This is a genomic window from Luteibacter sp. UNC138MFCol5.1, from assembly GCF_900110505.1.
GTDB lineage: Bacteria > Pseudomonadota > Gammaproteobacteria > Xanthomonadales > Rhodanobacteraceae > Luteibacter.
This window is the reverse complement of sequence record NZ_FODZ01000006.1, coordinates 54,822-233,096: the sequence shown is the minus strand read 5'-3', so window position 1 is coordinate 233,096 and position 178,275 is coordinate 54,822. Positions and strand designations below refer to the sequence as shown.

166 protein-coding genes, 1 tRNA gene and 1 riboswitch (1 of these 168 cut by a window edge) are annotated in these 178,275 nt (G+C 67.0%); of the genes, 88 read left to right on the top strand and 79 right to left on the bottom strand.

The window, feature by feature from the left end:
* The coding region (locus tag BMY69_RS16945) for an integrase core domain-containing protein (protein WP_143070481.1) at positions 1–314 on the top strand (314 nt) is incomplete at its 5' end.
* A 53-nt stretch (positions 315–367) separates the two neighbouring features.
* On the opposite strand, the gene msrB is transcribed toward BMY69_RS16945, so the two are convergent.
* The 4 genes from msrB to BMY69_RS16925 all read right to left on the bottom strand — a co-directional run bounded on the left by msrB (position 368) and on the right by BMY69_RS16925 (position 3,099).
* Positions 368–952 (bottom strand): peptide-methionine (R)-S-oxide reductase MsrB, encoded by a 585-nt coding sequence (msrB, locus tag BMY69_RS16940; RefSeq protein ID WP_090180449.1) that lies wholly within the window; start codon positions 950–952, stop codon positions 368–370.
* Positions 953–1,029: 77 nt separating this feature from the next.
* The gene (locus BMY69_RS16935) at positions 1,030–1,377 is read right to left on the bottom strand and encodes a glycine zipper 2TM domain-containing protein (RefSeq protein WP_090056609.1); all 348 of its coding nucleotides are present in this window, start codon (positions 1,375–1,377) and stop codon (positions 1,030–1,032) included.
* A complete protein-coding gene (locus tag BMY69_RS16930; RefSeq protein WP_255364592.1) occupies positions 1,374–2,321 on the bottom strand; it encodes a YihY/virulence factor BrkB family protein in 948 nt (315 codons plus the stop codon). The genes BMY69_RS16935 and BMY69_RS16930 overlap by 4 nt, the downstream gene beginning before the upstream one ends.
* A 67-nt stretch (positions 2,322–2,388) precedes the next feature.
* On the bottom strand, positions 2,389–3,099 hold the full coding sequence (locus BMY69_RS16925; protein WP_090180446.1) for an HAD family hydrolase: 711 nt from the start codon (positions 3,097–3,099) through the stop codon (positions 2,389–2,391).
* Between the two features lie 88 nt (positions 3,100–3,187).
* Here BMY69_RS16925 and BMY69_RS16920 point away from each other — a divergent pair, with 88 nt between their 5' ends.
* The gene (locus tag BMY69_RS16920; protein ID WP_090180443.1) at positions 3,188–3,379 is read left to right on the top strand and encodes a CPXCG motif-containing cysteine-rich protein; all 192 of its coding nucleotides are present in this window, start codon (positions 3,188–3,190) and stop codon (positions 3,377–3,379) included.
* A 56-nt stretch (positions 3,380–3,435) separates the two neighbouring features.
* Here the strand turns inward: BMY69_RS16920 and BMY69_RS16915 are convergent, their stop codons facing one another.
* From BMY69_RS16915 to BMY69_RS16875, 9 genes are all read right to left on the bottom strand, one after another.
* Entirely contained in the window at positions 3,436–4,776 is a 1,341-nt protein-coding gene (locus BMY69_RS16915) for a carbohydrate porin (RefSeq protein ID WP_090180440.1), read from the bottom strand.
* A gap of 118 nt (positions 4,777–4,894) precedes the next feature.
* On the bottom strand, positions 4,895–6,418 hold the full coding sequence (locus BMY69_RS16910) for a CoA-acylating methylmalonate-semialdehyde dehydrogenase (RefSeq protein ID WP_090180482.1): 1,524 nt from the start codon (positions 6,416–6,418) through the stop codon (positions 4,895–4,897).
* Positions 6,419–6,444: 26 nt separating this feature from the next.
* A complete protein-coding gene (gene iolB / locus BMY69_RS16905; protein ID WP_090180438.1) occupies positions 6,445–7,242 on the bottom strand; it encodes a 5-deoxy-glucuronate isomerase in 798 nt (265 codons plus the stop codon).
* A complete protein-coding gene (iolE, locus tag BMY69_RS16900; RefSeq protein WP_090180436.1) occupies positions 7,239–8,147 on the bottom strand; it encodes a myo-inosose-2 dehydratase in 909 nt (302 codons plus the stop codon). The genes iolB and iolE overlap by 4 nt, the downstream gene beginning before the upstream one ends.
* Positions 8,144–10,027, bottom strand: a complete 1,884-nt coding sequence (gene iolD / locus BMY69_RS16895; protein ID WP_090180434.1) for a 3D-(3,5/4)-trihydroxycyclohexane-1,2-dione acylhydrolase (decyclizing) — start codon at positions 10,025–10,027, stop codon at positions 8,144–8,146. Before iolD ends, iolE begins: the two co-directional genes overlap by 4 nt.
* The gene (iolC, locus tag BMY69_RS16890) at positions 10,024–11,991 is read right to left on the bottom strand and encodes a bifunctional 5-dehydro-2-deoxygluconokinase/5-dehydro-2-deoxyphosphogluconate aldolase (RefSeq protein WP_090056629.1); all 1,968 of its coding nucleotides are present in this window, start codon (positions 11,989–11,991) and stop codon (positions 10,024–10,026) included. Before iolC ends, iolD begins: the two co-directional genes overlap by 4 nt.
* Positions 11,992–12,004: 13 nt before the next feature.
* Positions 12,005–12,793: an ATP-binding cassette domain-containing protein gene (locus BMY69_RS16885; RefSeq protein WP_217642660.1), complete on the bottom strand. Its 789-nt coding sequence runs from the start codon at positions 12,791–12,793 to the stop codon at positions 12,005–12,007.
* 11 nt (positions 12,794–12,804) lie between these two features.
* On the bottom strand, positions 12,805–13,965 hold the full coding sequence (locus BMY69_RS16880) for an ABC transporter permease (RefSeq protein ID WP_090056634.1): 1,161 nt from the start codon (positions 13,963–13,965) through the stop codon (positions 12,805–12,807).
* Positions 13,966–13,983: 18 nt separating this feature from the next.
* On the bottom strand, positions 13,984–15,027 hold the full coding sequence (locus tag BMY69_RS16875) for a sugar ABC transporter substrate-binding protein (protein ID WP_090056636.1): 1,044 nt from the start codon (positions 15,025–15,027) through the stop codon (positions 13,984–13,986).
* A gap of 203 nt (positions 15,028–15,230) precedes the next feature.
* Here BMY69_RS16875 and BMY69_RS16870 point away from each other — a divergent pair, with 203 nt between their 5' ends.
* The 5 genes from BMY69_RS16870 to BMY69_RS16850 all read left to right on the top strand — a co-directional run bounded on the left by BMY69_RS16870 (position 15,231) and on the right by BMY69_RS16850 (position 19,896).
* The gene (locus BMY69_RS16870) at positions 15,231–16,097 is read left to right on the top strand and encodes a MurR/RpiR family transcriptional regulator (protein ID WP_090056638.1); all 867 of its coding nucleotides are present in this window, start codon (positions 15,231–15,233) and stop codon (positions 16,095–16,097) included.
* Positions 16,090–17,082: an inositol 2-dehydrogenase gene (iolG, locus tag BMY69_RS16865; RefSeq protein ID WP_090180431.1), complete on the top strand. Its 993-nt coding sequence runs from the start codon at positions 16,090–16,092 to the stop codon at positions 17,080–17,082. The genes BMY69_RS16870 and iolG overlap by 8 nt, the downstream gene beginning before the upstream one ends.
* Positions 17,083–17,090: 8 nt before the next feature.
* Positions 17,091–18,107 (top strand): Gfo/Idh/MocA family oxidoreductase, encoded by a 1,017-nt coding sequence (locus BMY69_RS16860; protein WP_090180428.1) that lies wholly within the window; start codon positions 17,091–17,093, stop codon positions 18,105–18,107.
* A gap of 141 nt (positions 18,108–18,248) precedes the next feature.
* Positions 18,249–19,475 carry an MFS transporter gene (locus BMY69_RS16855; protein ID WP_090180424.1) on the top strand — a complete coding sequence of 409 codons (1,227 nt, stop codon included), beginning with the start codon at positions 18,249–18,251 and terminating at the stop codon, positions 19,473–19,475.
* Positions 19,476–19,503: 28 nt separating this feature from the next.
* On the top strand, positions 19,504–19,896 hold the full coding sequence (locus BMY69_RS16850) for a hypothetical protein (RefSeq protein WP_090180423.1): 393 nt from the start codon (positions 19,504–19,506) through the stop codon (positions 19,894–19,896).
* 28 nt (positions 19,897–19,924) lie between these two features.
* Here the strand turns inward: BMY69_RS16850 and BMY69_RS16845 are convergent, their stop codons facing one another.
* Together BMY69_RS16845 and cls are read right to left on the bottom strand one after the other, a co-directional pair.
* Positions 19,925–20,683: a carboxylesterase family protein gene (locus tag BMY69_RS16845; protein WP_255364591.1), complete on the bottom strand. Its 759-nt coding sequence runs from the start codon at positions 20,681–20,683 to the stop codon at positions 19,925–19,927.
* A gap of 65 nt (positions 20,684–20,748) precedes the next feature.
* Entirely contained in the window at positions 20,749–22,170 is a 1,422-nt protein-coding gene (gene cls, locus BMY69_RS16840; RefSeq protein ID WP_090056647.1) for a cardiolipin synthase, read from the bottom strand.
* Between the two features lie 116 nt (positions 22,171–22,286).
* On the opposite strand from cls, the gene BMY69_RS16835 reads away from it, so the two are divergent.
* Both BMY69_RS16835 and BMY69_RS16830 read left to right on the top strand, forming a co-directional pair.
* Positions 22,287–23,498 (top strand): MFS transporter, encoded by a 1,212-nt coding sequence (locus tag BMY69_RS16835; protein ID WP_090180420.1) that lies wholly within the window; start codon positions 22,287–22,289, stop codon positions 23,496–23,498.
* Positions 23,495–24,511, top strand: coding sequence for a zinc-binding alcohol dehydrogenase family protein (locus BMY69_RS16830; RefSeq protein WP_090180417.1), 1,017 nt, complete (start codon positions 23,495–23,497; stop codon positions 24,509–24,511). Before BMY69_RS16835 ends, BMY69_RS16830 begins: the two co-directional genes overlap by 4 nt.
* Positions 24,512–24,532: 21 nt before the next feature.
* Here the strand turns inward: BMY69_RS16830 and BMY69_RS16825 are convergent, their stop codons facing one another.
* The gene (locus tag BMY69_RS16825; RefSeq protein ID WP_090180413.1) at positions 24,533–25,915 is read right to left on the bottom strand and encodes an FAD/NAD(P)-binding protein; all 1,383 of its coding nucleotides are present in this window, start codon (positions 25,913–25,915) and stop codon (positions 24,533–24,535) included.
* A gap of 46 nt (positions 25,916–25,961) precedes the next feature.
* Positions 25,962–26,540 (bottom strand): cysteine dioxygenase, encoded by a 579-nt coding sequence (locus BMY69_RS16820; protein ID WP_090180410.1) that lies wholly within the window; start codon positions 26,538–26,540, stop codon positions 25,962–25,964.
* 156 nt (positions 26,541–26,696) lie between these two features.
* Here BMY69_RS16820 and BMY69_RS16815 point away from each other — a divergent pair, with 156 nt between their 5' ends.
* A complete protein-coding gene (locus BMY69_RS16815) occupies positions 26,697–26,981 on the top strand; it encodes a hypothetical protein (protein ID WP_090056659.1) in 285 nt (94 codons plus the stop codon).
* Between the two features lie 31 nt (positions 26,982–27,012).
* Here the strand turns inward: BMY69_RS16815 and BMY69_RS16810 are convergent, their stop codons facing one another.
* A complete protein-coding gene (locus BMY69_RS16810; RefSeq protein ID WP_090180407.1) occupies positions 27,013–27,672 on the bottom strand; it encodes an energy transducer TonB in 660 nt (219 codons plus the stop codon).
* A 145-nt stretch (positions 27,673–27,817) separates the two neighbouring features.
* A complete protein-coding gene (locus tag BMY69_RS19415; RefSeq protein ID WP_175472863.1) occupies positions 27,818–28,645 on the bottom strand; it encodes a universal stress protein in 828 nt (275 codons plus the stop codon).
* A gap of 97 nt (positions 28,646–28,742) precedes the next feature.
* Here BMY69_RS19415 and BMY69_RS16795 point away from each other — a divergent pair, with 97 nt between their 5' ends.
* Positions 28,743–29,408 carry a PAQR family membrane homeostasis protein TrhA gene (locus BMY69_RS16795; protein ID WP_090056665.1) on the top strand — a complete coding sequence of 222 codons (666 nt, stop codon included), beginning with the start codon at positions 28,743–28,745 and terminating at the stop codon, positions 29,406–29,408.
* A 69-nt stretch (positions 29,409–29,477) separates the two neighbouring features.
* Here BMY69_RS16795 and BMY69_RS16790 read toward each other — a convergent pair whose 3' ends face one another.
* From BMY69_RS16790 to BMY69_RS16780, 3 genes are all read right to left on the bottom strand, one after another.
* A complete protein-coding gene (locus BMY69_RS16790) occupies positions 29,478–31,256 on the bottom strand; it encodes a DUF885 domain-containing protein (RefSeq protein WP_090180402.1) in 1,779 nt (592 codons plus the stop codon).
* Between the two features lie 71 nt (positions 31,257–31,327).
* Positions 31,328–31,810 carry a DUF456 domain-containing protein gene (locus BMY69_RS16785; protein WP_090180400.1) on the bottom strand — a complete coding sequence of 161 codons (483 nt, stop codon included), beginning with the start codon at positions 31,808–31,810 and terminating at the stop codon, positions 31,328–31,330.
* Positions 31,810–32,580, bottom strand: a complete 771-nt coding sequence (locus BMY69_RS16780; protein ID WP_090180399.1) for a DUF3298 and DUF4163 domain-containing protein — start codon at positions 32,578–32,580, stop codon at positions 31,810–31,812. The genes BMY69_RS16785 and BMY69_RS16780 overlap by 1 nt, the downstream gene beginning before the upstream one ends.
* 91 nt (positions 32,581–32,671) lie before the next feature.
* On the opposite strand from BMY69_RS16780, the gene BMY69_RS16775 reads away from it, so the two are divergent.
* Positions 32,672–33,325, top strand: a complete 654-nt coding sequence (locus BMY69_RS16775) for a protein kinase family protein (protein WP_090180397.1) — start codon at positions 32,672–32,674, stop codon at positions 33,323–33,325.
* A 5-nt stretch (positions 33,326–33,330) separates the two neighbouring features.
* Here BMY69_RS16775 and BMY69_RS16770 read toward each other — a convergent pair whose 3' ends face one another.
* Positions 33,331–34,107, bottom strand: a complete 777-nt coding sequence (locus tag BMY69_RS16770) for a ferredoxin--NADP reductase (protein ID WP_090180394.1) — start codon at positions 34,105–34,107, stop codon at positions 33,331–33,333.
* 231 nt (positions 34,108–34,338) lie between these two features.
* Between BMY69_RS16770 and BMY69_RS16765 the strand changes: the two genes are divergently transcribed.
* Positions 34,339–34,728 (top strand): hypothetical protein, encoded by a 390-nt coding sequence (locus BMY69_RS16765; protein ID WP_090180391.1) that lies wholly within the window; start codon positions 34,339–34,341, stop codon positions 34,726–34,728.
* Between the two features lie 110 nt (positions 34,729–34,838).
* On the opposite strand, the gene BMY69_RS16760 is transcribed toward BMY69_RS16765, so the two are convergent.
* A complete protein-coding gene (locus BMY69_RS16760; RefSeq protein ID WP_090180389.1) occupies positions 34,839–37,859 on the bottom strand; it encodes a TonB-dependent receptor in 3,021 nt (1,006 codons plus the stop codon).
* A gap of 472 nt (positions 37,860–38,331) precedes the next feature.
* Here BMY69_RS16760 and xth point away from each other — a divergent pair, with 472 nt between their 5' ends.
* From xth to BMY69_RS16740, 4 genes are all read left to right on the top strand, one after another.
* Positions 38,332–39,198, top strand: coding sequence for an exodeoxyribonuclease III (gene xth, locus BMY69_RS16755; protein ID WP_090180387.1), 867 nt, complete (start codon positions 38,332–38,334; stop codon positions 39,196–39,198).
* Positions 39,199–39,322: 124 nt separating this feature from the next.
* The gene (locus BMY69_RS16750) at positions 39,323–41,485 is read left to right on the top strand and encodes an ATP-binding protein (protein WP_090180384.1); all 2,163 of its coding nucleotides are present in this window, start codon (positions 39,323–39,325) and stop codon (positions 41,483–41,485) included.
* Positions 41,482–42,360 (top strand): alpha/beta hydrolase, encoded by an 879-nt coding sequence (locus BMY69_RS16745; RefSeq protein WP_090180381.1) that lies wholly within the window; start codon positions 41,482–41,484, stop codon positions 42,358–42,360. Before BMY69_RS16750 ends, BMY69_RS16745 begins: the two co-directional genes overlap by 4 nt.
* A gap of 66 nt (positions 42,361–42,426) precedes the next feature.
* The gene (locus BMY69_RS16740) at positions 42,427–45,465 is read left to right on the top strand and encodes a sensor histidine kinase (RefSeq protein WP_090180378.1); all 3,039 of its coding nucleotides are present in this window, start codon (positions 42,427–42,429) and stop codon (positions 45,463–45,465) included.
* Here the strand turns inward: BMY69_RS16740 and BMY69_RS16735 are convergent.
* Positions 45,456–47,243 carry a glycoside hydrolase family 97 protein gene (locus BMY69_RS16735; RefSeq protein WP_090180376.1) on the bottom strand — a complete coding sequence of 596 codons (1,788 nt, stop codon included), beginning with the start codon at positions 47,241–47,243 and terminating at the stop codon, positions 45,456–45,458. The genes BMY69_RS16740 and BMY69_RS16735 overlap by 10 nt on opposite strands.
* A 127-nt stretch (positions 47,244–47,370) precedes the next feature.
* On the opposite strand from BMY69_RS16735, the gene BMY69_RS16730 reads away from it, so the two are divergent.
* Complete coding sequence (locus BMY69_RS16730; protein ID WP_090180372.1) at positions 47,371–48,198, top strand: hypothetical protein; 828 nt, start codon at positions 47,371–47,373, stop codon at positions 48,196–48,198.
* Here the strand turns inward: BMY69_RS16730 and BMY69_RS16725 are convergent.
* The 3 genes from BMY69_RS16725 to BMY69_RS16715 all read right to left on the bottom strand — a co-directional run bounded on the left by BMY69_RS16725 (position 48,163) and on the right by BMY69_RS16715 (position 50,575).
* Positions 48,163–49,104, bottom strand: a complete 942-nt coding sequence (locus BMY69_RS16725) for a hypothetical protein (protein WP_090180369.1) — start codon at positions 49,102–49,104, stop codon at positions 48,163–48,165. The genes BMY69_RS16730 and BMY69_RS16725 overlap by 36 nt on opposite strands.
* 45 nt (positions 49,105–49,149) lie before the next feature.
* A complete protein-coding gene (locus tag BMY69_RS16720) occupies positions 49,150–49,641 on the bottom strand; it encodes a hypothetical protein (RefSeq protein WP_090180367.1) in 492 nt (163 codons plus the stop codon).
* A gap of 103 nt (positions 49,642–49,744) precedes the next feature.
* Positions 49,745–50,575 carry a ParB N-terminal domain-containing protein gene (locus tag BMY69_RS16715; RefSeq protein WP_090180364.1) on the bottom strand — a complete coding sequence of 277 codons (831 nt, stop codon included), beginning with the start codon at positions 50,573–50,575 and terminating at the stop codon, positions 49,745–49,747.
* Between the two features lie 149 nt (positions 50,576–50,724).
* Here BMY69_RS16715 and BMY69_RS16710 point away from each other — a divergent pair, with 149 nt between their 5' ends.
* The gene (locus BMY69_RS16710; RefSeq protein ID WP_090180362.1) at positions 50,725–51,870 is read left to right on the top strand and encodes a threonine aldolase family protein; all 1,146 of its coding nucleotides are present in this window, start codon (positions 50,725–50,727) and stop codon (positions 51,868–51,870) included.
* 39 nt (positions 51,871–51,909) lie between these two features.
* Here BMY69_RS16710 and BMY69_RS16705 read toward each other — a convergent pair whose 3' ends face one another.
* Positions 51,910–52,659 (bottom strand): SDR family oxidoreductase, encoded by a 750-nt coding sequence (locus BMY69_RS16705; protein WP_090180359.1) that lies wholly within the window; start codon positions 52,657–52,659, stop codon positions 51,910–51,912.
* 99 nt (positions 52,660–52,758) lie between these two features.
* Between BMY69_RS16705 and BMY69_RS16700 the strand changes: the two genes are divergently transcribed.
* The gene (locus BMY69_RS16700) at positions 52,759–53,658 is read left to right on the top strand and encodes a LysR family transcriptional regulator (protein ID WP_090180356.1); all 900 of its coding nucleotides are present in this window, start codon (positions 52,759–52,761) and stop codon (positions 53,656–53,658) included.
* Positions 53,659–53,728: 70 nt separating this feature from the next.
* Here BMY69_RS16700 and BMY69_RS16695 read toward each other — a convergent pair whose 3' ends face one another.
* Positions 53,729–53,998, bottom strand: a complete 270-nt coding sequence (locus BMY69_RS16695) for a hypothetical protein (protein WP_090180353.1) — start codon at positions 53,996–53,998, stop codon at positions 53,729–53,731.
* A gap of 174 nt (positions 53,999–54,172) precedes the next feature.
* Between BMY69_RS16695 and BMY69_RS16690 the strand changes: the two genes are divergently transcribed.
* Positions 54,173–54,559 (top strand): VOC family protein, encoded by a 387-nt coding sequence (locus tag BMY69_RS16690; protein ID WP_090180349.1) that lies wholly within the window; start codon positions 54,173–54,175, stop codon positions 54,557–54,559.
* Between the two features lie 13 nt (positions 54,560–54,572).
* On the opposite strand, the gene BMY69_RS16685 is transcribed toward BMY69_RS16690, so the two are convergent.
* From BMY69_RS16685 to BMY69_RS16675, 3 genes are all read right to left on the bottom strand, one after another.
* A complete protein-coding gene (locus BMY69_RS16685) occupies positions 54,573–56,162 on the bottom strand; it encodes a hypothetical protein (protein WP_143070501.1) in 1,590 nt (529 codons plus the stop codon).
* 7 nt (positions 56,163–56,169) lie between these two features.
* Complete coding sequence (locus BMY69_RS16680; protein ID WP_090180343.1) at positions 56,170–57,141, bottom strand: glycosyltransferase family 2 protein; 972 nt, start codon at positions 57,139–57,141, stop codon at positions 56,170–56,172.
* A gap of 78 nt (positions 57,142–57,219) precedes the next feature.
* Positions 57,220–57,597, bottom strand: coding sequence for a winged helix-turn-helix transcriptional regulator (locus tag BMY69_RS16675; protein ID WP_255364594.1), 378 nt, complete (start codon positions 57,595–57,597; stop codon positions 57,220–57,222).
* A 141-nt stretch (positions 57,598–57,738) separates the two neighbouring features.
* On the opposite strand from BMY69_RS16675, the gene BMY69_RS16670 reads away from it, so the two are divergent.
* Positions 57,739–58,623, top strand: coding sequence for an NmrA family NAD(P)-binding protein (locus tag BMY69_RS16670; protein WP_090180339.1), 885 nt, complete (start codon positions 57,739–57,741; stop codon positions 58,621–58,623).
* Between the two features lie 7 nt (positions 58,624–58,630).
* On the opposite strand, the gene BMY69_RS16665 is transcribed toward BMY69_RS16670, so the two are convergent.
* Both BMY69_RS16665 and BMY69_RS16660 read right to left on the bottom strand, forming a co-directional pair.
* On the bottom strand, positions 58,631–59,431 hold the full coding sequence (locus tag BMY69_RS16665; protein ID WP_143070500.1) for a DUF5694 domain-containing protein: 801 nt from the start codon (positions 59,429–59,431) through the stop codon (positions 58,631–58,633).
* Between the two features lie 143 nt (positions 59,432–59,574).
* Positions 59,575–60,357, bottom strand: a complete 783-nt coding sequence (locus BMY69_RS16660; protein ID WP_090180334.1) for an SDR family oxidoreductase — start codon at positions 60,355–60,357, stop codon at positions 59,575–59,577.
* Positions 60,358–60,538: 181 nt separating this feature from the next.
* Between BMY69_RS16660 and BMY69_RS16655 the strand changes: the two genes are divergently transcribed.
* The 6 genes from BMY69_RS16655 to BMY69_RS16630 all read left to right on the top strand — a co-directional run bounded on the left by BMY69_RS16655 (position 60,539) and on the right by BMY69_RS16630 (position 65,619).
* On the top strand, positions 60,539–61,474 hold the full coding sequence (locus tag BMY69_RS16655) for a LysR family transcriptional regulator (RefSeq protein WP_090180331.1): 936 nt from the start codon (positions 60,539–60,541) through the stop codon (positions 61,472–61,474).
* A gap of 10 nt (positions 61,475–61,484) precedes the next feature.
* A complete protein-coding gene (gene dusA / locus BMY69_RS16650; RefSeq protein ID WP_090180477.1) occupies positions 61,485–62,465 on the top strand; it encodes a tRNA dihydrouridine(20/20a) synthase DusA in 981 nt (326 codons plus the stop codon).
* A gap of 33 nt (positions 62,466–62,498) precedes the next feature.
* A complete protein-coding gene (locus BMY69_RS16645; protein ID WP_090180328.1) occupies positions 62,499–63,005 on the top strand; it encodes a GNAT family N-acetyltransferase in 507 nt (168 codons plus the stop codon).
* Between the two features lie 192 nt (positions 63,006–63,197).
* A complete protein-coding gene (locus BMY69_RS16640) occupies positions 63,198–63,485 on the top strand; it encodes a PepSY domain-containing protein (protein ID WP_090180326.1) in 288 nt (95 codons plus the stop codon).
* Positions 63,485–64,177: a response regulator transcription factor gene (locus tag BMY69_RS16635; protein WP_036115892.1), complete on the top strand. Its 693-nt coding sequence runs from the start codon at positions 63,485–63,487 to the stop codon at positions 64,175–64,177. Before BMY69_RS16640 ends, BMY69_RS16635 begins: the two co-directional genes overlap by 1 nt.
* Before the next feature lie 56 nt (positions 64,178–64,233).
* Positions 64,234–65,619, top strand: coding sequence for an ATP-binding protein (locus tag BMY69_RS16630; protein ID WP_090056734.1), 1,386 nt, complete (start codon positions 64,234–64,236; stop codon positions 65,617–65,619).
* Here BMY69_RS16630 and BMY69_RS16625 read toward each other — a convergent pair.
* Both BMY69_RS16625 and BMY69_RS16620 read right to left on the bottom strand, forming a co-directional pair.
* A complete protein-coding gene (locus tag BMY69_RS16625) occupies positions 65,616–66,389 on the bottom strand; it encodes a M90 family metallopeptidase (RefSeq protein ID WP_255364590.1) in 774 nt (257 codons plus the stop codon). The two genes, BMY69_RS16630 and BMY69_RS16625, sit on opposite strands and share 4 nt — an antisense overlap.
* 19 nt (positions 66,390–66,408) lie before the next feature.
* The gene (locus BMY69_RS16620) at positions 66,409–66,741 is read right to left on the bottom strand and encodes a hypothetical protein (RefSeq protein ID WP_090056738.1); all 333 of its coding nucleotides are present in this window, start codon (positions 66,739–66,741) and stop codon (positions 66,409–66,411) included.
* Between the two features lie 203 nt (positions 66,742–66,944).
* Between BMY69_RS16620 and BMY69_RS16615 the strand changes: the two genes are divergently transcribed.
* The 4 genes from BMY69_RS16615 (at position 66,945) to BMY69_RS16600 (ending at position 69,636) form a co-directional block, all read left to right on the top strand.
* Positions 66,945–67,925, top strand: a complete 981-nt coding sequence (locus BMY69_RS16615; protein WP_090180320.1) for a biotin--[acetyl-CoA-carboxylase] ligase — start codon at positions 66,945–66,947, stop codon at positions 67,923–67,925.
* Positions 67,922–68,680, top strand: coding sequence for a type III pantothenate kinase (locus BMY69_RS16610; RefSeq protein WP_090180317.1), 759 nt, complete (start codon positions 67,922–67,924; stop codon positions 68,678–68,680). Before BMY69_RS16615 ends, BMY69_RS16610 begins: the two co-directional genes overlap by 4 nt.
* A gap of 63 nt (positions 68,681–68,743) precedes the next feature.
* Positions 68,744–69,544 carry an SPOR domain-containing protein gene (locus BMY69_RS16605; protein WP_090180314.1) on the top strand — a complete coding sequence of 267 codons (801 nt, stop codon included), beginning with the start codon at positions 68,744–68,746 and terminating at the stop codon, positions 69,542–69,544.
* A 16-nt stretch (positions 69,545–69,560) separates the two neighbouring features.
* A tRNA-Thr gene (locus BMY69_RS16600) sits at positions 69,561–69,636 on the top strand.
* A gap of 86 nt (positions 69,637–69,722) precedes the next feature.
* On the opposite strand, the gene BMY69_RS16595 is transcribed toward BMY69_RS16600, so the two are convergent.
* Complete coding sequence (locus BMY69_RS16595) at positions 69,723–70,913, bottom strand: hypothetical protein (RefSeq protein WP_090180311.1); 1,191 nt, start codon at positions 70,911–70,913, stop codon at positions 69,723–69,725.
* A 194-nt stretch (positions 70,914–71,107) separates the two neighbouring features.
* Positions 71,108–72,007: a LysR family transcriptional regulator gene (locus BMY69_RS16590; protein WP_090180308.1), complete on the bottom strand. Its 900-nt coding sequence runs from the start codon at positions 72,005–72,007 to the stop codon at positions 71,108–71,110.
* Between the two features lie 198 nt (positions 72,008–72,205).
* Here BMY69_RS16590 and rocF point away from each other — a divergent pair, with 198 nt between their 5' ends.
* From rocF to BMY69_RS16575, 3 genes are all read left to right on the top strand, one after another.
* A complete protein-coding gene (rocF, locus tag BMY69_RS16585; RefSeq protein ID WP_090180306.1) occupies positions 72,206–73,126 on the top strand; it encodes an arginase in 921 nt (306 codons plus the stop codon).
* A gap of 258 nt (positions 73,127–73,384) precedes the next feature.
* Positions 73,385–74,785 (top strand): tryptophan--tRNA ligase, encoded by a 1,401-nt coding sequence (locus BMY69_RS16580; RefSeq protein WP_090180303.1) that lies wholly within the window; start codon positions 73,385–73,387, stop codon positions 74,783–74,785.
* A gap of 1 nt (position 74,786) precedes the next feature.
* Positions 74,787–75,113 (top strand): hypothetical protein, encoded by a 327-nt coding sequence (locus tag BMY69_RS16575; RefSeq protein ID WP_090180300.1) that lies wholly within the window; start codon positions 74,787–74,789, stop codon positions 75,111–75,113.
* Positions 75,114–75,238: 125 nt separating this feature from the next.
* On the opposite strand, the gene BMY69_RS16570 is transcribed toward BMY69_RS16575, so the two are convergent.
* From BMY69_RS16570 to pdhA, 5 genes are all read right to left on the bottom strand, one after another.
* Positions 75,239–75,622 (bottom strand): VOC family protein, encoded by a 384-nt coding sequence (locus BMY69_RS16570; protein WP_090180299.1) that lies wholly within the window; start codon positions 75,620–75,622, stop codon positions 75,239–75,241.
* Between the two features lie 64 nt (positions 75,623–75,686).
* A complete protein-coding gene (locus BMY69_RS16565) occupies positions 75,687–76,151 on the bottom strand; it encodes a YehS family protein (RefSeq protein ID WP_090180297.1) in 465 nt (154 codons plus the stop codon).
* Between the two features lie 173 nt (positions 76,152–76,324).
* Complete coding sequence (locus BMY69_RS16560; RefSeq protein ID WP_090180295.1) at positions 76,325–77,701, bottom strand: dihydrolipoamide acetyltransferase family protein; 1,377 nt, start codon at positions 77,699–77,701, stop codon at positions 76,325–76,327.
* A 13-nt stretch (positions 77,702–77,714) separates the two neighbouring features.
* The gene (locus tag BMY69_RS16555; RefSeq protein ID WP_090056766.1) at positions 77,715–78,695 is read right to left on the bottom strand and encodes an alpha-ketoacid dehydrogenase subunit beta; all 981 of its coding nucleotides are present in this window, start codon (positions 78,693–78,695) and stop codon (positions 77,715–77,717) included.
* Between the two features lie 12 nt (positions 78,696–78,707).
* Positions 78,708–79,784 (bottom strand): pyruvate dehydrogenase (acetyl-transferring) E1 component subunit alpha, encoded by a 1,077-nt coding sequence (pdhA, locus tag BMY69_RS16550; RefSeq protein WP_090180293.1) that lies wholly within the window; start codon positions 79,782–79,784, stop codon positions 78,708–78,710.
* Between the two features lie 219 nt (positions 79,785–80,003).
* Between pdhA and BMY69_RS16545 the strand changes: the two genes are divergently transcribed.
* Together BMY69_RS16545 and BMY69_RS16540 are read left to right on the top strand one after the other, a co-directional pair.
* Positions 80,004–80,858, top strand: coding sequence for a tryptophan 2,3-dioxygenase (locus tag BMY69_RS16545; RefSeq protein WP_175472864.1), 855 nt, complete (start codon positions 80,004–80,006; stop codon positions 80,856–80,858).
* 182 nt (positions 80,859–81,040) lie between these two features.
* Complete coding sequence (locus tag BMY69_RS16540; RefSeq protein ID WP_090180290.1) at positions 81,041–82,546, top strand: peptide MFS transporter; 1,506 nt, start codon at positions 81,041–81,043, stop codon at positions 82,544–82,546.
* An 88-nt stretch (positions 82,547–82,634) separates the two neighbouring features.
* On the opposite strand, the gene BMY69_RS16535 is transcribed toward BMY69_RS16540, so the two are convergent.
* Positions 82,635–83,081 carry a MarR family winged helix-turn-helix transcriptional regulator gene (locus BMY69_RS16535; protein WP_090056773.1) on the bottom strand — a complete coding sequence of 149 codons (447 nt, stop codon included), beginning with the start codon at positions 83,079–83,081 and terminating at the stop codon, positions 82,635–82,637.
* Positions 83,082–83,169: 88 nt separating this feature from the next.
* On the opposite strand from BMY69_RS16535, the gene hppD reads away from it, so the two are divergent.
* The 3 genes from hppD (at position 83,170) to BMY69_RS16520 (ending at position 86,693) form a co-directional block, all read left to right on the top strand.
* Positions 83,170–84,258, top strand: coding sequence for a 4-hydroxyphenylpyruvate dioxygenase (gene hppD, locus BMY69_RS16530; RefSeq protein WP_090180288.1), 1,089 nt, complete (start codon positions 83,170–83,172; stop codon positions 84,256–84,258).
* 127 nt (positions 84,259–84,385) lie between these two features.
* Positions 84,386–85,696 carry a homogentisate 1,2-dioxygenase gene (hmgA, locus tag BMY69_RS16525; protein ID WP_090180285.1) on the top strand — a complete coding sequence of 437 codons (1,311 nt, stop codon included), beginning with the start codon at positions 84,386–84,388 and terminating at the stop codon, positions 85,694–85,696.
* A gap of 16 nt (positions 85,697–85,712) precedes the next feature.
* Positions 85,713–86,693 carry a fumarylacetoacetate hydrolase family protein gene (locus tag BMY69_RS16520; RefSeq protein ID WP_090180282.1) on the top strand — a complete coding sequence of 327 codons (981 nt, stop codon included), beginning with the start codon at positions 85,713–85,715 and terminating at the stop codon, positions 86,691–86,693.
* Between the two features lie 102 nt (positions 86,694–86,795).
* On the opposite strand, the gene BMY69_RS16515 is transcribed toward BMY69_RS16520, so the two are convergent.
* Positions 86,796–87,341: an SEL1-like repeat protein gene (locus BMY69_RS16515; RefSeq protein ID WP_090180279.1), complete on the bottom strand. Its 546-nt coding sequence runs from the start codon at positions 87,339–87,341 to the stop codon at positions 86,796–86,798.
* Positions 87,342–87,424: 83 nt separating this feature from the next.
* On the bottom strand, positions 87,425–88,441 hold the full coding sequence (gene gap, locus BMY69_RS16510) for a type I glyceraldehyde-3-phosphate dehydrogenase (RefSeq protein WP_090180276.1): 1,017 nt from the start codon (positions 88,439–88,441) through the stop codon (positions 87,425–87,427).
* Between the two features lie 218 nt (positions 88,442–88,659).
* Between gap and BMY69_RS16505 the strand changes: the two genes are divergently transcribed.
* From BMY69_RS16505 to BMY69_RS16490, 4 genes are all read left to right on the top strand, one after another.
* Positions 88,660–89,484 carry a S1/P1 nuclease gene (locus BMY69_RS16505; protein ID WP_090180274.1) on the top strand — a complete coding sequence of 275 codons (825 nt, stop codon included), beginning with the start codon at positions 88,660–88,662 and terminating at the stop codon, positions 89,482–89,484.
* A 38-nt stretch (positions 89,485–89,522) separates the two neighbouring features.
* On the top strand, positions 89,523–90,992 hold the full coding sequence (pyk, locus tag BMY69_RS16500) for a pyruvate kinase (protein ID WP_090056790.1): 1,470 nt from the start codon (positions 89,523–89,525) through the stop codon (positions 90,990–90,992).
* 230 nt (positions 90,993–91,222) lie between these two features.
* A complete protein-coding gene (locus BMY69_RS16495; protein WP_090180271.1) occupies positions 91,223–91,663 on the top strand; it encodes a hypothetical protein in 441 nt (146 codons plus the stop codon).
* A 106-nt stretch (positions 91,664–91,769) separates the two neighbouring features.
* Positions 91,770–92,792, top strand: a complete 1,023-nt coding sequence (locus BMY69_RS16490; RefSeq protein ID WP_090056795.1) for a class I fructose-bisphosphate aldolase — start codon at positions 91,770–91,772, stop codon at positions 92,790–92,792.
* Positions 92,793–92,865: 73 nt separating this feature from the next.
* Here BMY69_RS16490 and BMY69_RS16485 read toward each other — a convergent pair whose 3' ends face one another.
* Complete coding sequence (locus BMY69_RS16485) at positions 92,866–93,447, bottom strand: porin family protein (RefSeq protein ID WP_090056797.1); 582 nt, start codon at positions 93,445–93,447, stop codon at positions 92,866–92,868.
* 219 nt (positions 93,448–93,666) lie between these two features.
* The gene (locus BMY69_RS16480) at positions 93,667–94,395 is read right to left on the bottom strand and encodes an outer membrane protein (RefSeq protein WP_090180269.1); all 729 of its coding nucleotides are present in this window, start codon (positions 94,393–94,395) and stop codon (positions 93,667–93,669) included.
* Between the two features lie 224 nt (positions 94,396–94,619).
* On the opposite strand from BMY69_RS16480, the gene tkt reads away from it, so the two are divergent.
* Positions 94,620–96,632 carry a transketolase gene (tkt, locus tag BMY69_RS16475; RefSeq protein WP_090056801.1) on the top strand — a complete coding sequence of 671 codons (2,013 nt, stop codon included), beginning with the start codon at positions 94,620–94,622 and terminating at the stop codon, positions 96,630–96,632.
* 679 nt (positions 96,633–97,311) lie between these two features.
* On the opposite strand, the gene BMY69_RS16470 is transcribed toward tkt, so the two are convergent.
* Together BMY69_RS16470 and BMY69_RS16465 are read right to left on the bottom strand one after the other, a co-directional pair.
* The gene (locus tag BMY69_RS16470) at positions 97,312–97,962 is read right to left on the bottom strand and encodes an HAD hydrolase-like protein (RefSeq protein ID WP_090180267.1); all 651 of its coding nucleotides are present in this window, start codon (positions 97,960–97,962) and stop codon (positions 97,312–97,314) included.
* Positions 97,962–99,143 (bottom strand): phosphoglycerate kinase, encoded by a 1,182-nt coding sequence (locus BMY69_RS16465; protein WP_090180264.1) that lies wholly within the window; start codon positions 99,141–99,143, stop codon positions 97,962–97,964. The genes BMY69_RS16470 and BMY69_RS16465 overlap by 1 nt, the downstream gene beginning before the upstream one ends.
* A 174-nt stretch (positions 99,144–99,317) precedes the next feature.
* Between BMY69_RS16465 and maiA the strand changes: the two genes are divergently transcribed.
* Positions 99,318–99,971, top strand: coding sequence for a maleylacetoacetate isomerase (maiA, locus tag BMY69_RS16460; RefSeq protein ID WP_177191206.1), 654 nt, complete (start codon positions 99,318–99,320; stop codon positions 99,969–99,971).
* A gap of 127 nt (positions 99,972–100,098) precedes the next feature.
* On the opposite strand, the gene BMY69_RS16455 is transcribed toward maiA, so the two are convergent.
* Positions 100,099–101,208: a PilT/PilU family type 4a pilus ATPase gene (locus tag BMY69_RS16455; RefSeq protein WP_175472867.1), complete on the bottom strand. Its 1,110-nt coding sequence runs from the start codon at positions 101,206–101,208 to the stop codon at positions 100,099–100,101.
* Positions 101,209–101,301: 93 nt separating this feature from the next.
* Here BMY69_RS16455 and BMY69_RS16450 point away from each other — a divergent pair, with 93 nt between their 5' ends.
* From BMY69_RS16450 to glmS, 5 genes are all read left to right on the top strand, one after another.
* On the top strand, positions 101,302–101,823 hold the full coding sequence (locus BMY69_RS16450; RefSeq protein ID WP_090180262.1) for a DUF4398 domain-containing protein: 522 nt from the start codon (positions 101,302–101,304) through the stop codon (positions 101,821–101,823).
* Positions 101,823–102,476, top strand: a complete 654-nt coding sequence (locus BMY69_RS16445; protein ID WP_090180260.1) for a DUF4398 domain-containing protein — start codon at positions 101,823–101,825, stop codon at positions 102,474–102,476. The genes BMY69_RS16450 and BMY69_RS16445 overlap by 1 nt, the downstream gene beginning before the upstream one ends.
* Before the next feature lie 356 nt (positions 102,477–102,832).
* Entirely contained in the window at positions 102,833–103,060 is a 228-nt protein-coding gene (locus BMY69_RS16440; protein WP_090056810.1) for a YdcH family protein, read from the top strand.
* A gap of 184 nt (positions 103,061–103,244) precedes the next feature.
* Positions 103,245–104,615 (top strand): pyridoxal-phosphate dependent enzyme, encoded by a 1,371-nt coding sequence (locus BMY69_RS16435; RefSeq protein ID WP_090056812.1) that lies wholly within the window; start codon positions 103,245–103,247, stop codon positions 104,613–104,615.
* 17 nt (positions 104,616–104,632) lie between these two features.
* Positions 104,633–106,462, top strand: coding sequence for a glutamine--fructose-6-phosphate transaminase (isomerizing) (gene glmS / locus BMY69_RS16430; protein ID WP_090180257.1), 1,830 nt, complete (start codon positions 104,633–104,635; stop codon positions 106,460–106,462).
* 146 nt (positions 106,463–106,608) lie between these two features.
* On the opposite strand, the gene rfbD is transcribed toward glmS, so the two are convergent.
* From rfbD to rfbB, 4 genes are read right to left on the bottom strand one after another with little or no spacing between them, the layout of a single operon-like run.
* Positions 106,609–107,505 carry a dTDP-4-dehydrorhamnose reductase gene (gene rfbD / locus BMY69_RS16425; protein ID WP_090180254.1) on the bottom strand — a complete coding sequence of 299 codons (897 nt, stop codon included), beginning with the start codon at positions 107,503–107,505 and terminating at the stop codon, positions 106,609–106,611.
* A complete protein-coding gene (rfbC, locus tag BMY69_RS16420; protein ID WP_090180252.1) occupies positions 107,502–108,059 on the bottom strand; it encodes a dTDP-4-dehydrorhamnose 3,5-epimerase in 558 nt (185 codons plus the stop codon). Before rfbC ends, rfbD begins: the two co-directional genes overlap by 4 nt.
* Positions 108,056–108,943 carry a glucose-1-phosphate thymidylyltransferase RfbA gene (gene rfbA, locus BMY69_RS16415; RefSeq protein WP_090180250.1) on the bottom strand — a complete coding sequence of 296 codons (888 nt, stop codon included), beginning with the start codon at positions 108,941–108,943 and terminating at the stop codon, positions 108,056–108,058. Before rfbA ends, rfbC begins: the two co-directional genes overlap by 4 nt.
* Positions 108,940–109,977: a dTDP-glucose 4,6-dehydratase gene (gene rfbB, locus BMY69_RS16410; RefSeq protein WP_090180247.1), complete on the bottom strand. Its 1,038-nt coding sequence runs from the start codon at positions 109,975–109,977 to the stop codon at positions 108,940–108,942. The genes rfbA and rfbB overlap by 4 nt, the downstream gene beginning before the upstream one ends.
* Positions 109,978–110,169: 192 nt before the next feature.
* On the opposite strand from rfbB, the gene BMY69_RS16405 reads away from it, so the two are divergent.
* The 8 genes from BMY69_RS16405 to BMY69_RS16370 all read left to right on the top strand — a co-directional run bounded on the left by BMY69_RS16405 (position 110,170) and on the right by BMY69_RS16370 (position 121,441).
* A complete protein-coding gene (locus BMY69_RS16405) occupies positions 110,170–111,339 on the top strand; it encodes a trans-sulfuration enzyme family protein (RefSeq protein ID WP_090180244.1) in 1,170 nt (389 codons plus the stop codon).
* A gap of 12 nt (positions 111,340–111,351) precedes the next feature.
* A complete protein-coding gene (locus BMY69_RS16400; RefSeq protein ID WP_090180242.1) occupies positions 111,352–112,146 on the top strand; it encodes an ABC transporter permease in 795 nt (264 codons plus the stop codon).
* Complete coding sequence (locus BMY69_RS16395; protein ID WP_090180239.1) at positions 112,146–113,372, top strand: ABC transporter ATP-binding protein; 1,227 nt, start codon at positions 112,146–112,148, stop codon at positions 113,370–113,372. Before BMY69_RS16400 ends, BMY69_RS16395 begins: the two co-directional genes overlap by 1 nt.
* Positions 113,369–114,697, top strand: a complete 1,329-nt coding sequence (locus BMY69_RS16390) for an FkbM family methyltransferase (RefSeq protein WP_177191205.1) — start codon at positions 113,369–113,371, stop codon at positions 114,695–114,697. The genes BMY69_RS16395 and BMY69_RS16390 overlap by 4 nt, the downstream gene beginning before the upstream one ends.
* A gap of 9 nt (positions 114,698–114,706) precedes the next feature.
* Positions 114,707–118,054 carry a glycosyltransferase family 4 protein gene (locus BMY69_RS16385; protein ID WP_090180234.1) on the top strand — a complete coding sequence of 1,116 codons (3,348 nt, stop codon included), beginning with the start codon at positions 114,707–114,709 and terminating at the stop codon, positions 118,052–118,054.
* Between the two features lie 73 nt (positions 118,055–118,127).
* Positions 118,128–119,162, top strand: a complete 1,035-nt coding sequence (gene gmd / locus BMY69_RS16380) for a GDP-mannose 4,6-dehydratase (protein WP_090180231.1) — start codon at positions 118,128–118,130, stop codon at positions 119,160–119,162.
* Positions 119,140–120,069, top strand: a complete 930-nt coding sequence (locus BMY69_RS16375; protein WP_090180229.1) for an NAD-dependent epimerase/dehydratase family protein — start codon at positions 119,140–119,142, stop codon at positions 120,067–120,069. Before gmd ends, BMY69_RS16375 begins: the two co-directional genes overlap by 23 nt.
* Positions 120,070–120,088: 19 nt before the next feature.
* Positions 120,089–121,441: a phosphohexomutase domain-containing protein gene (locus tag BMY69_RS16370; protein WP_090180226.1), complete on the top strand. Its 1,353-nt coding sequence runs from the start codon at positions 120,089–120,091 to the stop codon at positions 121,439–121,441.
* A 44-nt stretch (positions 121,442–121,485) separates the two neighbouring features.
* On the opposite strand, the gene BMY69_RS16365 is transcribed toward BMY69_RS16370, so the two are convergent.
* Positions 121,486–122,898 (bottom strand): mannose-1-phosphate guanylyltransferase/mannose-6-phosphate isomerase, encoded by a 1,413-nt coding sequence (locus BMY69_RS16365; RefSeq protein WP_090180224.1) that lies wholly within the window; start codon positions 122,896–122,898, stop codon positions 121,486–121,488.
* 271 nt (positions 122,899–123,169) lie between these two features.
* On the opposite strand from BMY69_RS16365, the gene BMY69_RS16360 reads away from it, so the two are divergent.
* From BMY69_RS16360 to BMY69_RS16330, 7 genes are all read left to right on the top strand, one after another.
* The gene (locus BMY69_RS16360; protein ID WP_090180222.1) at positions 123,170–125,917 is read left to right on the top strand and encodes a YfhO family protein; all 2,748 of its coding nucleotides are present in this window, start codon (positions 123,170–123,172) and stop codon (positions 125,915–125,917) included.
* Entirely contained in the window at positions 125,917–126,627 is a 711-nt protein-coding gene (locus BMY69_RS16355) for a sugar phosphate nucleotidyltransferase (protein WP_218143209.1), read from the top strand. The genes BMY69_RS16360 and BMY69_RS16355 overlap by 1 nt, the downstream gene beginning before the upstream one ends.
* A 26-nt stretch (positions 126,628–126,653) precedes the next feature.
* Positions 126,654–127,496, top strand: coding sequence for an NAD-dependent epimerase/dehydratase family protein (locus tag BMY69_RS16350; RefSeq protein ID WP_177191204.1), 843 nt, complete (start codon positions 126,654–126,656; stop codon positions 127,494–127,496).
* Positions 127,493–128,464 (top strand): glycosyltransferase family 2 protein, encoded by a 972-nt coding sequence (locus BMY69_RS16345; RefSeq protein WP_090180215.1) that lies wholly within the window; start codon positions 127,493–127,495, stop codon positions 128,462–128,464. Before BMY69_RS16350 ends, BMY69_RS16345 begins: the two co-directional genes overlap by 4 nt.
* Positions 128,457–129,686, top strand: coding sequence for a polysaccharide biosynthesis protein (locus BMY69_RS16340; RefSeq protein ID WP_090180213.1), 1,230 nt, complete (start codon positions 128,457–128,459; stop codon positions 129,684–129,686). The genes BMY69_RS16345 and BMY69_RS16340 overlap by 8 nt, the downstream gene beginning before the upstream one ends.
* Before the next feature lie 30 nt (positions 129,687–129,716).
* Positions 129,717–130,088 carry a DMT family transporter gene (locus BMY69_RS16335; RefSeq protein WP_090180211.1) on the top strand — a complete coding sequence of 124 codons (372 nt, stop codon included), beginning with the start codon at positions 129,717–129,719 and terminating at the stop codon, positions 130,086–130,088.
* 152 nt (positions 130,089–130,240) lie between these two features.
* Entirely contained in the window at positions 130,241–131,149 is a 909-nt protein-coding gene (locus tag BMY69_RS16330; protein ID WP_090180208.1) for a class I SAM-dependent methyltransferase, read from the top strand.
* Here BMY69_RS16330 and BMY69_RS16325 read toward each other — a convergent pair whose 3' ends face one another.
* From BMY69_RS16325 to BMY69_RS16300, 6 genes are all read right to left on the bottom strand, one after another.
* On the bottom strand, positions 131,150–131,617 hold the full coding sequence (locus BMY69_RS16325; RefSeq protein WP_090180206.1) for an NUDIX domain-containing protein: 468 nt from the start codon (positions 131,615–131,617) through the stop codon (positions 131,150–131,152). It abuts the gene before it with no gap.
* 101 nt (positions 131,618–131,718) lie between these two features.
* Entirely contained in the window at positions 131,719–132,657 is a 939-nt protein-coding gene (locus tag BMY69_RS16320) for an electron transfer flavoprotein subunit alpha/FixB family protein (protein ID WP_090180203.1), read from the bottom strand.
* Between the two features lie 22 nt (positions 132,658–132,679).
* Positions 132,680–133,426 (bottom strand): electron transfer flavoprotein subunit beta/FixA family protein, encoded by a 747-nt coding sequence (locus BMY69_RS16315; protein WP_090180201.1) that lies wholly within the window; start codon positions 133,424–133,426, stop codon positions 132,680–132,682.
* Between the two features lie 81 nt (positions 133,427–133,507).
* Entirely contained in the window at positions 133,508–136,612 is a 3,105-nt protein-coding gene (locus BMY69_RS16310; protein ID WP_090180198.1) for a glycosyltransferase family 4 protein, read from the bottom strand.
* Positions 136,599–137,855 carry a glycosyltransferase gene (locus BMY69_RS16305; RefSeq protein WP_090180196.1) on the bottom strand — a complete coding sequence of 419 codons (1,257 nt, stop codon included), beginning with the start codon at positions 137,853–137,855 and terminating at the stop codon, positions 136,599–136,601. The genes BMY69_RS16310 and BMY69_RS16305 overlap by 14 nt, the downstream gene beginning before the upstream one ends.
* A complete protein-coding gene (locus BMY69_RS16300) occupies positions 137,855–139,462 on the bottom strand; it encodes an electron transfer flavoprotein-ubiquinone oxidoreductase (protein ID WP_090180193.1) in 1,608 nt (535 codons plus the stop codon). The genes BMY69_RS16305 and BMY69_RS16300 overlap by 1 nt, the downstream gene beginning before the upstream one ends.
* Positions 139,463–139,608: 146 nt before the next feature.
* Between BMY69_RS16300 and BMY69_RS16295 the strand changes: the two genes are divergently transcribed.
* Together BMY69_RS16295 and BMY69_RS16290 are read left to right on the top strand one after the other, a co-directional pair.
* The gene (locus BMY69_RS16295) at positions 139,609–141,009 is read left to right on the top strand and encodes an amidase (RefSeq protein WP_090180191.1); all 1,401 of its coding nucleotides are present in this window, start codon (positions 139,609–139,611) and stop codon (positions 141,007–141,009) included.
* Positions 141,006–141,641, top strand: a complete 636-nt coding sequence (locus BMY69_RS16290; RefSeq protein ID WP_090180470.1) for an alpha-ketoglutarate-dependent dioxygenase AlkB family protein — start codon at positions 141,006–141,008, stop codon at positions 141,639–141,641. Before BMY69_RS16295 ends, BMY69_RS16290 begins: the two co-directional genes overlap by 4 nt.
* 44 nt (positions 141,642–141,685) lie before the next feature.
* On the opposite strand, the gene BMY69_RS16285 is transcribed toward BMY69_RS16290, so the two are convergent.
* From BMY69_RS16285 to BMY69_RS16270, 4 genes are read right to left on the bottom strand one after another with little or no spacing between them, the layout of a single operon-like run.
* A complete protein-coding gene (locus tag BMY69_RS16285) occupies positions 141,686–142,300 on the bottom strand; it encodes an ABC-type transport auxiliary lipoprotein family protein (protein ID WP_090180188.1) in 615 nt (204 codons plus the stop codon).
* Positions 142,297–143,235: an MlaD family protein gene (locus BMY69_RS16280; RefSeq protein ID WP_090180185.1), complete on the bottom strand. Its 939-nt coding sequence runs from the start codon at positions 143,233–143,235 to the stop codon at positions 142,297–142,299. Before BMY69_RS16280 ends, BMY69_RS16285 begins: the two co-directional genes overlap by 4 nt.
* 4 nt (positions 143,236–143,239) lie before the next feature.
* The gene (locus BMY69_RS16275; RefSeq protein WP_255364593.1) at positions 143,240–144,049 is read right to left on the bottom strand and encodes an ABC transporter ATP-binding protein; all 810 of its coding nucleotides are present in this window, start codon (positions 144,047–144,049) and stop codon (positions 143,240–143,242) included.
* Entirely contained in the window at positions 144,043–145,185 is a 1,143-nt protein-coding gene (locus BMY69_RS16270) for an MlaE family ABC transporter permease (protein ID WP_090180180.1), read from the bottom strand. Before BMY69_RS16270 ends, BMY69_RS16275 begins: the two co-directional genes overlap by 7 nt.
* A 169-nt stretch (positions 145,186–145,354) precedes the next feature.
* On the opposite strand from BMY69_RS16270, the gene gcvT reads away from it, so the two are divergent.
* Positions 145,355–146,461, top strand: coding sequence for a glycine cleavage system aminomethyltransferase GcvT (gene gcvT, locus BMY69_RS16265; protein WP_090180178.1), 1,107 nt, complete (start codon positions 145,355–145,357; stop codon positions 146,459–146,461).
* Between the two features lie 67 nt (positions 146,462–146,528).
* On the opposite strand, the gene BMY69_RS16260 is transcribed toward gcvT, so the two are convergent.
* The gene (locus tag BMY69_RS16260) at positions 146,529–147,671 is read right to left on the bottom strand and encodes a DUF3103 family protein (protein WP_090180176.1); all 1,143 of its coding nucleotides are present in this window, start codon (positions 147,669–147,671) and stop codon (positions 146,529–146,531) included.
* 283 nt (positions 147,672–147,954) lie between these two features.
* On the opposite strand from BMY69_RS16260, the gene gcvH reads away from it, so the two are divergent.
* The 3 genes from gcvH (at position 147,955) to BMY69_RS16245 (ending at position 150,706) form a co-directional block, all read left to right on the top strand.
* Positions 147,955–148,356 carry a glycine cleavage system protein GcvH gene (gcvH, locus tag BMY69_RS16255; protein ID WP_090056894.1) on the top strand — a complete coding sequence of 134 codons (402 nt, stop codon included), beginning with the start codon at positions 147,955–147,957 and terminating at the stop codon, positions 148,354–148,356.
* Positions 148,357–148,787: 431 nt separating this feature from the next.
* Positions 148,788–149,402, top strand: a complete 615-nt coding sequence (gene metJ / locus BMY69_RS16250; protein WP_090056897.1) for a met regulon transcriptional regulator MetJ — start codon at positions 148,788–148,790, stop codon at positions 149,400–149,402.
* 272 nt (positions 149,403–149,674) lie between these two features.
* Positions 149,675–150,706, top strand: a complete 1,032-nt coding sequence (locus BMY69_RS16245; RefSeq protein WP_090180173.1) for an energy transducer TonB — start codon at positions 149,675–149,677, stop codon at positions 150,704–150,706.
* Positions 150,707–150,759: 53 nt separating this feature from the next.
* Here the strand turns inward: BMY69_RS16245 and BMY69_RS16240 are convergent, their stop codons facing one another.
* The gene (locus BMY69_RS16240; protein WP_090180171.1) at positions 150,760–152,124 is read right to left on the bottom strand and encodes a serine hydrolase domain-containing protein; all 1,365 of its coding nucleotides are present in this window, start codon (positions 152,122–152,124) and stop codon (positions 150,760–150,762) included.
* A 204-nt stretch (positions 152,125–152,328) separates the two neighbouring features.
* Here BMY69_RS16240 and BMY69_RS16235 point away from each other — a divergent pair, with 204 nt between their 5' ends.
* A complete protein-coding gene (locus tag BMY69_RS16235; protein ID WP_254779348.1) occupies positions 152,329–153,615 on the top strand; it encodes an NTP/NDP exchange transporter in 1,287 nt (428 codons plus the stop codon).
* On the opposite strand, the gene BMY69_RS16230 is transcribed toward BMY69_RS16235, so the two are convergent.
* Genes BMY69_RS16230 through mtgA form a run of 3 tightly spaced genes read right to left on the bottom strand, consistent with a single transcriptional unit; the run spans position 153,612 to position 155,807 of the window.
* Positions 153,612–154,040: a CBS domain-containing protein gene (locus BMY69_RS16230; RefSeq protein ID WP_090056906.1), complete on the bottom strand. Its 429-nt coding sequence runs from the start codon at positions 154,038–154,040 to the stop codon at positions 153,612–153,614. The two genes, BMY69_RS16235 and BMY69_RS16230, sit on opposite strands and share 4 nt — an antisense overlap.
* A gap of 47 nt (positions 154,041–154,087) precedes the next feature.
* The gene (locus tag BMY69_RS16225; protein WP_090180169.1) at positions 154,088–155,059 is read right to left on the bottom strand and encodes a glycosyltransferase family 2 protein; all 972 of its coding nucleotides are present in this window, start codon (positions 155,057–155,059) and stop codon (positions 154,088–154,090) included.
* Positions 155,060–155,066: 7 nt separating this feature from the next.
* The gene (mtgA, locus tag BMY69_RS16220) at positions 155,067–155,807 is read right to left on the bottom strand and encodes a monofunctional biosynthetic peptidoglycan transglycosylase (protein WP_090180167.1); all 741 of its coding nucleotides are present in this window, start codon (positions 155,805–155,807) and stop codon (positions 155,067–155,069) included.
* Between the two features lie 110 nt (positions 155,808–155,917).
* Here mtgA and BMY69_RS16215 point away from each other — a divergent pair, with 110 nt between their 5' ends.
* A complete protein-coding gene (locus BMY69_RS16215; RefSeq protein ID WP_255364589.1) occupies positions 155,918–156,880 on the top strand; it encodes an Hsp33 family molecular chaperone HslO in 963 nt (320 codons plus the stop codon).
* A gap of 120 nt (positions 156,881–157,000) precedes the next feature.
* On the opposite strand, the gene BMY69_RS16210 is transcribed toward BMY69_RS16215, so the two are convergent.
* Positions 157,001–159,889, bottom strand: coding sequence for a bifunctional diguanylate cyclase/phosphodiesterase (locus BMY69_RS16210; RefSeq protein ID WP_090056913.1), 2,889 nt, complete (start codon positions 159,887–159,889; stop codon positions 157,001–157,003).
* 259 nt (positions 159,890–160,148) lie between these two features.
* Between BMY69_RS16210 and BMY69_RS16205 the strand changes: the two genes are divergently transcribed.
* Entirely contained in the window at positions 160,149–161,087 is a 939-nt protein-coding gene (locus BMY69_RS16205) for a hypothetical protein (protein ID WP_090180165.1), read from the top strand.
* Positions 161,088–161,206: 119 nt separating this feature from the next.
* Here the strand turns inward: BMY69_RS16205 and BMY69_RS16200 are convergent, their stop codons facing one another.
* Positions 161,207–161,404 carry a YbdD/YjiX family protein gene (locus BMY69_RS16200; protein WP_217642661.1) on the bottom strand — a complete coding sequence of 66 codons (198 nt, stop codon included), beginning with the start codon at positions 161,402–161,404 and terminating at the stop codon, positions 161,207–161,209.
* A gap of 10 nt (positions 161,405–161,414) precedes the next feature.
* Positions 161,415–163,490, bottom strand: a complete 2,076-nt coding sequence (locus BMY69_RS16195; RefSeq protein ID WP_090056919.1) for a carbon starvation CstA family protein — start codon at positions 163,488–163,490, stop codon at positions 161,415–161,417.
* Between the two features lie 186 nt (positions 163,491–163,676).
* On the opposite strand from BMY69_RS16195, the gene def reads away from it, so the two are divergent.
* Entirely contained in the window at positions 163,677–164,213 is a 537-nt protein-coding gene (def, locus tag BMY69_RS16190) for a peptide deformylase (protein ID WP_090180163.1), read from the top strand.
* 22 nt (positions 164,214–164,235) lie between these two features.
* Here def and BMY69_RS16185 read toward each other — a convergent pair whose 3' ends face one another.
* The 4 genes from BMY69_RS16185 to BMY69_RS16170 form a co-directional block, all read right to left on the bottom strand.
* The gene (locus tag BMY69_RS16185) at positions 164,236–164,619 is read right to left on the bottom strand and encodes a DNA-binding protein (protein WP_139206108.1); all 384 of its coding nucleotides are present in this window, start codon (positions 164,617–164,619) and stop codon (positions 164,236–164,238) included.
* Between the two features lie 123 nt (positions 164,620–164,742).
* Positions 164,743–165,555 carry an orotidine-5'-phosphate decarboxylase gene (gene pyrF, locus BMY69_RS16180; protein ID WP_090180160.1) on the bottom strand — a complete coding sequence of 271 codons (813 nt, stop codon included), beginning with the start codon at positions 165,553–165,555 and terminating at the stop codon, positions 164,743–164,745.
* A gap of 141 nt (positions 165,556–165,696) precedes the next feature.
* On the bottom strand, positions 165,697–167,355 hold the full coding sequence (gene ettA, locus BMY69_RS16175) for an energy-dependent translational throttle protein EttA (protein ID WP_090056927.1): 1,659 nt from the start codon (positions 167,353–167,355) through the stop codon (positions 165,697–165,699).
* Positions 167,356–167,496: 141 nt separating this feature from the next.
* The gene (locus BMY69_RS16170) at positions 167,497–168,474 is read right to left on the bottom strand and encodes a zinc metalloprotease (protein WP_090180158.1); all 978 of its coding nucleotides are present in this window, start codon (positions 168,472–168,474) and stop codon (positions 167,497–167,499) included.
* 208 nt (positions 168,475–168,682) lie between these two features.
* Between BMY69_RS16170 and glyA the strand changes: the two genes are divergently transcribed.
* From glyA to BMY69_RS16110, 12 genes are all read left to right on the top strand, one after another.
* On the top strand, positions 168,683–169,939 hold the full coding sequence (gene glyA / locus BMY69_RS16165) for a serine hydroxymethyltransferase (protein ID WP_090180155.1): 1,257 nt from the start codon (positions 168,683–168,685) through the stop codon (positions 169,937–169,939).
* Between the two features lie 3 nt (positions 169,940–169,942).
* Positions 169,943–170,458, top strand: coding sequence for a transcriptional regulator NrdR (gene nrdR / locus BMY69_RS16160; protein ID WP_090056934.1), 516 nt, complete (start codon positions 169,943–169,945; stop codon positions 170,456–170,458).
* Between the two features lie 38 nt (positions 170,459–170,496).
* Positions 170,497–171,564: a bifunctional diaminohydroxyphosphoribosylaminopyrimidine deaminase/5-amino-6-(5-phosphoribosylamino)uracil reductase RibD gene (gene ribD / locus BMY69_RS16155; RefSeq protein ID WP_090180464.1), complete on the top strand. Its 1,068-nt coding sequence runs from the start codon at positions 170,497–170,499 to the stop codon at positions 171,562–171,564.
* On the top strand, positions 171,564–172,574 hold the full coding sequence (locus BMY69_RS16150; protein WP_090180460.1) for a Gfo/Idh/MocA family protein: 1,011 nt from the start codon (positions 171,564–171,566) through the stop codon (positions 172,572–172,574). The genes ribD and BMY69_RS16150 overlap by 1 nt, the downstream gene beginning before the upstream one ends.
* A gap of 135 nt (positions 172,575–172,709) precedes the next feature.
* Positions 172,710–172,857: riboswitch (FMN riboswitch) on the top strand.
* Positions 172,858–172,978: 121 nt separating this feature from the next.
* Positions 172,979–173,620 (top strand): riboflavin synthase, encoded by a 642-nt coding sequence (locus BMY69_RS16145; RefSeq protein WP_090056936.1) that lies wholly within the window; start codon positions 172,979–172,981, stop codon positions 173,618–173,620.
* Between the two features lie 13 nt (positions 173,621–173,633).
* Positions 173,634–174,725, top strand: coding sequence for a bifunctional 3,4-dihydroxy-2-butanone-4-phosphate synthase/GTP cyclohydrolase II (gene ribBA, locus BMY69_RS16140; RefSeq protein WP_090180153.1), 1,092 nt, complete (start codon positions 173,634–173,636; stop codon positions 174,723–174,725).
* A 75-nt stretch (positions 174,726–174,800) separates the two neighbouring features.
* On the top strand, positions 174,801–175,733 hold the full coding sequence (gene ldcA, locus BMY69_RS16135; RefSeq protein WP_090180150.1) for a muramoyltetrapeptide carboxypeptidase: 933 nt from the start codon (positions 174,801–174,803) through the stop codon (positions 175,731–175,733).
* A 45-nt stretch (positions 175,734–175,778) separates the two neighbouring features.
* Entirely contained in the window at positions 175,779–176,246 is a 468-nt protein-coding gene (ribE, locus tag BMY69_RS16130; protein ID WP_090180148.1) for a 6,7-dimethyl-8-ribityllumazine synthase, read from the top strand.
* A complete protein-coding gene (gene nusB / locus BMY69_RS16125) occupies positions 176,243–176,692 on the top strand; it encodes a transcription antitermination factor NusB (RefSeq protein ID WP_090056944.1) in 450 nt (149 codons plus the stop codon). The genes ribE and nusB overlap by 4 nt, the downstream gene beginning before the upstream one ends.
* 46 nt (positions 176,693–176,738) lie before the next feature.
* On the top strand, positions 176,739–177,692 hold the full coding sequence (gene thiL / locus BMY69_RS16120) for a thiamine-phosphate kinase (protein ID WP_090180146.1): 954 nt from the start codon (positions 176,739–176,741) through the stop codon (positions 177,690–177,692).
* Positions 177,689–178,189: a phosphatidylglycerophosphatase A family protein gene (locus tag BMY69_RS16115; RefSeq protein ID WP_090180143.1), complete on the top strand. Its 501-nt coding sequence runs from the start codon at positions 177,689–177,691 to the stop codon at positions 178,187–178,189. The genes thiL and BMY69_RS16115 overlap by 4 nt, the downstream gene beginning before the upstream one ends.
* Before the next feature lie 11 nt (positions 178,190–178,200).
* Positions 178,201–178,275: the 5' portion of a potassium channel beta subunit family protein gene (locus BMY69_RS16110; protein WP_090180140.1), read on the top strand. 891 nt of this gene lie beyond the right edge of the window; 75 of the gene's 966 nt are visible here — the first part of the coding sequence; the start codon lies at positions 178,201–178,203; the stop codon falls past the right edge of the window.

Below are 178,275 nucleotides of genomic sequence, written 5' to 3'. Positions count from 1 at the left end.
CTAAGCCGGGTCTGATCGTGCACACCGATCAGGGGTGCCAATACACCGCCGATCTGTTTGTTGCTCATCTGGCCGAACACGGCGCCATCCAAAGCATGAGCCGCAAAGGCAATTGCTGGGACAACGCCGTGGTCGAGCGGGTCTTCCGGACCCTGAAACACGAATGCCTCGGTGAGGAACGCCTGCCGCGGGAAATGACTCGCGTGGCGGTCATCGACTATCTGGCCGGCTACTACAACCACGAGCGTCTACACTCGACCCTCAACTACCTTCCGCCAGCAGAATTCGAAGCACTGGCGGCTCAATGCTCCTAGCTCGTGGTCCAGGAAAGTCCAGCCACTACAAGCGCGCTCCTACGTGGGTATGGTCAGGCGACAGCCACGAAGTGCATCGCCACCGCGTTCATGCAATAGCGCAGGCCCGTCGGATCAGGGCCGTCGTCGAAGACGTGTCCCAGATGCGCGTCGCAGCGCGCGCAGCTGACCGCGATGCGTTCCTCGCTGAGGCTGCGGTCGGTCGTCTGCACGATGTTCTTCTTCGAGATCGGCTGCCAGAAACTCGGCCAGCCGGTGCCGGAGTCGAACTTGGTCGCGGAATCGAACAGCGCCGTGTCGCAACCGATGCAGCGGTAGATGCCGTTATCGTGGCGGTCCCAGCCTTCCCCGGAGTAGGGTGGCTCCGTGCCTTCGTGGCGTGTGACGTAATACGAGCGGGTGGAAAGTTTCTCCTTCCACTGCTCGTCGGTCATGACGACGCGCGCTTCGACGCACGTCCCCAGCGGCTTCTTGTCCCGGGCGAAGCAATCGAGGGTCACATTGCCTCCGCGGGGAGCCGGGGCGTCGGCGGCGATGGCCGGGCGGCCGGCACGCAGGAAGAAGGGTAACGAAACGGACGCCGCGGCCGTCACGGCCAGGACGCCCAGAAAACGACGGCGATCAGGATCGTTGCGCATGGTGCCTCCGGACAGGGAGGGAGCCGCGAGGGCTCCGTCCCCAACCAGACCGGCGGGGGCCCGCGGAAATTACAAACTCAGTCGTTTACCCAGTGGCACTCGCGGTGGGTCTCGTACCGCGCGTTCTTGTCCTGGTGGTTCTTCTGGATCTGGTTGCCGGCGTAGCCACCACCGACGGCACCGGCCACGGTGGCCAGCGTCTTGCCCTTGCCGCCACCCACCTGGTTGCCCAGCAGGCCGCCGGCGACAGCGCCCACGCCGGTACCGATCAGGCGGTTGTTGTCTTTCGACTGGATTTCCTTGGTCTGCACGTCGCGGCACACCTGGTGCTGGCTACGGCGGGCCTGGGCCTCGACGGGCGAGGTGGCGATGGCGGCGGTGCCCGCGAGGGCGATCGCGGCGGCGGCGATAAGCGTGGTCTTCATGTCGGATCCTCCTTCTCGGTGGCCTTCAGGGATACCTTCGGGCTCGTGATGGAGGGGTCAATCCCGGCCTCCGGAACGGGCCGCGTCGACATCGCGTATGGCCGCGGTTTAATCGGCGTGCCACGGGCCTCCGCGACGGCCTCGGTCAACTCGGCGCCCAGCAACAGGATCAACGCGGAGTAGTAGACCCATACGAGGAGCACCACGACGCCGCCGGCCGGTCCGTACGGACCGCCCACGTTGCTCCGGTCGAGGTAGACGGCGATGGCGAACTTGCCGACCGCGAACAGGAGGGCGGTCAGCGTCGCGCCGATCATGGCGTCGCGCCATTCGATGATCGCGTCGGGCAGCACCTTGTAGATCGCGCCGAAGATCAGGACGAAGACGGCGAGGGAGATCAGGATCTCGAGGACCTGCCATCCCGTGGTGCCTCCCCGGACGAAGACGGCGATGAGCGCGCTGGCCGAGAAGGAGATGACGAGCAGGAACGCCAGGGAGAGGAGCAGTCCGAGCGCGTGCATGCGCGCCCTCAGCCAGCCGAGGATGGCCCCCTTCGTCGAGCCGGGACGCGGCTGCAGGCTCCAGACCCGGTTCAGCGCGCCCTGGAGCTGGGCGAACACCGCCGAGGCGCCGACGAGCGTCACGCCGAGACCGATGACACCGGCCATGCTGCCCACGCTCGGCCGCTGCTTGGCGTTCTCGATGACCAGCCGCACCGCGTCCGACGCCCGTGGGCCGACCAGCCCGTTCAGGCTGTCGATGAGCTGGGCCTGCCATTCGGGCCGCAGCGACGCCACGATCCAGAGCAGCAGCACGAGGAGCGGCGCGAACGACAGCGCGGAATAGAAGGCGAGCGCGGCCGCCCGTGTCATCAGTTCGTCGTCGCTGAACCCCTTCGCGGTGGTCCGGATGACGCGCCAGGTGAGTTTCAGCCTCGAGTCCACGGCGGGAACCTCCGTTTTTTTGCCGCCCAGCTTCGGGGTTGGCGCGCGAAGGCGGCGTGGAGCGCCGCTATTCCCCGGCGGAATGCATGCGCGCGATGGCTTCGGGAATGCCCTCGGCGCCGGCCACCTCGATGACTCGCTCCCCGAGGGTGAAATCCGCGATCAGCTCGTGCGCCCACGTGCTGTGGTACGGCATGTAGACGCCGAAGCCGCCCAGCTCGACGACGGGCGCGATGTCCGATTTCAGCGAGTTGCCGACCATCGCGAACCGCTCGGGCGCCACGCCGAACTCGGCGAAGAGCCGCGTATAGGCCGCCGGGTCCTTCTCGGAGACGATCTCGATGCGATGGAAGATGTCGGCCAGGCCGCTGCGCGCCACCTTGTACTCCTGGTGGAACAGGTCGCCTTTCGTGATGAGCACCACCCGGTGGTTGGCCGCCACGGCGGACACCGCCTCGCGGATCCCCGGCAGCAGCTCGACGGGATGGGCGAGCACTTCCTTGCCCAGCCGCACGATGCGGTGGATGTCCCGGGCCTCGATCCGGCCGTCGGTGAGCTCGATGGCCGACTCGATCATCGACAGCGTCATGCCCTTGGCCCCGTAGCCAAAGAGGGCGATGTTGCCGCGCTCGGTGGCGAGGAGGGCGTCGCGAAGGCCGCGACTGGCGAGGTCGACGTAACGACCCAGGATGGCCTCGAACGCCTCCTGCGCCCGGTCGTAGAACTCCTGGCTTCGCCAGAGGGTGTCGTCGCCGTCGAAGCCGACAAGGTCGATCATGGGATGCGCTTCCCGGTCATGCGAAGCGGGCTAGGATAACGCGTCACCCGCCGCCATATCCTCTCGCGACCTGGATCGGGAGCTTCCCATGTACGAATTCACCGATATCGACTGCCCCTACTGCGGCGAGACCATCGAGGTCGCGGTCGACACCTCGGCGGGCAGCCAGACGTATATCGAAGACTGCCAGGTGTGCTGCCGCCCCATCGTCATGCGCCTCGTGGTCGATGCGTCCGACGAATCGTTCGACCTCTCCGCGTCGGCGGAGAACGAGGGCTAGAAAACGAAAGGCCCGGGAAGCCCGGGCCTTTCTCGGTGCATCGACGGGGCGTTCGATCAGAACGCCACGCTGGTCTTCAGGCCAAGCACGAACGCGTCATCGTTCTGCTTGCTGCCGCCCGGATCCTTGATGTACTGAAGGTTCGGGCGGATCGCGATCGAGGGGATCGGCGACCAGCTGTAGAACACTTCCGCCACGCGCTCGTAGCCGTCCTTGATCACGCCTTCGTTGCCCGGATTCAGCGCGTTGAACAGGCGCTGGTTCTTCGCGGCGTAGCCGTTCGCGTGCGAACCGCCGAACGCGGCGCCGATGAAGTCGTTCGGGCGATCGAAGATGCCCTTGTACTCCATGCCGACGGCGAACTGGTTGTTCGTGGCGGACGTCGCGTGGTCGGCGGCCGTGTAGTTGAGGAACACGCTCGCACCCTTGCCACCGGCCACACCCGTGATCTGCTGCTGGAACGTGATCCAGGCGCCGCGACGCGAATCGTGCTGCAGCGGCGTGCCGCCGTTGGAGGCGAGCGGCAGGTGATCCTCGTTGAGGTAGAGGTCGTCGCCGTCCGACGTGTTGTACCAGACGCCTGCGCGATAGGAGCCGGGCAGGCCGTTGACCGACGGCTTCCAGCCGAATTCCAGCGGAATCAGCGCGCCGGTGGTGCCGCTCGGGAAGTTCGGCTTCCAGCCGTTACGGCGCGCGTAACGGTCGTCGACGTACTTCGGGTTCATCTGGTAAGCGGCGATCTGCACGAAGGTGTCCTTCGTGGTGTCGAGCTTGAGCACCGTGGCCCACTGGCTGGTCGGCCAGTTCACCCAGTAGTCGCCCACGATGTTGCCGGGCTGGGCGCCGCAGAAGTTGAGGTTCTGGAAGTCGCACGAGAACTGGTTGATGTCCTCGCCGACCGGCAGGCGGCCGACCTTCCAGGTGAGGCGGTCGTCGAAGAACTTCTGTTCCAGCGAGAAGATCGTCAGGTGCCAGGTCTGGCCGCGACCGTAGACTTCCTGGATCAGCTGGTTCGTGCCGATGTTGGCGTCCTCGCCGATGTTCCGGCCATTACGATCGGTGACGACGATCTTGAAGGTGGCGCCGCTCCATCCCCAGAGCTTCTCGAGATCGAACGCGCTGCCGAACTTCCACTGGTCGGTGTAGCGGGTGATGCGGCGGTCGCCGCCGGAATAGTTGTGCGCGGCTTCGAAGCCGTAGCCGAAGTCGAACGTGATGCCCTTGTCCGCGAGGCGCGTACGCTCACCGCCCCAGTCGCCGAACAGATACTTGCTGCTCGCCATCTCGCTGGTGTCCGACTTCATGGAGTCGTCCTGCGCGTGGGCGGCGGTGGCGCCGAGCGCAAGGCAGGCCAGGACCGTCTTCGCAAGGGGATGCCTGATGAATGAATGGCGCATGTACCCTTCTCCCTGAAAGAAAAATTATGCTTTTTCGTACGTCGATTTTGTTTATATCAGTTGCGACGCAGCATCTTTTCACTACGCACAACCGAGCAATCATAGAGCTTTTGTCATATCAAAGCGTAGGCATCGCGAACTCGGCGCCAGTGCTTTCACTGTGGTTCAGCCAACGCTGTGTAATGGCCTTCTGCCTTGTGTAAAACCTTACGGATTCCGGTCCGTGGGCATGGTGATCGCCCATCAGGCTCTTCTTCCAGCCGCCGAAACTGTGGAACGCCATCGGCACGGGGATCGGCACGTTGATGCCGATCATGCCCACCTGAACGCGATGCGCGAATTCCCGCGCCACCTGTCCGTCACGCGTGAAGATCGCCGTGCCGTTGCCGAACTCGTGGTCGTCGACCAGTTTGAGGGCGCTCGCGAAATCGGGGACGCGGACGACGCACAGTACCGGGCCGAATATCTCTTCCTTATAAATCCGCATCGATGGCGTCACGCGGTCGAACAGCGTGCCGCCGAGGAAAAAGCCCTGCTCGCAACCGGCGACGCGATGCCCGCGACCGTCGACCACGAGCTCCGCGCCGGCCGCGACGCCGTCGTCGATGTAGCCCGTGATGCGATCGCGATGGACACCCGTCACCACCGGTCCCATGTCGACCGACTCGTCCAGGCCGTGCCCGATGCGCAGCGCTTCCACGCGAGGTGCGAGTTTCGCGACGAGGTCGTCCGCCGTGGCTTCGCCGACGGCGACGGCGACGGAGATGGCCATGCAACGTTCTCCCGCCGCACCGTACCCGGCGCCCAAAAGGGCATCCGCGGTCTTGTCCAGATCCGCGTCGGGCATGACGATCATATGATTCTTGGCCCCACCCAAGGCTTGGACGCGCTTGCCCTGCGCGCATCCGCGCGCGTAGATGTACTCGGCGATCGGCGTCGAACCGACGAAACTGACGGCACGGACCAGATCGTGATCGAGGAGCGCATCCACCGCGGTCTTGTCACCATGGACGACGTTGAACACGCCATCGGGAAGACCGGCTTCCTTGAGCAGCTTCGCCAGCTCGACGGCCAGCGTCGGATCGCGCTCGGAGGGTTTCAGCACGAACGTGTTTCCGCAGGCCACGGCCATCGGGAACATCCACATCGGCACCATGGCGGGGAAATTGAACGGCGTGATGCCCACGCACACGCCGAGCGCCTGGCGCATCGTCCACGCGTCGATGCCGTTGGCGATCTGCTCGGTGTATTCACCCTTGAGAAGCTCGGGAATGCCGCACGCGTACTCGACCACTTCGAGGCCGCGCACGAGTTCGCCCTTCGCGTCCGAAAGCACCTTGCCGTGTTCGGAGACGATGATGCGCGCGAGGCGGTCCATGTCGCGTTCGATGAGTTCCTTCAGGCGGAACATCACGCGCGCGCGCTTCAGCGGCGGTGTCTGCGACCACGCGGGAAACGCCGCGTGAGCCGCGCGCACGGCGGCATCGACATCGGCGACCGAGGCGAGATCCACCTCGGCGGCGGGCACGCCGCGCGCGGGATCGTAGACAGGCGCGCTACCGGAGGGCGAGCCGGCGTAAGGCTTGCCGGCGACGAAGTGGCCGATGCGGGGAAGGGTCTGGCTCGACGGCTGGGCTGACATGATCGTGTGTACTCCGACCGCGCGCGTCAGCGCGCGATCATCCATTCGTGGGCGGGGTCGTTGCGGAAGTGCCATTCGCGGCGCGGGCCGGCCATGACGTTGAGGTAGTAGCCGCGATAACCGTGCGGCATCACCACGGGGTGATAGCCACGCGGGACCATCACGACGTCGTGATCGCCCACGGCCATCGACTCGTCGATGTCGCGCGTGTCGGTATAGACGCGCTGGAAGGCGAATCCCTGCGGCGGGTCGACACGGTGGTAGTAGGTCTCCTCCAGCACGCTCTCCTCGGGCAGCGCGTCCGTATCGTGCTTGTGCGGCGGATAGCTGGAGGAATGGCCGGCGGGCGTGAGCACCTCGACGACGAGCAGCGATTCAGCCGGCTCGGTCTCCGGCAGGATGTCGCAGACGTAACGCGTGTTCGCGCCGGTGCCGCGCACCGAACGCTTCATCGTCGACGGTTCGATGTGGCGCACGCCGTGCTTGCCGCTGGCAGGGGCCGAGGCGACGGCGATCTCGGCGTCCGTGGACGCGACGATCTCGTACACGGACGACGGTGGCGCGTAGATCGCGTGCGGCGAGGTGTCTTCGAAGACGCTGGCGCGACCGCCGAGTCCTTGCCACGATGCCTCGCCGACGCGGACGTCGACCGTGCCGGTGAGGATCACAAGGCAACCTTCGCGATCGGCGGGAAGCTCGATGCGCGTCGTCGCGCCGGCGGTGAGCCGGCGCGCTTCGAAACCGACGTGCTTCCAGTGCGCCGTCTGCGGCGTCACCTTGACGATGGCTTCGCCGGTGGGCATGGCCTTGACGAGCAGCGTCATGCGACCTCCCTGACCGTCTCGCGGTCGAGCAGGGTACGCAGCGTGTCGTAGCCCTTCTTCGCGTACGCGTAGCTCGGCGCCACGGCCGGATCCTGCTCGGCTTCGACGACGAGCCATCCGCGATAGCCGTGCGACTGCAGGCGCGCGACGATCGACGCGAAATCGATGACGCCGTCGCCTGGCACGGTGAACGCGCCATTGAGCACGGATTGCAGGAACGTCCATTGGCGGTTGCGGGCGAGGCGCACGATGCCGGGGCGCACGTCCTTGCAATGCACGTGACAGATGCGGGCGATGTGGCGGTCGAGCACGGCCAGCGGATCGCCGCCACCGAAATAGGTGTGGCCGCTGTCGAAAAGCAGGCCGACCTCGTCGCCGGTGTTCGCCATCAGCTGGTCGATGTCCTCGGGCGACTCGACATAGGCGCCCATGTGATGGTGATACGCGAGGCGCACGCCGTGGGAGAGCGTGAAGCGCGCGAACTCGGTGACCCGCTCGCCGTAGCGTTTCCAGTCGTCCGGGCCGCGAAAGCGCGGGCGCTTGTACAGCGGCACCGGCTCGCCCTGGATGGCGTGGGCGACCTCGCCGTAGACCATCACCTCGCAACCGTTCTCCGCGAGCAGGCGCAGATGCTTCGCGACGGCCTCCGTCTCTTCCTTCGCGTCGCGCTCCCCGAGGCGGCCCGAGTACCAGCCGGAAACGACGGCGAGGTCGTACCCCGCCATCAGGTCGCGCAGGGCCGCGGGTTCCTTCGGAAACTTGTTGCCGAGTTCGAAGCCCTCGTAGCCGATGGCCTTGCCCTCTTCGAGCGCGGTCGAGAGCGGAATCTCGCCGCCGAGCGACGGCAGGTCGTCGTTGCTCCAGGAGATCGGGTTGATGCCGATGCGGATCGAATCGTTCTTCATGCTGGCGTAATCCTGGCCTTGCGGCCGGCGAGGGCGGTCTCGTAGTCCGTGCGCGCGTCGCGCACGCCCTGCCGCGTGGAGACTTCCGGCACCGCCACGTCCCACCATACGCCGCCTTCGGCGGTGGTGCGCGTGTGGTCGGTATCGATGCTGATGAGATAGGTGCGGTCGGCCGCGCGTGCCCGTTCGAGGGCATGTTCGAGCCCGGCGATGTCGGCGACGTGTTCGGCGATGGCGCCGAGGCTGCGCGCGTGCGCCGCGAAGTCGATCATGGGGGCGCCGTGCCGGCCCTGCACGCAGTCGTCGAACATGTTGTTGAACGGCGCGCCGCCGGTCGCCTGCTGCAGGCGGTTGATGCAGCCATAGCCGCGATTGTCGAGGAGCACGATGATCAGCTTCGCGTCGAGCATCACCGACGTGGCGATCTCCGAGTTCATCATCAGGTAGCTGCCGTCGCCGACCATGACGATCACCTCGCGGTCGGGCGCGGCCATCTTCACGCCGAGCCCGCCCGCGATCTCGTAGCCCATGCAGGAGTAGCCGTACTCCATGTGATAGCCGCCGGGCGTTTCGGTGCGCCAGAGCTTTTCCAGCTCGGCGGGCAGCGTGCCCGCGGCGCAGACGACGATGTCGCTCATGGCCGACCGCGGCGACGAGCGCTGCACCGCGCCGATCACCTCGCCGTCATACGGCAGGCGCCCGGGCGGCGCGTCCCGCTGGCCGGTGATGCGCGACACGATGTCCACCCATTCGCTCGCCGCCTGCCGTGCGCGTGTCGTCCATGCCTCGGGCGCGGCCCAGTCCTCGAGACTGAAGCTCAGGTCGTCGAGCACCTGTGCCGCGTCGCCGACGCATTCGATGCCCTCGCCCTTCAGCGTGTCGAACGCGTTCACGTTGATCGACAGGATCGGCACGTGCCGGAACAGGGCGTTCGAGCCGGTCGTGAAGTCCTGCAGACGCGTGCCGACCGCGATGACGAGGTCGGCCTCCGGCAGCAACGCGTTGGCGGCTGTGGAGCCGCTGACGCCCGCGGGGCCGAGGTGCAGGGGATGGTTCCACGGCAGCGCGCCCTTGCCGGCCTGCGTCTCGCATACCGGCACGCCGTGCTTCTCGGCGAACGCCATCAGCTCGGGCGTGGCCTTCGCGTACAACGCGCCGCCGCCCGCCACGATCACCGGCCGTTCCGACGCCTCGATGGCGTCGAGGGCCGCCATCAGTTCGTCGTCGGTGGGCTGCGGCGCACGGAACACGATCTCGCGTGGCTCGAAGAACGAGACGGGGAAATCATAGGCCTCGGCCTGCACGTCCTGCGGAAGCGCGAGCGTCACCGGGCCGCAAAGGGCCGGATCGGTCAGCGTGCGGATCGCCCGGGGCAGGGCGGTCAGCAGTTGTTCCGGCCGCACGATGCGATCGAAGTAGCGCGACACCGGCCGGAAGCAATCGTTGACCGAGACGGTGCCGTCGCTGAAATCCTCCAGCTGCTGGAGGACGGGGTCGGGCGCGCGCGAGACGAAGATGTCGCCGGGAAGCAGCAGCACGGGAAGGCGGTTCACGTGCGCGAGCGCCGCGGCGGTCACGAGATTCGTGGCGCCCGGGCCGATGGACGTCGTGACCGCCATCATGCGGCGGCGCATGTTCGTCTTCGCGTAGGCGATCGCCGCATGGGCCATCGCCTGCTCGTTGTGCGCGCGGTAGGTCGGCAGTTCGTCGCGGATGCCGTGCAGCGCCTCGCCCAGCCCCGCGACGTTGCCGTGCCCGAAGATGGCGAACACGCCACCGAACAACGGCGTCGCTTCTTCCTGGTCGGCGTCGCGGCCGCGCAACGCGGCGAGGTAGCGGACCAGCGCCTGCGCGCAGGTCAGTCGGATCGTCTCGCTCATGCGGCGGCACCTTCTTCGATCCGGCGGCCGGTGCTCCGGCCGTCGCGCCAAAGCGCGATCATCCGCTCGAAGGATGCCTGCGCCTGCGCCACCAGCGCGTCGTCGTCGATGTCTCCGGCGAGCCACGCGCGGGCGCAGTCGGCGAAGATCGTGCGGCCGACCGCGAAGCCGCGGCATGTCTCGCTCGCCGACGCGTCGGCGAAGCCGGCGGCCAGCGTCTCGGCCGGCGCGTTCAGGCCGAGCAGGAGCACGCCACGGCAGTGCGGGTCGCGCTCGTGGATCAGGGCGTCGATCGCCGCCCAGGCGTCGCGGCGGGGCGGGCACAGTTTCCACCAGTCAGGACGGATGCCGAGGTTGTAGATACGCTTCAAGGAACGAAGCACCTTCTCGTCGCGCACGACGGGGTCCGGGCAGCCGGGGGGAATGACTTCGAGCAGCAGCTCGTGACCGCTGAGCGTCGCCGCGTCGTACAGGCTGCGGAGCTGCGTTTCCTGCTCCACGCGCAGCAGGGGATCGGCGTCGGGATCGAAGGCCACGAGGCACTTGATGACGTGCTCGCGCGGCCAGGCGACGAGCTGGCTGCCGATGGACCGTCCGCGTTCCAGTTCCAGCGGATTCGATCCGGAGACCTCGACGGGACGGCCGATCCACCAGCCGCGGCCGGTGGCGGCGTTCAGGGCGTCCTGGCCGTATCGGTCGTCGGCCAGGAGACCGACGTGGCCCTGCAGCCTGCCGGCGCGCTCGGTGGCGGCCACCGCCTCGACCAGGAGTTCCTTCAGGCGGGGAATCCTCGCCTCGTCCGCGCCGGCCTGACGCGCGATCTCGAAGAACGGCACGCGGTGGTCGAAAGCGAACACGTAGAGCTCGTCCCACGCCTTGCGCGGCACGGCGGTGCGGTGCAGGTGCGACAGGTCGGCGTCCAGATCGGGGCGGCGGATCGTGCCTTCCCTTGCGAGGAACGCGTCGAGCTCCGCGCGGCCCGGCATCGCCGGCGCGCAGCCGTGGCGCGACACGACGATGGCGCCGCACGCGTTCGCGAAGGCGCACGCGCGTTCCACCGTCTCGCCACGCAGCCAGCCGGCGAGGAAGCCCGACAGGAACGCGTCGCCGGCGCCGAGGACGTTGAGCACGTCCACGCGGCTGCCGCGGAAGGTGGGTGCTTCGTCGATGTCGGCCGGCACGGCGCCGTCGACGATGCTGCAACCGAGGGGCCCGCGCTTGACGACGAGCGTGGCGTTGCTGATCCCGCGCACCGCGCGCAACGCGGCGAGAAGATCCTCGCTGCCGCCCGCGATGTGGAATTCCTCCTCGGTGCCGACGATGACGTCGAACCCGCCGAGGATGCCCTGCAGGTGCGCGGTGACGTGATCGGCGGCGACGAACCGTCGCTCGCCCTCGCCCCGGCCCGTCAGGCCCCAGAGCACGGGGCGATAGTCGATGTCGAGCACCGTGCGCACGTCGTGCTTGCGGGCGAGTTCGAGCGCGCGAGTGCTGGCGGCGAGCACCCCGGGCGTGGACAGGTGCGTGCCGGTGATCGCGAGCGCGCGGCAGGAGGCGATGAACGACTCGTCGATGTCGCCGGCGTCGATCGCCATGTCCGCGCAGTTCTCGCGATAGAACAGCAGCGGGAAGGTGTCGCGATCCTTGATGCCGAGGATGGCCAGCGCCGTGAGCCGCTCGGCGTCGACCTTCACCTGACTGGTGTCGCAGCCTTCGGCGTCGAGGGTTTCGGTCAGGAAACGGCCCATGTGATCGTCGCCGACGCGAGAGAGCATCGCCGAGCGCAGGCCGAGCCGCGCGGTGCCGAAGGCGACGTTCGCCGACGAGCCGCCGAGGTACTTCGCGAAGCTGGTGACGTCCTCGAGGCGGGCGCCGATCTGCTGGCCGTAGAGATCCACCGCGAGCCGGCCGAGGCAGGCGACGTCGATGGGGCGGGAGGCGGAGCGGGGCAGGGGACTACGCATAGGGGTTCCGTGTTCAGGCCGCGCGGCCTTCCAGTTCGTCGACGAGGCTCTGGATCTCGGTGCCGCCGGCCATCATGTCCAGCACCGCTTCCTTCGTGATGTCGCTCTTGGCGAACGTGCCCATCGACTGGCCGCGATTGAGCAGCGTGAAGCTGTCCGCGATCGGGTAGGCGTGGTGCACGTTATGGGTGATGAAGATCACCGAGATGCCGCGCTCGCGCGCGCTGTGGATGAGCTTGAGCACGTTGCACGACTGCTTCACGCCCAGCGCGGCGGTCGGCTCGTCGAGGATCAGCACCTTCGCGCCGAAGTGGATCGCGCGCGCGATCGCGAGGCATTGCCGTTCGCCGCCCGACATCGTGCCGACCGGCTGGCTCGCGTCGCGCACGCGGATGCCCATCTCGGCCAGCTTGTCGCGGGCGGTCTCGTTCGCGTAGTTCATGTCGATGACGGGGATGCAGCCGAACAGCTTCTTGCGCGGCTCCCGGCCGGCGAAGAAGTTGCGGGCCACACTCATCAGCGGCACCAGCGCGAGATCCTGGTAGACCGTGGCGATGCCGCGGTCCAGCGCCTCGCGCGGCGAGTTGAAGCGGACGTCCTCGCCCTCGACGCGGTAGGTGCCGGTGCTCGGCTGGTGCACGCCCGCGAGCGTCTTGATGAGCGTGGACTTGCCGGCGCCGTTGTCGCCGAGCAGGCAGTGCACCTCGCCGCGCTTCAGTCGCAGCGTCACGCCCTGGAGCGCGATCACGGTGCCGAAGTACTTGCTGACGTTGTCGAGTTCGAGGATGTAATCGTCGGCCATGGTGGCGCTCCTCATTTCGTGGCCGCGGCGCGGCTGCGGATGTAGTGGTTGAACAGCACCGCCAGCAGCAACATGCCGCCGAGGAAGACGCGGTACCAGTCGGAATCGATGTTGGTGTAGGAGATGCCGATCTGCACGACGCCGAAGATCAGCGCGCCGAAGCAGGCGCCGATGACGGAGCCGAAGCCGCCGGTCAGCAGCGTGCCGCCGATGACCACGGCGATGATCGCCTCGAACTCCTTCTGCAGGCCGCGGTCCGCGGCCGCCGAGCCGACGTCGGCCACCTGCAGTACGCCGAACAGGCAGGCGCAGAAGGCGGTCAGCACGAACAGCGAGATCTTCACGCGGCGCACGGGAACGCCGACGTTCTTCGCCGCGTTGGCATCGCCACCGACCGTGTAGATCCAGTTGCCGAAACGGGTGCGCGCCAGGACGAAGCCCGCGGCGAGCGCCATCACGATCCACCACACCAGCACCTTGGGCAGGCCGCCAACGACCGGCTCGCCGCTGGGCAGCTTCTCGATGAGGTTCATCGAGGCCAGTCCGCTGAAGAGCCAGTGGAGCGTCGTGCCCTGGAAAAGCGCGGAGACGACCGGGTCGTTCGTGAACTTGTCGCCGACACCGCTGACGATCGTGCTGTTGGCGAAGCTGGTGGAGAGCACCAGCGTCAGGCCGCGGAGGATGAACATGAAGGCGAGCGTGACGATGAACGACGGCAGCTTCGTGCGGACCACGAGGTAGCCGTTGAGCGCGCCCAGCGCCATCGAGCCGGCGAAGGCGAAGATCACCGACGCCCACAGCGGCCAGCCGAGGTACATCGGGGGAATGGCCACCATGACGCCGGCGAAGCCGATCATCGAACCCATCGACAGATCGAATTCGCCGGCGATCATGAGCAGGCAGGCGCCCACGGCGATGATGCCGAGGTACGCCGCGACCTGCGCCCAGTTGATGACGCCATCGAGGGCGAACATGCCCGATCCGCCGGCGGTGATGCCGAAGAAGACGAAGACGAGCACGGTGCCCGCGATGGAGCCCAGTTCGGGCCTGTCGAGCAGGACGCGCCACGGGGATATCTTCCGTACGCGCTCGTCCGTGGGTTTCGTCGCTTCCGGCGTCGTGGCGCGGGTGTTCTGGATCATGTGGGTGACGCTCTCGTTGATGGCGCTCATGGACGGTACTCCTGCCGGTCAGCGGTACTGGCCGGCGTACTTCTCGACGGTGGCGACGTTGTCCTTCGTGACGAACGCGGGGCCGGAGCTGACGCCGGTGGCGGTGTAGATCGGCTTGAGGTCGTACTGTTTCAGGCGCGCCTGGAACTTCGGGTTGGCCTTCAGCGCCGCGATGATCGCCGCCGGATCCTTCGTCTTCTGGTCGTTGGCGATGATCAGCGCCGCGATGCCCATGTAACCCTGCAGGTACGGCTGCTGATCGATCGCGTACTGGATCACGCCGGACTTGATGCCGCCGATGATGGCGGGGGAGAGATCGAAGGTGCCGAAGTCGATCTTGCCGGTCAGGCGCATGTCCTGGACCACCTTGATCGTCGGCTCGGCGGCGTTGGGGCCGAGCGCGAGGATCGCCTGGGTCTTGGGATTGCTGCGCAGGTAGGCGCTGACCTTGCTGGCGACCACGGTCGGGTCCATGCCCGTGTCGATCATCGAGGTCTTGCGCCAGTCCTTCACGCCGATGGCTTCGGCGAAGCCCTGGCAGCGCTCGAACGAGGCGTTGTTGGTCGCGTAGTGGTTCACGCAGACGAAGCTCGTGATGCCCTTGGCCTTGGCGCGTTCGCCCGCGGCCTTGCCGGCTTCGTATTCGCCCTGGCCGATGTGCATGATCGCGCCGATCTTCTTGCTCTCCGCCGGCGTGCCGGAGTTGATCGTGACGATGGGAATGCCCTTGGCCGAGACCTTCTTCGCCGGCCCTTCGAGCACGGAGTAGTTCGCGATGTCGAACGCGACGCCCTTGTAGTTGCGCGCGGCGGCGGACTCGAGCTGGCGGGCCATCTCGCTCAGGTCGCCGTTGCCCGAGCCGCGGTAGTCCACGGAAACGCCGAAGTCTTCGCCGGCCTGCTTGATCGCGTTCTTGATGGTGTTCCACCACGAATCGGAATCCGCGGCGTGGGTAACGAGAACGTAACGGTCGCCCGGCGCGGCGCGGGAGGCGGGGGCGGCGGCGCCCAGACCGAGGGCGAGAGCGGCTGCCAGCGTGGCGTGGAACAGTTTGGATCGCATATTTCCTCCCCGAGTGACCGCGTCGCGGTCGGATGGATGGATTGACGTGACTGCGATGCGGCCTGGCGGCCGCTGTTTGTGCCGAAAGCGGACCGAGCATGGACCGCCTGTTCCAGCGTTGCAATTTGCATTGCAGCAAAAAAATAAATGGAAAAAACGTTCCATCCCGTGCTTGAATGCGCCGGTCACCGCAGGAGACGCCGATGGCCAAACGCAGCGAAGCCGATGCCCTCATGCAGCGCATCGCGGAGGAGTACGAGGCCCTGCCGCGCCAGTTGCAGTGCGTCGCCCGTTACCTTGAGGAACATCGCAGTTCGATCATGGTCCAGCGCGTCGGCGAGATCGCCGAGGGCTGCGGCGTGCATGCGTCGGCGGTGGTCCGCTTCGCCCAGCGCTTCGGTTACTCCGGCTTCTCCGAGATGCAGGCCGTGTTCCGCGACGCGTGGGCCGCGCAGGCGTCGCCATCGCGCAGCTACCAGCAGCGCATCCGCAGCGTCATCAAGGGGCGTACCGACGGCGTGTCCGCGGTGGAGATCGCCTCTCGCTTCATCGATGCCAGCCGCGCCGGCCTCGACGAGCTCGCGGCGGAGATCGACGAGGCGCGCTTCCAGAAGGCGGTCGACATGCTGGCCGGCGCCGAGAACATCTACGTGATGGGCGTGCGCCGCTCGTTCGCGATCGCGACGTACATCGCCTACGCGTTGCAGCACACGCAGAAGCGGGTCCACCTGGTGAACGGCCTGGGCGGCATGTTCCGCGAGCAGCTGCGCAGCATCGGCAAGGGCGATGCGCTGATCGCGATCAGCTTCCCGCCGTTCGGCAAGGAAACCCTTTACGCCATGCGCGTCGCGCAGCAGCACAAGGCGGGCGTGCTCGCCATCACCGAGAGCGATCTCGGCCCGCTGGCGCGGCATTCCGATGTCCTGCTCAAGGTGAAGGAGGGCAGCGCGTTCGCCTTCCGTGGTCTCACCAGCACGATGTGTCTATGCCAGGCGCTGTTCGTCGCGCTGGCCTACAAGCTTGAACTGACCGTTGAAGAAACGATTCCCCGAGGAGAATACGATGATTGAAGTAGCCGTTTTCGGTGCCGGTCGCATCGGCAAGATCCATGCGGGCAACGTCGCCCGGCATCCGGAGGCGCGCCTGCGCTACGTGGTCGACGTGCACGAGCCCTCGGCGCGGGAACTGGCCGGGAAGCATGGCGCGAAGGTCGCGTCGGTCGACGAGGCGCTGAACGATCCGGCGGTGGGCGCCGTCGTGATCGGTTCGAGCACGGATACGCATGCCGACCTCATCCATCGCGCCGCCGCCGCGGGCAAGGCCATCTTCTGCGAGAAGCCCGTCGACCTAGACGTGGAACGCGCGCGCTCCTGCCAGGCGGCGGTCGAGAAAGCCGGCGTGGTCTGCATGATCGCCTTCCAGCGACGTTTCGATCCCACGTTCTCCTCGCTCAAGGAACGGCTCGACGAGGGCGAGGTCGGCACGCCCGAGCTGCTGATCGTCACGAGCCGCGATCCCGGCGCGCCGCCGGTGAGCTACATCAAGAGCTCGGGCGGCATCTTCAAGGACATGCTCATCCACGACTTCGACATCTTCCGCTGGATCCTCGACGACGAGGCGGTCAGCGTGCATGCGACGGGGAGCTGCCTGACCGATCCCGCGATCGAGGCGGCCGGCGACATCGATACGACGGCGGTCACGATCCGCACGAAGAGCGGGAAGCTCTGCCAGATCAACACCTCCCGCCGCGCGGCTTATGGATACGATCAGCGGTTCGAGGTGCTGGGCAGCAAGGGCATGCTGCAGGCGGGCAACGTCGCGCCGACGCAGGTCGTCTCGCACGGCGCGGCGGGCATCGTTCACGACCTGCCCGAGCACTTCTTCCTCGAGCGCTATCGCGAGGCCTATGCCGCCGAGATCGCGCACTTCTTCGATGCGCTGGCGGCGGGAACGCCGGTGCGTACGACGATCGCCGACGGCATCAAGGCGCTGGAACTCGCCGAGGCCGCGGCGCGGTCGTGGCGCGAAGGCCAGGCCGTGGCCGTCGGCATCTGAGGGGCGGCATGATGACATCCCTTCGTATCGGCCTGGCCGGCCTCGGCCGGCTGGGCCAGCGTTACGCCGAGAACCTCGCGCGGGCGGTGCCGCGCGCCGAACTCGTCGCGGTGTGCAGCCCCGTGGACGCCGAGCGCGCCTGGGCGCGCGAGGCGCTCGCGGTGCCGGCGGTCCACGAAACCTACGAGCAACTGCTCGCCGATCCGTCGGTGGACGCCGTGTTCCTGGTGACGCCGACGTCGTTGCACGCGAGCCAGATCGAGCAGGCGCTCGACGCGGGCAAGCACGTCTTCTGCGAAAAGCCGTTGTCGCTGGACACGGAGGACTGCCGGCGCGCCGCGGCGCACGCCGCCGCGTCGGACAAGCGGGCGATGGTCGGATTCGTGCGCCGCTTCGACGAAAGCTATCGCCATGCCTTCCAGCACATCGAGGCGGGCGGCATCGGGCGACCGTTCCTGGTCTACTCGCAGACGACCGATCTGGCCGATCCGAGCGGCGCGTTCCTGAAGTTCGCGCCGACCAGCGGCGGCATCTTCCTCGATTGCAGCGTGCACGACATCGACCTCGCGCGCTGGCTCCTTGGGCGGCCGAAGGCGGTGAAGGTGTACGCGACGGGGACGGTCGCGATGTATCCGCCGCTGGAGGCGATGGGCGACGTCGACAACGGCATCGCGACCGTCGAGTTCGAAGGCGGCCGCATGGCGATGTTCTACGCCTCGCGCACGCAGGCGCACGGGCACGACACGCATACCGACATCACGGGCACCGCGGGCCGGTTGAGCGTGGGGCGCAACCCCCGGGCGGACCGCGTCGAGATTGCCGATGCGAGCGGCATCCGCAATACGGTACTGCCATCGTTCTACGAACGTTTCGCGCCGGCGTTCGTGACGCAGGCGAGGCATTTCGTCGATGCGATCCTCGACGGCACGCCGTTCGACCTGACGATGGACGACGCGGTCGAGGCGACGCGCATCGCCGTGGCGTTGCGCGAGTCGCTCCACCGGGGGCAACCCGTGACGCTGTGACGCGCCATGGCGCGGATCGCCGATGCGATCGGCTCCCACCCTCCGGTACTTGCGAAAGGTGATACCGAAGCGGTGGGAGCCGATCGTATCGGCGATTTCCTTCAATGACGCACCGCAACATCGGGCGGTATAATGGCACCCATGTCGCTCCCACCCCTCGTCCCCCAGCGTGGCCGGCGTTTCGCCGTCACCGCGCGGATCCTCTCCGCGGTCGTCTTCTCGTTCGTCTGTTACCTCTGCATCGGCGTTCCGCTCGCGGTGCTCCCGGGCTTCGCGCACCACGACCTCGGTTACTCGACGATCGTGGCGGGCCTCGCGGTCAGCGCGCAGTATCTTGCGACGCTGCTCAGCCGGCCGCACGCGGGACGCATGGCGGACGCGATGGGGCCGAAGCGCACCGTCGTCGCCGGACTCGTCGTGCTGGCGCTCTCCGGCCTGTTCCTCGCGCTCGCCGCGCTCGTGCCCGGCACGCCCGCGCTCTCGCTGGCGCTCATCCTGATCAGCCGCCTCGGGCTTGGCTTCGCGGAGAGCTGGGTCAGCACCGGGTCGATCACGTGGGGCATCGGTGGCATCGGCGGCGAACACACGGCTCGCGTCATTTCCTGGAACGGCATCGCGACGTACGGTGGCATCGCCGTGGGCGCGCCGCTCGGCGTCACGCTCGCGCACGACCACGGTTTCATCGCGTTGGGCGTCCTCACGTTCCTGCTGGGGCTCGTCGCGCTTCCGTTCGCCCTGTGGAAGACGCGCGTCGCACCGTCGCACGGTGAGCGCCTGCCGTTCCGCAGCGTGTTCGTGCGCGTCATGCCCTATGGCGCAGGCCTCGCGCTTGGTTCCATCGGCTTCGGTACCCTGTCCACGTTCGTCGCGCTGTACTACGCGAGTCGCGGCTGGTCGGACGCGGCGCTGTCGCTCTCGGTCTTCGGCGCATGCTTCATCGGCATCCGCCTGGTCTTCGGCAACGCCATCGACCGCTTCGGCGGCTACCGCGTGGCGATCGTCTCGCTCTTCGTCGAATGCCTCGGGCTGCTGTTGCTCTGGCTGGGTCACACGCCGTCCCTGGCCCTCGCCGGCGCGGCGCTCACCGGCGCCGGCTTCGCGTTGGTGTTCCCCGCGCTGGGCGTCGAGGCCGTCGGCCGCGTCAGCACCCACAACCGCGGCGCCGCGCTGGGTGCGTACTCCGTGTTCCTCGATGTCGCGCTCGGCCTCACCGGTCCGATCGGCGGCTGGGTCGCCGGCGCGTGGGACTACCCGGCGATCTTCCTGCTTGCCGGGTTCGCGGCCCTGGCGGCGGTGCTGCTCTCCGTCTCGCTCTATCTGCGCTACGGCCGCGACGGCAACGCTACGCCGGCCCGCGCACGGGCATAATGCAGCCTGATCCCGGACGAGTCTTCTCATGCCATACGATCGCAGCTGGATGGGCTACGGCATCGTCGGTGCCCTGCAGGCGGGCGCGATCGCGCTCGCGGTCGGCATCGTCGTCTACGGCCTGCTGCACCGGCTCAATCGCGGCAACGGCTGGAGCCACGGCAAGGAACTGGCGGTGGCGTTCGCCCTGTCGGTCGTCCTCGCGGCCGGGCAGGACATGTGGAACCTCTTTTACTTCAACATGGCGCCGCTGCAGTCGCTCACGCTGCTGAAGCTGAAGCTCGCCGCCGTGCACGACCCCGACGCCATCGGCCTCCGCGTGTTCTTCGAGTGGCTCGGGGCGCTCGTCGGCGTCGGCCTCGGCTGGGTGATGTTCTCGGGTGACCTCAAGAAACTGATCGCGGGTATCCGGCACTCCTGATCGGGACGGGCGTCGCCTTGCCGCCACGTCACCGCGTGTGCGCGAACATCCACTCCCAGAGGTCCGGCGTCGCATACGCCTTGTCCCACGATCCGTGATTGACGCCCGGGAATTCCGTGTACTTCACCTGTGCACCGCGCTTCACCAGCGCCGCGTTCATCCGGCGCGACTGCTCGGTCGGCACGACGTCGTCGTCGCCGCCGTGGAAGATCCAGACCGGCAGGTCGCCGACCTTCTTCGCCACCCATGCGAACGGATCCTGGCCTTTCGGTACCCCGTGGACGAACAGGTCGCGCCCGTCGCGCAGCGGTTGCACGCCGCCGCAGATGATCGCCGCGGCGGCGAAGGTGCCGGGGTGGTCGACGGCGAGCTGCCACGAGCCGTAGCCACCCATCGAAAGGCCGGTGAGGTAGAGGCGCTTCGGATCGCCATGGAATTCCGCGACGCTCTTCCGCAGGGCGGCCATCGCCATGTCGGCATCGGCCTTGTCCGTCCACTCCGTGTCGTCGGGTGCCTGCGGGATCACGACCACGGCGGGGAAATCCATGTGCTTTTCCAGCCACGGCGGAAGGCCTTGCGAGAGCTGCTTGCGGTTGTCGCCGCCGCGCTCGCCGCTTCCATGCAGGAACAGCACGACCGCCGGTGGCCTTTTGGCGTCGGGGGGCACGAAGACCTGGTAGCGGTAGGTCTTGCCATGGACGTCCACGCTGCGCTCGACGAATCGGGCGGGGTCGGCCGCGGCGGCCGTGGCGACCATGGCGGTGAGGGCGGCAAGGATACGGAGCATGGCGGGATATCCAGGAGGCGGAAGGCCCAGTCAAGCCGAGTAACGGCCGTATCGCAAGCCGGTCGTCAGAGGATCGGGTCGAACAGCCGCGCCACGTGCAGCGCCACGCGGTGGAAATACGACAGGCGGCGGTAGTCGTTGGGATTCACCTCGTCCGCGTTCGCGAAGTCGCGTTCGAGCATGGCTTCGACCTGGGTCGCGAACGGCACGTCGACGTTCAGCGCGGCGATCTCGAAGTTGAGGCGGAAACTGCGGTTGTCGAGGTTCATGCTGCCGACGACCGCGGTGTCGTCGTCGATCAGCATCACTTTCTGATGCACGAAGCCGGGCTGGTAGCGGAACATGCGGATGCCCGCCAGCGTGGCTTCGTGCGCGTAGAGCGACGAGGCCATGAACACCGTCCGGTGATCCGGGCGGCAGGGAATGAGGATGCGCACGTCGACGCCACGGTGGACGGCCAGGCGCAACGCGCTGAACACCGCCTGGTCGGGAACGAAGTAGGGCGTCGTGATCCACACGCGGCGCGTGGCCGATCCGATGGCCTGGGTGAAGAACAGCGAGCAGCTTTCCTGGCGGTCGGCGGGTCCGGTCGCGACGATCATCGTCTCCGCGCGGCCGCAGCGCTCGGGTGGCGGCGACGACGGCGGTCGTTCCCCGGTCACCCAGTACCAGTCCTCGGCGAACACGCGCTGCAGGTCGGCGACGGCGGGCCCTTCGATCTCCATGTGAGTGTCGCGCCAGGGCGACAGGGGCGGCTTCGCGCCGAGGTATTCGTCGCCTGCGTTGAGTCCGCCGACGAAGCCCCGCTCGCCGTCGACGACGAGCACCTTGCGATGGTTGCGGAAGTTGAGCTGGAAGCGATTGCGCCAGCGCCGCGTGGCGAAGCGATGGACGTGCACGCCGCCCGTCCGCAGGCTCTCGACGTAGCTGTCGGGCAACGCGTGGCTGCCGATGCTGTCGTAGAGGAGGCAGACGTCGACACCGGCCGCGGCGCGCTCCAGCAGCGCGTCGCGCAAGCGGCGGCCGAGCACGTCGTCGTGGATGATGAAGAACTGCACCAGCACGTACCGATCGGCGCGCGCGATCGCGGCGAACATCGCGCCGAAGGCGGCCTCGCCGTCGATGTGCAGCGCGAGCGCGTTGCCTCCGTGCATCGCCGTCTTGAGCATGCGCCCGATCGCGTCGTAACGGATGTCGCCGGCCTGCGTGGGCGCGGCGAGCATGCCGGGCCGCCCCGGATGCCCGGCCTCCTCGTGCAGCAGGAAGAACCGGGCCTGCCGTTGCCGGTGCAGGTCGACGTAACCGCTGAAGTGGCTGGATCCGAGGAAGAGGTAGGGGACGAGCGTCACGTACGGGAGCAGTACGAGGCCCAGCACCCAGGCGAACGCGCCCTGCGCGGTCCTCGTGTGCATCACGGCGTGCATGGCGGCGAACACGCCCGCGACATGAAGCGAAAGGGCGGCGACGGCGATCAGGCTCGCGAACATGCGGGCGCGGCCTCCACTTTCGAATCCACGGCAACAGTCTTTGGCGCTGGCAGGTGTTTCTGCATGGGGGCCCGGGCAGGAGAATGCACGTTATCGCTTTACATCGAGCCTAACCTATGAACGTTCCCTCGTCCCGTCTGCCCCTGCTTGCCCTGGCGGTGGCGGCCTTCGCGATCGGCACCACCGAATTCGTGATCATGGGCCTCCTGCCCGAAGTGGCCGCCGACCTTCGGGTGACCATCCCGGCCGCCGGCATGCTCGTCTCCGGCTACGCGCTCGGCGTCGCGGTGGGCGCGCCGCTGCTCGCCGCCCTCACCGCGAAGCTCGAGCGCAAGCGCGCCCTGTTGTTGCTCATGGGCCTGTTCATCGTGGGCAACCTGCTCTGCGCCATCGCGCCGGGCTACGACGTCCTGATGGTCGCCCGCGTGGTCGCGGCGTTCTGCCATGGCTCGTTCTTCGGCATCGGTGCGGTCGTGGCCGCCCACCTCGTTCCCGTGAACCAGCGCGCGCGTGCGATCGCCCTCATGTTCGCCGGGCTGACGCTGGCCAACGTGCTCGGCGTCCCCTTCGGCACGTTCCTCGGCCAGTACGCCGGCTGGCGCGCGACCTTCTGGGCCGTGACGGTGCTGGGCATCGTCGCCGCGTTCGCGGTCGCCCGCTTCGTGCCGGCGCTGCCGAATCTCAAGGCGCCGCACATGGGGCGCGAACTGCGCGTGCTGCGCGAGCCGCAGGTGCTGATCGCGCTGGGCATGACGGTGCTCGGCTTCGGCGGCGTCTTCACCGTGTTCACCTACATCGCGCCGATCCTGCAGGAACAGTCGCACATCAGCCCGCACTGGACGGGCGCCGTGCTCGTGCTGTTCGGCCTCGGCACGACGATCGGCAACATCCTCGGCGGCCGCCTGGCCGACTGGAAGCTGATGCCGTCGCTGGCCGGCATCCTCGTCGCGCTGACGTTGCTGCTGGTGCTGTTCGCCTGGACGATGCACTCGACGGTGGCGTCGATCGTGACGGTCTTCGTCTGGGGCATCGCCGCCTTCGCCACGGTGGCGCCGTTGCAGTCGCGCGTGGTCCACGTCGCCGGGGACGCGCCGAACCTCGCCTCCACGCTCAACATCGCCGCGTTCAACCTCGGTAACGCCGGCGGCGCATGGCTGGGCGGCGCGGTGTTGGCCGCCGGCTACGCGATGCCCGTCGTGAGCCTGGCCGGCGCGGCGGTCACGGTCGCCGGGCTGCTTGCTACGATGGCAAGCGTCGCGCTCGAGCGTCGGGCCACGCCCGCCGTCGCCGGTTGCGCCTGGATCCCCTCGGAGACCGATCGAACATGAAAGCCGTCATCTATCGCCAGCCGCTGCCCGCGGACGATCCGCGCAGCCTCGTCGACGCCGAACTGCCCGAGCCGCTGCCGGGCCCGCGCGACCTGCTCGTCAAGGTCGACGCGGTGTCCGTGAATCCGATCGACACGAAGCGGCGTCGCAACGCGGACCCGAAAGGCGTCGACACCGTATTGGGCTGGGACGTGGCCGGTACCGTGGTGGCCGTCGGCGCGGAGGTGACGCGGTTCAAGGCCGGCGACGCGGTCTGGTATGCCGGGGAACTCGAGCGGCCGGGGGGCAACAGTGAGCGGCATGCCGTCGACGAACGCCTCGTCGGCCGCAAGCCCTCGACGTTGACGATGGCGGAGGCGGCGGCGCTTCCGCTCACCGCGATCACGGCCTGGGAACTGATGTTCGAGCGCATGGGCATCCCGCACGGTACGCAGGGCAGGCCGGCGACGCTGCTGGTCGTCGGGGCGGCCGGTGGCGTCGGCTCCATCGCCGTCCAGCTCGCGCGGCGGCTCACGGGCCTCACCGTCATCGGCACCGCGTCGCGCCCGGAGACCCGCGCATGGGTGGAAGCGATGGGGGCGCACCACGTCGTGGACCACGCGAAGCCGCTGGTGGAACAGGTTAAGGCGGTCGCGCCGGCCGGCGTCGACTATGTGCTTTCGCTCACGCACACGACCGAGCACTTCGCCGCGCTCGTCGAGCTGCTCAAGCCCTTCGGGAAGATCGGCCTGATCGACGATCCGGCCGAGGCGCCGGACATCCGCCTGCTCAAGCGCAAGAGTCTCTCGCTGCACTGGGAGCTGATGTACACGCGGTCGCTCTTCCACACCGACGACATGGGCGAGCAGGGCCGCATCCTCGACGAGGTGGCGAACCTGGTCGACGCCGGCGCCATCCGCACGACGATGCGCGAGAACCTCGGAATCGTCGACGCCGCCAACCTGCGTCGCGCGCACCAGCTGCTCGAAAGCGGCCGGACGATCGGCAAGGTGGTGCTGGAAGGCTTCGCCTGACGACGGGAAGCGGCGCTGGAATCAGCGCCGCTTGTCGGGTGAGAGCAGCAGGTTGGCGAGCGCCTGCGCCTGCTTGCGGATTTCCGGAATCGCGGTGGATTCCCACAACGTGCCGCGAAGCAGGCTGCCGATCGCGAACACGTTGGCGCGCGGCTTGCCGGACGCGTCGTGCAGCCGCCCGTCCGTCTCGGCCGTGAGGCCCAGGCCTTCGGCCTCCGGCGCCACGTGCCCGCCGAGAACGAGCTGCCGGATCAACGGATGTTCCGTGCGCTGCGTATCCGTGTTCAGTCCCACGGTCTGGATGACCACGTCGTAGGACTGCACGACGTCGCCACCGCCGGGCACGCCGCGCGTGACGTCGAGGACGCCGTCCGGCGTGAGATGCACCGAGCGCATGCGACCACGGTCGCGCGTGAGGCGGCCTGCCTTTTCCAGCGACGCGATTTTCGCCGCGACCTGCGGCGGCATCCGGTGGCGCGCGCGCTCCCACGCCCAGCGCGCATGGCGCAGGAAACGGGCGCGCTCGCCACGCGGGAGTTCGCGCCACAGGGCCTGCGTGTGCGGTCGCAGACCGTCGATCACGGTGCGCCAGTCCTCGGCGTGTGCCGCGGCGTCACGCAGGCGCCGCAACCAGGCGCGCACGTTCGGATCGTCGCGCATCGCATCGACGAGTTCGCCGCCGTCGTCGGCCGGCGCGGAGGCGGCGGCGAGATGCGGCTCGGGAAGTTTGCCGTGGCGCGACAGCGCGTCGAAACGAGCGTTCGGCCAGCGCCTGGAGAGTTCGAGCAGCACGTCGACGGCGGTGAGGCCGAGGCCGATCACCAACACGCGCAACGGACGGTCGTCGTCGACGGCGCTGGCGAGGAACGGCCACGGATCCACCACGTAGCGGCCGCTCGCGATCGCGGCGTCCTCCACGCCCGGCAGCGGGCGCGGCGGCAGCGAGCCGATCGCGAGCACGGCCGCGTCGGCGCGCGCTTCGTTGTCGCCGTAGCCGATCGTCACGCCGTCGGAAGAGGGCACGAGCGACTCCGCGGTCAACGGGAGGATGTTGATGTCGTGGCCGAGCGCGGGCGCGTTGCGGATCGCCTGCGCCACGCGGGACTGCAGGAAATCGCCGTACAGGCGGCGCGGCAGGAAGTCGGACCCTTTGACCGACGGATCGCGCTCCTGCGCGTATTCGAGGAATCCGCCGGGCTTGCTCACGAACATGCCCATCGACGCCGCGCGGACGTTGAGCAGGTGTTCGCCCGAGGGCGTGCCGTAGGCGATGCCGCGCCCCGGCTCCGGGGCGCCCGCATACCAGTCGAGATGGAGCGGGGGCTTCGTGCCTCGCTCGAGGAGTTCGCTCACCAGCGTCGCCGCTGCCGCGCCACCGCCGATGATGGCGACCTTATGAAACATGCGTTGGTCCTTCGCCCTGGGCGTGGGGTGGAGGGCCGTGAGACCGTCAGGCCGTCAGGCGTCCCGCGATGATCGATTGCCGCGGTCGTGCGATCCAGTGTTCCGACGGACCGGGCTGCTCATACGCGAGGTACTGTGCCAGATCGCCACCGTACACGTGAAGCGTGAGCGCGGTCTCGTGCCGCGACAAATTGCGGCAGCGATGGGTATGCGATTCCGATGCGTCGAACCACGTGGCATCGCCCGGACCCAGCCACGTGCGACCGGTGCTGCGCAGGCTGTGGTCGATATCGTCCTTTTCGAACGACTCGACTTCCAGCGCGCCCGCGATGGTGGCCTCGAGGCCCCAGAGTCCGCCGTGATCGTGCACCGGCGTCGAGTAGCCGGGCGGCCACGCCATGACCAGCACGCTCACGGGCGGCCGCGACCGTTCCGCGAGCATCCAGCGCTCGAAACCGCGGCGGCGTTCGCGCAGCGGACCGAGCATGTCGGCCAGCTCGGCCGTTCGCCCGTGCAGCACGCGACCGACCTCGCGCCCCATGGAGGCGAGGTCCGGGTGCGGGGCGTCCGACAGATCGAACGCGATGTCCCGCAAGGTCCTGATGATGGAAGTACGCTTACCCATGGAAGGGCGGCCCTGCTAATGACTCTACTGGCCGCGAGTGGACCATGCGGACCGTTAAGGCGCCGTAACCCTGGCCTCTTAAACCGTTTCGCGCGGAGCCGCATCCAAGCTGGCGACCGTCCCGGAGACGGTCACACCGGACCGGAGTACCTGACCATGATCGTCCTCACCTCGCTCGTCGTCCTCGCCATCGGCTTCTGGGTTGCGTTCGCGCTGCTCGGCGCGGTCCTGAAGCTGGCCTTCGGCATCATCGGTGGCGTCTTCAGCATCGTCGGCGCCGTCCTCGGTGCCGTCATCGGCGGCGTGGCCATGCTCGCCATCGCACCCGTGGTGGTGCTGGCGCTCCTTCCCGTGTTGCTGCCCGTCGCCCTGCTCGCGATCGTCGTCTGGGCCATCGCCCGGGCCACGCGCAAGCCCGACGTGGTGGTCGTGCCGCGCTGAGCCGCGGCACGACCGTTCCGGCGACCCGCGTTCAGATATCCCGCAAGTCGAAACTCACCGGGATGCGGGCCCACGCCTTGACCGCCTGACCGTTCGCGGTCGCCGGCCGGAATCGCCATGCCGCGAGCACCTGGTCGCGCGCCGCCTTGTCCAGCACCGCGTGTCCGCTGCTCGTTTCGATAAGCACGTCGAGGGGCTTGCCCGTCTCGTCCACCAGCACCCGTAGCGTGACCGTGCCCTGCATGCGCGAGGCCTTCGCGATGCGCGGATACGCGGGTGCGGGCGCGGCGACGTAAGCCAGCGTCGCCTCGACCGGCGCGGTGGGCTGGGCGGCCGGGGCGATCGTCACGGGCGCGACCGGCGGCGCGGGCGCCGTGCCTTCATCGGTCGTCACCGCCGGCGATACCGGCGGCGGTGCGTCGACGGCCCTGGGCTGTGCCCGGGCGGGCGCCCGTTTCACCGGTAGCGGCTTGAGGTCGATGGGAGGCGGCGGCACGACGACGGGCTCGACCGGATGATCGATCAGGCGGATAGCCGGTGGCGCGGGCGGATCCAGCGACAGCGTGGCCACCATCGGCCGCATGACGGCGATGAGGGCGGCGGCGTTGAGGGCGATCGCCGCGCTCATCGCGACGATGCGGACGGTATCCGGATGGACTCCGGCGGGGGACTGCGGACGAGCGAACGACATGGGCCACCTCCTGCAACGTGGGGGAAGGTGATGCGCGGTCGGGAACACGGCCGGTGGGGGCCGGCGGGGATCGTGTTCGGGTCCGGTTGCAGATTAGGCGGCGGTCGCGGGAACTTGCAATAGGGCCGTATGGACGGCCAGACGATCAGTGCGCGACGAGCATCGGCACGTCGGACTGCATGAAGAGGAATCGCGTGGTCCCGCCCAGCACCATTTCGGAGAGCCGCGACCGGCCCCAGGCGCCCATGACGATGAGGTCCGCGTTTTCGGCATGCGCGATGTCGAGCAGCGCCGGCCCCGGGGAGGCGCGCGACGCCTCGTCGAGGCGACGTACCTCGGCCTTCACGCCGTGGGTATCGAGCCAGCCGCAGATGTTGGTATCGGGCAGCGCGCAGGTACCGATGTCCTCGTCGACGCTGCCGTCGATCACGGTGACCCGCGAGGCCTTGCGCAGCATCGGCAGCGACGAGCGAACGGCGAGCGCCGACTCGCGGCTTCCGCTCCAGGCCACGAGGACGTGCTCGCCCAGCGTGTCGACCGTCGCGGCTTCCGGCACTACCAGCACGCCGCGGCTCGACGCGAAGACCGTGCGGGAGACCACGCCGAAACCCACAGGCGCGTCGCCACGCATGGTCGACGAGCGCTCCATCACCACGAGATCGTAGCCCGCCGACGCGTGCGCGAGCAGCGTCACGGTGTCGCCGTTGCCGACGCGCCAGTTGCCGCGAAGGCCGCGCGAGGCGAGCAGTTCCGCCCAGTCGCCGGCGACGGCTCTGGCATCCGTCGATCGCTGGCGCACCGCATCGAGCTGCATCGGCACCGCCTCGGGAACGGTAAAGGCCGCGGCCGGCAGGTCGACGACATGCATCGCGTCGAGGCGTGCGCCGAGGCGCGACGCCATGGCTAGCGCGGCGCGAAGGCCCGCGCCCTGGGGCGGCAGACGGCCGATGTGCACGAGCAGTTCGAGTGTCATGGGTCCATGGAACAACGTCGGCGTGCCGCGGTCAATGTGTCGCCGCACCGGTTCGGTTACCCTCGACCGGTCCCCGTACCCGAATTCCGGAGCAGTCATGGTCATCGACAGCACGCAGCCGCGTTATCCCCTGGGCGAAGAAGTCGCCAGCAGCGTCATCCACGGGATCGGCCTCGTGCTCAGCATCGCGGGCCTGGCGGTGCTCGTCGCGTTTTCGGCGATGTATGGCGGTGCGCGCGCGGTGGTGGCGAGCTCCGTCTTCGGGACCACGCTCATCCTGCTGTACACGGCGTCGACGCTGTACCACTCGATTCCCGGCGCCATGGCGAAGCGCGTCCTGCGAACGCTCGATCACATCGCCATCTTCCTGCTCATCGCCGGCACGTATACGCCGTTCACGTTGCTCGCGTTGCCGGGTGCGTGGGGCTGGGGCCTGTTCGCGACGATCTGGACGCTCGCGATCGTCGGCAGCGCGGCCGAGCTCGGCCTGCTCAAGCGCTATCGCAAGGCGGCCGTGGCGATGTACGTGGCGATGGGCTGGGTGGCCGTGGTGGCGATCGAACCGTTGCGCGACAACGTGCCCACGGGCGGCCTGCTCCTGCTGTTCGGCGGCGGCGTGGCGTACACCGCGGGCGTGCCGTTCTACATGGCGCGACGCCTGCCGTACCACCACGCGATCTGGCACTTCTTCGTGCTCGCGGGCAGCGTGCTGCATTACCTCGCGGTGTTGCTCTACGTGATTCCCGGCGCGCAGGGCGCCTGACATCGCCGATACGATCGGCTCCCACCTTCGCCAGGGTGGGAGCCGGCCGCATCCGTGACCCGCGCCTGATCAGCGCGCCGAGATCTTCTTCTCCTGCTCCGGCACGAACCGCGTGCGCACCGCTTCCGCCAGCAGGTCGGGCGGCAGCAGGCCCTGGCTGATCAGGAAATCGTTGAACGCCTTGCGGTCGAACTTCGACCCGAGCTTCGTCTGCGTCTCGGCGCGCAGCTGCAGGATGCGCAGGTAGCCGTAGAAATACGCGGTGGCCTGGCCCGGCGAGTTCAGGGTGTAACGGTCGAGTTCCTGGCGCGCCATGGGCTCGGACAGGCCGACGTCGTGCACGAGGATGTCGTGCGCGCGATCGCGGGTGATCATGCCGAGATTGAGCATGGGATCGAGGAACGCGCGGGCCGCGCGCAGCAGGCGGAACTGCAGCGCGATGAACTGGCCCGCGGGCGGCTCGTACGGAACCATCTCGGCCTCCGCGTAGAGTGCCCACCCTTCGACGTTCACGCTGTTGAAGGCGAACAGGCTACGCGTGAGCGAGACGCCTTGCTCGACCATCGCGGCGAACTGGAGCTCGTGGCCGGGTCGGCCTTCGTGCGCCGTGAGCGTCCATGCGGCGGCCTCGAAGGTGAAGTCGTCGTACGTCTGCGTCTTGTCGCCATCCGCGGGCGGATTGCCCGTGGTCAGCACGAAGGTGCCGCGCTGGCCCGTGTTGCCGATGAACGGCGGCGGGTCCATGTGCGGGGCCGGCGTGCGCGCGTTCTCCGCTTCGGACGCGAGGCGCATCGCCATCTTGCGCTTCGGCAGTTCCACGACACGCTGCTTGCGGATGATGTCCTCGATCCTGACGATCACCTCGTGGTACGTCGGCTCGACCTTGTCCTTCGCCAGCTGCTTCTTCTTAAGCGCCTTCAGGACGTCGCGGTAGTCGCCGTCCGGGAGGCCTTCGGCCTTCGCGACCACCGGGGCGAGCATCTGCAGCGCGTAGGTCGTCTCCATGAACTCGAGTTCGGCGCGGTCGATCAGGTCGCGCGGCGCGATGTCGAGGCCGACCTGTTCGAGGTTGTACGCGTACAGCGGTTCCGGGAGGCGGAAGTCGGTGCGCGCGCGCGGCAGCACGGTCTTCTTCACCCAGGCGTTGTAATCCTTCAGTTGCTGGTCGAGCTTCGCCATCGCCTCGTCGGCGCCGGCGATCTTGTGCTCGGCGAACAGCTTGCGGATGCCGTCGACGTAGCGCTGCGTGTTGCCGAGCTTCTGCTCGACATCCGCCTTGACCGGGCCGAGGAGGCTCTTGTCGCCGAGCTTTTCCGTCGTGCGCGCACGCGCCTGATCGACCAGCGGCGTGCAGCCCGCGGTCATGCCCACGTAGCACTTGAGGCGCCCGAGGGCCGCCTTGTTCTGCTCGGGCGTGCTTTCGGCGTTGAGCAGCGAGAACTCGCCGCCGAAGACGATCTCGCCGGCGTCGTACCAGGGCAGCAGGTACTTCGCGTTGAGATCGATGCCCTTGATGCTGCCGTCGATCTGCTTGAGCAGGATCTGAAGATCCTGCTTCACGTTCGGATCCTTTTCTTCGGCGAGACGCTTGTTCACCGTCTCGCGCACCTGCACGAGTGCGGCGCGCTGGCGCTTGTCCGTGTCGGGACCGAGGTCGGCCGTCTTCTCGTCGTACCCCTTCACGCCGATCTCGGTGGCGGATTCCGGGCTGAACTTCGCGGTCATGTCGAGCAGCGGCTGCGCGTCGGCGTTGCTGCGTGCGATCCAGGCGGGCTGCGCGGCGCTCTGCGCGTGGAGGCTGCCCACCGCGAGCGTCACGGCGGCGGCGAGGGCGATTCGTCGGAACATGCGTGTCTCCCCATATGGTCAGGCGAGACTAGCGGGTGAGGGCGCTCCCGCCAATGTGACCAATGGTCGGGTCAGGCGAACAGCAGCGCGAGCCCCGCCATGCCGATCATCAGGAACGAGATCACGACCTTGGCGAGGATGCCCACGAGCATGCCGATCCACGTGCTGACGCCGACGTGCGCCGATCGCAGCACGCTCTCGCCCGACCACAACTCACCCGCCACGGCGCCGGCGAACGGCCCGATGATGAGGCCCGGGATGCCGAAGAACATGCCGATCACGGTGCCGACGCCCGCGCCCCAGAGCGCGCGCGGACTCGCGCCGATCTTCTTCGCGCCGATGGAGGCCGAAACGAAATCGAGCGCGATGCCGGCCGCGGCGACGATGCCGATCGCGACGAGCCAGGCCCAGCCGAGGTGCCGGTATTCGTCGACGGCGGCCGCGAGCCAGATGCCGCCGAAGATCATGGGGATGCCCGGCAGCACAGGCAGGATCGCGCCCGCCACGCCGCCGACGATCAGCGCGGCCGAGAGCAGGTAGAGGAAGAACTCCATCAGTGGAACGCCTCGCGGTATTCCGGCTTCAGGAAGGACGCGAAGGCTTCGCTCGGTACGTCGATCGCCTGGGGACCCGCGGCATACGACGCCACCTGGTACGGCGGAAAGATGAAGGTGAGGCCGTGCACCTTGTTGTCCGGGCCCGTGAGCAGGCTGAACACCCGGTAGTGGCCCTTGCCGGGTTCGGTACCCAGGGCGATCTGCTCGCTGTCGGACGCCAGCGGCGTGTCCTGGTCGTCGAGCGCGGTGAAGAGCTGACGCCGCGCCTCGGCCGCGAAGGCGCTCTCGGCCGCGTGCGGATCGGCGAACAGTTCGCCGATGCCGACCACGCGCCCTTGCTCCATGTCGTAGGTGAAGCTGTCGACGATGGGCGCGGGATGGGCACCGCCCGTGAAGGCCGACCCGTCGACCTGCACGTTGATGAAGCGGTCCGTGCGCGAGGCCACCGCGATGTCCAGGTTGAGGTCCCAGGGCAGTTCGCGCGCCCTCGCGCGGGCGGCGGGCGTGCCGAGACTGGCCAGGAAGTCTCGCTTCTGCCGTTCCACGTAGCGGTCGATCAGGTCGCGCAACGGCGCCGCGCGCGGCGGGAGGTCGGGCAGCGACAGTTCCATCGTGTAGAGGCCATCGTCGCCGGATTCGGTATCCTTGGCGGCGCTCGCCCGTGCCGGCGGCGGCTTGTCCCCGTCGCTCGCGCGGTCGGCGCCATCGCGGCAGGCGACGAGCCCGGCCGTGGCGAAGACCAGCGACAGGATGTGTCGCACCAGCATCTTGCGTTATCTCCCTGCGAGAACGGGCATCTTAGCCTTTCCCGTCGCGGAGGGCGCGTCAACGAACCGAAGGAAAGGCGTGCATAACGCGATGACGGAATCCGTCACCCTGCTCAAGGCCGACGAACTCGGGCGCATCGAACGCGTCGAGCGCGACGGCGTGCTGCTGATCCGCCGCGACATCGCCGCCGCCCGCTGGTGGGCGCGCTGGTTCGCGCGCCGTGCCGCCGCGCGCGAGGCGCGGGCGCTGTCCCGGCTCGACGGTCTCGACGGTGTGCCTCGCCTGATCGCCTGGGACGGGCGCGTGCTCGAGCGCAGCTACATGGCCGGTCAGCCGATGCAGGTCGGCAAGCCGCTCGACGAGGCCTACTACAGGGATGCCCTGCGGCTGCTCGCACGGCTCCATCGGCGCGGCATCGTGCACAACGATCTCGCCAAGGAACCCAACTGGCTGGTGCGCGAGGATGGCTCGCCGGGCCTCGTCGATTTCCAGATCGCCTGGACGCGCGGACGGCGCGGCACGCTGTTCCGCCTGCTGGCGCGTGAGGACCTCCGCCATCTGCTCAAGCACAAGCGGACGTACGCGCCGGGGGCCCTGTCGTCGCGGCAGCGCGCGATCCTCGCCCGTCCGGCGCCGCATTCGCGGCTGTGGCGGGCGACGGGAAAGCGCCTGTACAAGCTGATCGCGCGACGGATCTTCGGCTACTGGGACAACGAAGGGCAGGGCCGCGTGCGCAAGGAGTGAGCCGGTTACTTCTCGACGAACGCCCGCTCGATCACGTAATCGCCCGGCTCGCGCGTGCGCGGCGACGCTTCGAAGCCCTCGCCGTCCAGCAGGACGCAGATGTCTTCCAGCATCGACGGGCTGCCGCAGAGCATCACGCGGTCCTCGGCCGGATTCAGCTGCGGCAGGCCGGTCGCCCGGGCCAGTTCGCCGTCGGCGATGGCGTCGGTGATTCGGCCGCGGTTGCGGAACGGCTCGCGCGTCACCGTGGGGTAGTAGATGAGCTTCTCGCGCACCAGCTCGCCCAGGTATTCGTGCTTCGGCAGCTCGTTCTCGATGTAGTCGGAATAGGCGAGGTCGTTCACGTGGCGGACGCCGTGCGCGAGGACGATCCGGTCGAAGCGCTCGTAGGTGTCCGGGTCGCGGATGATCGACAGGAAGGGCGCGAGGCCCGTGCCGGTACCGAACAGGTACAGGCGCTTGCCCGGCTTCAGGTCGTTGAGCACCAGCGTGCCGGTCGGCTTGCGGCTGACGATGACGGGATCGCCCGGCTTCAGGTGCTGCAGGCGCGAGGTGAGCGGGCCGTCCTGCACCTTGATGCTGAAGAATTCCAGGTGCTCTTCGTAGTGGGCGCTCGCGATCGAGTACGCGCGCATCAGCGGGCGTCCGTCGACTTCGAGGCCGATCATCACGAAATGCCCGCTCTCGAAGCGGAAACCCGGGTCGCGCGTGGTGCGGAAGCTGAAAAGGCTGTCGTTCCAGTGGTGCACGTCGATGACGTGCTCGGTCGCCAATGCCACCATGGTCTTATCTAACCTCGAAACAATAAGGGACGTGCCGCGAGCGCCGTGCGCGGGCGGATGCCATGGCTGGGGAAGCGGCCGCCGGCCGCGCTGCCTCGCGCAAGCGCCGGACCCCGGAGGGCGCGCTCATGGGCGCAAGTTTAAGCCATATCGTCCCGGGACGTCCGGCAGGCGCCCGCCGGCCCCGGCTGCACTAAGATGCGGGGCCTTGTGAAGCGGGAGGAAGCACCGGTGAAACCCGATTATGCCGTGGGACAGTCCTGGACCTATCGAACCCGCCCGGGTGAGGAGGCGTCCCGCGTCGCCATCCGCCGGATCGAGCGCGAACCCGAGGACGGGGAGGTCTTCCATGTCTCGATCCTCGGCGTGAAGCTGCGCAACCACCGCGTGCCGGGCGGTCTGCAGCCGGCGATGAATCATGCCGCCGTCTCGCGCGGCACCCTGGACGCGAGCGTTCTGGCCCACGACGGCGATGCCGACGGCGACGAAAGCTGGAAGGACGGCTACGCGGTCTGGCGCCAGGCGTACGACAACGGCGATGCCGGCATCTTCGAGATCCCGATCCAGGAGATCCTCGGCTACATCGAGATGGTCGTCGCCGCCTCGGGCGAGGTTCGCTAGGACACCGGGCAAAAAAAGAGCGCCCGGTCCCCGTAAACCGGCTGGGGAGGAGCCGGCTTACGGAGAGGGGCGCAAGTGTCACACAGGGATCTTCAGATCAGCGTCGGTTCTCAGAAGTCGTAGCTGACGGCCAGGCGCGCGTAACGCGGGTCCTGGGTGATGAGCGGTACGCGATAGATCGGATGCGGCGTGCCGCGCGACTCGTACTGGGTCGGGTAGCGGAACGTCGCGCGCTGCTGGTTGAGCACGTTGAACACGTTCGCGGAGAACGCGAGCTTCGAGCCCGCCCATTCCGGACGGTACGTCACGCCGAGATCCAGCTGGAACGTCCACGGCAGGCGACCCTTGTCGCCCGGCGGGGAGCGCTGGCCGTCGCACCAGTGGTACGAGCTGCCGTAGTGCGCCGGGTCCTGCTGGTCCGGGCCGTAGAAGCCGAGGCACACTTCCGGCGCACCGGAGATGGCCTGGAGATTGCCGGATGCCTGCCACTCGGGCGCGAACTGCCAGTAGCCGTACGCCTTGAACACATGGGTATGGTCGTTGCCCAGCGGACCGTTGGCGTTGTCCATCACCCAGTGGTTGTCCCAGTCCACGCTGCCGGCGGCGCCGGCCTGGCGGGTATCGGTACGCGCCTGGCCTTCGGTGTTGCCGTACGAACGCGAGAACACGTAGTCGAACTTGCCGTACCAGGTGCCGTCGAACTGGTGCTCGGCGTAGAACTCGGCGCTGTAGTACTTACGCTTCGTCCGGGGCATGCCCATTTCTTCGCGGCTCAGCGGCACGACGAACGGGTTGCCCGCCTGGTCGATCAGCGTGAACTTGTTCGAATGGCCGCCGTTGACGAGGTAGCAGCTGTTCGTGGAACCGACCGTGTAACCCAGGGCCGTCGCCTTGTTCGTCACGACGTCGAGGTCGCAGAAGTCGTCGATGACCGCGTTGAGCTTGCGCTGGGTCAGCTTGACGCCGTAGGTCCAGTTCTCGTTCCACGACTTGTCGAAGCCGACGATGTACTCGTCCTGGTTCTCCGACTTCAGGTCCTTCGCGGCGACCGTGCGCGGGTCGGGCGGGATGCCGTAGGAGTTGTTGCCCGACACGACATTGCTGAACTGCGTGAGGCCCGTCGGCGTGCCGTCGACCGGGTTGATGCCGGAGTACGTGAAGTACTGCTGCGTCGCGGTGTAACCCGCGGCGGCGCCCGTGGCCGGGTTCAGCGGCAGGCCGAGGTAGTAACGGCCCGCGTTGGCGTAGACCTTGAAGCTGCCGTCGCCATTCACGTCCCACGACGCGCCGAGGCGCGGTGCCCACTGCGGACGCGTCTGCTTGATGAACGCCTGGCTGAACTGGTTGTAGTCGGTGAACTGGTCGTTACGCAGACCCACGGAGAGCAGCACGCGATCGTTGATCTGCCACTTGTCCTCGATGTACTGCGCCTTCTGGTCGGCGCGCACGTTGACGAGGTTGCTCACGACGCTGCGCTGTACCCAGTAGCCCTGCTGGCCGTTGGGGAAGGCGCCCGGCGCCGGGACGAAGTTGCGTCCCGGGGTATCGTCAATCGGCTCGTTCGGATCCGCCGACAGACCGTAGCTCCAGGTATAGCCCGGACCCGGGCTGGCGTCGCCGAAGTCGAGGACGCGCGAGCGCACGTTGTCGATACCGGCGGACAGCGTGTGGTCTCCGGCGACGTACTGCACGTCGAAGCGCAGGTTGGTCGACTTGTTGCCACGGCCTGGCGAGCTGATGTTGCCGACCTGGCTGTTCTGGATCGGGGTGCCGCCGTTGAGCGCCGGGTTCTGGCGAACCGGGTTGTCGACGCGGACGAGGTTCGGATCGTAGTTGGTCGGCTGCTCGTAGTTCTTGCTCGACATCTTGCCGTAGGTGGCGCTCACGGTCAGGTCGTCGGTGATGTAGCTGGTGTACTTGCCGATCCACAGATCGCCGCCGGTCTTGGTGTCGTTCACGTCACCGAGGCGGACCGTGCGGGATAGGTCGCGGTAGTTGTAGCCATAGCGCGTCCCCGAACCTTCGCGCTTGTCGCCAACGCTGGTCACCTCGAGGATGTTGCTGTCGTTGATGTTCCAGTCGAGCTTGGCGTACCAACGCGGGTTTTCGTACGTGTTCGTCGAGGCGGGCGTGCTGCTGCCGACCGAGTTGACGTTACGCGCGCCCGATTTTTCGAATTCGCCCGCCAGGAAGAAGAACAGCTTGTCCTTGATCAGCGGGCCGCCCGCATAGGCGCTGACCGTGGTGGTCCACTTGTCGTTCTGGCTCTTCGGCTGGTACAGGTCGCCGGCCGGCGCGGAGGTAGGGGTGTTCGCGTAGTGCAGGTTCGGACCGGAGGCACGGGCCCAGTTCGGCTCCCAGATGATCTGGGCGCCGTAATGCCACTGGTTCGTGCCGCGCTTGCCGACCTGGCTGATCACACCGCCGTCGGAACGGCCGTACTGGGCGCTGTAACCGCCCGTATAGACTTCCTGCTGGTCGATCGCGCCATACGGCAGCTGCAGGCCGCCGAGCGCGTTGAGCGGATCGGTAGTGTTGAAGCCGTTGATGTAATACGCGTTTTCGTTGGCCGCGGCGCCGCCGAAGCTGACGACCGACTTGCCGGTGTCGCTGGCGAAGCCGCCGCCGTTGTTGACCACGCCCGGTGCGAGGCGCGCGATGGCTTCGGCGGAACGGCCCAGCGGCATGCGTGCGAGCTGCTCGGAAGTGATGACCGTGCGGGAGTCGACCGCGGTGACGTCGATGCTGGGAAGCGCGGTGCCGGTGACCGTCACGCCTTCGAGGCTTTCCGCGTTGCCGGCGGCCGCCGGTGCGGCGAACGAGACGTCGGTGCTCGCGCCGACGCGCAGGGTGACGTTCTTGCGCGAATCGACGGGTGCGCCGTCGCGCATCAGGGTGACGCTGTACGTGCCCAGCGGCAGCTGCGTCGCGCTGTAACGCCCGTTCGCGTCGACACCGACCTCACGACGGAAACCCGTACCGCTTTCGAGGACGATCGTCTGGTTGCCACCTGCCGGCACGGAACCGTTGAGGCCACCGGTGGTGGACTGTGCATACACGCCCGAAACGCCGCCCAGGCAGGTACAGACCGCCAGTGCGAGCGCGCTCCTGCGAAGAAAATACTTGTTCATGCCTTCCCCGAAATGTAATGCCCCGAAATAACGACGAAGGCACGGGGCCGTGGCGCCGGACCCCCGTCCGGTAGCACACGATGGAGCCTCGATGCCCCCGCCCGCGCTCCATCGCCACACCATCCATTTATCACGATCCAAATGGATAAGACGAACGGTTTACAGCACGGGATCGTGGATGTCCAGCAGGACATTGCGTGCCGCGAACGGCCGTCCAGCCGTCCAAACGGCATGACGCGTCGCAGCAGAAAACGATGTAACTATGGGTTTTTGTGGACTTTCGTGCACAGGATCTCGGTTGCCGAAAACGTGCATATCGTCGGCCGACCGGGTCGTAAAAATTTATGCCCCGATGGGTCCGCGGCGACCCGATCTCAGGCCGATTTAGATCGAGGCAAGTGTCATGCCAACGGGCGGAGCCTGCTTCAGGTCCGTCACCGGGCGTCGACTCCCGCTCCGGGAAAGTCGCGGCATGAAGATCGCGACGTATAACGTCAATGGCATCCGCTCGCGCCTGCCCCACCTGCTCGAATGGCTGGAACGCGATGCGCCGGACATCGCCTGCCTGCAGGAACTGAAGGCCACCGACGCCGGCTTCCCGGTCGACGCCATCCGCGACGCGGGCTATGGCGCCCTATGGGCCGGGCAGTCGTCGTGGAACGGCGTGGCGATCCTGGCGAAGGGCGCGGATCCGGTGGAGAGCCGGCGCGGGCTGCCGGGCGATCCGAAAGACACGCAGAGCCGTTACCTCGAAGCCGCGGCCCATGGCGTGCTGGTAGGGTGCCTCTACCTGCCCAACGGCAATCCCTGGCCGGGCCCGAAGTTCGACTACAAGCTCGCCTGGTTCGAGCGGCTGATCAAACACGCGAAGGGTCTCATCGCGTCCGGCCACCCCGTGGTCCTCGCGGGTGACTACAACGTCGTGCCCACGGACGAGGACATCTACGATCCGAAGCACTGGCGCCGTGACGCGCTCCTGCAACCCGAAAGCCGCGACGCGTACGCGCGCCTGCTGGCGCAAGGCTGGACCGACGCCCTGCGCGCGAGGCATCCGGACGAGCGCATCTACACATTCTGGGATTACTTCCGCCAGCACTGGCCGCGCAACCGCGGGCTGCGGATCGATCACCTGCTACTCTCCCCCGACCTCGCCGCGCGCATCGAGGACGCCGATGTCGATCGCTGGGTCCGCGACCGGCCCAAGGCCAGCGACCACGCCCCGACCTGGGTGCGCCTTGGCAAGCCGGCGGGTCGCCGGAAGGCCACGAAGAAAGCGGCGGTGGCGAAATCGGCGACCGCGACGAAGAAATCCGCCCGTGTCAGGAAGGCGTCCGGTTGATCCGCAGGGCAGGTGTGCCAACCGAGTAAACGTTTTCGGCACGAATTCTTACTACGACCGCACTTGCCAGCACGGGCAGAGTTCATAGACTAGGCGGGTATCGGGGGAGTCGGACCAGGCACGCATGAAGATCGATGGCGGTAGCGGCAAGCGCGCCGGGCCAGTGATGCTCAGCGACGTCGCCGAGCGTCTGCGCAACCCACGCATCGACCGCATCGTGGCGAGCTTCCGCGAATACCACGTCTCGCTGATGCGCACCGTCATCCTCGGCTTCATCGTCGTGTGGAGCGCCGCGTGGCTGCATGGTCCCGTGAAGATGGCCGTCGAAGCGAACCGCGTCGTTCCCGTCGCCGTGTCCCTCTTCGTCCTCAGCACGTTCTGGATGCTCGGCGTCCGTGCGGGCTCGCTGAGGCGGAGCAGCGCGGTCGACGCCGTGGGCAGCGTCGCGAACTTCGCGATGGTCGCGATGCTGCTCAAGGTCGGCTTCATGCTGGTCATCACGCTGACCGCCGTGCTGCCTTTCCTCTCGGTCGCACTCGGCGTGCGTTACAGCCGCCGCGTGTTCATCGCGGGGGTGGTCGCGTCCGTGGCGGTTCTGCTCGTCGTCGCGCCCGATGGTTACTGGATCGCGCGCCCGGCGTATGCGCTGTATGCGCTGGCGCTCGTGATCGTGCTGCCGATGACGCTCTACCGCGTGATGGACGCGCTGCGCGAAGTGTCGGCGGAAGCGATCGCCTCGCGCGAAGCGCAGCACCGCTTCATCTCGATGATGAGCCACGAGATGCGTACGCCGCTCAGCACGGTGATCCACTCGGCGTCGCTGATCGATACCTTGGCGATGGCCGACGACCAGCGGCGCCTGGTCGCGTTGCTCTCGACGAATGCGAACGCGCTGCTCCATCGGGTGAACGCCGTCCTCGACGTGGCATCGTTCGCGGGCGGAAGCTTCACGCTGCGACACCAGCCTTTCGCGTTCGACGAAGTCCTCGCCACCGTCGGCGCCGTGTGCCGCTCGTTCGCGGCGGAGAAGCGCGTCTCCTTCAGCCTTGCGCGCGACGCGACGGTCGACGGTATTTTCGCGGGCGATCCTGGACGCATCGAGCAGGTGCTGTCGAATCTCGCCTCGAACGCGGTGAAGTTCACGCCGCCCGGCGGCGTGGTCGACGTGCGCATCGAACTGCTCGCGGGCGTCGGCGGCCGCGATCCGACGATCGTCTGCACGGTGACGGATACCGGCATCGGCATTCCCGACGAGGACAAGCAGCGCATCTTCGACCCGTTCCACCAGCTCAGCGCTGGCGAGGGTCGGCGCCAGGAAGGCGTGGGCCTGGGCCTCTACATCGTGCGCAACGTGTCCGAACAGATGGGCGGCACGCTGGAGGTCACCGACAACCCGATGGGCGGTTCCGTGTTCACCTGGCGCTTCTCGCTTCCGCACGCCGCGCCCGGTGCGCGCAGCGTCGCGGACACGCCGCTCGTGGAACTGCTGGACGATCATCGCGGACGCGTCGCGTCGCAGCGTTGCCTCGTCGTCGACGACAACGCGGCCAATCGCGAGATCGTCGGACGCATCCTCGAACGCGCCGGCCACGTCGCGGTGTTCAGCGCGAGCGGCGACGAAGCGCTCGCCCGTCTGGCCGACGAACGTTTCGACATCATCTTCATGGACCTGCACATGCCCGGCAGCTCGGGCTGGGACGTGCTGGGCCGCATCGAGGGCGCGCGGCGCATCGGGACCGTGCCGCCGATCGTGATGCTGAGCGCGGATTCGAGCCACGACGCGGTGCGCATCGCCTTCCGCGCCGGTGCGCGTGCCTACCTGACCAAGCCCATCGCCGCGCAGCGGCTGCTCGACGTCATCGAGTCGGTCGCCGACGAGCGCCGCCTCGACCATGCCGCGCGGCGCTGGCAAGGGGATGCCGAGGCGGGCGACGAGCGGCAAGCGAAGACGCCGCTGGACGACATGCGCGCCCTGACGAGCCCCGCCGAATTCGTCGGCTTCGTCGAGTTGTGCGCGCGGACGGCCGACGACTACCTCGCCAGCCTGCGCGCCTCCGCCCTGGCACACGACGTCGCGGTCGCCTCCGAATCGCTGCATTCGCTGCGCAACGTGCTCGGCAACCTCGGCGTCCCCGGCGCGGCGCACGTATGCGACGACATCGGCGTGCTCATCGAGGCCGGCGTCGACATGCGCGCCGCGGTCCCCGAGGTGGATGCGCTCAGCCGTTCCGTGCGCCGGTTCGTCGAAAGCCAGCGCGAAGCTGCCCAAGCCGCCGTGGACGCATGAGGGGGCCCACGGAACTGGACGGACTCGCCACACGCATCGCCACCGGCGAGCTCGGGGTCGCAGGACTGAAACCTGACAACGAGGCGAGGATCGTTTTCCGGGGCGCGGCGCCGCACGAACGCCGCCCGTTATCGGTGGTGTACCTGCATGGGTTCACGGCGAGCCAGGCGGAAGGCGCGCCGGCGCATCGCGCCATCGCCGACGCCTGCGACGCGCATCTCTTCCTCAACCGGCTGACGGGACATGGCAGCGCCCTTCCCGACGCGATGGCGGGCATCACGCCCGAGCGCTGGCGTGCCGATGTCGACGAGGCGTTCGACATCGGACTCGCACTGGGCGAGCGCGTCGTGCTGGTCGCGACGTCCATGGGCGCGTCGCTGGCGCTCGACGTCGCCGCGCGGCGGCCGGAGGCGGTCGCCGCCGTCGTGGCGTGGTCGCCCGGCATCCGGGTGCACGACGCGGCGCAGTTGCGCGCCGCCGTGCTCCTCGAGGGCCCCGTCGAACCGCCGGGGGAACGCTCGCCGTTCCAGCGCCGCTACTGGTCAAGCATCGTCCACTCCGACGCCTATCGGGCAATCGCACGGCTGTTCCTCGAATGGATGCGGCCCGGACACCTCGCGGCCGTGACGTGTCCCGTGTTCTTCGGCGTCTGGGACGGCGGGGAAGGCGACCGCGACACGCTCACTTCCGTGGCCGCCATGCGCGACGCCTTCGGCTGGCTCGGCACGGCGGCGGATCGCCGTCGGCTGGTGGCCTACGACCACGCCGCCCACGTACTCGCCTCGCCCGAACGTTCTCCGGCCGCCGGTCGTGTGCTCGCCGATTCGCTGGCGTTCCTCCGCGACATGGGCATCGCCGCGCGCGGGGCGCCCTGAGACGGCGACGGACGACCCTTGCGCGCGCTATCTTTGCGCTTCGCAACGATCGACGGGGTAGGGGCCATGCGGCGGGCAGTCGCGACATCGCCGTGGAGATGGCTCTGGACGCTGTGCGCCTGGTTCGTGTTCGCCGCCGGCGCGTCGGCGATGGACAACCGCGACCGCGACATCGGCCAGTACTACCACACCGCATGGACGGTGCGCGAAGGCGCGCCCGGTCAGGTGACCGCGCTCGCGCAGACGGCGGACGGCTATCTCTGGCTGGGCACGCAGACGGGCCTTTACCGCTTCGACGGCGTCCACTTCGAGCGTTATCGGCCGCGCGAAGGCGGCGATTTCCTCGCGTCGAGCGTCGCCGCGCTCTACGCGCCGCCCTCGGGCGGGCTGTGGATCGGTTTCCGTTATGGCGTGGCGAGCTTCGTGGAAGGCGACCGGGCGACGCACTTCACGGCGGGGTCCGGCCTTCCATCGGGCACGGTGTATGCGATAGCCGGGACACCCGACGGCACGATCTGGGCGGCGACGTTCAACGGTCTGGCGCGTTTCGATCACGGGCGATGGACGGCCGTCGGGACGGAGCTCGGCCTTCCCGGTACGCGGGCGCGCAACCTCGCCGTCGACCGTCAGGGCCGGCTGTGGGTCGCCACGGAGGACGTCCTCGCGTGGCTGCCCCGCGGCGGGACGCGTTTCCAGATCGCGTCACGCGACGTCGGACGCATCAACCGGATCGCCGAGGCGCCCGACGGGGCCATCTGGGTCGCCGAGGCGGACGGCGGCGTGCGCCCCGTCTGGACAGCGACGGGCGATCCCGCCACGGCGGGGCCCGTGTTGCGGATCGCGTCGGCCGGCCTGCTCTTCGATCGCGACGGGGCCCTGTGGATGCCGACGCTCGGCAACGGGATCCGTCGCGTTCCACGGGTGCACGAACTGGCCGCGAAGATCCTCGGGCCCGACGACACCGATGCCCAGCGTTTCGTTGAGCGCGACGGCATGAGCTCCGACTACACCAGCGCGGTGCTGCAGGATCGCGAGGGCAACCTCTGGTTCGGCGGTAGCCGCGGCCTCGACCGCTTCCGGGTCAGCCGCTTGCTGCCCGCCGCGCAACTGCCCGGTGCGACCGACTTCGCCATGGTGGCGGCAGCGTCGAAGGGCGTGTGGGTCGGCACGAAGAACCAACCCTTGAGCTATCTCGGGCTCGAGGGCATCACCCCGTCGAGGCTGACCCAGGCGATCACCGCGGCGAGCCGCGATGTCGACGGCACATGGCTCGGCGGGCCGAACGGGCTATGGAAGCTTCGCGACGGCGTGCCCGAGATGATCGCCGCGCTCCCGTACCCCGATTATTCGGGTGTGCAGGCGCTGGTCGGCGATGGTCACGGCGGCGCGTTCGTCTCGCTGAACCGGCCGGGCATCTATCACTTCCGTGACGGCCGCTGGACTCACGATCCCCTCGCGACGTTCGCCAACGATCCGGCGCCGCTCGTCCTCGCCCGCGACCGTCGCGAGCGATTGTGGATGGGGTTCGCCCGGAACACGGTGCTGATCCGCGACGGCGCGAGGGACACGGTCGTCGGACTTCGCGAGGGCCTGTCCGTCGGCAACGTCACCGCCCTCCTGGAGGATGGCGAAGCCATGTGGGTGGGCGGCGAACTGGGCGTCGGCGCGATCATCGGCGACCGCGCCCATATGATCGTGACGCGCGGCGAACCGTTGCGCGGGGTCTCCGGCCTGGTGCGCGACCGTCGGGGCGATTTCTGGGCGAGCGCCGCGCAGGGCGTCGTCCGCATCGCCGGGGCGGACATGGCACGCGCCCTCGCGGATGCCGAGTACCGGCCGCCGGTGCGGGTGTTCGATTCCCTCGACGGCCTTCCCGGCACGCCCGCTCAGTTCCGCCCGCTGCCCACGGCGGTCGTCGCCGACGACGGCCGCCTGTGGTTCGCGACCACCAGCGGGATCGTGTCGATCGATCCGGCGGACGTGCCGCGCAACGCGCTCGCGCCTTCGGTCTTCGTGCGCACCGTCGGCACGGACATGGGCACCTGGCCTGCGGACGCGGAGACGCGTCTACCTGCGCGCACGGAGCGGCTGCGGATCGCGTTCACGGCGACCAGCCTGACGATGCCGGAGCGGGTGCGCTTCCGCTATCGCATGGAAGGGCTCGACACGCGCTGGCGCGACGCGGGAGACGAACGCGAGGCGGTCTATACCGACCCGCCGCCGGGTCGTTACGTGTTCCGTGTGATCGCGTCGAACGAGGATGGCGTGACGAACGAGGCGGGGGCGTCCGTCGGCATCACCGTGGCGCGCGCGTTCTACCAGATGCCCTGGTTCTATCTTTTCTGCGCGGCGGTGACGGCGCTGCTGATCTGGGCCGCGTTCTTCGTCCGTCTCCGGCGGATCTCCGCGCAGCTGCGCGAACGCCTGCACGAACGGCACGCGGAGCGCGAGCGCATCGCGCGCGACCTGCACGACACCCTGCTGCAAAGCGTCCAGGGGCTCGCCATGCGCTTCCAGGCGATCGCCAACCGCGTCCCGCCGGGCGATCCGCTGCGCGTGGCGATGGAGCGGGCGCTGGACCGTGCGGACGAGGCGATGGTCGAGGCGCGCGACCGCGTGCGCGACCTGCGCGCCCACGGGAGCTATTCGGGCCGTCTCGATGTGGCGTTACGCGACATGGCGGCCGCTTTCGCGACCGAGCACACCGTGCCCGTCGTGGTCGACGTGACCGCCGACCTGCGTCACCTCGACGGGTTGGTGCGCGACGAGCTTTACGGCATCGCGAGGGAAGCCGTGCACAACGCGATCACCCACGCGAACGCCTCCCGCATCGAGGTCGCGCTGCGCGTCGAGGGCAACGACCTGCTGCTCAGCGTCCGCGACGACGGTCGCGGTATCGACGAGATCGTGCTGCGTGACGGACGCTCGGGGCACTGGGGACTACGCGGCATTCGCGAGCGCGCCCTCGCGGCGGGCGGCGTGCCGTCGATCGCTTCGCGGATCGACGGCGGCACGGAGATCGCGGTCCGCATTCCTCTCGCCCGCGCGTTCCCGGGCCACCACACGCCGCTCCGGCGGTGGTGGCGAAGCGTGCGTCAGCGATAGCACCCGTTCTCGAACTGTCCCTTCGCCATGGGGCAGAGGATCGCGGCGAAGCCTCCGTTGACCGGCACGTCGAACGACAGCGAACCGTCGGCCGTGACGTTCTGCCGCGTGTGCACGACATCGCCGCGACCGGCGCCGTCACGCACGATGTCGGCGTGCCAGGGACCGACGCCCAGCGACGCGAGCGGCGCGGTGAGCCGGCGGGGCGCGCCTGCCGCGATCGCGCCGATGTACCAGCGGTCGCCGCTGCGGCGGGCGAAGATCGCATCCTGCCCCGGCGTGCCGCCGAGCAGCTTCGTCTCGTCCCAGACGGTGGGAATCTGGTCGAGGAAAGCGAGCGCCTGTGGCCGGGCCTCGTAGGCTTCCGGACGGTCCGCGAAGTGCGTCCACCCGGACTCGAACACGATGGGCAGCGCCACTTCGTGGGCGATCGAGGCTTCCTTGCGTCCCGCGTCGAACGCGACCGGCGTGTAGTCCATCGAACCCACGACATTGCGCGTGAAGGGCTGAATGGTGTTACCCACGACCGGCGGATCGTTCTCCGCGCCGCGCACGCCCTCCATCGTCATCAGGTGCGGCCAGGTGCGCTGAAGACCGTGCGGGATGGTGGCGCCGTGGAAGTTCAGCATCAGCTGAAGTTTCGCGGTGTCGGCGAGCGTTTCGTCGTACCAGCGGTAACGCGCCTGCGAATCCGACTCCATGAAGTCGACCTTCACGCCCTTCACGCCCCAGCCCTTCACCTTCGTCAGTTCGGCCATGCGCTTGGCGGGCGTGTCGAGCTTCGACCAGTGGTACCAGAGGAGGATGTCGACGTGCTTCGCGTTCGCGTAGCGCACGAGGTCCGGTACCCATGCATCCTTCCAGCCTTCGTCCACCAGCACGTAGGGAATGCGGTTCTTCGCCGCGAAGTCGACATACGCTCGCTGGCGCGTCGCATCCGACGGGCTCGCGTGTTCGCTCAGCCACGACCAGACCACCTTGCCGGGCCGGATCCACGACGTGTCCGAAAACTTCGCGGGATCGGCCAGGTCGTCGACGAGGGTCGACTCCGTCACGGTCGCGAGGTCGCCGATGATCGCCGTGCGCCATGGCGTGACGCCGGTGCTTTCCACGCGCGTGTCGGCGAGTGTCAGCGCGTAGTCGCCGGTGTTCGCGGCATGCGTGAGGCGGCTGCCGTCGTAGCGGCCGTCCGCGTTCGCTTCGGTGAGCAACACGTAGTTGTCGCCGATGCGGAACAGCGACGGATAGCCGTACTGCCCGGGCGCTGCGCCACCGGCCGTCGTCTGGAAGCGTTCCTTCTCGTACTCGGGGCTGTAGGGCAGCAGCCAGGCCGGCGCGCTCGCGGGCACGGCGAACGACGTCGCCTCGCCCGTCACCGTCGCGCGTGTCGCGCCCGGCAGTTCGTAACGGAACGCGACGCCGTCGTTGCCGATTCGCACGACGACGTCGAGCTTCTGGCCCTTCGCGTTCTGCAGGGCATAGCGCGTCTCGGAGAGGTTGGCGGTGCGATCGAGCTTCTTGCCGACCGTCATCCGGTAACGCTCGGTGAGCTGGCGCTGCGTCGTGCCGATGAGGCGAAGGTCGTGCGTCAGGTCGGCGTCGGTGGTGCGCAGGCCGAGGGTCTCATCCACCAGCGCCGCGCCGTGTGGATCGGTGATGCTGAGCACCGGACGACCGCCGTCGCGGAACACGAGCGTGGCCAGCGGCGGCGCGGCGAGGGCGGGGAGGCTGACGAGGGTCGCGATGGCGGCGGCGAGACGGCGGGGGGCGTGCTTCATCCGGTGGTTCCTGTCGACGGCGATGCCCGAGCATTCCACACGGTCCTTGCGTACTCAAGGACGCAGGGCACGTTTCCTCCCGCCGCCGTCCCGACGAACGACGACGCCTGTCGGCGATAATGTCCGCATGGATTCCCTCGCCTCGGCCATCGCACTCCTCGAACACGAGCCCGCGTGGCGCGATCCCTCGTCGTTTCGTTTCCGCGCGGAGGCGGCGGATCGTCTGGAGCTGCTCCTGATCGGCGCGCACGATCCGGCGCTCGTGTCGCGCGCCGTGGCACTGATCGACGCGATGGCGTCCGTCGACGCGACCGGCTTCGACATCATGCGCGAGGCCATCCGCCGCGGCGAAGGCCGCGCGGCCTTCGCGCCGTGGCTCGACGTGGGGGTGCCGACGGGACAGCACTACGACGTGCTCGACCATGTGCTCGCCGGCGTCCTCGCGCTCGAGGAGCCGGAGGTGGCCCAGCCGTCGCCGCCGCGCGAGATGGTCTTCTACCAGCCGAGTCCGGCGCGCCACATCGTCGACGGCATCGCGCGTGGGCGCATCGCGAGCGACGACGTCGTCATGGACCTCGGCGCCGGGCTCGGCCACGTGCCAATCCTCGTCAATGTGCTCACCGGCGCGCGCACGCTGGGCGTCGAACGCGAGCCGGCGTACGTCGGGCGCGCGATGGACGCCGCGCGGTCGCTGGGCCTGGCCGATGTGCATCTCGTCACGGGCGACGCGCGCGATGCCGACCTCTCGGGGGCGACCGTGTTCTATCTGTTCACGCCCTTCATCGGCACCGTGTTGCGGGACGTAATCGCCGGCATCGAACGGCAGGCGCGCGAGCGTCCCGTGCGCGTCGTCACGCTGGGGCCCTGCACGCGCACGTTCGCACGCATGCCATGGCTGCGCAGCGACGATGCCGATCCGTCAGCCGACGACCGGATCGTCGTGTTCCACGCCTGATTTCGCGGCGGGTAGCTTCTGGATCAGGCGGCCGCGGAACACGCCGGCCAGCCGGTGGAAGCCCGCCTCGGTCGGATGCATCTCGTCGTTCCAGTCGGCATCGTCGGGCAACAGCCCGCGCAGGTCGACGTAGTCGAACCGACCGTGCAGGCGCGGATCGTTCTTCAGCGGCTCCAGCACCTGGTCGACGAAGCCGTCGATCAGCAGCCGCGCGAACGCGCGTCCCTTGACGATGTCGTCGCCGAGCGCCTGGCGGATGTTCGGCCCGATCCACGGACCGATCGATTTCTTCAGCAGCGCGGCGACGCCGAGGTTGCGCAATCCGAACTCCGCCCGGCTGCCGATGAGGCGGGGATAGTCGTACGTGTGGGCGAGGAAGGGCACGTCGGGACGCGCGCGATGGAACGCGCCGACGAAGAACGCGTAGGCGTCGCGTACCTGGTCGAAGCGGCCGGTGGCCTCGATCGCCTCGAAGGCTTCCTGCGGCGTGAGGCCGCTGCGGCCCTTGAGCGCGTTCCCCAGCCATGTGTCGACGAAGTCGTTGCCACCGGCGCTGAGCAGCACCGCGTCGAAGTCGAACTTTGTGAACCAGCCGAGCAGGTCGTCGAGGTTCTCCTGCGTGAACATCGAGCGATCCGGGTGCTCGCGCTGAGGTGCGGCCTGGTCGCCGCTGCGCTCGACGCGAAAGAACAGTCCGCCCTGTCCGAACTGCGGCACGCCGCGTTCTTCGTCCTCCGGTGCCGGGGACACGATCCAGTCGAGCAGGTTCATCGCCAGCGGCGTGGAAAACCAGGAATCGCCTTCGCAGAAGATGACCGGCGTGCGATCGAGGCGTCGTTCGTCCTTCAGTCCCTTGTACATCGCGCGGAACTGGCCGCGCTGGGAAAGTGCGCTGGATTGGGGCATGGCGGGTGCTCGTCCGGGCGACCCGCCGATCCTACACCCGGTGCGTTACCAGCGGCCGCGCCCGTGCCCGAAGTTGTCCTGCCCGCCACCGATCGAGATGCTCACGCCGCCCTTCGGATGATCGCAGCTGCCGAACGCCTGGCTCAGGTTCACGGTACCGGCCTGGTAGCTGCCGCCGTAACCGTGGCTGGCACTGACCACGCCGGTGCTCACGCTGCCATGCACCTGCGGCTTGTTGTACGTGGCGTCGTCGCAGTCCGGGGTGTCGTCCGCGACATCGGCGCCCGCCATCCGGCCGCTGGTGTCGCCGTAGTACGTGCCCGGCGGGTCGAGAGGCCGCGACCGGGTGACCGCCACGCTCTCCTTACCGGATGCGCCGGGGGCCGCGCTGGTCGACGCCGGTGCGGGCGCGCTGCTGGCGGCGACCGGCGTCGGCGTGAAATCCGGCGGCAGGTTGAGGTTGAGCGGCTTCTGCTGTTGGGCCACCGCGGCCGTGGCGAGCAGGGACGTGGCAGCGAGGGCGAGGATGGCTTTCATGGGGAAACGCTCCGGTTCAGGCCTACGAACGCTCGAGGCCGCGTCCGGTGTACCGGGGCTTGGAACGCTGGCAGGCCGCCGGAGTTCCCGCCCCACCGACACCTTACTCCGCCAGCGCCTCGTCCGCGTCCTCGGGCACCGGTTCGCCCAGGCGCGCACGCAGGGCGTCGATCTCGCGGCGCAGGTTGCGGTTCTCCGCCTCCAGGTCGGCGATCTGCTCGCGCAACGCCTTCACCTCGTCGGTCGGCTTCTCGCGCGGCTTGCGCTTCGATTCCCGGACCCGCTTGGCCGCCTCCTTCAGCTCGGCGTCTCCGGCGGTGGCGGCGGCGCGTTGCTCCTCCTCGGGCAGGCTGGCGACGGCGGCTGCCGCGCTGATCGAGAGGGTGCCGGACTTCACGGCGGCGACCACCTCGGGAGCGGCTTCCTTGCGAATCTTCTCGATCATGCCGACCTGGTTGCTGCTGATCCGGGCCTCGCGCGCGATGTCCTTGCGGCTCTCGGCCGGGTTCGGGCGGGCCTTGCCTGAGGCGGGCTGGGCACCCGTGGTGTCGAACGGCACGTCCGCAGCGATCTCGCGTCCCTCGGCCTCCGCTTCGGCGAGCTTCGCACGGCGTTCCGCGAGGATCTCGCGCTTGCGCAGGGCGAGCACGCCGCGCTGGAAGTCCGAGACGCTGCGTCGGCCCAGGTGCTGCTCGATCATCCACAGATGCACGTCTTCGATCGACTGGAACCGCTCGTTCTGCACCGTGCGGAAGGGGATGTCGTGCTTGCGGCAGATGCCGTAACGGTTGTGGCCGTCGACGAGCGTGTCGCCCCAGAGCACGAGCGCGTCGCGGCAGCCTTCGGTGAGCAGGCTGCGCTCCAGCGACTCGTACTCGTCCGGCGTGAGCGGGTCGATGTAGGCCTTGAGATCTTCGTTGACGACGATGTGCATGAGCGGCGGGAGTCGGACGGCGGCGGGGGCGGGGGCGGCATTCTAGTGCCTGCGGGGCGGGCGTGCAGGGACGGCCCGTTGGCGCGGTCGCGCCGGGGCGTGCGACCCTTGGGGCAGCAGGCCTTCATGCCGCGAACGGGGAGAAACGGATGGTCAGTCGTCGACAGTTCATGCAGGCCGCGCCGCTGGGCGCCCTTTCCCTTGCCGGCCTCGGGTTGCCGATGGCGGCGCTCGCCGCGGCGCGCACCATCGAGGACATACCGCCCGACCGTATCGTCTCCTTCCTCGGCGACAACGTGCCCTCCCGGCCGGCGCAGCTTCCCGCCCGGCTTCTGGCCGCGATGAAGGGCAGGGAGGACGTCGGCGACGTCTACCTCGCCGAAGGCGCCACCGGCGCGCTGGAGCAGCAGTTCGCGCGGATGCTCGGCAAGGAGGACGCCGCGTTCATGCCGAGCGGCACGATGGCGAACCAGATCGCGATCCGGCTGCATTGCGCCGGGCGCTCGCGCGTGTTGCTGCAGGAAGAGAGCCACGTCTACCGTGACGAATCCGATGCCGTCGCCGTCATGAGCTCGATCAATCCCGTGCCCGTCGCCGGCGGCGCCTCGGAAGGTTTGTACGGCGGGATGCTGGCGGCCTTCGCACGCAGCGGCGAGGATCCCTTTCCGGTGGACGTGGGCGCGGTGTCCATCGAGAGCCCGGTGCGGCGCCTCGATGGCGCCACCGTGAAGCAGGAGACCATCGCCAGGATCGCGGCACTGGCGCACGGAAAAGGCGCGCGCATGCATCTGGACGGAGCGCGGCTCTTGCTCATGTGCGGCCTGCCAGGATTCGATCTGCGCAGCTATTGCGGTCCGTTCGACTCGGTGTACGTGTCGCTCTACAAATATCTCGGCGCGCCGTTCGGGGCGATCCTCGCGGGCGACAAGGCCTTCGTCGAGAAGGCGCGGCAGGCGCGCCACGTGTTCGGTGGCGCGCTCTATCACGGCTGGACCGCGGCGATCCTCGCCGCGAAGACGCTCGACGGGTTCGAAGAACGCTTCACGCGAGTCCACGCCGCGGCCGAGGACCTGCTCGCACGACTCGCGAAGAAGCCCGGCGTGACCGTCGAACGGGTCGTCGACGGCAGCAACATCGTGTTCCTCCGGTTGGACGACAAGGTCGCCACGGGTCTGCGCGAGCGCCTGACCGAGCACGACATCGCGATCCGCAAGGTGCGTGACGGCCGGCTCCAGCTGGTCTTCAACGAGACGATCCTGCGCAAGCCCGTGGCGTCGATCGCGGCTGCGTTCTGACCCGCCGACGTGCTTCCCACACGTCGTCGCGATTCCGTGTCAGGCCGCTGTCATGCCTCCGTCCGCATGCAACTCGGTGCCGTTGACGAACGCGCTGGCGTCCGAGGCAAGGAACAACGCCGCCTCCGCCAGTTCGTCCGGCGTACCCATGCGGCCCGCGGGAATCTGCGCTGTCACCGCCTCGAGGAACGCCGGACGATCGGCTTCCGCCACGCCGAGCTTGTCGAGGATGGCGGTATCCACCGGGCCAGGGCTGAGTACGTTCACACGGAGCCGCCGCGCGCGGAACTCCATCGTCCAGTGACGGGCGAACGCCGCGATCGCCGCCTTGCTGCCCGCATAGACGGCATGGCCGTCGAGCGTGCGCGTCGCGGCGAGCGAGCTGGTGAGGATGATGCTGCCGCCGTCGCGCATCACGGATGCGATCGCCTGGACACCGAAGAAGACGCCACGCGTGTTCACGCCGAACTGGGCGTCGTATCCCTCGGGCGTGACGTCCGCGGACGGCTGGACGGTGATGATTCCAGCGTTGGCCATGTACACGTCGAGCGTACCGAAGCGCTCGCGAACGGTGCTCGCGACCTGCGCGTGATGCGCGAGGTCCGCGACGTCGCCGACGATGCCGAGGGCGCCGTGGCCGATCACGGCGACCGCCTCGTCCAGCGCGTCCTTTCGGCGTGCGGTCACGATCACCTGCGCGCCTTCGCGCGCGAAGAGGCGCGCCGCTGCCAGGCCGATGCCGCTGTTTCCGCCGGTGATCAGGGCGATCTTACCGTCCAAGCGTTTCATGGGAATGCCTCGTTACGATGATGATCGCCACGATATGCGGCGCATCCGCGGGGCCGGTAGCCAGCTCGCGGGCACTTCATTTGTGCCAGGAACTCCCAGATGTCCCACCTACTTCATCAGGCCGCCAATCTCGTCGCGTTCGTGCGCTCCGTCGAAGCCGGATCGTTCAGCGCGGCCTCGCGTATCACCGGGACGACGCCGTCCGCAGTTTCGAAAGGCATCGCGCGCCTGGAAGCCGAACTCGGCGTCCGGCTGTTCCGTCGTTCGACACGGCAGCTGGACCTCACGCCCGACGGCCTCGTGTTCTTCAACCGTGTCGCGCCTCTGTTGCGCGACCTCGACGACTCCGCCGACGCCATCCGTCCGGAGGGCGAGGCGCGCGGGCGGCTTCGCGTAAGCATGCCGAGCGATCTCGGGCGATTGCTCATGCAGCCGTTGGCGACACGCTTCGTCGCCGCGCATCCTGGGCTCGAACTCGACATGGTGCTCGTCGACCGCCCCGTCGACGTGGTCGGCGAAGGCTTCGACGTGGTGTTCCGTGTCGGGCATCCCGCCGAGAGCGACCTGCGCTCCCGCCTGCTCGCGCAGCTCGACATGGCGCTCGTCGCGTCCCCGACCCTGCTTGCGACGCATGGCACGCCATCGACGGTCGATGAGCTCAGGGAGCTTCCTTTCGTGCGTTACCTCATGAGGGGCCGATCGTATCCGCTGACGTTCGACGACGGGTCGACCTTCGTGCCGCGCGGGCCGGTGGGCGTGGACACGGGTGTCGCGCTGCGCGAGGCGGCCGTCCAGGGCATCGGCGTGGGCTACCTGATGGCCTGCACCGTGCGGGCGGACATCGATGCCGGCCGACTCGTCCGTCTCCTTCCCGCGCATGCCCTGCCGACGCTTCCCTTGCATGCGCTGCATGCGTTCGGGCGCCTCACGCCGGTGCGCGTGAAGCGACTCACCGAATTCGTGGCGGCCGAGGGCGTTCGGTTCGCTTCAGGCGCCTGACAGGCAGGCGTTCGGGAGATGACGATCCGGGTGGCGCGCGCTCGTGTACGGCTCGCGCCGGCCGTGCGTCTCACGCACGTGTTTCCTCCACGTCGTCGGCATTGCATGCCGCGTCGTCGTCGGCCGAATCCATCCAGCCGCGCGTCAGTCCCATGGCGTGCTCGACACAGCGCGCGAACCACGTGTTGATGTAACTCCCCGTGGCCATCGCCTCGAGGCGATGGCCACCAATGGCGTTCCCGAGGTGGCGTGCCTGGGCATCGTAGGTGTCGATGCCGGATGCGGTGAGGTAGTGCAGGACGCGCTGGAGCCTGGCGCGACGAACGAGTTGCCTGGACATTGAACGGTAATGGTGGGTAGCGGGATCGTCGTTGTGCGTAAGCACTTACCGATTATTACCATGTCGGAACGCTCGCGCTACATGACGAAGGACCCAGGTGTTCACATCGGTGAAGCGCCCCGCGCGGGGACGGTGCATAGTGCGGCCTTCGGACCTATCGAAACGGAGGCAGCCATGGCACGTGTCACAGGTATCGGCGGCATCTTCTTCAGCGCGAAGGACCCGGTCACCCTGCGCGGCTGGTACGTGAAGCATCTGGGTGTCGACGTCCTCCCATGGGGTGGCGCGGCGTTCCGCTGGACCGATGAGAACGGAGAGCCGAAGGGCGGCACGACGATCTGGTCGATCGGCGCCCAAGGAGAGGAGAACTTCCCACCAGGCCAGCCGGCCTTCGTGATCAACTACCGGGTCGACGACCTGGCGACGCTGATGCAGGCGCTCCGCGACGGCGGCTGCAACGTGCTCGATCGCACCGACGACGGCGAGTTCGGCAAGTTCGGCTGGGTCATCGATCCGGAGGGGAACAAGGTCGAGCTCTGGGAGCCGCCGGCAGGGCAATAGGCCCGCCTCCCGCTCAGGCGCCGCGTTCGCGTTGGATTTCGCAGAGCCGCAGATTGTCCGACAGGTCCCGGCGGCGCCTCGTCTGCTCGATGCCGCTAGCGATGCGAGCGCACGAGGTGAACCGGTATCGGGGTAACAGCGCGCGCAGCATGGCTTGCTCCGGCTCCGATGTGTCGCGAAGCACGGCGTACATCGGGCCGGCGTGCTTGACGATGGCATCGTTAACGCGGTCGGAGAATCCGTAGCCCGCGCCATTCGCGTTGAACCACGTGAGACTGACGAAACGCGCCGCCTCGGCATTCCTGACAAAAGGCACGACATAGCCATTCGGTGCCGAAAGAATGACGACGAGGCTTCCAGGCACGACGACCGGTGCCTGTACCGGGAAGGCCGTGCGGCCGAACGGTGCGTGGCCCCAATCGGTATATCGGGTGGTGGCGAGCACCACGACGAGCATCGATGCCATGGCGAGGGAGACGATGCGGCGACGTTCGGCGGAGAACGCGGCCCCCACGAGCTCCGCCGAGGCGAGAAAAGCGAGCCCCGTCAGGATCTCGATCGGTACCGCATACCGAAGGATCGAATACAGCGCGAGCCACAGGCCGTAGCCGATGGCGAGGAACGCGAAAAGCATGCGACGCGCGGGGCTCGGCGCCAAGCGTCCGCGCGCGATCGCTGCCGCGAGCCCCGCGGCGACCAGCGCGATCATGGCGAGGGCGTAGCGCGCATCGGCGAACGCGTTACCGCCCTGTGTGGTGTTCTTCTCGAGCCACCAGAACGGGTATAACACCGCCTGCGTGAGCGAGCGCGGCATGAATTGCCGGTCAGTGCCACTGGTCACCGGCATCCAGGGCGAGTGGAACACCTGGTTGAACATTGGGAAGATCGGATTGCCGGTGAGCGTCCAGAGGGCATATCCCCAGGCGGCGTACGAAGCAAGAAAGCCCGCCACACTGCCGAGGCCGATAAGAGCGGCGGCACGCGTTCCGGTCCGGCTAAATCCCGTGGCGATCCAGACGGCGCCACCGAGGGCCGGCGCGTAGACCACGGCTGTGGGCTTGAGACCAGCGGCCAGGCCGCAAACGAGACCGGCGGTCATGGCGCGAGCGGCCAGCTTCGCGCCCTCGGGCATCGCCACGAGTGGCATCGCGATGAAATAACCGGCAAGCACGAGCAGCGAGAGAGGCACCTCGTTCGTCGACATGCCCGCCTGGGACAGCGTCATGGTGCCGGTAGCGCCGATGACGATGGCAACCACGTCGGTCCAGTGCGCCATGCGTCCCGACTGCGTGGCGAAGCGCAGGGTTATCCTGCAGAGCGCATATACGAGCGCGCCGTACCAGAGGCCCTGGAATCCGGCGAGGATGCGCGGAGCTGAGGCGAGCGGGCCAGTGCCCAGCCAGAAATACGGGAGATCGAGCAGCGGGTTGAAAAAGGACTGCATGCTCGCCGGCGCCAGATCGGTGCCGAGGCGCGCATGGAGAAACGCCCACGCGTTGTAGAGGTGATAGTTCTTCAAGTCCCACGCGGCGTCCTGGCCGCGGGAGATTGAAATGCCAGCCCCGAGGGCCAGAAGTGCGGGCAACAGCGCCCGTGAGCGCATCAGACGGTCAATGAATGGCATCGCTGTGCCTCGCTGGCGCTTCGCTGCGAGTCGCTCGCTTGGCATGGAGGAGATAGTTTGCGTACTTCTGCTCGCGGCGTCCGAGCGTTACCGTATCCAGCACGAGGCCGCAGACTAGGAAAATGCTTCCGAGCAGGACGAGCGACGCACTAAGGATGGCCGTGGGAAAGCGGGGCACGAGGCCCGTCTGCATATAGGTGGCGATCAGCGGCAACGCGAGACCCACTGCGACGAGGGCGCAGATGAAGCCCGCTGTGGAAAAGAAGGCGAGCGGCTTGCCGTTCTTGGTCATCCGGACGATCGTCTTCAGAATCCGCCAGCCGTCTCGATAGGTGTTGAGCTTGCTGTGCGAGCCCTCCGGGCGCGAGAAGTAGCGCGTGGGGACCTCGGCAGTGCCCAGCCGCAGTTCCAGCGCATGCACGGCGAGCTCTACCTCGGTATCGAACCCTTGCGCGTGTGCGGGGAACGATTTGGCGAAGCGGCGCGACATGACCCGGTACCCCGAGAGCATATCCGTGAACGATCGGCCGAAGATCCAGCCGGTTAGGCTCGTGAGCGCCCGGTTACCGAACTGATGACCGGATCGATAGGCCTTCTGTTCCGATGTCACGCGCGTGCCGACCACAAGGTCGAGGTCTTCATCGACGAGGCGTTGGACGAGCCCGGGCGCGGCGCTGGCGTCGTAGGTCGCGTCGCCGTCCGCCATGAGATAAATGTCGGCGTCGATCTTCGCGAACATGCTGCGGACGACGTTGCCCTTGCCCTGCATGCGCTCGATGCGCACCTCGGCGCCACGCCGGCGCGCCACGTCGGCCGTGCCGTCCGTCGAGTTGTTGTCGAACACCACGATCCGTGCGCGGGGCAGGCTCGCGCGAAACGCGTCGACGACCGCGCCAATCGCGACCGCTTCGTTGTAGCAGGGAATGACTACGGCGATATCCAGCTCAGGGGTTTCCATGGTCCGCGCTTCCTTGGAGATGTGGATACGTCGTTTGGGGCGTCATGGTACTTGGCACGGTCGCGTCGGGACAACGGATCAACCCGGGTGCTGCTCGTCGAACGCTTTCCGGGCGGCGTGCACCGCTTCGACGTTGCTAGTCGCCCACTGCAGCAGTCCGCGGATCGGTTCGAAGATCGACCGCCCGAGGTCCGTCATGCTGTATTCGACGCTGGGTGGTCGCGTCGGGAACACTTCGCGATGGACGTATCCCTCGCGCTGCAGATCGTGCAGCGTCTGCGTGAGCATGCGCTGTGAGATATCGGGCACGAGGCGGCGCAGCTCGCCGAAGCGGTAGGGGCGTTCCGCCAGCGCCATGAGCAGGAGCGTGCTCCACCGGCCTCCGATGACATCGAGGACGTCGCGCACGGGGCAGTCGTTGATGTTGCCGGTGATCGCGCGCTGGCGCGCCAGCATCCGCGACACCCGGGTTTCCGGCGGGGTAGTTCCCATTTTGTGCCTATCGCCAGTCAAAGTGCCTCCTTTACGGAAGCCGTCACATGCCCGATCTTTCAGGTGCTCTCAAAAAGAGAGTATCACTCGACAGGATGCACAGGCATGAGCGACACGATCTTCATCACCGGCGCCGCCGGTCATCTGGGCGGCGCGGTCGTGCGCCACCTCCTCGCCTGCGGGGTGGCACCGGAGCGCATCATGGCCGGCACGCGTCACCCGGAGAAGGTCGCCGACCTCGCGGCGCGCGGCGTCACCGTTCGCAAGGCCGATTTCGACGACGTGCCGGGCCTGACGAGCGCGTTCGCGGGAGCCGGGACCGTGCTGATCATCTCCACCGACGTGCTGACGCAGGATGGGCATCGCCTGCGCCAGCATCGCAACGCCGTGCAGGCGGCCGTCGCGGCCGGTGTCCGCCACCTCGCCTATACGTCGCTGCCGGCGCCGGAGACGTCGCCGATCTCGTTCGCGCCGGATCACGCGCTGACGGAAGAAGCGCTGCACGCCACGGGTCTGCCGGTCACCGTGTTCCGCAACGGCTGGTACCACGAGAACCTCTTCATGTCGGTGCCGGCCGCGCTCCGGTCCGGTCACTGGTATACGGCCAGCGAGCAGGGCAGGACGTCGTACGCGGCGCGCGACGAGATCGCGGAGGCCATCGCGGCGGTGCTCGCCGAGGCGCCGTCCGGGAGCCGCACCTATACCCTCACCGGCAGCGAAGCCTTCACCGTCGAGGAGATCGCCGCGCTCGTGCGCACGTCCACCGGCAAACCGCTCGACGTCGTGCACGTCACGGACGAGCAGCTCGCCGGGGGCCTTGCCGCCGCCGGCGTGCCCGAAGGCATCATCCCCATCCTCGTTTCGATGGAAGTCGCGACGCGCGCGGGCAGCCTGGGCATCGTCACCGACGACCTCGCGGCGATCCTCGGTCGCGCGCCCGCCTCGCTACAGGCATTCATCGCGGACAAGGCGGGCGCCTTGTCGGCCTGACGCATGCTCAACGAAGGTAATCGTTCGGCTCGACGAGCACGAAGCCCGGCGTTTCGCTGACGCACTGGCGAAGCAGGAACGCGTGGCCGGCGCCGAAGAACACGACGATGCGGTCGCCGGGCCGGCTGATCTGTAGCAGTTTCGCGCAGATCAGGAGGTTCCGGCGATACCACGCGCTCAGCAGATCGGCGCCGGGCTGGAGGTCGCCCGATCCGACCAACAACGCGGTCCGGTACCACGCGTTGTCCTTCGACAGTCGCGCGGCGTTGTTGAGATAGCGGAGCTCCGCGCCGATGCTGCCGGTCGCGAGGATGCGGCTTTCCTCGGCGAGGTCGCGCTCGATCGCGGCATCCTGCTCGTCGAGCATCGCCTTCATGCCGTGGGCTTCCGCGTATGCCTTGACCGGCTCAAAAGGAAAGTCGCCATCGGCATCGATGCCGAAGATCGACCTCGATCGCACCCGTTTCGCGAGCCGGAAACCGAGCTGGACGCGCTCGCTGCGCGAAGGCGCCAGACTTCCGTCGAGGTAGCTGGCGTATTGGGCGTCGGCCGCGTCCTTCGCCATCTCGATCGCCACCTTCGTGGGGCCGAAGCGGGCGATCTGTTCGGTCACCGCTTCGATCTCGGCCTGCCGCCTGGGAGCGAGCACGTCGTCGTGCGTCATGTTGTGCAGATCGTGGCCGGGATTCGCCATGTGGGACACGCCCACGATCATCACGCGTACCGGATCCGGCGCTTCCCGCGCGAGGCTGGATAGCGGGGCGGAGATGAACGCCACCCCGCCGATCCAGCCGAGCAACGACCACACGTTTCGTCCTTTCGACAATCCCATCGGTATCCCCCTGTTCCATCGACTGGTATCCGGCCGGACGACGCACGTCCGGCTCCCGCGAGCCGTTCGAAGATGCGTGGAACAGGGAAAGGGTTTAAACGGGACGACCGTGGGCGAACCTAGAGTGTTCTGACGGTGCCGCCGTCGATCCGGTGTTCGGAACCCGAGATCGACGCGGCGCGCGGCGATGCCAGGAAGACGATGAGGTCGGCTACTTCCCGAGGCGTCGCGGGCCGGCCCAGCGGAATGCCGCCCAGTGCATCGATGATCATCCGCTTGCCACCCTCGTAGTCGGTTCCGGCGCTCGATCCCAGACGTTCCGCGAACGTGACGGACGCTTCCGTTTCGATCCATCCCGGTGCGACCGACAGCACGCGCACGCCCCTGGGCGTCACTTCCTTCGCCAGCGATTTGCTGTACGTGGTGAGCGCCGCCTTCGCGGCGGCATACGCCGTGGTGGACTCGGGCAGGGGCATCACGCGCTGGATCGAACTCACATGGACAATCACGCCCGAACCTCGCGCGAGCATCGCGGGCAACAGCGCGCGATCGAGGCGTACCGCGGACAGCAGGTTCAGGTTGAGCTCCGCCATCCAGTGCTCGTCGGTGATGGCCGCGTAGCCGCCAGTGGGCGTGGCGGAGCCGCCGACCGTGTCGATCACGATATCGACGGCGCCCCATTCCCGCAGAACGCTCTGCGCGAGATGCGTCACGCCTTCCGCCGTCGTCAGGTCCGCGGCGATGTACGTGACGCCGTCGATGGGCGCGGCCGGCTCGCCACGCGCCGAGGCGACCACGCGGGCGCCGGCATCGACGAGCCCCTGCACGACGGCCGCGCCAAGGCCCATCGTGCCGCCGGTGACCACGGCACGCAGGCCGTCGAGCTGAAGGTCGAAGCTCATGCGGTGATCTCCAGGCTCGCCATCAGGGCACGTTCGAGGACGAAGTACGCGGCGATCGATTCGGGGGAGGGTGAGGGTCGACATGGTGGACTCCGTGGTGAGGACGGTCCGAGGATGCGCGCTCGCGTCTGTTCAGAGAATCACCTAGTATCCGAATTGGCTATGTAGCGAACGATGCATAATGCGCGGATCCGATTTCGCCGAACTGAAAGCCTTCGTCGCCGTCGTGGAGCGGCAGAGCTTCGCGCGCGCGGCGGAACACCTCGGCATCTCGCCGTCCGCGCTCAGTCAGACGATCCGTCAGCTCGAAGGCCGTATCGGCGCGCGTCTCCTCAATCGCACGACGCGCAGCGTCGCGCCGTCCGCCAGCGGTGAGCGGCTCTACGCGCGGATCGCGCCTTTGTTCCGGGAGATGGACGTCGCTGTCGCGGAAGCCGGCGAGTCGACCGGGCGGATGAGCGGCACGCTTCGCATCAACACCCTGGGCATCGCCGCGCGCACGATCATCGCGCCACGGCTGTCACGCTTCCACCGGGTGCACCCCGATATCGTGATCGACGTCGTGGTCGACGACGCGCTGGCCGACATCGTCAGCGGCCGCTTCGACGCGGGCATCCGCGTGGGCGGGCAACTGGAGAAGGACATGGTGGCCATCCGCCTGACACCGGATCTGGACATGGTGGCCGTCGCGTCGCCGGATTACCTCGCCCGTCACGGCACGCCGCGGTCACCTTCGGACCTGCACCGGCACGCCTGCATCAATTGGCGTCTGCAGATGGACGGCAGGCGCTACCGCTGGGAGTTCATGAAGCGGGGCAAGCGATTCGAGGTCGAGGTGGACGGCCCCGTGGTCACGAACCATGCCGACATCGGCATCGCCGCCGCGGTCGAGGGTCTCGGCATCGCCTATCACTTCGAGCGCGACGGTGTCGGCGAGCTGCTCGCCCAGGGACGCCTCGTGCAGGTGCTCTCGGACTGGTCGATCTCGCGCCCCGGCCTGTTCCTCTACTACCCGAACCGCGAGCACCGGCCCGCCCCCCTCGCGGCCTTCATCGACTGCCTGCTGGACCGGGCGCCGTTCGACCGTCCCGGATCGGACGAGCGCCGAACCGGCTAAAATGCCCGGCATGCAACCGATCGACCCCGCCTCCCACCGCCTCACGGTCGCCCCCATGCTCGACTGGACGGACCGGCATTGCCGGTACTTCCACCGGCTGTTGTCGCCCCATGCGCGTCTGTATACCGAGATGGTGACGAGCCCCGCGCTCGTGCGCGGCCACCAGATGCGTCTGCTGGAGCACAGCCACGAGGAGCACCCGGTGGCCCTGCAGCTGGGCGGGAGCGATCCCGTCGAGCTCGCGAAGGCGGCCGTCATGGGAGCCAACGCCGGGTACGACGAGATCAACCTCAACGTGGGTTGCCCGTCCGATCGCGTGCAGTCGGGAAAATTCGGCGCCTGCCTCATGCGCGAGCCGGAGCTGGTCGGCGACTGCGTGCGCGCGATGGCCGACGTCGTCGACGTGCCGGTGACGGTGAAGTGCCGCATCGGAGTCGACGACCAGGACGAATACGCCGATCTGCAGCGCTTCACCACCACGCTGGTCGAAGCGGGCGTGCGGATCCTCGTCGTGCATGCGCGCAAGGCGTGGCTCGAGGGCCTCAGCCCGAAGGAGAACCGGGAGATCCCACCGCTGGACTACCAGCGCGTCTACCGGCTGAAGCGTGAATTCCCCGAGCTGACCGTCGTCATCAACGGCGGCATCACGACCGTGGACGCCGTGCGCGAACACCTGCGACACGTGGACGGCGTGATGCTCGGCCGGGCCGCCTACCACGACCCGTTCGTGCTGGCGCAGCTCGAGGCCGCGCTGTACGGCACGCCCTTGCCCGATCGCGTCGACGTGCTGGAGCGCATGCGCATCTATATCGATGCCGAGCTGGCGCGTGGCACGCAGCTCAAGCACATCACGCGGCACATCCTAGGTCTGTTCCAGGGCGAGCCGGGCGCACGCGGTTTCCGTCGTCAGCTCTCCGAAGGCGCGCACCTTCCGGGTGCCGACTGGGGGCTGATCGAATCCGCGCTCTCGGCCTTCCGGCAGGCCGCTTAGTCACCCGTCGACGTCCACCGAGGCCAGGACCGCATGATCGTCACCGAACGCCTGATCCTCACGCCCTGCGCGCTCTCCGACTTCGAGGATTGCAACGTCATGCGCAGCGATCCGAAGGTGATGGCGTTCATCGGTGGCAACGCGCTGCCGGAAGACACCTGGATCAAGCTGCTGCGCAACGTGGGGCACTGGACGTCCTTCGGGTATGGCCTCTTCACCCTCAGGGAGAAGCAGGGCGGACGGTACGTCGGCGAGATGGGGCTGGCGCACTTCCATCGCGGTCTCGGGGATAGCTTCGATCCTTTCCCGGAAGGCGCCTGGGCGCTGGCGAGCGCCGCGCAAGGAAAGGGTTACGGCACCGAGGCCCTCGAGGCGGTCCATGACTGGTTCTTCGAGCGGCGCGACAAGGGCCGCACCGTCTGCATCATCGATCCGGCCAATACGCCTTCGCTGCGCCTCGGCGAGCGCCTGGGCTACCGCCCGTTCGGCCAGGCCGAGTACCGCGGCAAGCCGGTGACGATGCTCGAACGGCTGGCCTGACGGCACGCGTTGGAGCGGACCTGGCCGCGATACGGCGTGGCCCGGTAGCCGCAGGACCCGGGCGCCTCGCGAAAAGCCGTCGCGGCCAGGTCCGCTTCAACAGCCGGGCTGTATCGGGTTTCGTTCAGCTTGGGGCGGGTAGGGCGTCGGCATCATCGGCCGATCGAATCGACCGGCCGCCCCGCGCCAGACATGAAAATCACGTTTCGCCCGCTATTTTTCGCCGCGTTCTGCCTCGCCTTGCCCGCCGCCGCCCTCGCCGACCAGTCGCTGACGCTGGAGCAGGCCGTGAGCAAGGTGCAGAAAGATACCGGGGGGAAAGTGCTGTCGGCGGATACGCGGCTCGTCGAGCGCGGCCGGATCACCGAATACCGGGTCAAGGTGCTCACCCTCGACGGACACGTGAAGGTCGTGCCGATCCGAACCGAAACCGCCAAGCCCCTGGACGCCAGCGCCGGGGATAACAAGGAGAAACATTGATGCGAATCCTGCTCGTAGAGGACGAGGCCCCGCTGCGCGAGACCCTCGCCGCGCGCCTGAAGCGCGACGGCTTCGCCGTCGATGCCGCCCAGGATGGCGAAGAAGGCCTGTACCTCGGCCGCGAAGTGCCGTTCGACCTAGCCATCATCGACCTGGGCCTGCCCAAGCTCTCGGGCATGGACCTGGTCAAGGCCCTGCGCGAGCACGGACAGCGCTACCCGATCCTCATCCTCACCGCGCGCGGCAGCTGGCAGGACAAGGTCGAGGGCCTGAAGCACGGCGCCGACGACTACCTGGTGAAGCCGTTCCACGTCGAGGAACTGCTCGCGCGCATCAACGCGCTGGTCCGCCGGGCGAGCGGCTGGTCCAAGCCGGTGCTGGCCTGCGGGCCGATCAAGCTCGACACCACGGCGCAGACGGTCACCGTCGAGGGCCGCCAGGTCGACCTCACCAGCTACGAATACAAGGTGCTCGAATACCTGATGCTGCATGCGGGCGAGCTCGTCTCGAAGGCGGACCTCACCGAGCACATCTACCAGCAGGACTTCGACCGCGATTCGAACGTGCTCGAGGTCTTCATCGGCCGCCTGCGCCGCAAGCTCGATCCGGAAAGCGCGCTGAAGCCCATCGAAACCGTGCGCGGTCGCGGCTATCGTTTCGCGATCCCGCGCAACGAAGCGGACGAAGACTGATGGACTCGCGGGCGGCGCGGCCAAGACGGCGCGTCGCCCCACGGTAATCTCGGAGCATGGACAACGCTTCACCGACCCGACGCCGGCCCCTCTCGCTGGCCGCGCGAGCGGCCCTCGCGACCGGCTTCGCGCTCGCCGCCTTCCTCGGCCTGACCGGTCTCGCCCAGAACAAGGCGAACTACGCGTCCGAGCTGTCGGCGATGCACGATCGCCTGCACAACTACGCCATCGCGTACATCACCGGCACCGACATCACGCGCGCCGGCAAGGTCACGACACCGGACAGCCAGCCGAACCCCGACTTCTCGCGTCCGGGTTCGGGCCTCTACGCGATCATCGTCGGCAACGACGGATTCCGTTGGGAGTCGTCGTCCGCGCTCGGACGCGACTTCGACTTCGTGCGGATGCTCTCGCCCGGCGAAACCGCCTTCGAGCCCGTGGAGACCCGCAGCGGCAAGCTCTACGTCTTCAGTTACGGCGTGTCGCTCGACAGCACGGAGAAGCGCAGCGTCCCGCTGACCTTCGCCGTGGCGCAGACCGAAGACCAGTTCGAGCGGCAGGTCGCCACGTACCGTCGCACGCAGTTCCTGTGGCTGGCGATGCTCGGCATGATGCTCATGCTGCTGCAGCTGTTCCTGCTGCGCTGGAGCCTGCTGCCGTTGCGCCGCGTGTCGAGCGATCTCGCGCACATCGAGCGCGGCTCGCGCGATCACCTCGACGGCCCGTATCCCGTCGAACTCACCGTGCTGACCCGTCGCCTCAACGCGTTCATCGACAGCGAGCGCGAGCAGCGCACGCGCTACCGCGACACGCTCGCGGACCTCGCGCACAGCCTGAAGACACCGCTGGCGGTGATCCGCTCGCAGCTGGAAACCGGTGGCGACGCGGGCAATCTTCGCGGCGAGTTGCTCGACCAGGTCCGCCGCATGGACGAGATCGTCGCCTACCAGCTCTCGCGCGCCGCGACGTCGGGCCGACGCACGATCGCGTCCGTCGAGCCCATCGCGCCGCACGCCGAGGATCTCGTGCAGAGCCTCGAGAAGGTGTACGCGGCGAAGAACGTGCTGTGCGAGTTCGAGATCGAGGACGGCGTGACGTTCCCGGGCGAGCAGGGCGACCTGCTCGAACTGATGGGCAACCTCGTCGAGAACGCGTTCAAGTGGGCGTCGCACCGCGTGCTGCTCACCGCGCGCTCGGTGGGCAAGATGCGCGGCCGCAGCGGCCTCGAACTCATCGTCGAGGACGACGGACCGGGCATTCCCGACGACAAGATCGAAAGCATCCTGCAGCGCGGCGTGCGCGGCGACGAACGGGTGCAGGGCCACGGCATCGGTCTGTCGATCGTGCAGGACATCGTCAAGGCGTATCAGGGCGAGCTCAACGTCGATCGCTCGGAGGAACTGGGCGGTGCGCGCTTCTGCGTGAAGCTGCCACCGCCTTAGCGGCCGCGCAACCCGGGCGAAGGCCCGTAGAACGCCTCCAGCAGCGCCGCCACCGCGGGCTCAGCCTCCCGCAACGCCTGCGGCTGCGAGAAATGCAGTTCGCTCGTCACCGCGAAATACTCCTCCGGCGCCTCGGCCGCATACGGGTCGATCGTCGTATGCCGGCCACGGTCCAGCGCCTTGGACAGGGTGTCGAAACCGCGCTGCATCGTCGCGATCCATTCGCGTCGGTTCATCGTCGGCGGCAACGGCGGCACGCCGTTCGCCGGTCCCGCGAGCATGTCGAGCTTGTGGGCCATCTCGTGGATGACGACGTTGAACCCGTCCCACGGCGCTTCGAGGTCCAGCGCGACATCGGCCAGCGAGAGGATCATCGGTCCGCGATCCCACGCCTCGCCGATGAGGGTGTCGTCGCTGTCGGTGACGACGCCGGTGCGCGCGTCGCGATGGCTGCGCCGCACGTTGAACTCGCCGGGATAGACGAGCACGTTCGTCCAGCCCTTGAAGGCTCGCGGGCCACGGGGCAGGGCGGGAAGGCTGGCCTGCATCGCGATCGCCAGCCGCCAGAAGTCGTCCAGGGCGGCGTCGCCCATGGCGTGGAAACGCTTGGTGTGCAGGAACGTCGCGGCGAGCTGGCGCAGGTAATGCGCGCGCGGCGCATCGAGGGCGCGCGCGAGCGGGACGCGCGCGATGGCCTGCTTCCACAGCGCATCGTCGATGGGCGGCACGGGCGCGCGGAAGCGCCCGATCAACGACTGAAGAAAGCCCACGACGATCGACCGGAACGAATCAGAGCATGGATCCCGGAAGCAGCGACTGCCAGCTCGGTACCGACGAGCGCAGCGGCGACACGTCGTCGCGCGACATGTCGGCATCCACGGGCGGTGCGACCGTGCCGGCCGAGGTGTCGCGACGGGAGCTGGATGGGCGGGCGGGCACGATGTCGCCACCACCGCCGTTGTCCCTGCCGGACTGCGCCGAGCGCGAGCTGCCTTCGAACGACGACGACGCACCGCTGCCGCTCGCGGAGAGCAGACCACTGGGGTCGATGTCGGAAGCGGCGGCGGTGCCGGCGGCACCGACGAGGCACAGACATCCGAAGATGTACGGTCTGGCGTTCATCGGTAAACCCTGCAGCCCCTCGAGGGACGAAGAGGGGGACGGCCGATCCTCGCAGAAATTTCACCTGGCTGCCAGTGCAGGACGTCGCTGGCGGTCGTCCGCCGCCCCGATGCGGGCGAAATCCGCGCCGCTGCCCTAGAATCGGCGGATGTCCCGGATTTCCCCACCCCCGACAGCGGCCGCCTGACGGCCCACGGCACCCCATGCTCGCACGCGACCTCCTCGATGCCCTCGCCGGTGGCGACGCCGTGTCCGGTGCGGCCCTGGCCCGCAAGGCCGGCGTCACGCGCGCCGCGGTCTGGAAACAGATCGAAGCCCTGCGACTGAAGGGCGTGCCCGTGGAGGCGAAGGTCGGGGGCGGCTACCGCCTGCCATGGCCGACCGAACTGCTGGACGGCCAGCGCATCCGTGCCGGGCTCGCGCCGGGGACCTCGGCGCAGGTCGGCATGCTCGAGGTGCACTGGGAGATCGACTCCACGTCGAGCGAGATCGCGCGCCGCATCCCGGTGCTGGACGACCTCGCGTTCGTCATGGCCGAAACGCAATCCGCCGGGCGGGGCCGCCGCGGCCGCCCCTGGCTGTCGCCTCCCGGCATGAATCTCTACCTCTCCGTGCTCAAGCGCTTCGACGGCGGCTTCGCGTCGCTGTCCGGCCTGTCGCTCGCCGTCGGGGTGATGCTCGTGCGTGCCCTCGGCGAACTCGGGATCCGCACGGCGGGGCTGAAGTGGCCGAACGACGTGCTCGCCGGCAACGCGAAGCTCGCTGGCATCCTCGTGGAGCTGTCCGGCGAGTATTCCGGTCCGTGCGCCGCCGTGATCGGCGTCGGCCTCAACATCCGCCTTCCGGACAGCGTGCACGAACGGGCCGGCCAGCCGATCACCGACCTCGCCTCGATCGTCGGCGGCGATCCGCCGGGCCGCAACCACATCGCGACGGTCGTGGTCACCGAGCTGGCCGAGGGGCTGCGTACCTTCGAGCGCCATGGCTTCGCCGCGTTCGCCGACGAATACGCGGCGAACGACCTGCTGCGCGACGTGCCGCTGCGCATCCTGGATCCCCGCGGGGACTTCGAGGCGGTGGGCGAAGGCGTCGACGAGCGCGGCGCCCTGCGCGTGCGCGTCGCCGACGGTTCCCTCGTCACCGTCGACAGCGCGGAAGTGTCCGTCCGCCGGAGCGCGCCATGATCCTGTTGCTCGACCTCGGCAACACGCGCCTGAAGTTCGCGCTGCTCGACGGCGACGACTTCGTGCATCGTGGCGCGTTCGGCTGGGACGCCGACATCGCGCACGAACTCGCCACGCTGTGGGCGACGTGGCCGGCACCGGAGCACGTCGTGGGCGCGTCGGTCGTCGACACCGCGCGGGAGACCGCCGTCGCCGTCGCGGCGGGCAAGGCCTTCGACCGCGATCCCGTGTGGGTGCGCACACCCGCGCACGCCTGCGGCGTCACCAACGTCTATCCGGAACATGCGCGGCTTGGCGTGGATCGCTTCCTCGCCATGGTGGACGCGTTCGCGGCGGGACGCGCGCCGTGCGTCCTCGCCAGCGTCGGCACGGCACTCACGCTCGACGCGCTCGACGCGACCGGTCGTCATCTGGGTGGCTGGATCGCGCCCGGGCCGCTGCTCATGCAGCAGTCGGTGCTTGGCGCGACGGTGCAGGTCCGCCCCGACCGCGGCGGCAGCGTCCTCGACCTCGCCGACAACACGGCGGACGGCCTCGCCTCCGGTTGCTGGCAGGCTTGCGCCGCGCTGGTGGATCGCTTCGTCGATCGCACGGCACCGATGCTCGGCGGCCATCCGGTCGTGACGCTCGGCGGCGGCGACGCCGACCTGCTCGCGCCGCTGCTCCAGCGCGACGTCGCGGTGGTGCCCGATGCCGTGCTGCGCGGACTCGCGGTGTGGGCGAAGTCGTATGTCGTTTCCGGCAATATCGCCTAGAATCCCGACGCCGCCGGTTCTGACAGGGGAACGCGCGCAGGCCCCTCCGCACCCGAGGCCACCATGCTGCTGCGTTTGCTGTTCGTACTGTTGATCGCCCTCAATATCGCGGTGGCCGCGTGGCTGCTGCTGGGCGATTCCGGTACGCCGGCGATCGATCCGAACGACGGTGGCGTGCCGAAGCTGAAGCTGCTCGCCGAGCTGCCGGAATCCGCGGCGACGACGCCGGCTCCGGCGACGTCCGCCCGCACCGGCGTACCCGCCGCGCCGGAGAAATCCACGAGCGTCGCGCTTCCCGCGATGCCGGCGAAGGCGGCGTCCGCACCGCCGGTCGTCCCACCAGCGATCGCCCCGAAGCCTCCCGCGATGGCCGCCGCGCCGAACGCGCCGACGAGTCCGCGTCGCAGCTACCGCTGCCTCGCCATCGGTCCGTTCGCCAACCAGGTGGACCTCCGCGCCACGCGCGGCGCCATCGCCTCTCGCACCGTGCGCAGCCGGCAGCGCCAGGAGCAGACCAGCGAATCGCGCGGCTGGCGCGTCTTCCTTCCCGCGCAGGCCACGCGCGAGCAGGCGCTGGCGCAGGCGCGTCGCCTGGAGGCGAAGGGCATCAAGGATTACTTCGTCGTCACCGCGCAGGGCGAGCTGCAGAACTCCGTCGCCCTCGGCCTCTTCCACGACCCGGCCAACGCGCGGAAACGCCGAGACGAGGTGGTCGCCGCGGGTTTCCCGGCCCGCATGAGCGAGCGCACGGAAACGACGCCCGTCTGGTGGCTCGACGTCGTCGTCCCCGAGGAAGCCGGCGGCGACATCCGCCGGGGCATCCGCACCCCCGGCGTCGCGGCGCGAACGACCGGTTGCTTCTGATAGAATCCCCGCCTTCGCCGGCATAGCTCAGTTGGTAGAGCAACCGCCTTGTAAGCGGTAGGTCCCCAGTTCGAATCCGGGTGTCGGCACCAGCCATCGTGCGACGTCGATCGCACGAAGTAAGGGCTCCCCGCCTTGGCGAGCCCTTTCTCTCCATCGACCGCTGGCCCGTCGCTATTCACCATGTAGCCCATGGCGGCACGACGAGCGGCTCGCGCCGGACCGGCCTTACGCTCAGTCTCATCCACGTATTGAGCAAGTAGCGTGGCGATCCGCCGAACGCGGTCGTGACTCCCATAAGTTGCTCCGCGTCGGGCACTGCGGGATTGCTCAGCCAGCAGTACATGGCCCAGTGAAAGGCCTGCGGCCCGAAATGCCTGAATGCGTCGGCCTCGGTTATCGGCGGCTGGTGCGGCGCGTACGGGAAGCCCTGCGGAACACTCGACGCGTTGTCGCCGTCCGCCTTGTCGTAGGCGTGTTCGATCCAGCGCTCGCCCGAGTTCAGATTTCGATAGAGAAGTTCACCGACGTCCAGCGCCGGGATGCCCCAGTCGCTGAAGCCGTCGATCGTGAGGCCACAGATGGCCTTCGCGATCGTGCTGTAAGGTTGGAGGGCTTCGGTGTTCGCCCGGCTATCCGTGCGATGCAAGATTTTCCGAAGTGGATGATTGGGATCCATCTCGTCGATGTCGTCGCAGATCGCGCCGGCCATCTCGTACTGGCGTGGTGCCACGTAATTCTTGTAGAGCACGCCATTTTCCGACGTGATGCCGAAAAAGAAGCCTCCGCCACCGGGCTCGCCGATGCGGGGGGCACCACGCACGGGGCGTGTCCGTCGCTGCGGGGTCGGCCGGCGCCCCGCCCCCGCGTGTCGCCCTTCGCGGCGGGGATGCCTCACCCGTTCGCGATCGGTCCGAAGGCCCTCGAGCAGCCGGCCGGCAGCTGATGAGCGATCCACAAGCGGAATGTCTCCGTTGATGAGATAGCATCTGTGGTGATCGTATTGGACGGCGATCCCGGTATAGCGGTTTCGCAGTCGCACCGAGAAGAAGGTGAGTTGCGATGGTCCTTCGGGTACCAGACCCAGGTAGCCCCAGGGCAGTTCCACGTCGATCGACGAAACATCCGGGTCGTACTGGAAATCGACCCCGAAACCGAAGAGATCCACCTCGATATCGAAGGTGGATGGGTCGGTCACGATGCCCCGGACAGTGCAGACGATCGGCTCCCACGGCTTGGGAATCGTGCGGATGTCGAGTGCGTAATTCATCTCGCCGTTGCTGCTTTCGAACCAGGGCACGATGTCGAGCGGAATCGTCAGGTACTCGCCGACGAAGGACTTAGTTGCTGCGGTGCTGATCCTGGACATGTCTGGTCTCCTCCATGAGATGTGTGCCTCGCGGTCGGTTCGCCGCGCGCGATCGATTGTCGACCTCGACCGCGGCCTCGCGCAAAGCGTCGGTTTGCATACGATTCCATGTACCCCAGTGGGGTACGCCGTTCGGACCGAATCCGCATCGAAGTTTTCGATCGGGTAACGCCAGACCGGACGGACGCGCACGATCAACTTGCTGCGACGGCGCTCAACCTTTGCCGCAGAAAGTCCCGCAGCCGCTGCACCGCCGGCGTCAGTTGCGAGCGGTGCGCGCTGACGAGATTCAGAGGCGAGCGTTCGCCCTGGTCGGGGAGCAGGTCGACGAGCCGGCCGGCGGCGAGATCGTCGGCGACGTCGATCCTCGACTTGTAGACGATCCCTTTCCCCGCGACGCCCCAGCGGCGCGTGACTTCAGCGTCGTCGCTGATGCGGTCTCCCGACACCTTCACCGTACGAGGGCCGCCTCGCAGGTCGAACGTCCAGCGGTCGTAGACGATGTCGCCCCAGACGAAGCACAGGCAATTGTGTTCGCCGAGATCGTCGGGGTGGGTCGGCGTGCCGTGCTTCGCGAGGTAATCGGGCGACGCGCAGAGCACGCGTCGATTGTCCGGGACGAGCGGCTGCGCGACGAGGCCCGAATCGTCGAGCGTGCCGTAGCGGATCGCCGCGTCGATGGGATGGCGGTGCAGGTCCGCCGAGCGATCGCTGATGCGCAATTGCAGGCAGATGGCCGGGTGCTCGGCCTGGAACGCGTCGAACCACGGCAGCAGCACGTTGCGTCCGAGATCGGACGGCACGGACAGCCGCAACGGGCCGGCGATCTCGCCGCGACTCTCGGCCAGCGTGCGCGAGCCACCCGCCAGCGCGTCGAGCATCGCCCGCGCATGCGGCAGATAGCGCTCGCCGTCGTCGGACAGTCGCATGCTGCGGGTCGAGCGCACGAAGAGCCGCGTGCCGAGTTCGCGCTCGAGCCGTTGCACGGCGTTGCTGACCATCGCCGGGGTGCTGTCGGCGAGCCGGGCGGCCGCCGAGAAGCTGCCCGCGTCGGCGGTCTGGACGAAGAGCTGCACGTCGTCGAGTCGGATCATTTTCGGCGCTTTGCGGAAAGTGTTTGCCCATGGTGCCCGTTTTTCGCGTCCTCACGGAAGACGACGATGGCAGGGCGACGCGCTGCGCGTGATCGGCTGGATGTGGCGCGCTAGGCGACGGATGGACTGCCGCGCTGCAACGTGGCTGTTTCATGGGCGGGTGTAGACTTCGGGAGTTATCACCGAGCCGTCCCCTCCATGAGTCCTCTCACCCGTTCCGTCGCCCTCGTGGGCGCCCCCACCGATATCGGCGCCGGCCATCGCGGCAGCTCGATGGGGCCGGAGGCGCTTCGCGTCGCCCGGCTCGCCGAGCGGCTCGCGAAGCGCGGCATGCACGTCGTCGACCGCGGCAACCTGGCGGGGCCGCTGAATCCATGGCAGCCCCCGGTCGACGGCTATCGCCACCTCGACGCCGTCGTGGCGTGGAACACGGCGCTGCACGACGCGATCTACGGCGAACTCCGCGAGGGCAGGCTGCCGATCCTCCTGGGCGGTGACCACTGCCTGGCGATCGGTTCGATTTCGGCGGTCGCGCGCCACTGTCGCGAGACAGGGAAGAAGCTGCGCGTGCTCTGGCTCGACGCGCACGCCGACTTCAACACCAGCGCGATTACCCCGTCCGGCAACATCCACGGCATGCCGGTGGCGTGCCTTTGCGGCCATGGCCCGGATGTGCTCACGCGCATCGGTGGCACGGTGCCCGCCACGTCGCCCGACGTGTTCCGGCAGATCGGCATCCGCTCGGTGGACGAGGGCGAGAAGCGCTTCGTGCACGAGGTCGGGCTCGACATCTACGACATGCGCTACATCGACGAGATCGGCATCAAGGCGGCGATGGAAGAGGCGCTGGCCGGGGTCGACGAGGACACCCACCTGCACGTGAGCTTCGACGTCGACTTCCTCGATCCGTCGATCGCCCCCGGTGTCGGCACCACGGTGCGCGGCGGGCCGAACTACCGCGAGGCGCAGCTCGTCATGGAGATGATCGCGGATACGGGCCGCGTCGGCTCGCTCGACATCGTCGAGCTGAATCCGGCCTTCGACAAGCGCAACCAGACGGCCAAGCTGGCGGTCGACCTCGTCGAGTCGCTGTTCGGCAAGTCGACCCTGATGCGCTGAGCGTGTGGGAGCGGACCTGGCCGCGACGGCTTTTCGCGGGGCGTCACAGGCCCAGTCGCTCCTCGCGAAAGGCCGTCGCGGCCAGGTCCGCTCCCACAGCGACACGCCGTCGCGGCCAGGTCCGCTCCCACAGCGACGGGATGTCGTGGCCTAGGCTCCTCCCACAGCGACGGGATGTCGCGGCCGCGGCCGCTCCCACAGGCCGCTCCCCGCGGGCTAGACTTGGACGGTTTCCGTCGTCAGGTTCGAAGGCTTCCCATGCACACCCGCGTTCTCACCGGCATCACCACGACCGGCACGCCGCATCTCGGCAACTACGTCGGTGCCGTCCGGCCGGCGGTCCTTGCCAGCAAGGATCCGAACGTCGACGCGTTCTACTTCATGGCCGACTACCACGCCCTGATCAAGAGCGACGACGCCGATCGCGTGGAGGCCTCCCGCCTCAAGATCGCCGCCACCTGGCTGGCCGCGGGCCTCGACCCGAACACGGCCACCTTCTACCGCCAGTCGGACATCCCCGAGGTGACCGAGCTCATGTGGCTGCTGACCTGCGTCACGGCCAAGGGCCTGCTCAACCGCGCGCACGCGTACAAGGCGGCGGTGGACCGCAACATCGAGAACCAGGAAGACGCCGATGCGGGCGTCACCGCGGGCCTGTACATGTACCCCGTGCTGATGGCGGCCGACATCCTCGCGTTCAACGCGAACAAGGTGCCCGTCGGACGCGACCAGATCCAGCACATTGAAATGGCGCGCGACATCGCGCAGCGCTTCAACCACACCTACGGCCGCGACTTCTTCGTCATGCCCGAAGCGCACATCGAGGAGCAGGTGGCGACGCTGCCGGGCCTCGACGGCCGCAAGATGTCGAAGAGCTACGACAACACCATTCCGCTCTTCGAGGGCGGCGCGAAGGGCATGCGCGAGGCGATCATGAAGATCGTCACCGATTCGCGCCTCCCGGGCGAGCCGAAAGAGACGGACGACTCCTCGCTGTTCACCATCTTCAAGGCGTTCGCGTCGCCGGCCGAAACGGCCGCGTTCGCGGAGGCGTTGCGTGGTGGCCTCGGCTGGGGCGACGCGAAGCAGGCCCTGTTCGAGCGCGTGGAGGCCGACATCGGCCCGATGCGCGAGCGCTATGAAGCTCTGATGGCGAAGCCGGACGACATGGAGGACATCCTCCTTGCCGGTGCCGCGAAAGCGCGCGCGATCGCCGGCCCCCTGGTCGAAACGCTGCGGGAGGCCGTCGGTCTGCGCCGATCGAGTTCCGCATCGAAGGCGGCCGCGGCTCCCGCGGCGGCTCCGTCGATAGCGAAGGCGAAGCCGCCGCGCATCGCCAGCTTCCGCGATACCGACGGCAGCTTCCGTTTCCGCCTGTTCGGCGGCGATGGCGAGGAGCTGCTGCTGTCCAGCGCGTTCGCCGACCCGAAGGCGGCCGGCGCGGTGCGCCAGACGCTCGGCACGCTGGGCGGTGCGAACGCCGTTCTCGAGGCGCAGGGTGATGCCATCGTCCTGTCGATGGACGGCCATGCGGTCGCTTCGGGTGCGTTGCCTGCCGACGAGGCCGCCCGTGCGGCGCACGTGCAGCGCGTGCGTGCCGCCCTCGACGCACTCGCCGCCGCGACGGCGGAAGAAGCGGCGGCGAAGCGGAAAGCCTGAGATGCGCTACCTCGCGATCATGCTGCTGGCGCCGTGGTTGATCGTGCTGGGCTGGGCCTACTGGGCCTACCCGAAGTCGCTGCCGCGGAACATCACGCGTCGCTCGTTCGATGTGCTCGCGCTGCTCGCGGCGACGGTCGCGGCGATCCAGTCGGCCGTGGTCGCGTACGACGCCGTCGAGCTGCCGGCCGCCGACGAATTCGGGCCGAAGAGCGGAGCGATCTGGCAGCAGGTCGTACCCGCCCTGTACGGCTACGGCGCCTTCCTCGCCGTGCTGCTCGTCGCGCTGATCGTCCGGCGGATGGTGTGGAAAAAGCGCGCAACCTAGACCTTCCATGTAGGAGCGCGCCCTGCGCGCGACAGCTCTTCGCGAGGCGCACAGGTCCCGCAGCTCACGGCACGGAGGCTGTCGCGCGCTGGGCGCGCTCCTACGGATCACGACATCGCCGGCGGCTACGGGCCCCACCGATTCACATGCGGCCCGAAGTCCTCGGCCTGCCTTTGCACGATGCAGAAGCGATGGCCCGTTGGCGCTTCCATCACCCACCAGCGCTTCACGAAGCCGATCCGCTTCGCCCCCAGCGCCTCCAGTCGCGCGGCTTCGGCGTCGAGGTCGTCCGTTTCGATGTCCAGATGCACGCGACTGGGATGATCCACGCACTGGATGAGGACTTTCAGCTCATCGGATTCCGTCTTCAGCGATGCGTACCTTCCATCGCCGTCTTCGTCGGGATTTTCCACCGGCTTCCCGAGCGCGCGACTCCAGAAAGTCGTGGCCGCGGCCAGGTCGGTGCCCTGGCAGTCGATGACGAGGTTGCAGAGCCTGCTGCGGTGCATGGTCGATGCCTCCGTGACACGGAACACCGACGCTAGCAGCGGCCGCGCGGAAACGACGTGACGCTTAGGCGCCGCGCAGGCGCAGCGTCAGGCCCTTGAGGAAATTGCGCAGGAACTGGTCGCCGCAGAGGCGGAAATTGCTGTGCTTCGGCTGCCGGAAGAGGGCGTTGATCTCCCCCTTCGATACGCGGAAGCCGGCCTCTCCCATGATCGCGAGGATGTCGTCTTCCTTCAGCTCGAACGCCACGCGCAGCTTCTTCAGCACCACGTTGTTGTTGACGCGGGTTTCGACAGGGCGCGGCGGCTGGCTTTCGTCGCGGCCGCGGCGATGGACGATGAGGCCATCGAGGAAATGCGCCATGGCGGCGTCGGGCATCTCGGCGAAGCCCGGCTCGTCTTCCTTGCGCAACCAGGGTTCGACCTGTTCGCGCGTGGCGGGAAAGCCGGAGAGCTTCATGATCTCGACGACATGGATGTCGCCGAGGTCGAGCATGTAGCGGACGCTACGGAGGGTGTCGTTGTTGAGCATGGCGGGAAGGATACCGCGCGAGCGGTGGCAGCGTCGCCGGCCCTTGCGTAACCTCCATCGGGACTTGTGACTCGCGGCCTCAAAACATGTCGCGCGCAGGGCGCGCTCCTACCGTGCGGCGTTGTAGGAGCGCGCCCTGCGCGCGAATGAGGGCAGGGCGGCGTCGCCGCGTCTTACTGCGGCAGGCCCAGATCGTCGAGCATCGCCTTCAGGAAGCGCGCGGCTTCCCCGCCCGTGGCGGCGCGGTGGTCGAAGGTGAGCGACAGCGGCATGCGGCGGTGCACTTCGATGCCGCCCATCACGGCGACCACGTCGTGGCTGAGCTTGCCGGCACCGACGATGGCCACCGTCGGCGGCACGACGACCGGCGTGGCGTAGCGGCCGGCGAACATGCCGAAGTTGGACAGGCTGATCGTGTAGCCGGAGAGCTCCGACGCCGGGATGCTGCGATCCTCGACGGAGGTGCGCAGGCGTTTGATCGCGGCGCGGACGCCCGCGCCGTCGAGCACGTCGGCGTTGCGCAGGGCCGGCACGAACAGGCCGTCCTCGGTATCCACGGCGATGCCGACGTCCACGTGCGGGTGCAGGGTGCGGGTCAGCGTCTTGCCGTCGAACCACGCGTTGAGCGCCGGCACCGTCTTGCAGGCGACCACGATCGCGCGGATCAGTCGGGCGGTGATGTCCTGCTTGCCGATCCAGGCGTGCAGGTCGGCGTCGTCGACGAGCGTGGTCGGGACGACCTGCGCGTGCGCTTCGGCCATGACGCGCGCCATGTTGCGGCGCACGCCCTTGAGCTGTTCCGGCTGGCCCATCGCGTCCTTGCCCGGGGGCGCGGTGCGGACGGCCTTGCCGGCGAGCGACACGGGCGTGCGCGTCGGTGCCGGACCCGGCTCGGGCAGCGTCGGCGCGAGGTGCTGCGCGGCGGCCGAACGGACCGGCGCGGCGCCCAGGGCGGCGCTGCCGTTGGCCGCGGCGGCCTTGACGTCGGCCATGGTGATGACGCCGCCGGCGCCCGTGGGCTGCACGCGGGTCAGGTCGACCTTGAGCTTCTTCGCGGCGGCGCGCACGGCCGGCACGGCCTTGACGCCGCCGGCACTGGACACCTGCTCGGTGTGCACGGCGTTGCCGCTCACCATGGCGCCGACGACGGTGCCTTCGTCTTCGCGCTCGCCGCCGGACTCGATCTCGCCACCGTCGTCGGACGCGACGACCTTGTGGCTATCGTCGGCCGCCGGGCTGCCGACGCCCTTCTTCGGGCCATGGTGGTGGCCGGTGGATTCGGCCTCGGCGCGCTGGCGGGCGTTCGGGTCGATCTCGAACTCGGCCAGCGGCGCGCCGGTCTCGATGATGTCGCCGGCGGCGCCGTGCAGCTTCTTCACGGTGCCGGAGTAGGGCGACGGCACGTCGACGACGGCCTTCGCGGTTTCCATCGACACCAGCGGGGCGTCGAGCTTGATGGTGTCGCCTTCCTTGACGTGCCACTCGACGACGGTCGCGTCGGGCAGGCCTTCGCCGAGGTCGGGCAGGAAAAAGGTCTTGATGTCGGCCATGGGTATCGGTTCCTCAGGAGGCGGCGAGCGTGCGCTCGGCGGCTTCGACGATGCGTTCGACGCTGGGGAGGTACTTCATCTCCAGGCGGAACAGCGGGATGTGGGTATCGAAGCCGGTGACGCGCTCGACCGGAGCGAGCAGGCTGTAGAGGCATTCCTCCGACAGGCGCGCGGCGATCTCGGCGCCGAAGCCGGCGGTCTTCGGGGCTTCGTGCACGATGACGCAGCGGCCGGTCTTCGTGACCGATTCCGCGATCGTGTCGAAGTCGAGCGGGGTCAGCGTCGCGACGTCGATGACTTCGGCGCTGATGCCCTTCTGCGCGAGCTCGTCGGCGGCCTCGAGGCATTCCTTCACCTGCGCGCCCCAGGTCACGAGCGTCACGTCGGTGCCGTCGCGCAGCACGAAGCAGACGTCGAGCGGCAGCGCCTCGCCGTCGTCCGGCACTTCTTCCTTGTACTGGCGATAGATGCGCTTCGGCTCGAAGAAGATCACCGGATCCGGGTCGCGGATCGCGGCGAGCAGCAGGCCGTACGCGCGGGCCGGCGACGAGGGCATCACGACGCGCAGGCCCGGGATGTTGGTGAACAGGTGCTCGTTCGCCTCGGAGTGGTGCTCCGGCGCGCGGATGCCGCCGCCCCAGGGCGCGCGCCACACGGCGGGCACGGTGATGCGGCCGCGCGTGCGGTTGCGCATGCGGGCGGCGTGGCAGGCGATATGCTCCATCATCGGGTAGATGAAGCCTTCGAACTGCGCTTCCGCGACGGGCTTCATGCCCTGCGCGGCGAGACCGACCGTGAGGCCGGCGATGGTGCCTTCGTCCAGCGGCGTGTCGATGACGCGCATGTCGCCGAACTGCTCCTGCAGGCCCTGCGTGGCGCGGAACACGCCGCCGTTGACGCCGACGTCCTCGCCGAGCACCACGACGCTGTCGTCGTTGCGCATCTCGTAGGCGAGCGCCTGGGTCACCGCTTCGATGAGAGTGATTTGTGCCATGGGAAGGGATCCTTACTTGCGATCGAGGGAAGCAACGAGCTCGCGCTGCTTTTCGAGGTCGGCCGGGAGTTCGGCGTACAGGTAGTCGAACATCGCCGTCGCCGGCTGGTTCTTCGTCTCCAGGTACGCGTTGACCTCGTTGTCCATCCAGTCGTCGCACTCGGCCTTCCAGGCCTCTTCCTTCGCGTCGTCCCACTTGCCCTTGGCTTCGAGCCACTTGCGCAGGCGCGGCACCGGATCGCGTTCCCACGCGTCCTTCACTTCCTGCTCGCCGCGATAACGGCGCGCGTCGTCGGCGGTGGTGTGGTCGCCGAGGCGGTAGGTCACCGCTTCGATCACGCTGCCGCCCTGACCCGAGCGCGCTCGCTCGAGCGCGTCTTCCATCGCCTTGCGCACGGCGATGATGTCGTTGCCGTCCACCTGGATGCAGTACAGGCCGGCCGCGATGCCCTTCTGGGCCAGCGTGCCGGAACCGCTCTGGATGCGGCGGGGCACGGAGATCGCCCACTGGTTGTTCACGATCACCGCCACCAGCGGCAGTTGCTGCGCGCCGGCGACGTTGATGGCGCCGTAGAAGTCGCCCTTCGACGAGCCGCCGTCACCGATCGTGCAGACCGCGACGCGCGGTTCGTTGCGGATCTTGAACGCCAGCGCCGAGCCGGCGGCGTGCAGGCACTGCGTGCCGATGGGCACGCACCAGGCGAAGTCGTGGGCGGGCGCGTCGGCGAAATCGTTGCCGCGCTCGTCGCCGCCCCAGTAGGTGTAGACCTCGCGCGGCTTCACGCCGCGATACAGCTGCGCGCCGTACTCGCGATACGACACGGCGAGGGAATCCTCGCGGCGCATGGCGCTGCCGATGCCCACGTGCGCGGCTTCGTGGCCGAGGCAGGAGGCGTAGGTGCCCAGCTTGCCGGTGCGCTGCAGCGCGATGGACTTGGCGTCGAACACGCGGGTGGACACCATGAGCTTGTAGAGCTCGACCATGTGGTCGAGGTCCTTGGCGAATTCGGGGAGTTCCTTACCGGTTTCCTTGCCGTCCTGGTCAAGGTATTGCAGGTATTCGATTTCGAACTTGGCGGCGATGGACACGACTCGCTCCCAGGGGAAGGTTAGAAACGACACGCACGAGTGGGGAAGCGGCCGGGCCCATCCAGCGGGGCGCGACTAGCTTTTGGGTTCTTGCGAGCCGGACTAGATATCAGGGGTATTATGGCCCGGCAAGGTACGGCGCAGCACGATCGACCCGGCGCAGGCGGCCGAAATGGCGGCGTGGCGCGCCCTGCGACCCCGTCAACCCCCGATGTGAAGATGCCCATGGCCAACCCGCAGCGCGACCTCGAACCCGGTATCCGCACCGATCTCGACGGGCGCCTCACCTATGGCGAGTACCTGAAGCTCGACCAGGTACTCACCGCGCAGCACCCGCGCAGCGAGCCGGCGCACCACGACGAGATGCTCTTCATCGTCCAGCACCAGACCTCCGAGCTGTGGCTGAAGCTGATGATCCACGAGCTGGACGCCGCGCTGGCGCGCCTGCGCCGCGACGATGTCGACGGCACGCTGAAAGTTCTTGCGAGGGTGAAGCAGATCCAGCGGCAGCTCTACGAGCAGTGGGGCGTGCTGGAGACCCTCACCCCTGCCGAATACCTGCAGTTCCGCGACGTCCTGGGGCCTTCGTCCGGATTCCAGTCGCTGCAGTACCGCATGGTCGAGTTCCTGCTCGGCAACAAGCACGCCGACATGCTGCGCGTGTTCGAGCACGATCCGGTGGCGCACGAGCGGCTCCGGGCCGTGTTCGAGGCCCCGGGCCTGTACGACGAATACTTGCGCTACCTCGCCCGCCGCGGCCATCCCGTGCCCGCCGAACTGCTGGCTCGCGACCTGACCCAGCCGTGGCGCAGCCAGCCGTCGCTCCTGCCCGTCTTCAAGCGCATCTACGAGGACACCGCGAACTTCTGGCCTGAGTACCATCTCAGCGAGGAGCTCGTGGACATCGAGGAAGCGTTCCAGCTCTGGCGCTTCCGCCACATGAAGACGGTGGAGCGCATCATCGGCTTCCGCCCCGGCACCGGCGGCTCGTCCGGCGTGGCCTTCCTGCGCAAGGCGCTGGAGCAGAGCTTCTTCCCGGAACTCATCGAGGTCCGCACCATCCTGGGCACGTGAGCGCGTTCAGTGGGAGCGGATCTGGCCGCGACCGCTCTTCGCCGGAAGCGACAGGGCCTGCGACGCCTCGCGAAAAGCGGTCGCGGCCAGGTCCGCTCCAACAGGCGGTCGTCACCTTTCGATTTGACGCACGGGGCCGCTCCGGCTAAACACCCTGCACGCATTCGTCTTCAAGGGAAGCCATGACAGCCACCGCCCACGCCGCCGCGCGGCCCGTACCCGAGTATCCGCAGACCCTCGGTCATCCGCGTCCCCTGTGGATGCTGTTCATGACCGAGTTCTGGGAGCGGTTCGCGTTCTACGGCATGCGCTGGGCGCTGACGCTGTACATCGTCGCCGAATTCTTCAACGGCGACGCCTCGGGCCAGGGCTACGCCAGCCGCACCTACGGCGCCTATCTCGCGCTCGTCTACGCCTCGGCGATCTTCGGCGGCTACGTCGCCGACCGGATCCTCGGCTACCAGCGTTCCATCCTGCTCGGGGCCGCGGTGATGGGCGCCGGCCTGTTCATGGTGATGGTGCCGAACGAACAGGTGTTCCTCGCCGGCCTGGCCACCGTGATCGTCGGCAACGGCCTGTTCAAGCCGAACATTTCGTCGCTCGTGGGCCAGATCTACCCCGTCGGCGACGACCGGCGCGATCGCGGTTTCACCATCTTCTACATGGGCATCAACCTCGGCGGTTTCCTCGCGCCGCTGGTCACGGGTTGGCTCGCTTCCGTCATCACCGATACGCCGCTGCAGCAGAACTACAAGGCCGTGTTCGCCGCGACCGGCATCGGCATGGTGATCTGCTTCATCTGGTTCCTGCTCGGCCGTTCGCAGCTGAAGGGCGTGGGCGTGCCGCCGCCGGAACGCCACGAAGGCAAGAGCTTCGTCGGCGTGATCGTCGGCATCCTCGTCGCCATTCCGCTCGTGTACCTGCTGATGGCGAAGGCGGGCGCGATCTTCATCGCGTGGCTGCTCGGCATCCTCTTCATCGGCGTGGCCGCGATGCTCGTGATCGAGGCCGTGCGCCACGACCGCATCCAGATCCACCGCGTCGTGGCGATGCTGCTGCTCTTCACGTTCAACGTGCTGTTCTGGATGTTCTTCGAGCAGGCCGGCAGCTCGTTCAACTTCCTCGCGCAGAACATCGTGGACCGCCAGATGTTCGGCTGGGAATTCCCCACCGGCTGGTTCCAGTCGGTGAACTCCGCCGCGATCCTCGTCTTCGCGCCGGTCGTGGCGCTGGCGTGGGCGTGGTCGTCGCGCTTCCGCAAGGAGCCGTCGATCCCGCGCAAGTTCGGCCTCGGCCTGATCTTCAACGCGCTGGGCTTCCTGGTGCTGATGTACGCGCTGAAGGGCCTGGTGGACGGCCGCGGGCTGATCCCGTTCTGGCCGCTGGCGGCGTGCTACGTGCTGCAGACGATCGGCGAGCTGTGCCTGTCGCCGATCGGCCTGTCGATGGTGACCAAGCTGGCGCCCATGCGCGTCGTCGGCCTCGCCATGGGCGGCTGGTTCCTCTCCACCGCCATCGGCAACAACCTCTCGGGCCTGCTCGCGGGCCACATCAGCGGCGAGACCGGCATGACCGTGGACTCGGCGCTCTCGGGCTTCACCTTCAGCTTCGAGCTGCTCGTCGGCGCGGGCATCGTGCTCTTCCTGATCGCCCCGCTGATCAACCGCCTGATGCACGGGGTGAAATAAGGCCCCGTATTCGCTCCTCGGTAGCCCGGTCGCGACGACCGGGCTACCGGAGGGGTGGGAGCCGATCGTATCGGCGATCCGGCTCGCCTCAGGCCAGCAGCTTGTCCAGGATCCGGTCCAGCTGCACCCGTTCGGCCTCGTCCAGCTTCGCCAGCAGCTCCCGCTCGTGGGCGCGGGCCAGCGGCGCCACCTCGTCGTGAATCGCCCAGCCGGCGTCCGACAGCTTCAGCACCGAGCGGCGCTTGTCGCCGTCGTGCGTGCCGCGGTCGACCCGACCCGCCTCGACCAGCCGGGCCACGGCACGGCTCACCGCGACCTTGTCCATCGCCGTCCGCTCCACCACTTCACGGGCCGAGACCTCCGGAAAGCGCGCCAGGATCGTCATGACGCGCCACTCGGTCATGCTCAGCTGGAAGCGCTCCACGTACTCCGCCGCGATGCCCTGGCTCACCGTGTTCGACAGGATCGAAAGCCGGTAGGGCAGGAAGTGCTCCAGTTCGAGCGGCGCGTGCGCGGGTACGGCTTCGGGAATCATGCTGCACAGGTCCTTGCAAATGGTTACAGGTGAAACTATAACGGGCATCATGACGGCGCAAGCCGTCCCCCAGCCAGGAGTATCGCCCATGAGCGCCCAGCCCAATATCGGTATGGAAGTCACCACCTTCGAAAACCCGCAGGGTGTCGATGGCTTCGAGTTCGTCGAGTTCGCCGCGCCGGACCCGGCGCTGCTGCATACCTTGTTCCCGAAGCTGGGCTTCACCGCGGTGGCGAAGCACAAGACGAAGAAGGTCACCCTGTACCGCCAGGGCGACTGCAACTTCCTCGTCAACGAAGAACCCGATTCGTTCGCCGCCGATTTCGTCGCGCAGCACGGCCCGAGCGCGTGCGGCTTCGCCATCCGCTTCAACCGCCCGGCGGCGGACGTGCAGGCGACCGCGCTGTCCAACGGCGCCGAGAAGATCACGAACAAGCCGGAAACGTTGGCGCTCGACGTCCCGACGATCCAGGGCATCGGCGGCTGCGCGCTGTACCTCGTGGATACCTACGGCGACAAGGGCGAGGTGTACGAGAGCGAGTTCGAGTGGATCCCGGGCGTCGATCGCCATCCGAAGGGTTTCGGCCTTACCTTCATCGACCACCTGACCCACAACCTGCACTTCGGCAACATGGAGAAGTGGTCGGAGTACTACGAGCGCCTGTTCAACTTCCGCGAGATCCGCTACTTCGACATCAAGGGCGCGAAGACCGGCCTCGTCTCGAAGGCGATGACGGCGCCGGACGGCATGGTCCGCATCCCGCTCAACGAATCGTCCGACGAGAAGTCGCAGATCAACGAATACCTGCGCGAGTACAACGGCGAAGGCATCCAGCACATCGCGCTGTTCACGGACGACATCTACGCGTCGGTGGAAGCCATGCGCGCGCTCGACGTGGCGTTCCTCGATACGCCGGACACCTACTACGAGGTGATCGACATCCGCGTGCCGGATCACGGCGAGGACATCCCGCGCCTGCAGAAGAACAAGCTGCTGATCGACGCCGACGACGAAACCAAGAAGAAGCTGCTGCTGCAGATCTTCACGCAGAACAACATCGGCCCGATCTTCTTCGAGATCATCCAGCGCAAGGGCAACGAGGGCTTCGGCAACGGCAACTTCAAGGCGCTGTTCGAGTCGATCGAACGCGACCAGATGCGCCGCGGCGTGCTTTGACCGGATAACGAGGTGGGAGCGCGCTCGCGCGCGAATGGGTGCTCGAGGCAAGCTCCCTTCGCGCGCAAGCGCGCTCCCACCCCACCATGCTGACAACCCCGGTCGCCATCGCACCAGGACACCACCGATGACCCACACCGACGATACCCGCGGTTACCAGACCGGTTTCGCCAACGAGTTCGCCACCGAAGCGGTGGAGGGCGTGCTGCCCACCGGCCAGAACTCGCCGCAACGCGTGGCGAAGGGTCTCTACGCCGAACAGCTCTCGGGCAGCGCGTTCACCGCGCCGCGCCACCGCAACCTGCGCAGCTGGCTCTACCGCATCCGGCCTGCCGCGCAGCATTCGCCGTTCACGGAACTGGCGCATGCGAGCTTCCACAACCGCTTCGACGAAGCACCGCCCACCCCGAACCAGCTGCGCTGGGACCCGCTGCCCGCGGTACCCGCCGGCACCGATTTCCTCGATGGCCTGTTCACCATGGGCGGTAACGGCGGCGCCGCCGATCAGGCGGGCATCGGCATCCACCAGTACGTCGCCAACCGTTCGATGGAAGGCCGCTACTTCTACGACGCGGACGGCGAACTGCTGCTCGTGCCGCAGCAGGGGCGGCTGCGCATCCGTACCGAACTCGGCGTGCTCGACGTCGAGCCGTACGAGATCGCCGTCGTGCCGCGCGGCATCCGGTTCCTGGTCGAACTGCCGGACGGCGAGGCGCGCGGCTACGTCGCCGAGAACTTCGGCGCGCCGCTGCACCTGCCGGACCTCGGCCCCATCGGCGCCAACGGACTCGCGCACCCGCGCGATTTCCTCGCGCCGGTCGCCGCCTACGAAGACCTCGAAGGCGACTTCGCGCTGATCGCCAAGTTCCAGGGTCACCTCTGGCAGGCGTCGATCGATCACTCGCCGCTCGACGTGGTCGCGTGGCACGGCAACTACACGCCGTACAAATACGACCTGCGTCGCTTCAACACGATCGGCTCGATCGCGGTGGACCACCCGGACCCGTCGATCTTCACCGTCCTCACGTCGGCGAGCGATACGCCCGGCGTCGCGAACATGGATTTCGTGATCTTCCCGCCGCGCTGGCTCGTGGCCGAGCACACGTTCCGGCCGCCGTACTTCCATCGCAACGTGGCCAGCGAGTTCATGGGGCTGATCGACGGCGCGTACGACGCGAAGGCCGGCGGCTTCGTTCCCGGCGGTTCGAGCCTGCACAACTGCATGAGCGGACACGGCCCCGACGCGGCGAGTTTCGAGAAGGCCTCGCACGCGGACGTCTCGCGTCCGGACCACATCGTGGGCACCATGGCCTTCATGTTCGAAACGCGCAAGGTCATCCGCCCGAGCCGGCAGGCCCTCGAGTCGAAGGCGCTGCAGGGCGACTACTACGAATGCTGGCGCGGTCTGAAGAAGCACTTCGACCCGTCCGCCGTCTGATCGGAAAAGGAAACGCATGAAACTCGCTTCGCTCAAGGAAGGCGGCCGCGACGGCACGCTCGTCGTCGTCAGCCGCGACCTCACCCGCGCCGTGAAGGCGACCGGCATCGCCGCGACGCTGCAGGCGGCGCTGGACGACTGGCACGCGCTCGCGCCGCGCCTGAACGCGCTGTCGGAAGCGCTCCACGAGGGCACCGCGCAGGGCATCTTCGACCTCGACGTCGCGGCGATGGCGGCACCGCTGCCGCGTGCGTACGAGTTTGTCGATGGCAGCGCGTACCTGCCGCACGTCGAGCGTGTGCGCAAGGCGCGGGGCGCCGAAGTGCCCGAGTCGTTCTACACCGACCCGCTGATGTACCAGGCGACCAGCGCCGGCTTCCTCGGCCCGCGCGACCCGGTCGTCGTCCGCAGCGAGGAATACGGCATCGATCTCGAGGCCGAGGTGCTCGTGGTCACCGACGATGTCCCGATGGGCGTCACGCCCGCCGAGGCGGCGGGGCACATCCAGCTCGTCGGTATCGTCAACGACGTCTCGCTGCGCGGGCTGATCCCCGGCGAGCTCGCCAAGGGCTTCGGCTTCCTGCAGTCCAAGCCGCGTTCCGCGCTGTCGCCGGTATTCGTCACGCCCGACGAGCTCGGCGACGCGTGGCAGGGCGAGAAGTTGCACCTGCCGATGCGCACGTGGATCAACGGCCAGTGGTTCGGCGAAGCCGAATGCGGCGTCGACATGCAGTTCGACTTCGCGCAGCTGATCGCCCACGCCGCGAAGACGCGCCCGCTCACCGCGGGCACGCTGGTCGGTTCGGGCACGATCGCCAACCAGGACACCGCGAAGGGCGCGTCCTGCCTCGCTGAACAGCGCACCGTGGAAACGCTGCGCGACGGCAAGGCCTCGACGCCGTTCCTCGCCTTCGGCGACACGGTCCGCATCGAGGTGACGGACCAGAACGGCGCCTCGATCTTCGGCGCGATCGAGCAGCGCATCGCGCAAGGCTGATCCTTCGCTAGTCGTGGGAGCGCACCTGGGCGCGATAGCTTCTCGCCGGGAGCATCAGGACCTGCTGCTCCTCGCGAAAAGCTATCGCGCCCAGGTGCGCTCCTACAAAGCGGCATCGGCCTCCATGGCCTCGCGCACCGAGCGCACCTTCGCCGCGACGTCCGCGTCGAGCCGGCCATCGGGCGCGACGCGTCTCGCGATCCGCGCATGCAACGGCGCGACGCGCGCGGGCGGTGCGCCATGTATCTGCACCTCCACGCGCGACCACATCGCCGCTTCGTAGAGGTGCCCATCGGCCAGTTCGAGGCGCGCGAGATCGTGCATCGCGTGACGGCGCCCGCGGTTCGCGGCCGCCGTCAGCAGGCGGCGGGCGCGGTCCAGGTCGCGCGGTAACACGTTGCCCTTCCTGGCGGAGCCCTGGAAATACAGCTCGCCGGCGAGCTCCTGACTCGACGGATTGCCGGCGAGAGCGGAGCAGAGCAGGCGGTCGGCGAGGCGCTTGCGCTGCCCGGGCGACGCCGACGGCGAAAGCAGGCCGCGGTCGACGATCTCGGCGGTGGTCGGGTGCGATGCCGTGCAATGCATCGCGAGCGCCGTCATGGGCGGCATCATGGCGAGGCATGCGGCCATCAGGGCGCGGTGGTCCATGGGTGGTGATCTCCGGGCAAAAAAAGAGGGGCCCGCATCGCTGCGGGCCCCCCGTGGCCGTACTTATTGCGTTGTGGCGCGGCTTACTTCGCCGACATGAGCGCCTTGGCCATGTCGAGCATGCGGTTCGAGAAGCCCCACTCGTTGTCGTACCACGACAGCACCTTGACCAGCGTGCCTTCCATGACGCGCGTCTGCGTCGAATCGTAGATCGACGAGTGCGGGTTGTGGTTGAAGTCGATCGAGACCAGCGGCTGCGTGTTCACCGCGAGGATGCCCTTCAGCGAGCCGTTGGCGGCTTCGTTGATGGCGGCGTCGATCTCTTCCTTCGTGGTCGCGCGTTCGGCGGTGAAGGTCAGGTCGACCACCGACACGTTGATCGTTGGCACGCGCATGGCGAAGCCGTCGAGCTTGCCGTTGAGTTCCGGCAGCACCAGCCCCACCGCGGCGGCGGCGCCGGTCTTGGTCGGGATCTGGCTGTGCGTGGCGCTACGGGCGCGGCGCAGGTCGGAGTGGTAGACATCCGTCAGCACCTGGTCGTTCGTGTACGCGTGGATCGTGGTCATCAGGCCGTGCTTGATGCCGATCTTCGCGTGCAGGACCTTGGCCAGCGGGGCCAGGCAGTTCGTGGTGCACGAGGCGTTGGAGATGACTTCCAGGCCCGAGTGCAGCTTGTCGTCGTTGACGCCCATGACGAAGGTGCCGTCCACGTCCTTGTCGCCCGGAGCGGAGATGATGACCTTCTTCGCGCCGCCGGCGATGTGCGCGCTCGCCTTGGCCTTGGAGGTGAAGAAGCCGGTCGACTCCATGACGACGTCGACACCGTGCTCGCCCCAGGGCAGCTTCGACGGATCGCGCTCGGCGAACACCTTGATGCGGTCGCCGTTGACGATCAGGTCGCCACCGTCCACCGACACCTCACCCGGGAAGCGGCCATGGGCCGTGTCGTACTGGGTCAGGTGGGCATTGGTTTCGGCGTTGCCGAGATCGTTGACGGCGACGATCTGGATGTCCTGGCCGTTCTTCTTGGCTTCGTAGAGCGAGCGCAGGATGTTGCGACCGATGCGGCCGTAACCGTTGATGGCGACCTTGATGGTCATGTGCAGCCTCCGGGTTGGGAATTGCTAACGAAGTAGGGGCGGGTGGCACAAAACTCGATGATAACGGATCGTCGTCGCGGCAGGCTGCTCCCGCGACCCGGCCCTGCCCGGAAAGGTGGACGCGCGCCGCGGGTAGATCGATCTAAATTTCTGGTCCGGAGGCGAGGCAGGCTGTGGCACACTTGGGCGCTCGACCGTCCGGAAACGTTTACCGCCCCATGAAGATCGCCTCCAAGCGCCGCGTCGCCGCCGCCCTGCTGGCCCTGGCCATTCCCGCGCTCGCCAGCACCGTGCAGGCCTGGGGCGACATCGGGCACCGCATCGTCGCGGAACTGGCCTGGCGCCAGCTCGACCCGTCGGCCCGCAAGGAGGTCGAGCGACTGCTCAAGGCCGATGGCGCGGATTCGCTGGCCGATGTCGCCAGCTGGCCCGACCATCTGCGCGACGAGTCGGGCAAGGAGGCGCTGGGCAAGGCGACCGGCCCGCTGCACTACATCGGCTTCCGCGACGGCAAGTGCCACTACGTGCCGCCGCGCGATTGCCCGGACGGCCGCTGCGTCGTCGGCGGGCTCGAAAAATACGTCGCCATCCTCGGCGACCGGCACAGGTCCAACGCGGAGCGCGCCGAAGCGCTGAAGTTCGTCGTCCACTTCGTCGGCGATGTGCACCAGCCGCTGCATGGCGGCAGCCGTGACGACAAGGGTGGCAACGACTACCAGGTCCAGTTCGGCGGCAAGGGCACCAACCTGCACCGTGTGTGGGACTCGCAGATGCTCTACACGCGCGACCTCAAATGGAACGCGTACGCCGACCGGCTCGCGGCCGAAGGTCCGGTGAAACTGCCGAAGCCCATCGCGCCGTTCGACAACCCGTACGCCCAGTGGGCGGAGGAGTCGTGCATGGCCACGCTCGCACCGGGCTTCTACCCCGACAGCCACCGCATCGACGACGCCTACGTGGCGCACAACCTCCCGATCGCCGAGACGCGCCTGCGCGAGGCGGGCAAGCGCCTGGCCGACCTGCTGAACACCACGCTGGACTGACCGGCGCCCCACGCATTCAAGACCAAGAGAAAGCACCGATGACCGATATCCAGGTACGCCGCACCAAGATCGTAGCCACCCTCGGACCCGCCACCGACGTTCCGGGCATGCTCGAGAAGATCCTCGAGGAGGGCGTGGATATCGTCCGCCTGAACCTCTCGCACGGCACGCCGGACGACCATCGCGCCCGCGCGAACGCGGTACGCGCCGCGGCCGACGCGGTGGGTCGCGAGGTCGGCATCCTGGCCGACCTGCAGGGTCCGAAGATCCGCATCGAGAAGTTCGTCGACGGCCCGATCGACCTGCTGCCGGGCGACAGCTTCGTGCTCGACTGCCGTCCGGACGCTCCTCCGGGCGACCAGACCCGCGTCGGCGTCAGCTATTACGACCTGCCGCGCGACGTGGTCGCCGGCGACATCCTGCTGCTCGACGACGGTCTCGTGGCGCTCGCCGTCATCGACGTCGTCGGTAGCGAGATCCACACGCGCGTCGCGATCGGCGGCCGCCTGTCCAACCGCAAGGGCCTGAACCGCCAGGGCGGCGGCCTCAGCGTCTCCGCGCTGTCCGACAAGGATCGCAACGACATCAAGCTCGCCGCCGAAATGGGCGCCGACTTCCTCGCCGTCTCGTTCGTGCGTTCGGCGGAAGACCTGCACGAAGCCCGCCGCCTGCTGCGCGAGGCCGGTGGCGACGCCGCCATCGTGTCGAAGATCGAGCGTGCGGACGCCATCCCCGTCCTGGGCGAAATCATCGACGCCTCCGACGTGGTCATGGTCGCCCGCGGCGACCTCGGCGTGGAAATCGGCGATGCCGAGCTGCCGGGCCTGCAGAAGAAGATCATCCGCGAGTCGGTCATGCGCAACCGCTCGGTGATCACCGCCACGCAGATGCTGCAGTCGATGGTGCGCGCGCCGATCCCGACGCGCGCGGAAGTGCTCGACGTCGCCAACGCCGTGATCGACGGCACCGATGCCGTGATGCTCTCGGAAGAAAGCGCCGCCGGTGCCCACCCGGACAAGGCCGTGGCCGCCATGCGCCGCATCTGCCTGGGTGCCGAGCGCCAGTTCGAGCCGCGCGACGACCTGCGTCCGGGCACGCACTCGCTCGACCGCTCCGACCAGGCCATCGCGCTCGCCGCGATGCTGCTGGCGGCCCAGGTCGGCGTCCGCGCGATCGTCGCGCTGACCGAGTCCGGCGCGACGGCGCAGTGGCTGTCGCGCTACCGCTTCGCCGTGCCCATCTACGCGATGTCGCCGTCCGCGGTGGCCCGCCGCCGCATGCTGATGCTGCGCGACGTGCAGCCGGTGGACTTCGAGCAGAGCAACCTCGACCCTGCGCACACCGCGCGCGCCGCGCTCCAGCACCTGTTCGCACTGGGCAAGCTGACCAAGGGCGACCGCGTGATCCTGACCCACGGCGACCACATCGGTCGCGGCGGCGGCACCAACACGCTGAAGCTGCTGGTGATCGGCGACGACGGCATCGCGGATAGCCTGCGCGACCTCTGATCGTCACGCGATCGGTGATCGCTCGTAGGAGCGCGCCCTGCGCGCGACAGCTCTTCGCGAGGGGCGACAGGCCCTGCGGCTCTTCGCGAAAGGCTGTCGCGCGCAGGGCGCGCTCCTACACGATCGTCGGTACCAGACGCCGGGCGGGGGCGAACGACCGCACGATTTCACACGCACCCCATCCCCCGGCGGGAGTAAACTCGGCGCGCTGACCTACCTACGAGGGCGCCATGATCCGAATCAGCCTCCGCAGCGGTGCGATCGCCGCCGCGCTTCTCCTGACCGCCGGCGCCGCCGACGCCCAGAACATCCGCAAGGTCGCGCCCGACCGGCTGCCTTATTACTGGACGCTGACCAACACCAGCGTCGACGCCGACGTGCCGAACACCGGCAAGAACCTCAACCAGCCGGGCTGCACCGCGACGACGTTCATGATCGGCTCCAACGGCCTGCCGCAGAACGTGGTCGCGGCGAAGACCGTGCCCGAGGGCGATCTCGCCCAGGTCGGCGTCAGCATCGTGAAGAACTTCCGCTACGGCCCGTCGGGTGTGAACCGCAATGGCGATCCCGTGCTGACGTACTACGTCGCCGGTTACAACCTGCCGGACGATCCCGCGCAGAAGGCGAAGATCCTCAAGCAGTGCGAGCTGCCGGGCTACCAGACCACTTGATCGCGCCGCACAACGGCTTTCGCGGAGTCGTCCCCTATACTCCGCCGGTTTTTGCTTCGGCCCCGCCGCAAGAGCGGGGCATACCACTTACTTCCATGGAGTCCTCATGAGCATCGAAAACCTCGAACAGATCGCGCAGGCGATGGTGGCACCCGGCAAGGGCATCATCGCCGTCGACGAATCGGCCTCGACCATCAAGAAGCGCATCGAGGCTGTCGGTCTCGAGAACAATGAAGAGAACCGCCGCGCGTACCGCGAAATGCTGCTGACCGCACCGGGCCTCGGCGAATACATCTCGGGCGCCATCCTGTTCGACGAAACGATCCGCCAGAAGACCGCCGACGGCCGCACCATGGTCCAGGCGATGGAGCAGGCCGGCATCATCCCGGGCATCAAGGTCGACAAGGGCACGCACCCGCTGGCCGGCTTCCCGGGCGAAGTGGTGACCGAAGGCCTCGACGGCCTGCGCGAGCGCCTGCAGGAGTACGCGAAGCTGGGCGCGAAGTTCGCCAAGTGGCGCGCCGTGATCAAGATCACCGACGACACGCCCACCTCGGCCGCCGTCGAAGCGAACACCCACGCGCTGGCCCGCTACGCCGCGCTCTGCCAGGAAGCCGGCCTCGTCCCGATGGTCGAGCCGGAAATCCTGATGGACGACAAGGAGAACACGCAGGACCTCGACACGAGCTTCGCCGTGCACAAGGAAGTCCTGCAGAGCCTGTTCGCCCAGCTCGAGCTCAACAACGTCGAACTCAAGGCCCTGATCCTGAAGGTCAGCATGGTCATCCCGGGCAAGTACGCGCCGAAGGAAGACCAGGTGGACGCCGAGGACATCGCCGAGGCCACCGTCAACGTGTTCCAGTACGCCGTGCCCGCCGCCGTGGCCGGCATCGTGTTCCTCTCGGGCGGCCAGGAAGACCAGCAGGCCACCGAGAACCTCAACGAGATCAACAAGCTCGGCCCGCACCCGTGGCCGATCAGCTTCTCGTACGGCCGCGCGCTCGTGTCGGCGGCGCTGGAAAACTGGGCGAAGGACCAGAAGGGCAACCTCGCCTCGGCGCAGAAGATCGTCGTCGAGCGTGCCAAGGAAAACAGCCAGGCCGCCAAGGGCATCTGGAAGAAGGGCTGATTCCCTTCACGAAAAAACCCGGCGCCGCGAGGCGCCGGGTTTTTTATGCCGCCGGTGAAGCCGGCGCGTTCGATCAGAAGCGGTATTCCGCCGTGACCGAGGTCATGTTGGTCGAAAGGTCCAGACCGTCCTTGCGGGCATCGTAGTGATCGAAGTTGATGCCGAGGCTCCAGTTCTTCGAGAAGTCGTAGCCCACGCCCGCGCCGGCGTACCAGCTGGTCTTGTCGAGGTTGCGGCGATCGAAGTCGTCGCTCTCGGTGCCGTGGCCCTTCCATCCGTAGATACCGGCACGGCCGCTGATGTACCACTTCGGATCGATGTTGAAGTGGCCGTTCACGCCGGCGGTCCAGCCATGCAGTTCCGACTTGCGGCGATCGACCACGCGGTTGCCGTTGAAGAAGCTCTTGGCGTTGATGTTGCCGAGGTCGTTGTAACCGGCCTCGACACCGAGGGCGGCCCACGGGCTCACGGTCCAGCGGTAGCCGCCGTTGAGGGCGTAACCGGTGTCGTGGCCGTCGTAGCGGTCCTTGTCGACGGAGGTGCGACCGACGCTGCCGTTGACGAACCAGCCGGCACCGTTGGCTTCCTGGGCGAAGGCCGGGGCGGCAACGGCGCCAGCGGCAACCAGGGCGAGGGCGATAAGGGTCTTCTTCATGGTGGATCTCCGGAATGCTTTTTTTCTTTTTCGGCGCCGCGGCCCTGGGGTGTGGGGGAGGCCGTCGTCGCTGCCGCAGGGCCGGTCTGCCCTTGCGTGGACACTTAGATTGGGCGGGTCGGGATAAATTCAACACCGACCAGTTCAGTATTAAGAAACGATTAAGCCACGGTGAGGGGGCACCGTGGCTCAATCGATCGCTGAAGGGTTTTTCTTAACTTAGAAGCGGTATTCGCCGGCCAGCGAAACGATGCCGGTGGAGCGCTTCAGGCCACGCGTGACCTCGCCGGTCTCGTTGTTGCGGACCTTGCCGGCGTCGGCGTGGAAGTAGTCGTACGCGACACCCACGCTGAAGTGCTCGGTGGCGTCCCAGCCGGTGCCGATGCCGCCGTACCAGCTGCCGCGGTCGGCGCGACCGCCGCTCGAGAAGCCGAGATCCTGGCCCACGCTGTTGTTGTAGTTCTGGTTGTTGTCGTTGGCGCGGAAGTAGCCGCCGTGCGCGCTGATGTACCAGCCCGGCACGAGGTTGAGCTTGCCGTTCACGCCGACCATCCAGCCGCGCAGGGCGTTGCGCGTGGACCTCTGGTTGACGTCCTGATCCGATTCGAAGACGTTCTTGACGCGGTAGTTGCCGAGGTCGGCATAGCCGGCTTCGACGCCGAGGCCGAGGTCCGGGCCCACCTTCCAGCGGTAGCCGCCGAGGACGCCGTAGCCGGTGCGACGGCCCTTTTCGCCCTTCAGGAAGTTGAAACCGCCGGTGTTGCTGCCGAAACCGCCATTGTCGCTGCCGTTGGTGCGACCGACGTTGGCGCCGATGAACCAGTTGCCGCTACCGACCGACTGGGTCGGCTGGTAATTGCCGGACACGGCCGTGTTGTCCTGTGCGAAGGCCGGAATGGCCGCAAACGAAGCGCAAGAGACCGCAAGGGCAAGAGCTGCCTTTTTCATGGGAATGTTCCTCTTTTTTTCGGGGCGGCCGCCACACGTTGGGGGTGGGGGATCGGTGGTGGCCGTGGTCGATTAAAGACCTTCGAACCTGAAGAAATTCAAAAAACGAGGTCAAAAGATTAAGGCCGGGTTAACTTCCGCGCCGCGACATGAACGTCCACGACATCTTTTCGCCGATGCGCGACAATCGTCGTTTTCCCCCGCCTGCTATCTGGAGAACGCCGATGACGACACGCCGCGAACGCGCCAATGCGATCCGCGCCCTGGCCATGGATGGTGTCGAAGCTGCCAAGTCCGGCCACCCGGGCATGCCGATGGGCATGGCCGATATCGCCGAGGTGGTGTGGGGCGATTTCCTTCGCCACAACCCCACGAATCCGCATTGGGCGAACCGCGACCGCTTCATCCTTTCCAACGGTCACGGCTCGATGCTGCAGTACGCGCTGCTGCACCTCACCGGCTACGACCTCGGCATCGAGGATCTGAAGCACTTTCGCCAGCTCGGTTTCCGCACCGCGGGTCATCCGGAATACCACCACACGCCGGGCGTCGAGACGACCACGGGCCCGCTGGGCCAGGGTCTCGCCAACGCCGTCGGCTTCGCGCTGGCCGAGAAGGTGCTGGCCGCGCGCTTCAACCGCCCGGGCCATGAGATCGTCGATCACCACACCTACGTGTTCGTCGGCGACGGTTGCCTCATGGAAGGCATCTCGCACGAGGTCTCCTCGCTCGCCGGCACGCTCAAGCTCGGCAAGCTCGTCGCCATCTACGACGACAACGGCATCTCGATCGACGGCGAAGTCCACGACTGGTTCACCGACAACACCGCGGAGCGTTTCGAGGCCTACGGCTGGAACGTCGTGGTGGGCAAGGACGGCAAGCCCGTCGACGGCCACGACGCCGATGCCATCAAGGAAGCCATCGGTCGCGCCACGTCGCAGAGCGAGAAGCCCTCGCTGGTGATCTGCAAGACCATCATCGGTTTCGGCGCGCCGAACAAGGAAGGCAAGGAAGAGTCCCACGGTGCGGCGCTCGGCCCGGCCGAAGTGCAGGCCGCGCGTGAGCGCCTCGGCTGGAACTACCCGCCGTTCGTGATCCCCGAAGAGCTCTACTCGTCGTGGAACGCGAAGGACGCCGGCGGCAAGGCCGAGCAGGAATGGAACGCGAAGTTCGACGCCTACGCGAAGGCGTTCCCGGAACTCGCGGCCGAACTGAAGCGCCGCCTCGCCGGCGACCTGCCCGCCGACTTCGCCGAGAAGGCGAACGCGTATATCGCCAAGCTGCAGGCCGAAGGTCCGGTCGTGGCCTCGCGCAAGGCGTCGCAGATGTCGCTCGACGCGTTCGGTCCGCTCCTGCCGGAACTGATCGGCGGCTCGGCCGACCTCGCTCCGTCGAACCTCACCATCTGGAAGGGTTCGAAGAACGTCGCCACCGGCGGCGCCGAAGGCAACTACATCCACTACGGCGTGCGCGAGTTCGGCATGACCGCGATCTCCAACGGCATCGCGCTGCACGGCGGCTTCATCCCGTACGACGCGACGTTCCTGGTGTTCTCGGATTACGCCCGTAATGGCGTGCGCATGTCCGCGCTGATTCCCGCGCACACCATCCACGTGTACACGCACGATTCGATCGGTCTCGGCGAAGACGGTCCGACGCATCAGCCGGTGGAGCACCTGGGTTCGCTGCGCCTCATCCCGAACAACCGCGTGTGGCGCCCGGCCGATGCCGTGGAGTCGGCGGTGTCCTGGAAGAAGGCGATCCAGCGCGCGGGCAACCCGTCGTGCCTGATCTTCTCGCGCCAGAACCTCAAGCACAATCCGCGCACGGAAGAGCAGGTGGCGAACATCGAGAAGGGTGGCTACGTGCTGTGGGAGCCGTCGGAGAAGTTCAAGGCGATCATCATCGCCACGGGCTCCGAAGTCGGCCTCGCCGTCGAGGCCGCGCAGGCGCTCGGCGACCAGGGCGTCCCCGTCCGCGTCGTGTCCATGCCCTGCACGGAAGAGTTCGACGCGCAGCCGGTCGAATACCGCGAAGGCGTCCTGCCGTCGTGGTGCCGCGCCCGCGTGGCGGTGGAAGCCGCCAGCGTCGATTTCTGGGCCAAGTACATCGGCCTCGACGGCAAGGCCATCGGCATGACGACGTTCGGCGCCTCGGCCCCGATCGACAAGCTCTACGCCCACTTCAACATCACCACCACGGCGGTGATCGACGCGGTGAAGAGCGTCATCAAGTAAGACGTCGTCAGGTGTGACTAAAAAGGCCCCGGGTTCGCGCCCGGGGCTTTTTTTGCGGCAAAGGCAGGCGATGCGAGATCACCGACTGTGGGAGCGGCCTCGGCCGCGATGGGTGCTTGAGGCAAGCACCCATCGCGGCCGAGGCCGCTCCCACAGGTGTTCTTGTTCACGGAGAGCGTGTCGGAGGAACGGGGTCGACGTTTTCGATCCTCGCCCGCCCGTGATAGCCAGATGGCCCAAGAACCTGCAACACCGCATCGGTGACCGTTCCCACTATGTGATCGACCTTCGTCCGATCCGACACAGGCGCGAAGGGAAGGCGAACACGTGGTCCGCGCGCTGGCGTGTGCATCTCGCCGGGCAGGCGTGGCGTTGTGGGGTGGCGATCGTCGTCAGGTGCGGTGAGCGGCACGAAGGCTGCGAGGATGACGACGTGGGGGAGGACTGCGATCATCCGACGAGACTACGAAGCGGCTCGTGCGTTTCGCATCAGGCATTCGCGTCGCGATGTGTAGGACTCGCGTAGCCGTGGCTGGCTGTCGCATGCGTGGGGACCGGGGTCGTAGACCCCGGCGTACGCCGGGGTGACGTTGGTGTCCCCTCACCGTCATCCCGGTGAAAACCGGGATCCACCGCGATGCAGACGGTTCTCGCGAACCGCCACATCGGCTCTTTGCCCTCAGCCCGAAACGAAAGAATCCGCGAGCAGCGCGACTTCCGCCGGGGCTTCCACCACCTTCCATGCGCCCGCGGTTTCCAGTTCCTCGCGGTCGCCGAAGCCCCAGAGGACGCCGACGCCGCGCACGCCATTGGCGACCGCGCCTTCGATGTCGTAAAGGCGGTCGCCGATCATCAGGGTGTCCTCGGGCGAGGCGCCGAAGTCGGCGAGCGCGGTGGCGATCATCGTGGCCTTCTCGCTGTGCGCGGTCTCCGGCCCGGGCGCGTAGACGCGTTCGAACGCCTTGCCGAAGGGCAGGTGGGCGATGATCGGCTCCGCGTGCGAGCGGGTCTTGCTGGTCACGACGGCGAGGCGGTGTCCGCCGTCGACGAGGCTGGCGATCATGTCGGCGATGCCGTCGTACACCGTGTGCTCGGACCAGCCCACGTCGCGGAAGCGCTCGGAATACGCGGCGACGGCGGCTTCGATGCGCTCGCTGTCGTCGCCGAGGATGTCGCGGTAGCTCACCCGCAGCGGCGGTCCGATCCACGAGCGCAGCGCCGCGTCGTCCGGCGCTTCGGCGCCGACGGCCGCCAGGGAATGGCGGACGCCGGCGAAGATGCCGAGCGCGGAATCGATCAGCGTGCCGTCGAGGTCGAAGAGGACGAGCATCAGCGCTTTTCCGCCCGCGCCTTCAGCGCGGCGACCGCGGGCAGCTCCTTGCCTTCCAGAAACTCCAGGAACGCGCCGCCGCCCGTGGAGATGTAGGAGACGCCGTCCTCGATGCCGTACTTGTCGACGGCCGCGAGCGTGTCGCCGCCGCCGGCGATGGAGAAGGCCTTCGACGCCGCGATGGCGCGCGCGAGCGTTTCGGTGCCCTTGCCGAAGGCGTCGAATTCGAAGACGCCGACGGGGCCGTTCCACACGACCGTGCCGGCCTTGGCGATGAGTTCGGCGTAGCGCTTCGCCGTGTCCGGGCCGATGTCGAGGATCATCTCGTCGTCGCCCACCTGATCGACGGCCTTGACCGTCGCCTTCGCGGTGGCCGCGAACTCGGTGGCGACGACGACGTCGGTCGGCACCGGCACGTCGGCGCCACGCGCCTTCGCGTCGGCCATGATCTTCTTCGCGGTGTCGAGCAGATCGGCCTCGACGAGCGACTTGCCCACCTTGTGACCCGCCGCGAGGATGAACGTGTTGGCGATGCCGCCGCCGACGATCAGCTGGTCGACGCGGCCGACGAGGTTCTGCAGCAGCTCGAGCTTGGTGGAGACCTTCGAACCCGCGACGATGGCGAGCAGTGGCTTCTCCGGGTTCTCGAGCGCCTTGCCGAGCGCGTCGAGCTCCTTCGCCAGGAGGGGACCGGCCGCCGCCACGGGCGCGAAGCGGATCACGCCGTGCGTGGAGGCCTGGGCGCGGTGGGCGGTGCCGAAGGCGTCCATGACGAACACGTCGCAGAGCGCGGCGTACTTCTTCGACAGGGCTTCGTCGTCCTTGCCTTCGCCGACGTTCATGCGGCAGTTCTCGAGCACGACCACTTCGCCGTCGGCGACGTCGACGCCGTCGAGGTAGTCGCGCACCAGGCGGACGTCCTTGCCGAGCTTGTCGCCCAGCCATTCCGCCACGGGCTTCAGCGACGAGGCCTCGTCGAACTCGCCTTCCTTCGGCCGACCCAGATGCGAGATGACCATGACCTTCGCGCCGGCGTCGCGCGCGGCGACGATCGTGGGCAGCGAGGCGTCGAGGCGCTGCGTGGAGGTGATCTTCCCGTTCTCCACGGGGACGTTGAGGTCCTCGCGGATCAGCACGCGCTTGCCGCGCAGGTCGAGGTCTTGCATGCGGATGACGGACACGTTGGACTCCGGCTTCTGTGTAGGAGAAGCGCCGATTGTCCTTGGGTGGACCGCGTCGGCGCAAATCCGGCATCGGACCGGTGGGAGCCAATCGCATCGGCGATCCGCGCGGCAGCGCGGCAAGGCTTCCGGAAGGCGCCCCGCTAGAATCCCGGCTCGGCCGAAGGAAGCCCCATGTCGCTGATCCTGTACACCTACTGGCGCTCCAGCGCCGCCTATCGCATCCGCATCGCCCTGAACCTCAAGGGCCTGGCCTATGAGGCGCGCCCGGTCTCGTTGATCGCCGACGGCGGGGAGCACCTGAAGCCGGCGTATCGCGACGTTTCCCCGCAGGCCCAGCTGCCCACGCTCGTGGACGATGGCCACGTGGTGAGGCAGTCCGTGGCCATCCTGGAATACCTGGAGGAGACCCGGCCGGCACCGGCCCTGCTGCCCACGGATGCGCGGGGAAGGGCGAAGGTGCGCGAGCTGATGCTGGCCGTGGCCACCGACATCCATCCGCTGGGAAACCTGCGGGTGCTCAAGGCCATCGAGGCCGGTTTCGGTGTCGACCAGGCCGGCAAGGAAGATTGGTCGAGGCGCTGGATCGGCCACGGCTTCGACGGCATCGAGAAGCTGTTGTCCGAGGAGGGCGTCGCGGGGCGCTTCTGCTACGGCGACACCCCGACGCTGGCCGACGCGTGCCTCGTGCCCCAGTTCTACAACGCGGTGCGCTGGGGGCTGGACCTGGGCCCGTATCCGACGATCCGGCGGGTGGCCGAGGCGTGCCAGGCGATGGAGGCGTTCCAGAAGGCCGCGCCCGAAGCGCAGCCCGACGCACCTGTGTAGGAGCGCGCCCTGCGCGCGACATGTTTTAGGGCCGACCCACGGAGCTGGCGCGCTAGCCCCATGGCTGAGGCGAAGAGCTGTCGCGCGCAGGGCGCGCTCCTACCGAGCGCGGCCGGATTCCGTATGCTCAGACCCCGATACCGTATGGATCGCTCGAAGCGAACTCGTTGCCCGTCGCGCCTTCCGACAGGCGGATCTTCAGCGCCAGGCCATCGCGCGAATCCGCCTTGTTCAGGCACTCGTCGAGCGAGATCAGGCCATCCTTGTACAGGCGGTAGAGCGACTGGTCGAAGGTCTGCATGCCTTCCTGCAGGCTGCGGTCCATGGCTTCCTTGACCTCGTGGATCTGCCCGCGGCGGATCATGTCGCGGATCAGCGGGGTGTTCAGCAGGACCTCGGTGGCCGGCATGCGGCGGCCGTCCTTGCCGATGACGAGGCGCTGGCTGATCACCGCGCGCAGGTTCAGCGCGAGGTTCATCAGCACGTTCTTGTGCGCCGACTCCGGGAAGAAGTTGAGGATGCGTTCGAGCGTCTGGTCCGCGTTGTTCGAGTGCAGCGTCGCCAGGCACAGGTGACCCGTTTCCGAGAAGGAAATGGCCGCCTCCATCGTGTCGGTGTCGCGGATCTCGCCGATCATGATGACGTCCGGCGCCTCGCGCATCGCGTTCTTCAGGGCCTCGTGGTAGCTGTGCGTGTCGAGGCCGACCTCGCGCTGGTTCACGATGGACCGCTTGTGCCGGTGCAGGTACTCGATCGGATCCTCGATGGTGAGGATGTGGCCCGAGCTGTTCGTGTTGCGATGATCGAGCATCGCCGCGAGGGTGGTGGACTTGCCCGAGCCCGTCGCGCCCACGACGAGGATGAGGCCGCGCGGTTCCATGACCAGCTCGCGGAAGATCGTCGGCAGGCGGAGTTCCTCCAGGGAGGGGATCTCGCTCTTGATGGCGCGGATCACCATGCCGATCTCGCCGCGCTGCTTGAAGACGTTGATGCGGAACCGGCCGGCTTCCTTCACGGCTAGGGCCATGTTGAGCTCGAGGTCGCGCTCGAACTGGGGCACCTGGCCCTCGTCCATCAGCGAATAGGCGATCTTCTTGACCATGCCGCTCGGCAGGCCGGTGTTACCAAGCGGGTAGAGCTTGCCCTCCACCTTGATGTTCACGGGGGCGCCGGTCGTCAGGAACATGTCCGACGCGCCCTTGTCCACCATCAGCTTCAGGAAATAACCGATATCCACCTAAACCCCCGGGCGTTCGCATTACAATCGAGTAGACGGTCTCACTGACCTGTATATCGACAATATCTCGCAAATCTGTAAGAGGAACGAGTGATGGTGCACATCTTGCCGTCGAAAGCCCTGTACCGGGGCCGCCGGCTCATTGGCCTGGCCGCCCTGGCCATGGCTATCGCCACCCTCGCTGGCTGTGCCAGCGCCCCCCCGCCCGACGGCGCCATGAACCAGGCGCTCGCCCAGTTGCAGGCGGCGCGCGATGCCGGTGCCGCCGATTATGCGCCGGTCGACCTCGACTACGCGCAGTCCAAGTTCCGCCAGGCCCAGGCGGCCATGGCCAGCCGCAAGTACGACGACGCGGCCCTGCTCGCCGACGAATCGCGTGCCGACAGCGAACTGGCGCGCGCCAAGGCCCGTCTGGGCGCCGCCCGCGCCCAGAACACGGCCAAGAGCCAGGAAAACTCGCGGATGCGCGTCGAGATGATCGACAACCACGCGAACGACACGGTGCCCATCCCGAACAACGTGCAGGAGACCGAGACGGTCCTGCCGGAAGCCACGGACACCACCCCGCCGCCGGTCGGCGGCCAGACCGAACCCCTTAAGGACGGAGGCCAGTGATGAAGCGCCACACCATCCTCTTCTCCGCGCTCATTCTTGCCGTTTCCGCGGGCGGCGCCCTAGCGGCCACCGACGACCTCGACGTCCGCCGGCTGAATTCCAGCCTCGACCAGCTCTCGTCCGATCCGACGCTGGGCGGTTACGCCCAGGGCGAGCAGGCCCGGGCCCGCGAAGCCATCAATCAGCTGGGCCAGTTCAAGCCCAAGGACAAGCTGCACGGCCATTACCTGTACATCGCCGAGCGCCGCGTGGACACCGCCAAGGCGGTCGCGCAGTTCCAGGACGCCCAGGCCAAGAGCGCCCAGCTCGACCGTGAGCACGACGCCATCCTGCTGGAATCCAGCCGCCTCGACGCCGAGATGGCCCGCCGCCAGCTGGAACAGCAGCGCATGCAGAACCAGATGATCCAGGAAGAGGCCGCTCGCCTGCAGCAGCAGGGCGTGGAGTATTCCCAGGCGCTGGAGCAGGCCAAGGCAGAGGGTGACAAGGCTCGCCAGGTCGCCGCGGCTCAGGCCAAGGTCGCCAACGCGGCCAAGAAGCAGGCCGCCCTGGCCGAAGCCGCCGCGCGCGCCATGCGCGACCTGAACTCCTCCGACGGCGGCGCGCCCGCCACGACCACCCCGAAGAAGTCGAAGAAGTCCGGCGGCAACTGAGCCAAGGAACCGCCGTAGGAGCGCACCTGGGCGCGATTGGGGCTTGAGGTATGCCCATCGCGCCCACGTGCGCTCCAACGAGGCCGGCCCGGAACCTGCCACGCAAGTCGTTGCGTCAGCAACCATTTTTTCGTGCGGCGTTTCAGAAAAATCGCCCTTGCACGCCTCCGGCAGCCGGAGTAGCTTCGGTAGCCCGTCACGGAAAAAACCACGTGGCGGCCCTGCCGGAGCATGCGTACGTTCACCCAGGCACATCGCATCGCCAGACCCGCTTCTTCCGATGCGAAGGAAGTGCCCGCATGGCTCCCCTCACGACCGTCCGCATCCGGGGCGGCCCCACCGCGAGGAGTTTTGCTATGTTCGAAAACCAGCAGCGCGACGACGTCGAGAAGTTCATCCACGCCAACGCGGAAACGCGTCGCCTCTTCTACCGCCACCAGGAACTCGATACCAAGCTGCACGACGCCAACATCGGCTGTCTGCCCATCGACGATGCGAGTCTGGCCGGCCTCAAGAGAGAAAAGCTGCAGGCGAAGGAGAGGCTCCAACGAATGTGGGACACCTGGCAGAAATCCCCGCACTGAACTCGCCTAAGGGTTTGGCGGCAAGGAAAACGGGCACGGGAACGTGCCCGTTTTTTTGTGGTCGACCATACGCCCTTTCGGCTCGGCCGATCAGCCGGGCATCGGTTCAGCGCCGCAGCCATTATCATGTCGGCCCAACAGGCGGCGGTCGAAGGGGCCGCGCCGGATCAATCACGGAGTTCCAATGAGTGTTCATGACAGCGTCCTCGACCTGATCGGTCGCACCCCGATGGTGCGTGCCCAGCACCTGGATACGGGTCGTTGCGAACTGTTCCTCAAGCTCGAGAGCGCCAACCCGGGCGGTTCCGTGAAGGACCGCATCGGCATGTCGATGATCGAAGGCGCCGAGCGGGCCGGGAAGATCAAGCCGGGCGACACCCTCGTCGAGGGTACCGCCGGCAACACGGGCCTCGGCCTGGCGCTGGTCGCCCAGCAGAAGGGCTATCGCCTCGTGCTCGTCGTGCCCGACAAGATGAGCCGCGAGAAGATCTTCAACCTCAAGGCGATGGGCGCCGAGGTGGTGCTCACGCGTTCGGACGTCGCCAAGGGCCATCCCGAGTACTATCAGGACATGGCCGAGCGCATCGCGCGCGAAACGCCCGGGGCGTATTTCATCAACCAGTTCGGCAACCCGGACAATCCCGCCGCGCACGTGCAGACCACGGGCCCGGAGATCCTCGAGCAGCTGGACGGCAAGGTCGACGCCATCGTCGTCGGTTGCGGCTCGTCGGGCACGATGAGCGGCCTCACGGCCTATCTGCGCGAGCATTCGCCCAACACGGAGATCGTGCTGGCCGATCCGGTCGGTTCGATCCTCGCGCAGTACATCAACGAGGGCACGCTCTCGGAGAAGTCGGGCAGCTGGATGGTGGAAGGCATCGGCGAGGACTTCCTCCCGTCGATCAGCGATTTCTCGATGGTGAAGAAGGCCTTCGCCATCAGCGACAAGGAAAGCTTCCTGGCCGCGCGCGAGCTGCTGGCGAAGGAGGGCGTGCTGGGTGGCTCGTCGACGGGCACGCTGCTGGCCGCGGCACTGAAGTACTGCCGCGAGCAGACGACGCCCAAGCGCGTCGTCACGCTGGTGTGCGACACCGGCAACAAGTACCTGTCGAAGATGTACAACGACTACTGGATGCTCGACAACGGCTTCATCGAGCGCGAGCAGTACGGCGATCTGCGCGACCTCATCCTGCGCCCATACGCGAAGCGCGACACGGTCGTGGTCAAGCCGGACGATCTCCTCGTCACCGCGTACAACCGCATGAAGCTGTACGACGTCTCGCAGCTGCCGGTGATGGAAGGCGACCGCATCGTCGGCATCCTCGACGAATCCGACGTGCTGCTGCACGTGCACGCCGACGAAACCAAATTCCGCGACCCGGTGTCGACGGCGATGATCGCCTCGCCGGAAATGATCCAGGTGACGTCCTCGATCGAGTCGCTGATGTCCGTGTTCGAGAAGGGCCACGTCGCCATCGTGGTCGACGGCGAGCAGTTCCTCGGCCTCATCACGCGCATCGACCTGCTCAATTATCTTCGTCGCAAAGTCAACTAAGGAACAGGGGAAGCACCATGTGTGGAATCGTGGCCGCCGTCGCGCAGCGTGACATCGCTCCCATCCTCATCGCGGGCCTGAAAGCCCTCGAATACCGCGGCTACGACTCCGCGGGCATGGCCATCGCCGACGCCGGAGAAATCCGCCGCGTCCGGGCGAAGGGCAAGGTCCGCGAGATGGAAGCGCTCTACGATGCCGACCCGGTGCCGGGCGGCACCGGCATCGCGCACACGCGCTGGGCCACGCACGGCGTGCCCAGCGAGAAGAACGCGCACCCGCACGTGCAGGGTCGCATCGCCATCGTGCACAACGGCATCATCGAGAACTACGCCTCGCTTCGCGAATCGCTCCGGGCCAAGGGACGCGAGTTCCATTCCGAGACGGACACCGAGGTGATGGGCGCCGTCATCGACGAGCATGTGCAGTCCGGCAAGGGCCTGCGCGAAGCGGTGACCGCCGCGGTGCGCGAGCTGGAGGGCGCCTACGCCATCGCCGTGATGAGCCTCGACGAGCCCGAGCGGATCGTCGGTGCGCGCCGCGGCTGTCCGCTGCTGGTGGGTATCGGCATCGGCGAGCATTTCCTCGGCTCCGACGCGCAGGCGCTCATCAAGGTGACGAACCGGATGATGTACCTGGAGGAAGACGACGTCGTCGAGATCACCCGCGACAGCGTCTCCGTGTACGGCCTCGATGGCCAGCCCGTGGACCGCACCGCGCACGAGAGCGAGATCAGCGCGGACTCGGTCGAGCGTGGCGAATACCGCCACTACATGCAGAAGGAAATCTTCGAGCAGCCGCGCGCCGTGGCCGATACGCTCGAGGGCCGCATCGGTCCGCACGGCGTGCTGCCGAACATCTTCGGCATCGACGCCGACCCGATCCTCGACAAGACCCGCGGCATCCACATCGTCGCGTGCGGCACCAGCTACCACGCGGGCATGGTCGCCAAGTACTGGATCGAGCAGCTCGCGCGCATTCCGGTGGTGGTGGAAGTCGCCAGCGAGTACCGCTACCGCGACGTCGTGGTGCCGGACGACACGCTGTTCGTCGCCGTGTCGCAGTCGGGCGAAACGGCCGACACGCTCGCCGCCATGCGCGAATCGCGTCGGCGCGGCTACCTCGCGACGTTCGCCATCTGCAACGTGCCCGAATCCTCGGTGGTGCGCGAATCCGACCTGCGCATGATGACGCGCGCCGGCCCGGAAATCGGCGTGGCGTCGACGAAGGCGTTCACGACCCAGCTGGCCGCGTTCGCCCTGCTGGCCCTCGACCTCGGCCGTCGCCGCGGCCTCGACGAGGCGCGTTACCTCGAACACTGCAAGGAGCTCCAGTCGCTGCCGCGCTACATCGAGAACGCGCTGAAGAGCGAGCCGGAAATCCTCAAGATCGCCGATCACTTCATCACCAAGCAGCACGCGCTGTTCCTAGGCCGCGGCGCCCAGTTCCCCGTGGCGCTGGAAGGGTCGCTGAAGCTCAAGGAGATCTCGTACATCCACGCCGAGGCCTATCCGGCGGGTGAGCTCAAGCACGGCCCGCTGGCGCTGGTGGACGAGAACATGCCCATCGTCGCGGTGGCCCCGAACGGCCCGCTGCTCGACAAGCTGAAATCGAACCTGCAGGAAGTGCGCGCACGCGGCGGCGAACTGATCGTGTTCGCGGACGAGCGCGTGGACATGGACGCGGATACCGGCGCCCTGGCCACGGTGCTGGTGGACGGCGGCGGCGACCTGATCGCGCCGGCCGTGTTCACCGTGCCGATGCAGCTCCTTGCGTACCACGTGGCGGTGTTGCGCGGGACGGATGTGGATCAGCCGCGGAATCTGGCCAAGTCGGTGACGGTGGAGTGAGTCGGAGTCTCGTCCACATGGTTTCTTCCTGGCCGAAACTAGCGAGCTTCGCTTCCGGCACGTCCAAGGGTTGTCGACGCTAGCGTGGTCTGGCGACTAGTGTGACGCCTTAGCGCGTTCCTATCCGGTTGTTTGCGTGAACTATCCTACCGACCCAGCGCCGACATCACCCGTTCGAGGTCGTCGCGCCAATCGGGAAGCGTGACAGCGAACGTCGACTGGATTCGCGCATTGTCCAATAGTGACCACGTGGGGCGGCGCGCTGGCGTCGGAAACGCTGCGGACGCGACAGGCACCACCGGCACGGAATTCGCGAGGAGGCCGCATGCAACGCCGCGCTCGACAATGCGCGACGCGAAGCCGTGCCAGGTAGTTCCACCGCTCGCCGTCAGGTGAAAGATTCCCTGACGCGGGTCGTCGCTGCCTTTCCACGCCGAAGCAATCGCCGCCGTTGCTTCGGCGACCAGCGGCGCGCTGGTCGGCGATCCATGCTGGTCGGCAACGACGCGCAGTTCGTGTCGCTCGCGCGCCAGTCTCAGCATGGTCGTGAGGAAATTGCGTCCGCGCCGGCTATATACCCAGGCCGTACGCAGCGTGAGGTGGGCTGCGCCGCTGGCTGCGAGGCCCTGCTCGCCGGCGAGTTTCGTCCGGCCGTAAACGTTGGCAGGCCCCGTGGGATCCGTTTCCTTGCGGGGCGCTGAATCGCCGCCAGGGAAGACGTAATCGGTCGAGTAGTGAATGACCGCGGCATCCCTTCGCCGCGCCTCCTCGCCCAGTAGCGCGGGAAGCCGACCGTTGAGCGCTTCCGCGGCGGCAAGGTCGGTCTCGGCGGCGTCAACGGCGGTGTACGCCGCGGCATTCACGATCAGCGACGGACGCGTGGATCGCACGAGTCGGCGCACGCTTTCGACGTCGGTCAGGTCGCAGGACAGATCCTCCCCGTTCCCGGCCCGTGTGGCGACGACCATCGGCCCCAGTCGCGCGAGCGAGTGGCGCAGGAACCATCCCACCTGGCCATCCCCCCCGATCAGCAGGACCGTCACGCCCTGTCGTCCGGAAGCCGGTGCGCGGGCACCTCGCTGAAGAGGGGAGCCGTACGATCTTTTTCGGAAAGCTCAGGATCGCTCACCGGCCAGTCGATCGCGAAAAGCTCGTCGTTCCAGCGCAGCGCGGCATCCGCCGCGCGGTCGTAAAGGGTCGTGCACTGATACGTGAAGGTCGCATGCTCCGATACGACGCAGAAGCCATGTGCATAGCCCGGCGGAATCCATAGGTGTCGCTTGTTGGCTGCGGAAAGCATCACGCCCACGTATTGCCCGAGCGTCGGCGATGTCGGCCGGATGTCGACGGCCACGTCGTAGACCTCGCCTTCGAGGACGCTTACCAGCTTTCCCTGCGGGTTGGGCCACTGGTAATGCAGGCCGCGAAGAACCCCGCGGCGGGAGCGGGATACATTCGACTGAACGAAGGTCGCATCGATGCCTGCAGCGGCAAAGCGAGCCTGGTTGAATCCTTCGTAGAAGAATCCGCGCTCGTCGCCGTGCACCGTCGGTTCGATCAGTATGACGCCGGCCAGTGCCGTCTCATGACACTTCATCGCCCCGGCCCCTGATCCGCCAGTCGGAGAAGGTATTGCCCGTATCCGACCTTCGCCAGGGGTGCGGCAAGTGCCCGGAGCTGCGACGCGTCGATCCAGCCATTCTGGAAGGCGATCTCCTCGGGACAGCAGATCTTCAGTCCCTGGCGGTGCTCGATCGTCTGTATGTAGTTGCCGGCTTCCATCAGCGATTCGTGTGTGCCCGTGTCGAGCCAGGCGTTTCCGCGACCCAGCTGCTCCATGTGCAGTCGACCTTCGCGAAGGTAGCGACGATTGAGATCCGTGATTTCCAGTTCGCCACGCGCCGAAGGAACCAGTTCGGCCGCGTACTCACACGCATGCTCATCGTAGAAGTACAGGCCGGTGATGGCGTAGTTCGAGCGCGGGACGGCAGGCTTTTCTTCGATATCGATGACCCGGCCTTGCTCGTCGAACGACGCGACGCCGTAGCGCTCGGGATCCTTGACCCAGTACCCGAATACCGTCGCCCCGTCGTCGCGAGCCGAGGCCAGGTGCATGCGCTCCACGAAGCCGTCACCGTAAAAAATGTTGTCACCGAGGACCAGGGCGCTGGGTGCCCCGTCCAGGAATGCGCGGCCGATATGGAACGCCTGAGCCAGGCCGTCCGGCGAAGGCTGCGCTTCGTACCGTATCGAGATGCCCCATTGCGAGCCGTCGCCCAGCAGACGCTGAAACATGTGCTGTTCGTGGGGGGTATTGATGACGAGGATGTCTCTCAGGCCCGCGAGCATCAGAGTGGCCAGCGGGTAGTAGATCATCGGCTTGTCGTACACCGGCAGCAGCTGCTTGCTGACCGCCTGCGTGATCGGGTGCAGGCGCGTGCCCGCGCCGCCGGCGAGGATGATTCCCTTGCGTGCCTTCATGCGCCTAGACGCTCCATGCGGTAACTGCCGTCGAGAATGCCCGCCACCCATGCCTGATTCGCGAGATACCAGTCGATGGTCCGCTCGAGGCCGCTTGCGAAGTCGTGGCGTGGTCGCCAACCAAGTTCCCGGCGGATTTTCCCGGCGTCGATCGCATAGCGGCGATCGTGCCCCGGTCGGTCGCGGACGAAGCGTACGAGTTCCCGGCGGGGCCGCGGTCCTGGCATACGCGCATCGAGCAGGTCGCATACGGCGTGGACGACATCGATGTTCGCGCGCTCGCTGTCCCCGCCCACGTTGTATGTATCGCCCGGGCGACCGCCGGTGAGAACCGCGAAGATGGCTTCGCAATGATCCTCCACGAAAAGCCAGTCCCGCACATTATGGCCGTCACCGTAAACCGGCAGATCCTCGCCCGCCATCGCCTTCTGCACTATCAGCGGAATCAGTTTTTCGGGGAACTGCCACGGACCGTAATTGTTCGAGCAGTTCGTGGTGAGCGTGGGTAGCCCGTAGGTGTGGTGAAACGCGCGGACCAGATGGTCGGACGCCGCCTTGCTCGCGGAATAGGGGGAGTTCGGCGCGTACGGTGTGCTCTCGGTGAAACGCCCCTCGTCGCCCAGCGAACCGTAGACCTCGTCCGTCGAGACGTGCAGAAAGCGGAACGATGCGGGAGCCTGTCCTTCCCGCACGTAGTCCCTGGCCGCCTCGAGCAGTGCCAGCGTGCCGTTGACATTGGTTTGCACGAACGCGGACGGACCGTCGATCGAACGGTCGACATGGGATTCTGCCGCGAAATTGACGACGGCCGCCGGCCGGAAGTCGCGGAGGAGGCTGGCCACGAGCTTATCGTCCCCGATATCGCCGTGGAAAAAGACGTGCTTGGCATCGTCCTTCAGACCGGCCAGGGTGGCGAGGTTGCCGGCGTACGTCAGCTTGTCCAGGTTGACGACGCGAAAGCCCCGGGCGACGGCGGCATGAACGAAATTGGCGCCAATGAAGCCCGCGCCTCCTGTAACTAGCAGAGTTTCCATAGGGCCCTGGGAGATGAACGGCATCGTGAACGGGACGATTATGGCGGATCATGCCTTCGGGATGCTGCGCCGCCGTTCCTAAATGAACGGTGCTTCAGCCATTTGCGGAACTCGTACCGCCCGAAACGGTAATATAGCTCGCTTTGCTCCGCCCCCGGATGGGGTTCTGGACTGGAATTTCGGGAAAAATCAATGGCTTCCAAAAAGATCCCTCGCTCTTATGGCTTGGGCACTCGCGCCATCCACGCCGGCCAGCACCCGGACCCCGCCACCGGGGCGATCATGACCCCCATCTATGCGACGTCCACGTACGTCCAGTCGAGTCCAGGTGTGCATAAGGGGTACGAGTACTCTCGTACCCAGAATCCGACGCGGATGGCGTACGAAGCCTGTGTCGCCGCGCTCGAAGGCGGCGTGGCCGGCTTCGCCTTCGGTTCGGGCCTGGCGGGCGCCGCCACCGTCCTCGACATGCTGGACACGGGCAGTCACGTCATCGCGATGGACGACCTGTACGGCGGCACCTACCGTCTTTTCGAGCGCGTGCGTCGCCGTTCGGCCGGACTCGACTTCACCTTCGTCGACCTGAACGACACGGCCGCGCTCAAAGCGGCTTTGAAGCCGACCACCCGGATGATCTGGGCCGAGACGCCGACGAATCCGATGCTCAAGCTCGTCGATCTCGCCAGGCTCTCGGCGTTTGCGAAGAAGCACGGGCTCATCCTCGTCGTCGACAACACCTTCTGCTCGCCCATCCTTCAGCGCCCGATCGAGTATGGCGCCGATCTCGTCCTGCACTCGGCCACCAAGTACCTCAACGGCCACTCGGACATGGTCGGCGGCGTGGTCGTGGCCGCGAACAAGGACATGGCCGAACAGATGGCGTTCCTGCAGAACTCGGTCGGCGCGGTGTCGGGGCCGTTCGACGCGTTCCTCGCCATGCGGGGCCTGAAGACCCTGCACCTGCGCATGAAGGCGCATTGCGAATCGGCGCTCGACATCGCCCGCTGGCTGGAGAAGCACCCAGGCATCGACCGCGTGATCTACCCCGGCCTCAAATCGCACCCCCAGCACGCGCTGGCACGTCGTCAGATGGACGGCTTCGGCGGCATCATCTCGGCGGAGGTGAAGGGTGGCCTGCGCGCCGCGCGCAGGATGCTCGAGCGCTGCGAACTCTTCGCGCTTGCCGAGTCCCTCGGTGGCGTCGAGAGCCTGATCGAGCACCCGGCGATCATGACGCATGCGTCCATCCCGCCGGCGAGCCGAAAGCGCCTGGGGATCAGCGACTCCCTGATTCGCCTTTCGGTCGGCGTGGAGGACGTGGAAGATCTGCGCGCTGAGCTTGGTGCGGCACTTGCTCGCTGACCGGAGCTTTCGATGAGCGAACTCATTCGTGCGGTCTGGAGCTACCGTCACTTCATTGCCTCCTCGGTGAAGAACGACCTGAAGGCCCGCGTCGCGCGTAGCCGGCTGGGCGCGGCGTGGATGGTCCTGCAGCCGCTCGCGCAGGTGGCCATCTATTCGCTGGTGCTCTCCCGCGTGATGGGGGCCAGGCTCCCGGGCACCACCAACCAATACGCCTATTCGATTTACCTCATGTCCGGCATGCTGGCCTGGTCGCTGTTTCTCGAGATCATCACGAGGTCGCTGACGCTCTTTGTCGACAACGGAAACCTCATGAAGAAGATCTTCTTCCCGAGGGCGACGTTGCCGTTCATCGCGGTGGGTTCGTCACTTGTCAGCAATGCGTTGCTTCTGGTGGCGACGCTCATCATCTTCGCCCTTATCGGACACATGCCTACTCCTGCCGTGCTCTGGATACCCCTCTTGATGGGCATCACGGTCGTCTTCTCGCTGGGGCTGGGGCTGATTCTTGGCGTCGTCAACGTGTTCCTGAGGGACGTTGGGCAGGTGATGACGGTCGTTCTGCAGCTCTGGTTCTGGGTGACGCCGATCGTCTACATGCCGAGCATCCTGCCGTCAGGGTTCGGCGAAATCATTCATTTGAACCCCATGTATTACCTCGTTTCGGGTTACCAGTCCGTGCTGCTGTACGGGGCTGCGCCTCCGCTGCTTCCGCTCGCCGCCATGGCTGCGGGGTCCATCGTGCTGCTCGTCGTCGCTTTCCTGATGTTCCGGCGTGCCGCACCCGAGATGGTGGATGTCCTCTGATGACGCTCATGCTGGATGTCAGGGACGTGGGCAAGGCGTTCCGCGATTACGGAAGTGAACTGAAGCGAATCGCGACGTGGTTCGGCGTGCCTGTGAAACCGCGGGAAGAGCACTGGGTATTGCGAGGTATCTCCTTCTCCGTCGGTCGCGGCGAGGCCATCGGTATCGTGGGCCAGAACGGAGCGGGCAAGAGCACGCTGCTGAAGCTGATAACGAGGACCCTCGTTCCCACGGAAGGGTCTGTTTCCGTGCATGGCCGTATCGCCGCCATTCTGGAACTCGGCATGGGTTTCAGTCCCGACCTCACCGGCCGCCAGAATGTCTATCATGCTGCCGGACTCATGGGCTTCTCACGTGAGCAGATCGAGGCGGCCATGCCGGACATAGAGGCATTCGCTGAGATCGGCGACTATTTCGACGAGTACGTACGCACCTACTCCAGTGGCATGCAGATGCGTGTAGCGTTCAGTGTCGCTACGGCATTCCGCCCCGACATCCTCATCGTGGACGAGGCGCTATCGGTCGGCGACGCGTACTTCCAACACAAGTGTTTCAAGCGCATCAAGGAGTTTCGCGAGCTCGGTACCAGCCTGCTGATCGTCTCGCATGACAGTGGCGCCATCCAGAACATGTGCGATCGCGCCATCCTCCTGCAGGGCGGTCGAGTGCTCAAGGATGGCGAACCCACCGAAGTCATGGATGCGTATAACGCGCTCATCGCCGAGCGTGAGAACACCACGATGAAGGTGGAGCGGCTTGAGTCGGGACAGATGCAGACGATCTCGGGCACGTTCGAGGCGGTCGTCAAGAGCATCCGGCTACATGCCACATCCGGAGAACCCATCGAGTTCGTCGACGTCGGGCAGGACGTTGAATTGCGGATCGATGTCGAAGCGCGGTCGGATATCCCAAAGCTCGTCCTTGGCTACATGATCAAGGATCGCCTCGGGCAGCCCGTCTTCGGCACGAACACGTTCCACACCCGCCAGGTCGCCACCGATGTGCCGGCTGGCTCCGTCCTGTCCTACGTCGCGCGATTCCCTATGAATATCGGCCCCGGCTCATATTCGATATCCACGGCGCTCGTCAGCACGGATACCCACCTCGTCGACAACTACGAGTGGCGCGATCTGGCATTGATCTTCACAGTGGCGAATCAGTCGCATCCGCACTTCGTCGGCAGCGCATGGATTCCGCCCACCTTCGATTTCGACCGCCTGCCATGACTTTCGTTAGCTACGCCCAGAACTTCGAGGACGTGATGCTGCATCGCGCACTCGGCCATATTCGACAGGGCTACTTCGTCGATGTGGGAGCACAGCACCCGAGCGATGACTCGGTGACCAAGGCCTTCTCCCTCCGGGGCTGGCGGGGTATCAACATCGAGCCTGTCCCTCACTGGTATCAGCTACTGGTGGAAGATCGCCCTTACGATGTCAATCTGAACATCGCGGTCGGTGACGGGGACGGCTTCACGATCTTCGAGGTCGAGGAGACGGGTTGGTCGACGGGTGACCGCTTGCTGGCCGAGAGGTACAGGGAGGAGGGCAAGGTGGTGCGCGAGCATCATGTGTCCGCCCGGAGCCTCGACAGGATCTTCGAAGAACAGCGCGTCGATGTCGTGCACTTTCTGAAGGTCGACTGCGAAGGTGCCGAGCAAGTGGCGTTGGCATCGTGTTCGTTCGACCGTGTCCGGCCCTGGGTCGTCCTGGTCGAAGCGACGGAGCCCAACAGCCAGATCCCAAGCCATGGAGCGTGGGAGCCCTTGTTGCTCGATCGTGGCTACCTCTTCGCCTATTTCGACGGACTTAATCGCTACTACGTCGCGGACGAGCATCGGGAACTGCTCGATGCGTTTCGTGCGCCGCCGAATGTCTTCGACGACTTCATCCGGGCGCGCCACAAGCTTGCCCACGACGAGCGCCACGAGTTGAGGCACGAAACTGCCGCGCTGCGCAGCGATCTGGTTCAGACGCGCGCGGTCGTAACGCATCTGAGTAATAGCCTGGATGCGGCGCATCGCGAACACGCCGACCGATTGTCGCTCGCGCGCGAAGAGGCAAGGGAGGCCGAGGTAAGGTACGGTCGTCTCGAACGCGAGGCCATGAGCCTTCGGCACGAGCTCGAAACGGAATCTTACGGCGTTCGCGCGCGCCTCGAACACGAGGTCGCGCGACGGGACGAGATCATCGGCGCCCTCGTAGCGAGCTTCTCCTGGCGCATCACGGCCCCGTTACGTGCCACGAAGCTATTCTTCTCGCGGTTCCTCCGCCTGGGCTGGCGCGTGTTCCGGCCCATGGTGGCGCGAGGCGCTCGTGCGGCGCGTCCCGCCATGCGCGTTGCGCTCGGCGTGCCCGGGGTGCGTCCGGTGATTCGCAAGGTGATCGGTCCCCAGACACGGATCGGTCAACGTCTGCGCCGATTCGTTTTTCCCGGTAGCGGAGGCTACGAGCATGCCAGTCATGGGGACGTTGTTCTGAACGAGCGTGCGCGCGCAGTGGAGTCTTCGCTGCGGGCCGCGATCGCACGACGGTCTCGCTATAGAGGGTGAGGGTACTTGATGCGCGTTTTGATTGATCTGCAGGCCTGTCAATCTCCAGGGGGAAGCGTGCGTGGCGTCGGTCGCTACAGCATGGCGCTGTGTCGCGCCTTGTTGAACGATCGTCGTGGCCATGAGGTGTGGGTCGCTGTCAATGCGGCGATGCCGGCATCGGCGGCTGGAATCAGGGATGCGCTCGCCGATTTGCTTCCCGAGGATCGTGTTGTCAGTTGGTCCGGGCTCCGCCCCACGCAAGCGATCGATCCGGCGAACCATGCACGTGCCGCCATATCGCAACGCTTGCGCGAAGATTTTTTCGAAAAGCTTGGGGTCGATGTCGTACTCACCATGAGCATGGTGGACGGATATGGCGACGACGTTGTCACATCCGTCCGGAAGGGCTCATCGGCTCTGCAGGCGGCGATCGTCTTCGACCTGATTCCGCTCCACCTGCCGGACGTTTATCTGTCGCGGCCGGGTGCGCGCGCCTGGTACGGTGAGAAGCTGAAGCATCTCGCCGCGTGCGATGTCCTGCTTGGAATTTCGAACTACGCGACCACTGACGCCGTGGCATCGCTGGGGGTGGCGCCGTCGCGTGTGTCGACGATTTCGGCGGCGGTGGGCGGCGAATTCAAACCCGCCGCAGGTGCTCGCGCGGCAGGCTGTGCGAAATTGGGCATTGCCAGGCCATTCGTCATGTATGCCGGCGGTTTCGATGAGCGCAAGAACCTCGTCCGGCTGATCGAGGCTTACGCCTCGCTTCCGCCCAGCCTTCGATCGACGCATCAGCTGGTGCTCGTCGGCAGCATTGGCGCGGCGGAGAAGCAGACTCTGCAGAAAGTGTCCATCTCGCTGGGCCTGCCCAATGACGCTGTCGTGTTCACCGGATTCGTCAGCGATCGAGACTTGATCGGCTTGTACAACGCGACGTCGCTGTATGTGTTTCCATCGACCCACGAAGGATTTGGCCTTCCAGCTCTGGAGGCGATGTCGTGCGGAGCGATCGTGGTGGGATCGAACACGACGAGCCTGCCTGAGGTGATCGACTTCGAACCTGCGTTGTTCGATCCGTATTCGGTGGAAGCCATCGCGTCAGCGATGGTGAAGGGTTTGACCGACGAGCAGTTCCGGGCCGAGATGCGGACGCACGGGTTGAAGCAGGCGAAGCGTTTCTCATGGGAACGAAGTGCGCAGCTCGCCTGGTCCGCACTGGAAGCCGCGCACGACTCGCCGCCGCGAGCGTTGGGCGATCGTCGTCAGCCGCAGGACGTGGCGCATGCGCTGCGGGTGGCAGTCATCGCTTCGGGACCTGTGGACGCGAAGGCGATGACGGTCGAGGTCGGGATGGGCGGAACTTCGGTCGAGCTCTTCGCGCAGAACGGTGCGAGCGGAGGCCCGTCCATGGCGTCGTTCGTCCCGGATGAGTTCGACCATGTCATCGTGCAAGTGAAAGATGATGTCGAGACTGCCCGCAGCCTTCTCGCCGTACGTGGTCACCCGGCCACGCTGTGGCTCGAGACGGAGGAAGTCACCGTCCTGACAGATGCGCTCGAGGCGCTCGACCCCGCTCTTCTGCGGCGAGCGCTCTATGGCTGGGGGGGCTACTCCGCTCTCGTTGGTGCAAACGAAGCCGCGGCGTCGAAAACGTTGCCCGCGGACGTGCTGGAGTTCCTCGATCCCTGCTGGCGGATCCGTCGCAAGGGGGACACATCTGTCGGTAGGCCGGTCGGCGAGATGTTGGCGTCCTACGCGGACATGCCTCAGGTACGTACGCTCGACTCGCAGCATTTCGGTCAGCTCGCGGCGGCACTTGAGATCAATGAGCGGACACCCGGCAGGTTGCGCTCGCTGTTCGTCGACATCTCGAACCTCGTCGTCACCGATGCGAAGACCGGGATTCAGCGCGTCGTCCGCCACGTTCTGATGGAGTTGCTGACCCGCCCCCCCGAAGGTTTTCGTGTCGAGCCGGTCTACCTTGCGAGGGGCGAAGGATTTCGCTATGCCCGGGCATTCACCGTCGGCCTCGTCAATCCGGCAGCGAGTCCGGGTGACGATGCGCCCGTCGCATTCGCACCCGGCGATGTGTTCCTGGGGCTGGACCTTGCGGCGCATCTCGTTCCGCACCACCGCGACGTATTCGTGAACATGCGCGCTGCAGGCGTTCCGGTATATTTCGTCGTCTACGATATCCTGCCTCTCTTGCGCCCCGACTGCTTTGACGAGGCGGGTCTTCCCACATTCCGCGCGTGGTACGAAGCGATCGCGGATCTTGCCGACGGTATCGTGACCATCTCCCGCACGGTCGCCGACGAGTTCAAGCAATGGCTCGATCAGGCGTTGCCAGCTCGGGGAACCGCGTTGAAGCTGGGGTGGTTCCATCTGGGGGCAGACTTGGCTCCGGGTGCATCTTCAGGTCAGACGAGCGCCGCAGGCGGTGATCCTTCGAGCGCGAGCTTCCTGATGGTCGGCACGATCGAACCCCGGAAGGGGCACGCGCAGGCGGTTGCGGCGTTCGAGCTGCTTTGGGACCGGGGCATGGACGCGCGTCTGGTCATCATCGGCAAGCCCGGATGGCGGATGGATCCGCTGATAAGGCGCTTGCGCCAGCATCCGGAGGCCGGCAAGCGGTTGGTCTGGCTGGAGCGCGCCGACGACGATGAGCTGGTGGCGATGTACCACGGATCGGCCGCGCTGCTGGCCGCGTCCGAAGGCGAAGGTTTTGGCCTGCCACTCATCGAGGCGGCGCAATACGGCCTCCCGATCATCGCGCGTGACCTGCCGGTTTTCCGGGAGGTCGCCGGCGCCCACGCGGTTTATTTCGATGGCCTGGCCCCCGAGGCGATCGCCGATGCCGTTACGCTGTGGCTGCAGGATGCTGCCAGCGGCCGTGTCGTATCGTCGACCGAGATGCCGTGGATCACGTGGCGACAGGCGACGGCGCAGCTCGTCGACGTCGTCGTTGGCGGCGGGTGGTCTGACGCATGGCGTTCCGACGGGCGGCGCTGTTTCCTCGCATCGGACTACCGGGCCGATGCAACCACCGGGGTTCTGGACAGGCAGCGACGTCTCTCCACCACATCGGCGGGCCTGCTTTATGGAACGACCCCATTCAGCGCGACGGCCGGATCGTACGTCGTCTCGGTCCACGGCCAGTACCTCGGGGGCGACGGTAAGGCGTGGGTGGATGTCGTCACGACCCGCGGAACATGGCGGGTGGCGCGGGCGGATCTTGGGCGAGGCAACGCTAAACTTGCCGAACTCCGCGTGGAACTCCGGGAGGACGCATCGGACGTGGAGGTGAGAGTCATGGTCGACGGGCAGGTCGCCATCGCGTTTGATCGCGTCGACGTGGTTCCGCGCGCTGATTGAGGTGTCGGTGGGGCCTAGGGCCCGCCGATTCAGATTTCGATACTATAGCTGACCATTTGAAGTGACGGATACGATGAAAACAGCACTGATCACCGGAATCTCGGGCCAGGACGGCGCCTACCTGGCCGAGCTACTCCTCGAAAAGGGGTACCGCGTCTACGGTACATATCGGCGCACGAGCTCGGTCAATTTCTGGCGTATCGAGGAGCTGGGCATCCAGAACCATCCAAACCTCGAACTGGTCGAGTTCGACCTGACCGACGGTGGCTCGGCCATCCGTCTTCTGCAGCAGACGGGCGCCACGGAGGTCTACAACCTTGCCGCGCAGAGCTTCGTCGGTGTCTCGTTCGATCAGCCTGCCACCACCGCGCAGATCACCGGCGTAGGCGCCCTGCATCTTCTGGAGGCGATTCGTATCGTCAATCCGAAGATCCGCTTCTACCAGGCGTCGACGTCGGAGATGTTCGGTAAGGTGCAGGCCGTTCCGCAGAAGGAAGATACCCCCTTTTATCCACGTAGCCCGTATGGTGTCGCGAAGCTCTACGCCCACTGGATCACGGTGAACTACCGCGAGTCTTACGGCATCTTCGGCTCGAGCGGCATCCTGTTCAATCACGAGTCGCCGCTGCGTGGCAGAGAGTTCGTTACGCGCAAGATCACCGACGCCGTCGCGAAGATCAAGCTCGGCAAACTCGACGTGCTCGAACTTGGCAACCTTGACGCGAAGCGCGATTGGGGCTTCGCGAAGGAGTACGTCGAGGGTATGTGGCGCATGCTGCAGGCCGACGAGCCCGACACTTTCGTGCTCGCCACGAACCGGACCGAGACTGTCCGCGATTTCGTCACGCTCGCTTTCGCTGCTGTCGATATGGATATCGAGTGGAAGGGTAGCGAGGAAAACGAAACCGGCACATGCCGGAAGACGGGCAAACTGCTCGTGAAGATCAATCCAAGGTTCTATCGTCCGGCAGAAGTCGAGCTGCTGATCGGCGATCCGGCGAAGGCATTCGAAAAGCTCGAGTGGAAGCCCTCGACCACGCTCGAGCAGCTCTGCAAGATGATGGTCGAAGCCGATCTGCGCCGGAATGAACGTGACGCGTCCTTCTGAGACAGTTCAAGGCCGGGTCCTCGTAACGGGGCACAGGGGCTTTACTGGCCGATTTCTCGTCGACAAACTCGAGGCGGCGGGATATATCGTCCAGGGCCTTTGTGAACGACCCGATGATCGCGATTCGCCGGGGATCGATCTGCTGGATCGCCCAGCTGTGCGCAGGGCGATCGATGCGGCGCGTCCTCAGGCGGTGGTCCATCTCGCGGCCATCGCCTTCGTGGCTCACGGCGATGCCGAGGCCATGTACCGGACGAACGTGGTGGGTACTCGCAACCTGCTCGAGGCGCTTGCGGAGCTCGACGTCGCGCCGCAAGCCGTGCTTCTCGCCAGTAGTGCGAACATCTACGGAAACAGTGCGCGGGAAGTGATCGACGAAAGCGTCGAGCCATCCCCTGCCAACGACTACGCGGTCAGTAAGCTTGCCATGGAATACATGGCAAGGCTCTGGTCCGACCGGCTGCCGCTTGTCGTCACGCGTCCGTTCAACTACACGGGCGTCGGGCAGACGCTGAACTTCCTTTTGCCGAAGATCGTGTCCCATTTCCAGCGCGGCGAGAAGATCATCGAACTGGGTAACATTGATGTCGCACGCGACTTTCAGGACGTCCGCTTCGTTGGCGACGCCTACACGCGGCTCTTGGCGGCGAGAGAACGCTCAATCGGGCAAATCGTGAATGTCTGCTCCGGCGTGTCCGTGTCTTTGACTCAAGTGATCGCCATGATGCAGGAGATTGCGGGTTACGATATCGAGGTTCGCGTTAATCCTGCATTTGTCAGGGGACACGAAGTCGCGCGGCTGACTGGTGACAATTCGCGCCTCCGTGATCTCATCGGCGAGCTCGATATCATTCCTCTGCGCACTACCCTCGAATGGATGTACGCAAATCCTACCTCGATCATTTGATGCGGCCAGGACGAAACCTATGAAGTGCTTTAAAGCATACGACATCCGCGGCAGGGTGCCGGATGAGTTGAATGACGCTGTCGCCTACCGCATCGGCCGCGCGTTCGCGCGGACGGTGGGTGAGGGCGACGTAGTCGTCGGATTCGATATCCGGCTGGACAGCCCTTCGCTTGCCACGGAACTTGCGCGCGGCTTGGCGGAAGAGGGACGGAATGTCATCGACATTGGTCTTTGCGGGACGGAGGAGGTTTACTTCCAGACGGCCCATCGCGCTGTCGCAGGCGGCATCATGGTTACCGCCAGCCACAATCCGATCGACTACAATGGCATGAAGCTCGTGCGCGAAGATGCGCGGCCCATCAGCGGGGACACGGGGCTGCGCGACATCGAACGGATGGTCGAAGAAGATGCCTTCGGCGATGTCGTGAGTGAACGTGGAGTGGTGCGCGTCGATCACGACAAGTCGGCCTACATTCGTCACCTTCTTGGTTATATCGACCCGGGTGCGCTTCGTCCGCTCAAGATTGTCGTCAATGCGGGCAATGGCGGAGCGGGGGGCATTGTCGATCTGCTCGAGTCGCACTTGCCGTTCACGTTCATCCGGGTCAACCACGAGCCGGACGGAACCTTCCCAAACGGCATTCCCAACCCGTTGCTTCCCGAGAACCGGGACGCTACATCTCAGGCCGTGAAAGCTTCGGGCGCCGACTTCGGTATTGCGTGGGATGGCGACTTCGATCGGTGTTTCCTGTTCGACGCCAATGGCGCGTTCATCGAGGGCTATTACATCGTCGGTCTCTTGGCGGCGCAGCTTCTGGAGAAAAATCCTGGTGCCCGGATCATCCACGACCCGCGACTCACGTGGAACACAGTTGATATGGTGTCTTCCGCGGGCGGAATCGCGGTGGAGAGTAAGACCGGTCACGCCTTCATCAAGGAGCGCATGCGCGCGGAAGATGCCATCTATGGCGGCGAAATGAGCGCGCATCATTATTTTCGGGATTTTTCGTACTGCGACTCCGGCATGATTCCGTGGCTGCTCATCGCCGAGCGCATCTGCAAGACCGGGATTTCTCTCGCGGAGATGCTGGAGGAGCGGATGGCTGCCTACCCGTGTAGCGGCGAAATCAACTTCCGCGTCAGCGATGCGTCCGCCACCGTGGCCAGAATCATCGATCATTACAGTGGCGTCGTCGAATCGACAGATAATATCGATGGTGTCAGCATGTCGTTCGGGTCGTGGCGCTTCAACCTCCGCTCGTCGAATACGGAGCCTCTTCTTCGTCTGAACGTGGAGGCCCGCGGCAACTCGGCGCTCATGCTGGCGAAGACAGACGAGCTGCGACATTTGATAGGCGGCACACCGGCCTAAAAAAAGGCGGGCCATCGGCCCGCCTTTTTTATGCACAAGCTGCTTCAAGCGCGTCCGTAGACATCTTCGAAGCGCACGATGTCGTCCTCGCCGAGATAGCTCCCCGACTGAACCTCGATCAGCTCGAGAGGCACCTTGCCGACGTTGCGGAGGCGATGCGTCACGCCGAGTGGGATGTACGTGCTCTGATTCTCGGTGAGCAAGAAAACCTTCTCGCCGCAGGTGACTTCGGCGGTACCCGAAACCACGATCCAGTGTTCTGCGCGGTGATGGTGCATCTGCAGACTCAGCACGGAGCCCGGTTTGACGACGATGCGCTTGACCTGGAATCGCTCTCCCATGTCGATCGAATCGTAGCTACCCCATGGCCGATAGACCTGACGATGCGCGAGGTGCTCGCCGCGCCCGGCAGTGCTCAGCGAATCCACGATTTTTTTGACGTGCTGCACCTCGTCGCGCGATGCCACGAGTGTCGCGTCGGGTGTCGTGACGACGATCACGTCGTCGAGGCCGATCGTTGCCACCATGTGCCGGTCATGGGTGCGGACGAGGGTATTGCGGGTATCCAGCGTGATAACGTCGCCGTCCGCTGCGTTGCCATCGGCATCCTTGTCAGCCGCCTCCCACAATGCAGACCACGATCCGATGTCGCTCCAGCGACAGCTGACCGGAACCACAGCGGCGCGGTCGGTTTTCTCCATGACCGCATAGTCGATCGAGTCATCGGGGACTTTGGTCATGGCAGACTTATCGAAGCGAACGAAGTCGAGATCTGGCTGTGCTGTCGCGAAGACCTTCGCCGCCGCGGCATGAATCTCCGGCGAGTGTTTCTCAAGCTCTTCCAGAAAGCGGGCAGCCTTGAACAGGAACATGCCCGAGTTCCAGTCGAAATCGCCGCTCTCTACGTATCGGGTCGCGGTTTCCACATTCGGCTTCTCGACGAATTGCGCCACTCTGAAGCCGCTCTCGGAGATCGACTCCGACCGCCTAATGTAACCGAAGCCCGTCTCGGGCGCTTCGGGCCGGATGCCGAAGGTCACGAGCCAGTTCTCGCCGGCGAGCGGCGTCGCGCGCTTCACCGCTTCCACGAAGCTGGTCTCGTCGCCAATCAGGTGATCGGCCGGCAGGACGAGGAGAACCGCCTCGTCGTTTCGCTGCAAGGCCTGCATCGCAGCAAGTGCGATGGCTGGAGCGGTATTTCGCGCTGCGGGCTCGAGCAGGATGGATGCACCGTCTACACCGAGCTCCTGGAGCTGCTCGGCCACCGTGAACCGGTGGTCCTCACTGCACACTACGATGGGCGGCAAGGTATCGGGAAGCTTCCGGGTGCGCTCGACCGTTTGCTGGAAGAGCGTCGTGTCCCCGACGAGGGCGAGGAACTGCTTGGGGCGGTTCTTCCGTGAGAGGGGCCAAAGGCGGGTGCCGCTGCCGCCGCTGAGGATGACTGGGACGATCATGATTCCGCTCCAAGGGTGCATTAACCGTACTATTATAGCGGGACCCCCACGCTCGCTGCCGGCGGCGCTGAAGCACCGTTCAGCCCGTCAACCCAGCGGCTCGGCGGCGAGGGACGTGGCGCGCCGCGCACAAGCCTTTGAAATGGGCCAGATCGGCCGTCCGGCCCATGGGCGAGGGGCTCGCAGAGCGGCCCATGTAGTATCATTTTTGGCCATTTACGGACGACGGCTGCTTCCAATGCGGGTTACATTGACGGATCGACGATTCTCTGTGCTCGCAAATGGCGTCGGTGGCGAGCTGCTTCTCGTCACCCTTTTCTTCGCCGCGTTCTTCGCCCTGTACTTTTCACCAGTGTGGTCGACGGATTCGCTTCTGGCGCCGGGCGATGCCGCGATTTCGTATTTCCCGTTTTTCCATGAGCCCTGGACGCTGATATCGGACCGGCTGCTGCTCGGCTTTCCCGTGGAGGCGGACCTGCAGGTTCAGGCGAACTACCCGCTTAAGCTCCTGCTGCCGAGCTATAACAGTTTCGTCATTTCCGCTTACGTCCTCATGGCGGTCGGCACATACGCCTTCCTCTCGGCTTATACGGAATCGCGGGTCGGTGCGCTGATCGCAGCCATCGTCTCGTCCAGTGGCGGCTTCATGATCGCCCATCTGGGCCATGCGACGATCATCCATGCCGCTTGCTGGATACCCTGGATCTTCTGGGCATTCTATTGCGGCAGCGAGCGGCTGAACTGGCCGGCGGTCTGCGTCGGTGCGGTTGCAGTATGCATGAGCCTGCTGGGCGGCCATCCCCAGATATCGATCATCGGCTTCGGGGTCGGTGGCGTGTTCTGGATTTTTCTCTGTGGTCTCGCCCGAGCTCAGGGGCGACCGATCAAGGGCGTTCTCATCCATGGGGCGTGCGTGTTCATCCTTGGACTCATGCTTTCCTCGATCAGTACGGTGCCGTTTGCCGAACTCGCGGCGCAAGGTGTCCGGGCAGGATGGTCGATCGCCGATTATGACAGTTACTCGAATTCGGTACGAACGCTTCTGATTGGGTTTTTCCCAGGGCTTTTCGGCACGGTTCCCGCGGCGTTCTATGGGCCGTATGTCGGCCCTTACAACCTGACGGAGCTCGCGTTCTATGCCGGCGTCGTTCCGATGGTGCTCGCAGGTGTCGGTCTCCTCGCATGCAGGAGGAATCCCCATGTGTGGTTCTGGGCGGCGATTGCGGTCGTGGCCATCCTTCTCAGCATGGGGGCATCCACGCCCCTCGGAAAGCTGGTCTATCACATGCCCGTGGTGGGTACCTTCAGGGCTCAGGGGCGGTATGGCTTCGTCTTCATTCTTGCCATCGCCACTATGCTCGCGTTCTCGGTCGGTGCCTTTCGTAACAGATCGGTACGTCACTGGCACGTAGTAATCCCGATTCTGGTCCTTGTCTGCGTCGCAGTCCTCTCGCTGAGGCTGATTTCGCATATCTATCCGGTGCTTGGCGCGCATCCGTGGGATATCATGGGCGACACTTTCTCGTCGATGGTCCGAAACCCCGCGATCTTCATCCCCATCGCCCTCATGGTGAGCGCCTGTGTCTTGACGCTGCTCTGGGTCTCGTCGGGGAAGGGCGCGTTGAGCGTGATCACGGGCTTGCTGGTGGCTGTCGATCTCGCGTCATTCGGGATGTTTTTCGAATGGCGTTACGAGGGGCTCACGCCCACGATGCGCACGCCATCGGCCGCTACGCTGGCGCAGGTGAACGCCGTGCGTGCCTCTGGTACGCGGGTCCTTCCTGTGGAAGAAAGTCGGCTGGTCTACGGGCCATTCAGTCCCCAGGTCAATGTGGCATTCGGAGTGCCCCTGGCCGTCAACTATGGCCCGATGTTGCCTGCGCGCGCTCAGCGCTTCGCTCGACTCGATCCGACCGGGCATCCCCACTTCGACATCGCAACCTCTCCGCTGCCTGACATCATGGGGGTCGGCTGGTTCGCACGTTCGGGCGGCGGGCTTATGTTCGACGACGTCGTGCTCTCGCGCGGATGCGGTGCCCCAGCCACCCCCAAATCGGTGGAGTACGCGGTCCCGCCGGGGACGCGTGCGGCTCAGATACGGATCGTCTCGCACTTGGCATGTTCGACGGGTGTCGAGCAGGGTGAGCAGGTCGCGACCGTACAATGGTCCGGCCCTGATGGCGCTGCGTCCGATCTTGCCCTGCGAGCCGGCATCGATACATCGGAATGGGCTATCGATCGCCCCGGGTTGAAGGTGAATCATCAACGTGCTCCGGTGGCGATGACCTTCGATGCCCCAGGCGCCCCGGGTCACGACTACGTGACCAACCTCGTACTCCAGGGCGGAGCCGAAGCGGGAGTGTCGTCGCTCAGGCTCGACCTCGCGGGGCAGGGTGATCTGGCCATGCGGGCACGGAGTGTGGAGCTCGTGGACACGCAGAGGCATGCGTTGAAGCTGTCGCCGTCAAAGCCGGGTCTCACGGTTGACGTTTCCAATCCTGCCGTGTCTCTTGCGAGGCGCAACGCGCAGCCGCCCCTGCAGTGGAGCGTTTGCCGCACCAGCACGATGGGCAAGGGTGAGATCGATGCAGTCCTCTCTGGAAAGGCGCTGCCCGACGGATCGACGTTTGATCCTCATGCCGTCGCACTTCTCGAGCCAAGGCATGCACCTCCCGCTCCTGACTGTAGCGTGGCGCCGCGGCTTAGTAACATCGAGCGGCGGCCCGGTTGGTTCCGGGCGTCGGTTGATGGAGCGGGAAGCAGCCTCCTCGTCGTAAGCCAGGCTTGGTATCCGGGCTGGACGGCGAGGGTGGATGGCAGGAAGACGAGGGTTCTGCCCGTCGACGGGCTGATCCAGGGCGTCTTCGTTCCGTCGGGCAAACACGAGGTTGAGCTAGCATTCCTGCCGGTAAGCTTTATCGTTGGCTGTGTCCTAAGCCTGCTGGCTATCGTCTTGCTCCTGACGCCGTTCGTCCGGGAGCGGCTAAGGCTAAAGAAAAAATTCAGTGGAGATAGGTGATGAAGAGAGCAGTAATTCTCGCAGGTGGCAAGGGTACGCGGCTTCGCCCCTACACCGTGGTCCTCCCCAAGCCCCTCATGCCAATCGGTGAATTTCCGATCCTCGAGGTCATCATTCGCCAGCTGAAATCTCACGGCTTCGAGCACATCACGCTTGCCGTGAATCATCAGTCTGAGCTCTTCAAGGCGTTCTTTGGTGATGGGGCGAAGTGGGGGATGAAGATCGACTACTCGCTCGAGAACATGCCGCTCAGCACAATGGGGCCGCTGAAGCTGATCGAAGACCTGCCGTCCGAGTTCCTCGTCATGAACGGTGACATTCTCAGTGACGTGAACTATGGCGAGTTCCTCGCTTCGCACGCACGGAAGCAAAGTCTATTCACGATTTCCGCAGCGCGACGCACGCAGCACATCGACTACGGCGTCCTTCGCGTCGACGGCGAGTCGCGCCTAAACGGGTTTGAAGAGAAGCCGAGGATCGACTATCTCGTCAGCATGGGTGTCTATGCCGTCTCGCGCGAGGTGCTCGATGTTATTCCGCGCAACGTCCCCTTTGGCTTCGATCACCTTGTCCTGGGATACCTCGAACAGAATCGACCGGTCGACGTCGTCGAACATACCGGTTACTGGCTGGATATCGGTCGCCCTGACGATTATCAGAAGGCGATCGACGACTGGCCGGAGCTCAGCAAGGACATGGACCTTACATGAGGGCTCCGTTGATAGCGGGAGATCGCGTGCTCGTCACCGGTGCCTCCGGGTTCCTCGGCCGCAATCTCGTCGATCGCCTGCGCCAACTCGGTTGCGACGTCGTGCCGATAGGGCGTGCCCAAGGCTTCGACCTCCTCACCGATCGCCTAGCACTGGACGGCGTTCGACATGTGTTTCACCTCGCCGGTGAGACCGGCGTCCTCGATGCCTGGAGCGACCCGTCGCGCTTTCACCTTGTAAATGCGCACGGAACGGTGCGCGTCCTTGAGCAATGTCGCGAGGCCGACGTGTCGCTGACGTATGTCGGCGCTTATATCTACGGCATTCCGGAGCGGTTGCCCATCGACGAGTCCCATCCCGTGCGACCCAACAACCCATACGCTTTTTCGAAGTGGATGGGAGAGGAAGCATGCCGTTGGTACGCGTCGACATACGACATGAGCATTACCGCGATTCGCCTCTTCAATGTCTACGGCCCCGGTCAGTCGAATCGCTTTCTCATTACGCGCATTGTCGACCAGTTGATGGACCCGGCTGTCGAAAGCATCGAGTTGATGGACCTTGCGCCAAGGAGGGATTACCTCTTCGTGGACGATGCCATCGATGCCTTCGTCGCCGCCATGCCGGAGCGTGGATTCCGGGTCCTGAACGTGGGGCAGGGTCAGTCGTGGTCCGTGAGCGAGGTGGTCCGGATCGCCATGGACGTGCTTGGTGTTCAGAAGCCCGTCGTCGACAAAGGCAATGCGCGCCCTAATGAAATTCCCGATGTGGTAGCCGACTGCTCGGCCATGCGCGACTATTGCGGATGGATGCCGCGTCGTGATCTCCAGACGGGTATCGCCACCTGGCTTAAGGAGTCCGTCGGATGAAGACCATTCAGATCCTCTGCCCGGTCTTTCGCGAAGAGGACGGTATCCTCATCTTCCATGACCGCCTAAAAAAGGCGCTCGATCCGCTACGTGACCGCTATAGCTTCGGTTTCATCTATGCGGTCGATCCTGCAGGGGATCGCACGGAAGACATCCTGCTCGACCTTGCCGGCCGGAGCGACGATGTCGAGGTCCTTGTCATGTCGCGCCGCTTTGGCCATCAGGCCGCCTTGATCGCTGGCATCGACGCGAGCGTTGCCGATGCCCTGATCATGCTCGACAGTGATGGTCAGCATCCGCCCGAACTCATCCCCACGCTTGTGGAGCGTTGGGAGTCCGGTGCCGAGATAGTCCAGACGCTTCGACAGGACGGCAAGGAGACACCCTTTCTCAAGCGTACGACATCGGCGCTTTTCTATAAGTTGATTTCCGGAATAGGTTCCATCGATCTCAAGTCAGGTGCAGCCGATTATCGGTTGCTGTCGCGCCGCGTCGTTGAGGTGCTTCGCGATCAGCTGACCGAGCGAAATGTCTTTCTCCGTGGCCTTGTGACGTGGATTGGTTACAACATCGCCTATGTCGAGTTCCAGCCGGAGAGACGGCAGTTTGGCGCATCGAACTACCGGACGTCGATCCTGTTCAATTTTGCGCTTCAGGGCATCAGTTCGTTCTCAAAAACTCCGCTGCGCATATGCACGATCACCGGTCTCGCGATTGCATCGCTGAGTGTTCTACTCGGTCTGGTGTTCGTCGCCGGCTACATTGCCGGTCCATCCCGCGTACCCGGCTGGGCTTCGCTCGTCACGTTCATAACGTTTCTTGGCGGCGTGCAGCTCTTCTTCATGGGTATCTTTGGTGAATACCTTGGCCAGATCTTCGACGAAGTGAAGCAACGTCCCCGTTACCTCGTTGCGCGGCGGGGCTCCCCGGGCGGTGGCCTTATCAATGGAAGCAAAGAGCATGTCTGACCTCATATCCCTGCGTCCGGAATCACTCGATGCAGTGGTCCTTCAGCGTGACCGCTCGCAGTTCGCCGACGACATCGTCGCGCGCGAGACCGAGCTCCGGCAGATGACTCGGGGTGCGCGCGTTTTGGTCGTCGGCGGTGGCGGAACTATCGGATCTGCCACCACGATGTTGCTCGCTGCGCTGCGTCCAGCAGCCCTTCACGTTGTCGACCAGAGCGAGAACTACCTGGCGGAGCTTGTGCGCGATCTCCGTAGCCAGCCTGACGGCCTTCACGTCGACGACTTTCGTGCGCTTCCGCTCGATTACGGATCCCCCGTCATGGGTCGTTTCCTGGCCGAGAGCGCCCCGTACGATTTTGTCCTCAACTTCGCCGCGCTGAAGCACGTCCGCTCGGAAAAGGACGTCTACTCCCTCCTTCAGATGCTCGACACGAACGTGGTTCGCCACGTTCGCTTCCGTCGCTGGCTGCTTGCCCACGGTCATGGAAAGCGCTATTTCTCTGTCTCGACGGATAAGGCGGCGAATCCCACGAGCTTGATGGGCGCCAGCAAGCGTCTCATGGAAGACGTCGTGTTCGACCCCGCGCTTTGTCAGGGAGCCGTTGCGACGTCAGCTCGATTCGCCAACGTCGCGTTTTCCAATGGTAGCCTACTGCAGTCTTTTCTGACCCGAATGGCGAAACGGCAACCGTTCGCCGCGCCGCGCGATACACGCCGCTATTTCGTGTCGCAGGCGGAATCCGGGCAGATCTGCCTGCTTTCGGCGTTGCTTGGGAACGATCAGAACGTGCTTTTCCCGAAGCTGGATCCGGTCAGTCAATTGCAGCCGCTCCAGGGAGTGGCGGAACGCGTCCTTCAAAGCATGGGTTACACGGCCGAGCTTTTCGTCGATGAGGACGAGGCGAGGGGCGCGGTCGAGGCGCTTGCTGCAGAAAAGCGTTGGCCGCTACTGCTGACGCCTCTCGATACCAGCGGTGAAAAGCCCTACGAAGAGTTCGTAGGCCATGGCGAATCGGCGCTGGAATCGGGTTTGCAGACGCTCGGCGCGGTCCGCCATGTTCCGAGTGCGCTCTTGTCGGCTGGCTTGCTGGATATGCTCGAAGACGCCGTCGGCCGAACGGACGGACCCGTCGCGAAGGCGAGAATCGTGGAAGCGATTCAGTCGGTCATTCCGAATTTCGCACATCGCGAAACTGGTAAGACGCTCGATGATCGCGTCTGAGCGTCCGGCGGATTCCGGGAGCGAAAACTGATGCCATACATTGCAACCTGGCTCCTGTTCGCCGCGTACACCTTGCTGAGTGTCGGCGGTATGGTTGTGGCCAAGCGCGCGCTTCCGGCTCTCAAGGTCGCCTTCGCACAGGGTCACGACTGGTTTCATCCTGCCGTACTGGTCGCGCTTGGCGGGGCCATGTACGTATGCAGCTTCCTGACCTGGATGGTGATCCTTTCCCGCTCGCCCCTCATGACCGCCTATCCCGCCGCAGTGGGCCTGACCATGGCGTTTTCCACGCTGTGCGCGATCGTCTTTCTCGGTGAGACCCTGACCGTCGCGAGTGTCGCTGGGGTTCTCCTTATCTTCGCGGGGGTATTGGTGCTGGCCAGGTCCGCGACAGGCACTTGATGGCCGGCGCGTGCTTCGGGCTCGGGTGTTCGCGGGATTGTGTGTAAGATAGATGAGTCGATGGGGTGACGCGGGGGAGCGTCGCCATAAAATGCACCACGACAACAATTTACTCAGTGGCACAGCCCACCGTGAGACAGGAGAGACTCTCGATGATCACCTTGGACAGGCCTGGCGTTGAGACGACAATTCGCGAGGCGGCGCTCGACGCGGGATCGGACGGTTGTTTGGTCTGCTCGTCGGCCTACGGCCCGAGCAAGCTTCCCGGACTGAAGTGCTGCACGGAGTGTGGATTTATTACGGCGGACATGGCGCTCTCAGACGACGAGCTCAGCGCCTTGTACGGCGAGGATTATTTCCATGGCAATGAGTATCGGAACTACGTATCTGAAGAGGTAAGCCTCAAGGACAATTTTCGGCGACGGCTGCGGACGCTGCACGAGCTGATTCCCGATTTGCGCGAGCGGCGCGTTTTTGAGATTGGCTGCGCCTACGGTTTCTTTCTGGATGAGGTGAAGGGAGACGTTGCGGCAGCGAGCGGTATCGACATTTCGGCGGACGCGACCCGTTACGCGAGGGACGTAAAGCATGTCGACGCGATTACGGGAAATTACTCAGATTACGTGACGCCGCCTGGCATTGGCTTCGTGGCTATGTGGGACACCATCGAGCACCTTCCCCGACCGGATCTGTTTATCGAGAAAGCCGCGCAGGATATCGACAAGGGTGGTTATATTGCTGTGACAACTGGCGACATCGCGAGTCTGAACGCGCGAATGCGTGGCAAGCACTGGCGAATGATCCATCCTCCGACGCATCTCCACTATTTTTCGGTCGATACGTTGAGCAAGTTGCTCGACCGGCATGGTTTCGACGTCGTTCATGTCAGCCATCCGGGGAATGCACGCGACCTCCGATCGATCCTCCATTTCGTTTTGGATCTGCGTCTCGGCTGGGGCGGTCTCTACCGCCGGATTGCAGGCTGGCGAATCTTCAATATGTCGCTGTCCATGAACCTGTTCGACATCATGTTCATCGTGGCGCGTCGCCGGGACACATGATCAGGTGCCGGCAGGCTCGATGCCATTTTCCAGATACATGGCGCCGCCACGACTATTCTTATTGCCGAGCTGCAGCAGTCGTCTGGCGATAGAGGGAACGACGAGGCTGCGTGCGGTTTCGTCGGCGCAAAATCGAAACGCGGTCAATTCATCTTCCGGCAGGCGGATGCGCGCGATTTCCGCATCCGTCAACGCATTGCACTGAAACAGGAAGTGCACGCTCTCGTCGTAGCCGTCGTGCGCGGAGAGGTAGTCGATGCACGCAAGTCTCGCGATTCGTACGTTGATCGCGAGTTCCTCCCGGATCTCGCGGACAAGTGTCGCCGCGGGCGGCTCGTTCCGCTCACTGATTCCTCCGGGCAGCAGCCAGCCGTCCCGGTACGACGGCTTCACGATGAGAAGTTCGCCGCGCTCATTGCGTACGAGCGCGCCCGCACTGACCCGCTTGGTTGGAAAGGACAGCTGCATGGAGCGCGTCACGGACGTCAGGGCGTAAGTACCGGCCGGGGAGGGAGGCCGGCGCACTGCGGGAATCGGGCGCCGGTCTGCGCTTGGTCTCGCATGTCAGGTCAGAGCGCGGCTTCCAGCTCCGGCAGGATCTTGAACAGATCCCCCACCAGGCCGATGTCCGCGATCTCGAAGATCGGCGCTTCGCCGTCCTTGTTGATCGCGACGATCGTGCCGGCGTCCTTGATGCCCGTCAGGTGCTGGATAGCGCCCGAGATGCCGATGGCGATGTAGAGCTCCGGCGCGATGATCTTGCCGGTCTGTCCCACCTGCATCTCGTTAGGAACGTAGCCGGCGTCCACGGCGGCGCGCGAGGCGCCCACGGCCGCGCCGATCTTGTCCGCGAACTTGTAGATGACGTCGAAGTTCTCCTTCGAGCCGACGCCGCGGCCGCCGGAGACGACCTTGGGGGCACCCTGGAGGTCCGGACGGTCGCTCTTGCCCTGCTGCAGGCCGACGAAGCGGGTGTGCGAGGGCAGGGTGGCATCGACGGAGAGAGCTTCCACCGGCGCCGAACCGTTCGAGGCGGCGGCGGCCCAGGAGGCGGTACGGATGGTAGCGACGACAATGGATGCCGAATCGACCTCCACCGTGATGATCGCGTTGCCCGCGTAGATCGGACGCTTGAAGCTGTGCGGGCCTTCCACGGTCATGACGTCGCTGACCTGCGACACGCCCAGCAGGGCGGCCACGCGAGGCGCGAGGTCCTTGCCGAAGGTGGTCGACGGAGCGAAAACGTGGGTGTAGCCGGATGCGGCCTTCGCGATCTGCGGGGCTAGCACGGCGGCCAGCGCATGGGCGTTCTCGGCGCGGGCGACGGTCAGCACCTTGCTGACGCCGTCGATCTTCGCGGCTTCGGCGGCGACGGCGTCCGGCGCGTCGGACAGGACGATGACGTCGATGGCTTCGGGTTTCACGGCGGCTGCCGCGCTCACGGCGCGAGCCGTCGAGCCGTTGAGCTTGCCGTCGAGGTGTTCGGCGATAACGAGGATCTTGGACATGTCGGGTCTCCGGTCGGCTGCCTTACAGCAGGCCCTTCTGCTTGAGGGCCGCGACGAGTTCGGCGGCGTCCTTCACCATCACGCCCTTGCTGCGCTTCGGCGGGGCGGCGTAGTGGGTGGTCTTGATGTGGTCGGCGGCGTCGACGCCCAGCGAGCCCAGCTCGATCACGTCGATCGGCTTGGATTTGGCCTTCATGATGTCCGGCAGCTTGATGAAGCGCGGCTCGTTGAGGCGCAGGTCGGTCGTGATCACGGCCGGCAGATCGGCCTCGATGGTTTCCAGGCCCGCGTCCACCTCGCGGGTCACCGTGGCCTTGCCATCGGCGACCTCGACCTTGCTGGCGAAGGTCGCCTGCGGGCGGTCCCACAGGGCGGCCAGCATCTGGCCGGTCTGGTTGGCATCGTCGTCGATGGCCTGCTTGCCCAGGATCACGAGACCCGGCTGTTCCTTCTCGACCAGCTTGAGGAACGTGCGCGCGGCGGTCAGCGGCGACACGGCATCGCCGGTCTGCACGTGGATCGCCCGGTTGGCGCCCATGGCCAGGCCGTTGCGCAGGTGGGCGGTCAGGTCGGCCGGGCCGATGCCCACCACCACGACTTCCTCGGCCATGCCCTTCTCGCGCAGGCGCAGGGCCTCCTCGAGGGCGATGTCGTCGAAGGGGTTGGCGGAGAGCTTGACGCCGTCGGTAACGACGCCCGTGCCGTCAGGCTTGACCTGGATGCGGACGTTGTAGTCCACGACGCGCTTGTAGCCGACCAGAATCTTCATTTGATGACCTATAGACAGACGATCGAGACCGTAGCCCGCACGGAGTCGGGTGGTTAGTCCAGTAGTATAGCGTGGAGCGATCTAAGCTGAATCGTGCGGCGCGCCATACCACGCAGCGTGCTTTTCGGTTCGCCCCGGATGCTCGCTGTCGCAAATGCGATCAGCGAGCGCTTCAGCGGCCGCCTGCCAAGCCGGCCAGGTCAGGCGATTGCCTGGGGCCGGACGGTCGACGATCCAACGGGCGAGGAACGTCGCCAGTGCGGTTCCCGTCGTGCCCTCGAAATAGGCCGGATAGTCACCAGCGACTTCCCGGAACACCTTCAGCGAGCGGGCGATGACCGGCTTGCCCCGTTGCGCGGCCTCGATGAGCGGCAGGCCATACCCTTCGCCGAGCGATGGCGCCAGCAGCGCCGTGCTGGCTTCGTATACGGCGTCCAGGGTCTCGTCGCTGCACCCCTCGAACCAGAACAGGCGTTTCCCAAGCTCGGGGTGGCGTTCGATCCGGCGGATCAGGTCGGTAACCAGCCATCCGCGCTTTCCCACGATCGCGAGATTGAGATCGGCGCCCGATGCCCAGAGCAGGTCGAGCGCGTCGAGCGCCTGGGCGTGTCCTTTCCGGGGTTCGATGGTTCCCACCATCAGCAGAGTCGGCCTGGCAGCGAAAGCGCCAGCGACATCCTTCTCGAGGAGGCCGGGGCGCGATTCACGCAACGGTTCCACACCGAGGGGGAAAACGGTGAGAGCCGGGGGGCGCGCACGCCTTTCGGCGCGAAGCCACTGGGCGATGTCGTCGGCGGTGGACTGGGAAATGCAGTGGACGGCATCGGCGAGGTCGGTCATCCGTTCCAGCCAGCGGACGAACGCCTCGCGGGCCTGTGGATGAAACGCATCGGGGAGGGTGATCGGCAGGATGTCGTTTGCGACGAAATGCATGCCGACTCCTGCGCGATGCCATGTGCGCAACAGCGTGGCGCTCGATGGCAGGCTTTCCATCGCCCAGTCGAGCCCGACGAAGACTTCGTCGCCGCTGATCGACACGGGGTCCTCCACGAGACCCTCCGGCACCTCGACGCCCAGCAGCTCGGCCGCATAGGCATGCGCGTGCTCGTAGCGGCCGTCGCGGAAGGCGATCGGCTCGATGCGCACGCCGACGGGAGGTGTGCGCAGCCATGCTCCGAGGATGTTGCGCACGACACGCTGAATGCCGGTCCGGAGGTCGTGGCGCGAGATGTGCGTGACGTCGACGAGCCAGCGCGTTGCACGCTGGGGCCGCGACCGGTCGATCGCATCGGCGACGCGAGCCAGATCGGTGTCGCTCAGCCTCGGCGCCACGTGCGCGGCGATCTCGTCTTCGATGCCGCGCTGGCGAACCATCGAATCGCCGTTGAAGGCTTCGACCCATGCGGCGCGCGATGCTTCGCCGTCCGCATGCGACTCGACGGTGCGCATGGCGATCGCCTCCGCGCGCAGGGCCTCTGGCCAGTCGATGCCGCCGGGCGTCGCAACCGCTTTCCAGCCACCGGCACGGTACCGATCGAACGCCGTCAGGTGATCGCCGTCCGGGAACGGACCCTGCCACTCGACGAGGCCCGGCCATTCGCGCAAGCGGTGGAGCACGTCGCTCGCGTGCGCCGCGTCCGCCAGGTACACCGGAATCTGCGCGTCGTCCGGCGGCGCCTGGATGCTGGCAGACGTCGCGACCCACGCGGTAGCGACCGGCGAGCGCGATTCAGGGCGCGTGGTCAACGCCCGTTCGATGGCGGTCAGAGCACGCTCCGCGACCTTCGGCCAGGTGAATCGAGCGGCGCGGAGCAGCCCGGCATCGCGGAGCGCGGTGGCGAACGACGGATCGTCCAGCACGCGAGACATGGCGCCTGCCATCGCATCGACATCGTTCGCGTCGAACAGCGCGGCCGGGCTCCCGACGACCTCGGGCAAGCTCGTCGCGTCGTTCACGATCACGGGCGCGCCACATGCCATCGCTTCCAGCGGTGGCAGGCCGAAGCCTTCTCCCGCGGACGGAAAAACGAACAGTTCGCAGGCCTGGTAGAGGCGGACGAGATCCTCATCGGTGACGTAACCGGTGAGATGGATGCGATGCGGCGCGATACTCGCGGCGCGTATCGCTTTGTCGAAGCGCTCGCGGGTCGCATTGTCCAGGGCGCCCACCACGACGAGGTCGACACGATCACGCAGATGGTCGGGCAACGCGGCATACGCCGGAAAGAGGCGCTCGACGTTCTTGCGTGTGTCGGTCCCGCCGTTGTAGAGGATGAAGGGACGCTCGATGAGCAGGTGCCGGGCCAGATAGGCGCGGTTGTCCGATCCGGCGGCTGCCGGGCGGAACCTCTCGTCGACTCCCGCTCCGATCGCGACGACGCGGTCTGGATCCAGACCCAGGCGCGCGATCGCGTCGACCCTGACCCATTCCGATATGGCGAGCAGGAGGTCGCAAGAGCGCAACGCCTCCAGGCGGCGTGAGTACCAGTCGCGCGCCCGGGACTGCCCAAGCCCTTTGGGATCCTGCAGCGGAAGCAGGTCGTAGAGTGTCGCGGCGGTGAGCTGGCGTGGCGACCGGTGCGGCATGAGCGCATCGCTCGCGTATCCTTCGATGAGGCTGCTTAGCCAGACGACATCGGCGCCCCCGATGTCCAGCGCATGCGTGAGCAAGCGCTCGCCGGCCTCGCGCCGGGCATCGTTCGCTGGGGTATCCGACGACGTGTCGCGCAATGGACCGTAGGCTCTGCGGCGCGGACGCAGGGATTCGGCGACCATCCTGTCGAGCATCTCGTCCACGCCGTCGAGCGCCGCATTGAACAGCAGCTCGACATCGTGGCGTCCCTCGGCCAGCTTGAGGAAGGCGATCGTGGCTTCACGGGTATACCGGCCGATGCCGCGTTGGCGGCTGGCCGTCTGGACGCCCTGCAAATCGATCTGGATCTTCATCGCGGCATCCGTGACCGCATCCGGGCCAGCGCGTGGCGGCTCCCCTCGGGCAATCGGTCCGGGTCGACATCGAGCACCGCTTCCGGATGTTCCGTCCGGTGCATGAGATGGCGCAGTCGCGTGTCCAGCCATGGGACGCGATAGGCCGCGTCGACGATCGCGCGCTTCAAACGCGGGTGCTTCGCGAGGACTCCGAAAAGACGTCGAAGCGTGGCCCTGAACAGCGTCATGGTCCGCCATCCAGCGCGCGGCGCAGGGCGTCGCGGGCGTTTTCGACCGAGAAGTGTCGCCGCACGTTATCGACGCCCGCGTCCGACACCGCGAGCCACAGCGACTCGTCGCTTGCCAGTCTCACGATGGCGGTCGCGAACGCGGTGGGGTCATCGGCGACCAGCGCATCCACGCCATCGGAGAGGTGCATTCCCTCGGCGGCGATCGTCGTCAGGACGACGGGAAGACCATGGCTCATCGCCTGGTTCACCTTTCCCTTCACGCCCGCGCCGAACCGTAAAGGTGCGACGGAGACCAGCGTCTGCTCGTGTAGCGGCCCGAGATCGGGAACGCGCCCGTGGACGACGACGCCATCGCGTTCGATGGCGCGCCTGGATACCGCGTCGATGTCGCCAGCGACGTGGAGCACCATCTCGTCGCGCTCAGCGCGTACCCGAGGCAATATCTCGGCGATGAACCAGCGCACCGCATCTTCGTTAGGAGGGTGACCGAAGCCACCGACGAACAGCATGCCACTGCGGCCGTCGAATCCACGCACCCGTCCTTGCACGTCATGGATGTTGCTGAGCAGTTCGACGCTCGCGCCAGGCGCTTCGCGCTCGAGGACGCTCCGTTCGTCTTCGCTCACCACAAGGGTCACGTCACAACGCGAGACCATGGCCAACTCGCGGTCGCGTGAGCGGCGCGCCTGGCGCACGAGCGACGCATTGCCCGTGAGGTCGGCTGCGCGCCCTTCGCGGATGAAATGCAGATCGACCGTATCGAAGAGCACGCGGGCCTGGGGCGCGAAACGACGCACGACGCTCACGTACTGGTCTGCCACGGGCAGCCGACAAAGCATGACGGCGTCCAGCGAACCGCCTTCGCGGGACAGCCATTGCAACACCGGCTCGCGGACGACGCGTACGCCGAGCGCGCCGAGTCGGACGGCGTCGGCCACCGAGGCGTCGCCATCGTCGGCGATGAAGTCCACCTGCCATCCGTCCGCATTCAGCAGGGCGAAGATCTGAGAAAGGCGCACGGATCCCGAATCGCGCGACGGATCGGGGGTCATCGTCTCGATGACCAGAATGCGCCGCGCGCGGTGCCCCGCGGCTGGCAAGCGAATGGTGATTTCCTCCGCCACGCCCTGCTGGGCGGGGCGGGGGCGTAGCGCCCGTCGCAGCGTTCCGCGCCACCCTCGGATGGCGATGCTGCCCCTCGCCCGTTGCGCGAGCCGAAGCAGGCGACGGAGTTTCCAGCCGATATCCATCACAGACCCTGGTAATTCGGCCCCGAGCCACCCTCGGGCGTCACCCAGGTGATGATCTGGTACGGGTCCTTGATGTCGCAGGTCTTGCAGTGCACGCAGTTGGCGGCGTTGATCTGCAGGCGACGGCCGGACTCGTCCTGCACCATCTCGTAGACGCCGGCCGGACAGAAGCGCTCGCACGGATTGCCGTATTCGGTGGTGCAGCGTTCGACGCAGATGCTGGTGTCCGCGACCTTCAGGTGCACCGGCTGGTCTTCGTCGTGCTCCGTCGCCGCGAAATAGACGCTGGCGAGGCGGTCGCGCGGGGCGAGGGTGCGCTCGACATAATCTTTCTTCGGCGCTTCGTACTGCCCGAGCTTGCCGAGCGCCGACCAGTCGGCGTGGTTCTTCAGCGTCCACGGCGATCGGCCGCCCGTGACGGTTTCCCACGCGGCGTTGATCAGGCCGCGCCAGAGGCCCTTGTTGAAGCCGGGACGGATGTTGCGCACCTTGTGCAGTTCCGCCATGACGGCCGACCCACGCAGCTTCGCATCCCAGCCCGCGGGAGAGAGCTGCGTGGCCACGAGGTGTTCGGCGGCGAGCATGCCCGAGGCGATCGCCTGGTGCGTGCCCTTGATCTTCGGCACGTTGACGAGGCCGGCGGAATCGCCGATGAGGATCGCGCCGGGCATCTCCACCTTAGGCAACGACTGCGCGCCGCCCTCGACGATGGCGCGGGCGCCCGCGGACACGATGCTGCCGCCTTCGAGCAGGCCCTTCACGTTCGGGTGGTGCTTGAACTGCTGGAAGGCTTCGAACGGCGAGAAGTTCGGGTCCGGGTAGTCGAGGCCGACGACGAAGCCGACGGCGACGCGGTCGTTGTCGAGGTGATACAGGAAGCTGCCGCCATACGTGTCGTTCGCCAGCGGCCAGCCGAGCGTGTGCACCACCTTGCCCGCTTCGCCCTTACCCGGCGCGAGCTGCCAGAGCTCCTTGATGCCGATGCCGTAGGTCTGCGGATCGCTGTTCGCGTCGAGGTCGTATTTCTTGATGAGCGTCTTGCTGATGTGACCGCGGCAGCCTTCGGCGAGCACGGTCACCTTCGCGCGGATGTCGATGCCTTCCGTGTAACCCGGCTTGTGCGTGCCGTCGCGGGCGATGCCCATGTCGCCGATGCGCACGCCGTTCACGGCGCCGCTGTCGTCGAACAGCGCTTCGGCCGCGGCGTAGCCGGGGAACACGTCGACGCCCAGCGCTTCGGCCTGCGGCGCCAGCCAGGCGCACAGCGCACCGAGGCTGACGATCACGTTGCCGTGGTTGTGCATCTGCGGCGGCGTCACCGGGCTCCTGGTGGCGGACGCATGGTCGCGGAAGAACCAGAATTCGTCCTTCGTCACCGGCACGCAGACCGGCGGCGGGGCCTTGCGCCAGTCGGGCAGCAGGCGGTCCAGCGGCGCGGTCTCGATCACCGCGCCGGAAAGGATCTGCGCGCCGATGGTCGATGCCTTCTCTATCACGCAGACCGTGATCTCGGGATTGAGCTGTTTCGTACGGATCGCGAACGCCAGTCCCGCGGGGCCTGCCCCGACGACGACGAGGTCGTATTCCATGGTTTCGCGTTCGCTCATGGCTGGCTCACTCAACGGCTGGCTGCGGGGATCGGCCTGGCATTGTCCGGTTTCGCCGCGGCGGCGGCAAATCACATCGGGAGCGGAAGGGCTTGCACGATCTTCACAAAGCGCGTTCATAATCGTCCCAAGCGCAAGGAGACTTCATGAATACGATGCCGCCGGTCGCCGATGTCGACATGCGACGGGCCACGCTTCTGCAGATACTGCATTGGCTGGCCATTGGACGGACCCAACCCCAGGCCCTGTCCGACGTCTACCAGGACGCCATCGAGCGCCTGAATCCGAAACTCAACGCTTTCGTGGATTACAGCGTGTCGCTGATTCAGGAGCAGTCGCTGGCCGCCGATCGCCGGCGCCGCGATGGCGTCATCGGGCGGCTGGACGGCTTGCCAATCGCGATCAAGGACAACTTCGACGTCGCCGGCGTGCCGACGCGCGCGGGCATGCGGCGGCGCAGCGTGGTGCCCGAGGAAGACGCGCACGCCATCGCGCGCCTTCGTGCGTCGGGTGCGGTGCTGCTGGGCAAGACGAACATGGACGAGGGCGCGTTGGGGCTCACGACCAACAACCCGTTCCATGGCGCGACGCACAATCCGCATCGGCTGGGTTACACCGCCGGCGGATCGTCGGGCGGCGCGGCCGCTGCCGTGGCGGCTGGGCTGGCCGTCGCCGCCATCGGCTCCGATACCCTCGGATCGATCCGCGTGCCGGCGAGCTACTGCGGCGTCTACGCCCTGAAGCCGACGCACGGGGAGATTTCCGCGCGCGGGCTCGTGCCGGCGGCGCGTCGCCTCGATGCCGTGGGCCTGCTGGCGCGCGGCGTGGACGACCTCACCGTGCTGCTGCAGACGCTGGCGGGCTATGACGCCGACGACGCGCGCTCGCGCCGTCGCCGCGTGGCGTTCTCGCCGCCGGACTGGGAGCCGGGCAACCTGCGGGCGGGCTTCCTGCCCGATCTCGCGGCGGTCGGCGTGCAGCAGGACGTCATCGACGTATTCAACCAGGCGCTCTCGAAGCTCCGTGGCGAGCTGGGCGAGCGGCGCACCGTCGACTTCTCCGACTGGGATTTTGCGCGCACGCGTCGCGCGGGCCTTCTGATCATGGAAGCCGAGATGCTCAACACCTTCGCGACGGAGCTCGCGGACGAGGCGTACCCCGTCTCGCCCGGTTTCCGCGAGATGGTGGATTTCGCGGCGCGCAAATCCGCGGCGGATTACGTCGCGGCGGACCTCGTCATCGACGCGGCCACGCTCAAGATGCGCCGCCTCTTCGCGCAGGTCGACGTGCTGGTCATGCCGACGACGCCGCAGGGTGCGTTCCCGCTCGATGGACCGGTGCCGTCCTCGCAGGCCGACCTGTGCAGCTTCGCCAGCCTGGCCGGCTGTCCCGCCGTCAGCATCCCGATGGGCACGCTGCCCAACGGCATGCCCATCGGCATGCAGCTCGTCGGCGCGCGGGGTTCCGACCTGCGCCTGCTCGAGCTCGCGGCCGTCTGCGCGTCGTCGCTCGACGCGGAGCCGGCCTATCCGGTCGAGCCCGCCTGACCGCGGAGTGGCCCCGGATCGACCTCCCCGGCGCGGACGTCACGTTCGCGCCCGCCTGGCTGGATGCCGACGAAGCGGACCGGTTGCTCGAACACCTCCGGCAGGCGTTGCCATGGGAGGTGCACCGCATCCGCATGTTCGGGCGCATCGTGGACTCGCCGCGCCTCAGCGCCTGGATCGGTGACGACGACGCGGCATACCGCTATTCCGGCACGCGTTTCGTGCCGCATCCCTGGACGGCGGAACTGCGGGCGTTGCGTGATCGCGTGGCGGACGCTTGCGACGCGCCGTTCAACAGCGTGCTGGCGAACCTCTACCGGGACGGCGCGGACCGCATGGGATGGCATAGCGACGACGAACCCGAACTCGGTGCACGGCCGGTGATCGCATCGCTGAGCCTCGGCGCGGAGCGCACCTTCCGTTTCCGCGCGAAGGCCGGCGGCGAATCCGTCGCGATCGAGCTGCCGCACGGCAGCCTGCTGAAGATGGCCGGCGACACGCAGCGTCTGTACAAGCACGAACTGCCGGCGAGGAAGCGGGTGACCGGTCCGCGAATCAACCTTACCTTCCGGAACATCGAGCCGCCCCGCGACATCCGATCGCCGATACGATCGGTTCCCACCCGCTGCTAGCAGGCCACCTACCGAAGGGGTGGGAGCCGATCGTATCGGCGATTTCAGGGTTGCCGCTGCGCCGGTGCCGACTGCAGCGCCCAGCCGACCACGTCGCCCGATAGCTTGTTCATCGCGCGGCCGAAGGCCTCGACGACCTGCGGCACTTCCTTCCCGTCGACGGGTTCACGCACCTCGAAGCGGCGGCTCGCGACGATCTGGTGCCTGCGCGTGCCGGCGAGCGTGGCGTCGTAACGCACGACCACTTCCGGCTTGCCGCCGGCGTATTCCGTCTGGAACGCGGCAAGGCTGCCGCCCAGTTCGTAATCGGCGGCGAGATTCGCATCGTCGGTGCTGATGGCGGCGACGCGACCGCTGTCGCGGAACGCGTCGGCGAGGCGGTCGCGGAACAGGCTCGGCACGCCGTCGGCCCAGCGCGCGCCGGCGTACACGGTGATCGTGTTGGCGTCAGGCATCACGGCGATGCGCGAATTGTCGAGCACGCGCGGCACGCCGGGGGCCACGATGCGCAGGGCCCAGTCCACCTGCGCGGGCGCCATGGGGCGACCACCGGGTGGGGCGGGCAACGTATAGATGTGCGGGCTTTCGGCCTTGGGCAGGATCGAGCACGCCGACAGCAGCGCGATGACGAGCGGGGCGACGTGGCGGGCGCGCATCATGGGGTGAACTCCTTGGTCTTCTCTCGGCCGAACAGGTAGCCGCTGGGGTTCTCGTCCAGGCGGCGCGTGATGGATCGCAACGATCCCAGGGTGTCGCGCAGTTCGCGCAGCGCGGGGCCGAGGTCGCCCAGGCTCGCGGCACCGCCGTTGATCGCATCGCTGTTGTCGTTGAGCAGGCGGTCGATCGACGCCATCGAATGTTCCAGCGAGGCCATCGCACGCTGCGCGCTCTCGAGCGTCGCCTTGCCCTGACCCTCGACCAGTCCATTGGCGTTGTGCACGAGAGCGCGGCTTTCGGCCAGTGTCTCGTTCGCCTGCCGGGTGGCCGTCGACAGCTCCTTGATCAGCGAACGGATGTCCTCGCGCTCGTCGGCGATGACGCTGGTGGTCTTCTCCAGGTGGTCCAGCGTGCGTCCGATACGCTGCACGTTCTCCTTCGAGAGCAGTTCGCTCGCTCGCGCGGCGGCCTGGTTGATGTTGGTGATCAGGTCCTCGCCGTTGGCGAGGATGCGGGCGAACGGCGACGGATCCGCGACGATCGTCGGCACCTCGCCGTCATGCCCGACGAGTATCGGGCTGCCGGGGGAGCCACCCGACAGCTGGATGATCGCGACACCCGTCACGCCGGTGAGTGCCAGCTTGGCATGCGTGTCCTTGCGCAGCGGCGTATCGCCTTCGACGCGGATGCGCGCGAGCACGCGGCGCGGGTCTTCCGGATCGAGCTTCAGCTGCATGACGTCGCCGAGGCGGATGCCGTTGTACTGCACGGCGCCGCCACGGGACAGGCCTGTCACGGCCTCGTTGAACACGACGTCGTAGTAGTTCCATTCCTGATCCGAATGCGCCTTGGCGAGCCAGACGCCGAAGCCCAGGCCGAACAGCACGACCAGGACGGTGAACAGACCGATGAGGATATGGTGGGCACGGGTTTCCATGGGTCTACTCCCTGCCCGGATGGGCGGCGCGAGTGGCCGCGCGGCCGCGCGGTCCGTTGAAATAGGCCTGTACCCAGGCGTCGTCCGTCTGCGCGACCTCGTCGATCGGCGCGGCGGCGAGCACGCGGCGCTGCGACAGCACGGCGACCCGGTCACAGGTGGAGTAGAGCGTGTCGAGGTCGTGGGTCACCAGGAACACGGTGAGGCCAAGCGCGTTGCGCAGCGTCACCAGCAGGCTGTCGAACGCGGCCGCGCTGATCGGGTCGAGGCCCGCGGTGGGCTCGTCGAGGAAGAGGATTTCAGGATCGAGCGCCAGCGCGCGCGCGAGTGCCGCGCGCTTGATCATGCCGCCCGACAACTGCGACGGATACTTGCGCCCCGCGTCGACGGGCAACCCGGCCAGCGCGAGCTTGACGCCCGCCAGGCGGGTGGCGTCCACGCGCGGTAGGTGCGCATGTTCCACGAGGGGCAGGGCGATGTTCTCGGCCACGGTGAGCGAGGAAAACAACGCGCCACTCTGGAACAGGACGCCGAAGCGGCGCTCCACCTGCGAGCGGCGTTCGGCGGGCAGGGCGAGCAGGTCCTCGCCGAACACGCGGACCTCGCCGGCCACCGGGCGCACGAGCCCGATGATCGTGCGCAGCAGTACCGACTTGCCGGTGCCCGAACCGCCCACGATGCCGATGATCTCGCCTCGGTAGACGTCGAGGTCGAGGTTCTCGTGCACGGTCTGCGTGCCGAAGCGATTGGTGAGGCCGCGCACCTCGATGACCGTTTCGCGAGAGGGCGTGGGGGCGACCTGTGCGTTCACCAGTCCATCTCCATATAGAAGAGTGCGGCGAGGGCGTCGAGCAGGATCACGACGAAGATCGACTGCACCACGGCGGAGGTGGTGTGCTCGCCGACCGACTGCGCGCTTCCCGACACCTTGAAGCCCTCCATGCAGCCGATCACCGCGATCATGAAGGCGAAGACGGGCGCCTTGGCGATGCCGACGAGGAAGTGCGTGATCCCGATGTCCGCCTGGAACATGTTGAGGAACATCGCCGGGGAGATCTTCAGCACCACGAAGCAGACGACGCCACCGCCCACGATGCCTGCGACCATCGCGATGAAGGTCAGCAGCGGCAGGCCGATCAGAAGGGCCAGCACGCGCGGCAGCACCAGCAGTTCGATGGGATCGAGGCCGAGGGTGCGGATCGCATCGATCTCCTCGCGGGCCTTCATCGATCCGATCTGGGCGGTGAAGGCGCTGGCGGTGCGTCCCGCGAGCAGGATCGCCGTGAGCAGCACGCCGAATTCGCGGAGGAAGGCGATGCCGACGAGATCGACGGTGAACAGGCTCGCGCCGTAGCTCGCCAGCGCGGTCGAGCCCAGGAAGGCCACCACGCAGCCGACCATGAAGGAAAGCAGCGCGAGGATCGGCACGGCGTCGAGGCTGGTCTGCTCGATGTGCGACACGAGCGAGGTGACGCGCCAGCGGGCGGGCCGCCATACGGTGGCGCCGAATCCCTGCAGGGTGATGCCGATGAAGCCGAGCAGCTTGAGGGTCTGCTTCCAGAAGCCCGACATCGCCTTGCCGATGCGTTCCAGCATCACCACGAAGCCGGCGTCGCGCGGCCGCTTGATCCCCTTGCAGTAGGTGTCGATGGCGTCGCCGACCGTCTTGAGCAGGGCGCGGCGTGCCGGCGGCAGCGTCTCGTCCTGCGCGAGGGCCTGCGTCCGGGCGCTGCCAAGCAGCTCGGCCACCACGAACGCCCCAGAGGTATCCATGGCGCCGAGTCCAGCCGTATCGACGGCCGTCGTCGCGTCGATCGAACCCGCCAGCTCGGTGGCGCGCTGCTGGAGGCGCTCGTAGTGGGGCAGCGTCCAGTCGCCGGCTAGCACGAGGCGCGCTCCGCCCGGGTCGCGGGTGAGCGTGGCGGTACCGGGCGCGGATGGGGTCGTCATGCCGGAAGGCTAGCAGGAGTCATGGGCGAAATCGTGGTCCGGATTGGCGCCGCGGCGGCCCCGTGGCGTTTCCTTCCGCGGCCGTTGCTGCGCCTGCGCTTGGACGCCGGGCCGCGCGGGGTCGATAATGCCGGGCTGATCCCACCGCCATCCCCCTCAAGGTAAGACGATGACCGACAAGACCGAACTCAACGCCACCCACCGCGAACTGGGCGCCCGCATGGTCGACTTCGGCGGCTGGGACATGCCCATCGCCTACGGTTCGCAGATCGAGGAGCACCACGCCGTCCGCAAGGACGCCGGCATGTTCGACGTCTCGCACATGACCGTCGTCGACCTCACCGGCGAGCGCACGCGTGACTTCCTCCGCAAGCTCGTCGCCAACAACATCGACAAGCTGGCGAAGCCGGGCAAGGCCCTCTACACCTGCATGCTCAACGAGACGGGCGGCGTGGTCGACGATCTCATCGTCTACTTCCTGCGCGAGGACTTCTTCCGCCTCGTGGTGAATGCCGCGACCCGCGTGAACGATCTGGCCTGGATCGAAAAGCATGCGGGCGAGTTCGGCGTCACGGTCCGCGAGCGTCCGGAGTTCGGCATGATCGCCGTGCAGGGCCCGAACGCGCGCCAGAAGCTGATCGACCTGCTCCCGGAGGACGTCCGCGAGAAGGCGACCAGGCTCGGCAAGTTCGCCGCGATCGAGGTGGAAGGACCGAACGGCATGCCGCTGTTCCTCGCCCGCACCGGCTACACCGGCGAAGACGGCTTCGAGGTCGTCGTGCCCAACACGCGCGTCGTGGAACTGTGGAAGCTGCTGCACGACGCCGGCGTCACCCCGGCGGGTCTTGGTGCCCGCGACACGTTGCGCCTGGAAGCGGGCATGAATCTCTACGGCCAGGACATGGACGAATCGGTCACGCCGTGGGAAGCCGCGCTCGCATGGACGATCTCCCTCGACGAGGGGCGCGACTTCATCGGCCGCGCCGCGCTGGAGAAGCAGAAGGCCGATGGCGTACCGCGCACCATGATCGGGCTGGTGATGGACGAAAAGGGCGTGCTGCGCCACGGCCAGAAGGTGCTGACGTCGGCGGGCGAGGGTGAGATCCTCTCCGGCGGATTCGCGCCGACCCTCGGCAAGTCCGTCGCGTTCGCGCGCGTCCCGGTCGGCGACCTCGGCGACGTCCGTGTGGACATCCGTGGCAAGGAAGTGCCGGTGCGCGTGGTCAAGTTCCCGTTCGTGCGCGATGGTCAGCTGATGGCGGGTATCGCGGGCTGATCTCGACACACTATATATATGCGTGACACAGGAGGGCGGCCCATGGCCGCCCTCCTGCTTTTCTTCGTCAGCGACCTTTCACCGTATAGGGTTCCAGAACGATGCTGGCGTTGTTGGCGGCACCCTTGCGGGGCTTCGCGCGGGTGCCATAGTCCTTGCCTTTCTCGATGACGTAGAACGAATCCAGATAATCGTCGTCGTTCCTGAGCCAGCGATTCGGCATCGCGTCGATGATGGCCTTCGTCATCCCGGAGACGACGGTGATCGGGAGCGCGTACGGACCGCCGAAGGCCGAAAGCTGGCTCACCGCGCCGGCCACCGCGGAAGCGACTTCCTTGAAATCGGTGTCGTCCTTTTCGTAAAGCGTGAATCCCACGTAGTTGCTGCTGAACTCGCGCCAGTTGATCAGGTCCTGCCCGGGCGTGTACCAGATCTTGTCGTATGCCAGCCACGGCATGTCCTTGAAGACGACGTGCGCCTTTCCGTCGTGGCCGACGCCGTTGACGATCGCATAGACCTCCGAGCGGGTGAGCCCTTCAGTCACACTGTCATGTTCCCCGTCGTAGGCGAGGTGGATCTCCTTGAGCACGGTGAGGTCCTCGTCGCCCGTGGTCACCTCGTCGGGCTCGGGTCCCTGCAGACCCAGGTCGCGCAGGGTCTCATTGACCATCGCGATGCCGGCGCGCGTGGCCTCCGGACTGTTGGTGTCCACCACGAGCATGGGCACGTCGGGAATCGCGTCCATCGCATAGCGGTGCGGCTTGCCGTCGGGGTCGAAGGCCACCAGTTGCTCCTGGCCCGTGGTGGCGTCCACCGTCTTCGCCGCGGTCCAAAAGTCGGAGGGGTCGATCGTCCGGGCCGCGCCGTGTGCGCCGAGCACACGGAGGTTGAGAAGTCCGTCGATGCGCCCGTCGAGTCCGCGCAGACGCGTGGCCTGTCGCTCGAGGTCGCGGAGCGCGGCGGTGCTGTCGCCGCGGGCCGCCGTCCCGTCGTGGTTCCTGTAGCTGCGGATCACGTCGACGAGCGGGGTGCGTTGCTTGCCCAGGTTTTCCTTCAGTGCGGCAGCGAAGGTCTGATCGTCGAGCAATTCGGCGAGTTGCTTCGCTGCGTGCTCTCGCACTTCACCGATCGCCTGGCGGTCACCCGCCGTGGCGGACAGGGACATGGCGAGGGACGCGGCGAGGGCGGTGGCTTTCAGAATTCTCTTCATGACGTGTTGCTCCTGATGGGGGACTCATAGGCGCCCGCGAAGGGCAGTCGGCGGCCGCCCCGGATGGGGATGGGCGGACGCTTCTACGGCGTAGGAATCGCTCGCCGTGGTGCCAAGGTAGCCGTGGCTACGGCGTCGCCGATGTCGGTTCCGGTTTCTCCGGCTTGTCGGCGTTTGCCGATTCGTGCCTCGGTTCACGGCGACGTCGCCCCCGAACGTCTGCGGATCAGTACAATTGCCCGACCCACCACCCGCATCCGTCCGAAGACAGCGAGGCCTACCTATGAGCAACAACGAAATTCCCGGCGACCTGAAGTTCGCGAAGTCCCACGAGTGGGTGCGCGTCGAGCAGGACGGCACGGTCACCGTTGGCATTTCCGACCACGCGCAGGGCGCGCTGGGCGATCTGGTTTATGTCGAACTGCCGGAAGTCGGCGCCGAGGTTGAAGCCGGCGCGGGTGCTGCCGTGGTCGAGTCCGTCAAGGCGGCGTCCGATATCTACGCGCCGGTGTCGGGTGAAGTGATCGCGGTCAACTCCGATCTCTCCGACAAGCCGGAGACGATCAACGAGGACGCGTGGGATGCCGGCTGGATCTTCAAGCTGAAGATCAAAGACAAGTCCGAACTCGACAATCTTTTGACGGCCGACGAGTACGCCGACCAGGTCGAGAAGGAAGACAACTGATTCCTTCCGGCAAGTCCGGAACCGATGCCGGTCCCTCGCGACCGGCATTTTTTTGTCCGCGGGAGGGGTTCCCGGCAAAATTTTTTTTGCCCCCAGTTGAACTCCGTTCATCCCCGGAACGACCGCCGCCGACCTGCCTTCGAGGGTCGCGACGGCGACGCGCGAAGGCATCGCCCGCGCCGCGCGATGATTCGGCGCTGCGCACTAAACACCTTTATTTTAGGCATTTGCTGAACGCTTTTTCTGAAGCGGTGCGATTACTCCTGCGCTCGATCGTGCGCAGCGATTATTCGGAAACCCGCCGGATCGACTGTCGAGCGGCGCGCACACGCCATGATTGCCGGCCGCAACGTCTTCAATTTAGAGCCAAAATTTATTGACAGCGGAAATGTTCAGGAATAGCTTTTGCGTCAATTGACGGGGAACCGGAAATGGAAAGAGATCAATTCATCAGGCCGTATGTGGAGCATGGTTCGAAAGCTGGTTCGGTTCGCAAGATCACGGTATCGATTCCGCTGCATGTTCTCCGCCTGCTTTCCGATGAACGCACACGCCGCCAGGTGAACAATTTGAGGCACGCGACGAACAGCGATCTGCTGGTTGAAGCGTTCCTCCACGCTTTTACTGGGCAACCACTGCCAACTGATGAGGAGCTGAGAAGAACTATGGCCACTGCCAAGAAAGCCACTGCCAAGAAGTCCGCCGCCAAGAAGGCGACGAAGAAGTCGACCGTGAAGAAGACCGCCGCCCGCAAGTCGCCGGCGAAGAAGGCCTCGACCCGCAAGGTCGCGACCAAGAAGGCTGCAACCCGCAAGTCGCCGGCCAAGAAGGCTGCTGCGAAGAAGTCCGTCCGCAAGGCACCGGCCCGCAAGGTCGCCGCCAAGAAGGCGGTGAAGAAGGCCGTCAAGAAGGCAACCGCGAAGAAGACCGCGCGCAAGGCTTCGCCGCGCAAGGCCGCTTCGAAGAAGGTCGCCGCCGCCAAGGTCGTTCGCGCGACCAAGGCCGCCAAGGCACCGAAGGCCCCGAAGGCCGCCAAGGCGAAGTAAGCGTCACCTTCCAATAAGAAACTCGTTGTTGCGAATTAGCTCCCCGCGGTGCCCAGCGCGGGGAGTCACTTCGAAGACTTGACCCCGGCCTGGCCGGGGTCGTTCGTTTCCGGGGTTCGCCCACCGGACCGGAAAACGTCCTAGGCCGTCCAACTGGATTCACGCGTCCATTACGGTTACCTTGTCGCCACATCGCGCTGCGGGGACCGGGGGGGTCTTCCGCGTCAAGCCATCATCGGCGCGCGCCTTCGCGGAGTCCGTTACGAACCGCCATGGACAATCGTCATCGTCTTAGTGCCCGCCCTCGTGCGCGCGGCGCCGTCAATCCCGTGACCCTCGCCGTCGTCGCCATCGTCGTGGCGCTCGCGATCGCGGCCTGGTTCCTCATCATCAAACCGTATCGCGACGCATCGGCCGGCGTGACGCCCGTGCCCACCGGCGCGCAGAAGGCGGCGGCCGCTCGCGAGACACCGCCCGCCAATGTGGACGCCTTGAGCGTCGATCAGCTGTTGTCCGAGGCGCGCACCGCGATGAACGAGCAGCGCCTGGTGGCGCCCGCCGGCAACAACGCCTTCGAGTTCTACATGAAGGCGCTGCAGAAGCAGCCCGGCAATCAGGTCGCCGCGGACGCCTTGCGCGAAACCTTCTCCTACGGCGCGGCCGCGACCGAGCAGACGATCAACCAGCGCGAGTTCGCCGAGGCCCAGCGCGAGATCGACCTACTGGCGAAAGCCGATCCCGAGAATTACACCCTGACGATCCTGCGCTCGAAGCTGGACGCCCAGCGCAAGACGCTCGACCGCGAACAGCAGCAGGCGCTGGACGCGCAGAAGGCGCAGCAGCTCGCACAGCAGAACGCGGCGGCCGCGGCGCGGCAGCAGGCTGAGCAGGCCGCCGCCGCGGAAGCGCAGCGTCAGCAGGCGGCGCGCGAGCAGGCGGCACGTGTCGCGCAACAGCAGGCGCCGGCCGCGGCCGCTCCCGTCGCGTCGCGCCCCGCGGCACCGGCCGCGCGACCGGCCACCTCGGACGCCATCAGCGACGCGGTCCTCATCCGTCAGGTCAGCCCGCGCTATCCGACCGCGGCCATGCGCGCGAACCAGGAAGGCTGGGTCGACGTCGAGTTCGCCGTCGGCACGGACGGCGCGGTCGCCAACGTGACCGTGGTCGACTCGCAGCCGAAGCACGTGTTCGATCGCTCCGCGGTCGACGCCGTCAGCCGCTGGGAGTACAAGCCCGCCACGCGCAACGGCGAACCGATGACGGTGACCCTGCGGCGACGGTTGCAGTTCAACCTCGGCAGATAAGACAACGGCCCCGAAAGGGGCCGTTTTTCTTTGGACGCGTCCGGGCGAACGAGCTACTCCGGCTTCTTCTTCTTGGTTGCCGTCTTGGATGCCGTTTTCTTCGGCGTGGCTTTCGTCTTCGACTTCGCCGTGGCCTTCGCCTTCGGCGCGGTCTTCGCCGGCGCGGCCTTCGCGACGGGCGCGGCCGCGCGGATGGGGCCGTCGACGCCAGCCCAGTCCATGTGCGGGAGGCCGAGCAGGCTGTCGAAGACCATCGGCATGAGTCCGGCGGGGACCGGGCCCGCGCCGTTCCACATCGTGACGACGCCCGCGTGGTACTTCGGGAAGAAGCCGATCATCGTGCGGTAACCCGACACGGCACCCGCGTGGTAGACGAGGTCTTCGTTGGCGTACTTGAAGACGCGCCAGCCGAGCGCGTAGTGCGCGTCGGTCACGCGCGCGCGGCGCCAGGGCTGGGAGCGCTCTTCGGACGGCGTGGACACTTCGGGCGCGTGCAGCACGTCGAGCAGCGGGGTCGGCAGCACGTCGGGGCGACCGCCCATCTGCGCCATCAGCCACTGCTCCATGTCGCGGAGGCTCGCGTTGACACCGGCGGCGGGGGCCACGCGGTAGTAGCTGTCGTTCGGCTCGTACGGAATCCAGTTGTGCGGACCGCCGCGATGGGGGCGCGCCCAGCTCTTGCTCGCCTCCAGCGCGTCGCGGCCGTAGCTCGCGGTTGTCATGCCGAGCGGCGCGAAGATGCGGCGCTCCACCTGGCGGAAGAAGTAGTCGCCGGTCTGCGCATAGATGACGTCGCCGATCATGCTGAAGGCGACGTTCTGGTAGCCGTAGCAGGCGCCCACCTTGCAGGAGAGGTCGACCTCGTCGAGCTTGCGCACGAGTTCCTCGTACGGCGCGTCGGCCTCGAGCATCGCGTCGTAGGTATTGCGCGGCAGGCCGAGGCGCTGACCGAGGATGTCGCGCACCGTGGCCTGCTGCGCGGACTGCATGTCCTTGAGCTTGAAGTAGGGCAGGGTGTCGACGAGCTTCGTGTCCCAGCTCAGGAACCCGGCACGGACGAGGACGGCGGTGACGCCGGTGGCGAAGGCCTTCGACAGCGACGCGAGACGGAAGACGGTCTCGGGCGTCGCCGGTTCCTTCGTCTTCGCGTTCGCGTAGCCGATGGCACGCTCGTAGACGACCTTGTCGTCGACGATGACCGCGGTGACGATCGCCGGCGCGGCGTCGCGGGCTTCCGCGGCGTCGAGCCAGCGCTTGTAGTTCTCGACGGTTTCCTTGACGCGCTCGGGCGGCAGCTTCGCGGCTTCCGGGTCCACGTGGACGACGGGTGGCTTCTGCGGCTGGGCGGCGAGAGCGAACGGTGCGGCGACGGTGCAGGCGAAGGCACAGGCGAGCAGTGAAGTGAAACGGAACGACATGCTTTTCTCGCGGCTACGAGGCGTGGGGACACGCCGCGACGGATGGGAAGGCCGGCTGCTCCGGCGTTTCGTCTGGCATTGTCATGCAGTTCCCGTTCCGCGACAACGGATCGAGCCTTGACGTCCCTGAACACGTCCGGGCTCGCGGCGGCGCAACATGGGCGTGCTAGTCTTCGTTCAACCCCACCGGACACCCCGGCCATCGTGAATCCACCTGCAGGCGCAGCCCGGACCGGGGGCCTGACCCTCGCTCTCTCGGTCATCGGCTTCTTCCTCGTCCTGACCTCCTATTACGTCCTGCGCCCCGTGCGGGACCAGCTCGTGGGTGCCGCCGGGTCGTCGTCCCTGCCGATGTTCTACGCGGTCGTCTTCGTCGTCATGCTGGCCCTGACCCCGGTGTTCGGCTGGCTGGTCGCCCGTTTCCCGCGCCGTCGCGTGCTCCTGGGGAGCTACCTGTCGTTCGTGCTGTGCCTGTTCGCTTTCGTGCCGGCGTTCGTCGCGCAGGATCGTATCGGCGCGGTCGCCCTGGGCCAGGTCTTCTTCGTCTGGGTCAGCGTGTTCAACCTGTTCGTCGTCTCGCTGTTCTGGAGCCTGATGGCCGACGTGTACCGCAGCGCGGAGGCGCGGCTGGTCTTTCCGATCATCGCCTTCGGCGGCATGGCCGGCGCGCTGCTCGGACCGCTTCTGACGCGCCTGCTCGTGGTCCGGGTGGGCGTGCCGTCGATGTTGGTCGTCTCGGCGGTGACGCTGCTGCTCGCGCTGGGCGCCCTGCTGGTGGTGCTGCAGCGCGCGGACGCGAACGATCGCGGCGAGAACGCGCCACTGGGCGGGTCGATCATCGAGGGCGCGAAGGCGGCGATCTCGCAGCCGTTTCTCCGCTACATGACCCTTCTGATGCTCTTCAGCGACGGCATCGCCACGATGGCGTACGCGCTGATGGCGGATTACACCAAGGCCCATTTCACCGACAACGCCGCGCGCACCGCCTTCTATGCCGACCTCGACCTCTGGATCAACGGGCTCGGGGCGGTGCTTCAGCTGACGCTGACGCCGCTGCTGATGCGCCGCGTCGGCACGGCATGGGCGCTGGTGCTGCCGTCGGTGGTCAATTGCGTCCTGCTTGCGTGGCTGGCGTTCCATGGCCCCGGCGACACCGTACTGTTCGGCTTCGCGGTGCCGCTGATCGCGATCGTCCAGATCGCCACGCGGGGGCTCACCTTCGGCATGTCGAAGCCCGCGGTGGACGCGCTTTATACGCGCATCCCGCGCGAGGCCCGCTACAAGGGCAAGAACTTCATCGAGACGACCGTGTGGCGCTTCGGCGACCTGCTGGTCACCAGCGGGCTGCAAGGGCTGCGCGCGCTCGGCGTGGGCATCGCCGGCATCGGCATCCTCTGCGCGACGCTCGCCGCGCTGGCCGTCGAGGTAGCCCGGCGCGCCGCGACGTCGCCGGACCTGGAGCCGGAGTCGGACGAACGCCGGCGAGGCTAGCCGGCGATATAGCTCTCGAGCTGGTTGATCGTTTCCTGCTGCTCGGAGATCGTGGCCTTGACCAGATCGCCGATCGATACCATGCCGACCAGCGTGCCGTCGTCGAGCACGGGCAGGTGGCGCAGGCGTCCGTCCGTGCACAGCCGCATGCATTCGTCGACGGTGGCGTCGAGCGCGACGGACACGACGCTGGCGGTCATGATCTCCGCCACGCGGGTCTCGCGCGACGAACGGTCCTTCAGGATCACCTTGCGCGCGTAGTCGCGCTCGGAAACGATGCCGACGAGCTGGTCGCCCTTCTTCACCGCGAGCGCACCGACGTTCTTCTCGGCCATCAGCTGGATCGCCTCGAAGACGGTGGCGTCCTCGGCCACCGAAAACACGGCACGGCCCTTGATTTCAAGGAGATGCTTCACCTGGCGCATGCTGCCACTCCCCGGTTGGATGCGGCCCCCGCCGCGATGGCGTCAGTCTAGCGCCGGTCGGGAAGCGTGGAGTAATCGCTGGGTGAAGGACGGCCACCGCGGTGCTCGTCCACGTAGTAGAGCGGACGACGCTTGGACTCGGAATACGTGCGCCCGACGTATTCCCCGATGACGCCGAGCGCGAGCAGCTGCGCGCCGCCCAGGAAGAGGATCACGACCATCAGCGTGGGATAGCCGCGCACGGGATCGCCCCAGAGCAGCACCTTCAGCACGATCCACAGGCCGTAGAGGAACGCCAGCGTCGCCGCCGAGACGCCGACCCAGGTCGCGAGGCGGAGCGGTGCGGTCGAGAACGAGGTGATGCCCTCGATCGCGAGGTTCGTCAGGCGCCAGTAGTTCCACTTCGTCGCGCCCGCGCGACGCGCTTCGCGGTGGTAGGTGACCGACGTCTGCCGGTAGCCGATCCAGGTGAACAGGCCTTTCATGAAGCGCTGGCGCTCGCGGAGCTGGCGCAGTGCGTCCACGGCGCGCCGCGACAGCAGGCGGAAGTCGCCGGTGTCGCGGGGCAGCGGCGTGTCCGAGAGACGCTCCATGACGCGATAGAACGCCGCGGAGGTGAACTTCTTCGTGCGTGTCTCGCCGTCGCGTTCGCCGCGCGTGGCGTAGACCACGTCGAAGCCTTCCTGCCAGCGAGCGACGAGCGCGGGGATCAGTTCGGGCGGATCCTGCAGATCGATGTCGATGACGACCACGGCGTCCGCGTCGGCGGCGTCGAAGCCGGCCGTCATCGCGGCCTCCTTGCCGAAGTTGCGCGACAGGCGGATCGTCTCGACGCGCGCATCCCGCCCGGCCACGGCGCAGAGCACCTGCCAGGTGCCGTCCTGGCTGCCATCGTCAACGTAGATCACCCGCGACGTCGCGTCGATGCCGTCGAGCACCGCGGACAGCCTCGCGTGGAAGATGTCGACCACGGCGGACTCGTTGTATGCGGGGACCACGATGGCGAGCGAGAAGGTCATGCGGGCCTCAGCGGACGCGGCCGGACACGGGCGCGGGACGGGAGAGATAGGCAGGGCCGCCCAGCTGACCCGCCTGGCGGACGATCCACGCGGTGCGCCGCTCGACGTAGGCGCTGGGGGCGTCGACGCGGAAGCGGCGCGGATTCGGCAGGACCGCGGCGAGGCGCGCGGCCTGCGTCGCGTTCAGCCGGTCGGCGGAGGTGCGGTAGAAGGTTTCGGCGGCGGCGCCGACGCCGTAGATTCCGTTGCCGAGCTCCACGGTGTTCATGTAGACCTCGAGGATGCGCTGCTTCGGCCAGAAGGTCTCGATCAGCACGGTGAACCAGGCCTCGAGGCCCTTGCGGACGAAACTGCGCCCGTTCCACAGGAACAGGTTCTTCGCGACCTGTTGGCTGATCGTGCTCGCGCCACGCAGCCGCCTGCCCTCGTCGGCGGCATCGATCGCGTCCTGGATGGCGTCGACGTCGAAGCCATGGTGGTACGGAAATTTCTGGTCCTCGGCCGCGACCATCGCGATGCCCACCTGCGGCGAGATGCGCTCTGACGGCACCCAGGTGTGCCGGAACGTGAAACCGTCCTCGTGCGCCACCAGCGCCTCGACACGGCGCTCCATCATCATCGCGCTGGTCCACGGCGGCACGAAGCGGAACGCGATCACGACGACGCACGACAGCGCGAGCCACGCGAGAACGAGCAGGCCGACGATCTGGGCGAGGCGGCGAAGGGGAGAACGAGGCGTCTGGCTCATGTCGGCGCGATGACGGAGGATGGCGCAGTATAAGGGCCGTCGGCCGGCATGGGCTTGTCGCTGCCCGGGCGAGGCCCCACCTTTCGTCGGATCACCAGGAGACCCTCACCGTGACCGATCAGATCGTCGATACCCTCGTGTCCGAGGACGTGCTGCACCGCTTCATGCTCGAGAAAGCGGGCGTGCGGGGCGTGCTGGTGCGGCTCGGCGCCAGCTGGAAGGAAATCGCCTCCCGCGCGGAGTACTCCACGCCGCTGCGTGCGACGTTGGGTCAGGCCGTCGCCGCGAGCGCGCTGCTCACGGGCAACATCAAGTTCGAAGGCTCGCTCTCGATCGAGTTCAAGAGCCAGGGGTCGTTGCGCCTGCTGTTCGCCGAGTGCACGGACAAGGGCCGCCTTCGCGGACTCGCGCGCGTCGACGAGAACGAGCCGGGCGCGCTGGCCGATGCCGTGAACCTGGCGCGCGCGCCGGAGGCGCTCCTCGTCATCACGATCGGCCAGGCCGATCGCGGCCGCTATCAGGGCATCGTCGACCTCGCGGGTGACGGGGCCGACGCGTCGACCCACGAGGGCCCGTCGTCGCAGCTCGCCGCCGCGCTGGAAGGTTACTTCGAGAAATCCGAGCAGTTGCCCGCGCGTATCCTGCTGGCCGCCAACGGCGATCACGCGGTGGGACTCATGTTGCAGCCGGTGCCGGGCGAGGGTGGCCACGGCGCGGCCGAGCAGGACGACGACGCATGGGATCGCGTGGGCCACCTGACGGCGACGCTGAGCGCCGCGGAAATGCTGGCCACGCGTCCCGAGGAACTGCTCTACCGCCTGTACCACGAGGAAACCGTGCGGATGTACGAGCCGCGCGCGCTCGAGTTCGGCTGCACGTGCTCGCAGGAGCGCGTCGAGGGCATGCTCCGCGCGCTGGGCCGCACCGAGGTCGAGGCGGCGCTGGAGGATCGCGCCGGCGAGATCGAAGTGGTCTGCGAGTTCTGCGCCACGCGCTACACGTTCGATCGCGTGGACGCCGAACGCCTGCTCACCCAGGCCGAAACGCCCCCGTCACCCTCGACACTCCAGTAAGGACAACGGTAGGAGCGGCCCCGGCCGCGACAGCTTTTCGCCTCGGTCCGGGAGGCCCGCGCCAGCTCGCTGGTTTCGGCGAAAAGCCGTCGCGGCCAGGTCCGCTCCTGCCGTGCCGGGTCAGGCGTCGAGCGACAGCGGCGCGCCCAGCCATTTGCTCGCCGGCTGGGGTTGCGCGAACAGGAAGCCCTGGCCGAAGCGGCAGCCGATGCGGCGCAGCGCGCGCATCTGCGATTCGGTTTCGATGCCCTCGGCGATCACCTGCATGCGCAGTGAGTCCGCCAGCGCCTGGATCGCACGCACCACGGCGGTGCTGTGCGCCGTGCTGTCCTCCGCCGGTAGCTCGGTGACGAACGAGCGGTCGATCTTCAGGGTCTCGATCGGGTACTGGTGCAGGTAGCTGAGCGACGAATAGCCCGTGCCGAAATCGTCGAGCGCGATGCCGACGCCGTGGTCGCGCAGGTTCTCGAGGATCCGCTTCACCTGCGCCGGGTTCTCCAGCAGCGCCCGTTCCGTCACTTCCACGCGGATGGATCGCGCCGGGACGCGATGTTCCGCGAGCAGGTCGAGCAGCCGCTGGTCGAGGTCGGGCGACCTGAAGTGGCTGCCCGATACGTTGATGCTGATGAAGCCTTCGTCGCCGACGAGGGCGCGCGCCTGTCGCGCCACCTGCTCGAAGATCTGCCAGTCGATCGCCTCCGAGCAGCCGGTGTCCTCCGCCACGGCGAGGAACTCGCCGGGCGGCAGCAGGCCGCGCTCGGGATGGCGCCAGCGCAGCAGCGCCTCGTAGCCGACCACGCGGGTGTCCTCGAGGTCGACGATGGGCTGGAAGAACGGGACGAATTCGTTGCGAGTGAGGGCGCGGCGCAGATCGCCCTCCAGTTCCAGCAGCGAAAGGGCCTCGCGGCGCAGGCGGTCGTCGAACACGGCCGCGCGGTGGCGCCCCTCGTCCTTCGCGCGGTACATGGCCGAATCGGCGTCGCGCAGGAGCTCTTCCGGACGGGTGTACTCGGGCGTCGGCAGGGCGATGCCGATCGAGGCGGAGGTGAAGATCTCCTTCGCGCCCAGTCGGAACGGCGTCTGCAGCTGCGCGATGATGCGCTCGGCGATGTGCGTCGCGGCCTGTGGATCGACGATGCCCTCGACCAGCACGGCGAATTCGTCGCCGCCCAGACGCGCGACGACGTCGCGCGTCTTCAGGCAGGCACGGATGCGTCCGCCGACCTGGAACAGGAGGTCGTCGCCGACGAGGTGGCCGACCGAATCGTTGATGACCTTGAAGCGGTCGAGGTCGATGAACAGCACCGCGAACAGGTCGCCCGGATTCTCGCGGTAGTGGTTCAGCGCCTGCTCGAGGCGCTGCAACAGCAGCGTCCGGTTGGGCAGGCCCGTCAGCGAGTCGTGCAGGGTTTCGTACTTCAGGCGGCGCTCGACGCGCTCGCGCTCGGCGATCTGCTCGCGCAGGTCGCGGTTGGCCAGTGCCAGCGCGCGGGTGCGCTCGGTGACGCGACGCTCCAGGCTCGCATAAGCCTGCTTCAGCGACTCGGTCGTGTACTTGCGCTGCAACGCGTTGGCGATGTGGTAGCTGACGAATGTGAGCAGTTCCTGATCGCGCGCGCTGTACGTGTGCTCGGGCGTGTAGCTCTGCACCGCGAGCACGCCCATCGATTTCTCGTTCCAGATCAGCGGCACGCCGAGCCAGTGCAGCGAGCGCGCGCCCGAGGTGGAGAGCACCTGGTCGCGGTTGAGGCGGTCGATCTCGTCGCGATCGGCGAGCAGCGCCTTGCCGTTGCGCAGCACGTATTCGGTCAGCCCGCGGCCGAGCTCGCGCGGCTCGCGCACGCCGTCGAGCTCGTCGACGGAGTAGGGGAACGTGAGCTTGTTCTGGTCTTCGGAGAGCAGCGCGATGTAGAAGTTGCGCGCGTAGAGCAGGCCACCGATGACGCGATGCACGGCGGCGTAGAAGTTCTCGATGCTGTCCGAGGTGTTCGCCAGCTCCGCGATGCGGAACAGCGCCGCCTGGAGCCGCTCGCCGCGCTGGCGCTGCAGCACCTGCTGGCGCAGCACCCGGTTCGCTTCGCGCAACGCCGCGGTGCGCGTGGTGACGCGCCGCTCCAGTTCCTCGTGCGCCTGGCGCCGTTCCAGCGCCGTCTGCACGTGCTGGGCGACGTAGGTGAGCAGGTCGCGATCGTTCTCGGTGTAGCGCGTGTCGTCGCGGTAGCTCTGCACCACCAGCGCACCGACCACGTCGTCGCCACGCTTCATGGGCACGCCCAGCCAGTCGTCGCTCGGCGGACCGATCGGCACGCGGGGGCCCGGGAGATTCTTCTCGAGCTCGCTGCTCGCGCCCATCATGGCGCGGCCGCTCTGCAGCACGTGCCAGGTGAGCGTGTTCTCGATGGCCTCGATCGCGCGGATGCCTTCCGGATCGGGGATGTCCTTGTCTTCGGTGTCCACGAAATACGGGAACCGCACGGTGCGGTTCTGCGCGTCGTAGAGCACGATGAAGAAATTCTCGGCGTACATGAGGCTGCCCACGATGCCGTGGAGCGCGCTCATCATGTCCTTCATGTTGTGCTCGGCACCCGCCTGCTCCGCGATCGCGTAGAGCGCGCGCTGCAGGCGCTCGGCCAGGGCGAGCCGCGAGATGGCCTCGTAGAGGTTCGCCGTCTCCGCCAATTGCCGGAGGCGGGCTGCGGCGAGGCGGCTCAGCCAGGCGAGCATGTCGGCGGCGGCCGCCAGCTCGACCCCATCGGCGGAAACGTCGACGTAACGCTCGTTCTGTGGATCGATCGCCAGTTCCCGCGCGCCGGCGGCGATAGGGTTGGCGGCGGGGCGCCAGGAGACGACGGCGCCGGGCAGGAGGAAACGGACGAAAGCCTCGCACTCCGTACGGACCGACTCGGCGTCCGCGGCGCGGAGCAGGCGCTCGACGGCTTCCTGCAACGGCGCGGCCTCCGTGTGACCGGGTGCCTGCAGGGTCGGGCTTTGGGATGGAGCGAAGGTCATCGCCTGACGGGGTTCCGGTCGTGGTCGATTGCAGTCTATATGCGTTGCGGCGGCGGCGCGATGGGGCGCCGTGGCGCGCTTCCGGGAGCCGCCGCCCCCCGGCGGGCGCCCCCTCATGGACATAAACGGCAACGGACAGCGTTCCTTAAGGGGGACTCGCCGGGGTGTTAGTAAAAAGTAAAACGGGGTATACTCGGGTCGTTCCCGTCAGGCTGAGGCGGGACGCGGGGAAACTCAGCCGTTGCAGAGCACGAACTCCATGCGCCGTTCCTTTCTGACCATGCTTCTGTTGATGCCGCTCGCCGCGGCAGGACAGGTGGCGCCGGTCGGGCAGGACGCCACGGCCAACCGTCTGCTCGGCGCCGGCGGCCCGACCGATCCGTCCAGCGTGCCGCTCTGGCGCGCTCCCGACGGTCGCGCTCTCTCCCTGCGGTCCGACGATCGCGCCGATTCGACCCAGCCCTTGGCCCTGCGGCCGGTGGAATCCGGTCCGGCGTTGACCAGCGGCCTCCAGTACGACATCGGCCCGCGCGTCCAGGCGCATGCCAGCGTGAGCGGACAGGGCTGGATCAATTCGGCCGAATCCTGCGGCGCGGGTAGCCGCGGCGATCGTTGCAGCACACCGGGGGCTCCTCCGCGCATCGTCGGCAGCGAAGTCGGGGCCACGTATCGCGGCTCGGGCTACAGCGTCGGCCTAGGCGTGGGTTCCAGCCGCCCGACCGGCACGGGTGCGGCATTGCCGCGCGTGCTGCCTGGCCTGGCTACCGCTTCGGGCCTTCCGATCGGCGCGCTCTCGTCCAGCACGGAATTCAACGCGCACGGGCGGGTCGATCTCGGCGCGCGCAGCGGCATCGATCTCGGCGCGAGCATCGGCCGCATCCGGCTCCTGCCGGGCAACCTGCTCGGCATCGGTTCCGTCGACCAGAAGGCCTTGAGCTTCGGCGTGGACCGCGGTCCGCTCTCGGGCCTCATCACCGGCCGCACCATGCAGCCGGAAGCCAACGCGGTGAACGGCCTGAATCCGGATCGTCGCTGGAGCGCCATCGATCTCGGCGTTACGTGGCGCCTGCCGTGGCGCGGCGAGCTGTCGGTCGGCGCTCAGAACGTCTGGTCGTCGGGCAACGCGCCGAGCGGCCCGGTAGGCCCGGAGCCCGATCAGTCGCGTACGCCTTACGTGCAGTATCACCAGGATCTCTGAGGCGCTTCTCGCGCGTCGGAACGAAGAAAAGCCCGGCTCTCGCCGGGCTTTTTCGTATGGCGCGTCGCGAAGACCGATCGCCCCGCCCTGGGCCCGCATCGGCCTCCTGCCCGAGAAACTCAGCAGCAGCGCCCGCCGGTCCCTCGATAGCGCGCCTCCTGTCGCTCGCGGAAGAACTCGCCGTAGGACGGCACCGCCCGGTCCGGGTGATGCTCGCGCAGATGTTTCACGTACACGTCGTAGTCGGGCACGCCGCAGCAGAGCCGGGCGGTCTGCACCGCCCAGCGCCATAGCGATCCCGGATGCATGGTCGCCATGATCCGCTCCTCAGCCCGTCACGCTGGAAAGGGCCACGTACGGCTCTTCCTGCGCGGTCGGCCGGTTGGCCTTCCATGCGCGGACGATCGAACGCAGGGAGAAGAACAGCATCGTCAGCACCAGCAGCATGAACAGGCCGGTGAGGACCATGTCGACGCGGTTGTTCGTGATGATCCGCTGCATTTCCTCGGCGGTCTTCGCCGGCGCGAGGAGCTTGCCCTCGGCGGCCGCGGCGGCGTACTTGTTCGCGGCGGCGGTGAAGCTGATCTTCTCGTCGAAGAGCTTCTGCCAGCCGGCGGTGAGCGTGCAGATCACCAGCCACGCGGCGGGCACCGCCGGAACGAGCACGTACCGTTCGCGCTTGAGTTTGACGGTGACCACCGTGGCCAGCATCAGCGCGATCGCAGCCAGCATCTGGTTGGCGATGCCGAACAGCGGCCACAGCGTGTTGATGCCGCCCAGCGGATCGACCGCACCCTGGTACAGGAAGTAACCCCACAGTCCGACGCAGATGACCGTGGCGACGACGTTGCCGAGCCACGATTCCGTCTGCTTCAGCGGCGCCCAGGCCATGCCGGCCAGCTCCTGGATCATGAAGCGGCCGACGCGCGTGCCGGCATCGACGGTAGTGAGGATGAACAACGCTTCGAACAGGATGGCGTAGTGGTACCACAGCGCCATCATGTCCTTGCCCGGCATGACGTTGTGCAGCAGCTGCGCCATGCCGACGGCGAGCGTGGGTGCGCCGCCGGCGCGGCCGAGGATCGTCCCTTCGCCGATGTTGCGCGCCGTGTCGGTCAGTTCGGCCGGCGTGACGAGGAAGCCCCAGCTGCTGATCGTCTGCGCGGCCTGCTCGGCCGTGGTGCCGACGAGGGCGCCGGGCGAATTCATCGCGAAGTACACGCCGGGGTGGAGCGACGCCGCGGCGATGAGCGCCATGATCGCGACGAAGGCTTCCATGAGCATGCCGCCGTAGCCGACGAGGCGGGCTTCCCCTTCGTTCGCCAGCAGCTTCGGCGTGGTGCCCGAGGCGATGATCGAGTGCCAGCCCGACACGGCGCCGCAGGCGATCGTGATGAACAGGAACGGGAACAGGTTGCCCGCGAAGACCGGGCCGGTGCCGTCGACGAACTTCGTGATGGCCGGCATCTGCAGCGTCGGCGCGGCGAGGAAGATGGCCAGCGCGAGCAGCAGGATCGTGCCGATCTTCAGGAACGTGGAGAGGTAGTCGCGCGGCGCGAGCAGCAGCCACACCGGCAGTACCGAGGCGAAGAAGCCGTAACCGATCAGCAGCCAGGCGAGGGCCTTGGCGTCGAAATCGAACAGCGCCGCGACGGCCGGCGTGTCGTTGACGACCTTGCCGTACCAGATGGATGCGAGCAGCAGGATCAGGCCGATGATCGACACTTCGAGGATCCGTCCCGGACGGATGTAGCGCAGGTAGACGCCCATCAGCAGCGCGATGGGAATCGTCGCCGCGACGGTGAATGTGCCCCAGGGGCTGTGGGTCAGCGCCTTGACGACGACCAGTGCCAGCACGGCCAGCACGATCATCATGAGGACGAGCACGCCGACCATCGCGATCACGCCGGGTACCTCGCCGAGCTCCGCCCGCAGCATGTGGCCGAGGGATCGGCCGTCACGACGCAGGGAGAGTCCGAGGATCATGAAATCCTGCACCGCGCCGGCGAAAACCACGCCGACGAGGATCCACAACGTGCCGGGCAGGTAACCCATCTGCGCGGCCAGGACCGGACCCACCAGGGGGCCCGCGCCCGCGATCGCGGCGAAGTGGTGGCCGAAGACGACCCACCGGTCGGTGGGCACGTAATCGAGGCCGTCGTTGCGCAGCACCGAGGGCGTGGCCCGGGTGGGGTCGAGCTGCAGCACCCGGTTGGCGATCAGCCGGCTGTAGAAGCGGTAACCGATCAGGAAGACGGCGATGGACGCCGTCACCAGCCAGATCGCGTTGATCGGTTCGCCGCGGCGCAAGGCGACGACGCCGAGACACCAGGCGCCGACGATGGCGATGGCAGCCCACAGGAGCTTGCCCGCGGGACTGGGTTTGGGAATGGCGCTGTTCATGGTGTTTGGAGCTCCCCGTGCGGATGGACCAAGGGTCGTCCCCGTCGGCGCGGGGGTCAATCGCCGCGCGGGGTTTCACGTATTAGCCATTGGTCGAATGGCCGCGGGACCGGCGGCGTGCCTCCGCGCTTGAGCGGTGGGCGTTTCGGCGCCATGCTGGAGGCTCCCCCATTCCCCGGGACCCCCATGATTCGCGAGATCCTGAAGATGGGCGACGAGCGCCTCCTGCGCATCGCGCCGCCCGTGCCGCCCGAGATGATCGGTTCACCCGAACTCGATGCGCTGATCGGGGACATGTTCGAGACGATGCACCACGTCGGTGGCGTGGGTCTGGCCGCGCCGCAGATCGGCGTCGACCTGCAGCTGGTGATCTTCGGCTTCGACAGCAGCGAACGGTATCCCGACGCGCCGCCGGTGCCGGAAACCATTCTCCTGAATCCGACGATCGTGCCGCTCTCGGACGAGATGGAGGAGGGCTGGGAAGGCTGTCTGTCGGTGCCCGGCCTGCGCGGCGTGGTCGCGCGCTACACGAGGATCCGCTACACCGGCGTTGATCCGCACGGCGCGCCCATCGATCGTGTCGCCGAAGGATTCCATGCGCGCGTAGTCCAGCACGAATGCGATCACCTGATCGGGCGCTTGTATCCGTCGCGGATCACGGACTTCTCGCGCTTCGGATTCACCGAGGTGCTCTTTCCGGGGATGGATGTCGCGGACGACTGAGCGCGCGCGACACCCCGCGTTCTTATTCGGCGTCGGCCAGCGCCTCGATGATGACCAGCAGTGCCTTGCGGCGCTCCTTGGGCATGCGGCTGACCAGGCCCACGAGACGCAGTTGCTCGCGGGAATCGGCGCGATAGAGGGCGGGGCTTTCGCGGACGCCCGTGGCGCCGTTGGGCGAGCCACGGCCGGTCGCGAGCCATTCGAAGTTAACGCCGAAACGAGTCGCCATGTCGATCTGGCGCTCGAGTTCGGGCAGGCCGAGATCGCTGAGCCATTTCCGGGCGGTTTCGCGGCTGACGTCGAACAGATCGGCCAGCTGCGTGATTCGGCCGCGGCCTTTCTTCACGCCAGCCATGTCCAGCGCGACATGCAGGCGTTGGGAAAAACCTCGGTTGGTAAGTGGCATTGACAACTCCGGTGGAACGCTATGGCGCTTCTAGCCCGATATTGTTCGATAGCGCGGAGTAGCAGCGTAAGCCTTTTGCAGTTGCTAAATCGTACAATTTGCGACTGCTATTCGCTTGTAAGCTTACGATAAGAAAGAGTTGACCGATTTTCTCATTTCTTCCGCCGCCCGATGTGCTACGTCGGCGAAGTCCGAGCCGCTGCCGGCGTAGAGGATGGCGCGAGACGAGGAAATCATCAGGCCTGTGCCGTCGGCGGTCCTGCCCTCGCGAACCACCGCTTCCACATCGCCGCCCTGGGCGCCGATGCCGGGAACGAGCAACGGCATGTCGCCGACTTCCCTGCGAACGCGGCCGAGTTCTTCCGGCCAGGTGGCGCCCGTGACCAGCGCGCAGTTGCCGTTTCCGTTCCATTCGCGCGCGATGGTCTGCGCCACGCGGATGTACAGCGGTTCGCCGCCGCAGTCGAGCGCCTGGAAATCCTTGCCGCCCGGATTGGACGTACGGCAGAGCAGGATGACGCCCTTGTCCGCGCGCTCCAGGAAAGGCGCGACGGAGTCGTGCCCGAGGTACGGATTCAGGGTGACCGCGTCGGCGTCGTAGCGTTCGAACGCTTCCATGGCGTAATGCTTCGCCGTGGACCCGATGTCGCCGCGCTTCGCGTCGAGGATGACCGGGATGCCGGGATGGCGGTCGTGGATGTGCCGGATCAGGCGCTCGAGCACGTCTTCCGCGCGCTGCGCGGCGAAGTGGGCGATCTGCGGCTTGAAGGCGCAGACCGAACCGGCCGTCGCATCGACGATGTCCCGGCAGAATTCGAAGATGCCTTCGGTGCCCGAAAGACCCGCCGGCAGACGGCCCGGCTCCGGGTCGAGTCCCACGCACACCAGGGATTCGTTGCGACGCCAGGCGTCCTTCAGGGCGGTCATGAAGTTCATGGATTTACTCGCGGCGTCGGGTGGAGGCGGTGGGAGCGGACCCGGCCGCGACAGCCTTTCGACTCACCGCGACAGGTCCTGCCGCGTATCGCGAAAAGCTGTCGCGGCCGGGTCCGCTCCTGCACCGAAGGCAGGTCTGCGTCAGACCAGCTTCTTGTACTTCACGCGCTTCGGGCCGGCGTCGTCGCCGAGACGGCGCTTCTTGTCGGCCTCGTACTCGTTGTAGTTGCCCGGGAAGAACTCGACGTGCGAATCGCCTTCGAACGCGATGATGTGCGTGGCGATGCGGTCGAGGAACCAGCGGTCATGCGAGATGACCACCGCGCAGCCCGGGAATTCGAGCAGGGCGTCTTCGAGCGCGCGCAGCGTTTCGACGTCCAGGTCGTTCGACGGTTCGTCGAGCAGCAGCACGTTGCCGCCCTGGAGCAGCGTCTTGGCCATGTGCAGGCGGCCACGCTCACCGCCGGACAGCTGGCCGACGATCTTCTGCTGGTCGGTGCCCTTGAAGTTGAAGCGGCCGATGTAGGCGCGCGACTGGATTTCGAAGTTGCCGATCGTGAGGATGTCCGAACCGCCGGAGACTTCCTGCCAGACGTTGTTCTTCGGATCGAGGGCGTCGCGCGACTGGTCGACGTAGGCGAGCTTGACCGTGTGGCCGAGCTTCACTTCGCCGGAGTCCGGCGATTCCTTGCCCATGATCATCTTCATCAGCGTCGACTTACCGGCGCCGTTCGGACCGATCACGCCGACGATGGCGCCGGCCGGGATCTTGAACGAGAGGTCTTCGATCAGCACGCGGTCGCCGAACGACTTGGTGACGTTCCGGAACTCGATCACTTCCTGGCCCAGGCGCTCGCCCGGCGGAATGAAGATCTCGTTGGTTTCGTTGCGGCGCTGGTACTCGACCGAGTTCAGCTCCTCGAAGCGGTTCAGGCGCGCCTTGCCCTTCGACTGGCGACCCTTGGCCGCCGAGCGAACCCATTCGAGTTCCTTCTTGATCGCCTTCTGGCGCGACTTTTCCTGATTGGCTTCCTGCGCGAGACGCTGGTCCTTCTGTTCCAGCCACTCGGTGTAGTTGCCCTTCCAGGGAATGCCGCGGCCGCGGTCGAGCTCGAGGATCCACTCGGCGGCGTTGTCGAGGAAGTAGCGGTCATGCGTGACGGCCACGACGGTGCCGGGGTAGTCGTGCAGGAACGTTTCCAGCCAGTCGACGGATTCGGCGTCGAGATGGTTGGTCGGCTCGTCGAGCAGGAGCATGTCCGGCTTGGAGAGGAGCAGGCGGCACAGGGCCACGCGACGCTTCTCGCCGCCCGACAGCGGGCCGATCTTCGCGTCCCACGGCGGCAGGCGCAGCGCGTCGGCGGCGACTTCCAGCTGGCGCTCGAGGGCATGGGCGTCGTTCGCCGCGAGGATGCCTTCGAGGGCCTCCTGCTCCTTGGCGAGCTTGTCGAAGTCCGCGCCTTCCTCGGCATACGCCGCGTACACCTCTTCCAGGCGCTTCTGCGCGTCGAGCACTTCCGAGACGCCTTCCTCGACCGCTTCACGCACCGTCTTGTTCGGGTCGAGATCGGGCTCCTGCGCGAGGTAACCGATCTTGGTGCCCGGGTTGGCGCGTGCCTCGCCCTGGAAGTCGGTGTCGACGCCGGCCATGATCTTGAGCACCGTCGACTTGCCCGCGCCGTTCAGGCCCAGCAGGCCGATCTTGGCGCCCGGGAAGAACGAGAGCGAGATGTCCTTGATGATCTGGCGCTTCGGGGGGACGATCTTGCTCACCCCGTTCATGGTGTAGATGTATTGCATGGGTGCTCCGTCAGGCAAAGCGGGCCGGGGGAGCACGAGCGTGCTCCCGGCAGGCAAACCCCGATTATAACCGGTCGGGGTGACGGGGCGGTGGCCATGCGCGGTGCCGGGACCCCCTCTCGAGGGCCCCGGGGACGTGCCTCAGAGCAGCGGCGTCAGGAACTCGCGGATGTTTCGCTGGTTGGCCGAGGTGTACCAGCGGCAGCTGATGGTGGCCAGCACGTAGCCCGCCATGCTGCTGGCGCAGGGGAAGGTCTGCGCGTGCTCGTGGACACCCCCGATCGTGTGGCCCAGTTCATGCGCGACGATGTGCCGGGGGCCGGTCCTGCTCGCCATGGCCGACTTGCCCCGGTCGAGGGCGACCCCGACCGCGTTCGAGCCCCAGTTGCCCGCCGGCTTGTCGACGAAAAGCATGTAGCGGGTCAGCGGGCCGGGGTGTCCGCCGACGCCGTCCACGTATTCGAAGCCCCTGAGGTGGACGTCGTGCAGTCGATCGACCTGGGTGCCGGCGTGGTAGTCGAGGTCGGTGAGGCCGGGAACGCGTGTCTTCAGGAACACCCGGACGGGCTTCCCGGGAATCACGTCGTTCTTCATCTCCTTGAGCCACCAGGCCGTGTACCAGTTGACAAAGCGCTCGTTGTCCGGCTCGTTCGCGTTGTCGTGGAGGAAGATCCAGACGTTCAGGCCGTCGCCACCGGGCTGGTCGGCTTCCGGATCGGGTGGGTTTTCGTCGTCCATGCCCGCGACGTCGTCGAGGCCGGCGTAGTCGGGGATCCATTCGCCGGAGCGCTTCGCCCTGCCGGCCGCGGACGGCTTCTCGTCGTCGTAGGCGATGTCCAGCCGATCGCCGAGCCGTACGATCGTGGCCGGCCGACCGTCGACCTGCGCCGCGTAGATGGCTCCGGGCTGGCCGTCGGGACCTTCGAGCTCGACCTCGAGCTGGTCCAGGCCCGCGATCCGATGCATGACGCCGTCGTATTCCAGCGCGAACGCCGGGGCGTGGCCGGCGGCCAGGGCGGCGTCGAACGCCGCCGCGGATGAGCTGGCGTTCGCCGCCGGGCCGATCGCCAGGCAGCCCGCGGCGAGTGCCAGTGCTAGGGGGAGGTGTCGCAGTCGCATGGTGTCCATTCCTGGGGAGGGGGAGGGGTGGGCGTTAGGGCGCCCGTGGTCAGCCTAGGTGCCGCGCCCGTGGGGCGGAGTCGGCCCACTGCTTGTCGGGACGTAGGAGATCGCTCAAACCGGCGTCCCGGCCCTTGTCCGGCTGGCTGCAAACCCCCACGTCGGCTACACTTTTCCCCTTTCCCATGGCTCCCCGCACGAGGTTCAGATGTTCCCGAAGGATGCAACGATCGCCGGTTACGACGACGAGCTCGCCCAGGCCATCGCGGGCGAGGCCCGCCGCCAGGAAGACCACGTCGAACTGATCGCCTCCGAGAACTACGCCAGCCCGCGCGTGATGGAAGCCCAGGGCTCGGTGCTGACGAACAAGTACGCCGAGGGTTATCCCGGCAAGCGCTACTACGGTGGCTGCGAATACGTCGACGTCGCCGAGAAGCTGGCGATCGAGCGCCTGAAGAAGCTCTTCGGCGCCGATTACGCCAACGTGCAGCCGCATTCGGGCTCGCAGGCCAACCAGGCCGTCTATTTCGCCCTGCTCAATCCGGGCGACACGATCCTCGGGATGAGCCTCGCCCACGGCGGTCACCTCACGCACGGCGCGAAGGTGAACATGTCCGGCAAGCTGTTCAACGCCGTGCAGTACGGCATCGACCCGGACACCGGCCTCGTCGATTACGCCGAGATCGAGAAGCTCGCGGTCGAGCACAAGCCGAAGATGATCGTCGCCGGTTTCTCCGCCTACTCGCAGATTCTCGACTGGGCGAAGTTCCGCGAGATCGCCGACAAGGTCGGCGCGTACCTCTTCGTCGACATGGCGCACATCGCCGGCCTCGTCGCCGCGGGCGTCTATCCGAACCCGGTGCCGCACGCGCACGTGGTCACCTCCACCACGCACAAGACGCTGCGCGGTCCGCGCGGCGGCATCATCGTGGCGAAGGGCCTCGGCGAGGAGCTCGAGAAGAAGCTGCAGTCGATCGTCTTCCCGGGCATCCAGGGCGGCCCGCTGATGCACGTGATCGCCGCCAAGGCCGTCGCGTTCAAGGAGGCCCTCGAGCCGGCCTTCACCGATTACCAGAAGCAGGTGGTCGCCAACGCGAAGGCCATGGCGAAGACGCTGATCGAACGCGGCTACAAGGTCGTGTCCGGCGGCACCGAGAACCACCTCATGCTGATCGACCTGATCGGTCGCGACGTCACGGGCAAGGACGCCGAAGCCGCGCTGGGCAAGGCGCACATCACGGTGAACAAGAACGCCGTGCCGAACGATCCGCGTTCGCCGTTCGTCACGTCCGGCCTCCGCGTCGGCACGCCGGCGATCACCACCCGCGGCTACAAGGAAGCGGAGACCATCGAACTGGCGACGTGGATCTGCGATGTGCTCGACGCGCCGGGCGACGAGGCCGTGATCGCGGCCGTTCGCAAGAAGGTCACCGAGCAGTGCGCGAAGTTCCCGGTCTACGGCTGATCGATGCACTGTCCGTTCTGCCAGCATGAAGACACGCGCGTCATCGACTCCCGCCTCACGGAGGACGGGAGCACGGTGCGTCGCCGCCGTGAGTGCCCGCAGTGCGGCGAACGCTTCAATACGTTCGAAACCGCCGAACTGAAGCTCCCGGCGATCGTCAAATCCGGCGATCGCCGCGAGCCGTTCGACGAACACAAGCTGCGCGTGAGTTTCGAGCGCGCCCTGCAGAAGCGCCCGGTCGCGAGCGACGCCGTGGACACCGCCGTTCGCGCGGTGGTCGACGACCTCCGTCGCAGCGGCGAGCGCGAAGTGCCGTCGCGCCAGGTGGGCGAGCTCGTCATGCGCGAACTGAAGAAACTCGATCAGGTCGCCTACGTGCGCTTCGCTTCCGTCTACCGTCGCTTCGAGGACGTCCATGCGTTCCGCGAGGAGATCGAGAAGCTGGAGCGCGACCTGCCGTCGATGGAAGGGCTGCAACTGCCGCTGCTCGAGGCGGCCAGGCGAGGACGCAAGTCCTGATGTCGCGCCCGTTCTTCCCCGCCATGGACCATGTCCACATGGCGCATGCGCTGCGTCTCGCCGCGCGGGGCATGCACACCACCCAGCCCAATCCGCGCGTCGGCTGCGTCATCGCCCGCGGTGAGACGGTACTGGGTACCGGCTGGCATCCGCGCGCGGGTCAGCCGCATGCGGAAATCTTCGCGTTGCGCGAGGCCGGCGATTCGGCGCGCGGCGCCACCGCCTACGTCACGCTCGAGCCCTGCGCCCACTTCGGCCGCACGCCGCCCTGCGCGGATGCGTTGATCGCCGCGGGCGTCGGTCGCGTCGTGATCGCGCACGAGGATCCGTTCGACAAGGTCGACGGCGCGGGCATCGCGAAACTGCGCGAGGCCGGTATCGGGGTGCAGGTCGGCCTGATGCGCGATCAGGCGCGTGAACTGAACATCGGATTCTTCAGCCGCATCGAGCGCGGACGTCCCTGGGTGCGCGTGAAGCTCGCGATGAGCCTCGACGGGCGCACGGCGCTGGCCGATGGCTCGTCGAAGTGGATCACCGGTGAGCCCGCCCGTGCGGATGTGCAGCGCTGGCGCGCTCGCGCGTCCGCCATCCTCTCGGCCAGCGGTACCGTCCTCGCCGACGATCCGCGACTCACCGTGCGCCTGCCCGGCGACGAGCCGTTCGTGCCGCCGCTGCGCGCGATCCTCGACAGCCGTCTGCGCACGCCCGCCGGTGCGAACGTGCTCGACGGCGCGGCGCCGACCCTGCTGCTGCACGCGCCCGACGCCGTCGTGCCGGCGCATCTGGAAACCGTCGAGCGCAGCACGGTCCGTCGCTACGATCACGGCGGCCTCGACCTGCGCGCCGCGCTTCACACGCTCGCCCTGCGCGACGTCAACGAAGTGCACGTCGAGGCCGGTCCCGTCCTGTGCGGTGCGTTGCTGGCCGCCGGCCTGGCCGACGAGTTGCTCGTGTACGTCGCGCCGATCCTCCTCGGCAGCAGCGCCCGGCCGATGCTGACGCTGCCGCCGCTGGACGACATGGCGGCGCGCTGGAAGCTCGATACCGTCGACCGTCGTCAGGTCGGCGACGACACGCGACTGCAGCTGCGGCCGCTGGCCCGGTGATTCCGGCGCGTCCGCTCGCGCAGGTCCGCTGGGGCATCGTCGGATGCGGGGCGGTCACCGAAGTGAAGAGCGGTCCGGCGTTCCAGAAGATTCCCGGCTCTTCGCTCGTGGCGGTCATGCGACGCGATAGCGACAAGGCGCGTGACTACGCGATGCGCCATGGCGTGCCGCGCTGGTACGACGATGCCGCCGCCTTGATCGCCGATCCGGAGGTCGACGCGATCTACGTCGCGACGCCACCCTCGAGCCATCGCGAGTACGCGCTGATGGCGATCGCCGCGGGCAAGCCGGTCTACGTCGAGAAGCCGATGGCGATCGACCACGCCGAATGCCAGGCCATCATCGACGCCGGCCAAGCGGCCGGCGTGCCCGTCTTCGTCGCCTATTACCGGCGCATGCTGCCGCGTTTCCAGCGCATCGCGGCGTTGCTCGCGGAGCATGCGATCGGCACGCCGCGCCTCGTCAACGTCCTGCTGCACCATCCCTTCGAAGCGCGTTACCGCGATCCGGCGAACCTGCCCTGGACGGTGCGCCCGGAGATCTCCGGCGGCGGCATCTTCGTCGACATCGGCTGCCACACCCTCGACATCCTCGACTTCCTGCTGGGGCCGATCGTCGACGCGCGCGGCATGGTCTCGAACCAGCTCGGCGCCTATCCCGCGGAAGACACGGTGGCGATGGCCTTTCGCTTCGACAGCGGCGTGCTCGGAACCGGGCTGTGGAACTTCGCGGCCGACCGTCGCGAGGATCGCGTCGAGATCGTCGGCGACCGCGGCCGCCTCGTCTTCGCCACGTTCGGCGACGGGCCGATCCGCGTCGAGACGGACGGTCGCGTGGACGACATCGTCGTCGTCAATCCCGAACACATCCAGCAGCCGCTCATCGCATCGATCGTCGCGGAACTCACGGGGCAGGGCACCTGCCCCTCGACCGCGCGCACCGGTGCGCGCACCAGCTGGGTCATGGACCAGGTTCTGGCGAAACAACCTGGCCCGATCCCTCCCCGGTAGGAGCGCGCCCTGCGCGCGACATCTTTTCGCGAGGAGCGACAGGCCTCGCCACCGGCACGCGGCGTGCCGTTGCAAGTCGCGGAAAAGACCCCATGCTATCCTTCGCCGGCTGGCTCCTCCGGGATCCGGCCTCCACAGCGTCTTCAGGGCGGGGTGCGACTCCCCACCGGCGGTAGGTTCCGCGAGGAACGAGCCCGCGAGCGCTTCCGGTTCCGCCGGAAGGTCAGCAGATCCGGTCCGATGCCGGAGCCGACGGTCATAGTCCGGATGAAAGAAGACGGTCTCCGCACGCTCCGGCAGGGGCGTGTGCAGGCCATGCCTTGGGGCGTTTTTCGCTCACCACCGCGGGAAACGTTTCATGAAAACCGAAATGCGCGTCGCCTCCTTCCGGGGAGGTCGCTGACATGTTCACCGGCATCATCCAGGCCGTCGGCCGCATCGCGCGTCTCGAGCCGCGTGGCGGCGACGTCCGCCTCACCGTCGATACGTCGGGCCTCGACATGGCCGACGTCGCCCTCGGCGACAGCATCGCCGTCTCCGGCGTCTGCCTGACCGTGATCGACTTCGACGCCGCCAGCTTCGCGGCCGACGTCTCGAACGAAACCCTCGCTCATACCACGCTCGGCAGGCACAAGGCCGGCGATCCCGTGAACCTCGAGAAGGCCCTGCGCCTCGCCGATCGCCTCGGCGGGCACCTCGTGTCCGGCCATGTGGACGGCACCGGCAAGGTCGTCTCGGTGGTGCCCGATGGCCGCTCGTTGCGCTGGACCTTCGAAGTGCCTTCGGACCTGGCGCGCTACATCGCGCACAAGGGCTCCGTGTGCATCGACGGCACCAGCCTTACGGTCAACGAGGTCGAGGGCAACCGCTTCGGCGTCAACCTGATTCCGCACACGGTGGAGCACACCGCGTTCTCGGCGCGCCGCGCCGGCGATGCCGTGAACATCGAGGTCGATGTCGTGGCGCGCTACATCGAGCGCCTGCTCAGCAGCGGCGGCAGTCCGCGCCTCGACGAGGCCTTCCTCAAACAGCACGGCTTCGCCTGAGCGGATACGACCCATGCCCTTCAACACCATCCCCGAGATCCTCGAAGACCTGCGCCAGGGGCGCATGGTCGTGATCCTCGACGACGAAGACCGCGAGAACGAAGGCGACATCGTCATGGCCGCCGAGAAGGTGCGTCCGGAAGACGTCAACTTCATGGTCCGCGAGGCACGCGGCCTGATGTGCCTCACGCTGACCGAGCAGCGCACGCGCCAGCTCGGGCTCAAGCCCATGGTCAGCGACAACAATTCGCCGTACCACACCAATTTCACCGTCTCGATCGAGGCCGCCGAAGGCGTCACCACGGGCATCTCAGCGCACGATCGCGCGCGCACCGTGCAGGTGGCCGTGGCGAAGGACGCAAAGCCGGCGGACATCACCATGCCCGGGCATGTGTTCCCGCTGACCGCGCAGGCGGGCGGCGTGCTGACGCGTGCCGGCCACACGGAAGCGGGCTGCGACCTCGCGGCGCTGGCGGGTCTGGAGCCCGCGTCGGTGCTGATCGAGATCCTCCACGACGACGGCTCGATGGCGCGGCGTCCGGAGCTCGAAATCTTCGCCGCGAAGCACGGGCTGAAGATCGGCACGATCGCGGACCTGATCCGCTACCGGCTCGAAACCGAGAAGACCGTCGAGCGTGTGTTCGCCGACGACGTCGACACCGAGTTCGGCCGTTTCCGCCTCGTGGCCTTCCGCGACGCGATCCGCAACGGCCTGCATTTCGCGCTCACGCGCGGCGACATCGCCGACGGCGAACCCGTGCTGACACGCGTGCACGTGCGCAACACGCTCTCCGACGTGCTGCACCTGAAACGGGAAGACCTCGGCCAGACGGTGACCGACGCGTTGCGCCGTATCGACGCGGAGGATCGCGGCGTGCTGCTGGTGCTTTCCGGCGCCGATACGCCGGAAGCGCTGCTGGCGCGCCTGAAGGGCGACGCGGCGCCGATGCCTGCGCCGAAGGACGACCAGGAATGGCGTCAGCTCGGTCTGGGCGCGCAGATTCTCGCGGAGCTGGGCGTCAGGCGCCTGCGCGTGATGGGTACGCCGCGCAAGTTCGTCGGCATCGCGGGCTTCGGGCTCGAGGTGGTCGAGCAGGCGGGGTGAGCCAGCGCACCTTCGGGTTGCCATCCTGGTCCCCAGCCTTTATTCCTTGACCATCGAAACACGGCTCAGCACGCAATGGCCTTTCGCTACGACATTCGCCTCATCGCACCCTCCGGCTATCCGCACATCCCCGAAGCCATGCAGCGCGGCATCGAACGACTCGAGGGCGCGGGCCACCGCGTCGACGGCGTCGAGGTTCTCGAACGGCGCGACCTCCGCTTCGCGGGCACCGATGCCGAGCGGGCGGCGGATATCAACGGCCTCGGCGACCCGCGGCGTCCGCTCCCGGATGTGGTGCTGGCCATCCGTGGCGGGTACGGCGCCCATCCGCTGCTGCCCTTGCTGGATTACGACGCGCTGGGCCAGCGCCTGCGCGGGGCGCCCGTCGCGCTGATCGGCCATAGCGACTTCACGGCGCTGCAGTGCGCGCTCTTCGCGCGCGCGGGGATCGTCACCTACGGTGGCCCCATGCTCGGCCCCGACTTCGGCGCCCCGGAACTGGACGCGTTCACCTGGGAACACCTGTGGCGCACGCTGCGTGACGACGAGGCCGTCGGCGAGTGGGAAGCGCCGGGCGTGGGCACCCTCGCGGCCGAAGGGACGCTATGGGGCGGCAACCTCGCGATGCTCGCGGGCCTCGTCGGCTCGCCGTATTTCCCGGCCATCGACGGCGGCCTGCTGTTCGTCGAGGACATCGCGGAACCGCCGTACCGGGTGGAGCGCATGCTCTACCACCTGCTGCACGCCGGCGTGCTGGGCGCGCAGAAGGCCCTCCTGGTGGGCGACTTCACCAGCTACCGGGTGGCCGAATACGACAACGGCTACGACCTCGACACGGTGTTCGAGCGCATCGCCGCGGCGGCCGGCATCCCGGTCATCCGCGGTCTGCCGTTCGGGCACGGGCCGGCCAAGCTCACGCTGCCGTTCGGGGTCGCCGGGCGCCTGCAGGTCGCCGACGATCGCGCGACCCTCCGATTCAGCGGCCACCCCCGGCCGAAAACCTCGTAAAATACCCGGTCGCGCGGCGACCATTCCGCCCAGGATTCCCCGAACATGAAGATCATCGAAGGCGATTTCGCCACCCCCAAGGGCCGTTTCGCCATCGTGGCCGGCCGTTTCAACGCGTTCGTCGTCGAACCGCTGGTCGAAGGCGCGCGCGACGCGCTCGTCCGCCACGGCGTGAAGGACGACGCGATCGACCTGATCCGCGTGCCGGGCGCGTGGGAGATCGCGCAGGCCGCTTATAAGGTCGCCAACACGGGCCAGTACGCCGCGGTGATCGGCCTCGGTGCCGTCATTCGTGGCTCGACGCCGCATTTCGACTACGTGGCCGGCGAAGCCGCCAAGGGCCTCGGCCAGGCCGCCTACGCCTCCGGCGTCCCGGTCTGCTTCGGCGTCCTGACGACCGACAGCATCGAGCAGGCGATCGAGCGTGCCGGCACGAAGGCAGGCAACAAGGGTGCCGACGCCGCGATGGTCGCCATCGAGATGACCAACCTCTACACGAAGCTCGGCCAATGACCAGCACGCCTCCGCACGGCATCGATCTCGCCGCGCGCTCGCGCGCCCGCCGCCGCGCCCTGCAGGCCCTCTACGCCTGGCAGATCGGCGGCGCGAAGATGGGCAGCGTGATCGAGCAGTTCCGCCACGAGCAGGACATGGTCGTGGCCGATCTCGAGTACTTCGAGGACATCCTGCGCGGCGTCGAGAAGCACGTGAAGGAACTCGACGACGGCATCAAGCCGTTCGTCGACCGCGAAGTCGCGCAGATCGATCCGATCGAGCTCTCGGCCCTGCGGATGGGCGCGTACGAGCTGAAATACCGGCCGGACGTGCCGTACCGCGTCGTGATCAACGAAGCGGTCGAAGCCACGAAGCGCTTCGGCGCGGACCATGGCCACAGCTATGTGAACGGCGTGCTCGACAAACTCGCGACGCACTGGCGTACGGCCGAGAAGCGATCCTGACCCCGGCGTCGCGATTCCCGCGCGCTTTCTCCTCCAAGGAAACCGCATGGAATTCGACCTGATCGACCGGATCCGCCGGCATACCGAAGTCCATCGCGACGACGTCGTCACCGGCATCGGTGACGACGCCGCGGTGGTCGCGGTACCGGCCGGCCGCGAGCTGGCGATCGCCGTCGACACCCTCGTCGCCGGCGTGCACTTCCCGCACGGCACCGACGCGGCCGATATCGGCTGGAAGGCGCTCGCCGTCAATCTGTCCGACCTCGCCGCGATGGGCGCCACGCCCGCGTGGGCGCTGCTCGCCCTGTCGACGCCCGATGGCGACGAGGCGTTCTTCGACGGCCTCGCGCGTGGCTTCGCGGAACTGGCGACACCCTATCGGCTCGCGCTCATCGGCGGCGACACCACGCGTGGCCCGCTGACGGTCACGGTGGCCGTCCACGGCTTCAGCGCACCGGGCGAGGCGCTGCTGCGCTCGGGTGCCCGCGTGGGCGACGTCGTCATGGTCACCGGCACGCTCGGCGATGCCGCCGCGGGGCTGCGCTGCCTCGCCGAGGCCGACACGGCACCCTATGCGTCGCTGATCGAACGCCTCAACCGGCCGACGCCGCGCGTCTCGGCCGGCCAGGCGTTGCGTGGCATCGCCACCGCCTGCATCGACATCTCGGACGGCCTCGTCGCCGACCTCGGCCACATCTGCGCCGCGAGCGGCGTGGGCGCGGATATCGACGCGCCGATGCTGCCGCGGTCGTCCGGCCTGCTTACCCATTTCGCCGACGTCGACGCGCTCGATTTCGCGCTCGGCGGTGGCGACGACTACGAGTTGTGCTTCACCGTCCCAGCGGATCGCGCGGGCGAGGTCGGGGCCACGCTCGCCCGCCTCGGCTGCGGAGCGACGCGCATCGGCCGCATCGTCGAGGGAGCGGGCGTGCGCGTGCTGGACGGCGACGGCGCGGCGTTCGAACCCACGCGTGCCGGCTGGAACCATTTCGTCGCATGAGCACGAAATACGTCCTCGATCCGGCGGATCGGCGCCGCCTGCTCGCGACGCCCGCGGGCTGGCTCGCCACGGGATTCGGATCGGGTCTGACGCCGAAGGCGCAGGGCACGTTCGGTTCCCTCGCCGCGATCCTGCCGTGGCTCTTCCTGCGCGATCTCACCGTCATCGCCTGGCTGGGCGTGATCGTCGTCGCCTTCGTCATCGGCGTCGCGGCGTGCGACGCGGCGGGCCGGATCCTCGGCGTCGCGGATCACCGCAGCCTCGTCTGGGACGAATTCGTCGGCCAGTGGATCGCCCTGATGCCGGCGTTGCACGGTCCCTGGTGGTCGATCGTTCTCGGGTTCGCGCTGTTCCGCCTGTTCGACGTCTGGAAGCCGTGGCCGATCGGCTGGTTCGACCGTCGCGTGAAGGGCGGCTTCGGCGTGATGCTCGACGATCTCATCGCGGGCGTCTTCGCCGCCGTCGTCCTGTTCCTGATCCTCCACTTCATCGCCTAGGAGTTTCCGCCATGGAATACCGCCGTCTCGGTTCGACCGGCCTCAAGGTCTCCGCGCTGTCCTACGGTGCCTGGGTGACGTTCGGT

Excerpts from the sequence above, each read along its gene's own strand:
- msrB (WP_090180449.1), bottom strand. The coding sequence starts at position 952 with ATGCGCAACGATCCTGATCGCCGTCGTTTTCTGGGCGTCCTGGCCGTG.
- BMY69_RS16935 (WP_090056609.1), bottom strand. The coding sequence starts at position 1,377 with ATGAAGACCACGCTTATCGCCGCCGCCGCGATCGCCCTCGCGGGCACC.
- BMY69_RS16925 (WP_090180446.1), bottom strand. The coding sequence starts at position 3,099 with ATGATCGACCTTGTCGGCTTCGACGGCGACGACACCCTCTGGCGAAGC.
- BMY69_RS16920 (WP_090180443.1), top strand. The coding sequence starts at position 3,188 with ATGTACGAATTCACCGATATCGACTGCCCCTACTGCGGCGAGACCATC.
- BMY69_RS16915 (WP_090180440.1), bottom strand. The coding sequence starts at position 4,776 with ATGCGCCATTCATTCATCAGGCATCCCCTTGCGAAGACGGTCCTGGCC.
- BMY69_RS16910 (WP_090180482.1), bottom strand. The coding sequence starts at position 6,418 with ATGTCAGCCCAGCCGTCGAGCCAGACCCTTCCCCGCATCGGCCACTTC.
- iolB (WP_090180438.1), bottom strand. The coding sequence starts at position 7,242 with ATGACGCTGCTCGTCAAGGCCATGCCCACCGGCGAAGCCATCGTCAAG.
- iolE (WP_090180436.1), bottom strand. The coding sequence starts at position 8,147 with ATGAAGAACGATTCGATCCGCATCGGCATCAACCCGATCTCCTGGAGC.
- iolD (WP_090180434.1), bottom strand. The coding sequence starts at position 10,027 with ATGAGCGAGACGATCCGACTGACCTGCGCGCAGGCGCTGGTCCGCTAC.
- iolC (WP_090056629.1), bottom strand. The coding sequence starts at position 11,991 with ATGCGTAGTCCCCTGCCCCGCTCCGCCTCCCGCCCCATCGACGTCGCC.
- BMY69_RS16885 (WP_217642660.1), bottom strand. The coding sequence starts at position 12,793 with ATGGCCGACGATTACATCCTCGAACTCGACAACGTCAGCAAGTACTTC.
- BMY69_RS16880 (WP_090056634.1), bottom strand. The coding sequence starts at position 13,965 with ATGAGCGCCATCAACGAGAGCGTCACCCACATGATCCAGAACACCCGC.
- BMY69_RS16875 (WP_090056636.1), bottom strand. The coding sequence starts at position 15,027 with ATGCGATCCAAACTGTTCCACGCCACGCTGGCAGCCGCTCTCGCCCTC.
- BMY69_RS16870 (WP_090056638.1), top strand. The coding sequence starts at position 15,231 with ATGGCCAAACGCAGCGAAGCCGATGCCCTCATGCAGCGCATCGCGGAG.
- iolG (WP_090180431.1), top strand. The coding sequence starts at position 16,090 with ATGATTGAAGTAGCCGTTTTCGGTGCCGGTCGCATCGGCAAGATCCAT.
- BMY69_RS16860 (WP_090180428.1), top strand. The coding sequence starts at position 17,091 with ATGATGACATCCCTTCGTATCGGCCTGGCCGGCCTCGGCCGGCTGGGC.
- BMY69_RS16855 (WP_090180424.1), top strand. The coding sequence starts at position 18,249 with ATGTCGCTCCCACCCCTCGTCCCCCAGCGTGGCCGGCGTTTCGCCGTC.
- BMY69_RS16850 (WP_090180423.1), top strand. The coding sequence starts at position 19,504 with ATGCCATACGATCGCAGCTGGATGGGCTACGGCATCGTCGGTGCCCTG.
- BMY69_RS16845 (WP_255364591.1), bottom strand. The coding sequence starts at position 20,683 with ATGCTCCGTATCCTTGCCGCCCTCACCGCCATGGTCGCCACGGCCGCC.
- cls (WP_090056647.1), bottom strand. The coding sequence starts at position 22,170 with ATGTTCGCGAGCCTGATCGCCGTCGCCGCCCTTTCGCTTCATGTCGCG.
- BMY69_RS16835 (WP_090180420.1), top strand. The coding sequence starts at position 22,287 with ATGAACGTTCCCTCGTCCCGTCTGCCCCTGCTTGCCCTGGCGGTGGCG.
- BMY69_RS16830 (WP_090180417.1), top strand. The coding sequence starts at position 23,495 with ATGAAAGCCGTCATCTATCGCCAGCCGCTGCCCGCGGACGATCCGCGC.
- BMY69_RS16825 (WP_090180413.1), bottom strand. The coding sequence starts at position 25,915 with ATGTTTCATAAGGTCGCCATCATCGGCGGTGGCGCGGCAGCGGCGACG.
- BMY69_RS16820 (WP_090180410.1), bottom strand. The coding sequence starts at position 26,540 with ATGGGTAAGCGTACTTCCATCATCAGGACCTTGCGGGACATCGCGTTC.
- BMY69_RS16815 (WP_090056659.1), top strand. The coding sequence starts at position 26,697 with ATGATCGTCCTCACCTCGCTCGTCGTCCTCGCCATCGGCTTCTGGGTT.
- BMY69_RS16810 (WP_090180407.1), bottom strand. The coding sequence starts at position 27,672 with ATGTCGTTCGCTCGTCCGCAGTCCCCCGCCGGAGTCCATCCGGATACC.
- BMY69_RS19415 (WP_175472863.1), bottom strand. The coding sequence starts at position 28,645 with ATGACACTCGAACTGCTCGTGCACATCGGCCGTCTGCCGCCCCAGGGC.
- BMY69_RS16795 (WP_090056665.1), top strand. The coding sequence starts at position 28,743 with ATGGTCATCGACAGCACGCAGCCGCGTTATCCCCTGGGCGAAGAAGTC.
- BMY69_RS16790 (WP_090180402.1), bottom strand. The coding sequence starts at position 31,256 with ATGTTCCGACGAATCGCCCTCGCCGCCGCCGTGACGCTCGCGGTGGGC.
- BMY69_RS16785 (WP_090180400.1), bottom strand. The coding sequence starts at position 31,810 with ATGGAGTTCTTCCTCTACCTGCTCTCGGCCGCGCTGATCGTCGGCGGC.
- BMY69_RS16780 (WP_090180399.1), bottom strand. The coding sequence starts at position 32,580 with ATGCTGGTGCGACACATCCTGTCGCTGGTCTTCGCCACGGCCGGGCTC.
- BMY69_RS16775 (WP_090180397.1), top strand. The coding sequence starts at position 32,672 with ATGACGGAATCCGTCACCCTGCTCAAGGCCGACGAACTCGGGCGCATC.
- BMY69_RS16770 (WP_090180394.1), bottom strand. The coding sequence starts at position 34,107 with ATGGTGGCATTGGCGACCGAGCACGTCATCGACGTGCACCACTGGAAC.
- BMY69_RS16760 (WP_090180389.1), bottom strand. The coding sequence starts at position 37,859 with ATGAACAAGTATTTTCTTCGCAGGAGCGCGCTCGCACTGGCGGTCTGT.
- xth (WP_090180387.1), top strand. The coding sequence starts at position 38,332 with ATGAAGATCGCGACGTATAACGTCAATGGCATCCGCTCGCGCCTGCCC.
- BMY69_RS16750 (WP_090180384.1), top strand. The coding sequence starts at position 39,323 with ATGAAGATCGATGGCGGTAGCGGCAAGCGCGCCGGGCCAGTGATGCTC.
- BMY69_RS16745 (WP_090180381.1), top strand. The coding sequence starts at position 41,482 with ATGAGGGGGCCCACGGAACTGGACGGACTCGCCACACGCATCGCCACC.
- BMY69_RS16740 (WP_090180378.1), top strand. The coding sequence starts at position 42,427 with ATGCGGCGGGCAGTCGCGACATCGCCGTGGAGATGGCTCTGGACGCTG.
- BMY69_RS16735 (WP_090180376.1), bottom strand. The coding sequence starts at position 47,243 with ATGAAGCACGCCCCCCGCCGTCTCGCCGCCGCCATCGCGACCCTCGTC.
- BMY69_RS16730 (WP_090180372.1), top strand. The coding sequence starts at position 47,371 with ATGGATTCCCTCGCCTCGGCCATCGCACTCCTCGAACACGAGCCCGCG.
- BMY69_RS16725 (WP_090180369.1), bottom strand. The coding sequence starts at position 49,104 with ATGCCCCAATCCAGCGCACTTTCCCAGCGCGGCCAGTTCCGCGCGATG.
- BMY69_RS16720 (WP_090180367.1), bottom strand. The coding sequence starts at position 49,641 with ATGAAAGCCATCCTCGCCCTCGCTGCCACGTCCCTGCTCGCCACGGCC.
- BMY69_RS16715 (WP_090180364.1), bottom strand. The coding sequence starts at position 50,575 with ATGCACATCGTCGTCAACGAAGATCTCAAGGCCTACATCGACCCGCTC.
- BMY69_RS16710 (WP_090180362.1), top strand. The coding sequence starts at position 50,725 with ATGGTCAGTCGTCGACAGTTCATGCAGGCCGCGCCGCTGGGCGCCCTT.
- BMY69_RS16705 (WP_090180359.1), bottom strand. The coding sequence starts at position 52,659 with ATGAAACGCTTGGACGGTAAGATCGCCCTGATCACCGGCGGAAACAGC.
- BMY69_RS16700 (WP_090180356.1), top strand. The coding sequence starts at position 52,759 with ATGTCCCACCTACTTCATCAGGCCGCCAATCTCGTCGCGTTCGTGCGC.
- BMY69_RS16695 (WP_090180353.1), bottom strand. The coding sequence starts at position 53,998 with ATGTCCAGGCAACTCGTTCGTCGCGCCAGGCTCCAGCGCGTCCTGCAC.
- BMY69_RS16690 (WP_090180349.1), top strand. The coding sequence starts at position 54,173 with ATGGCACGTGTCACAGGTATCGGCGGCATCTTCTTCAGCGCGAAGGAC.
- BMY69_RS16685 (WP_143070501.1), bottom strand. The coding sequence starts at position 56,162 with ATGCGCTCACGGGCGCTGTTGCCCGCACTTCTGGCCCTCGGGGCTGGC.
- BMY69_RS16680 (WP_090180343.1), bottom strand. The coding sequence starts at position 57,141 with ATGGAAACCCCTGAGCTGGATATCGCCGTAGTCATTCCCTGCTACAAC.
- BMY69_RS16675 (WP_255364594.1), bottom strand. The coding sequence starts at position 57,597 with ATGCTGGCGCGCCAGCGCGCGATCACCGGCAACATCAACGACTGCCCC.
- BMY69_RS16670 (WP_090180339.1), top strand. The coding sequence starts at position 57,739 with ATGAGCGACACGATCTTCATCACCGGCGCCGCCGGTCATCTGGGCGGC.
- BMY69_RS16660 (WP_090180334.1), bottom strand. The coding sequence starts at position 60,357 with ATGAGCTTCGACCTTCAGCTCGACGGCCTGCGTGCCGTGGTCACCGGC.
- BMY69_RS16655 (WP_090180331.1), top strand. The coding sequence starts at position 60,539 with ATGCGCGGATCCGATTTCGCCGAACTGAAAGCCTTCGTCGCCGTCGTG.
- dusA (WP_090180477.1), top strand. The coding sequence starts at position 61,485 with ATGCAACCGATCGACCCCGCCTCCCACCGCCTCACGGTCGCCCCCATG.
- BMY69_RS16645 (WP_090180328.1), top strand. The coding sequence starts at position 62,499 with ATGATCGTCACCGAACGCCTGATCCTCACGCCCTGCGCGCTCTCCGAC.
- BMY69_RS16640 (WP_090180326.1), top strand. The coding sequence starts at position 63,198 with ATGAAAATCACGTTTCGCCCGCTATTTTTCGCCGCGTTCTGCCTCGCC.
- BMY69_RS16635 (WP_036115892.1), top strand. The coding sequence starts at position 63,485 with ATGCGAATCCTGCTCGTAGAGGACGAGGCCCCGCTGCGCGAGACCCTC.
- BMY69_RS16630 (WP_090056734.1), top strand. The coding sequence starts at position 64,234 with ATGGACAACGCTTCACCGACCCGACGCCGGCCCCTCTCGCTGGCCGCG.
- BMY69_RS16620 (WP_090056738.1), bottom strand. The coding sequence starts at position 66,741 with ATGAACGCCAGACCGTACATCTTCGGATGTCTGTGCCTCGTCGGTGCC.
- BMY69_RS16615 (WP_090180320.1), top strand. The coding sequence starts at position 66,945 with ATGCTCGCACGCGACCTCCTCGATGCCCTCGCCGGTGGCGACGCCGTG.
- BMY69_RS16610 (WP_090180317.1), top strand. The coding sequence starts at position 67,922 with ATGATCCTGTTGCTCGACCTCGGCAACACGCGCCTGAAGTTCGCGCTG.
- BMY69_RS16605 (WP_090180314.1), top strand. The coding sequence starts at position 68,744 with ATGCTGCTGCGTTTGCTGTTCGTACTGTTGATCGCCCTCAATATCGCG.
- BMY69_RS16595 (WP_090180311.1), bottom strand. The coding sequence starts at position 70,913 with ATGTCCAGGATCAGCACCGCAGCAACTAAGTCCTTCGTCGGCGAGTAC.
- BMY69_RS16590 (WP_090180308.1), bottom strand. The coding sequence starts at position 72,007 with ATGATCCGACTCGACGACGTGCAGCTCTTCGTCCAGACCGCCGACGCG.
- rocF (WP_090180306.1), top strand. The coding sequence starts at position 72,206 with ATGAGTCCTCTCACCCGTTCCGTCGCCCTCGTGGGCGCCCCCACCGAT.
- BMY69_RS16580 (WP_090180303.1), top strand. The coding sequence starts at position 73,385 with ATGCACACCCGCGTTCTCACCGGCATCACCACGACCGGCACGCCGCAT.
- BMY69_RS16575 (WP_090180300.1), top strand. The coding sequence starts at position 74,787 with ATGCGCTACCTCGCGATCATGCTGCTGGCGCCGTGGTTGATCGTGCTG.
- BMY69_RS16570 (WP_090180299.1), bottom strand. The coding sequence starts at position 75,622 with ATGCACCGCAGCAGGCTCTGCAACCTCGTCATCGACTGCCAGGGCACC.
- BMY69_RS16565 (WP_090180297.1), bottom strand. The coding sequence starts at position 76,151 with ATGCTCAACAACGACACCCTCCGTAGCGTCCGCTACATGCTCGACCTC.
- BMY69_RS16560 (WP_090180295.1), bottom strand. The coding sequence starts at position 77,701 with ATGGCCGACATCAAGACCTTTTTCCTGCCCGACCTCGGCGAAGGCCTG.
- BMY69_RS16555 (WP_090056766.1), bottom strand. The coding sequence starts at position 78,695 with ATGGCACAAATCACTCTCATCGAAGCGGTGACCCAGGCGCTCGCCTAC.
- BMY69_RS16545 (WP_175472864.1), top strand. The coding sequence starts at position 80,004 with ATGCCCATGGCCAACCCGCAGCGCGACCTCGAACCCGGTATCCGCACC.
- BMY69_RS16540 (WP_090180290.1), top strand. The coding sequence starts at position 81,041 with ATGACAGCCACCGCCCACGCCGCCGCGCGGCCCGTACCCGAGTATCCG.
- BMY69_RS16535 (WP_090056773.1), bottom strand. The coding sequence starts at position 83,081 with ATGATTCCCGAAGCCGTACCCGCGCACGCGCCGCTCGAACTGGAGCAC.
- hppD (WP_090180288.1), top strand. The coding sequence starts at position 83,170 with ATGAGCGCCCAGCCCAATATCGGTATGGAAGTCACCACCTTCGAAAAC.
- hmgA (WP_090180285.1), top strand. The coding sequence starts at position 84,386 with ATGACCCACACCGACGATACCCGCGGTTACCAGACCGGTTTCGCCAAC.
- BMY69_RS16520 (WP_090180282.1), top strand. The coding sequence starts at position 85,713 with ATGAAACTCGCTTCGCTCAAGGAAGGCGGCCGCGACGGCACGCTCGTC.
- BMY69_RS16515 (WP_090180279.1), bottom strand. The coding sequence starts at position 87,341 with ATGGACCACCGCGCCCTGATGGCCGCATGCCTCGCCATGATGCCGCCC.
- gap (WP_090180276.1), bottom strand. The coding sequence starts at position 88,441 with ATGACCATCAAGGTCGCCATCAACGGTTACGGCCGCATCGGTCGCAAC.
- BMY69_RS16505 (WP_090180274.1), top strand. The coding sequence starts at position 88,660 with ATGAAGATCGCCTCCAAGCGCCGCGTCGCCGCCGCCCTGCTGGCCCTG.
- pyk (WP_090056790.1), top strand. The coding sequence starts at position 89,523 with ATGACCGATATCCAGGTACGCCGCACCAAGATCGTAGCCACCCTCGGA.
- BMY69_RS16495 (WP_090180271.1), top strand. The coding sequence starts at position 91,223 with ATGATCCGAATCAGCCTCCGCAGCGGTGCGATCGCCGCCGCGCTTCTC.
- BMY69_RS16490 (WP_090056795.1), top strand. The coding sequence starts at position 91,770 with ATGAGCATCGAAAACCTCGAACAGATCGCGCAGGCGATGGTGGCACCC.
- BMY69_RS16485 (WP_090056797.1), bottom strand. The coding sequence starts at position 93,447 with ATGAAGAAGACCCTTATCGCCCTCGCCCTGGTTGCCGCTGGCGCCGTT.
- BMY69_RS16480 (WP_090180269.1), bottom strand. The coding sequence starts at position 94,395 with ATGAAAAAGGCAGCTCTTGCCCTTGCGGTCTCTTGCGCTTCGTTTGCG.
- tkt (WP_090056801.1), top strand. The coding sequence starts at position 94,620 with ATGACGACACGCCGCGAACGCGCCAATGCGATCCGCGCCCTGGCCATG.
- BMY69_RS16470 (WP_090180267.1), bottom strand. The coding sequence starts at position 97,962 with ATGCTCGTCCTCTTCGACCTCGACGGCACGCTGATCGATTCCGCGCTC.
- maiA (WP_177191206.1), top strand. The coding sequence starts at position 99,318 with ATGTCGCTGATCCTGTACACCTACTGGCGCTCCAGCGCCGCCTATCGC.
- BMY69_RS16450 (WP_090180262.1), top strand. The coding sequence starts at position 101,302 with ATGGTGCACATCTTGCCGTCGAAAGCCCTGTACCGGGGCCGCCGGCTC.
- BMY69_RS16445 (WP_090180260.1), top strand. The coding sequence starts at position 101,823 with ATGAAGCGCCACACCATCCTCTTCTCCGCGCTCATTCTTGCCGTTTCC.
- BMY69_RS16440 (WP_090056810.1), top strand. The coding sequence starts at position 102,833 with ATGTTCGAAAACCAGCAGCGCGACGACGTCGAGAAGTTCATCCACGCC.
- BMY69_RS16435 (WP_090056812.1), top strand. The coding sequence starts at position 103,245 with ATGAGTGTTCATGACAGCGTCCTCGACCTGATCGGTCGCACCCCGATG.
- glmS (WP_090180257.1), top strand. The coding sequence starts at position 104,633 with ATGTGTGGAATCGTGGCCGCCGTCGCGCAGCGTGACATCGCTCCCATC.
- rfbC (WP_090180252.1), bottom strand. The coding sequence starts at position 108,059 with ATGAAGTGTCATGAGACGGCACTGGCCGGCGTCATACTGATCGAACCG.
- rfbA (WP_090180250.1), bottom strand. The coding sequence starts at position 108,943 with ATGAAGGCACGCAAGGGAATCATCCTCGCCGGCGGCGCGGGCACGCGC.
- rfbB (WP_090180247.1), bottom strand. The coding sequence starts at position 109,977 with ATGGAAACTCTGCTAGTTACAGGAGGCGCGGGCTTCATTGGCGCCAAT.
- BMY69_RS16405 (WP_090180244.1), top strand. The coding sequence starts at position 110,170 with ATGGCTTCCAAAAAGATCCCTCGCTCTTATGGCTTGGGCACTCGCGCC.
- BMY69_RS16400 (WP_090180242.1), top strand. The coding sequence starts at position 111,352 with ATGAGCGAACTCATTCGTGCGGTCTGGAGCTACCGTCACTTCATTGCC.
- BMY69_RS16395 (WP_090180239.1), top strand. The coding sequence starts at position 112,146 with ATGACGCTCATGCTGGATGTCAGGGACGTGGGCAAGGCGTTCCGCGAT.
- BMY69_RS16390 (WP_177191205.1), top strand. The coding sequence starts at position 113,369 with ATGACTTTCGTTAGCTACGCCCAGAACTTCGAGGACGTGATGCTGCAT.
- BMY69_RS16385 (WP_090180234.1), top strand. The coding sequence starts at position 114,707 with ATGCGCGTTTTGATTGATCTGCAGGCCTGTCAATCTCCAGGGGGAAGC.
- gmd (WP_090180231.1), top strand. The coding sequence starts at position 118,128 with ATGAAAACAGCACTGATCACCGGAATCTCGGGCCAGGACGGCGCCTAC.
- BMY69_RS16375 (WP_090180229.1), top strand. The coding sequence starts at position 119,140 with ATGAACGTGACGCGTCCTTCTGAGACAGTTCAAGGCCGGGTCCTCGTA.
- BMY69_RS16370 (WP_090180226.1), top strand. The coding sequence starts at position 120,089 with ATGAAGTGCTTTAAAGCATACGACATCCGCGGCAGGGTGCCGGATGAG.
- BMY69_RS16365 (WP_090180224.1), bottom strand. The coding sequence starts at position 122,898 with ATGATCGTCCCAGTCATCCTCAGCGGCGGCAGCGGCACCCGCCTTTGG.
- BMY69_RS16355 (WP_218143209.1), top strand. The coding sequence starts at position 125,917 with ATGAAGAGAGCAGTAATTCTCGCAGGTGGCAAGGGTACGCGGCTTCGC.
- BMY69_RS16345 (WP_090180215.1), top strand. The coding sequence starts at position 127,493 with ATGAAGACCATTCAGATCCTCTGCCCGGTCTTTCGCGAAGAGGACGGT.
- BMY69_RS16340 (WP_090180213.1), top strand. The coding sequence starts at position 128,457 with ATGTCTGACCTCATATCCCTGCGTCCGGAATCACTCGATGCAGTGGTC.
- BMY69_RS16335 (WP_090180211.1), top strand. The coding sequence starts at position 129,717 with ATGCCATACATTGCAACCTGGCTCCTGTTCGCCGCGTACACCTTGCTG.
- BMY69_RS16330 (WP_090180208.1), top strand. The coding sequence starts at position 130,241 with ATGATCACCTTGGACAGGCCTGGCGTTGAGACGACAATTCGCGAGGCG.
- BMY69_RS16325 (WP_090180206.1), bottom strand. The coding sequence starts at position 131,617 with ATGCAGCTGTCCTTTCCAACCAAGCGGGTCAGTGCGGGCGCGCTCGTA.
- BMY69_RS16320 (WP_090180203.1), bottom strand. The coding sequence starts at position 132,657 with ATGTCCAAGATCCTCGTTATCGCCGAACACCTCGACGGCAAGCTCAAC.
- BMY69_RS16315 (WP_090180201.1), bottom strand. The coding sequence starts at position 133,426 with ATGAAGATTCTGGTCGGCTACAAGCGCGTCGTGGACTACAACGTCCGC.
- BMY69_RS16310 (WP_090180198.1), bottom strand. The coding sequence starts at position 136,612 with ATGGCGGACCATGACGCTGTTCAGGGCCACGCTTCGACGTCTTTTCGG.
- BMY69_RS16305 (WP_090180196.1), bottom strand. The coding sequence starts at position 137,855 with ATGGATATCGGCTGGAAACTCCGTCGCCTGCTTCGGCTCGCGCAACGG.
- BMY69_RS16300 (WP_090180193.1), bottom strand. The coding sequence starts at position 139,462 with ATGAGCGAACGCGAAACCATGGAATACGACCTCGTCGTCGTCGGGGCA.
- BMY69_RS16295 (WP_090180191.1), top strand. The coding sequence starts at position 139,609 with ATGAATACGATGCCGCCGGTCGCCGATGTCGACATGCGACGGGCCACG.
- BMY69_RS16285 (WP_090180188.1), bottom strand. The coding sequence starts at position 142,300 with ATGATGCGCGCCCGCCACGTCGCCCCGCTCGTCATCGCGCTGCTGTCG.
- BMY69_RS16280 (WP_090180185.1), bottom strand. The coding sequence starts at position 143,235 with ATGGAAACCCGTGCCCACCATATCCTCATCGGTCTGTTCACCGTCCTG.
- BMY69_RS16270 (WP_090180180.1), bottom strand. The coding sequence starts at position 145,185 with ATGACGACCCCATCCGCGCCCGGTACCGCCACGCTCACCCGCGACCCG.
- gcvT (WP_090180178.1), top strand. The coding sequence starts at position 145,355 with ATGACCGACAAGACCGAACTCAACGCCACCCACCGCGAACTGGGCGCC.
- BMY69_RS16260 (WP_090180176.1), bottom strand. The coding sequence starts at position 147,671 with ATGAAGAGAATTCTGAAAGCCACCGCCCTCGCCGCGTCCCTCGCCATG.
- gcvH (WP_090056894.1), top strand. The coding sequence starts at position 147,955 with ATGAGCAACAACGAAATTCCCGGCGACCTGAAGTTCGCGAAGTCCCAC.
- metJ (WP_090056897.1), top strand. The coding sequence starts at position 148,788 with ATGGAAAGAGATCAATTCATCAGGCCGTATGTGGAGCATGGTTCGAAA.
- BMY69_RS16245 (WP_090180173.1), top strand. The coding sequence starts at position 149,675 with ATGGACAATCGTCATCGTCTTAGTGCCCGCCCTCGTGCGCGCGGCGCC.
- BMY69_RS16240 (WP_090180171.1), bottom strand. The coding sequence starts at position 152,124 with ATGTCGTTCCGTTTCACTTCACTGCTCGCCTGTGCCTTCGCCTGCACC.
- BMY69_RS16230 (WP_090056906.1), bottom strand. The coding sequence starts at position 154,040 with ATGCGCCAGGTGAAGCATCTCCTTGAAATCAAGGGCCGTGCCGTGTTT.
- BMY69_RS16225 (WP_090180169.1), bottom strand. The coding sequence starts at position 155,059 with ATGACCTTCTCGCTCGCCATCGTGGTCCCCGCATACAACGAGTCCGCC.
- mtgA (WP_090180167.1), bottom strand. The coding sequence starts at position 155,807 with ATGAGCCAGACGCCTCGTTCTCCCCTTCGCCGCCTCGCCCAGATCGTC.
- BMY69_RS16210 (WP_090056913.1), bottom strand. The coding sequence starts at position 159,889 with ATGACCTTCGCTCCATCCCAAAGCCCGACCCTGCAGGCACCCGGTCAC.
- BMY69_RS16205 (WP_090180165.1), top strand. The coding sequence starts at position 160,149 with ATGCGCCGTTCCTTTCTGACCATGCTTCTGTTGATGCCGCTCGCCGCG.
- BMY69_RS16200 (WP_217642661.1), bottom strand. The coding sequence starts at position 161,404 with ATGGCGACCATGCATCCGGGATCGCTATGGCGCTGGGCGGTGCAGACC.
- BMY69_RS16195 (WP_090056919.1), bottom strand. The coding sequence starts at position 163,490 with ATGAACAGCGCCATTCCCAAACCCAGTCCCGCGGGCAAGCTCCTGTGG.
- def (WP_090180163.1), top strand. The coding sequence starts at position 163,677 with ATGATTCGCGAGATCCTGAAGATGGGCGACGAGCGCCTCCTGCGCATC.
- BMY69_RS16185 (WP_139206108.1), bottom strand. The coding sequence starts at position 164,619 with ATGCCACTTACCAACCGAGGTTTTTCCCAACGCCTGCATGTCGCGCTG.
- pyrF (WP_090180160.1), bottom strand. The coding sequence starts at position 165,555 with ATGAACTTCATGACCGCCCTGAAGGACGCCTGGCGTCGCAACGAATCC.
- ettA (WP_090056927.1), bottom strand. The coding sequence starts at position 167,355 with ATGCAATACATCTACACCATGAACGGGGTGAGCAAGATCGTCCCCCCG.
- BMY69_RS16170 (WP_090180158.1), bottom strand. The coding sequence starts at position 168,474 with ATGCGACTGCGACACCTCCCCCTAGCACTGGCACTCGCCGCGGGCTGC.
- glyA (WP_090180155.1), top strand. The coding sequence starts at position 168,683 with ATGTTCCCGAAGGATGCAACGATCGCCGGTTACGACGACGAGCTCGCC.
- nrdR (WP_090056934.1), top strand. The coding sequence starts at position 169,943 with ATGCACTGTCCGTTCTGCCAGCATGAAGACACGCGCGTCATCGACTCC.
- ribD (WP_090180464.1), top strand. The coding sequence starts at position 170,497 with ATGGCGCATGCGCTGCGTCTCGCCGCGCGGGGCATGCACACCACCCAG.
- BMY69_RS16145 (WP_090056936.1), top strand. The coding sequence starts at position 172,979 with ATGTTCACCGGCATCATCCAGGCCGTCGGCCGCATCGCGCGTCTCGAG.
- ribBA (WP_090180153.1), top strand. The coding sequence starts at position 173,634 with ATGCCCTTCAACACCATCCCCGAGATCCTCGAAGACCTGCGCCAGGGG.
- ldcA (WP_090180150.1), top strand. The coding sequence starts at position 174,801 with ATGGCCTTTCGCTACGACATTCGCCTCATCGCACCCTCCGGCTATCCG.
- ribE (WP_090180148.1), top strand. The coding sequence starts at position 175,779 with ATGAAGATCATCGAAGGCGATTTCGCCACCCCCAAGGGCCGTTTCGCC.
- nusB (WP_090056944.1), top strand. The coding sequence starts at position 176,243 with ATGACCAGCACGCCTCCGCACGGCATCGATCTCGCCGCGCGCTCGCGC.
- thiL (WP_090180146.1), top strand. The coding sequence starts at position 176,739 with ATGGAATTCGACCTGATCGACCGGATCCGCCGGCATACCGAAGTCCAT.
- BMY69_RS16115 (WP_090180143.1), top strand. The coding sequence starts at position 177,689 with ATGAGCACGAAATACGTCCTCGATCCGGCGGATCGGCGCCGCCTGCTC.